A 175370-nucleotide genomic window follows, 5' to 3' on the forward strand; every position below is an offset into this window, starting at 1 on the left:
GTGATTAAAACACTTAAAAAGTCGTGAAATCCAACCAAAGGGATATTTCCTGCCATTATAATAGCTACTTTTTTTGGCTTGACTTCGTTTAAATTATAACTTAATAACCATTGCTTTAAATTGTTTTCAGTCAATAAATTAGCCCAGCCTTCTAAAGCGAATAAAATATTGTTTTCAGTAAACCAGCCATTATGTTCTTTGGCTAATTTTATTTGATGTTTAAATCCATCAAAAAACAAGTCATTATGTAGAACATTTTCTTTTTTTTCAATTCCTTTAGTAGTAAATTGGCTTAAAAATTGGCCTAATTCGGCGAAAGCTGTAGTTATGTAATATTTGTTACCCATTATAATTTGTATAACCGTATTTTTGGCTTTATTTTTGTACAAAGTTAAGTAAACAAAAACGAAATTACGCTATGGCAATTATTATAACAGACGAATGTATAAACTGCGGAGCTTGTGAGCCAGAATGCCCAAACACTGCAATTTACGAAGGTGCTGACGATTGGAGATATAAAGACGGAACAAGTTTAGAAGGTAAATTGGTTTTACCTGATGGAAAAGAAGTTGATGCAGATGAGGCGCAAGAGCCTTTAAGTGATGAGATTTATTACATTGTCCCTGATAAATGTACAGAATGTAAAGGATTTCATGAAGAGCCGCAATGTGCTGCAGTTTGTCCTGTAGACTGTTGTGTACCTGATGATGATCATGTAGAAAGTGAAGAAACCTTACTTGGTAAACAAAAATTTATGCATCCTGATGGATAACATAATATTTATCTAAAAAATTAAAATCTCAAGTTAACACTTGGGATTTTTTATTGGATTAATGTGTACATTTGCACTCGTTAAAAATAAAATATAACAATGAAAGCAGGAATTGTAGGCTTACCAAACGTAGGAAAATCGACTTTATTTAATTGTTTGTCTAATGCAAAAGCGCAAAGTGCAAACTTTCCGTTTTGTACGATAGAGCCTAATATTGGTGTGGTAAATGTACCAGATCCAAGGTTGGAAAAGTTAGAAAGTTTAGTAAAACCAGAACGTGTTTTACCAGCAACAGTAGAAATTGTTGATATCGCTGGATTAGTAAAAGGAGCTAGTAAAGGAGAAGGTTTAGGTAATCAATTTTTAGCAAATATTAGAGAAACAGATGCAATTTTACACGTGTTACGCTGTTTTGATAACGATAATATTGTTCATGTAGATGGTAGTGTTGATCCAATAAGAGATAAAGAAACTATAGATATAGAGCTGCAATTAAAAGACTTAGAAACAGTAGAAAAAAAGCTTGACAAAGTAAAAAGAGCTGCAAAAACAGGCGATAAAGAAGCTCAAAAAGAAGAAGCTGTTTTATTAAAAATTAAGGAAGCTTTAGAGGCAGGAACATCGATTAGAGCTTTAGATTTTTCTGAAGAAGACCATAAAGCTTACGTAAAACCATTACAATTTATTACAGAAAAGCCAGTAATGTATGTGTGTAATGTAGACGAAGGTAGTGCTGTTTCTGGTAATGAATATGTCGAAAAAGTTCGTGAAAACGTAAAAAATGAAAATGCTGAAGTTTTAGTATTAGCAGTAGGCACAGAAGCAGATATCAATGAATTAGATGATTACGAAGAGCGCCAAATGTTTCTACAAGATATAGGATTAGACGAACCTGGATCTGCAAAATTAATCCGTTCTGCTTATAAATTATTAAACCAACAAACCTACTTTACTGCAGGAGTTAAAGAAGTAAGAGCTTGGACTGTAAATGTAGGTGCAACTGCACCACAAGCAGCAGGAGTAATTCATACCGATTTTGAAAAAGGATTTATTAGAGCAGAAGTTATTGCTTATAATGATTATGTTGAGTTTGGTAGCGAAGCTAAAGTAAAAGAAGCTGGTAAAATGCGTGTTGAAGGTAAAGAATACATCGTAAAAGATGGAGATGTGATGCATTTTAGATTTAATGTGTAATTAACATTTTAGATTGCTTCACAATTAGATATTAAGATTTAAGACATTAAAAACGAGATGAAAATTCATCTCGTTTTTTTGTTTAGAAGTGACTGAGTTAAAATGAAAACACAAGCGAATGATTGAAAATTCGTGAAATTCGTGTCAGAAAAATTATATTCCAACTTATCAAAATATATTGTTAATTAATTTCATAGTCTACTATTTCATTTTTTACTGGGTTGTATTATATTAGCAACATATCTCACATTTTGCACCTAAATTTATGTCAGAACAAACAAATTATACCGAAGACAATATACGCTCGTTAGACTGGAAAGAACACATCCGTATGCGACCTGGTATGTATATTGGTAAACTTGGTGATGGATCTTCGCCAGACGACGGTATATACATTCTGCTTAAAGAAGTATTAGACAACTCGATAGACGAGTTTGTTATGGGCGCAGGAAAAACCATTGAGATTTCCATACAAGGTAATAAAGTAATCGTTCGCGATTATGGTCGTGGTATTCCATTAGGAAAAGTTGTAGACGTCGTGTCTAAAATGAATACCGGTGGTAAATACGATTCTAAAGCCTTTAAAAAATCGGTTGGACTTAACGGTGTTGGTACAAAAGCAGTTAACGCTTTATCAACATATTTTAGAGTAGAATCATCACGTGATGGTAAAAGTGCATCTGCAGATTTTGAGCAAGGAAACCTTGTAGATCAAGAGTTTTTAGAAGAAACGTCAAGACGAAAAGGAACAAAAGTCTCATTTATTCCTGACGAAACTATCTTTAAAAATTACAAGTTTCGTCATGAGTATGTAGCAAAAATGCTTAAAAACTATGTGTACTTAAATCCAGGTTTAACCATAGTTTTTAATGGCGAAAAATACTTTAGTGAAAATGGATTAAAAGATCTTCTTTCAGAAAAAATAAAAGAAGACGATCAACTTTATCCAATAATACACTTACGTGGTGACGATATTGAAGTAGCAATAACGCACAGTAAAACACAATATAGCGAAGATTACAACAGTTTTGTAAACGGACAAAACACAACGCAAGGAGGAACGCATTTAAATGCTTTTAGAGAAGCTATTGTAAAAACTATCAGAGATTTTTATGGTAAAAATTACGATGCTTCAGATGTTAGAAAGTCTATTGTTTCTGCAATTGCCATAAAGGTAATGGAACCAGTTTTTGAAAGTCAGACTAAAACAAAATTAGGTTCTACAGATATGGGTGGAGACTTACCAACCGTTAGAACTTATGTTAACGATTTTATCAAAACGTACTTAGATAACTTTCTACATAAAAATACAGAAACAGCCGAAAAGCTTCAACGTAAAATATTACAAGCCGAACGTGAACGTAAAGAGCTTTCTGGTATTAGAAAATTAGCTAAAGATCGTGCTAAAAAGGCAAGTCTTCATAATAAAAAATTAAGAGATTGTCGTGTGCATTTTGGTGATACAAAAAACGAAAGAAATCTAGAAACTACATTGTTTATAACTGAGGGAGATTCGGCTTCGGGAAGTATCACAAAATCTAGAGATGTTAATACGCAAGCGGTTTTTAGTTTAAAAGGAAAGCCGTTAAACAGTTACGGTTTAACCAAAAAAATAGTTTACGAAAACGAAGAGTTTAATCTACTTCAAGCAGCTTTAAATATAGAAGAATCTTTAGAAGATTTACGTTACAATAACATCGTAATTGCAACCGATGCCGATGTAGATGGTATGCATATTAGACTGTTGTTAATTACTTTTTTCTTACAGTTTTTTCCAGAAGTTATTAAAAACGGACATCTTTACATCTTACAAACACCATTATTTAGGGTAAGAAACAAAAAAGAAACTATTTATTGTTACAGTGAAGAAGAACGTCGTAACGCTATAGAAAAACTAAAGCCAAAACCAGAAATTACACGATTTAAAGGTTTAGGTGAAATTAGTCCAGACGAATTTAAACATTTCATAGGTGACGATATAAGACTTGATCCTGTAATGCTTGACGATAATATGTCTATAGAAGAATTATTGTCTTTTTACATGGGTAAAAACACACCATCGCGACAAGAGTTTATTATAGATAACTTAAAGGTTGAAATGGATTTAATAGAAGAGAAGTAGGATGAAATATAAAGCTATATTAAATTTATTATTTGTTTTATTCTTATGTTTTAATTGTTCTTCTAATGATGATAACATAACTAATGAGACTCAAAGTTGTACAAAAACAATAACCATAACTCAGTTTTATATTCTTGACGGAGCATCTTACAGCTATAACACAGAACAAGAAGTGCCTTGTGATTTTCCAGAGCCAACTGATGCAGAACAAATAGAACCTCAAAAATTAGAAGACTTTAGCTATAATGTAATTCAGTTTGAATACACACAAGACACAGGTAATAATACGTCTAGATTACAATTTGAAATTCAATTAAATAACCTTAGCGACCAACCAGTAGAAGGTATACAAAGAATAACTATTAATTCAGATAATATCCAATTTTCAACTAATTATGGCATAAATTCTTGTACATCAATTGATGCAAATTCAAGTTGTGTTATTACATATGATGTTGAAGAGCCGCATTCAACAGGCATATCAAATACTTTTGAATTGATAGATGTAGAATATTATTTAACTATCGAATAATTAAAACTTATATTTAAGTCTAAATAAATAATTTCCTTTAAAAAGGAATAACAATATGGCAGAAGAAGAAAACGAAGACTTAACAAACGACCAAAACCAAGACGCTAACGAAACCATTACCAGGATTACTGGTATGTATAAAGAATGGTTTTTAGATTATGCGTCTTATGTTATTTTAGAACGTGCGGTACCAGCAATAGAAGATGGTTTTAAACCAGTGCAACGTCGTATCATGCATTCTATGAAAGACTTAGATGATGGTCGTTACAATAAAGTAGCTAATATTGTTGGTCATACCATGCAATATCATCCGCATGGTGACGCCAGTATTGCAGACGCTATGGTACAAATTGGTCAAAAAGACCTATTAATTGATACACAAGGTAACTGGGGAAATATCCTTACCGGAGATAGCGCAGCAGCATCACGTTATATCGAAGCACGTCTTTCTAAATTTGCTTTAGACGTCGTTTATAATCCAAAAATTACTGAATGGCAAGCGTCTTACGATGGTAGACGTAAGGAGCCAATTAATTTACCAGTAATGTTTCCGTTATTGTTAGCACAAGGCGGAGAAGGTATTGCAGTAGGATTATCAACAAAAATATTACCACATAATTTTATAGAGCTTATCGATGCGTCTGTCAAGCATCTTCAAGGTAAGCGTTTTACAATTTTACCAGATTTTCCAACTGCAGGTATTGCAGATTGTGGCGATTATAACGATGGTATGCGTGGCGGAAAAGTTCGTGTGCGTGCAAAAATTTCGCAATACGATAAAAACACATTGGTAATTACCGAAGTGCCTTTTGGTACAACAACATCGTCGTTAATAGATTCTATCTTAAAAGCGAACGACAAAGGTAAAATCAAAATCAAAAAAATAGAAGATAATACTGCTGCAGAAGTAGAAATCTTGGTGCATTTACCGTCAGGAATTTCGCCAGATAAAACTATAGATGCACTTTACGCTTTTACAAATTGCGAAATCTCTATTTCGCCATTAGGCTGTGTGATTGAAGATAACAAACCGTTATTTATAGGTGTTTCTGAAATGTTACGTCGTAGTACAGACAACACAGTTCAGTTATTAAAACAAGAATTAGAAATCAAACTTAACGAGTTTGAAGAGCAGTGGCATTTTGCATCGTTAGAACGTATTTTTATAGAAAACCGTATCTATCGTGATATTGAAGAGGAAGAAACTTGGGAAGGTGTTATCCAAGCAATAGACAAAGGACTTCAACCACATATAAAACATTTAAAACGTGCCATTACAGAAGAAGATATTGTACGTTTAACCGAAATTAGAATTAAACGAATTTCTAAATTCGATATCGATAAAGCGCAACAAAAAATTGATGCTTTAGAAGATCAAATTGCTGAAGTTAAACATCATTTAGCTAACCTAATAGATTACGCAATTGCTTATTTTAAACGCTTAAAAGACACGTATAGCGAAGGTAAAGAACGTAAAACAGAACTACGCGCTTTTGAAGATGTAGATGCTACAAAAGTGGTGATTAGAAATACAAAACTTTACGTAAATAGAGAAGAAGGTTTTATTGGAACATCGTTAAGAAGAGACGAGTATGTTTGCGATTGTAGTGATATAGACGATATTATTGTATTTACAGCCGAAGGTAAAATGATGGTCACTAAAGTAGATAGTAAAACCTTTATCGGTAAAAATATTATTCACGTTGCAGTCTTTAAAAAGAAGGACAAGCGTACTATTTACAATATGATTTATCGCGATGGAAGCAAAGGACCTTCGTATATCAAACGTTTTGCGGTAACTTCAATAACAAGAGATAGAGAATACGACTTAACTAACGGAAATAAAGCAAGTAAAGTTTGGTATTTTTCTGCAAACCCAAATGGTGAAGCAGAAGTTATCACCGTATTCTTACGTCAAGTAGGAAGTATCAAAAAGCTAAAATGGGATATAGATTTTGCAGACATTTTAATAAAAGGTCGTGCAAGTAAAGGTAATGTAGTTACCAAATATGCCATCAAAAAAATAGAGTTAAAAGAAAAAGGTGTATCTACGCTAAAGCCTCGAAAAATATGGTTTGACGATACTGTTCAGCGTTTAAATGTAGACGGAAGAGGTGAATTGTTAGGCGAATTTAGAGGTGAAGATCGATTGTTAGTTGTCAATCAACGTGGTTACGCAAAAACCATAATTCCAGAGGTAACAACGCATTTTGATGACGATATGATTGTGTTAGAAAAATGGATACCTAAAAAGCCAATTTCAGCAATTTATTATGATGGTGATAAAGAACGTTACTACGTAAAACGTTTTTTAATTGAAAACGAAAGCAAAGAAGATTTATTTATATCAGAACATCCAAAATCACAATTAGAAATTGTGTCTACCGATTGGAAACCTATGGCGGAAGTAGAATTTACTAAAGAAAGAGGTAAAGATAGAAAGGAAAATCTTCAAGTTAATTTAGAAGAATTTATAGCAATTAAAGGTATAAATGCTCTTGGTAATCAATTAACTAAAGATAAGGTTAACCAAATAAGTCTTTTAGATCCTTTACCATATGAAGCGCCAGAAGACGTTCCTGCAGATACCATTGATGTAATAGACGAAGAAGATGTTTCTTCAAAACCGTCAGAAGACTTAGAAGAAGGAAGTAATCTTGATGATTCCGGTCAACCTACACTTTTTTAGTAGGTTTTTTGCTTATTTTCTGATTTAAAAATTCGACAAATAAAGAAAATGCAATAGCAAAATATAGATATCCTTTAGGTATTGCACCAACTTTTTTATCAAAGAAAGTTGTGTGAGATAAATGACCAGCTTCTGTAATTAGCATAAATCCAATTAGGATTAAAAAAGACAGCCCAAGTATTTGTATACTTGGGTTTTTGTCTATAAAGCGTCTAATTTTATTAGCAAAACCAATCATTATAATTATTGAAATAACAACCGCAATTATCATTAAAATTAAATTGTAGTTGTGATTATCTGATAAACCATTAGTCATACCAACAGCTGTTAAAATAGAATCTATAGAGAAAATAAAATCTATAATTAATATTTGTATAATAGCTTGTTGTAAAGATTTAATAGCTTTGCCTTTAACTTCATCTTCATCATGTTTTGGATCAGAGACTTTTTCTCTTATTTCAGAAGTACTTTTGTATATTAAAAATAATCCTCCAACAAATAAAATTATGGCTTGCCAGCTTAATTCTAAATGCATCCAATTTAAATCTAAAGTATAAAAAGGCTTAGATAAACCAACTAAAAAAGACACAAAAAACAACAAAATAATACGTTGTACCATTGCTAGTAAAAGTCCAATATTTGTGACTTTACCACGTTGTTCTTCAGGAAGTTTATTTGCAGCGATAGAGATAAACACAATATTGTCTATTCCTAAAATTATCTCTAAAAATGTAAGCGTTAGTAATGCAAAAATGGCATCACTAGAGGTTAAAAACTCTATCATGTTTATTGTTGTTTATAAGCTATACCTTTTTGTTTTTTAGATTCGCCAACATAAGAATATTCAAAGGTATAAGTAGAATCTGTTGTGGTTAATATCTTTAAATGAATATCTTTTTGCTCTGCCATACTCTTTGGATTTATAGTTTTAAAAATAACTTCGCAATTATTAATCCATCGTAAAGAAGAACTATCGGTTTTACCTTCGTAAGTTTCTACTTGTAGCGTATCATTTCTAAAAAATGTAGACTTATACAGTTTATCATTAATGGTTACTTCGCTAGTAAATTTACCTGTTTTAAAATCTTTACAATTTCTTTCAACCTGATAACAACTAAATAGACTTAATGTTAAAAGCAAAAGGATAAAATGTTTCATAAAAAAATATTTACTACAAAATTACAAAACTAGCTTATTAAAATCGTATAATTTTTCACCTACTTATAACTTTCGTATTTGAAAATTTTATGGACTTAGTTACGAATTCTCAAAATTTTGAAAACTACCATCCTTATAAAAAATCACAATACGATCAATTTCTTTTTTTGAATTTTGTTCAATTCGTGAAATTGAAGTCGAATTTGTTTCTTGAGTTTTCTCTTCAACTTTAGAAAATAAATTTTGTGATTCTGGTCGAGTAGGAATTTCAGATTTAATTTCTGTTGAATTTTTTTCAGCAGGAAAATTTCCTTTGCCATTTAACAACCAATACAATTCTACTTCAGGATAAGAGGATAGGACTTTTAAAACAAATTCTAAACTTGGCTTATTTCTACCAGATAGTATGTGCGAAATACTTGAGCGTTGCACACCGATTTTTTCAGCAAAAGAAGAGCCGCTTTCACCGTAATAATCTATGACTTTTTGAAGTCTTTTAGCAAATTCTGTATTGTTTATCATAGTGATACAAATGTAAACAAAGCAGTTCAAATTTCAATGTTACAATTGTAAAAAAATAGTTAATTATGTAAATATTACTGCTTATTTACAGCGCAAACATTTAAACTTGAACTTTAAATAAACAACATAATTAACTGATAAACAATTATTAACATGTGCTTATTGTTTAATTAAGCTTTCATCTACTTTCTTAATTAAAAAGCCCTTTAATACTGATTACAGATGTTTACAAACGTAAATTACAATTGTGAATTATGCTGTTTACATTTGTAAAATTTAGATTGTTTACATTTGTAACGTATAAAATTTAATATGACAATTACAGACTTAAACACTAGATATAAACAAGATAAAGAACACACTTTATTTGGGCGTTATATTTCATTAAATGACATAGCTCCTTTAATAGATAAATTACCTTCAAATTTTATAACTGAAATTATTGGACGTTCTGTATTAGATCAAAAGATCTACTCTATAACTATTGGTAATGGACCAAAAAAAATACTAATGTGGTCGCAAATGCACGGTAACGAGTCTACAACCACCAAAGCAATTTTTGACTTATTAAACAGCTTTAAAAACAATTATTTTGATGATATATTAAAGTGCTGTACTATTAAAATAATACCGATGCTTAATCCTGATGGGGCTAAAGCTTATACTAGACTAAATGCTAATAATGTAGATTTAAACAGAGACGCTCAGGATTTATCACAACCAGAAAGTAAAGTATTGTTAGATTGTTATAATGCTTTTAAACCTGACTTTTGTTTTAATTTGCATGGGCAACGTACCATATTTAGTGCGGGTAAAACAAATAATGTTGCAACATTGTCTTTTTTATCTCCAGCAGTAAACAAAGAAAGAGATATTAATAGCACAAGAGCTATAGCTATGCAGGTTATAGCCTCGATTAATAGTTTTATGCAAACCGAGTTACCTAATCAAATTGGTCGTTATGATGACGGTTTTAATGCTAATTGTGTTGGTGATAGCTTTCAAATGAAACAAACTCCAACAATTTTATATGAAGCTGGACATTACAAAGATGACTATAATAGGGAAGAAGTAAGACGATTTACATATCAAGCTATAATAGCAGGGTTATTAAGTATAACTAAGGAAGATGTGAAAGGTGACAATTATAAGGCTTATTTTGATATACCAGAAAATCAAAAGTTATTTTATGATGTTATTATAAAAGACGCATTAATAGACCGAGAAATTAAAGATGTGGCTATTCAATTTCAAGAAAAATTGATTGATAATAAACTGAATTTTATTCCTAAAGTTGAGAAAATTTTTAAAAATGATTCTTTTTTTGCTCATAAATGGATTGAAGCCAATAATTTAGAGGTAAGGACAGTAAATAAGGAACAGTTATATGAAGGTTACGAAAACGATTTCGTTTTTGTGAATAATGTGAAAAAATCATTAAAACACTAAAAATCTTTGTTTAAAATACAGAATAATCAAAGATTTTGTACTATTTTTGCCTAAAATCTATTAATTCAATAAAATGGCAAAGTTTAAATTAGACGAAATTGATCATCAAATTCTTGACATGTTAATCGATAACACAAGAGTTCCTTTTACAGATATCGCTAAAAAATTATTAATCTCTGCTGGTACAGTTCATGTACGAGTAAAAAAGATGGAAGATGCAGGTATTATTAAAGGGTCTTCTTTAACTTTAGATTATAAAAAATTAGGATATTCTTTTATTGCTTACGTAGGAGTTTTTTTACAAAACACGTCGCAAACTACTTTTGTTTTAGAGCGTATAAACGAAATACCTTTTGTTACTGTTGCACATATTACTACAGGAAAATTTAATGTATTCTGTAAAATTAGAGCAAAAAATACAGAACACGCAAAAGATGTAATCTTTATGCTAGATGATATTGAAGGTGTTTATAGAACAGAAACAATGATATCTATGGAAGAAAGTATTAATGATAAAAAGCGTTTAATGCACAGTATTTTTAATGAGCTTTAAGCTTTTTACATTTTTAAAATATTAAAAACGCTTCAGGTATTATTATTTGAAGCGTTTTTTTTTATTCTTCCTCATCAATTAAAACGATATCATTACTTAGTGTTGTGTCTTTATTAAAATCCATCACAACATGTCCGTCGCTATTAGTTGTAAAATCTAAATTGCTATCAAAATTTGTCATAGTGTAGTGTAGTTTACTACTAACTTTTACAAGATAAATAGCATCTTTTGTTTTTACTTCAATAGCTTCAATACTGTGGTTGTGATGATCATCAAATTTGATAATATCATCATCTCCATAACCATCAGGAAATTTTTCTGTAAGTAATTGTAATACTTCAGGTGTTAATTTTTTGTAATCGATAATAACTTTTTTCATACCTAATAATTTGATAATTAAGAGGTTAGTGTAGTCATGTAAAAAGTAAAGTATTTAAAATTACAATTTATTTTAATATAAAGGTGTTAATTATTATAAAATTCAAAAGATTTGATAACCAAATCATTAGGTGCTTCTTGATTAATTTTACAGGTTCCTATATTTTCTAAAAGCACAAATTTAATTTTACCATTTTCGTTTTTCTTGTCATGTTTCATAAGCTCTATAATTCCTTCAAAGTCTTTAGGGTCAATTTTAGGTTGACCAAATGTTTTAATTAAAAATGACTTAATTTTTTCGACAGAATTAATGTCTAACCCAAGTATTTTGTGTGATAAAAAACTTTCTAAAACCATTCCTATAGCTATCGCTTCCCCATGTAGTAAAGCTTTATCTACTTGGTTTAAGTAGTAGGATTCTATAGCATGACCAAGTGTATGGCCAAAATTTAAAGTTTTTCTTAAGTTTTGCTCTGTTGGGTCTTTTTCAACAATTTCTTTTTTAACATTAATAGAGTCATAAATTAACCAATCTAAATCTTCAAGTGTTAAGTTAGATAAGTTTTGTAAATCACTATAATGCTTTGGGTTATTTATTAGTCCATGTTTAATCATTTCGGCTAATCCAGAACGCATATCGCGTTGTGGTAAACTGTTTAAAAATGAGGTGTCAATTATGACCATAACAGGTGTTTTTATTATACCTATTTGGTTTTTTAAAGCTCCTAAATCTACACCATTTTTGCCTCCAATAGACGCATCTACCATGGATAATAGGGTAGTGGGTATATTTATAAAATCAATACCACGTTGGTAGCAACATGCAACAAAACCACCTAAATCTGTAACAACGCCACCACCTAAATTAATCATTAAGCTTTTTCTGTCTGCTCCAAGTTCGCTTAAAGCATTCCATAAGCTATTACAAGTATCTAGGTTTTTATGCTGTTCTCCAGGCTCAATCTCTAAAACCTCAATTCTAATATCTGTATTTATATTGGTCAAAAGTTGTGATGAGCAATGTTTATTAGTATTACTATCGGTTAAGATGAAAATTGAAGAGTAATTTTTATTATTTATTTGTTGGTTAAGATTATCGTAAGATTTTTGATTAAAATTAATAGTGTAATCTTGTGTTTGGATAGCTGTCATATTGTGTAAAATGAAGTGTAAAAATAAGGAGTTTTTTAAATAATTTCTATTATAGTTCATTTATATTTGCACATAATTTTTTGATAATGGTCGATAAAAAACTTTTTGAAAATACAGAGATTGCTTTTAAACTTAAAAGTGATTCTCAACTAGATCGTGCTTATTTTTTATTTAAAATGATAGCTAACGAACCGTTAGTTAGAATTGGTACAGCAGCAACAAACTTTGCTTTAAAAGCTCATTTACCTATCGAAGGTCTTATTAGAGCAACTGTTTTTGATCATTTTTGTGGTGGAGTAAGTGAAGAAGATTGTTTGGATGTTATAGATAAGATGTATGAAGCTAAAGTGAGCTCTGTTTTGGATTACTCTGTAGAAGGAAAAGAAATAGAATCTCATTTTGATGACGCAGCTCAAAAAATCATTAAAATAATTCGATTTTGTGAAGAAAGAGAAGCAATGCCAATAGTTGTATTTAAACCTACTGGTTTTGGTCGTTTTTACTTATTTCAGAAAAAAGGAGAAGGAAAACCATTTACAGAAGAAGAACAAAAAGAATGGGATAGAATAGTACAACGTTATCATGACGTCTGTAGTCTAGCAAAACAGAAAGATGTAGAGGTTTTAATAGATGGTGAAGAAAGTTGGATGCAAGATGCTGCAGATGAGTTAGCTGAAGAAATGATGAAAACTTACAATACAGATGTTCCTATAGTTTATAATACTTTGCAAACTTATCGTCATGATAGGTTGGAGTTTTTAAAAGCTTCTCATAAAAGAGCAAAAGAGCAAGGATTTAAACTTGGTTATAAAATTGTAAGAGGCGCTTACATGGAGAAAGAAAGAGAACGTGCAGAAGAAAAAGGCTACGAAAGTCCAATTTGTAAAGATAAGGCAACTACAGATGCTAATTTTAATGACTGCTTAACTTATATTTTACATCACATTGATGATATTTCAGTTTTCATAGGAACACACAATGAAATCAGTAACTACATTGCAATGGAACTTATGGAGACTTTAAATATTGATATAAAAGATAATCGTGTATGGTTTGGACAGCTTTACGGTATGAGCGATAATATTAGTTTTAATTTAGCAGCTAAAGGATATAATGTTGCTAAATACTTACCGTTTGGACCTGTTAAAGATGTTATGCCTTATTTGATTAGAAGAGCAGAAGAAAATACATCTGTTGCAGGACAAACTAGTAGAGAATTAACATTAATTAAAAAAGAAAGACAGAGAAGAAAAAATGCTTAATCTTTAATCTTTATTGATTGCAAAGTGACAGTTTTTTTACAGTTTTTTACAGTAAGGATAATAGTTTTATTATCCTTTTCTTTTTCAATATGATAAATGCCGCAAGGTTCTTTTCTTGGTTCACTTTTAGAGAAAACAACATCTCCTTCTTTTAGTATGTTTTTTATGGTAGTAGTATCTATTTCTTTATTCTGCAGTAAGACTTGACTGTCTTCTGAGTATTTTAACACTTTATTATTTATATCTTTTAACACTCTAGATTCTGGACCATAATCATATTGGCAAGACGTTTTACTTCCGTTTAAAAAAAAAGCTAATAATACTAATCCGATAGCAAAACCACCAAGGTAATATCCTAATCTGTGAATAAATTTCATGTAGTTTAAAATTTGAGCAAAATTCGTAAAATGATTTCACTTAAATAATAAATTCTAAAAGTATTTTTAGAAAATAAGAAGGTTGATATCGCTATGTTTTAAATCAAACCATTCTCCAACTGCACGACTAGTTAAAATTCCATGATAAAAGTAAAGACCGTTTTTTAAACCTTTATCAAATCTAATGGCATGTTCAAGACCGCCATCATCTGCTATTTTTAATAAATAAGGTGTAAATATATTACTGATAGAAGCAGAAGCTGTTCTAGAATATCTTGCAGGAATATTAGGGACACAATAATGAATAACATCGTGTTTTCTAAATGTTGGCTTGTTATGAGATGTAATTTCGCTAGTTTCAAAACATCCTCCCATATCAATACTAACATCTATAATTACGGAGCCTTTTTTCATGTTTTCAACCATTGCTTCTGTAACTATGATAGGAGATCTATCTTTACCTCTTACAGCACCAATTACAACATCGCATCGCTTTAAAGCTTTACTTAAATATTTAGGCTGGATAGTAGACGTATATATTGTTCGATTTAAGTTAGTTTGTAAGCAACGTAATTTTGTTATAGAATTATCAAATACTTTTACATTAGCTCCTAATCCTATAGCGCTTCTTGCTGCAAATTCGCCAACAGTTCCTGCGCCTAGTATAACAACTTCTGTAGGAGGAACACCGCTAATATTACCAAACATTAGACCATTACCTTGACTAGAGCTGCTTAATAGTTCTGATGCTATAAGTACAGAAGCTGTACCAGCAATTTCACTTAAAGCTCTAACAGCAGGGTAAGCACCTACATCATCTTTTATAAACTCAAAAGCTAGTGCTGTTATGCGTTTTGCTGCTAGTTTTTCAAAATATTTTTTAGTTTGAGTCTTTATTTGTAACGCAGAGATAAGTGTTGTTTGAGGGTTTATTAGATCTAATTCTTCTAAAGTTGGTGGTTCAACTTTTAGAATCATAGGGCAACTATAAACTTTAGCTGTATCTTTTGTTATTTCGGCACCAGCTTCACTATAATCTTTATCAGAAAAATTAGCGCCAAGTCCAGCTTCAGATTCAATAAGAACTCTGTGTCCATTATTAACTATAGCAGAAACAGCATCTGGAGTCAAGCATACACGTTTTTCTTGAAAAGCAGTTTCTTTTGGTATACCGATAAAAAGTTCGCTTTTATGCTTATAAATTTCTAAAGTTTCTTCTTGAGGGATAAGTTGTGCTTTAGAAAACGGCGTTATGGATTTAGACATTGATAAGTCAGTTTTTAAATATGAAACAAATTACGAAATAAATTGTAATTGCTAAACATTAAAAATACTGCTTAATTTTTCCCCAAAGTGATTTTGGTTTAAAAGTTAATTCATCCTCTAATTCTTGTATTGATTTATTTACAGAATTTATTTTATGAAATATTCTAGCTCTTATTAGGTAAATTGAAGGAATAACAATAGCCATAGCTATAATCAAGTATTTAAATTGATTGCTATCAACATATTGTAAGTCTTCATTTATAACATTAATAAGTTGAAATATATACATTATAATAGGAATTATTAGGGCATGATACCACCAGTGTCTACATGTGAAAAACCATATTATCAACAAATAAAGCGGAATAAACTTCCCCATTATTGTCCAAACACCAGCTAAAGCACTTCCATAATATTTGCTATCATAAGTAAATAAAAAAGTGTCCCAGATTTTTCTATCTGGAACACTCTCATAAGAATAAAAAAGATACGGTGTAATAGCAATCATTGTTGCTACAATTGTACCTAATATAAAACTTTTGTTATCCGTGAGTTGGAACTTTGATTTTACTCCTGTCGATTTCTGTTGTTTGTTGCTCATTTAAATCAATAAGATTTGTCGCTTGTGCAGTGAATAAAACGCCACCAAAAATTGCTAAGGCAATTACATACTTTTTAGTTTTCATAATGTTAGGGATTTAATTAATTAATACCGCTAAAGTATATTGAAAACTAATATGATTTCAAGCTAAATGTTAAAATAATGTTAAAAAATATATTTTTCCAATTTTTTGTTGTGGTTAAAACCGCAAACGCACCAAAAATACATTTTTTTGTTAAAAAAAAAAGAGATTTTTTATTTAGTGTTAGACAATCTAATTTGTCTAGAACTATTGTTAGTAGTTGTAAAACTTAAAACTGTATACTCTTCTTGTAACATGGGTTTTAATAATTCAGGCCATTCTACAAAAACATACTTATGACTATATGTGTATGTTTCTATTCCAAAATTATAAAGTTCTTCTTCTTCGTTTACGCGATATAAATCAAAATGATAAATAATATTATCATTTGTTTCATATTCGTTTACTAAAGAAAAAGTAGGGCTACTTACAGTATCTTGACTTCCTAGTTGCTTTACAAGTTTTTTAATTAGAGTGGTTTTTCCTGAACCCATTTCGCCTTCAAAAAGGATGATTTTGGATTTAGCATTTTTTAAAACAAAATTAGAAGCCTCTTCTAGTTGATCTAATGTATATGTAAAATTCACTATTAATTTTTTTGCAAAATTAGTTTATTTAGGATTTAGTACAACAAAAGGAATAATCATTTCTTCTAAAGATACACCACCATGTTGATAAGTGTTTCTATAATGACTAACATAGTGATTGTAATTATTAGGGTATGCAAAAAACAAATCACTTTTAGCAAAAATGAAAGAGCTACTCATCGTAATAGAAGGTAAGTGTATTGTTTTTGGGTCTTTTGCAACTAAAACATCTTTTTCTTCATAGCTTAAGCTTCGTCCTGTTTTGTAACGTAGGTTTAAGCTGGTGTCACGATCACCAATTACTTTTGAAGGATGTTTAACATTTATAGTACCATGATCTGTTGTAATGATTAATTTAAAACCAAGTTGTTGGGCTTGTTGAATCATCTCTAATAAAGGTGAGTTTTTAAACCAACTTTGGGTTAAGGATCTATATGCCTTATCATTAGAAGCCAGTTCTTTAACAACCTCCATATCTGTCTTTGCATGAGATAGCATATCTACAAAATTATAAACAACAACAGTTAAATCGTTATCTTTAAGACCTTTAAAATTGTCTGCTAATTGTTTGCCGCTTTTAAGGTTTGTAATTTTATAAAACTCATGTTTTAAGTGTGTTAAGCCTAATCTTTTGATTTGGGCTTCTAAAAAATCTGCTTCATATAGGTTTTTTCCACCTTCATCTGTATCATTCTTCCAAAGATTAGGATGAAGCTTTTCCATATCAGCAGGCATTAAACCAGAGAAAATAGCATTTCTAGCATATTGTGTAGCGGTTGGTAATATGCTATAAAACGCTTCTTCATTTTCTTTTTTATAATGATTAGCTACTGTTGGCTCAAATGCTTTCCATTGGTCATACCTTAAATTATCTACTACAATAAGTAATGTAGGCTGCTCTTTACTAAGTTCTGGAGCAATTTTTTCTCTAAAAAGCGTATGAGATAATATTGGTGCGTCTGTGTTAGGCTGAAACCAAGTAGGGTAATTTTTATCTATAAACTTACCAAATTGTATGTTGGCTTCGTTTTTTTGAGATTCTAGGATTTCAAACATACTTGGGTCTTCAATATTTTCTAGTTGAATTTCCCAATAAATCAGTTTTTGATATAATGAAACCCAATCTTCATAACTATTAACCATAGCAAGATCCATTGCTATTTTTCTAAATTCTTGTTGGTAATTAGAAGTTGTTTTTTCGCTAACCAATCTTGAGTGGTCTAAATTTTTCTTTAAACTTAATAGTATTTGATTTGGATTGACAGGTTTTATTAAATAATCAGCTATTTTATTACCAATAGCTTCTTCCATAATATATTCTTCTTCACTTTTGGTAATCATTACAACAGGAATGGTATCTTTTATTTCTTTAATTTCATTTAAAGTCTCAAGTCCTGTTAGTCCTGGCATATTTTCATCTAAAAAGACAATGTCAAAATTCTTTTCATTTAAAATTTCTAATGCTTCTGTACCGCTATTACAAGTTGTAACATTGTAGTTTTTTTGTTCTAAAAATATGATGTGTGGTTTAAGTAAATCAATTTCGTCGTCTACCCAAAGAATATTTATATTGTTCATGTATATTTGTTATCTAATTATAATGTAAAGATTTAGTTTGAGAAAAATAAACAAACTTAAAATATTAAACGATCCAATTTACGGATTTATTACTATACCAAACTCGACAATTTTTGATTTAATAGAGCATAAATATTTTCAAAGGTTGCGACGTATTTCGCAAATGGGTTTGTCATATTTGGTATATCCTGGTGCGCACCATACAAGATTTCATCATGCTATTGGCTGTATGCATTTAATGCAAAAAGCGGTGCAAGTACTTCGCTTTAAAGGTATTAAAATTTCTAAAGAAGAAGAGGAAGCGCTATATATAGCTATTTTGTTACATGATATTGGACATGGTCCATTTTCTCATGCAATGGAACACAGCATAGTAAATGGTGTATCTCATGAAGAAATTTCTGTGCTTTTTATGCAAAAGTTAAACGAAGAATTTAACGGCGATTTAACACTAGCAATAAAGATTTTTAAAGGCGATTATCACCGTAAGTTTATGCTTCAGCTAATTTCTAGTCAAATAGATATGGACCGAGCAGACTATTTAAAACGAGATAGTTTTTATACAGGTGTTTCTGAAGGAAATATAAATAGCGAACGTATAATAACAATGCTTAATGTAAAAGATAATGAGCTGGTTATTGAACATAAAGGTATTTACAGTGTCGAAAAATTTTTAGTAGCAAGGCGTCTTATGTATTGGCAAGTCTATTTACATAAAACAAGTTTAGTAGCAGAACAGCTTGTAATAAGAGTTTTAAAAAGAGCAAAAGAACTAAGCAGGCAAGGCGTAAAATTAGAAGCTAGTAAACCATTACAGTTTTTCTTGAAAAATGAAATAACATTAAACGAATTTGATGATAATTGCTTAGATACTTTTGCCAAATTAGATGATTATGATATCATTTCTGCAATGAAATCTTGGCAGCATCATGAAGATTTTGTGTTGAGTAATCTATGTGAAATGATAATTGATAGACAACTACTTAAAGTTAAAATAAAGAAGAAACCAATAAAAGAAGACATCTTATTTATTCACATAAAGTCTTTAATGGATAAATATAATATTACAGAGGATGAAGCTAAGTATTTTGTGTTTAAAGGAGAAATAAGTAATCAGGCATATACAAGAAGTAAGCAGAATATAAAGATTCTTTATAAGTCTGGAAAAGTTGATGATGTAGTCAAAGCTTCTGATCAATTAAATTTAAAAGCACTATCAAAAAAGGTAACAAAACATTATATATGTTATCCAAAGCAGAAACTTTAATTCATTTTTTCTATTTTTGCCAATAATGAAATTTACAGCAGAACAAATAGCTGGTATTTTAGAAGGTGTCGTAGAGGGAAATCCTCAAGTAGAAGTTTCTAAATTATCAAAAATAGAAGAAGGGGAAGAAGGTGCATTAACCTTTTTAGCAAACCCTAAATACACACATTATATATATACTACAAAAGCATCAATTGCTATTGTAAACAATACATTTATACCAGAACAAGACCTTAGTTGTACACTAATAAAGGTAGAAGACGCTTATAAAGCATTTTCTAAATTATTAGAATACTACAATCAAGTAAAGCTTAATAAATCAGGAATAGAGCAACCTTCTTATATTTCAGATAATGTAAAGCAAGGAGATAATATTTACATAGGTGCATTTACTTATATAGGTAATAATGTTACCTTAGGTAATAATGTGAAAATTTTTCCTAGTAGTTACATAGGAGATAATGTAACTATAGGAGACAATACGGTTGTTTTTTCTGGAGCAAAAGTATATTCAGAATCGATAATAGGTAAAAACTGTGTGATTAATTCTGGAGCCATAATTGGAGCAGATGGTTTTGGTTTTGCGCCTGATGAAAACGGAGAATATTCTAAAGTACCGCAAATAGGTAACGTTATTTTAGAAGATTTTGTAGATATTGGCGCAGCGACTACTATAGATAGAGCGACTTTAGGATCTACAATTATAAGAAGAGGCGTAAAGTTAGATAACCAAATACAAATAGCTCACAACGTAGAAATAGGAAAAAACACTGTAATAGCAGCTCAAACAGGTGTTGCTGGTTCTACTAAAATTGGCGAAAATTGCCAAATTGGTGGTCAAGTTGGTATTGTAGGACATATTACTATTGGTAATAATGTAAAAATACAAGCACAATCTGGTATAGGCAGAAATGTAAAAGACAATGAAGTATTACAAGGTTCACCAGCATTATCTTACGGTGATTTTAATAAATCGTATGTATATTTTAAAAACTTACCAAAAATAGTTAAAACTGTAAACGACTTAGAAAAAAACAATAATGGCAATAATTAATACAGACGTCAAACAAAAAACCATTAAAAGTGAAATATCTCTTACAGGTGTTGGTTTACACACAGGTAAAGATGTAACATTAACCTTTAAGCCAGCGCCAGAAAATGCTGGTTTTGCTTTTAAACGTATAGACTTAGAAGGCGCTCCAGTAATTGAAGCAGACGCTAACTATGTTACTAATACACAACGCGGTACTTGTTTAGAGAAAAATGGAGTAACCATTCAGACTTGTGAGCATGTTTTGGCTGCATTAGTAGGTATGGGTATTGATAATGCTTTATTAGAATTAGATAATTCTGAACCACCAATAATGGACGGTTCCTCTAAGTTTTTTGTAGAAGCTATAGAAAAAGCTGGTATTGTAGAACAAGAAGCAACAAGAGAAGTATTTGAAGTTACAGACGTTATTTCTTACACAGATGAAGAAACTGGTAGCGAAATTTTAGTTATGCCAGCTTCAGATTATAAGGTTACAACAATGGTAGATTTTGGAACTAAAGTTTTAGGAACTCAAAATGCTACTTTAGATAAAATGGCAGATTTTAAAGATCATATTTCTTGTTCAAGGACTTTTAGTTTTTTACACGAATTAGAATCTTTATTAGAACACGGTTTAATTAAAGGTGGCGATCTAAACAATGCAATTGTTTATGTAGATAAAGAAATATCGCCTAACACTATAGAAAAACTTAAAGTAGCATTTAACAAAGATACTATAGCAGTTAAACCAAATGGTATTTTAGATAACTTAACCTTACATCATCCAAATGAAGCAGCCAGACATAAATTGTTAGATGTTATAGGAGATTTAGCTTTAATAGGAACACATATAAAAGGGAAAGTTATAGCTAATAAACCAGGACATTTTGTAAATACACAATTTGCAAAAAAAATGTCCAAATTAATTAAAAACGAAAGACGTAACAACGTTCCAAAAGTTGATTTAAATCAAACACCTTTAATGGATGTTAATCAAATTATGGATATGTTACCACATAGACAGCCATTCTTATTATTAGATAAAGTTTTTGAACTTACAGATCAATATGTAATAGGAGCAAAAAATGTAACCATGAATGAAGACTTCTTTAGAGGTCACTTTCCTGGTGCACCAGTAATGCCTGGTGTTTTAATAGTAGAAGCTATGGCGCAAACCGGTGGTATTTTAGTATTAAGTACCGTGCCAGATCCTGAAAATTATTTAACATTTTTCATGAAAATGGATAACGTTAAATTCAAACAAAAAGTAATGCCAGGTGATACTTTAATCTTCAAATGCGAATTAATCACACCAATACGTCGTGGTATTTGTCATATGCAAGGTTACGCTTATGCAAACGGTAAATTATGTGCAGAAGCCGAATTAATGGCGCAAATAACTAAAGTTAAAAACGACTAAAAAATGAATCAACCATTAGCATACGTTCATCCTGGAGCGAAAATTGCAAAAAATGTAGTTATAGAACCATTTGCTACTATCCATAATAATGTTACAATTGGAGAAGGCACATGGATAGGTAGTAACGTAACCATCATGGAAGGTGCTAGAATAGGAAAAAATTGTAACATTTTTCCTGGTGCAGTTATTTCTGCAGTACCACAAGATTTAAAGTATAACGACGAAGACACATTAACTATTATAGGTGATAACGTAACCATAAGAGAATGTGTTACTATAAATAGAGGTACAACAGACAAAATGAAAACAGTTGTAGGTGACAATTGTTTAATTATGGCGTATTGTCACATAGCGCACGACTGTACTGTTGGTAACAACTGTATATTCTCTAATAATAGTACCTTAGCTGGGCATATAACCATTGGTGATTATGTTGTTTTAGCTGGTATGACAGCAGTACACCAATTCTGTTCAATTGGTAATCATGCTTTTGTAACAGGTGGATCTTTAGTTCGTAAAGATGTTCCGCCTTTTGTTAAAGCGGCAAGAGAGCCTCTATCTTACGTAGGTATAAATTCTGTTGGTTTAAGACGACGTGGTTTTACAACCGAAAAAATTAGAGAAATTCAAGATATTTTCAGAATTCTTTATCAAAAAAATTATAATAACTCTCAAGCAGCTGCAATTATTGAAGCTGAAATGGAAGCAACTCCAGAACGAGACGAAATCCTTCAATTTATCAAAAATTCTCATCGTGGAATTATGAAAGGATATTTTACATCAAATTAAAAATTCAAATTAAAAGTAAAAAATGGCAACAACATCAGATATTAGAAACGGTTTATGTATTAGATATAACAATGATATATATAAAATCATTGAGTTTTTACATGTAAAACCTGGTAAAGGTCCTGCGTTTGTTAGAACAAAATTAAAAAGTGTAACTACAGGTAAAGTATTAGATAATACATTTTCTGCAGGTCATAAATTAGACGATGTGAGAGTAGAAACTCATAAGTTTCAATTCTTATATAATGATGGAGAATTCTATCATTTTATGAATGAAGAAGATTATACACAAATAAGACTTTTAGAATCTGCTTTAGATAGACCAGATTTAATGAAAGAAGGAGAAGTGGTAACTATTCAGATAAACTCTGAAGATAATATGCCTCTTTCTGTAGATATGCCTGCTACAGTAATTTTAGAAGTAACAGCTACAGAACCTGGAGTTAAAGGTAATACAGCTACAAATGCTACAAAACCTGCAACTGTAGAAACTGGAGCAACTGTAAATGTACCTTTATTTATAAATGAAGGTGATAAAATTAAGGTTGAAACAGAAAAAGGAACCTATAAAGAAAGAGTTAAAGAATAATTTAACTCTTTTGTTTTTTTAAAATGAAATTCCCAAAACCTCATACACTTCAGCAAATAGCGCAACTAATTAATTGCGAGTTTGTTGGCAATGAAAACTTTGAAGTTTTAGGCATGAATGAAATTCATGTTGTAGAACCTGGAGATATCGTATTTGTAGATCATCCAAAATATTACGACAAAGCTTTAAATAGCGCAGCAACAATAATTCTTATTAATAAAGAAGTAGATTGTCCAGAAGGAAAAGCTTTATTAATTAGTGATGATCCTTTTAGAGATTTCAATAAGTTAACTAATCATTTTAAACCATTTGTTCCTTCAAGTTCTGCAATTTCAGATACTGCTAAAATTGGAAAAAACACCATAATTCAACCAAATTGTTTTATAGGAAATAACGTGACTATTGGTGATAATTGTGTTATTCATTCTAATGTAAGTATTTATGACGATACAATTATAGGCAACAACGTTACCATACATGCAGGCTGTGTGTTAGGAGCAAGTGCTTTTTACTATAAAAACAGACCAGAAGGTTTTGATCAATTAAAATCTGGTGGACGCGTTATCATTAAAGATAATGTAGATATTGGTGCTATGTGTAGCATCGATCGTGGTGTTACTGGAGATACTACTATTGGTGAAGGATCTAAACTAGATAACCAAATTCAAGTTGGTCATGATACTGTAATTGGTAAAAAATGCTTAATAGCTTCTCAAACAGGCATAGCAGGTTGTTGTATTATTGAAGATGAAGTCACGCTTTGGGGACAAGTTGGTACAACTAGTGGTATAACTATTGGTAAAAAAGCAAATGTTTTAGGGCAAACAGGTGTTACAAAATCTATTGCAGGCGGAAAATCCTATTTCGGTACGCCAATAGAAGAATCTAGAGAGAAACTGAAAGATTTAGCATACGTCAAAAAAATTCCTGAAATTTTAAAACAATTAAAAGAAAAGTAATGACAGCAAAAGAGGTTGTAAAATCATTTTATAGTTTAGACTTAGCTAAAGATAACGAAGCTATAAAGTTTATTCATAAAGATTGCTTGTTACATTGGAATAGTAGTAAAGGCTACATGTGTTCTGATTATAAAATGATCAAAGAGCGAATAGAAACCTTAAAAAAAGCATTTCATTCGTTTAATTACAAGCTTAGTCATTTGTTAGAGGATAATAATACAGTAACAGCAAGATATACCATTTATGTAACTTCAATTGAAAAACCTGAAGATGAAGAACCTTTAGCGCATTTTATTTCAATTTGGGAAGTTAAAAATGGACAACTATATAGAGGACATGAAATAAGTCAGCTAGCAGACGAAAATTCTCAAAATTTAAACTCATTTTCTGAAATTAAAGTTTAAAAATACTTTAGTAATAGCAATCAAAAACTTATTTTTGTTACACAAAAAAATAAAAACATTTAAAAATTCTTAATAATACAAAACATGAGCGTTTTAGTAAACAAAGATTCAAAAATAATAGTTCAAGGTTTTACAGGTAGCGAAGGTACTTTCCACGCTGGTCAAATGATAGAATACGGTACCAACGTTGTTGGTGGTGTAACACCAGGTAAAGGTGGTCAATCTCACTTAGATAGACCTGTATTTAACACAGTATCAGAAGCTGTAGAAAAAGTAGGAGCAGACACTTCAATAATATTTGTTCCACCAGCATTTGCAGCAGATGCTATTATGGAATCGGCAGACGCTGGTATTAAAGTAATTATTTGTATTACAGAAGGAATTCCTGTAGCAGACATGATTAAAGCTGCAGATTATATTAAAGGTAAAGACTGTCGTTTAGTCGGTCCTAACTGTCCAGGTGTAATTACACCAGGTGAAGCAAAAGTTGGTATCATGCCAGGTTTTGTATTCAAACAAGGAAAAGTAGGTATTGTTTCTAAATCAGGAACATTAACTTACGAAGCAGCAGATCAAGTTGTAAAACAAGGTTTAGGTATTACTACTGCAATTGGTATTGGTGGTGATCCAATTATCGGTACTACAACTAAAGAAGCTGTAGAATTATTAATTAATGATCCAGAAACCGAGTGTGTTGTTATGATTGGTGAAATTGGTGGACAATTAGAAGCAGACGCAGCTAATTGGTACAAAGCTTCAGGAAGTAAAAAACCAATCGTTGGATTTATAGCAGGTGAAACTGCGCCAGCTGGTCGTACAATGGGACACGCAGGAGCAATTGTTGGTGGATCTGATGATACAGCTCAAGCTAAAAAAGCTATTATGAGAGATTGCGGAATCCACGTAGTAGATTCTCCAGCAGAAATAGGTAAAAAAGTAGCTGAAGTAATGGGATAAGCCCAATAACATAAACTATTTAAAGCCTCATAATTTTATGACAATTATGAGGCTTTTTCTTATCAATAACATTCTAAATAACTATATTTGAAATACTAATTGAAAACAGAATTATAAATGAAACTTTTAGAAAATAAAACAGCTATTATTACAGGTGCTTCAAGAGGAATAGGAAAAGGAATAGCACAAGTCTTTGCTCAAAACGGAGCAAATGTAGCATTTACATATAGCTCTTCTGTTGAAGCAGCAAATGAATTAGAAGAAGAGCTAAACGCTTTAGGTGTTAAAGCTAAAGGATATCAAAGTAACGCTGCTAGTTTTGAAGAAGCTCAAAAATTAGCAGAAGATGTGTTAGCAGAATTTGGTAGTATAGACGTATTAGTTAACAATGCCGGTATTACTAAAGATAACTTGTTAATGCGTATGGGCGAAGAAGATTTTGATAAAGTAATCGAAGTAAATCTTAAATCTGTGTTTAACATGACAAAAGCTGTACAACGTACTATGCTTAAACAACGTAAAGGATCTATTATCAATATGAGTTCTGTTGTTGGTGTTAAAGGTAATGCAGGACAAACTAACTATGCAGCAAGTAAAGCTGGTATTATTGGTTTTTCTAAGTCTGTAGCTTTGGAGTTAGGTTCTAGAAATATTAGAAGTAACGTAATTGCACCTGGCTTTATCGAAACTGAAATGACAGGAAAATTAGACGAAAAAACTGTGCAAGGTTGGCGTGATGCTATACCATTAAAACGTGGTGGTACGCCGGAAGATATTGCAAATGCTTGTGTATTTTTAGCTAGTGATATGTCTGCTTACGTAACAGGACAAACGATTAACGTTGATGGCGGAATGTTAACTTAATTCAATTAATACATTATGAAAAATTTATTCTTTGCACTTACATTATTTATTACTTGTTCTTCATTAAGCGTAGCTCAAGATTGGATAAATTACAAATCAGAAGAATTAGCCTTTATTGCAGAGTTTCCAGAAACTCCAAAAAAATCAGTTCAAGAAGTTCAAACATCAGTAGGACTTATTGATATGCATATGGTAATGAGTACTCCTGTTAATGACGATAATGGTGTATACAGCGTAATAAAATCAGATTATCCTAAAAGTTTTTTTGATAATGCTACAGAAGAGTCTAATTCTAAGGTTTTAGACGGAGCAGTGCAAGGAGCGGTAAATAATGTTAACGGAAAATTGTTATACTCAAATAAAATAACGTTTAATGGTTTTCCTGGTAGAGAATCAAAAATTGAAATAACTGGCGCGTATTTGTATCTTAACTCTTATTTGGTTAATAATCAAATGTATATAAACCAAGTGATTTGTTATGCAGATAACGATAACAATGCTTCAATAAAACGTTTTTTTGATTCTTTTGATATTATAAAAGTGAAAGAATAAATTGTCAACACAAAGCCTATTATTAATCATATTAGCAGGAATTATAGCGCTACTTTTAGCGCTTTTCCAGTATAAATACAAAACAAAAAGCGCATTAAAAGACAATGCGCTTTTTGTTGTTTTAAGGTTTTTAACCTTTTTTTCTGTCTTTTTACTTTTGATTAATCCAAAATTTGAACAAAATTCTATATATACAGAAAAACCTAATTTAGTTATTGTTGCAGATAATTCAGCGTCTATTTCTCATTTAAAACAAAATGAAAAAGAACTTGAATTTATAAGTCAACTAAAAGAAAATCAAAAGATTAATAATAAGTTTAATGTTGAATATTTCACTTTTGGAAATCAGTTAAACACATCAGGTAATTTAAATTTTAAAGACCAACAAACCAACCTAAATAAAGTATTTAGAGATTTATCCGAGATTTATAAAAACTCAACAGCGCCAACATTACTAATTTCCGACGGAAATCAAACTATAGGTAGCGATTATCAATTCTCTGCTAATAACTATAAACAACCGATTTATCCAATCATACTTGGTGATACCATTACGTATTCAGATTTAAAAATTAGTCAGTTAAACGTTAATAAATATGCGTATTTAAAAAATAGATTTCCAATTGAAGCGATTGTTGTTTACAACGGAAATGAAACAGTAACCAAAAACTTTACCATCACACAAAATGGTAAAATAGTATTTTCAAAACCGATTACATTTTCTAAAGACAAATCTTCCGAAATTATTAATACAACCTTACCAGCATCTTCTGTAGGTGTTAAAAGTTATCAAGCTCAAATAGTTCCAATTTCAACTGAAAAAAATAAGATTAATAATTATAAAAATTTTGCTGTAGAAGTCATTGATCAAAAGACAAAAGTTGCAGTTGTTAGCACTGTTTTGCATCCAGATTTAGGTGCTATTAAAAAAAGCATTGAAAGCAATGAGCAGCGCGAAGTTTCATTTTTAAAACCAAATGAAACTTTAAATCAATTAAATGATTTTCAATTAATTATACTACATCAACCAAACAATTCATTTAAACAATTATATGAAGCTTTAGAAGTTCAAAATAAAAATAAGTGGGTGATTTCTGGAGTAAAAACAGATTGGCGATTCTTAAATTCGGTATCCAAAAATTATAACTTAGAAATCACATCTCAAACCGAAGATTATCAAGCTAACCTTAATCAAAATTATAGCAATTTTATTGTAGATGATATCGATTTTGAAAGCTTTCCTCCATTAAAATCTAATTTTGGCGCACCAGATTTTTCTGTGCCTTACCAATCTATTTTGAATAAAACCGTTTCTGGTATTCCAACAAACGAGCCTCTTTTAGCAACTTTTGAAATTAACGGTAGAAGAGAAGCGATTCTTTTTGGAGAAAACCTATGGAAATGGCGTTCTCAAAACTATTTAAACGATCAGTCGTTTGAAGCGTTTGATGCTTTTATTGGTAAAATGGTGCAGTATTTAGCTTCAAATCAACGCAAAAATAGGTTAACAGTCGATTATAATTCATTTTACAATGGTAGCGATAATATTGTTATCAGCGCACAATATTTCAATAAAAACTACGAATTTGATGCAACTGAAAACTTAAATATTTCACTTAATAATAAGGAGACTAATAAAAAAATATCAAGACCATTAATACTAAAAAACAACAGTTATCAAGTTAATTTAAATGGTTTAGACGCTGGAGATTACAGTTTTACAGTTAGTTCTACTACAGATAAATTATCATCGTTAGGTAATTTTAAAATTATACCATTTAATGTAGAGCAACAATTTTTAAACGCTAATGTAACAAAGTTGCAACAAGTTGCTACTAATAGTAAAGGTCAAGCTTATTTTATTGATAACACTTCTACTTTGGCAGATAGTTTATTATCAGATAATCGTTATCAGCCAATTCTTAAAACCAATAAAAGAGTTGTACCTTTGATAAACTGGTATTATCTACTATTTTTTATAGCATTGTGCTTAGCTTTAGAATGGTTTATCAGGAAATATAAAGGATTAATTTAAAATAAAAATTACAATGGAAAGATTACCAAAAATTGCATTCCCTTTTATCATTGCGGGAGTTATATTTATAATTATAATAGCTAAATCTGCTGTCACCATAGATGCCGGTCATGCTGCAGTTTTATATGAAACTTTAGGAGATGGAGTAGACTCTAATAAAGCACCTTTAGGTCCAGGTTTTCATATAATTGCTCCATGGAATAGAGTTATAGATTACGAAACACGTCAGCAAGAAATTCCAGAAAAAATGTCTGTATTATCATCTAATGGATTAGATATAAAATTAGATGCATCGGTGTTATACGAACCAGATGTTAAAAACTTAGGAAAATTGCATAATGAGAAAGGAGAAAATTATTTAAGCAGAGTTTTACAACCTGCTATAAGAAGTGCTGCAAGAAGTGTAGTAGGTCGTTATACTCCAGAACAATTATATTCTACTAAAAGAGATGCTATTCAAGAAGAAATTTTTGAAGAAACTAGAAAAATTGTAGAAAGTCAATACATTCAACTTAATAATGTTTTGATTAGAGATGTTACGTTACCACCTACAATTAAAGAAGCTATAGAAAGAAAACTTAGACAAGAACAAGAATCTTTAGAGTATGAATTTAGATTAGTTACTGCTGAAAAAGAAGCTCAAAAACAACGTATTGAGGCACAAGGTAAAGCAGATGCTAATAGAATTTTAAGCGCTTCTTTAACAGATAAAATCCTTCAAGATAAGGGTATTGAAGCGACTAATAAATTAGCAGAATCACCTAATAGTAAAGTTGTTATAATAGGTTCTGGTGAAAGTGGAATGCCTATTATTTTAGGTAATCAATAATAATTAAATTAATTTTAACATTTCATAATTTGGAATTTTAAATATTAATTTACAATCTTTGTGCAGAACAAAATAAGACATGACTTTTATTCAATTACATCATCATCATTTCCATACTTGCACTCAAGCGAGCTAGAAATGTATTGAATAAAACCAAAATATTTTTAAAACCGTTTGAGTAAATCAAGCGGTTTTTTTATTCCTGTAAAAACAGGAATCTTACCCAAAAAGATTTACTCAAACACTTTAACAAAAAAAGAAAAATGAGTAAACTAAAAATTGCAATTCAAAAATCAGGACGATTAAATGAGGATTCTATGAAAATCCTTAAAGACGTTGGTATTTCTATCGATAATGGTAAAGATCAACTTAAAGCTTCGGCTAAAAACTTCCCATTAGAAGTCTTTTATTTACGTAACGGAGACATTCCGCAGTATTTAAAAGATGGCGTTGTAGACGTCGCTATTATTGGTGAAAATGTCTTGGTAGAAAAAGGACAAGACATCACTATTGCAGAGAAATTAGGATTTTCTAGCTGTAAGGTGTCTGTAGCGATTCCTAAAGGAAAAAGCTATAATTCTATTAAAGATTTAGAAGGAAAGCGAATCGCGACGTCGTACCCAAACACAGTCAACCAATTTTTAAAAGACAACAATGTCAGTGCAAATTTACACATCATTAATGGTTCTGTAGAAATTGCGCCAAACATTGGATTAGCAGATGCGATTGTGGATATTGTATCTAGCGGAAGCACTTTGTTTAAAAACAATCTTAAAGAAGTTGAAGTTATTTTAAAATCGGAGGCTGTCTTAGCAGTTTCACCTCAAATTTCTACTGAAAATCAAGCGATTTTAAATAAGTTACAGTTTAGATTGCAATCAGTTTTAAAAGCAAGAAACTCACGTTACGTCTTACTTAACGCACCAAATAACAAGGTTGACGACATTATAAATATTTTACCAGGAATGAAAAGTCCAACCGTTTTACCGTTAGCAGAAGAAGGTTGGAGTTCAATACATTCCGTAATCAATAAAAATGATTTTTGGGAAATTATAGACGAATTAAAAGACAATGGAGCAGAAGGCATATTAGTTTGTCCAATTGAAAATATGGTGCTTTAAGTCATTGTCATGCTGAACTTGATTCAGCATCTCAAAGAAATATAATTGTCAGACTGAGCTTGTCGAAGTCTTTTTATCCAGAAGCAAAAACGTAATAACACAACAACACTAAAAAAGATTCCCACTTTCGTGGGAAATGAATATGAAAACAATAAAATACCCAAATAAAAATACGTGGTCAGAGCTTTTAAAACGACCAACACAAACCGTAAACGATATAGAAAGTACGGTTAATCAGATTTTTGAAGACGTACAACGCAACGGTGATATTGCAATAAAAAAGTACACTAGCTTATTTGATGGCGCAGATTTACAATCTAACCTCGTGACTGCACAAGAAATTGAAGAGGCATTTTCTAAATTATCATCAGAATTAAAATTTGCGATTAACCAAGCAAAGTCAAATATTGAAACATTTCACAAAGCACAAAAAACAGAAAAGGTAAGCGTTGAGACGTCTGTTGGAATTACCTGTTGGCAAGAAAAACGTGCTATACAAAAAGTCGGGATTTATATTCCTGCTGGTACTGCGCCATTATTTTCAACAGTTTTAATGTTAGCAATTCCTGCAAATATTGCTGGTTGCAAAGAGATTGTATTGTGTTCACCACCAAATAAAGACGGTAAAATTGCTAACGAAATTTTATATGCTGCACAACTTTGTGGTGTGACCAAAATTGTAAAAGTTGGCGGCATTCAAGCGATTGCAGGATTAACGTTTGGAACCGAAACTATTCCGCAAGTCTATAAGATTTTTGGTCCAGGAAACCAATTTGTAACCGTAGCAAAGCAATTGGCTACTAAATATGGTGTAGCTATCGATATGCCTGCAGGACCAAGCGAATTGTTGGTTGTTGCAGATGATAGCGCCAATGCAAGTTATGTAGCTTCAGATTTATTAAGTCAAGCAGAACATGGAACAGATAGTCAAGTGATTTTAGTATCAACATCTGAAAATTTTATAAATGAAGTTGAAACTGAAATCAATACGCAAATCAAAGCATTACCAAGACAAGATATTGCGCAACAAGCTATCAATAATTCAAAATCTATTTTAGTGAAAACTGATGAAGAAGCATTAGATTTAATTAATGATTATGGTCCAGAACACTTTATTGTAGCAACTAAAAACAACGACTTTTATGTTGAAGGCATTCAAAATGCAGGTTCAGTATTTATTGGTAATTACACACCAGAAAGTGCTGGCGATTATGCGTCTGGTACCAATCACACCTTGCCAACCAATGGATTTAGCAAAGCGTATTCTGGTGTAAATTTAGACAGTTTTACAAAAGCGATTACGTTTCAAAATATCACAAAAGAAGGTTTACAAAACATAGGGAACACCATAGAACTAATGGCTGAAGCTGAAGGTTTACAAGCGCACAAAAACGCAGTTTCAATTAGATTAAAAGATATGTAGCAAACGTCACATCGAGTGATTTCAAAGAATGAGAAATTGTATCGAGATGTTAAAGTTCTCGATACGATTTTCAAAAGAAAATCACTCGAACTGACGAAAATCAAATTAAATGAAAACAACTTTCAACATAAATAACTTAGTCAGACCAAACATCGCAGCCTTAAAACCGTATTCTTCAGCGAGAGATGAGTTTAAAGACGCAACATCAAACCAAATGATTTTCTTAGATGCTAATGAAAATCCGTTTGAAAATGGTGTAAATCGTTATCCAGATCCGCAACAAAAAGATGTAAAATCGATGTTGTCTAACATAAAAAACGTTCCAACCGAGAATATCTTGTTAGGTAACGGAAGTGATGAAGTGTTAGACTTAATTTTTAGAGCGTTTTGTGAGCCAAACCAAGATAATGTTATCACATTACCACCAACTTACGGTATGTACGATGTATTAGCAAACACTAATGCTATAGACGTTTTAAAGGTTGAATTGAATACTGATTTTCAACCAAAAGTAGAAGCTATTTTAAACACTCAAAATAGCAACACCAAACTATTGTTTTTATGCTCGCCAAACAATCCAACAGCGAATAGTTTTGAAGCGTCTAAAATTGAAAAATTATTAACTAATTTCAATGGAATTGTAGTGATTGATGAAGCATATATCGATTTTTCAGAAGACGAAAGTTGGATATCAAAATTATCAGATTTCCAAAATTTAATAGTCACACAAACGTTGTCTAAAGCGTATGGAATGGCAGGCATCAGACTTGGGATTTGCTTCGCTTCAACCGAAATTATTTCAATTTTAAACAAAATAAAACCACCATATAATGTTAATCAATTAACACAGCAAAAGGCAATACAACGATTAGAAAAGCAACAAGACGTTCAAAACGAAATTCAGAATATAATTTCAGAAAGAAGCCTGTTAATTAAAGCATTAGAGTTGATTACTTGGATTGATACTATATATCCAACACAAGCTAATTTTGTGTTAGTAAAAGTTGATGATGCGACTAATCGATACAATCAGTTAGTTGAAAAAGGCATCGTTGTTCGTAACCGAACTAATCAGCCACTTTGTGAAAACTGTTTGCGTTTTACGGTTGGTACAAGTAAAGAGAATGAGAAATTGATTGCAGTATTAAATAATATATAAACGTCACATCGAGTGATTTCGAAGAATGAGAAATTGTATCGAGATGCTAAAGTTCTCGATACGATTTTCAAAGGAAAATCACTCGAACTGACGAAAACTTAAAAAACAATGAAAAAAGTACTATTCATAGACCGAGACGGCACACTAATTAAAGAACCAGCAGACGAGCAAATCGATAGTTTTGAGAAGTTGGTGTTTTATCCAAAAGTGTTCACGTATCTAAGTAAAATAGCAAAAGAATTAGATTTTGAAATCGTAATGATTACCAATCAAGATGGATTGGGAACAGATGTGTATCCAGAAAACACATTTTGGCCAGTTCACAATTTTGTACTTCAATCTTTTGAAAACGAAGGTGTTATTTTTGAAGAACAATTTATAGACAGAACTTTTGCTAAGGATAACGCACCAACACGCAAACCAAATACAGGTTTATTAACCAAATATTTTAGTGAAGATTACGATTTAGAGAATTCGTTTGTTATCGGTGACCGATTAACCGATGTTGAATTAGCTAAAAATCTGGGTTCGAAGGGTATTTTTATTAACGACAATACCAATTTAGGAACAGACGAAATTACGGTAAAACGAGACGCTTTAGACAAGTTTATCGCTTTAGAAAGTAATGATTGGGAAGAAATCTATAAATTCTTAAAAGCTAAAGAACGCACAGGAACCATCGAAAGAAACACCAACGAAACCAAGATTAAAATCGATTTAAATCTTGATGGAACAGGACAAAGTAATATCGATACAGGTATTGCGTTTTTCGACCATATGTTAGACCAAATTGCGCGTCACGGACAATTAGATTTAAATATTAAAGTCGATGGTGATTTAGAAGTAGACGAGCATCACACGATTGAAGATACAGCAATTGCTTTAGGTGAAGTATTTGCAACGACTTTAGGTAACAAATTAGGTATAGAACGTTACGGTTTTAGCTTACCAATGGACGATTGTTTTGCGCAAGCTGCAATAGATTTTGGTGGTAGAAACTGGCTGGTTTGGGAAGCCGATTTTAAACGCGAAATGATTGGTAAAATGCCAACCGAAATGTTTTTTCATTTCTTTAAATCCTTTACAGATGGTGCAAAATGCAACCTAAACATTAAAGCTGAAGGCACAAACGAGCATCACAAAATTGAAGCTATTTTTAAAGCATTTGCTAAAGCAATAAAAATGGCTGTAAAACGTGACGTTGAAAAAATGATTTTACCAAGTACAAAAGGAATGTTGTAATTAGCTTCTAGTCTTTAGCGTTTAGCTGTTAGCTAAAAACTAAAGGCCAAAAGCCAAAAGCTTAAAAATGAAAATAGTCATCATAAATTACGGTGCAGGCAACATCAAAAGCATTCAATTTGCCTTTAAAAGACTAGGTTTTGAAGCGTTGTTAACTAATAACCCTGAAGAAATTAAAGCAGCAGACAAAGTGATTTTTCCTGGTGTAGGCGAGGCGAGTAGTGCTATGGAAAAGCTAAAAGAATCAGGTTTGGACTCGTTGATTCCGCAGTTAAAACAGCCTGTTTTAGGGATTTGTTTAGGTATGCAATTAATGTGTAACTCTACAGAAGAAGGAAATACAAAAGGTTTAGGCATTTTTGATGTAGCTGTAAAACGCTTTTCAAACGCAGTAAAAGTGCCACAAATGGGTTGGAACACGATTAATAACCTTCAATCAGATTTGTTTAAAGATATCAAAGAGAATGAATTTATGTATTTGGTACATAGTTTTTATGCAGAACAATGCCAAGAGGCAATTGCAATAACAACTTATGATGTAGAATACGCTTCAGCATTACAGAAAGATAATTTTTACGGTGTGCAATTTCATCCAGAAAAATCATCCTTGGCAGGCGAACAAATCTTAAGAAATTTCATCAATTTATAAAATAATAAAACGATTAGCTAAAAGCTAAAAGCTAAAAGCTAAAAGCAAAAGGCGAAAAAATGAGAATAATACCAGCAATAGATATAATAGAAGGAAAGTGCGTAAGATTAACTAAAGGTGATTATAGCACAACAAAAATGTACAATGAAAATCCGCTAGAAGTTGCCAAGCAATTTGAAGATGCAGGCATAGAATACTTGCATATGGTAGATTTAGAAGGCGCTAAAGCAGATCACGTAGTCAATTATAAAGTGTTAGAAAAGGTTGCGACAAAAACCAATTTAAAAATTGATTTTGGTGGTGGACTTAAATCCGACGACGATGTATTTATAGCATTTAATTCTGGTGCTAAACAAATTACAGGTGGTAGTATAGCAGTAAAAAACACCGACACTTTTTTACGATGGATTAATAAATACGGTACCCAAAAAATTATCCTTGGTGCCGATTGTAAAAACGAGACAATCGCTATTTCTGGTTGGTTAGAAGAAAGTAGTTTAGAGGTTGTACCGTTTATACAAGACTATCAAAAAAACGGTATTCAATATGTGGTATGTACAGATATTTCAAAAGACGGAATGCTTCAAGGACCATCAGTAGATTTGTATAAAAAAATAATCAACCAATGTACCAATGGTAGCGCAGATCAATCTGTAAAACTAATTGCTTCTGGCGGAGTAACAACTATTGAAGATGTTGAAGTTTTAGCAGACATAGGTTGCGATGGAGTCATAATCGGAAAAGCCATTTACGAAAACAGAATAAGTTTAAAAGAATTAGAACGCTTTTTATAATGAAAAATTAATGTCATTGCGAGCGTAAGCGTGGCAATCTCATTCTTTGTAAAAGATTGCTTCACTATGTTCGCTATGACGAATAGAATTTATGCTAACAAAACGAATCATACCTTGTCTAGATATTAAAAACGGTCGAACCGTTAAAGGTGTTAATTTTGTTAATTTAAGAGACGCAGGCGATCCTGTAGAATTAGCAAAACAGTATGCAGAAAAAGGTGCAGACGAATTGGTGTTTTTAGATATTTCAGCAACTTTAGAAGGAAGAAAAACAATGATTGAAATGGTGCTTAAAGTCGCCGAACAAGTTAATATTCCATTTACTGTTGGTGGTGGAATTTCCAGTGTTGAAGATGTAGATGTACTTTTAAAATCTGGTGCAGATAAAATATCTGTCAATTCATCTGCTGTAAAACGACCAAAATTGGTAAATGAATTATCAAGTAAATTTGGTAGTCAATGTGTTGTAGTTGCTATAGATGCCAAACAAGTTAATGGACAATGGAAAGTGCATTTAGCAGGTGGAAGTATTCCAACCGAATTAGATTTATTTGATTGGGCAAAAGAAGTTGAAACAAGAGGCGCAGGTGAAATTCTGTTTACGTCTATGAATAACGACGGAACAAAAAACGGATTTGCAAATGATGCATTGGCTAAACTATCAGACACTGTAAATATCCCAATAATTGCGTCTGGTGGCGCAGGAACTATTCAGCATTTTACAGATACATTTAAAGAAGGAAAAGCAGATGCAGCTTTGGCTGCAAGTGTATTTCATTTTGGTGAAATAGAAATAAAAAATTTAAAAGAAGAATTAAAACAGGAAGGTATTTCTGTTAGATTATAAATTTTATCCTGAACTTGATTCAGGATCTCATAAAGCGTAAAAATATAATGAACATAAATTTCAATAAAAACAACGACGGATTAGTCCCTGCAATCATTCAAGATGCAACAACCAAAAATGTGTTAATGTTGGGTTATATGAACGAAGAAGCGTTTAAAAAGACCCAAGACACGAAGTTAGTGACCTTTTTTAGCCGTATCAAAAACCGACTTTGGACCAAAGGTGAAGAAAGCGGTAATGTTTTAAACTTAGTAGATATTAAATTAGATTGTGATAACGATACTTTGTTAGTAACTGTAAATCCAAAAGGACCAACGTGTCACACAGGAAGCGATACGTGTTGGAATGAAGCTAATAACGAAACTTATGGGTTTTTAACCCAATTAGAAAACACCATACAAAGTAGAGTAGAAGCCGGTAACACAGAAAAATCGTATGTAGCTTCATTATTTGCAAAAGGAATTAATAAAGTGGCTCAAAAAGTAGGCGAAGAAGCTGTAGAAGTTGTAATTGAGGCTAAGGACAATAACGACGATTTATTTTTAAATGAAAGTGCAGATTTATTATTTCACTATTTAATGTTATTGCAAGCTAAAGGATTCAAGTTAGAAGATGTTATAAATGTACTCAAGCAAAGAGATAAAAAAAACGCTAGATAAGCATCTAGCGTTTTTAGCTTTATAATTCGTTTACAAGTGTTATTTTAAACTGCGGATAATTTTCTTTTAATTCCTTTTCTAACCCTATTATATGAGCAGCACCAACAATAACAATATTTCGTGTTTTATCTGAGGCTTTTACGCTATCACCGATGTTTTTTGCCATACGCATATTTCTTTCGTTCCAGTATTTTTCGCCTTGTTTACAACCATCGGTCATATTTTTTGTGTAAGTAAATGCAGCTAATTGATGGCTTGTTTGCAAAGATTTTTTCTTATTGGTGTGTTTTCCTAAACCTCTAAATATCGCAGGTAAAATTGCCGAGTTATAGTCCTTTTTATTTAGTTTTTTCATAATAGCGTTATTCCCATTATTTTTTCCCTCTTTATAACATTTAGACCAACCTTCATGATATTTATCGTTGGTTCGTTGATCATCCATAGCATTTAATAGTTTAATATTTTGATGTATGGCTAATTTATAAGTAAGATCACCATCTTCATAACGTGTTGGTTTTTTACTTCCTTTTAAGCCGTGCTTTAAAATATAACTGTAAAATCCAAAATTAGCGTCGTCTCTATGGTAAGCAAATGTTTTTTGTAAATATTGTAAATCTTGTTTCGTCATGGCTGAAAAGTCTTTTTCTAAAAGTGATAAAACTTTAGTACTATCTGGTGTAAAAACGTTTTTAATAGAATCTGACAAATGGTAGAATTGCTTATAACTTTTAGACCATCCATTTTTTAAATATGCCCAACTTAAACTGTCATTTCCTTTAGGACTCTCTACATATATTGCTGTCGGATTATATTTTTTGGCACGTCTTAGCATAGGTTTATAACTATGCTTTACAATTTTTGGAACCTTATGCATTGTGCCGACTAAGACAATTTCTTTTTGTGTTTGATGTTGTGCTTTTAGATTGAAAATAGATAGGCAAACGATTAAAATTAACATTACAATAGATTTCATCTTTATTAAATTTTTGATTAAACTTTGATACTGCTAAATTAAAATCTAATCTTGATAAAACCCTTTGTTTTGTTGACTTTGGGGTGAAATGTTATGCTGTTGTGGCAGAATTAAACCGTTGTTTTATACTACTTAAATATGTTTTCGAAATAGGAATTTGGATAGCATGATTTAAAATTAAAAAATGCTTTCCTTTTTCGGTTTTCCATTGTTGAAAATGATATGGGTTAACAAGATATGAACGATGTGTTCTAATCAATTCGTCAAAAGTTTCATCAATGACCGAAAGTTTATTTCTTATTAAGGTTTTTTTTAATTCATTTCCTGAAAGATATAATACTTCAATATAATTATCTGAAGATTGAATGCTTATAAGATCATTTAAATGCAATCGTATACCTTCAAAATTACCTTCACCTTTAATTTCTATTTTTTGGTCTTCGACTTGTTTTTCAAAATATTTACCAAAAGCAAATCTAGCGATTATGATTATAGGTATAATAGTGCCAGCTGCAGGTAGTAAAATAGCTTTAAGCATGTAACCCAAGGTGTAAGGACTTGGAATACCTACCATAATTACATATAAGTAGTACAATCTAACAAAAGTTAGAGTTATAATGGTATAGGTAAGCAGAAAAACAATTTCTTTAGCAATAGTCCATTTTTTTATCTTATAAGGCAATATTTTGTATTGTAAAGGCAAAAATAAAAGATAAGAAATACCGCCAATTATCCCATATCCAGGTAAGTATATTAGTTTTTCTGTATCGCCAAACTCGTCTACGTCCAAAGGTTCTGTAAAATAAAGAAATACAAAAATCCAAATAGCAAGTAACAAGCCTATAATAACATGGTGTTTTAGTTTGGGATCGAAAGGATATTTCATCTTTAATTTTTATTCAATTTATAAATAATAAACCCTAAAACAGTTGTTACGATTAGTAATACAAATCCTTTTAAAGTATCGCTATAAATAAAACTTCCAATTGAAAATAATAACGCGTAAACACCAAAAACACCACAGAAAAAACTAATTGTTTTGTTGCCAAACCCTTTAAATTTTGATTCGTCACCAAAAATTAAAGCATTAAAAGTAGCTAAAGTTTTTGCGTCTGTAGGTTGTGTTAGTAAAGTCACGATAATCCAACCAAAAGTCGTAATTACTACACCTAAAACTAATTGCCAATGTCCAGCAATTGTTACCATTGGTGTATCTAATTTTCCGTTTATAAAGAAAAAAACAGCAATTAAAAACGAAATTACCATAGCAGCAATTTCGCTATATGGATTAATTCTGCTCCAAAACCAACGTAAAATAAAAAGTAATCCAGTTCCTGCACCAATTTGAAGTAATAAGTTAAATACATCTGCTGCCGATTGTAAATAAAATGAAAATAATGCAGCACATAGCATTAATACCACTGTAGATATACGTCCAACTAAAACCTGCTCTTTATCAGTTGCTTCTGGTTTTAGAAATCGTTTGTAAAAATCGTTTACTATGTAAGAACTTCCCCAATTTAATTGAGTCGAAATTGTACTCATAAACGCCGCAATAAGTGATGTTAAAACAATACCAATTAATCCAGCAGGTAAATACGTCATCATTGCTGCGTAAGCTACATCATGACCTTGCATTTGTTTTGTAAGATTAGGAAAGGTTTCTGATATGGTATCTAGATTAGGAAAAACAACAATTGATGCCAAACCAACCACAACCCATGGCCAAGGACGAATTGCATAATGTGCTACATTGAAAAATAGAGTTGCCCAAGTCGCGTGTTTTTCGTTTTTAGCAGCTAGCATACGTTGTGCAATATAACCACCGCCACCAGGTTCTGCACCAGGATACCACGTGCTCCACCATTGTACTGCTAAAGGAATAATTAGCAAAGTTATTAATGCTTCTGTGTTACTAAAATCTGGAAAGAATGCTAATTTATCTACTACATTTTCATTAGTTAAAAGGTTGTCTATTCCACCAATTTCAGGGATGTTAACAATGTAAATCGTAGCCCAAACACTTCCAACCATTGCAATAATAAATTGTATGAAATCTGTAATCAACACACCTTTTAATCCTCCTAAGGTAGAATAAACAACTACAATAATCGAGGCGTAAAGCAACATTTCTTCTTGTGATATTCCTAATAAAATATTTGCAATTTTCGCACCAGCCAAACATACGCCAGCCATAGTAATAATATTAAAGATTACACCAAGATAGATAGCTCTAAATCCGCGTAAAAAACTAGCCGTTTTTCCGCTATAGCGTAACTCGTAAAACTCTAGATCTGTTGTTATTCCGCTTTTGCGCCATAATCTAGCGTAAAAAAATACGGTTAACATACCGGTTAGTAGCATTGCCCACCAAACCCAGTTTCCAGAAACACCGTTGGTCCTAACCAATTCGGTTACTAATCCAGGTGTATCTGCAGCAAATGTTGTTGCAACCATGCTTACACCAAGTAACCACCAAGGCATGTTTCGGCTTGATAAGAAAAAAGATTTTGTGTCTTTACCTGCTTGTTTAGAAACAAAAATTCCTATTCCTGCAAATAGAATTAAAAAAAAAGCAATTATTACCCAATCTAAAGTAGATAAAACCATAATTATAAATGTTGATAAACAAATCTAAGATTTATTAATAAATAAAAAAGCATTAGAAATTTCTAATGCTTTTTTATGGGAGTTAAAACTTATTACTTAAGCCAACCTTTTGCAATTCCTTTGTTTGAAAATACTATTAATAGAATAGCTATTATAGGTATTGAAATTGACATACTTGTGTCAAATCCAGACATTTTATCTGAGATTGGTGACATGAAAAACGTGTAAATAGATTGAACGATTACAGCAATAAAAGAAACTATAAAAAAGATATTAGCTAGTTTTTTTCTCAATAATAATAGGATGCATGCTCCAAATCCAGCAAAAACAGCAATTGCGAATGCAGCAGTATACCAAGCAGGAAAATCTATACTATAAATTTCTTGTTGTTCTGGTGGCATTGCAGCGATAGCTTCTTCGGTTAAAAATGCTTGTCCAATATAAGCTAATACGCCCATTGCATTCCATAATAAAGCAATAATGCTTATTATCCAGAACCAAATTGGAGGTTTTTGTGTGGTTGTTGTCATAATTTTAAAATTTAGTTAGTTTTTTAATGATATACAATTTATAAAATTTTTGCCAATTGAAATGTAATAACTTATTTTCGGCAATAATTATGAAAAAGAAATTTTTTTACGTTATCACCATTCAATATTTAGGCTATCGTTTTCACGGTTGGCAAAAACAACCCAATGTAAAAACGTTACATTTAATGGTAGATCGTACTTTAAATTTCATTTTAAATAAAAAAACATTTAAAACCTTAGTTTCTGGTCGTACAGATGCTATGGTTAGTGCAGAAAACGCTGCTTTCGAGTTATTTTTAGAAGAGCCCATTGAAGATTTTGAAGCGTTTTTAAAGTTATTTAATTACAATTTACCACAAGACATTCGTGCTAAATCCATCAGAGAAGTAGATAATAAATTTAATATTATTCAATCTTCAAAAACTAAAGAATACATATACATTTTTGCATTTGGTGGTAAGTTTCATCCATTTTGTGCACCAATAATGACCACAATATTAGATCCTCTGAATATTGAAATCATGCAAGAAGGTGCAAAACTTTTTGAAGGTAGACATTATCTAAAAAATTACTGTTTTAGACCTACCAATAACGGAGTTTACGACAGAGAAATTGATTCTTGCGAAATCGTAGAAAACACACTTTATACTGCAAATTTCTTTCCAGAAAAAACATACATGCTTCGTGTTAGAGGTAAAGGTTTTATGCGTAATCAAATACGATTAATGATGGGTGCATTAATCAATTTAGGTAAAGGAGAACTTACTTTAAACGACATTAAATCTAGCTTAACACCCGAAAACACTGTTGCTATAGATTATGTGGCTCCTGCATCTGGACTTATTCTTCATAAGTTAGAATTTGATTAAACTGTTAATCGTTTTAACACCTCATTATTTTCTTAACACAATTTTATGTTAAAAGGCTAAGCTATTAGTTAAAGCTAGTTAAATGGCTAGTAATCAATATTGTTTAATTGTAATTTAGAACTGTTAAACAAAATAAACAACCCAAAATATAATATTGATTATGAGTTATTTGAATATGCAAGATGAAAAATTATTACCAGTAGTAATGGATTTAAATACATTATTATCTGACTATCATATGTACTACCAAAAACTAAGAAGTTTTCACTGGAATATATTAGGAAAAAGCTTTTTTGACCTACATGAACAGTTTGAAGACATGTACAATGATGCACAAATTAAAATTGATGAAATAGCTGAGCGAATTTTAACACTTAGACATCATCCTGTTAGTAAATTTAGTGATTACATTAAAATAGCTACTGTACAGGAGGAAAGCGCTATGATTTCTGACCAAAAAATGATAGAAACTCTTTTAAACGACCACAAAATTATCTTAGCGCAAATGTCTAGTGTTATAGATTCTGCTGAAAATGCAGGAGACGAAGGTACAATTGATTTAGTTGGTGCTTATATAAGAGAATTAGAAAAAACTAGTTGGATGTTAAATGCTTGGACAAAAAAGTCTACAGATCAACTAAAGGAAGAAGCAGTAGCTAGCTAACATTTTAGCAATTTAGATACAGTACTAACCTTAAAAATTTAACATTATGAAAGATCAATTATCCGAAGCATATAATTTATTGATAGATAAATTAGAAGGCTGGTTTAATATAATAGTAACCAATATACCAAACTTAATTTTAGCAATCTTAGTATTATTTGCCGCATATTTTGTTTCAAAATATGTAAACAAATATGTAAGCAAGCTAATGGCTAGAAGAGTAGAACAAAACTCTATAACTAATATGGTAGGACGCATTTCTGCAGTAGTTATAGTATTAGCAGGATTATTTTTAGCCTTAGGTATATTAAATCTTAGTAAAACATTAACCTCATTATTAGCTGGTGCTGGTGTTGCTGGATTAGCAATTGGATTAGCATTACAAGGTACATTATCTAATACGTTTGCAGGTGTAGTTTTATCTTTTAGAAAAAAAATACAGATAGGACATTGGGTAGAAACTAATGGGTTTTCTGGAGAAGTTATGGATATAAATCTTAAAGATTTCACCTTAAAAGAAGCAGATAATAACATTGTTGTTATACCTAATAAAATGATTCTTGAAAATCCTTTAAAAAACTACACATTAACTACAAAAATGAGAGTATTCTTAGAATGTGGTGTAGGATACGAGTCTAATCTTGAAGATGTAGAGCGTATAACTAAAGAAACTATTTGCAACACATTTGACCAGATAGAAAAACCAGAAGATGTAGAGTTTTACTATACAGAATACGGCGGAAGTTCTATTAACTATTTATGTAGATTTTGGATAGACGCAGAAAATGCTTTAGAAAAATTAAGAGCAAAAAGTAAAGCGATTATAGAAATTAAAAAAGCATACGATAAAGCGGATATTAACATTCCGTTCCCTATCAGAACACTTCAATTTGATAATAAATTATCATTTGAATCACAAGATTTAGAGAAACAATTCTCTGACAACTAAAAGCAAAGTGCTGTTAGTTTAATATTAACCATTTAAAACCAAAAAATTATGTTACGTTGGACAATCACATTTATCATTATCGCAATTATAGCCGGAATCTTAGGATTTGGTGGAATAGCAGGTGCAGCTGCAGGAATTGCTAAAATCTTATTCTTTGTCTTTTTAGTGTTATTTGTAGTATCACTTTTAAGAGGAGCAACTAGATAAATACTAGTCAACTAATCAGTTACTTAAAATAATTTAGAAGCAAAAATAAGCTAGCTGATTAGTTCTATTTATTAACCAATAAAGACCAAAAAACGATGAAAAAATTAGTATATACCTTCTTAATCTTGTTCTCACTAACCACAGTGTTTACAAGTTGTAGAGAAGAAAATAAAACACCAGAAGAAAAAATTGAAGAAACTATGGATGAAATGCAAGATGACATTGATGAAGCTTCAGACGATGTTAAAGATGCAATGGAAGACGTAGAAGATGAAATTAAAGAAGTTAAAGAAGAGAGTAAAGAAGAAGTCGAAGAAATGACTGATGAACAATAAATATTAACCACTTAAAACCAAATATTATGAAATTTACTTTAAAAAAATCTATTTATGCATTTATTTTAATGTTCTCATTAGCAGCAGCATTTACATCTTGTAGAGAAGAAAAATCTACAGGAGAAAAAGTAGAAGACGCTGTAGAAGATGTAGCAGATGACGTTGAAGATGCAGTAGATTAATAACTACATAAATTGCTATGAAACAAAAAAACCTCAGTTTAAACTGAGGTTTTTTTGTAATTTTAATAAAAATTAAATCTTAATGAAATCGACTATATCTAAACACGTATTCACATTTTTAAAACAACTAGAAAAAAATAATAACAGAGATTGGTTTAATGAAAGAAAACCAGAATTTAAAACTATAGAAAAAGAAGTAAAAGCCTTTAATAAAGAAGTGTTTGAGCTATTAAATAAACACGATCAAATAGATAAATTAAAACAGTTTAGAATATATAGAGATGTAAGGTTTTCTAAAAACAAACAACCTTATAAAACCCATTTTGGTTGTTCCTTTAATCGTGTAAAACCTAAACTTAGAGGTGGATATTATATTCATATTCAGCCAAATAACGAAAGTTTTATTGCTACAGGGTTTTGGGATCCAAATAAAGAAGATTTACTACGCATTAGAAAAGAGTTTGAAATAGACGATCAAGAGATGCGCGATATTTTAAACGATAAAAGCTTTTCAACTATTTGGGGAGATTTTAAAGGAGACAGCCTTAAAACAGCACCAAAAGGATTTGATAAAGAACATCCAGCAATAGACTTAATTCGTCGTAAACAGTATATTTTTACTAAACCGTTTACAGACAATCAAGTTTTATCAGATAACTTTATAAATGAAGTAGATACAGCATTTAAAGCCATTCGTCCATTTTTTGATTATATGAGCGATGTCTTAACAACAGATTTAAATGGAATATCAATAATTGATTAACCTCAATTAAACCGCAGATAAATATTTAGGCTTTTCAAATAATTGAATATTACTTTGTAAACGTTGTTTTACAATATTCATCATACGTTTATTTAGCGAAGACGAGTTTTTTATATACGTCAAATATTCATCTACTGTAAATTGACCAATCACCATACCTTTAAGGCTGTTTCTAAACTTAATGTCTTTATGTATAGCATTTTCAATATAATTTAAACGCTTTTCTAATGTCAATTGGTAAAATACATTTTTATGTTTTGCAATGTAGTTTCTAAAAACCTCAATAAATAAATCATTTTGCAATTTAATTACTGGTCTTAACGTTTCATTTTGAAAGCGTTCTTCACTACTCATTGTTTCATTAATAATAATACTTTCAATAATTGGTCTTGCAGTTAACAGTTGTTGATCTCGCGTAGTCATGATAGTAATTTTTACTAAAATTATCGATAAATAATAGCAATACAGACATAGTAAAAAATTGTTTTTAACGGTCTTATTAACAATCTATAAATTGTAATTTTGAAGTAAATATGTATTAAATGAAATTTGGAAGTGTTACTAACCCAGAAGATATAGATTTTACTTTACCAAAAGACCATAAAGACACAAAACGTGTGCTTAATTTAGTTAAAGATGATAATGAACCAGAAATTTATGTTGGCTGTGCTAAGTGGAACAGAGCAGATCTTAAGGGTATTTATCCAAAAGGCACAAAAGACGAATTGGAGTATTATTCTTCTCAATTTAATAGTATAGAACTTAACGCTACATTTTACCGTATTTTCCCACCAGAACAATTTAAGAAATGGAGAGAAAAAACACCATCAAATTTTAAGTTTTTTCCTAAGCTAAATCAAGAAATTAGTCATTGGAAACGTCTTAACGAAGTTAAAGAAGTTGTAGATAACTATTTATATTCTGCAGTAAATTTACAAGAAAAGTTAGGCACTATCTTTTTGCAAATGCATAATAATTTTGCGCCAAAAGATTTTAATCGTGTTGTTAATTTTATTGAAGATTGGCCAAAAGAAATTCCCTTAGCAGTAGAGTTTAGACATACAGATTGGTATAACGATCCAACTGTTTCAGAAGAGTTATTTCAACTTTTAGAAACTAATAACATATCAAATGTTATTGTTGATACAGCAGGAAGACGCGATTTAATGCATATGCGATTAACCAATCCAACTGCTTTTGTGCGTTACGTAGGCGCAAATCATCCTACAGATTATACACGACTTGACGATTGGATAAAACGATTAAAAACTTGGAAAACACAAGGAATTAAAGAGATAGACTTTTTTATACATCAAAACATTGAAAAAGAATCACCTTTACTTTCAGCATATTTTATAAAACAATTAAATGCAGAATTAGGCGCTCAATTAAAAGTCCCTAACGAAGCTCAACAACAAAATTTATTTTAGCCTATGAGATTTCATACAAGAAAATGGGTAAAACCAGAAGACTTAAATCCAAACGGTACTTTGTTTGGTGGTAAATTACTAGCTTGGATTGATGAAGAAGCAGCACTTTACAGCATAGTACAATTAGAAAACAATAAAGTGGTTACTAAATACATGAGTGAAATTAACTTTATGAGTAAAGCAACCGAAGGTGATATTGTAGAGATTGGTATTGATGTTAAAAAGTTTGGTGGCACATCGTTAACCCTTAAATGTGAAGTGCGTAATATGCGTACACGCGAAACTATTATTACCGTAGAAGATATTATTATGGTAAATTTAGGTGAAGATGGAAAACCTAAACCGCACGGAAAAACACAAATAGAATACGTTAAAGACCGATTAAAAAAGTAGGAGAGAAGCCTACTTTTTTTTAGCTAAAAACTTTTTGTCTACGTAAAAAGTCCCAAAAGGAATTAAAGAAGCAACAAGTACAACTAAAAACGTACGGTTATTCCATTTTTGTTCTGGTTTTAATAACACAGCCAAAGCTATGTAAGCCACAAATAATAACCCATGTGGCATACCTAAAAGCTTAACATATGTAGGGTCGTTTGCAAAATACTTAATAGGTGTTGCAATAAAAAGAAGTAAAATATAAGAGACTCCTTCTAAAAGAGCGATAATTCTAAAAATGCTAAGTAAACTCATTAATTATTTTTTTGTAAAATTACGTGTTATACTTAGTAAAACCAATAAAAAAAGAAAGACATCATGTTAATTTTGATGTCTTTTTTGTTTCCTTATTTAGCAGAATAATTAATAATAATCCCTAAGTCATTTCGAACGTATTGAGAAATCACATAATTTGAACAGTAGAGTAGTAGGATGAGATTCCTCTTCGTACCTCATTCGGAATGACAACAGAATATTAACGTCATACTGAACTTGTTTCAGTATCTCATACGGATAAAATAGATTTTGCATCTAGTGCGGAATATCAGTCCTAACAACCCATCAATCCAAAAGAAATAACTAACTCTTGGTCAACAGTGTTACCGTTTTCATCTTTTGCTGGTGTCCAAGTACCAGGTAAATCTTTCATTAATTTAATAAGTTGCTTATCAACTTTTGGATAATTAGAACTATGGTCCAAATGTATGTTTTCAATATCTCCTGTTTTGGTTACAGTAAAGTATAGTTTACCTGCTTTTAGCTGTTTAGGATCAACATCTTGTCTAACTGTTTCGGTTTGGTCTTTAAAATAGGCTTTTAATGCTTTAAAACCTTCAGAATATTGCGCTTGCACGTCAGGTACAATGGTATGATGTGGTGTAGAGTAGTTATAACCGTCAGAATATTTATCTATAAATTCTGTTCTAAAAACAATATTGTCGCCATAATCTAACGTTTGTAAGTAATTAAGTTGTTCTGTAGTAAAAGTTGTAGTTGTTCCGGCTAAATTTAAATCTTGTTGTCTATCGTTAAACACTTTTAGTAATCGTACAGCTTGTAAAGTTTTCATACTGTTTAGTGTTTCTATGTCGTAAACATCTTTTAGTTTTTTTGCATTAATGACTACTGATTTTTTAATGGGCATAAAACGTGTGCCAATTTCATAGATAAAATCTTCAAAGACTTCATTTTTAATAATTGGATCGTGTTCCTTAGGTCCATAAATTACGTCTTCAGTTTCTGTAGTGGTTATTTGCGTTGGTGCAACGTCTTTAATGTCTTTTTTAAAAACGGTAAACGCTGTTAATACAAACGCAAAAATTACTATACCAAGGATTAAAATTTGTTTTTTCATAACTTTAAATTTAATGATTAATGAGATTTAAAAAATTTGATATTATAAAACTATAGCGATAAGCCGTTAAAAGTGTCAAAAAAGTGTAAAAGAAGTGTCAACTATTGTAAAATCTCATAAAAATGTATGTTATTTACAATACTTATGAAGTTATCTCGCCTATTTTTAAAACCTATAATCGTACTAATTTTGGTTAGTATGGTATTACAATCTTGCACAAAAACACAAGAACCAGCAGCAAACCAAGTAGTAAAAATAGCTTTAAGAGATGTTGGTCACCAACTATTATTAAGTAATCAAGACAGCACAACGGTAGTACCGCCGATACAAGATTTGGGCGATAACCATTACCAATTACAATTTAATACACGGTTAAGCATACATCCTGATAGTTTAGTACAACAAGTAAAAACAAGTTTTAAAAAAGCTAATTTACCTAATAATTATATTACCGAAGTACAGCGTTGTAGCGATAACCAAGTAGCGTATAGCTACCAAATAAAACAAGATATAGAACAAGGTATTGTACCTTGTGGCGGCAGAGCTTTAAAACAAGATTGCTACACTATAACCGTAGCGTTTTATACAATAAAAACCACAACTTCTTTTGCTTATTATACTATACCGTTAGCCTTATTAATTATAGGATTATTATGGTTTATAAAGTTGAGATCTAAACCCAAAGCAATAAGACAACCTATAAGTACAAATGCTAAAACTATTGGTAGTTATACCTTTTATCCAGAACAAAACAAGCTAATTAAACAGGCTAAAGTAATTACTTTATCTAAAAAAGAATGCGAGCTTCTTAGCATTTTTATAGCACAACCAAACCAAGTTATTAAACGCGAAACTTTATCTAAACGCGTTTGGGAAGACCATGGTGTTGTAGTTGGTAGAAGTTTGGATACTTACATTTCTAAACTACGTAAAAAACTACAAGAAGACCAAAGTATTAAACTAACCAACGTACATGGTGTTGGTTATAAGTTGGAAGTGGAGTAGTGGTTACATATTTACTTTCTAAACTATTTCTTAAATATTCGTCAAACCAATATAAGAGCCATACCTTTGTAACTATTTACAAATTATAAACAAAAATTATGAGTAAAGTAAAAGCAAACGATACTGTAAAAGTACATTACACAGGTAAATTAACCAATGGACAAGTGTTTGATACATCTGCAGAAAGAGAACCGTTACAAGCACAATTAGGACAAGGACAATTAATACCTGGTTTTGAAAACGCTTTAATTGATATGGCAGTTAACGAAAAGAAAACCGTAACTATTGCCAAAGCAGATGCTTACGGAGATGTGCGTACAGAATTGTTTCAAAAAGTTGCAAAAGAAGAATTACCAAAAGAAATAACTCCAGAAGTTGGCATGGGCTTAGTCGCATCTGCACCAGATGGATCACAACAACAATTACGTGTAGCAGAAGTTAATGAAGATCATATTGTTATAGATGCTAATCATCCATTAGCTGGTCAAGATTTAATCTTTGATTTAGAAGTTGTTGGTATAAACTAATATATCATTAGTCATTTCGAACTTAGAGAGAAATCACAGAATAAAAGAATCTATCAAAAATTAGATTTATAATCAAAAACGCTTTAGAAAATTCTAAAGCGTTTTTTTATGATAAAAATTAAATTCTGCATCTAATCCTGAATAATATTTTATTATGTAAAATAGAATTAATGTAAAAATGATTTGTTATAATTATATCTTTTCAATTACTATTAATTTTCTAATCCCTGAGAATCGCGTATTTGAAAATTCACAATTTGTACAGAATATTAAAATTATGAGAATTATGAAATATGACCATTTTTATGGTTTTTAAAGTCATTTCGAACAGCGTGAGAAATCACATTATTTTGAAATCAAATTTTATGTCAGTTTCACTGATTAATTTATTTATTATATTTTAAGATATAGATTCCGCATCAAGTGCGGAATGACAATTATATTTATTATTGATTGATAATAATTAGCTTGACATAATTTTTTTACAATTTGAAACACATACGTGTTATCATATTGAAAATTATGTCAAATATCTCGTTACTCGCTATTACGCTAATTACTATAATTGTATTATAATTTATATTATGTAAAATAGAAGTTTTAAGATTATACTTTATATTTTCAATTTATAGTAATTTAAAAACGCCTAGATTGCTCTAAGCGTTTTAAAACTAACTAATCAAAACTATTAATAGTAATAGTATTCTCAGGGATTCACTTTTAATAATCTGTATAACCTTCTTTTCCTGGTGTGTAAAACGTATCTGGATTTTGGTCTTGTAATTCTTTATTCTCTTTAAATCTTTCAACTAAATCTGGATTAGATATAAATGGTCTACCAACGTAAACTAAATTCATACCTTCATCTAAAACTTTTTGAGCATCTGCTTCACTAACAACGCCACCACCTGAAATGACAGTTCCAACAAAGCTTCCTTTTATAGTTGCTTTAATATCTGTTTTAAATTCTGGTGCGCCCATTGCTGTATGATCTACAATATGTATGTAAGCTATATCTAGTTTTTTAAGCTCTAAAGCCAAATAGTTGTATAGCTCTACTAAATCGTCATAATCATACTGTAAGTCTCCGTTAACACCGTATGGTGAAATACGTATTCCAACTTTATCTCCACCAATAGCAGCAACAACTTTTTGTGTAGTTTCTAGCACAAAACGAGCTCTGTTTTCAAAATTTCCACCGTAATTATCATCTCTAACGTTTGATTTTGGATTTAAAAACTGCTCTAATAAATATCCATTTGCAGCGTGTAATTCGATACCATCAATTCCTGCATCTATTAATTTTTTAGCGCTATTAACAAATTCGTTTTGGGTGCTTTCTATATCTTTTAATGTCATTGCTCTTGGTGTAGTATGTGGCAACATCCCTTTTGTATCGGTATACATTTCACCATCAGCTTTTATTGCACTTGCAGATAAAACTTCTCCACCATCAGGAATATTTTCATCTACAGCCATTCTTCCGCAATGCATAAGTTGTACAAAAATTTTACCGTTATTTTTATGTACTCCTTTTGCTATTTGTTTCCAGCCTTCAATTTGTGCTGGGCTAAAAGCGCCAGGAATACGCGCATAACCAAGCCCGTTAACAGAAGGAGAAGTTCCTTCACTTATAATTAGTCCTGCTCCTGCTCTTTGACTGTAATACTCTGTCATTAAATCATTTGGAATATTATCTATTGCTCTGCAACGCGTCATCGGAGCCATTACTATTCTATTTTTAAGCGTTTTGTTTTTTAAGTTGTAATCGTTATATAAAGTCATATTTTAAATTTTTTATAAAAATAAATACCATGGAAAATATTTCCAAGTAGTTTAACTTAATTTTATAAATGTTTTACATGTGTATATATTGAAAGCTAGAGTGTATAAATTAGTTTAACGACATATACATTAATTAATGATTTGTCTATTTTCTCTAAATTCTACATCTTTATTTTTACCTTTTTGTTTAAATTCTACATCATAAAAAATACCTTTTGTTGCACTTTGTACATATTCTACTTCTGTTATTTCTTCATTTTTAAACTTGCTACTAATAACTTGTTTGATTGCTTTTGGCAAATTTTCTTTTTTTATGTTTAATTCTGTTTCAATCCAATTTCCTTTAGGCGAAAAATCTGCGCGGTATTTTTTTCCGTCTTTTTTGAAATGTGCCTCAAAATTTCCATGTGAATCTTTTTCCCAATTCGGATTTTTTTCACTTGGATACTTATTTTTAAAAGCAGTCTTTACGGTTTTAGGTACTTGCCCTTTTACTGTGTTATTACAACTTATTAATAAAATGACTAATAAGAATACACTTGATGTCTTAAGTAATTTCATAATTTTTATTTTTTATTAATGGTTTCTAATGGTTGAATATCATCTTTAATCTGCTTATAGACATCTAATTGAATTGATGTTAAAATATCTGCCATTTCTGCAGTTTCTTCACGCTGCATATTGTATAATTTGGCTAATTTGGTTTTTCCTGTGAAGTTATTTTCAATTTTATTTCTTGTGATTAGAAACTCCTCTACTTTCTTTTCAAACAGCATAAATTGTTTGGTGGTCATTTCTAATTGTTTGTCGTATGCTTTAGCAATTTCTGTAGCTCTTTTATCTAATTTTTCAGAATGTTTTTGAGTGAATGTATCTTGAGCTACAATTGAAGTTGTAACTAAAAATGCTAAAATGGTAAATATCTTTTTCATCATTGTAAATTTTTGGTTTACAATAATATACTTTGATTTAAAGGCACTGTCAAATCATTTAAGCAAACTTTAATATTTAACTATAAAGGTTTAACAGTTATTAATATTTAGAAATAAAAAAAGCGCAACCTAAGTTGCGCCTTTTTACTAATATGTTTTATGGTTAAAGCTTATTACCATAAATATCAAGTTCTATAACAGGTTTACCAAGCTTTTTAACTTCTTCAAACTGTGTAGCTTTATCACCAACCACTAAATAAGTTAAGTCTTCTTCATCCATATATTTATTAATAATTGACTTATAGTCTTGCAGTGTCATATTAATTAATTCTTCTTGATTTTTATCAAGGTAATCCTCTGCTCTATCGTATTTACTAATTTGTCTTAAAATGCCTAATTGTGCACCTAAACTTTCGTATGCTCTTGTGTTTCCTTTTAAGATTTTGTTTTTAGTAAGCTCTACTTCATTTTCTGTAAAGCTATTTTCATAATCTTTGACCATATTTTTAATAATTTCTAAGGATTTTAAAGTAGCATTAGCACGTACGCTTGTTCTGATTGTAAATGGGCTAATAATATTAGCTTGTGAAATACTAGAATATGCACCGTAAGTATATCCTTTACCAATTCTTAGGGTTTGGAATAATCTTCCGCTGGAGCCGCCACCTAAAATTTCGTTAGCAAAATCTAAGTTATTTGCATTTTCATCTTTTCCTGATAAGGCTAGTTTTCCTATATATAATACGGATTGTTTTGCGTTTGGAACATCTACAAAATATAGTTTTCCTGCAGTATCATTTGCTTTAATATCTGCTTCTGGAACAGAAACCGCTTCACCTTTCCATTCGTTTAAAGGTTGAAGAGCTTCAACAGTTTCGTCTTTATCAACATCTCCAGCAATATGGAAAGTAGCTTGACTTGGTACTAAATTTTTGTAATAAGCTTTCATGTCTTCCATAGTGATGTCTTTAGTGCTTTCTAAAGTACCAGAACTTGGGATGCCGTAACGGCTATCTTCACCATATAACAATTGACTGTACACATTACTTGCTATTGCGTTTGGATTTGCTTCGCGACCTTTTAAGTTGGTTTCTAAAGCTTGTTTTAGACGGTCAAATTCTTTTTCGTCCCAACGAGGTTCTAAGATAATCTCTTTAACTAACTTAATAGTTTCTTCAAAGTTTTTAGTTAAACATGATCCAGCGATATGAAAATCTTCCTCACTGCTATACATATAAATATTAGCACCTAACAATCCAATAGCTTCTTCTAAATCTGCAGGAGATTTTGTTGCAGTACCTTGCATCATTACATCACTAAATAAGCTAACAACACCTTCTTTTCCTTTTGGGTCTAAAAGTTGTCCGCCAGGAATCGTAATATCAAACTGAACTAATGGAACTTCTGTATTTTCTATACCATATAAATCCATACCGTTAGCTAATTGACCTTTCCAAATGTCTGGAGATTTAAATACTGGTAATTCTCCAAAAGGTGGCTCACTTCTATCGTATTTACTTGGTGTTTTTTCGTAAACAGCTTCTTCTCCTTGACTCACTTCTTCGTTAGCAACGTTTTGCTTTACTTCTTCAATCCAAACTTCTGCTTCTTTGCTATTTGTTACTGCCAAGTCTATTTGGTTTTTAGGCACGAAACTGGTCATTACGTAGTTTTTGTTTTTAATGTATTTATTATATACACGCATAATGTCTTCTGCAGTAACAGCGTTAGTTAAATTTGCTGTTTTTGTAATGTAGCTTGGATCACCACCAAACTCGTTATCTTGTACTAATTGAAATGCTTTATTTAAAACCGTACTAACACCTTGATATAACTGTGTTTCTAGCTCTGCTTTAATACGTTTTAATTCTTTTTCATTGACACCATTAGTTTCAAAACGTTTTAAGCCTTCTTCTATAGCAACTTTTACGCTATCTAAATCTGTATTGGCATTTGCACGAACTCTAAATACAAATTCTCCTGCAAGTTCACTACTGCTTTGGTAAGAGCTAACTCCTGGAGCTAATTTTTCTTCTTCTACAATAACATTATATAAAGGCGATTTTTTACTTCCGCTTAATATTTGTCCTAAAATATTTAAAGCATAAGTGTCCTCATGATATTCTTTAACTGTAGGGATTACCATACGTAATTCTGGTAATTTTGCAAAGTTATCTTCAAAGTACAATGCTTTAACACTATCTAATTTAACAGGTTCAAAATTTAACTCTTCAACTTCTGGTCCGCTTGGTATTTCTCCAAACCATTTTTTTACTAGTTTTTTAGTTTCTTCAACATCAATATCACCTGCAATTACTAAAGATGCATTACTTGCGCCATAGTATTGATTATAAAACTCTTTAACATCTTCTAATGTGGCTGCTTGCAAATCTGGTAAAGACCCTATTACTGTCCAACTGTAAGGATGTCCTTCTGGATATAAATTTTTTCTAATAACTTCATCTGTATATCCATAAGGAGAGTTATCTACACGTTGACGTTTTTCATTTTTTACAACTTGTTTTTCACGCTCTAAAGCCTCTTTGGTTACCGTATTAATCATGTATCCAAAACGGTCTGAATCTATCCATAATATTTTTTCAAAAGCGTCTTTTGGCACCACTTCGTAATATACGGTACCGTCACTCCATGTTCCTCCATTACGGCTTCCGCCCCATTCTGGAATCATTTTTCTGTTAGCGCCTACAGGTACATTTTCAGAGTCATTAAAACTCATATGTTCAAAAAAGTGTGCAAATCCTGTTTTACCTGGTTTTTCTCGGTTAGATCCAACATGCATCATGGTTGCAACAGCAACAATTGGATCTGAATGATCTTCATGAAGAATAACTTCTAAGCCATTATCTAAAGTGAATTTTTCATAATCAATTTTAAAATCTACAGCAGTATCTGCTTTAGATACTTGCGTTTTTGAGTCTGAATTGTTACATGAGATAAATGCAAATACAGACAAAACGGATAAAGTTTTTAAGAGTCTCATTAAATTATATATTTGATTGAAGCCTAAAGGTAAACAATATTTAATTGTCTTAAATTTTTAATAAAACGATATGAAAAAAAATCTATTTTAATTATCTTTAAGAGGAACTTTAATACCAAAATAATATGGATATAAAATTTGAATATGACAATGTAAAGGCTAGTAAGGCTTTAGAAGAATACACAACAGAAAAAGTTCAAAAACTTTTTAATAAGTATGAATTTTTAGTTAGAGCTGATGTTTTTTTTAAAGTAGAAAATACTAGCGATGATAAAACAGGAATGATATCTAGTATTAGATTAAGTGCTCCAGGACCTAGATTATTTGCTAAAGACAGTAAAGATACTTTTCATAAAAGTGTAAGTGAAGCTGTTAGAGAATTAGATAATCAATTAGCCAAGCGAAAGGGTAAAATGAAAACCCATCATTAATACATAACTATAAAAAAAGCGACCTATTTGGTCGCTTTTTTTTTGCTATATTATTAAACTGTTATTTGTTTCATTTTTATACCTAGTGCTTGTTCTACCTTAGTTACCTCGCTGTGTTCACTTGATAAAATTAAAGCAATTGAAACTCCTTTTTTACCGCCTCTTGCTGTCCTACCACTACGGTGTGTATAATATTCTAAATGTTCTGGTAGTTGATGATGAATAATAAAGCTAACGTCATTAACATCTATACCTCTAGCCGATACATCTGTAGAAATTAAAAATTGTAAAGATTCGTTTTTAAAAGAACGCATAACCTTATCTCTATCTTTTTGGGTCATATCTCCTTCTAATGCATCTACATTAAAACCTTCTACTTGTAATTGATGCTTTAAAGCTTGTGCACCTGCTTTTGTACGTGTAAATATAATACCACGTTCTTCTGCTCTTTCATCTAAAATTTGCATGATTGTACTTGCTTTTTGATGAATTGAAGTCTCTATAAAAAAGTGGCTTATATTTTTATTGACAATACTATTTCTGTCAATTTCAATACGGATAGCATTATCTGCAATGTATCTTTTTACGATATCTTTTAAATCTTTAGACATTGTAGCACTAAACAACCAAGTATTTTTTTTGCTTTTTATAGCGTTTAGTATAGTTGTTAAATCGTTTTTAAAACCCATGCTTAGCATTTCATCTGCTTCGTCTAAAACAATTGTTTTAATGTTAGATAAATCTACAGCATCACGCTGCATTAAATCTACTAAACGACCAGGAGTAGCCACTATAACATGTGTAGTTCGAGCTAAATTTTTAAGTTGAATATCAATCTTTTCTCCACCATAAACAGGTTCTACAAAAGTTTGGTTTGTATTATACTTAGTAAACTTAAAAAGTTGTTTTTTTATCTGTTGAACTAACTCGCGTGTTGGAGATAAGACTAATGCTTGAACATGACTTTTTTTAGGGTCAACTTTATGTAGTAAAGGTAAACCGTAAGCTGCAGTTTTACCAGTACCTGTTTGGGCTAAACCAACAAAGTCTGTATTACTGCTTAATAATATAGGTATGGCTTGTTCTTGAATTTCGGTTGGTGTTTTAATACCAATCTCTTTCAAAGATTTTGTATAATTTTTATCTAAGCCTAAGTCTTTAAAAGTCATATTATTTTATTTGTAGTCGTTAGACTTGTTAATATATTAATTTATTCTTCTTCTGGAGGAGGAAAACCATGAATTTCTTCATAGATCTCGTCAAATTCAGATCTTATTTTAGCATTTAATTTTTTACGGTAATCGTCTTTAAGCCAATCTACAAAGTTATGTGTACTTTTACTAATACATTTTGTGTATCTACCAATTCTGTAATCAATATCATCTCCTAAAAGCTTTGCTAAAGCTAAGGCGTCCCACATATCTTCACTATTTTCTACACAAATATGAGCATGCTGTGCGATAGAGCGTTCTAATACTACTTTAGAGCTTTCTCCTGCTCTAATTGAGTTTATATAGGTTTTTTTGATATCAAAATATACATGCTCTGAGTTTTTAAACTGCTCACGCATGTCATCTGGCATTTCGTATTTAAAATTATTTTCAAGTTCTTCATCACTTAAAATACCATCTAAATAATAGTTAGGAGAACGGAAAATTTTATGCCAATCTAAATCTGCGCCCCATGCCCCAAAACGATGTACGTTATTACCTAAATCTATAACGGTAAACTTGTCTTTTTTATCTAAAATACGAGATCCACGACCAATCATCTGATAGTATAATGTTAATGATTTTGTCGCTCGGTTTAGCATGATACAATCTACTGTAGGTTCATCAAAACCAGTAGTTAAGATACTTACAGACGTTAAGATAGCATCTGGTGTTTCTTTAAACCATTTTAAAATAGCTTTACGCTCTTTTTTTGTATTGTTATTATCAAGATGAGCAATTTTATAACCTGCACGTCTAAAGGTATCGTAAACATGCAGAGATGTATTAATACCGTTATTAAATATTAATGTTTTCTTACCTTTACAACGCTCTTCATAAGCTTGTAAAAGCTTAGTTAACATGTCTGTATTGGTATATAAATCTTCTGAAGATTTTACAGTATAATCACCATTAGCACCAACAACTAAAGATGTTAAACCTACATTATAGCTATAGATTTCGGCACGTGCTAAAAATTCATTTTCTATAAGAGATTGTATGGTTTCTCCTACAATTAATTCATTATAATTATCCTTCATAGGAAGGTTAATATTACTACTTAATGGTGTTGCTGTAACACCAAGTATAAATGAATTATCAAAAAACTTAAATAATTTGGTAAAACTATTATAATGTGCTTCATCAATAATAACTAAACCTATATCCGAAATATCAAGTTTATTATCATTTAAACGGTTATTTAAAGTTTCAACCATTGCTACAAAACAATTATAGTCACCTTGATCACTTAAATCTGCTTTACTATCTATAACTTTGTTTGACACACCAAACTCAGACAACATTCTAGAGGTTTGTCTACAAAGCTCTATACGATGCGTCATTACTAAAACTTGTTTTTTTCTAGTTTTAAGATATTGTCTAACAATTTCAGAGAAGATTACTGTTTTACCACCACCGGTTGGTAATTGATAAAGCAAGTGATAATTATCTGGTGCTTCTTCAAAACAAGTAAAAATCTTGTCTATAGCTCCTTTTTGATAATTATATAAACTTTTCCCTTCTGTACGTTCTTGTAATTCTTGTGTTTGGACTGACATTAATTAATAGTTCTATAAAATTTAAGATGTGCAAAAATACAATGATAATAGACTTATGACGAATAATTAGCGAAAAAAATTTATTGATTACATTTATCCCTTAATATGACAAGAATAATTGAAAATTATAAAGATAACTTTAGTGGTTTTTTTAATACACCACATTTATTTAACTCTGAAGTTTTTGGGATTACACCTTTTACTAAAACCTTACCACAACAATTTGTTTTTACAAAGCTGATAACTAAAAAGTTAAGACTAGGACAATTAGTAGAGCATTTTGTTTTTGAAGGGTTAAAACAATTTAAATCAATCAAATTATTATCAGAAAACCTTCAAGTTATAAATAAAAATAAAGTAACAATTGGAGAGATTGATGCTATTTATTTGGATGAAGAGAAGCCATTTCATCTAGAAATTCAATATAAATTCTACCTTTTTGACACCACTGTTGGAGATACAGAAATTGAGCATTGTATTGGACCAAATCGTAAAGATACTTTAACACAAAAACTAAAAAAGCTAAAAGACAAGCAATTACCACTACTCTATTCTAACACAACAACACCTTACTTAGAACAACTAAATCTAAAAGCAGTAGATATAAAACAGAACATCTATTTTAAAGCTCAAATTTTTATGCCTTATGGCAAAAATATCATGCTTAAAACACTAAATAATGATTGTGTTTATGGCTTTTATTTCAACTATAATAATTTAGAAAATTTTAAACACTGTAAATTTTATATTCCTAAAAAATTAGATTGGTTAGTAGATGTAAACCCAAATGTAAACTGGAATAACTATGAGCAAATGCTTCCTCAATTAAAAACATTTTATGAAGAAAAATACGCGCCAATGCTTTGGATGAAATTTCCAAACGGAGACATTAAAAAAAGTTTTATGGTTTGGTGGTGATTAATCGTTAATAACTTAGTCATAAAACTGCTTCCAAAACTTAACAATTTCGTTTAATTTGCAACACTAAATTTTTTAATATAAATGAAAGTCTGTATAGCCGAAAAACCTAGTGTGGCAAGAGAAATTGCTCAAGTCTTAGGCGCCAAAACCAAACGTGATGGCTACTTTGAAGGTAATGGTTATGCGGTAACTTACACGTTTGGTCATTTATGCACACTAAAAGAACCTAACGATTATAAACCCTATTGGAAAAGTTGGGATTTAAACAACTTACCCATGTTACCTGATAAGTTTGAAACCAAAGTATCAAACGATTCTGGTATTAAAAAACAATTCAAAATAGTAAAATCCTTATTTGATAAAGCAGACGTTGTAATAAATTGTGGTGATGCCGGTCAAGAAGGAGAATTAATACAACGTTGGGTTTTAGACCAAGCCAATTATAAAGGTGAAGTTAAACGATTATGGATATCTTCACTTACCACAGAAGCCATAAAAGAAGGTTTTGAAAAATTAGAAGCTAGCACAAAATACGATAACTTATACTATGCTGGGTTTTCTAGAGCAATTGGCGATTGGCTTTTAGGCATGAATGCTACCCGATTATACACCGTAAAATATGGTGGTTACAAACAAGTTTTATCTATTGGTCGTGTGCAAACACCAACGCTAGCCATGGTTGTTAACCGTTGGAAAGAAATAGAAAACTTTAAACCACAACCCTATTGGGAACTACAAACGCTTTATCGTGACACCTTATTTAGCTACGAAGAAGGACGTTTTCTAAAAATGGAAGATGGCGAAAAATTAGCAAATATTGTTAAAGAACACGATTTTGAAATTGTAAGCATTACCAAAAAGAAAGGAAATGAATTTGCACCAAAACTGTTTGATCTAACAGGTTTACAAGTGTATTGCAATACAAAATTTGGCTTTTCGGCAGATGAAACTTTAAAGATTGTACAGAAGTTATATGAGATGAAAGTGGTTACCTATCCACGTGTAGATACCACATTTCTTCCAAACGATATTTATCCTAAAGTACCAGGGATTTTGAAAAACTTGACTAATTACAGCCAATTAATTCAGCCACTTTTAGGTCAAAAAATTAAAAAATCTAAGAAGGTTTTTGACGATGCTAAAGTAACCGATCACCATGCGATAATTCCAACAGGTGTACAAACCAATTTACAATACAATCATCAACAAGTTTACGATATTATTACCAAACGTTTTATTGCGGTATTTTATCCAGAATGTAAAGTGTCTAACACAACTGTAATTGGTAAAGCAGAAAGCGTTAACTTTAAAACCACAGGAAAAGAAATTCTTGAAAAAGGTTGGCGAGAAGTGTTTGAATCTAAAGATACTCCAACCAAAGAAAGCGGTATTTTACCAACGTTTGAAAAAGGCGAAAAAGGACTACATGAGCCTTCTTTTTTAGAAAAACAAACGAAGCCACCAAAACAATTTACCGAAGCATCTTTATTGCGCGCAATGGAAACTGCAGGTAAACAAGTAGATGATGACGAGTTACGTGATTTAATGAAAGAAAATGGTATTGGACGACCTTCAACTAGAGCCAATATTATTGAAACGCTGTTTAGACGTAAATACATAAAACGTAATAAAAAACAGGTGTTGCCAACGGTTACCGGTATTCAATTGATTGATTTAATTCAAAATGAATTATTAAAATCTGCAGAATTGACAGGACTTTGGGAAAAACAACTTAAAGACATTGAAAAAGGCGAATATAGTGCTGTCGCTTTCATTAATAATATGAAAAAAATGGTAGACCAATTGGTTTATGAGGTACGTACAGAAAACGTGCAAGCTAAACTAAGTTATACCAACAACAAAGCAGGTAAAACAGCAAAAGCTAAAACTAAAACTTCAAAAAAAGGCATTGTAGGTAAAGCTTGTCCTAAATGTAAAAACGGACAATTATTAAAAGGAAAAAATGCCTACGGTTGCAGTGATTATGGAAAGAATTGTGATTTTGTATTACCTTTTATATATGCCGAAAAGTCTATTTCAGAAAATCAATATAAACGCTTATTAAGTAAAGGATCTACCGTAAATTTAAAAGGTTTTAAAGTTAATGATCAATCTGTTGAAGGTTTGCTTCGTTTTGATGATAATTTTAAATTAAAATTAGAGCCTAAAAAAGAAATTTCCGCGAAAGCGATAAATAAAACAGCAGACGAGAAAATCTGTCCTAAATGCAAAAAGGGAACGATTATAAAAGGAAAAACCGCTTACGGTTGTAGCGACTATAAAAATGGTTGCGATTTCAGGTTTAGCTACGATTTAATAAGAGAAAAAGCAAAAGGACAGCAACTAACTAAAGAGTTGGTTTTTAAAATTTTATATGAAAACTAAACACCAACACTTTAAAATATATAAACCTTACGGAATGCTTAGTCAGTTTGACAGCAATGCTAAGCATGAGCAAAAAAAACGCTTTTTATCAGAGCTTGGTACATTTACAGATGGTATAATGCCAATTGGCAGATTAGATAAAAAAAGTGAAGGTTTATTACTATTAACTACCGATGGAAAATTGAGTAATCACATCAATCAATCTGGAATAGAAAAAGAATACTATGCTTTGGTTGATGGCGCAATTTCCGCGAAAGCGATACAAGATTTACAAACTGGAGTCAAAATTGGTTTTGACGGAATAAAATACAACACAAAGCCTTGTAAAGCTAAAATTTTAGAATCTACTCCTAACCTACCGCAACGTACAAAAAAAATACGAGACCAGAGACATGGACCAACGACCTGGATATCTATAACTTTAACAGAAGGTAAATTTAAACAAGTTAGAAAAATGACTAGCGCTGTTGGCTTTCCTACATTAAGATTAGTCCGTGTTAGAATTGGTAATATTCTTCTAGAAAATATGAAATCTGGAGATGTAGCTTTATTAGAAAATTTACCAGAAATACTTTAACGTATCTTTAATTTATTTAGTTGTTTAAATAATCAAAAACTCTGTACTTTTGCTTGTTACAAACAATCAACATGAATAAATATCAACACTTTTTTTACAATTATTTTAAAGAATTAAGTTTTACAGACACTTCTGCAAAATACATGAATATGCTTATGCTATTTGTAATAGCTTTGGTAGGTATATTTATTGTCGATTTGATTGTAAGAACGATTCTAAGATTTATTTCGGCAAGAATTGCTTCTACTACAAAATCTAATTTTGACGATTTATTAATTTCTAATCGTGTTCCTGCTAATACGGCGCATGTGCCTGCTTTATATTTAGTGCATGAGAGTATTCCTATTGTTTTTCATGATTTTGAAAGCCTTCATGTTATTCTTGAAAAAACAACCACAATCATTGCTATAATTTTAGGTCTTTGGATAGTTAGAAGCTTACTAAATACTTTAAAAAGTTATTTTAAAACTCTGCCAAGACTTAAAGATAAACCAATAGACAGCTATATACAGGTCTTTATGATTTTTGCTTGGTCTGCTGGTATTTTATTAGCAATAGCTGTTGTAATAGAGTTGTCTTTAACAAAGTTTATAGCAGGATTTGGTACAATATCTGCCATTATCTTATTAATCTTTAAAGACACAATTTTAGGATTTGTAGCAAGTATTCAAGTCGCTATAAATGATATGGTTAGAATTGGAGACTGGATAACTTTTGAAAAATACGGTGCAGATGGTGATGTGATAGAAATAAATTTAGCTACTGTAAAGGTGCAGAACTGGGATAATACAATTACTACCATTCCTACCTATGCCATGATTTCAGATTCGTTTAAGAACTGGCGTGGTATGACAAATTCTGATGGTAGACGTATTAAAAGACATATGTTAATCAAGCAAAATTCTATCAAGTACTTAACGGATGAAGATATAGAGCGTTTAAAAGGTATTCAAATTATAGAAAGCTACCTAACTAACATGCAACAAAAAATAGAGCAATATAATACGGCTAACAATGCAGATAAGTCTTTATTAATTAATGGTAGAAATCTAACTAATGTAGGTGTTTTTAGAAAATTTATACAAACCTATTTAGAACAACATTCTGCCATAAATGACCAAATGTTATTGATGGCAAGACAACTACAACCTACTGCAGAAGGTATTCCTATAGAAATTTACTGCTTTAGTAAAGATAAACGTTGGCAAAATTACGAGTATGTTATGAGTGATTTATTTGATCACTTTTTAGCAGCAGTGCCTTATTTTGATTTAGAAATTTTTGAATTTCCAGATAATTCAACTTTTAAAAGTCTAAGTAACAAGGGAAACGTTAATTTGTAGTTAATGAATTTCAAAATCGATAGTAATACTATTAAATTTGCAAATAAATAGATGTTATATGAAAAAGTTACTATCTAATTTAAAAATTACAATTAACGAGAATATCTTTCTAAAAGATCCAGAATCTTCAGATTTAGGAAAACGTATTGTTGAAAACAGCATTTTATTAATTGACGAAATAGGTTTTGACGATTTTACTTTTAAAAAATTAGGCGCCAAAATTGGCTCTAATGAAAGTAGTATATATCGCTATTTTGAAAACAAGCATAATTTACTAGTCTATTTAGCATCATGGTATTGGAGCTGGACTGAATATCAATTAGTATTTGCTATAAACAATATTGCAGATCCTTTAAAAAAATTAGACTTAGCTATAGAAGTTTTAACAAAGACTACAACTTTAGATAGTACTTTTAAGCATATAGACGAAGTTGTTTTAAAACGCATTATTATTCACGAATACAGTAAGTCCTATCTAACAAAACAGGTCGATTTAGATAACGATGAAGGTTACTTTTCGATTTACAAAAGACTAGTTATTAGACTTAAAGAATTAATACAAGAAGCAAATAAAGACTATAAATATGCTTTTTGTTTAGCTAATACAGTTATAGAAGGATCTTTACATCAGCAATATTTAAAAGATCATTTTAAATCCATTTCTGGATTAAAACCAAACGAAGCTCCGACAGAATTTTATAAAGATTTAGTGTTTAACACTTTAAATATTTCACCTAATGAGTAAAAAAATATTAACAGCATGGCAGCGCTTTATTAACCTGTTAAAGCTTGATAAAAAAGATTTAAAACAAGTTTTTTTCTACGCCATTTTTGCTGGATTAGTTAACCTATCTTTACCTTTAGGTATTCAGGCAATTATTAATTTGTTACAAGCAGCTCAAGTAAGTACATCTTGGATTGTTTTAGTCATCTTAGTAACCTTAGGAGTCATATTTGTTGGTGTTTTACAATTAATGCAAATACGAATAATAGAAAATATTCAGCAAAAAATATTTACAAGAGCATCTTTTGATTTTGCATATCGATTACCAAAAATTAAAATGAGCGCATTAAGAGGTTATTATCCTCCAGAACTAGTCAATCGTTTTTTTGATACCGTTATTGTACAAAAAGGATTAGCTAAGATTTTAGTAGATTTTCCTGCTGCTATACTTCAAATTATATTTGGACTATTACTACTATCATTTTATCATCCATTTTTTATCATATATGGTGTATTACTTATAGTGTTGATGTATATTGTATTTAAATATACTGCAGAAAAAGGCTTAAAGACAAGTATAAAAGAATCAGACCACAAATACCGTGTTGCACATTGGTTAGAAGAAATAGCAAGATCTATAGTTAGTTTTAAACTTTCTGGAAAAACAAATTTAGCGCTTTCTAAAAACGACCAATTAGTCACCGATTATTTAGACGCAAGAGAATCTCACTTTAAAGTACTGGTTATGCAATTTATGCAATTAATTGGTTTTAAAGTCTTAGTAACATTTGGACTTTTAGTTATTGGTGGTGCATTGGTTTTAAATCAGCAAATGAATATTGGTCAGTTTGTTGCTGCCGAAATTATTATTCTATTAGTAATTAATTCTGTAGAAAAATTAATACTTGGTTTAGAAACGTTTTATGATGTGCTAACTTCTATTGAAAAATTAGGAAAAGTAGTTGATAAAGAAATAGAGCCACAAGATGGCGAGGTTATAGATTTTGATAATAAAGAATTCAATTTAGAATTTGAAAACATCTATTATGAAGTGCCTGATAAAGAAACACCTATCCTACAAAATATTAACTTTAAAATTAACAATAAAGATAGAATTTTAGTTAACGGGACAAATGGATCTGGTAAGACAAGTTTATTAAAACTAATATCTGGCATCATCCAACCAACAAAAGGAAATGTTTTTGTTAATAATCATTCTCTTGTTAGTTTAAATCTTAATCAATATCGTGCACATTTAGGGCAAACACTAGAAGAAGAAACTCCTTTTGAAGGTACGTTAAAAGATAATATTACTTTTGGTGATCCGTCAATATCAAAGTCAGACTTAGATTGGGCAATACAAAGTGTAGGATTATCTAATTATGTTAAGCACTTACCAAAAGGTTTAAATACTATTTTACGTCCAGAAGGAAAAGAAATCTCTTACACTACAGCTAAAAAAATCATTTTAGCAAGAGCCATAATAAAAAAGCCAAAACTATTAGTTTTAAAAGAACCATTAGATCATTTTGATCAAAAAGAAGCGTCAAAAATAATAGACTTTTTAATAGACAAAAAGCATGATTGGTCATTAATTGTTGTTAGCCAAAATCAACTTTGGGAAAACAAATTAAGTAAAGTAGTATCATTAGATAACGGTCAAATAATTAACAATAAATAAGATGTTAAATATTTCAAATAATAAGCTTGATAATAGGTTAGATTTAACCAAGTACGAGTGCGGTAAAAAAGCATTTGGTAAAGAGCATTTTAAAGCGTTTAACCGCTTTTTAGTAACCTTTGGTGTTGTAGGTATAATAATATTATTTTTACCATGGACCCAAAATATAACAGCAGCAGGTAAGGTTACAACCTTAACACCAGATCAACGTCCACAAACCATACAATCTCCTATACCTGGTCGTATAGAAAAATGGTATGTAAGAGAAGGTGATTTTGTAAAAAAAGGAGATACAATTCTTCATATTTCTGAAATTAAGAATGAATATTTTGACCCTAATTTAGTTGAAAGAACCGATCAACAAATAAAAGCTAAATCTTCTTCAGTTTCATCTTACGGCGAAAAAGTTAAAGCGCTTAACACACAAATAGCTGCTTTAAGTAACGAACGAAAGTTAAAGTTGCAACAAGCAGAAAACAAACTATTACAAGCAAGATTAAAAACCAAAAGTGATAGTATAGATTTTGAAGCTGCAAAAACAAATCTAAATATTGCTGAAACTCAATTTAATCGTACACAACAATTACAGTCGGAAGGTTTAAAAGCAATTACAGATGTAGAAGCTAAACGACTAAAATTACAAGAAACTCAAGCAAAATTAATATCACAAGAAAATAAATTTTTAGCATCTAAAAATGAAATTATCAACGCACAAGTAGAGCTAAATCGTATAGATGCCGAATATGCAGATAAAATTTCAAAAGCAAGAAGTGATAAATTTACTGCGCAATCTAATCAGTTTGACGCCGAAGCTCAAGTATCAAAATTAGAAAGCGACTACACAAATTATTCTATACGTAATGATATGTATTATATCAAAGCACCACAAGACGGTTTTATTAATAAAGCTATAAAAGGTGGTATTGGCGAAACTTTTAAAGAAGGAGAGCAACTAGTAGGTATTATGCCTTCTAAATATGATATAGCTATAGAAACATTTGTAGACCCAATAGATTTACCTTTAGTACATTTAGGAGAAGAATTTAGAGTACAGTTTGATGGTTGGCCTGCCATAATATTTAGCGGTTGGCCTAACGTATCTTATGGTACATACGGTGCAAAAGTTGTAGCTATAGAACGTTTTATAAGTCCAAACGGTAAATTTAGAATACTATTAGCTCCAGATGAAAATGATTATGATTGGCCAGAAGCTATTAGAGTTGGTTCTGGAGCCAGAACAATAGGTTTATTAGAAGATGTGCCTATTTGGTTTGAATTATGGCGACAGCTTAATGGTTTCCCTCCAAATTACTATCAACCTGAAGATGCATCAAACACAAAGACTAAAAAATAAAAATGAAAAACACATTTATTTTCATATTTAGCCTCTTACCTATCCTATTACTAGGTCAAACTTTAGACAGTTTAAGTTATACCGAATATTTAGGTTATGTAAAACAATATCATCCTGTTGCAAAACAAGCAGATTTAAAGTTGGCATCTGGTGAAGCGACTTTACTAAAAGCTCGTGGAGGATTTGACCCTAAAGTTGAAGGTAGTTTTAACGAAAAAGACTACAAAAACACAGAATATTACGAAAGACTAAACGCAACTTTTAAAGTCCCAACATGGTACGGTATAGAGTTAAAAGCAAACTTTGAAGAAAACTCAGGATATTATTTAAATCCTGAAAATACAGTTCCTGAAGATGGTTTATTTAGTGCTGGTGTAGCTTTTTCGGTTGGACAAGGGTTATTTATCAATAAAAGAATGGCAGATTTAAGAAAAGCCAAATTTTTTAGAGAACAAACTGTTGCAGAGCGTAAACTGATGGTTAATGAGGTTATTTATAATGCTTCTTTAGCTTATTTTAATTGGGTTCAAGCCTATAATGAAACTAAAATTTATGAGAATTTTTTAAATAATGCCACAACTAGATTTAACGGTGTAAAGTCAAGTGTTTTAGCTGGTGATAAAGCAGCTATAGATAGTTTAGAGTCTGGCATAACAGTAAAAAACAGAAAATTAGAATTAGAACAAGCTAAGGTTAAATTAATAAAAGCAAGACTTGAAGCTTCAAATTACATTTGGCTAAACCAAACACCTGTAGATATTAGCGAAACTGTAAAACCAATAACAATTAATGAAGAAGAAATTGATAATGTTTTAGCTTTAAATCAATTAGAAAGTTTTCAGTTAAATAATCATCCAAAACTAATTGCTTTGCAAAGAAAAATAGATGGTTTAGGCGTAGATCAAAAATTAAAAGCTAATAAATTACTACCTAAAATAGATTTAGAATATAATTTTTTAACCGAAACACCAGATATTTCAAATTCCTTTAATTCATCAGCATACAAAGCAAAAATAAGTGCTGCTTTTCCTTTGTTTTTAAGGAAAGAACGAGGTGATTTAAAACTATCTAAACTAAAAGTACAAGATGCTAATTTTGAATTATCTGATACCGAATTACAATTAAAAAATAAAATAGATGCCATTACTAAAGAGTTAGAATCTTACGTTACACAAAACAAACTTATTAAAGACATAGTTCAAGATTATGATGCTATGCTAAAAGCAGAAGAACGTAAATTTAGTTTTGGAGAAAGCTCTGTATTTTTAATTAATACACGAGAAAATAAACTGATAGAAGTTCAGGTAAAAGCTGTAAAATTTGAAAATAAATTTCTTTCAACTAAAGCAAAATTGTTTAATAGTTTAGGTGTATTACCTAATTAGATTTATTATTTGTAGTTTGTGTAGAATCATTTTTTTCTACACTTTGAGACTTTAGTTTTAGCGGACTATCTTTTTCTTTTACTACAATAATCGTTGCTTTTACACCTGTTGCTAAGTTCCATTGGTTAACAGCAATAACATTTCCAAATTCATCTAAAACCTGAAACTCTGCTGTGTTAGGACCAGAAGTACCTTGGTTTAAAGCTAAAAAGTCTATTTCATTAATACCTTCATCTAAAGGTAAGAGCAAGCCATTAAATCCAGATGTTAAAACAACACTAGGTACAACAATGTCTTTATTGATAAATACTCTAATTTTATCACCATCAGGATATTGATGATCACGATAAATGATATTTACGGCTTTTGCTGTGGTACGATATTCACCTAAAAACTGATTAACTAAGCTACCGTTATTACTTTTTTCGTCGTCTTCTTTAAATTTTAATTGTCTATCCAGTTTTTTTTTAAATAATTCACCAGGATTTCTCAAATTATTTTTTTCTACCATAGAAAATTCTTTTTTAGGTAGAGCTTCTGTTTTAGCTTCTTTTGGTGCAGTTACTACATTATCGTTATCGTCTGGTTTTATATCATTTTGCTGCTCTTCTACAGGTTGAATGATTAACTCAGGATCATCTTTTGGGTCTTCAGTGTCTTCAGCAGGTATTGCAATACCAATTCTTTCACTATCAATTTGAGAAAAACTTGATACTGAAATTGAAAAAAATATTAAGAATGAAATTAAAATCTTCATGTTTAAATTAATTGGTACTAATTTAATTCAAAAACTATACCTAAATACTAAAATTTTATTAATCCTTGTTAATTTACTATTAACACTATGCTTTAAGATTTTTTCTATCTACGTTTTAAAGCAAATATAAATGTTAAAAATTGTTAAATCGCTATTATGTTATACAAAGTACTGTAACATTTTTGTTTTATACTCGTCATACAGGTGTAAATCATTTTAAATCAATCAAATAAAACTATTAATTATGAGAACTTTAAACAACAATCAGTTATCAGAAACATTAAGAGGAACAAAAAGTAACGTTTGGAATAGCAAAAGACGTTATAGACACTAAGCAAATAACAACTAAACCAAGAATCATGAAAACATCAACAGTTATACGAAGACTAAATCAAAATACATTATCTAATGTACATTGTAGCAGAGAAATCTTTAGGTTTAGTTGTACAGAAAACGGGTTATGGCGAGGCGTTAAACGCTATGCACACTAATAAAAAAAGCAAGTGAATTTCACTTGCTTTTTTATTTTAATACTCTAATAATTTTAATAGTTCTTCTTCAAATTTTCCTTTTGCTAAATATTGTTCTTCTAACTGATTTATAAAAGGAATTGGTGTATCTAAACTGGCTACACGTTTTACTGGTGCATCTAAATATTCAAAACAATGTTCCATTATTAAAGATGAAATATCACTAGCAATACCACCAAATAAAGAATCTTCTTGCAGAATAATAGCTTTACCTGTTTTTTTAACAGAAGTATAGATAGCTTCTGTATCTAACGGTTGCAGAGTTCTTAAATCTATAACATCTGCTGAGATATTAGGATGTCCGTCTAAAGTATTTAAAGCCCAATGTACAGCTGCACCGTAAGCAATAATTGTTATATCATTACCTTCTTTTAATAATGAAGCTTTGCCAAATGGTAGTGTGTAGTAATCGGTTGGTACATCTTGTCTAATACTTCTATATAACGCTTTGTGTTCAAAGAATAATACAGGATTTGGATCATTAATAGCAGTAGCTAATAAACCTTTTGCATCATAAGGAAACGCTGGAAAAACAACTTTTAAGCCTGGTGTTTTTGTAAACCAAGCTTCATTAGTTTGACTATGAAATGGTCCTGCAGCAACACCTGCACCACATGGCATACGTAATACCACATCTGCATTTTGGCTCCAACGGTAATGTGATTTTGCTAAATAGTTTACTACTGGATTAAAACCTGAGGTTACAAAGTCACTAAACTGTAGCTCTACAACACTTTTAATACCGGCAATACTTAATCCCATTGCAGATTCTATAATAGCAGATTCACAAATAGGAGTATTACGAACACGTTCTTTACCAAAAGCTTCAACAAAGCCTTCTGTAATTTTAAAAACACCACCATATTCTGCAACATCTTGTCCCATAATTACAAGATCTTCATGACGTTGCATAGATTGTTTTAACCCTTCAGAAATAGCATCAACCAAACGTAATTCTGACATGTTTTCTTTCGGCTTAACTTCTTGGTATTTAAATCCTTGAAAAACATCATTTAATTCAGTACTTAAATTTGGCGTGATTGGTTCTTCCGCGAAAGCGATTTCTAAATGTTCGTTTATTTCGTGTATAATTTCTTCTTTAATTTTAACCTCTTCTTCATCGGTTAAAAGACCTTCATTTTTTAAAAATTCTTGATAGTTTTCAATTGGATCTTTTTTAGCCCATTCGTCCATCAAATCTTGCGGTACGTATTTGGTACCACTAGCCTCTTCATGACCACGCATTCTAAAAGTTTTAAATTCAATTAAAACAGGACGAGGATTTTTACGGATGCTTTCTGTAATTTCAGAAATTTTTGTGTAAACCTCTAAAATATTATTACCATCTATAATGTGGCTTTCCATACCGTAACCAATAGCTCGGTCTGCTAAATTCTCGCAATTGTATTGCTCTTTTGTTGGTGTAGACAAACCATAACCGTTGTTTTCTATACAAAATAGCACAGGTAATTGCCATACAGAAGCAACGTTTAAGGCTTCGTGTATATCACCTTCACTTGTTCCGCCTTCACCTGTAAACACTGTAGTTACTTGGTTTTTGTTTTTTAGTTTAGAAGTTAAAGCAATACCATCTGCTACACCAAATTGTGGTCCCAAATGGCTAATCATACCTACAATCTTATATTGCTGTGTACCAAAATGAAAACTTCTGTCTCTACCTTTTGTAAATCCATTAGCTTTTCCTTGCCACTGCGAGAATAAACGGTATAACGGGATGTTTCTTGTTGTAAAAACACCTAAGTTACGGTGCATTGGTAAAATATACTCTTCGTCTTGCATAGCAGATGTTACTCCTACCGCTATGGCTTCTTGCCCAATACCAGAAAACCATTTACTTATTTTACCTTGTCTAAGTAAAATAAGCATCTTTTCTTCAATTAATCTAGGTTTAAGTAAACGCTTGTAAAGATCTAACAGCGTATCGTTATTTAGGGTTGATTTGTCAAATTTCATTAATAAGCTTTCAAAAATTGAAAATATGATAATATATACTATGCCAAATATAGTATAATTACGAATAAAATAAACTACTGTTTTTGCTTAGTTTTCGTTACATTTGTAGTTAGAAGATTATAATTTTTACACATTATGAATAAAATACCAAGTGTTAATTTAGAGGATTTTCTATCTGATGATCCTAAGAGAAAACAAAAATTTGTAGATGAAATTGGAAAAGCTTACGAAGAGATAGGTTTTGTAGCTCTTAAAGGTCATTTTTTAGACGATAAATTAGTTGACGATTTATACGAAGAAATAAAGAACTTTTTTGAATTACCTGTAGAAACCAAGCAGAAATACGAAATACCTGGAATTGGTGGACAACGTGGTTATGTGTCTTTTGGAAAAGAAAGTGCAAAAGGTAAAAAAGAAGGCGACTTAAAAGAGTTTTGGCACTTTGGACAATACGTAGAAGATGATCCAAAACGCGCCAAAGAATACCCAGAAAATGTAGAGGTTAAAGAAGTACCTAATTTTAACGTAGTTGGTAAAAAAGCTTATCAAACCTTAGAAAAAACAGCTAAGTATGTGTTACGTGCTTTAGCGCTTCATTTAGGTTTAGAAGAAACATATTTTGATAATTATATCCATAACGGAAACTCCATTTTAAGACCAATTCATTATCCTCCAATTACTCAAGAACCTGACAATGCAGTTCGTGCAGCAGCACATGGTGATATTAACTTAATCACTTTATTAATGGGCGCACAAGGTCGTGGTTTGCAAGTACAAAACCATAACGGAGATTGGATTGACGCTATCGCAGAACCAGATGAATTAATGATTAACGTTGGCGATATGTTATCACGTCACACCAATAACAGATTAAAATCTACAATTCACCGTGTTGTTAATCCTCCAAGAGAATTATGGGGAACTTCACGCTACTCTATTCCTTTCTTTATGCATCCAATTAGCGAAATGAAATTAGATGTTTTAGATAGTTGTGTAGATGAAAACAACCCAAAACAATTCGAAGATATTACAGCAGGCGAATTCCTAGACGAGCGTTTAAGAGAATTAGGATTAAAAAAATAGTTTTCAGTCGCAGTCACAGTTGTTTCTTCCAAATAATTGTGACTGCAAACTGATACTGTAAACTGAACAACATGGACTTACAAGACCAATTAAAAAACTTATTTCCTGATCACGTACCAGAAGAAACCGAAGAACAGCAAGAAGAAAGCAATATTTGGTTACAAGACGATCCGATAATTTGTAAATACGAAAAACGTAAAGGAAAACCTATTACCATTTTAGAAGGATATACTGGCGCTGATGAAGATTTTAAACTATTAGCTAAAGAGCTAAAACAAAGACTAAGTGTTGGTGGTAGTTTTAAAAACGATAAAATTATAATTCAAGGTGATTATCGTGATAAAATCATGGAAATCTTAAAAGAAAAAGGCTTTAATGTAAAACGTGTTGGAGGTTAAATTATGAGTAAAAAAACGTTTCATATCACTAATGGTGGTGTATTAACAGAATATTTAACCAAGTTAAATTTTGAGGGAGAACTAATGACATGGCACGAAATGCTATGTGTTGGACCAACTACAAAAGAAATAGATAACGACAATTTTTTCAACTTAAGAAAAGAGTTTATTGAGTCTACCTACAACATTCCATATAAAGAAGAAGTTTTTAGAAAAGAGCTTGATAAAATTTCAAAACTAGAAGATTACGAAGAAGTTATCCTTTGGTTTGAATACGATTTGTTCTGTCATATCAACATGATTGCAGCCATTAGTTTATTAAAGCAAAAAATGTGTAGACTACCTATTTTTCTTGTTAATTGCGGAAAAGTAAAAGGCGAAAAACAACTTAAAGGCTTTGGTGAGTTAACTCCAGAACAAATTCAGTTAAATTACGAAAACAGAATTCAATTGAATGTTGACGATATTGCTTTTGCTCAAAAAGCATGGCGTATTTACTGCGAAAACGACCATAATTTATTAAAAGAATTAATCGTACGTCCATCAAATTATATTTACATGAGTAACTGTTTAAAAGCGCACATGAAGCGTTTTCCAGATACAAGAACAGGCTTAAATATGATGGAATACAACCTTTTAAAGCTAATTAACGAGTACAAAATAAAAGACCGTCATCATTTATTAGGTTATGGCTTACATTATCAAGGCTATTATGGCTACGGAGACATACAAATAGAGCGTATTATAAATAATATTTCGCTTTTTTATGATGAAACCGAAGAGCAGTTAGTGCTTAATAGAAACGGATTTTTAGCTTTAGAGCATCAGCAAAACTTCTTTGAAGAAATGAAATCAGACTTCCAATTTGGAGGCGTAAAAAAATCAGATTTTCAGTATTTAAAAACTGAAAGTAAATTAGTTAATACCATTAAATAATGGCAATTCAAGAATCAGAATTAATTTTAAATCCAGATGGTAGTGTTTATCATCTTAATTTAAAACCAGAACATATATCAGATACCATCATCTTTGTTGGTGATCAAGACCGAGTAGAAAAAATAACAAAACACTTTGATAGCGTAGAAGTATCTATTCAAAAAAGAGAATTTAAAACACAAACGGGCACTTACAAAGGAAAACGCTTAACCGTTATTTCTACAGGTATTGGACCAGATAACATAGATATTGTCTTAAATGAATTAGATGCTTTAGTAAACATAGATTTAAAGACTAGACAACCTAAAGAAAATCTAACATCATTAAATATTGTACGTGTTGGTACTTCTGGCTCTTTGCAAGCAGATATACCTGTAGATTCATTTTTAATGTCATCGCATGCATTAGATTTAAATGGAATGCTACACTTTTATCAGATAGATAATATTAGTAATCCAGAAATCGAAGATGCCTTTATAAACTTTACAAATTGGGACAGTAAAAAAGCACGTCCAATTATCATAAATAATAGTAAAGCTTTAGAAATACAATTTGAAGGGTCAAATATTTTTAAAGGCATGACAGCAACAGCTGGTGGATTTTACGGTCCACAAGGTAGAGTGTTAAGATTACCTCTTTTTGATGCAGATTTAAATAATAAAATGGACACATTTAAACATGATGGTTTTAGAGTAACAAACCTAGAGATGGAAACATCTGTAATTTACGGTCTATCAAAACTTTTAGGCCACAATGCACTATCACTTAATGCAATAATTGCAAATCGTGCTAATGGTACTTTCAGTAAAGATCCAAAAAAAGTAGTCGAAAACTTAATAGAATATACACTTAATAAGTTTGTGGAGTAATTAAACTTTATAAATATATCTAAGAATTTCGCTTTCGCGGTAAAACATAAGAATACATTAAATGAAACAAATAAACATTGGTGGCGTACCAGAACATTTCAATCTGGCTTGGTATTTAGGCTTAAAAAATGGAGAATATAAAGATGCAGGCATAAATCTACGTTGGAAAGACTATTTTGGAGGAACAGGCGCAATGAACAAAGGTTTACGCGATGGTGATATAGATATGGCTGTTATCTTAACAGAAGGTATTATTAAAGATATAATAGCAGGTAATAAGTCTAAAATTGTTCAAGTCTTTGTAGAGTCGCCATTAATTTGGGGAATTCACGTCGCTTCTAAATCAGATTATAATACAATAGAAAATCTTAAAGGTACAAAAGCAGCAATAAGTAGATACGGATCAGGCTCTCATTTAATGGCTTATGTTAACGCAAAAAATAATAATTGGGATTTAGAAAAAGATCTTAATTTTGAGGTTATTAAAAACTTAGATGGCGCTGTTAAAGGTCTTACAGAAGGTAAAGCCGATTATTTTATGTGGGAAAAATTTACCACAAAACCTTTAGTAGATAACGGTACATTTAGACGTGTTGGTAATTGTCCTTCTCCTTGGCCATGCTTTGTAATAGCTGTTAGAGAAGAGTTTTTAAAAACTAACAAAGAAGACGTAAAAACCATTTTAGATATTGTAAACGCTACTACTTCAGAGTTTAAAGAAATACCAAGTATTGATCGTATGATTGCTAATAGATATGAGCAAGAATTAGAAGATGTACAAGAATGGTTAAGTCTTACCGAATGGAGCCAAGAAAACATCTCTGAAGCGACAATAAAAAAAGTACAAGATCAACTATTTGATTTAAATATTATAGATGAAAAATGGAGTTATAAAGACCTTGTTGCCGAATTGTAGAATATGAAAACAATTGTTAAAATATTCGGCTTAGCACTACTCTATCTTTTTATAGTTTATCTTTTAATTAAAATCTCCTTTTCTTTATTTGACTCAAAAACAAATACAACTGAATTATCATCAACACTTTGGTTTCAGCTCATAGTCTATTTTATACCGTTAGTTATAGTAATTTTGATTGGTAAACGTGTTTTAAAATAATTACCACTCTATCTCCTCTAATCCATTGTTCTTTAAAATAGCATTAGTCTTACTAAAGTGTTTATTCCCAAACCAGTACCCACGATTAGCACTTAAAGGCGATGGATGACCTGATGTTAAAACATGATGTTTTTCACTGTCAATTAGTTTGACTTTTTTCTTAGCAAATCCGCCCCAAAGTAAAAATACAACACTTTCTTTGTGTTCACTTATGGTTTTGATTACAGTATCTGTAAAGGTTTCCCAACCATGTTTTTGATGGCTACCAGCTTCATGCGCTCTAACAGTTAACGTTGCATTTAATAAAAACACACCTTGCTCTGCCCAACGTTCTAAATTTCCACTTTTTGGATATGTTTTTTTTACATCTGTTTCAATTTCTTTAAAAATATTAACTAAAGATGGCGGATGCGCAACACCATCATTAACACTAAAACACAATCCATTGGCTTGATCGTAATTATGATACGGATCTTGACCAATAATAACGACTTTTAATTGATCTAACGTACATTTTTTAAACGCATTAAATATTAGGTTTTCTGGCGGAAAGCATTGATATTCTCTATATTCTTCCTTTACAAATTCGGCTAATTTTTTAAAATACGGTTTATCAAATTCGTCTTGTAAAATAGCGTTCCAACTTGGGTTAATATCAACGTTCATAAGTTTGTAAATAAAATGGTAGTCTTCTAAATACTGAAGTGCTTTCAAAGATAAAAATAATACTATCTTTATTTTTTAAAAATGTTTGTCATTTCGATCTTAAGAAAGAAATTACAGCACTTATTGCAACAAGCATTATGAGATATCTCACATGCGTTCGATATGACAAAATAAAATAAGTCATTTCGACTGAAAAGGAGAAATCGCATTATTTAGAAAAAGCATTATGCGATATTTCATATACATTCGACATGACAACATAAATTAATTGTCATGCTAAGCTTGTCGAAGCATCTTTAAATTAAAATTTAAAATAGTTCTCAGATTATAATAAGTATTTAATACATATGAAAAAACTAAAATTCCCTTCAGCACAAACCATTTTACTAATCATTGCAGGATTAGTAACTTTATTAACTTGGGTTATTCCTGCAGGTAAATATGAAACTTTAGGCTATAACAGTGCTGACAACACATTTACTAAAATTGGTATCACTGAAACTGAAAATTTACCAGCAACTCAACAAACTTTAGAAAACTTAAATATTAAAATTCCTCTAGAAAAATTTACAAACGGAGATATTTATAAACCAATAAACATCCCAAATACTTATCATCAATTAAAAGCCAAGCCACAAGGCTTTTTTGATTTTGTAAAATCGCCAATTAAAGGAGTTATAGAAGCAGCAGATATTATTTTTTTAGTACTAATTATTGGTGGATTAATTGGTATTATTAATAGTACAGGAGCTTTTGACGCGGGAATTGGTTGGTTGGCTAACGCATTAAAAGGACGCGAATTTATCCTAATCATATTTGTAACAATATTGGTTGCTGCTGGTGGAACAACCTTTGGTTTTGCTGAAGAAACTATTGCCTTCTTCCCTATTTTAATTCCTGTGTTTTTAGCAGCTAGATATGATGCTATTGTTGGTATTGCTTGTATTTTTTTAGGGAGTACAATTGGTACCATGTGTTCTACAGTTAATCCGTTTAGTGTTATTATAGCAAGCGATGCTGCTGGTATTAGCTGGACAACAGGTATTTGGGGAAGATTTATAATGCTTTTAGCATGTTTAACCATCTCATTAATATATATCATACGTTATGGTAAACGCGTACAAAATGATCCTACTAAATCTATAGTTTACGACCAGCAACAACAAATCGCAGCGCTATTTAAACATGACAAAAAGAAAGTTAATTTTAATAGCAGATTACGTTTAGCCTTATTTGTATTTGCATTATGTTTTGTAATTATGATTTATGGTGTTGTCTTTTTAGAATGGTGGTTTATAGAAATGACTACTACATTTTTAGTTGGATCAATTATTATAGGTGTTATTGCAAAAATTAATGAAAGTGATTTTATAGATACTTTTATTAGAGGCGCAAGTGATTTATTAGGTGTTGCATTAATTATAGGTATTGCTCGTGGTGTGACTGTAATTATGGCTGATGGTTTGATAAGTGATACTTTATTGTTTTATGCAAGCTCTGCAACAGAAGGCATGAATAAAGGTGTTTTTGCAAGCGCTATGACTGCAATCTACGCAGGCTTATCATTTTTTATACCTAGTAGTTCTGGTATGGCTGTGTTGACTATGCCTATTATGTCTCCGTTAGCAGATAGCGTGGGAATTGGAAGAGAAATTGTAGTTAATGCCTACCAATATGGTATGGGATTATTTTATATGATTAACCCTACAGGTTTAATATTAGCCTCTTTAGCAGTAGTAAAAATTGGTTTTGATAAATAGTTAAAGTTTATAATGCCTCTATTTATTACTCTAGTTGTTTTTACATTAATTGTGATGACCATATCTTGCTACTTATAATTATAGTCTTATATAACGATATTTTAAAATATCGGTTTATAAGACGATTTTTTTGGTAATCGTATTTTAAAACGATATCTTTATAAAAAATTATACATGATAGCAGTATTAACAGGAGATATTATTAACTCTAGACAAGGTCAAACATCGTTGTGGTTAAATCAACTAAAGTCAACACTTAATCTTTATGGACAGACACCAAAAGATTGGGAAATATTTAGAGGCGATAGTTTTCAATTAAAAACAAATCCAGAAAATGCTTTATATATAGCTTTGCATATTAAGGCTGTAATAAAACAAGTAAAACCTTATGATGTACGCATAGCAATAGGTTTAGGAGAACAATCTTATAATAGTAAAACTATATCTGAATCTAACGGAACTGCTTTTGTTAATTCTGGTGAAGGTTTTGAATCTCTTAAAAAACAAACATTAACAGTTGTATCTGAAAACAAAAAATGGGACAACACGATTAATATTATGATTAATCTAGCTTTGTTAACAGCCAATAGTTGGAGTAATACTGTTGCAAAGGTAATTAGTACAGTGATAGAAAATCCTGAAAAAAACCAAAATGAAATTGCTTTACTTTTAGGAAAATCTCAAAGCACCATTAGCGAAGCTTTAAAAAGAGGCGGATATGAAGAAATTATGCAGTTAAACGCGTTCTATAAAGAACAAATCTTAAACCTATGATTGTACTTTTATTAAAACTATTATTAGCTCACGTAATTGGTGATTTTGTGTTACAACCAAAAAAATGGGTCAAGCAAAAAAATAAAAAGAAGCATAAATCAAAATACCTTTACTTTCATGTCCTTATACATGCTTTAGCCTTAATAATTCTTTTAAAGTTTAAATTTAGTTTCTGGATAGGTATTTTAGTTATTACAGTATCTCATTATATAATAGATTTAATAAAACTCTATTTAAATAATAAAATAAAAGCACACTATCTGTTTATTGCAGACCAGATAGCACATATTATAATAATACTAATTGTTTCAGCTTTATATACAAACTATAAGTTTGATATTAATATTATTTACTCTAAAGAAGTCATAGCTTTGTTATTAGCATTAATGACATTAACTTCAGTTTCTTCAGTAATTATGCAACTAATAATGAATAAATGGAAGTTAGATGAAGACGATGCAGAAAACTCTTTAGATAAAGCAGGAAAATACATAGGCATACTAGAGCGTTTGTTTGTCTTTGGATTTATCGTGTTAAATCAATGGAGCGCTATTGGGTTGCTAATAACTGCAAAATCTGTATTTAGATTTGGTGATTTATCTAAAGCTAAAAACAGAAAACTTACCGAATATGTTCTAATAGGAACCTTGTTAAGCTTTGGTATCGCTATAGCTGTTGGTTTACTATTTAATTTTGTTATAAAAAATTAGTAGATCAAGTAAATAAAGACTTTTAAAATTTCAATTTACATTTCCGTAAATTTGCAAACAAAACAAAGAAAAAGAGAAATCTGCCTTGCAGAGTTTACCTATGATAAACATTCATCAAAAAACATTACAAGATTTAGAGTTTGCAACCGTTTTAAACCAAGTTAGTGAGTATTGTATCACTGCTTTGGGTAATGAAGCTGCGCTTTCTATTTCGCCATACAAAGACAAAGAGACCTTACTATTTTCGTTACAATTAACTAACGAGTATATTTCGTCTTTTTATAACGATAATCGCATACCAAATCACGGTTTCGATTCAATTACAAAAGAATTAAAACTGCTAAAAATTGAAAACACTTTTTTAGAGCCACATAGTCTAAAAAAATTAGTTTCTATATCATTAACCAGTAACGATTTAATCAAGTTTTTTAAAAAGTTTGAAACCTATTATCCAACTTTACAGCAGTTTAGCAATAAAATTGAAGTTACTACAGATATTATTGATAAAATAGACAGTGTTGTAAACCGATTTAATGAGGTTAAAGACGATGCTTCACCAACCTTATACCAACTACGCCAACAAATTAACAAGTTAAAAGGAAAGATTAACTCTAGTTTTACTAGTGCTCTAAACCATTATCATAATTTAGAATACCTAGACGACATTAGAGAATCTGTTGTCGATAATAAACGTGTATTAGCTGTAAAAGCGATGTACAGACGTAAGGTTAAAGGCGCAATTATGGGAGGAAGCAAAACAGGAAGCATTGTTTATATAGAGCCAGAAACCACCTTACAACACACTAGAGAACTTAACAATTTACAATACGAAGAAGGCGAAGAAGTTGTACGTATCTTAAAAGAAGTAACTAATTACATTAGGTTTTATTTACCGCTTTTAGAGCTTTATCAATCGTTTTTAACTAAAATAGATGTGATTTCGGCAAAAGCAAAATATGCCAAATCGATGAATGCGATTTTACCAGAAATCACAGAAAATCGTGAGCTATACTTACGTGATGCCTTTCATCCACTACTCTATTTAAACAATTTAGAAAAAAAGGAAACAACACATCCGCAAACTATCCAGCTAAAAGAAGATAGCCGAATTATAGTTATTTCTGGACCAAATGCTGGCGGAAAAAGTATCACCTTAAAAACTGTTGGTTTATTACAAGTAATGCTACAATCCGGATTGTTAATTCCGGTGCACGAACGCAGTAAAGTTTGCTTGTTCGATCGTATTGTTAGCGATATTGGAGATAATCAATCTATTGAAAATCATCTAAGTACTTACAGTTATCGTTTAAAACAGATGAATTATTTCTTGAAGAAAATAAACAAGAATACGCTGTTTTTAATAGATGAATTTGGTACAGGATCGGATCCAGAACTTGGTGGCGCGTTAGCCGAAACGTTTTTAGAAGAATTTTATGCCCGTAAAGCATTTGGAATCATCACAACGCATTATGCTAATTTAAAACTCTTAGCTAATGAAAAAGATGAAATGATTAACGCCAACATGATGTTTAACGAGCGTACATTAGAGCCAATGTACAAACTGGCTTTAGGACAAGCAGGAAGTAGTTTTACTTTTGAAGTTGCGCAAAAAAACGGAATTCCGTATAGCTTAATTAACCGCGCTAAAAAGAAGATAGAACGTAGTAAAGTACGATTTGATGCAACCATTGCTAAGCTTCAAAAAGAACGCGCAAAGCTTGAAAAAACAGGCGAAAACCTAAAGAAAAACGAAAAGAAAAAGCAATCTGAAGCTGATAAATTAGAAGAAATCAATGCTAAAATTCAGAAAAAATTAGAAAGCTATCAAGAATTGTATGATAGCAATCAGCGTTTGATTTATTTAGGTCAAAAAGTAAATGATTTAGCCGAAGGTTACTTTAACAATAAGCGTAAACGCGAATTGATGGCAGAGTTGTTTAAACTAGTTCAAATTGAAAATTCTAAACGTAAAAAACAATCTGCCAAACAAGCAAAAGCCGAAAAAGCAAAACAACAACAAATTAAACAAGAAGCAGAAAAAAAGGTGGAAGTGATTCGTAAGAAAAAGAAAGAAGCGAAGAAAAAAGAAGCCGAAAAACCTGCACCACCAAAACCAGTTTTAAAAGTTGGTGATCGCGTTCGTATGGAAGATGGTAAAGCTGTTGGAAGTATTGATAGCATTGACGACAAAGGAAAAGCTGTTGTTAACTACGGTATTTTTACGACCAATGTAAGTTTAGACCAATTAGAATTGGTAGAAGCGGTGAAAAAACAGTAAACAATTAGCAATTAATAATATTCAGTTTGAACCAGTTACCAAAACATAAACAATTAATCCTTTTTGATGGTGTTTGCAACCTGTGCAATAACTCTGTTCAATTTGTAATAAAGCATGACAAAAAGAATAAGTTTATGTTTGCGCCTTTACAAGGTAAAGCTGGACAAGAGATTATTAGTAAATACAATATTGATACAGCAAAAACAGATTCAATTTTATTATATTCTGAAGAAAAAGGACTTAAGTTGAAATCTACAGCAGCATTATATATAGCTAAAGATTTAGGGTTTCCTTACGCTCTACTTTCAGTGTTTTTAATTGTTCCTGCTTTTATTAGAAATTGGGTTTACGATTTTATTGCCAAAAACCGCTACAAATGGTACGGTAAAAAAGAAGCTTGTATGATTCCTACACCAGAGTTAAAGAGCAAATTTTTGGAGTAATATTGTTCTCGATACAATACTCCTATCGTCGCAATACTCGAACCGACGAGTTTAAGATTTATAAATCCCCGACACGTCGAGTGTTTTTTGAAGAATGAGAAAATGTATCTAAAAGCTTTAACTCACCTAAAGTATTAGTTTACTTGATAAAAACTATACTTCCCTAATTACATATTTTTTAGTTTATACTTTCAAATTAATTTAGTATTGAGAGTAGGTAATAAAAGATCTCAAAGCATTACTGTTAACTTAACCCTTACTTCTGTTAGTAAGGAACGAGTTAAGTTCTAAACAAAAGGCATGTCTAACCGTTTGTTTAGCTTAGGTTACTAATGGACAATGTATTGTTTTGAGATTTATTTTTTAGGTAAAGAGGTCTAAACATTTAATTATTTTAAAATCTTTTTTAGATAATGATAAGCTTCTTTTTCCATAATATCAAAACCACCATCTGCAAAAGCCATTAATTTTATATCAGCAAATAAATCTGCTAAATCATTACGATAATAGTCATGAGTTTTTACAGCTTCGATAATATTTTGTATGCTTTGGTAATCATTATCTTGGTTAAACTTCTCTTCTACTCTTTTGTAAATATCCTTATCAACTCTAGATAAAATATATTCTTTTTCTTTTTTGGTTTCTTCTAAATCAGAATGAGCAACAAAAATTAAAATGTATGCTAATAATTCTTCTTTAGACCATTGTTTAGGATCTTGCATGTTTGCTATTGTTAAAGTTCCGTATTCTGTCCACGAACCATCGTAAACGCTATTGTTATAACCTAATAGTGTTGCAGCTAAACTTAAAATTGAAGCAGTAATACCAGAGCCACAAGTAAACACTAAATGTTGATTATTGTTTGCTAAATTTTTAAAAGCTGAAGCTATTTGTTCTTTATGCTGAAATTTATGTTCGTTTAATATATTTTGATATGGCAAATTAACCGAGTTTGGTATATGTCCTGAGCGTAAACCTTCTCTTGGTTCTGGTACGCGACACATAAAACGATCGTTAGACCTTGCATCGATTATCTTAAAATTTGGATCTTTATTTATAGCTTCTAAAGATTCAAAATAGACAACGTTATTTGGATTGTATTTAGCTATAAAATTTCCTGAGTTATACTGTTTTTCAGTTTTAATTTCTGTTGGAAACTTCTGAGCCTTCCATTCAGGAAAACCTCCATCTAAAACAGCTACATTGTTATGTCCAAATGTTTTAAATAACCACCAAACACGAGGACTAGAATATATTCCAAATTCATCATAAACAACAATAAAATCTTCTTTATTAATTCCTAATTTTTGTGCTTCGGTTTGAAATTGAATTTCAGAAGGAATTGTGTTAGGAAATTCTGCTGAAGTATCAGTAAAAGCATTCTTTATATCAAAAAATCTAGCATTTTCTATTTGTTGTTCTTCTGATTTAAAGTTGCTTGAAACTTTTTGTATTGTTCCATTTAAAACAACAACGTTTGGATGGCTTAAATGATCTTTTAACCACTTTACAGAAACAATATTATCAAAACCATCCATAATTAGATATTAAGTTTTATCTGTTTAAATTTAGAATAATTATAATACATGATTATTTTACATCTTCATAATTGTCATCCCATTCTTTTGGATGTGGCTCATGCAATTTGTCTAACGATTTTGCAACTAACATAGATACAGTAGCATCTCCAGTTACATTTACCACTGTACGACACATATCTAAAGGCCTATCTACTGCAAATATTAAGGCTAATCCAATTGGTAATAATTCCGCAGGAAAACCAATAGACTCTAAAACAATAACTAACATTACCATACCTGCACTTGGTACAGCAGCACTACCTATAGAAGCTAATAATGCGGTTAAAATTATAACAATTTGATTGGTAAAAGTTAATCCTTCCGGCCAAATTACCTGCATAATAAAAACAGCTGCTATACCTTGGTATAAACTTGTACCGTCCATATTAACAGTAGCACCAACAGGTAATACAAATCCAGAAACTTCTTTATCTACACCAAGATGCTCTTCAACACGTTCCATAGTTACTGGTAAAGTTGCTGCACTACTAGAGGTAGAAAATGCTAATAATTGTGCTGGACTAATTTGTTTTAAAAACCATAATGGTGATTTTTTAGCATAAACACTAACTAAAATTAAGTAAAAACAAATCATTAAAAACAATCCTCCAACAACACATAATGCATATAATAAAAGTTTTAGTAAAATTTCTGTATCATCAAAAGCTATAATCACATTTGCCATTAGTGCAAATACTGCGTAAGGTGCAAATAGCATAATTAAATCGACCATTTTCATAATGACCTCGTTGAGCGAATCGAAAAAATCTACCATAGGCTTGGCTTTTTTCTCTCCAATTAACAACAAACAAATACCAACAAATAATGCAAAAAATATGACTTGTAACATTGAAGCATCTGCAAAAGATTGAAATATGTTACTAGGAAAAATATCTACTAAAGGTTGTAATGGACCAGCATCTTTAGTTGCGTTTGCTTTATTTAATTTATCAACAACACCTGCATCATTTTCATACTTCATTTTAATTTTTTCGATGGTATCTTTAGGCATACCTGTACCCGGTTTTGCAATATTTACAATACTTAAACCAATAACAATAGCTACTAAAGTTGTTGTTATGTAAATACCAATGGTACGTAAGCCCATTTTTTTAATTTTTGAAATATCTTTTAAATCGGAAACTCCTTTAATTAATGAAGCTAAGATTAAAGGAACAGCAATTAACTTTAAAAGATTAATAAAAATTTTACCGAATGGAGCAATCCAATGTGTTGTAAATAATTTTCCGCCATCAATGGTATTCATTAAAAAACCAAAAATTATCCCTAGTATCATTCCTATAATAATCTTCCAATGTAACGCTAGTTTCTTCATATAATATATTTCTTTTCCTTAGATAAATTATTTAATTAGTTAGTTTATAATTTTTTATAAGCTTATTATATTTTTAGTAAATTTTATTAATTAAAAAATAATCAGCTAAAACCAGTGCAGCCATAGCTTCTACAATGGGTACAGCACGAGGTACAACACAAGGATCGTGTCTTCCTTTACCTTGCATTTCAACTTCATTTCCTTCTTTATCAATAGTGGTTTGATCTTGCATAATTGTTGCTACAGGTTTAAAAGCAACTCTAAAATAAATATCCATACCGTTACTTATTCCTCCTTGGATACCACCAGAAAGATTTGTTTTGGTACTTCCGTCAATATTAAATTGGTCGTTATGTTCACTACCTTTCATTTTAGCGCCGCAAAATCCGCTACCATATTCAAAGCCTTTTACGGCGTTTATTGATAGCATAGCTTTACCTAACTCGGCATGTAGTTTATCAAAAACAGGCTCGCCTAATCCAATTGGCACATTTTTTAATACACAAGTTACTGTTCCTCCTATAGTATCACCTTCTTTTCTGATTTGCTTGATTTTTTCAATCATTTTATCAGCATATTCTTCATCTGGACAACGTACAATATTAGATTCTACTTTAGAAAAGTCTAAATCTTGATACGGTTTTTCAAGAAAAATATCACCAACAGAAGACGTATAAGCATGAATTTGTATAGTATTAAGCATTTGCTTAGCAATAGCACCAGCTACTACTCTACTCGCAGTTTCCCTAGCACTACTGCGTCCGCCACCACGATAATCTCTAAACCCGTATTTTTTATCGTATACAAAATCTGCATGACTTGGTCTATACGCATTTTTAATATGCGAATAGTCTTTAGATTTTTGATTGGCATTTTCTATAACAAAACCAATTGGTGTTCCGGTAGTTTTACCTTCAAAAATACCAGAAAGAAATTTGACTTCGTCTGGTTCTTTACGTTGAGTAACAATTTTTGATTGACCAGGTTTACGACGATTCATTTCGTGCTGGATAGCTTCAAAATCTAATTCAATTCCTGGTGGACAACCATCTATAATTCCGCCAATTGCAGTTCCGTGTGACTCACCAAATGTGGTAAGTTTAAATAAGTTTCCGAAGCTATTTCCTGCCATAAATATTTAATTTACGCTAATGTAATCATAAAAAATACCTAAACAAAACAGGTTTTATTTCAACTTTAAAAAATTGATAATATTAACTTAACAATATACTGATAATTAAATAATTGTAAAGACACGTTGTATTAACAAACATTATCAATATTTGTAGCGTAAAAAATCTAAAGTATTGAAATTTAAAAGAAAAGTTGAAATAGTAGTTATATCTGATGTACATCTTGGCACTTATGGTTGCCATGCTAAACAACTTCTTACCTATTTAAATAGTATAGAACCAAAACATTTAATTTTAAATGGTGATATTATAGATGTTTGGCAATTTAGTAAGCGTTACTTTCCTAAATCACATATGCAAGTGATTAAAAAAATTGTATCATTCGCTGCAAAAGGAACAAAAGTAACTTACATTACTGGAAATCATGACGAAATGCTTAGAAAGTTTACTGATACCGAAATTGGTAACATTGCAGTAGTCAATAAATTAGTTTTAGAGTTAGACGATAAAAAAGCTTGGATATTTCATGGAGATGTTTTTGATGCCTCAATCCAAAATGCTAAATGGTTAGCAAAACTTGGTGGTTACGGTTATGACCTTTTAATTTTAATAAACCGTTTTACTAATTGGATGTTAGTTAACTTAGGAAAAGAAAGATATTCTTTATCAAAACGTATTAAAAACAGCGTAAAATCTGCAGTTAAATACATTAGTAATTTTGAAAAGACAGCTACAGATTTAGCTATAGAAAACGGTTACGATTATGTTATTTGCGGACATATACACCAGCCAAAAAATGAAATCGTAGAGTCTAAAAAAGGAAAAACACACTATTTAAATTCTGGTGATTGGGTTGAGAATTTTACTGCTTTAGAATATCAGTTTAAACGCTGGAAACTATACAAATACAGCGAAGATAAACTTTCTGCTTTTTACGCTGATGAAGATCTTAAAGAAATGACAGAAGCAGAATTGATTGCAGCAATTACAGTTATGAAACCAATGAAATAATTCGGTTTTTTAAAATAGATTAAGTTTCTTTACTTTGTAAAAAACGCAACACATGAAACTTACGCAATCTATTTTACTCTTATTTTTAAGTCTATTTTTATTTAATTGTTCTGATGATAGTGATGATTCAGAAATAAATAATCAAATTCAATTTTCTGGTGAGTTTTTACCACTATCCATTGATAACCAATGGGATTATGATGTAAAAAATACAAATAACAATACAAACGAAACTACAAATAGTCAAGACGTTTTAAAGGTTGAAAGTGAAAATGCCTCAGGATTTTCTTTATCAGTTAATGATAATGGCGTCGCTAATGGAACTATGAGTGGCATTTTAACCACTGGAGATTTATCTTTAACAGAAACCACTTTAGTTTCTAACGGAACAATAGGCTTACCTATTGACGGATTTGATTTTAATATTGTTTTAGATAATGCGTTATTATACAATACTGAAGCACCAAATGGCGAACTATTATATACACAGTCAGGTACTTTTACTCAAGATTTTCAAGGTTACCCAATAACTATTAATTATTCTTTGTTTAGCACACAGATAGAAAACCTAGAAAACATGGAAGGTTTAGGTGTAAATTATGATACTGTAACATCTGCTAATATTTCACTTGAATTATCTGTATCTACAGAAGTATCTGTATTTGGTTTAACACAAACAATAAGTCTTTTAGATACTCAAAATGTATTATCTGTAGATGCGTTTTATGCAAAAGATATAGGATTGATAACCTCTAATGCTAATATTGGTTATTCTTTAAACGAAAATACAGTAACCATTTTACAGCAACTAGGTGTAGATTTAAGCATGCTACCAACAAACACGTCAATATTAAACACACAAGAATTGACAAGTTACACTTTACAATAAAGCTTCTTTTAATATAGTTACTGGATGATATGCAGTTTTTTGTGTTCCATCTTTTATTTGATGCCTACAACTAGTACCATTTGCACTAATTACAGTAGTTTTATTAGCTTTTCTTATTGCTGGAAATAAAGTTTGCTCGCCTATTTGCATACTTATATCAAAATGTTCTTTTTCGTACCCAAAACTTCCTGCCATACCACAACAACCACTTGGTATGATTGTAACTTTATAATTTTTAGGAAGGTTTAAAACGTTAAAACTATGTATTTGGCTAGATAATGCTTTTTGATGGCAATGTCCATGAAATTTTATTGTTTTTTCTTCAAGAGTAAATTGATCTGAAGTGATGTTTCCTATAGCGATTTCATTACTAATAAATTCTTCAACTAAAAAGGTATGTTTAGCTATACGTTCTGCAGAAGTTTTATCATCTACTAACTTAGGATATTCATCTTTAAACGTTAGAATAGCTGAAGGTTCTATGCCTATTAAAGGTGTGTTTTCTGTAATTAAGTTTTTAAAACACTCAATGTTTTTATCGGCAACTTTTTTTGCTTGATCTAATAACCCTTTGGATAAAAACGAACGACCGGATTCAGCATGATTGATAATTTCTACTTGATAATTCAATGCTGTTAACAATGTTATTGCATCTTGACCTATTTGGCTTTCTAATTGGTTAGTAAACTCATCATTAAATAAATATACTTTTTTTATTGAATTATTTTTAACTAATTGATTTTTAATGTTTTGATGATATTTATCTAAACTAACACTTGACAATAAAGGTAGGTTTCTTTTAGACGCAATTCCAAAACTTTTTTTAATTAATGAAGACGACATTTTATTAGAAAATATAAAATTAGTAACACCTTTAAAACTTCTTCCAAACACATTTAATTGATTGTTGTAAGCAAACAATTTGGTGCGCCAACTAATTCCATTCTCTTTTTGATATTGATATAAAAACTCGGCTTTTAAACTAGCAACATCAACACTACTTGGGCATTCGCTAGCACAAGCTTTACAGCTTAGACACAAATCAAAAACATCTTTTAATTCTTTATGATTGAATTTGTTTTCTTTATCCGAAGTCGTTAAAAACTCGCGTAAAGCATTAGCACGTGCTCTTGTGGTATCCTTTTCGTTTTTTGTTGCTCTATAACTTGGACACATTGTACCGCCAAATTCTGGCAGTTTCCTACAATCTCCTGATCCGTTACATTTTTCAGCTTCTCGTAAAATGCCTAAAGATTTAGAAAAATCAAGTTTAGTTTCAAAATTAGGTTCTACTCTATCGGGTTGATAGCGTAAGTTTTTATCCATTGGTAATGCATCTACAATTTTACCAGGATTAAAAATACTATCAGGATCAAAAGTGTACTTTATTTGCTTTAGTGTTTGGTAATTTTTACTACCTATCATTAACTCGATAAACTCTGCACGTACAATACCATCACCATGTTCGCCACTAAAAGACCCATTATACTTTTTTACTAATTTGGCAACATCGGTTGTAATTTGCCTAAATAATTTAACATCTTCAGATTGCTTTAAATCTAAAATTGGACGTAAATGAAGCTCGCCAGCACCAGCATGCGCATAATACACTGCATTCTGGTTATAATGCTTCATCAAAGCAGTAAAATCATTAATGTAATTGGCTAAATCATCAATAGTTACAGCTGTATCTTCAATACATGCAACTGCTTTTTTATCTCCAACAATATTACCCAACAAACCTAATCCAGCACTTCTTAAGTTATTAGCTTTATCAATATCGTCTTCTATTAAAATAGGATTAGCGTAGCTTAAATTATGTGTTTCAATATCAATAATTAAAGCATTTGCTTTGTTTTTAGCATTGATTAATGTGTTTGCTCTAACTTCACACATTAAAATCGCCATAGGATCACCTGTTATAAAATATCTGTTTTCTTGCTGGGTTTTATTGGCTTTTGTACAATCTAATATGGTTTTATCCATCATTTCGCAATTAAACAAATCGTGTTGCATTGCTGGTTTTACTGCATTTAAACAATCTTCAATAGTTTTAAAATGCATTGCAACCATGACGCGATGTTTTGGCGGTAAAGCGTCTAATTGCAAGGTGATTTCGGTGGTAAAAGCTAATGTACCTTCGCTTCCTGATAATAATTTAGCAACGTTAATGTGTTCTTTTTCTATTAATTCGTCAATTGCGTAACCTGTGTTTCTTCTATGAATTTCAGGTTTTGGAAAGTTGTTTTTTATTTCGTTTACTGTTTCATCTGAAGAAATAATTTCATCTAAAACCTTATAAATATTGGCTTCTAAGTTGTTATTAGTTTTTAATTGCTGAATTTCAGTTTTAGTTTTTGAATTAAAAACAGCTTCACTTCCATCACTTAAAATGGTTTTTAATTGAATGACCTTATCTCTTGTCACTCCATATTTAATAGACGTTGTTCCAGACGAGTTGTTACCAACCATTCCGCCAATCATACAGCGATTAGACGTAGATGTATTTGGACCAAAAAATAATCCAAAGGGTTTTAAATAGTTATTTAATTGATCACGAACAACACCAGGTTGTACTGTTACTGTTTTATTATTTTTATCTAAACTTATTATTTTATTGAAATGCTTTGAAACATCAACTACAATTCCGCTACCAACACATTGACCAGCAAGTGATGTACCTGCAGTACGCGGTATTAATGATGTTTTGTTGTTTTTAGCAAAATCAATAAGTTTAATTATGTCATTTACTGTTTTTGGATAAGCAACCGCAAGTGGTAAAATCCTATAAACTGAAGCATCTGTAGCGTATAAAGTTTTTAATAGTTGGTCAAAATGAAGAGTTCCTTCTAAGTTTTTTGAAAGTGCTTGAAGCTTAGCGTTCATAAGAGTTAGGATGTTTTTGCTGAAAATCAAATTTAAGACATGTTAACTAATATTAACAACGATTTATGAACGAATTTTAACATTTGAAACGTTTTATAATTAATTTTACGTAAAACCAAAACAATTAAAATTTATGAAAAATCTTATTATTACAACTGTTGCATTACTAGGTTTTGCAACTTTTACGTTTGCTCAAGACATTTCTCCAAACGCAATTGGATTACGTTTAGGAGATAGTGATGGTTTTGGGGCAGAAATATCTTATCAAAGAGCTTTAGGAGATAACAATCGTTTAGAAGCTGACTTAGGTTTAAGAAGCGGGAATAACTACGATGGATTTAAATTAGCCGCTTTATACCAATGGGTTTGGAATATTGATGGTGGATTTAACTGGTACGCTGGTGCTGGTGGAGGATTAGGTTCTTATAGTTTTGACAATGATATACCTGGTCTTGATGATGATAGCGAAACATTTTTATTTGTAGCTGGAGATATTGGTATTGAATATAATTTTGATATTCCGTTACAATTATCTTTAGATGCTAGACCTGAATTAGGATTTGGAGATTATAGAGATGATTTAGATTTTGACATCGCTTTAGGAATTAGATATAGATTCTAAACCAATTAAAATACAAATAAAAAGCCATCTAGATTAGATGGCTTTTTTTATTAATATACTTTACATTTATTAAGGGTTTCTTGATAAATAGCTTCGTATTTTGGAACTATTTGATGTATATCAAAAGTTTTGGCTTGTGACTTAGCATTTTTCTTAAATGCTTTAAATCTACTTTCATCTTTTAATATATAAATCGCATTTTTGCTCATATCTTCAACATCTCCTACTTCACTTAAAAATCCAGAAAAACCTTCTTTATTAACTTCTGGTATTCCACCTGTATTACTTGAAATTACAGGAACACCTGACGCCATAGCTTCTAAAGCAGAAAGCCCAAAGCTTTCGGTTTTACTTGGCAATAAAAACAAATCTGAAAAACATAGTATGCGATCAATCTCGTTACTATTCCCAAAGAAAATTACTTTATCTGCAATACCTAATTCTTCACATAAACGTTCTGCAGGTTCGCGTTCTGGACCTTCGCCTACCATCATTAATTTAGCAGGTATTTCTTTTTGAATGTTATAAAACACTTTAATTACATCTGGTATACGTTTAACTTCACGCATATTACTAATGTGAGTTATAATTTTTTCATCTTCTGCTGCCATCATGGCACGTTGACAATCTGTAAAATCATGATTAAACCTAGAAATATCTATAAAGTTAGCAACCACATTTATTTCCTTTTTTATATTAAATAAACGCAGCGTATCTTCTTTTAAACTTTGTGAAACTGTTGTAACAGCATCAGATTTGTTAATGCTAAATGTTACTGCTGGTTTGTAAAATGGATGATTACCTACAAGTGTAATATCTGTACCGTGTAAAGTTGTTACTATTGGTACATAAATACCTTCTTCTAACAACATTTTTTGCGCCATATATGCAGCATAGGCATGAGGAATTGCGTAATGCACATGCAAAACTTCAATCTTATGAAGCTTTACCATATCTACCAATTTACTTGATAAAGCTAACTCGTATGGTTGATAATGAAATAATGGATATTCTGGAACATTTACTTCGTGAAAATGCACATTATTACCTAATAACTCTAATCGCACTGGTTGATTATAGGTTATAAAATGAATTTGGTGTCCACGCTTGGATAATTCTAAACCTAATTCTGTTGCAACTACACCACTACCGCCAAAGGTTGGATAGCATACTATGGCTATTCTCATTTATTTGATTGGTTTTAATTGAAAGATTTAACTTTCAAATATTTATAAGTTGGTCAATAATTTTAATTAAAACTTACAAAAGATAAGAGTTATTCTATAATTGCTTCATATATAACTTCTTGAATATTTGTTCTTATGTTTTCTCTAAGTAACATATTTTTTCCCATAGATGTTGGATATGTTCTATTTGCCATAAAAACATATACAATTTCTGTTTCTGGATCTGCCCATGCATAAGTACCTGTAAAGCCAGAATGTCCAAAACTAGTCATACTAACACAACCGCAAGTTGGTCCTACATTTCCTAATTGTGGTTTGTCAAAACCAATACCACGACGGTTATCACTTTCGCAGAAATAACATGTATTAAATTTATCTAATGTTTCACTTTTAAAATAGCGTTTTCCTCCATAAAACCCTTTTTGTAAAAACAACTGCATGATTTTGGCAATATCATTAGCATTACTAAAAATACCAGCATGTCCACCAACACCACCTTGCATTGCTGCGCCCATATCGTGTACATATCCTTGTACAGTTTGGAAACGGTAATAATCATCATTTTCTGATGGAACTATATGTTTGTTACTAAATTTTTCTGATGGATTATACGTTGTATAATTAGCGCCTAAAGACTTATAAAAATGATCCTGAACAAGTTGATCTAAAGGTTTATCGTAGTGTTTTTCTATATATTGTTTTAAAATATAATACGGTAAATCACTGTATCTGTATCTTAATCTTGATAATAGATCTGTGTCTTTAATAATACCATTTATAGAGTCTTTATAATCGTCTCGCATATATAAGTCAGGCATAACCTTAACTGTAAATCCCTTTGTTTTTTCTTTTCTATAATATTTTAAAGACGGTTTTTTTGTAAGTGTATCTAATGTTTTATAATAAAAAGGAATCCATGGTTTTAACTGCGCATAGTGAGATAACATGCGTTTTAAAGTCACATCTTTTTTATTAGAATTTTTGTATTCTGGTATGATATCGGAAAGTTTTGTATCTAAGCTTACAACTCCTTGCTCCTCTAATTCCATTAATAATGGTAATGTAGCTACAATTTTAGTAAGAGAAGCTACATCATAAATATCATTAAACTTTACTTGTTCATCACCTTCATATGTATGTTTACCAAAGTTTTTATTATAAATTACTTTACCGTGTCTAGCTACAATTAACTGAATGCCTGGTGTCATTTTATTAGTTATCGCATAATTGGCTATAGAATCTACTTTTTTTAATATCGTACTAGACATGCCTACTCTCTCTGGTGTAGAATATCCTAATCGTTCTAAACCATTTGTTTGGACTCCATCTCCAACGGAAAAATAAGGACCTGCAGAAACAGACAAGCAACCTCTTGCAGGAACAGCACCAAAAATTAACTGAGCTGATTTTTGTTGTGCAATATCACTATTTTGATAGCTAACTATAATACTTTCAAAATTAGAAATTGTTTTTAAATCCATTAACGCATATGGTTTTGCAAAAACATTTAAAACAACATTATTGTTTCTTGCTATTTCATATAACCACGTTAATTCTTTATCAGAAAATTTGTATGACTTCCAAGGGTTATCATTTGACTTATGAAAACCAACAATTACAGTATTATAATTTTGAAGTTTAGTAATTAAATTATCTAAATTATCATCCGAAATTATATGAACATCTGTATATTTTTTTAACTCATTATAAAAAACATCACCAGAATCATCACCTAGTTTTACATAGGCTATTTTCTTAGTTTCTAAGTGTCTAAATGGTAACTGTTTTGTTGAGTCTTTAGCAATAGTAATGGCATTTTCCATTAATTTCTCATACAAAACATCATCTTTAATTCGGTTTAAATCTTTAACTAAATTTTTAGTAGAAATTGGTTTATAGTTATTTAATCCAACTTTGTATTTAGCCATTAATATTTTTTTAACCGAATGTGCTAAACGTTTTTCAGAAATTTTACCAGTTTGATATGCTACAGCAATTTTATTAATACCAGCAGCAACATTTTCTGACATTAGCATTACATCATTACCTGCTAAAAAAGCAGCTAAATCAACTTCTCCTGCTGTGTCAAGTCTATTTATTTTATTTCCGTCGATTGAAGGACTTACATATTCTGAAACACCTTTCATAGTTAAGGCATCTGTAAAAATTAATCCTTTAAACTTTAAACGTTCTTTTAAAATATCCTTGATAATTATATTAGATATTGAAGAAGGTAAACCTTCTTGACCTGTTAAGCTTGGTACATTTAAGTGTCCTACCATTACACTAGACAAACCTTCTTTAATCAGTTTTTTATATGGATAAAGCTCTATAGAATCAATTCTTTTTGCTGAAAAATCTATTGTTGGTAAGGTTTTATGTGAATCTGAAGACGTGTCGCCATGACCAGGAAAATGTTTTGCATTAGCTAAAACGCCTGCGCTTTGCATACCTTTCATAAAAGCTAAAGCTTTTTCTGTAACATTATCTCTATCTTCTCCAAAAGATCGATTACCTATAATTGGGTTGTTAGCATTGGTATTAATATCTACAACAGGAGCAAAATTAAAATGAACACCTAAACGTTTGCAATGCTCGCCTAATTGTCTTCCTGTTTGTTCAATTAATTCGTTATTTTTTACAGCGCCAAGTGTCATATTCCAAGGAAAAGAATAGGTTGAATCTAATCGCATACTTAATCCCCATTCTGCATCCATACCAATTAATAATGGTGTAGCTGAAGCAGCTTGCAACTGATTATTTAATTGAGCCTGTCTAACTGGTCCACCTTTACTATAGATAATTCCGCCAATTTTATTGTCTTCAATAAGCTTTAATATATCATCTTTTGATGGGCCATCTCCGTTAGAAAACACTTGAACCATGTATAATTGTCCAATTTTCTCGTTTAATGATAAACTATTATACACACTATCTACCCATTTTTTTTGGGCTTCTTTGTCTTTAGTTAATAAAGGGTTATCACTATTTTGAGAAATAGAGAAAATTGAGAATAAACAAAATATAGCTAAGAAAAATAATTTATGCATAAAAATGAGTTGTCTGTTTTTATATATTCAACTAAAAACTATGCCAAATTAGTATATTTTGCAGGATAAATAAAGGACTTTAAGATTGTTTTATAAAAGCGTTATAAACAAAATTAATCTACTAGATCTATATGTCTATCATGATACCCTAACAAATAGAGCACACCATCTAGACCTACGCTTGAAATAGAGCTCTGCGCATTGTTTTTAACTTTAGGTTTTGCATGAAAAGCAATACCTAAACCTGCTAAATTTAGCATTGGTAAATCATTAGCACCATCTCCAACTGCAATGGTTTGATTTATATGAATACCTTCTTTTTTTACTATTTCTTTAAGGTATTCTGCTTTTTTGTTACCATCGACAATTTCTCCAAGATATCCTCCTGTTAAGACACCGTTTTTAATTTCTAATTGGTTGGCATACACATAATCAATACCTAATTTTTTTTGTAAATAGTAACCAAAATAAGTGAATCCACCAGATAAAATTGCTGTCTTAAATCCGTAAGTTTTTAAAGTATCTATTAATCGTTTTGCACCTTTAGTTATGGGTAAATTTTCAGCTACATTTTTTAAAACATCTTCACTTAAACCTTCTAACAATTTCATGCGCCGCTTAAAACTTTGGTTAAAATCTATTTCGCCTTGCATTGCAGATTCTGTTATAGCCTTTACTTCTGCTCCGACGCCTGCAAGTTCTGCTAACTCATCTATAACTTCAGTTTGAATTAACGTAGAATCCATATCAAAACATACTAAGCGTCTGTTACGTCGATAAATATTATCTTCTTGAAAAGCAATATCTACATCTAAATCGTGAGATATCTGCATGAATTTTTCTGTAAACTCAGCTTTATTATCAATTTTTCCTCTAATAGAAAGTTGAATTGATGCACGTGGATAATCGTCTTCTTTAACTAAAGATGTACGACCTGTTAATCGTTTTATCGCATCAATATTCAGATTTTTATCTGAAATGACTTGAGTAACTTTAGATATTTGTTCTGCTGTTAATTGTTCTCCTAAAATAGTTACAATATATCTGTCTTTACCTTGTAGAGTTACCCAATTTTCATAATTTTCTAAAGAAATAGGCGTAAATTTTGCTTTTACACCCAACTCGTAAGCTTTAAAAAGTAAATCTTTTAATACTGCTGAAGACTTATTTCCTGTTTCTATTTCAAAAAGAAAACCTAAAGATAACGTGTCATGTATATTTGCTTGTCCTATATCTAAAATTTTGGCTCCATAATGAGACAAAACGTTAGTTAAACTAGAGGTTAAACCTGGTTTATCTTGTCCTGAAATGTTTAGCAGAAAAATGTCTTTGGTCATGTTGTTTGTTTTTAAAAAAACCTGCTATGCCAGCTTTGTTCTGCAGGAACTTCCCAATTTTCGTTAAGTTCTCCAATATTTGTTACCAAATTATTAAAAACTATGGTATTTTTTGATACTGCTTTATCTTTTACCATTTTTTTAAAATCAAGTAATGTTTTATGGGCAACAAATTGACCTTGTTTGTAGGATACATTCATTTTATCCATTAAATCTACATTGTAGTCTTGTTCTAATTGTTGAATAAATCTAACAGAAGCATCTATACTACAACCTGTTGCAGATTGTGATGTTTGGTCTACTGCCAATATGATAAAACGTTTATATCTAATATCATAACCAGCATTAAGATCTGAACCGTGAGCTGTCCAATTGGTAATAAATGTATCTAATTTTTGTTTGATTTCTGTAAGCTCTTCTTCAGAAAAACTTCTATTGGCTTGGTATATCCAAACTCTTGAATGTTCTGGTAGCGTATTAAATTCTACTAACATTAATCTAAATTTTTGTTTTTGTTGTTAGGTTTACGTTTTGCCATAAAAATGCCAAAAATCCAAAATAAGAAAAAGCTAATCGTAGTATATAAGCTATTGAACGGCATATCTCTTAAATAGTTAATAAATGTAACTATTAATGTCCCTATAATAGCCATTATAAAACCAGTTATAACTCTTTGTTTTAACGGTGGTTTTTGTTGATTTTCCAAAGCTTATTTATTCTTGTGTGTTAGCTATTAGTTCTGCAATATCCATAACATCTATTTCTGCTTCTTTTTCTTTGGCTTTAACACCATCTGTCATCATTGTATTACAGAATGGGCATGCAGTAATAATTACTTTTGGATCAGTCTCTAAAGCGTCTTCTGTTCTTAAAACGTTAATGTCTTTATCTCCCTTTTCTGGTTCTTTAAACATTTGTGCACCACCAGCACCACAACATAAAGAGTGACGTTGGTTACGTTTCATTTCTTTAAAATCTACACCTAATGTTTGAATTAAATCTCTAGGAGCTTCAAATACTTCGTTAGCACGACCAAGGTAGCACGGATCATGAAAAGTAACTTTTTTTCCTTTAAATTCTGATTCTTTAACTTTTAGTTTTCCTTGAGAAATTAATTGTGACAAAAATTCGGTATGATGAAACACCTCATAATTACCACCTAATCCAGGATATTCATTTTTTATGGTATTATAGTCATGAGGATCTGTTGTTATAATTTTTTTCACCTCATACATATTCATTACCTCAATGTTAGTTACAGCTTGCATCTGAAATAAAAACTCGTTACCAGCTCTTTTTGCAGCATCGCCAGAGTCTGACTCTTCTGTTCCTAAAACAGCAAAATCTACATTAGCTTTATTTAATAATTTTACAAATGCTTTGGTTATTTTTTTTGCTCTATCATCAAAAGCACCTGCAGAACCTACCCAAAATAAATATTCTGGTTTTTTACCTTCTGCCATCATTTGTTCCATTGTTGGCACATTTAATTGCTCGCTCATACTATTAGGAGTTTATTTGTTTAAAGCTTTAAAGTCTTCTTTTGAAAGCCTTATGTATATTGATAATATTTTTATTCCGTTTTCTTTACGGTTTTTAGAATCGTTTTGTTCAAGTTCTGATAATTTAATCGCTTGTAATCCTAATTGTTTTTTTTGTTCTTCGGTACAATAATCACAAAGTACTTTTTTCAATTTTATATCTTCTACTTTACTTTTATGGTACTTTATTGCTGTGATTATTTTAAATTGTAATGAGTCTTTTGTATAATCTTGCGCTTTGGTTTGGTTTAAACCAAAGATGAATATGATTAATATTAGAACTCTGTATTTCAATTTTTAAAAATTTTAGTCTACTCGTCTTTCCATTTTAAACGATCCATTTGGTTGTATGGCCAAGGTGCACCGTTATTTTCTATATTGGTCATCATATTATTTAATTCCATTGGTGCCGCACTTTGCTCCATAACTAAATATTGACGCATTTGCATGATAATATTTAATGGATCTATACTAACTGGACAAGCCTCTACACAAGCGTTACAGCTGGTACATGCCCAAAGTTCTTCATTTGTAATATAATCGCCTAATAATTGTTTACCGTCGTCTACAAATTTACCGCCGTTTGCATCAATATTTTTACCAACTTCTTCTAAACGATCTCTGGTATCCATCATGATTTTACGTGGTGATAATTTTTTACCAGTTAGGTTTGCAGGACACTCGCTAGTACAACGACCACATTCTGTACAGGTGTAGGCGTTTAATAAGTTTAACCAACTTAAGTCTTGCACATCGCTTGCTCCAAATTTTTCTGGTTCTGCAGCGTTATCATCTTCTGCTGGCGCAGCAAATGGATCTGCATTTGGATCCATCATTAACTGTACTTCTTTGGTTACTGTTGGGTTATTAGGAAACTGTCCTTTTGGCGTTAATTTACCGTAATACGTATTTGGAAACGCTAATAAAATATGTAAATGCTTAGAGAAGTATAAATAGTTTAAGAATACTAATATACCTACAATGTGTAACCACCAAGCAGCTCTTTCTATAATGTGTAATGTTCCTTCTGATAATCCAGAAAATAAAGGTGAAATAAATTGACTAATTACATTACCTGAATCTAAGGATTGAAATGTTGTATCTGTTGCATTCATAACCAAAAACAAGGTCATTAATACCATTTCAAAATAAAGGATAAAATTACCGTCATTTTTAGGCCAACCTTTCATTTCGGCGCTTAAAAAACGTTTTAATTTAATAACGTTACGTCTTAACCAAAATACAACAACTGTAACAAATACTAATGCTGCAAGGATTTCAAAACTACCTATTAAAAATCCGTAAACAGATGTTGGTAATACTTTTAATCCTATTCTATGCGTCCCGAAAAGTCCATCAAGAATAATTTCTAAAACTTCAATATTTATAATAACAAAGCCTACGTAAACAATTATGTGTAACAATCCTGCTATAGGTCTTTTTACCATTTTACTTTGGCCTAAAGCAATATAAGCCATGTTTTTCCAACGTTGTGGTTTATTATCTGAAACGTCTAAATCTTTACCTAGCTTAATGTTTCTTGATAATTTTTTTACGTTTTTTACAAAGTAGCCAATGCCTAAAATAAGGACAATTGCAAATAGAATATTAGGAATATATTCCATAGTTAGTCAATTTAAATTTAGTTAGTTATTGTCTTTAATCTCATTACCTTCAGCATCATAACGTTTCGGTTTTTTTCCAAATAATGAAAAATGTACATAACGTTTTGGATTTAACTTCATGTCTTGCAGAAGTTGTTCCATTTGCAATGCTGCGCCTTCAAGATTATTATATAATTTATCGTCTTTTAAAAGTTTTCCTAAAGAGCCTTCTCCGTTTTCTACATTTGCTAAAATACCATTAACACTGTTTAATGTATTCTCTAATTTTTCAATACTATTACTTATTTGAGCTTCTTTTAACTCTTTTGATAATGTAGTTAAATCTTTACTTACGGTTTTAAAATTTTCTAAAACTTGAGCGATATTCTCATCATTCTTCTTAACAACTCCATTTATTGAATATGAAAGATTTTTGAATGATTTTAAAGTTGAATTTAACTCTGCAATTGTATTTTTTAATCCGTTTTCTGATGTATCTGTAACTAAACCATTTAGGTTAATCAATAAAGTATCTGCAGATTTTAAAGTTGAATTTAAATCTGTACTAAGTTCAGAAAAGTTACCTGTTAATTTATCTACTAACCCTTGCTCTACTTCAGACTTTAAAAAGTCACCGTCTTTAGCATAATCATTATCATTAGCAGCAATTAAAGCCAAAGCATTACCATCCATAATACCTGGCTTGTAAAGTCTTATAATACTATTTTTTGAAAACTTTATTTCGTCATCAACAGTAAAAGACACTCTTGTTTTACCAGTGTTTATATCGTAAACAATATCTTTTACCTTACCAACTCTATTTCCTTTAATAGTTACAGAAGAAGATTTTGAAAGCGCATTGTATTCAAATTCGGTATAATATACATCGTCATTTTCTAAAATATTATTTCCTTTTAAGTAGTTATAACCGAATATAAACAGGAAAATACCTGTAAGAACAATTATAGAGGTTTTGACTTCTTTTGTAATTTTTATCATATTAGAACTTGGTTATGTAACAAAATTAGAAATAAAATTATTAATGGACTGCTATTTTTTTTCTGTTTTTAAAGCTTCAGAAACTTTTATCTGTTTACCATCTTTAAATGCAGTAATAAATGCTGTATTATAACCTTTGTTTTTTGCTTGAATTTGAAGCTTTTGTATTTGATTATAGTCTGAAGTATAACCATAATAATATTTGTAAAGCTTACCTACTTTTTGTCTAGAAATATCTTTTAGACCTTTAAAGTTATACGGTTTTGGGTCTAAAGCTTTACTACTTGCAGCCAATTGCACCTTAAAAACAACATTTGTAATGGTGTTTTCTGTTGTTGGTATCGTATCTGCAATAGGTTTTTCTATATGGTTACCTACATTAAAATCTAAATCTTTTTTATAATCTTTAATTGCATTAGCAATTGCTGTAGATAACTCTGATTGACCTTTTTTAGAGTTAAGGTATTTACCTTCGTGCGTGTTGGTTACAAAACCTGTTTCTATCAATACACTTGGCATAACTGTTTGATGTAAAACAATAAAACCAGCTTGTTTTACACCTCTATTTTTTCGCTTTAGTTTGTTAGTAAAATTACCTTGAATATTGGTTGCCAACTTAATACTTTGATCTAAATACTCTTCTTGCATAAAGGACAAACCGATAAAAGATTCTGGTGAGTTTGGATTAAAACCAGCGTAATTTTCTTCATGATTTTCTTCTAAAAAGATAACTTCGTTTTCTGCTTTAGCAACCTCAAAATTGGTTTTATTTCTATGCAACCCTAAAACATAGGTTTCTGAGCCATAAGCTTGACTAGTATGAGCATTACAGTGTACAGAGACAAACAAATCTGCATTAGCATCGTTTGCTATTTTACCTCTTTTAAACAAATCTACAAATACATCTGTTTTTCTAGTATAAACTACTTTTATATCATGTTCTTTTTCTAAAATCTGACCAATTCCTAATACAACTTTTAAAGCTATATCTTTTTCTTTTAGTCCAGATTTAGCGTGTTTACCAGGATCTTTACCACCATGACCAGCATCTAAGACTACTATAAATTTATCTTTATCTACTTGGGCAAAAACATTATTTAATGTAAAAAATGTTAATACTATAATAAAAGACACGAAATGTTTTAAAGTGTTCGTTTGCATAGATATTATAACCTTTTTTTTATAGGTTTATTATGGAATATAAATTTTAACGAAATATAAATATTTCAATAAAAAATATATGTAGTTTTGTCAATTCAAAAACCAAGCCATACTTTTACAAAAATACATTTAAAAGCATTGCATACACAACGTCTTAACATACTTTTTACTCTTAGTTTTACAATGTTTATTAACATTGTTTGCTTTGCACAAAAAGATTTACCTAGGGAAGGAACAAAAATTCCACCTGTAGAAAACACAGAAGAATTACCTGAAGAAGAAGTTAATGATAGCCTTACCATTGATGCAGAAAGCTTTTTAGCAAGTAATAAAGAAATAGACTCTACTAAAAACGATACAATTAAGCCTAAAGCTCAACTTTTATCAAGTACTGTAACTTATAAGGCTACAGATTACATGGCTTACAAGAAAAAAGAATCTAAAATGTATCTTTATAATGAAGCTGAAGTCTATTATGAAGATATGGAGATTAAAGCTGGTAGTATTATCTTAGATTTTGATAAAGATCTAGTATATGCTTACGGTATAAAGGATACACTAGGTAATTATACTCAAAGACCAAGCTTTAAACAAGGTCAAAACTTAATAGAACCAGATTCTATTATTTTTAACACAGTGACAAAAAAAGGGTTAATATATAACTCTCAAACAGAACAAAACGGAGGTACTTTAATCACAGAAACTACTAAAAAAATTAATGATTCTGTATATTATGTAAGAAATGCAAAATTTACTACTGCAGAAGATTTAGACGATCCGGAATATTATTTTTTAATCAGTAAAGGTAAAATTGTACCAAACTCAAAAGTAATTACTGGTCCAACACAAATGCATATTTATGATGTCCCTACTCCTGTTTGGATACCTTTTGCTTTTTTTCCGTTAACCAAAACACGTACATCTGGAGTAATATTTCCTAGTTTTGGAGAAGATGGTACACGTGGTTACTTTTTACAAAATGGTGGTTATTATTTTGCGATTAGTGATTATGTAGATTTAGCTACTATCGGAGATTATTACACCAATGGTAGTTACGGGTTAAGACTAGAAAGTAAATATGCCAAACGTTATAAGTTTAATGGTAACGTAGGTTTTAGATATGAAAATTTAATTACTAGCGAGCGTGGCTTTCCTGATTATGCAAAAACTACTATTTATAACATACGTTGGTCTCACAATCAAGACAGTAAAGCCAATCCTAACTCTCGTTTTTCTGCGTCTGTAAACCTTGGTAGTAGTAATTATTATCAACAATCTGTAAATCAAGTTAACTTACCTAACACTCAAAACAACACACTAGCTTCTTCTATCTCATATTCTAAAACATTTCAAGGAGAGCCACAAGCAAATATTAGTTTAACAGCTACTCACTCTCAAAACACACAAACAGGACTTGTAAATATGACACTACCGACGTTTCAAGGTAGTATAAGTCGTATATTTCCTTTTGCTCCAAAAACTGGAGTTAAAAAAGGAATTATTCAAAACATTAACTTACAGTATAATGTTAGAGCAGAAAACAGAATAAGTACAGAAGAAGAATTTTTCTTTAAAAGTGAAATGTTTGATGATGCGCAAGTTGGCGCAAGGCATTCTATACCAATTTCTACAAACTTTAAAGTGTTTGACTATTTTAGTGTAAGTGCTAATGCTAATTATGAAGAAGTATGGACATTAAATCCAATTAGAAAATATTATGATCCTGTGCTAGATGATATCGTTACAGAAGAACTAAACAAATTTGATTCTTTTAGAACCTATAATTTTAGCACAAGTGTTGGTACAACCATTTATGGTATGTTTGACTTTGACAAAAAAGGAGAAGGCAAAAGATTACAAAAAATAAGACACGTTATTAGACCATCTATAAGTTATAATATTAATCCTGCTTTTGATAATTATTATGACACCGTAGAAGTTATTGACGCAGACGGAACAACAAGGTCAGAATATACTCGTTTTGAAAACAGTCTTTTTGGTAGTCCAAACAATACCTTTTCTAGTTCTATAGGTATTGGTATAGCAAATAACTTTGAAGCAAAAGTAAGAGACAGAGACACCACAAAAGTAGAACCAAAAAAAATCACATTATTAAATAACCTTAATTTTTCTACTTCATATAATGTGGCAGGAGACTCTTTAAATTGGAGTCCTGTAAGAGTTACCGGTGGTATGCAAATTTTAAATAATAAAATGAACATTAACTTTGGTGCTACATTAGACCCATATGCATTAGATGCTAACAACAGAAGAATAAACACTTTTAATATAGATAATGGTGGAAGTTTATTTAGAATGACCAGCGCTAACCTTACTTTAAACTACAGTTTAAGTAGTGATGGTATAAGTAATTCTACTAACGAAAGTCAAAGCTCTATTAACGAAAGGTTACAAGGTGGTGGACGTGCAGATGACTTATTTGGTGTATCTGAAGATTTTGCAGATCAACAATTTAATAGAGATGGTGTCGATAAAGAAGAAGAGGAAGAAGAAGAATCCGAACTTTATAATTACAAAATACCATGGAGCCTAAGACTTGCCTATGCTGTTAACTACTCTAACGCAGCAAGACAAAATGAAATATCCTCACATTCATTAATGTTCTCTGGTGATATAGAAATTTCACCAAAATGGTCCATTGGTGGATCATCAAGTTATGATTTTAAAAACAAAGGATTTGGTTTAACACAATTAAGATTTCAACGTGATTTATTAAGTTGGAGAATGAACTTTAGTTGGGTACCTTTTGGTACTTATAACCGTTGGAATTTTTTCATAGGAATAAAATCAAGCTTACTTAAAGATTTAAAATACGAACAACGTCGTAGACCAGACGAACAGTTATAATATTAATTATGAAAAAAATCATAACAACAACAAATGCACCGGCTCCAATAGGACCATATAACCAAGCGGTTTTAAACGGAAATACTTTATACACATCAGGTCAAATTGCTTTTAATCCTGAAACTAATGAGCTTGTTTTAGATGATATTAAAACAGAAACTAAACAAGTCATGGAAAATCTAAAAGCAGTGTTAGAAGCTGCAGAAATGACTTTTGAAAATGTCATAAAAACTTCAATATTTATTAGTGATATGAATAACTTTTCTTTAATCAACGAAGTCTATGGAAGTTATTTTAATGAAGATACAGCTCCAGCAAGAGAAACTGTAGAAGTTGCTAACTTACCAAAATTTGTAAACGTAGAAATTAGTATGATTGCTTCAAAATAAGCTATAACTATAAACAATTGTTAATAAAACAGCCTTATCTTTTTAAAAAAAGATAAGGCTTCTTTTTTAATTACTTGTATTTTTGATAGTAACCCAAACATTACTATCAATGCGTATTGAATTAGATATTAAATTAGGTTTTAAAGATGTAATGATAAGACCTAAAAGATCTACATTAAAAAGTAGATCGCAAGTAGATTTAGAAAGAGAGTTTAAATTTTTACACAGTAACCATACCTGGAAAGGTATACCTATTATGGCTGCTAATATGGATACTGTTGGCACGTTTGAAATGGCTTCTGCCCTATCTAAACACAAACTATTTACTGCAATACATAAGCATTATTCTTTAGAGCAATGGAATCAATTTCTATCTAATTCAGGCAACGATATTAGTAATTATATAGCTGTAAGTACAGGAACAGGAAAAAATGACATTGAAAAGCTAAATTCAATTTTTAATGCTCATCCTGACTTAAAGTTTATTTGCATAGATGTTGCTAATGGATATTCAGAACATTTTGTTGATTTTGTAAAGAAAACAAGAGATAATTTTCCTGATAAGATTATTATGGCAGGAAATGTTGTAACCGGAGAAATGGTTGAAGAGTTATTAATATCAGGAGCAGATATAGTAAAAGTAGGTATTGGACCAGGTAGTGTTTGCACAACACGTGTTAAAACAGCTGTTGGTTACCCGCAATTATCTGCAATTATCGAATGTGCTGATGCAGCTCATGGGTTAGGTGGACAAATAATTAGTGATGGTGGTTGTACTATTCCTGGAGATTTATCTAAAGCTTTTGGAGCAGGTGCTGATTTTGTTATGCTTGGCGGTATGTTTGCTGGTCATACAGAAAGTGGCGGTACTACTATAGAAAAAGACGGAAAAAAGTATAAGCAATTTTACGGTATGAGCTCTGCAACAGCAATGAATAAACATGTTGGTGGCGTAGCAGATTATAGAGCTAGCGAAGGTAAAACGGTAGAAGTTGCTTTTAAAGGTGATGTAGAAAACACCTTGCAAGATATTTTAGGAGGCATAAGAAGTACATGTACTTATGTTGGTGCTGCAAAACTAAAAGAGCTAACAAAAAGAACTACTTTTATTCGTGTTGCAGAACAAGAAAATCAAGTTTATAACTCATAAAAAAAGCACTTTATTAAGTTAAAGTGCTTTCATTAAAAGATCTGCTGTAGCAGGATTTGTAGCTAATGGTACATCATGTACATCACATAATCGCATTAGCATTAAAACGTCTGGTTCGTGTGGATGTTTTTCTAAAGGATCTCTAAAAAACAATACCATATTACATTTTCCTTCTGCTACTCTTGCTGCAATTTGTGCATCTCCTCCTAAAGGTCCTGATAAAAGTCTAGTAACATCAAATCCTGCTTTTTTTACTTTTTTACCAGTTGTACCTGTAGAAATTAATGTTATATTTTTATTTAGTAATAAGTCTTTGTGCTGGTTTAAAAACTGAACCATTTCTGCTTTTTTACCATCGTGTGCTATAATTGCTATTTCCATGAGTTTTTATCATTTAGATGCGTTTGTATGAAAACTTACTAAACCTTCAATAGGTCTTCTTTCAAAATTTCCTACTGTAAAGTTTAGCTCTTTAGCAACTTCTTTAATTTCTTCTTGACAGAAAAAAGCTATTGAACCTGCAAAATGTACAGGAACAGTTTTTAATTCTTCTTCATACTGTAAAATCATGTTTTTAGCAAAACGTCTTATACCTTTTTTTATTAATTCTTTTACGTACAGAGAATCTTTATTAAGTATCATAAACTCTGCAAAACTTGCTAAATATGCGTTAGGATTTGGCTGTTTATATAAATTATATTTAATATAATCTGCATCTAAATTATACTTGTCTCCAAAAGCTACTTTTATATCTTCTGGCATGTGGTTAAAGTAATAATCACGTATTAATTCTTTACCATAATAGTTACCAGAAGCATCATCCATTAATGTATAACCTAAAGATTTTACACGTTGGTGAAGTTTTTTTCCATCATAATAACTACAGTTTGATCCTGTACCCATTATACAGACTACTGCAGCTTCGGTTGGCTCGTTTACTGTTGCAAATACGGCAGCCATAGTATCTTCTTCTACAGAAATTTCTGCATTAGGAAAAAACTCGTGAAGCACTAATTTTAGTACTAATTTCGGGTTTTCTGTACCGCAACCTGCACCATAAAAGTATATATTAGTTACTTCGTTTCTATGTTTTTTTAAGGCTTCACTTTTTTTAAGGACTTTTTTTATTTTCTTTTCTGAAAGAAGCGCAGGATTTAATCCTTTTGTACGGATTTTTTCTAACAACTGATTTCCTTGGTTATCTACCGCTTTCCAGTCGCATTTTGTAGATCCGCTATCAACAATTAAAATCATAAAATTAGTTTTAACAAAAAAGCGTAGCACTTTTTATAAATATACTACGCTTTTGTTTAATTGAATAATTATGGATTATAGTGAGTTTACTTTTAAAGCTAAATCTACTAATTTGTTTGAGTATCCAAATTCGTTATCATACCAAGATATTAACTTGAAGAATCCAGAATTTAATTCGATTGACGCTTCTGAGTCAAATACACTTGTTCTTTCTTCGCTTACAAAGTCTTGAGAAACTACCATTTCGTCTGTGTAACCTAATACACCTTCCATTTCTCCTTCAGAAGCTTTCTTCATTGCTGCTTTAATTTCTTCTAAAGAAGTTTCTTTTTTCGTTTTTACTGTAAGATCTACTACAGATACATCTACAGTAGGCACTCTAAATGCCATACCTGTTAATTTTCCGTCTAATTCTGGAATAACTTTACCTACAGCTTTTGCTGCTCCTGTTGATGTTGGTATAATGTTATTTAGGGCTGAACGACCTAATCTATAGTTTTTTCTTGATGGTGAATCTACCGTAAATTGTGTTGATGTTGCAGCGTGAATTGTAGTCATTAATGCCTCTTCTATACCAAAGTTTTCTTCTATCACTTTAGCGATTGGTGCTAAACAGTTAGTTGTACAAGATGCATTAGACACAATATTGTCTGATGCTTGTAATTTGTTGTCATTTACACCCATTACAAACATTGGTGCGTCTTTACTTGGTGCTGAAATTACTACTTTTTTAGCGCCTGCTTGTATGTGATAATCTGCTGTTTCTAATGTTGTAAATATACCTGTACACTCTGCAACCACATCTACTCCTGCTTCATCCCATTTTAAGTTTTTTGGGTCTCTTTCTGCAGTTACACGTATTGTTTTTCCTTCTACTATTAGGTTACCATCTTTTACTTCTATTTTTCCATCGTAACGTCCGTGTACAGAATCGTATTCTAATAAGTATGCTAAATGCTCTACGTCTAATAAATCATTTATTGCTACTACTTCTACATTATCTCTTTTTAAAGTTGCTCTAAAAACGATTCTTCCAATACGACCAAAACCGTTAATTCCTAATTTTAATGTTGACATATTTTTATTAATTATTTTACTGTTAGTTATTATTTATGTTGTCATTATATCTGATACACGAATTAACTCGTGATCAATCTCTGACTTTCCTTTTACTGCTTGTTCTAATGGTGTTAAAACTATTTCGTCTTTAAGTAAACCTACCATATAATTAGATTTACCTTCCAAAAGACTTTCTACTGCTTTTACACCCATTCTACTAGCTAAAACACGATCAAAGCATGATGGTGATCCGCCACGTTGCATGTGACCTAAAACAGATACTCTTACTTCGTATTCTTCCATGTTTTCTTCAACATAGTCTTTAAGTTCGAATACGTTTTTACCTGTTTTATCTCCTTCGGCTACAATTACTATACTAGAAGATTTACCTGATTGTTTACTTCTTCTTAAAGATTCTAAAAGTCTATCTAAACCTAAGTCTTCTTCTGGTATTAAAATTTCTTCAGCTCCTGCTCCTACACCAACGTTTAAGGCTATATGACCTGCATCTCTTCCCATTACTTCTACAAAAAATAGACGATTATGAGAACTAGCTGTATCTCTAATTTTATCTACACAATCTACTACAGTATTAAGTGCTGTATCATAGCCTAAAGTGTGTGATGTACCATAAATATCATTGTCTATTGTACCTGGTATACCCATTACAGGAAAACCGAACTCTTCATTAAAGATTAATGCTCCTGTAAAACTTCCATCACCACCAATTACAACTAATGCATCTACGTTTTCGGCAACTAAAGCGTCATAGGCTTTTTTACGACCTTCTTTAGTTCTAAACTCATCAGATCTAGCAGATTTTAAAAATGTACCTCCTTTATTGATAATATCTTTTACACTTCTTGCTGTTAAGGGTTTAAAATCGCCTTCAATCATTCCCTCGTAACCTCTATATATTCCTACACATTCTATTTTGTAAAAAGCGCAGGTTCTAACCACAGAACGAATAGCTGCATTCATACCAGGAGAATCTCCTCCAGAAGTAAAAACAGCTACTTTTTTTATAGTATTTGACATAAAATTAATTTGTTAGTATTGTAAAGCTACTAAACAAATTTTATTATTGACATGAGTTTTACTAAAATTTTGCGAAGTGCCGCAAACTATATCGTTTTCGTTAATAACTATTTAATTTTGAAGACGTTTTACTAAGGATATTTATGTTTAAAAAGTGAAAAATTAGTCTTTTTTGAAAGTATTATCAGACTTAAAAACCGATTCTGGTTCGGTTGCATTTTCGTTTGGATCTTGATTAAGATTTTGTTCTTCTTTTTCTTTTTTTGGATTGAAAATTTTACGCAGTAATTCTCCAAAAGTATCAAAGTCTACGTTGTATGCAATTCCTACACCTTGAGTGTAGCCTATTTCTTCTCCAAAATTACGAATGCTGTTTTCTCTATTAAATACTTTTGCTATTAAAGTTCCTTCTTCATTTAATAAAAAGTCAACCTGAACATCTCCTGCGATAACAGAATCTCCTAATCCACCAACTGGCACACCAACTTTACCGTTAATAAGAACACGGTCTGATATTTTGGTTTGTAAAGTTACACCTACTCTATTATCTGTTTGAAAATCTGGTCTTGTTTGTCCTGCTTCAAAATTTAGTCCAACATTAAACTTACCGTCTCCTGTAGATAATAGGTTGTTAACTAATCCATTTAAACGCTCGGTTAATGTTCCTGTAAAATTAAGGTTTTCTAATCCACGACTAAAGGATCCTGTAGCTAAAAGGAAAAGTGCCTGATTTTCTCTATCTTCTCTTGAGTCTAATCTATAATTTAACTCTGATTTTATTGTTGAGCTTGTATTAGGAAAATCAAAAGCATAGTTAATTGTTGGTCGTTCTAATTGATCTGTTAGCTCTAAAGTTAACTCTACAGGAATACTCCTATTAATTCCACTATCTAATAATGGCGAAGGGTTAGCACGTGTACTGTATTTTGCTTTGATATCTATTAAGGCGTCTAACGGTGGACCATTCCATGCAAGTGTACTTACATAAGGCTCTACAACAAATTGTTTTTGTACAACACCGCTGTATAGAAAATTGTAAACACCTTCATAAATTACAAAGTCACCGTACATATCAAACTTGTTATTAGTGTTTATTTCTATCAATAAACCACCAACACCACGACCTTTTATTGTACTTCCTGAAGTTTTATCTATTAATATTTCAATTTCGGCATCTTGAGTAACATCTAATTCAAAATTTAAGTCTAAACCTTCATCTACTTCAAAATCTATTTCTTTACCTTCTTCTTTTGCTTGTTTTTCTTCTGGTGTTAAAAAGTGAATGATAGAATTATCTCCGAAAGATTCATTATCATTTAGTGGAATTTTAAATACAGTACCTTCTTTGGTTTCGGCAATTACATTTATACTTAACGCTTCTGTTGCACCAACAATTTCTGCACTACCACCTATAAAAGCGGTACCATAATACATAGATTCTTCTGTATATTTGGTATCTAACACTAAGAGTTTTTGTGTGTTTATGCCTAAGTTTAATTTCCATTTAGAAAAATTGTTGTGGCTTATACTACCACTAAAACTTCCTTTTGTATTGTGTTTAGTGTCTGTAATATTTGTTTTTTGAAAGTTGAAACTTTGGTCTTTCAAGATGATTTTTGTGTTGTCCTGAAATTTATAATCAACCATCAAATAAGGCACACCTAATCCGCCATTATTAATTAATAATTCTCCATTAAAATTTGGTTGATTAAGATTACCTACGACTTGAGTGTTTCCTGTAACCTTACCTCTTATATTACTTAGTATTCCATCTAAAAATGGATTTAATGGTTTTAAACTAAAATCTCTAAACGCTACATCTAAATCTATAGAAGGTTCTTGTCCTGATACTATTATACTACCATTAGCTTCAAATGAATTAGTTGCATCATCCTTTATTTTTGCATTTACCGTATAGTTTGATAAGTCTGAGTTTCCTTCAATTTTTGCATCAAAAGAACCTAGGTATGTTTTGTTAAGCTCTAAATTATCTATGGTGATGTTAGAACTTGGTAAATAACTACCGTTTTCTTGTAATACATTAAGTTTTCCATTAATCGTACCTGCTAGACTTAAACTATCAATCTCTGGAATAATTTTATTTAAATCTACATCTTTAAAATTAAGGTTTAAGTCTTTGTAAGTAGAGTCTTTTAAAACACCTGCTAACTTAATTTCTTCATTTTGATGGTTAAGTAAAATGTCTTCAATTTTAAAATCTTTAAAATCTCTATCAAAAATTATTTTATTAAAGTTGTTACGGTCTTCATTAATATGCCAATTATTACCTTTAAAGGTGACATCGCTCTTTTTAAAACCTACAACCGAATTGTTGTCTTGATCTATTGTATGATAAAAACTTAAATCGTAAAGGTCATCATTTCGTTTACCGCCTTTAAATTCGCTACGCATATAAAGCGTATCATTTAAGGTTACATTAATTAAGTTGAATTTTGAAATATTGTAGACGTTTGTATTTATACTATCAATTTCTACGTAAGTATTAAATAATGGATTGTTATTATCTACTTGTATCTCAATTTCGTTAGCAAAATATTCTAATAGCTTTATTTTTGGTGATTTAAAGGTTAGCTCAAACTCTTTTTCGTTACTTTCTACTCTTCCTCTTATAAATGTATTTGGTGCTAACTCTACCTCTGGTAAGAATACTTCTACTATTTTATTATAAATTTTAAAATTGAAGTCTATATATTGATTACCTTCTATCTTATTAGGCTTGTAATTTGTATATATACTTTTTAAAGAGTTTTCAAAAAGTAACTCTAAATCATTAAATTTAAAGTTTCCGTTTAAGCTACCTTCAATAATTTCGGGAGAGTTTATATCTATTATATGTTCGTTATCAATAAACTGAGAGTTTATTTCGAAATCTTTGAAATTATATGTATCATTTTCATTTTTATAGGTAGTATTTATAAATTGAATGTATCCTACTGCATCATCAATAGTATTTGCATTCATTTTCATTTCTACAATTCCTGAAAATTCAGACTGTTCGTCTCTATTATAAAAATTTAAAGTTTTTAGGTTGGCATAATCTACATTAGCAATAAAGTCAAAAGTGTTTACTTTTTGAGATAAATCTGCTAATCCGTTAAATTCTAATTTTAAATTTTGATCGTTAACAACAAGCTTACCATTAAATTTGCTCTGCTTATAAACACCATTAACAGCAATGTTTTGGTAATTATAAGCATTGTAGTTTATACTATAAACATCACCTTTTAATTGTGTAGATAAGTTTTCTTTTTTAAACCCAACACCATCTACTTCTACATTTAGAGATGTTGTTGTTAATTTAGGATCGTCTAATAATTTGCCTATATTAAATTGATCTAAAATAATGGTTCCTCTATAAGAAGCGTTATCAATATTATTAACATTATACATCTTTAGATCTGAATCTACATAACCTAAATCTGTGATAATCTCTAAATCTGCAATTATATTATCTGGCGTAACATGGCTTGTCCCTTTTGCTGTAAAATTACCTAGCTTATCAAAAATTGAAGGTATGGCTTCGCCTAAAACATTAGGTAACAACGCTTTTAAATCTCTATAATTTGAAGACAGATTAGTAAAGCTTCCATCCATTTCAAAATTATTAGCTTCACTATTAAAAAGGTTTTTAAAATTTATATCACCATAAATTTTAGTGTTACTACTTGTGTTTAATCTTAAATTTATAGTGTTTAAATTATTTAAAGTCCCTGAAAGTTTAGTACTAAAGTTAACTCTTTGATTAATCCCAAATTCATTATAAAATTTATTTAAATCATCAAGTAATATGCTAGCTTCTGTAAAATTTGCATCTACATTTACTTTATCTTCAAAATCTTTAAAATCTTCTCTATTATAATTAAAATTTAAATTTCCCTCTACATAAGATGCTTTGGTTTTAATACTTAAATCATCAAAACGCATTTGTGTTAAAGTATAAGAGAAGTTTGTTGATAAATTTTGAAGTGCTAAACCACGATTATCTATAAATTGCATGGTATTAATACGTGCACTTACATCACTTCCATCAATTAAAAAGTTTGTTGCATTTATGTTTAAGTTATCAAACTGAAGTATTTTTGGTGTCTCTTTATTCTCATCAATCATTCTAAACACACCATTATTTATGGTAATATCACTAGAAGACATTAAAAAAGAACTTTTAGATGTTTTAGGTTGGTCATCATCAAATCTTGCTACAAAAACATCTAGATTAGTATCAGTTTCATCTTTGTAGGTTTTAATATTAAACACCAAATCATCTAAACTTATATCGCCAAAATTTAATGTGCCATCATAAAGATTCTTAAAATTAATAATAGAAGTTTTAATCTCTGATGCACTAATTAAAGTATCTAGTTTGTAATCTTTTATTAAAACATCTTTTATCTGTACATCTCCATTAAAAGCAAGACCAACTTTATCTATATTAATATTAGTCTTAAAATCTTGATTTAATCTATCTGTAGCATATTTACCTATCTTTGTTTGTACAGCAGGTATTGATAACACAAGCATTAAAATAATAAATAGCAATACAATTATTGCTATTATCTTACCAAATATTTTAAGTGCTTTTTTGATATTGAATTAAAATTATAATTTTAAAAGAAACCTTACATTTGCATATACGTTAACAAATGTAATCTAGTTGTTAATTAACACCTCAAAATTAACAATTATTATGCCTAAAAAAAGCTAATGAACTCACAAAATATTTATATCCTTGGAATTGAGAGCTCTTGCGACGATACTGCTGCTGCTGTAATCCATAACGGAAAAATTTTAAGCAACATTATTGCTAATCAAAAAATACATGAAGAATATGGCGGCGTTGTGCCAGAATTAGCCAGTCGTGCTCACCAACAAAATATTGTTCCTGTTGTTGACCAAGCGCTTAAAAAAGCTGGAGTTACCAAAGATCAATTAAGTGCAGTAGCTTTTACAAAAGGTCCAGGACTTATGGGAAGCTTGTTAGTTGGTACATCTTTTGCAAAATCTTTGGCATATGGATTAAACATACCCTTAATAGACGTAAACCACATGCAAGCGCATATTTTAGCGCATTTTATAGATGAAGAAGGTTTTGATAAACCACCTTTTCCGTTCTTAGCAATGACTATTTCTGGTGGACATACTCAAATTGTAAAAGTGAATAATCACTTTGATATGGAAGTTATTGGCGAAACTATTGACGATGCTGTTGGAGAAGCGTTTGATAAAAGCGGAAAATTATTAGGTTTAGGTTATCCTGCAGGACCAGAAATTGACAAACGTGCTAAATTAGGTAATCCAAAAGTTTTTAAATTTAGTAAACCAAAAGTAGACGGACTTAATTTTAGTTTTTCCGGTTTAAAAACGGCTATTCTTTATTTTATTCAACGTGAAGTAAAAAATAACCCAAATTTTATAGAAGAAAATCTAAACGATATTTGCGCTAGCATACAATACACCATTATTGGTATTCTAACCGATAAATTAAAAAAAGCAAGCAAAGAAACAGGTATTAAACACATAGCAATTGGTGGTGGCGTTTCTGCAAATTCTGGAATACGACAAGCCTTAAAAGATGGCGAATCTAAACACGGTTGGACAACATATGTGCCTAAATTTGAATTTACCACAGACAATGCAGCTATGATTGCTATTGTTGGCTATTTAAAATATTTAGATGAAGATTTTACTACACAAAATGTAATGGCTAATGCAAGACTAAAAATCTAATTTTGTTAATAACGTTTTAAAAAAGCCTATCTACAACATCTTTTTTTTGTTTTTTTGTTCTATCAAAACTAAAATTCTAAAAATTTAATTAATGAAATATCTACTTACAGTAACACTAGCTTTAATCACTTTTACAGCAACTGCTCAAAAAAAACTGATTAAAAGTTTAGATACTATTACCAACACAGAACAAGCAGAAAAATTTTTAGAAACCAAAAAATCTAGAAAAAACAAGATCCTTATTTTTAATGAAGAAAAACACCAATCCAAACTAGCTAACGCACTTTTAAACACATCTGTTGGTAGCACAAAAGTAGTTAAAGGCGAATTTGATACGACAGTTTACAAAGTCATAGAAAAAGATAACCAACGTCATTACAGACTAAGTTACGTGTATTTAGATGGTAATAAATTAGATGCCGAAACCATTGTAAAATATAAAAACGAAATCCTTCAATCTTACGAAGATGGTGTAAGATTTGATGATTTAGCAAAAAAATATTCAATGGATAAAAATGCGTTACGTGGTGGCGATTCTGGTTGGTTAAAAGAAGGTAATCTTCCTATTGAAGTAGAAACCGAAGCGTTTAATCTAGAACACAAAGTAGGACAAATTTACACGGTTAGAATACCAGAGCCACAAGCTTATTTTGTAATTTTAAAAACGCACAGAATTAAAAAAATTAAAGAAATTAAAGTTTTAAAAGTTATAGATTAATTATAAAGAATAATTTAGCTTTTAATCGTATAAATTACTGTTAGTTAATAGTTTGATGTAACTTACATTAGTAAACGTAAAACAAGCTATTATGAAACTATTTTTAATTAAAGCGATGGTAATTGTATCGTTATTACCATTAGCTTTTTCCCTTAATTCTGGTAAAAAACCAAATAACGACAAAAAAATTACAATTTGTCATGTTCCGCCAGGTAATCCTGGAAATATGCATAAAATAACAATAAGTTATAACGCATTACAAACGCATTTAGACCATGGAGATTTTATTTGTACAGGACAAGACCAATAATTAAAATTTATTAAAATAAAGAGTCTTATTTTATCCAAAAGTAAGACTCTTTTTTATTTTTGTCTTTTTAAAAATTATATGCAGTTATTCTATAATTCAGATATTTCAGAACAAAACAATACGTTTACTTTTCCTAAAGACGAAAGCAGACACATTGTAAAAGTTTTACGTAAAAAAGTTGGTGATACGCTTTATATCACTAACGGAAACGGATTTCTTTTTACTGCAAAAATCACTATTGCAGATCAAAAAAACTGCATGGTAAGTATCGAAAATTCCGAATTTAAAAAACCAACTGATTACAAACTTCATTTAGCTGTTGCACCAACAAAAATGAATGACCGCTACGAATGGTTTTTAGAAAAAGCTACCGAAATTGGTATCACTAGCATCACGCCTATTTTTTGCGATCATTCCGAAAGAAAAAAGGTAAAATTGGATCGTTTTGAAAAAATTTTACAATCAGCAATGAAGCAATCGCTTCACTTATATCTGCCAACTTTAAATCAACCTATATCATTTAAAGACTATATAAATCAAGACTTTTCTGGAGATTTATTTATCGCGCATTGCGAAGAAACAGATAAAAAATCATTAAAAAACGAAATTAAACCCAACGCAGAAACTACTATTTTAATTGGTCCAGAAGGCGATTTTTCTGTTAATGAAATTGAAACAGCAATAAAAAATAAATTTATTCCTGTAACTTTGGGTAATACGCGTTTACGTACAGAAACTGCTGCTATTGTTGCCTGTCACAGCGTTGCTTTTATAAACGAATAATTATGAAGTTTAAACTTATCTTATGTTTTTGTCTGTGTTCTATCTTTGGGTTTTCTCAAGATTTAGCAGTCTTAAAATATAAAGGTGGCGGCGATTGGTATAGTAATCCAACAGCTTTACCAAACTTAATCAAGTTTTGTAACGAAAACATTGGTACAGCGATGAACACAAAACCAGAAGTTGTTGAAGCTGGCAGTATTGATATTTTTCAATATCCAATGCTTCACATGACTGGTCACGGAAACGTTATTTTTGATGATGCTGAAGCTGAAAATATCAGAAATTATCTTGTTTCTGGCGGATTTCTTCACATTGATGATAATTACGGAATGCAGCCTTACGTTGTAGAAGCTTTAAAAAAAGTATTCCCAAATCAAGAGTTGGCAGAATTACCTAATACGCACGAGATTTTTAGCGCAGCATTTCAATTTAAAGATGGTTTACCAAAAATACACGAACACGATGGTAAAAGACCACAAGCTTTTGGATTGTATCATGAAGCCAGATTAGTGGTTTTATTTACTTTTGAAAGTGATTTAGGCGATGGTTGGGAAGATCAAGAAGTACACAACGATCCTGAAGACGTGCGTTTAAAAGCTTTAAAAATGGGCGCAAATATTGTAAAATATGCGTTTGAACATTAAAAGATGGATGATTTAATAACAGCTTTTATTGACTTTATTTTTTTTAATTCAGATTATGATCAAAAAAACTCATATGCTCAAATATTAAAAACTCTTTTTAAAGTTGTTATATTTTTAATAATAGTAACTATCATTTTATATTTCATATTAAAATAAATCTAAATTCCATTTGCAACTCAACCATTACAATACCAACTTTAAACAACAAACATTTCCTATTACCATTGTTTGTCAAAATGTAACTAACGCGCCTAATATTGGGAGTTTGTTTAGGACTTCAGATGCATTTGGTGTAAAAGAATTAGTGTTTACAGGAACCGAAATTCCGTTAGGCAGAAAAATGACCAAAACGTCTAGAGCTACCGAAAAAGTCGTGAATTATCAGGTTATAGAAGATGCTTTCGGCTTTATTTCTAATTTAAAAAAAGAAGGTCATCAAATTATTTCATTAGAAATTACAGATAATAGCGTAGCATTACATAAATTTAGTTTCAACTTAAATGCGCCAATTGTATTAGTGATTGGTGATGAAAATTTTGGAGTTTCAGATAATATTTTAAGCATTAGTGATGCTATTATTCACATAGATATGTTTGGTCAAAATAGCAGCATGAATGTGGTACAAGCTACTAGTATTGCACTTTACCAAATAACTAAACAACTAAACCACAAATAGTTTATCTTTACGTTATGACATCAAAAACTATCTCTAACGGAATCCTTCGTGCTGTAGCTATAATTATAGGTGTAGTACTTTTAGGTTGGTTTATTTATAAAGTACAAAGCGTTATTGTATACCTTGCTATTGCTGGTGTTGTAGCTTTATTAGGTAGACCTATTGTTGTGTTTTTAAAAAGCAAATTAAAATTTAACGACACACTTGCTGTTGTATTTACAATTACTCTCTTTTTGATCTTTATTTTTGGTATTATAAGTCTATTTATTCCTTTAATTATAGAGCAAGGCAATAACCTATCTTTATTGGATATTGATGAGCTACAAAACAATATAGAAAATTTATATGTGGAAGCAATTAGTCATTTTGGATTAAATACTTCTGATGTTGAAGCGTCTTTAAAAGATTCAAAATTTATGTCTAATCTCAATTTTGGATTTATTCCAGACTTTTTAAATTCGGTTATTTCTGGTTTTGGTAGCTTTAGTATGGGATTATTTTCTGTGCTATTTATTTCGTTTTTCTTCCTTAAAGACAGTAAATTAATGAGCAATGGATTAATTACCATATTACCTAAAAAACACGAAAAAAAACTTAGAAAATCGTTTGTTACGATTAGAGATTTACTAACTAGATATTTTGGCGGGTTGTTATTACAGCTACTTATATTATTTACAATATACTCTATCGTATTGTTCATTTTTGGTATAGAAAACGCTATAATAATAGCTACACTTTGTGCTTTACTTAATGTTATTCCTTATTTAGGTCCAGTAATTAGTGCTGCTTTATTAATATTATTAAGCATGTCTAGTAATTTAGGCGAAAGCTTTAGCGATGTAATTTTACCAAAAACCATTTATGTTATGATTGGTTTTATTATCGCACAATTAGTAGATAACTTTTTTAGTCAACCTTTTATTTTCTCTAAAAGTGTAAAATCTCATCCTTTAGAAATCTTTTTAGTAATCATTATTGCTGGACTAATTTCTGGTATTGTTGGACTAATTATAGCTATTCCAGTTTATACTGCAATAAAAGTTATTGCTAAAGAATTTTTAAGTGAATACCGTGTTGTAAACAAACTTACAGAAGGTTTAAATGATTAGTTTCAATAAAATAATATTAAATATTGAAATTCAAGAATTTATAAAAAATAATATTAATTCAAATATCTCTGAATTAATATTGAAAGGCCTACCTTTTTCTACTGAAATTTCTTCTGAAATTATTAATCAAATTGAAGCCAAAAATCGTTGCAAAAACAAGCTGAACACATGGTTTGAAACTGATAATATTTACTATCCAAATAAGCTTAATATTGAGCAAACATCTTCTGAAGTTACAGCAAAACATAAAGCCTCTTTAATCAATGGAAAAAGCCTAATTGATGTAACTGGCGGATTTGGTGTAGACTGTTTTTACTTTGCTAAACAATTTGAAACAGTCACGCATTGTGAGCTTAATACCGATTTATCCAATATTGTCAATCACAATAACGCCGTTTTTAAAATTGAAAATATAAATTGTGTTGCCACAAATGGAATAGATTACATCATAAATAACGATACTATATACGACTGGATTTATATTGACCCATCACGTCGTAACGATGCAAAAGGTAAAGTGTTTATGCTGTCCGATTGTTTACCTAATGTTCCACAACATTTAGATAATCTATTCAAAAAAACTAATAACATCATGATTAAAACATCACCGTTATTAGACATTTCTTTAGGTGTAAAAGAACTTGATTTTGTAAAAGAAATTCATTGTATTGCGGTTAATAATGAGGTAAAAGAACTGTTATGGATTTTAGACAAAGGTTTTGACCAATCGGTTAAAATTATAACCACAAATATTAAAAAGGATAAAAAATCTAATTTCGAGTTTTATTTAGATGAAGAAGCTAATGCACAAGTTAATTATAGTAAGCCACTAACCTATTTATACGAGCCTAATTCAGCAATATTAAAATCTGGTGCGTTTAATAGCCTTGCAGAGCAATTAAACGTCTTTAAATTGCATAAACATTCGCATTTATACACAAGTGAACATTTAAAAGATTTCCCTGGAAGACGTTTTAAAATTGAAACAATTGCGCCTTACAACAAGAAAAAGTTTAAACAGCAATTTAAACTATATAAAGCTAATTTTACGACTAGAAATTTTCCTGAAACTGTAGCACAATTAAGACAAAAACTTAAAGTTAAAGATGGCGGAACTGACTATTTGTTTTTTACTACAGATGTAGACAACAACAAAATTGTAATACACTGCACAAAAGCTTAAATTTTAAAAATCGCATCTTCTGTAAACACAATATTAGTGCTTTTTCTATCCGTTTTATAAGTGTTTAAGCCTGTAAACTTACTAAAAGCTGGCAATACAATATGATTGTCAAACACTTGATAACAAGGTAATTTTATAAATTGTTTGCCTCTTCCCTTCAACACATATCCTGGATGAATATGTCCTGAAATATAAAAGGCATCGTCTTCACATTCATTTAAATCATGAACAAAAGTAAATAGACCTAATTTTAAACTTGGTTTAAAAATGTCGATATTTAAGTCTTCGTATAATGTAACTGAAAGTCTGTCGTGATTACCAATAATTAACTGCAATTTCAAATTATCAAATTGCAACAACCAATCTTTAAAATAGTCTATATCTGCATTAAATTCAGCGTGAAATAAATCACCAACTATGATTAGTTTTTCAGCTTTAAAATGATCTATTAAAGCCTTTAAACACTGTAAATCTTCAATTAAAACAGACTGACTAATTGGTATACCATTTTTTCTAAATGTAGCCGATTTACCAATATGCAAATCACTTAAAACTAGTGCGTTTTGTGTTTCCCAAAATAGCGCACGTTGATTGGTAAATACCAAATTTTGATTGGCAAATTTTAAAGTGATCGTCGCTAATTGTTTCATGCTTCAAATTTAAGCATCTGTTTTTTAATGCGCTCGATACGTTTTTGCAAATCTTCGTTTGTCATCGTGCCTCTTAAACCATCTACTTTTAACGGAAAACTCAATGGAGTAAACGATTTTGAATGCTTAATAATAATCTCACTGTTTTTTATTCTATTAAAAGCTTCACGTAATCTCACTTCTTCTAATTCTTGATTAAAAACTTCGGTATAAGCTTGTCTGATTAATAAATTTGAAGGCTCATTTTCTTCTAAAACTCTAAATATCAAACCAGAAGACGATTGCAAACTCTTATTAGTTTTACGTTGTCCTGGCTGCGATTGCACAACTAAACCAGCAATAACAGCGATATCTCTAAATTTTCGGCTTGCCATTTCACTAGCATTTATACTTGCTACAACATCTTCCATTAAATTCTCAACAGATAATATTTGATGAATCTTAGCCTCATCTAAAGGTAATTCTTGATCGCTTAATAATTCAAAACCATAATCATTACAGGCAATACTAAAGGTTAATGGTTTAAATTTACTAATGCGATACGCCATTAATGCAGCGAAAATCTCGTTAACCAATTTGCCTTCAAACGGATACATAAACAGATGAAATCCGTCTTTTGTAGTGATTAGTTCGACTAAAAATTGATTAGCTTTAGGTATTTGTGATGCTTTATTTTGTCGTTGTAATAATGGTCTTAAAAATTTAAGTTCTTTTTCGGATGTTTTGGCGTGTAAAGCATCGCTTAACTTCAACCTTAAAAAGTGCGTCAAATACGATGTTAATGGTAACGAGCCGCCTTTCCAACTTGGTGTAATGGCTTTTTTGGATTTACTTAAAGTTACCAAAGCTGTCATATCTTTAATTTGCTTTAGTTGCAATACGCGACCAGCCAAAACAAAAGCGTCGCCTTTTTTTAGTTTTGAGATAAAAAACTCTTCAATCATACCAATATAACCGCCAGAAAAGAATTTTACCATTAACATCGCGTCACTGACAATTGTACCAATATTCATGCGATGTAGCATGGCTATTCGCCTACTTTTAACTTTAAATAAACCATCTGTATCTAAAATTACTTTATGAAATTCTTCATAAGATGATAATGTGTTACCACCTTTTGTAATAAAGTGAATTGCCCAATTAAAATCGTCTTCGGTTAAATACGAATAAGCATGTGTTTGTTGTAAAAGTTGAAAAACTTCGTCCTTTTTAAATCCTTCACCAACAGCTAAAGTGACTAAAAATTGTACCAAAACATCGTATGCTAAAACAATTGGCGATCGTGTTTCGATTTGTTGTTGTTTTACTGCTTCTTTGACAGCAGCAACTTCAATTAATTGTAAAGAATGCGTTGGAACAAAATATATTTTAGAAGTCTCGAAAGGCGAATGACCGCTACGACCAGCACGTTGTAAAAATCGCGCAATTCCTTTAACTAAACCTATTTGGATGACACAATCTACAGGCTTAAAATCGACACCAAGATCTAAAGAACTTGTACAAATTACCGCTTTTAAAATACCTGAAGCAATAGCGTCTTCAATAAAATTACGTTGTTTTTTATCGATAGATCCGTGATGAATAGCGATTAATCCAGCTAAATCTGGCGCTTCTTCAAGAATGATTTGATACCATAATTCACTTTGATTTCTTGTATTGGTAAATATTAACGTCGTGGTATTTTCATAAATTATCGGTATGATTTTAGAACTCATTGTTCGACCTAAATGTCCTGCCCAAGGAAGCGTTTCAACTTGGTCTGGTAAGACTGAAATGATGTCGATTTTCTTCTTTAATTTCGCCTTAATTTGAATGGTTTTTAAATCTTTATAAGGCATTAAAACCTGCTGAGCTTCGTCTAAATTACCAATGGTTGCAGTGATTCCCCAAATTTGAAGTTTTGGCGATAATTGTTTTAATCTTGCTATAGCTAATTCAGTTAAAACACCACGTTTATTACCTATTAACTCGTGCCACTCGTCTACCGCAATGCAATTAAGATGTTTAAACCAACGTGAATTTTTCTTTTGTGAGAACATTAAATGCAATGTCTCTGGCGTCGTGATTAACACGTCTGGCATTAAGCGCTCTTGTTTGCGTTTAATATTAGTTGGTGTATCACCATTTCTAACTTCAATTTGCCAATCTAAACCAATATCTTCAACCGCATTTGTCATTGCTTTAGCCAAATCTTTAGCTAAGGATCTAAGCGGACTAACCCAAATTAATTTTAGTCCTTTTTTATAGGCTTTTGGATGATTTAAATAATCGATAACAACCGCTAAAAACACCGAAAACGTTTTACCAAAACCTGTTGGAGCTACGACTAAACCAGAATGTTTAGTGTAATATTTAGACCAAGTTTTATACTGAAAATCAAATGGTTGCCAATCATTTTGATGCATCCAATTTTCAATAATTTTATAACCAGTAGAATTTTTAAACTTAGACATCTAACGGATTTGTAATAAGTTGTTTAACAGTTTCTATAGTATCAATTTCTGAAACGGGTTTATCTTTTCGCCAGCGTTTTATTCTTGGAAAACGTAGTGCTACACCACTTTTATGACGCTTACTAAAAGCAATACCTTCAAAAGCAATCTCAAAAACTAATTCTGGTTTTACTGTTCTTACAGGACCAAATTTTTCGATAGCATTTTTATTAACCCATCTAGAAATTTCGGTAATTTCATCGTTTGTCAAGCCAGAATAGGCTTTAGCAACGGTAACTAAACCGTCTTCTGTTTTTACTGCAAACGTATAATCTGTGTATTTGCTACTTCGCCTACCGCTACCTTTTTGCGCATAAATCATCACTGCATCAATGGTTAAAGGGTCTACTTTCCATTTCCACCAATCGCCTTTTTTACGACCAACATGATATTCAGATTGTTTTTGTTTCAGCATTAATCCTTCGCTATTATGCAATCGGGCTTCATTTCTTATCGCATCTAATTCTTCCCAGTTATCAAATTGAATGACTTCTGAAAGTTTAAAATTTGGTTTTGATAATTGATTATCGCTAAAGAGTTGCTCAAGTGTATTTCGTCTAAACTGAAGGCTTTTCTCCCTTAAATCTTCATCATTAATTTCTAAAATATCGTAAGCAAAAAAGCCAATTGGTACGTCTTGTAATAGTTTTTTTGAGATGGTTTTTCTGTTTAATCGCTTCTGTAAATCGTTAAATAATAATACAGATTGATCTTTAACAGCTAGGATTTCGCCATCTAAAACAAAATCTTCTTTTATGGTTGAAACAATTTCAACTAGCTCCGGAAATTGTTTTGTGACCAACTCTTCGCCTCTTGACCAAATGTAAATTTCGTTATTTCGTTTTACAATTTGACCTCTAATTCCGTCCCATTTATATTCGACTTGCCAGTCTGAAACTGAGCCTAATTCGTCAAGATTTTTCTCTAAACTATACGCTAAACAAAACGGATAAGGTTTTGAATTATCGTAATTGATATGCGAACCATTTATTAAGTCTTCAAAAGAAATAGAATTGATGTCCCATTGCCCAATAATACTATGCATCAATTGATTGGCATCGATATTAGTCAGTTTTGAAAGTGCATTTACTAAAGTTTTTTTAGATACGCCAATTCTAAAACTTCCACCAATTAACTTATTAAAAATAAAGCGTTGTTGCGTATCTAAATGTCGCCAAGCATTCAACACGTAGGCTTTTTTTTCATCATCAGATTTAGTTGAAAGTTGCTTAAGCTCGTCCATGTAAATATGTAACGGTTTATCAATAGTATTAGAAGGTTCTGGCAATAATAAAGACAAGGTTTCTCCTAAATCACCAACAGTGCTGTAAGATTCTAAAAACAACCATTCTGGTAGACCTGTTTCTTCAATACACCATTGTTTTAATAAAGATGTTTTTACAGGTCTTTTAGGTCTTTTACCTGTAAATAAAGCAATTAGCCAGAGTTTATCTTTATCTAAAGCAGTTTCAAAAAAATTGACTAATGCGTCTAATTTGGCATTAGTTTTATTAGTGATTTCTAATGAATTTATGAGTTGCGAAAACTGTTTCATTAGCTAGCAGTTGTTAATTGTTGATCTTTGGCATCTTCGTTATCTTCTGTACCATATTCCGTGACAACCTCTTGACTTTCTATACCAATTTCATTTAAATACTTTGAAAACACAGCTTGCGAACCATGAGTGACGTAAACTTTCTCTGCTTCGGTAGCTTTAACAGCAGAAAGTAGTCCGTTCCAATCTGCATGATCGCTAACTGCAAAGCCAGCATCGACGCCTTTCCAACGTCTATTTCCTCTTATTTGCATCCAACCAGAGCAAATTGCAGTTGCGGCATTAGGAATTTTTTTAAGTAGTTTAGAACCCAATAAAGCTGGTGGAAGAATTACGATTTTATTTTGAATGTCTTTTTTATTGAAATCTGAAGTGATAAGTTTTGATTTTGGTAAAACAATTCCAGATTTAGAAATTGCTTGATTTAAATTGTTTATTGCTGAATGGACATAAACCTGATCTATTCCATCTACTAAAGACATAATTCTTTGCGCTTTACCCAAAGAGTAACCAAAAAACACACTAGTTTTATTTTGTTTTTGGTTATTTAAAACCCATTGCTGTAGTTGAGATTGTAATTCGGCTTCTGCCTTCCAACTGTAAATAGGTAAACCAAAAGTACTTTCTGTAATAAACTCATGACACTTAACAGGCTCAAATGGTGTCGTTATAAAATCTGGATTAGTTTTGTAATCTCCAGAAAACACAACAACTTTTCCTTTATATTCAAGTTTTATTTGAACAGAACCGATAATATGTCCAGCAGGAAAAAATGAAACTTTTACACCATTTATAGTTTTTATCTGGTTATAACTTAAAGTTTCTATCGAAATGTATTTGCCTAAGCGATGAAGCAGTATGTTTTTTGAGTTCTGATGACACAGATAATGCTTATTTCCCAATCTTGAATGATCTGCATGACCGTGAGAAATTATAGCATAATCTACAGGGTACCATGGGTCTAAATAGAATTTTCCTGGTATGCAGTAAATACCTTTTTTAGTGAATTTTATGAATTTCAAGCGTTTTTAACTACAAAATACAACCAAAATCATAAAATTATAGTAGACTTAACTAATTTTTAACCAGAAACAAAAAAGCCTTACTAAAATTAGTAAGGCTTTTTGTGATCGCGACAGGATTCGAACCTGTGACCGTCTGCTTAGAAGGCAGATGCTCTATCCAACTGAGCTACGCGACCGATAAAATGTCGGGGTGGCAGGATTCGAACCTGCGACCTCCGCGTCCCAAACGCGGCGCGATAACCGGGCTACGCTACACCCCGAAATTGGTTATCTATATTGCGGAGAGACCGGGATTCGAACCCGGGCATCCCTAAGGATGACAGCTTAGCAGGCTGCTGCATTACCACTCTGCCACCTCTCCTAAATCATTTAATGAACTTTGCAATAAAATTGCGGATGCAAATGTATGATTTCATCTCGTAGAACACAACATTTTTAGTGATTTTTTTGAAATTTTATTCCGGATACTCAATTCTTAAATGGTAAATGTTTGCTAACTTGCGTTTTAGCACTTTTTTTATGGCTTCAATTTCTTTAAAGGTTATGTCTGCATTTAAAAATTGTCCTTCGTCTTTTTGTTTATTTATGATATTTTCTACAAAATTATCAATTTTTGCTGACGTAGGTTCTTTTAAACTTTTTGATGCTGCTTCTACACTATCACACATCATTAGTATTGCAGTTTCTTTACTAAATGGCTTTGGTCCTGGATAGCTAAAGTCTTCTATGTTTACACCTTCATTGTTAGCCTTTTCTTTCATATAGAAATAATAAACTTGACTGGTACCATGATGTGTTCTTATAAAATCTATTACTCTGTCGGGTAGATTATTTTTCTTAGCAATTTCAATTCCGTTTATAACGTGATTTATTATGATTTGAGCACTTTCTTTTGGAGATAATTCGTCATGACTATTTATTCCTGACGATTGATTTTCAGTAAAATAAGTAGGATTTTTCATCTTACCAATATCGTGATATAAAGCTCCTACTCTAACCAACATCGCATTTGCATTAATTTCGTTAGCTGAAGCTTCTGCTAAATTTGCAACGTTTAATGAGTGATGGAATGTACCTGGAGCTTTATTTGACAGCTCTTTTAAAAGTTTAGAATTTGTATCGGACAATTCTAAAAGAGAAACATCTGATACTAATCCAAATAGCTTTTCATAAACATAAATTAATGGCTGGACAAACAATGTAGCCAACCCGCAAAGTATAAATAGTACAAAGGTTTGGGTATGTATGTTTTCTATACTTGCTTCATGTATAACAAAAAAGGCAAAATAAGCAATGATATAAATTAATGTAATTTGACCTACTGATATAAATAGATTTGCTCTTTTATAAAGTTCTGAAACTGTTAATATGGTTACAATACCTGCAATAATTTGCAAAAACATATATTCATAACTATTTGGCACTATTGACCCAAGTAAAAGCACTGTAATAACATGTGCAAACAAACCTAATCTAGCATCAAAAAAAGCTTTTAAAACTAAAGGTAAAATAGCTATAGGTACAATATAGACATATTCTGATTTGTAACTTACCACCAAGGTTGTAAGCAAGACAACCACAAATATGTTAAAGAATATAAAGGTAACTTTAGTATTATTGTTAAAAACATCTATTCTATACTTTCTTATAAATAACAATAACATTAATAAGGCTAAAGCGACTAATAATGTGTAAGCAAAAACAATCCAATAATAGTTAGATTTTGTCCAATCTTTAGACTCATATTCATTAACCAAAGAGTTTAAAATTTGAAATTTATTATCGTTTACAATTTCTCCTTTAGAAATAATTAAAGTCTCTTTTTCAATCATTCCCCTATTTACCGAAATAGATTGCAAAGCTTCATTTAAAACATTTTCTGTTAATGTTTTATTATAGGTTAAGTTTGGTTTTATAATATTAAAGAAAAGCGCTGTTATAGAATTTATTTCTTTTGGTGTAAAAATATCTTTTAGTTCGTTTTCAACGGTAGATTTTACTTCAGATTGGTTGAATAAATTTTTAAAATTTGTAGTTTCTTTTTCAACATTATTTTCAAGTATAATTACAGTTTTTTCAGGCTTTAACTTGATGTTTTCGCTTAAAATTCCAAATTCATAAAACTCATCTAAAATCTGACTACTTTTTTCTTTAAGAATATTAAAATTTGGTATTGAATCTGAAAAAACATTACTAAAAGACTTTTCAAAAGCATTAAAAACGCTTGATTTAACCTTTTCATTTCTATTAAAATATGCTATAGATTGACTTCTTAGAAGCTCTTTTTCTTTATCAATTTCAGATTTATTTTTCTTTATAGCAAAGTTAAATGGTGCGTAAAGATTTTCGGTTTGCCAAGGTTTTCCTTTTTCAAAGTTATATTTAAAACGACCACTTTTAGGAAATAAAAACACAATTAAAAAAGTAGTAGCTATAAAAAGTAATACTTTGTATATGTTAGAATGGTTTTTGTAAAAAATATTTATGTTGTTGTTCATACAAAAAACTGTAGTTTTTCAAATGTAATAAATAAATACAGTTTTGATTAGTTATAATGCACAGAATGGTCTAAATTTTATTAAAAAATTAGTAATTTCGTGGACATAATAAAAACTAAATAAATATATGAGTAAAGAAGTTGTAATTGTCTCGGCTGCAAGAACACCAATAGGTAGTTTTTTAGGTGCTTTAAGTACTGTCCCTGCTCCTAAATTAGGTGCTGTAGCTATTAAAGGTGCATTAGATAAAATTAATTTAAAACCAGAATTGGTTGATGAAGTTTTAATGGGTAATGTAGTACAAGCTGGTACTGGACAAGCACCAGCAAGACAAGCAGCTATTTATGCAGGTATACCAAATACTGTACCGTGTACAACTGTAAATAAAGTTTGCTCTTCTGGGATGAAGGCTGTAATGCAAGCTGCGCAAAGCATTGCTTTAGGCGACACAGAAATAGTTGTTGCTGGAGGTATGGAAAACATGAGTTTGATTCCTCATTACTTACATGCAAGAACTGGAACTAAATTTGGTCCTGCAAGTTTAATCGATGGTATGCAAAAAGATGGTTTAGTAGATGCTTATGACCAAAATGCAATGGGTGTTTGTGCAGATGATTGTGCTACTGAATATAATTTTTCAAGAGAAGAACAAGATGCTTTTGCAATTCAATCTTACAGTAGATCTGCAGCTGCTTGGGACGCAGGAAAATTTGATAATGAAGTTGTACCTGTAGAAGTACCTCAGCGTCGTGGTGAACCAAAAATAGTATCTAAAGACGAAGAATATACAAATGTTAAACTTGAGAAGATTCCTGCATTACGTCCTGCTTTTACTAAAGACGGAACAGTAACTGCTGCTAATGCTTCTACAATAAACGATGGTGCTGGAGCAATGGTCTTAATGAGTGCTGATAAAGCAAAAGAATTAGGCCTAACACCACTAGCAACTATAAAATCTTATGCAGATGCAGCACAAGAACCAAAATGGTTTACTACTGCTCCTGCAAAAGCATTACCTAAAGCTTTAGATAAAGCGGGAATTAAATTAGAAGATGTAGATTACTTTGAGTTTAATGAAGCTTTTTCTGTTGTAGGATTAGCTAACATGAAAATTTTAGGATTATCAGACGACAAAGTAAACGTTAATGGTGGCGCTGTATCTTTAGGTCATCCATTAGGTTGTTCTGGTGTAAGAATACTAATTACTTTATTAAATGTTTTAGAACAAAATGATGCAAAAATTGGTGCAGCAGCTATCTGTAATGGTGGCGGTGGCGCATCAGCTTTAGTACTACAACGTCAGTAAATACAACTAATGCAATACGGAATTTGTAATTTAAGCATTGTTCCTTTAAGATTAGAAGCATCAGACACAAGTGAAATGGTTTCTCAGGTCATTTACGGTGATGTATTTAAAATTTTAGAGCAACGAAAAAAATGGAGTAAAATCAGACTAGCTTTTGATAAATATGAAGGCTGGATTGATAATAAACAATATGTAGAAATTACAGAAGAACATTATAATGACTTAAATAATCAACCTTTAAAAATCTCAACAGATTTAGTTGAGTTTATTCAGGATGAAAACGAGCAACTTCATACAATTGTTTTAGGCTCTAGCTTAAATGGTGTTAGTCTATTAAATCATAAATATGAAGGTGCTTTTGTAGATCAAACAAAAGAAAAAAGTCATTTAATTGAAACTGCATTTAAATATTTAAATGCTCCTTATCTTTGGGGAGGAAAAACTCCTTTTGGAATTGATTGTAGTGGTTTTACACAAATGGTATATAAGCTTAATGGTTATAAATTATTGCGTGATGCCTCACAACAAGCCACACAAGGTGAAGCTTTGAGTTTTATTGAAGAAAGTGAACCAGGTGATTTAGCTTTTTTTGATAATAATGAAGGCCAAATTATTCATGTAGGCATAATAATGCAAGACAATTATATTATACATGCGTATGGAAAAGTAAGGATAGATCGTTTAGATCATACAGGTATTTACAATGCAGATAGACGGATGCATACCCATAAACTTAGAGTTATTAAAAAGATAATATAAAAAAAGCCTCCTAAAATTTAGGAGGCTTTTTTATTATAATAGTTAAAAGGTTTTATTTCCCTTCAATCTCTGCATTAATTGCTTTTGCTTTTTCTACTTCGCCTAAAGCATTATATATATTCTTTAACTGTTGTAAAACAGATGTAGGTACAGAAGTATTATTATTTTTAAAATCTACTAGCGTTTGTGCTGCTTGATCAAATAAAGAAGACTTCTTCTTTTTAAGTTCTTCATATTTTAAATCATCTGCTCTACTGTTTCCTAAAGAATTCATTTGTTCTACTAAAGCATTTCCTTCTTCAAGATATGATGTAGATAAATTTAATGCTGCATCTGCATTTGCAGGTTTTAAGCTTAATACTTTTTCAAAAGACTGTCTTGCTTTTTCAATCTCTTTGTTATTCATGTAAATAACACCTACGTTATAATGTAAGTCTGCATTATTAGGCTCTTTTTGTATAGCTTTTTGTAAGATTGATTGAAACTTTTTCTCATCACCCATTTCAAAATAGATATTTGCTTCGTTAATTAATAAATTAACGTCATCTGGGTTTGCTTGTTTTGCCTTTTCTATAGCTGCTAAAGCTTTGTCTTTTTCACCTTTATTAATGTAAATTAATGCAATATTTTTAGTGATTTCAGAAGCTCTAGATTCTGTATTTTGAGTTTCTGGATTAGTATGTGTTCCGCTTTTTACATATATATCTCTTTCAGATTTACTGTTAAAGCTATCTACTTGTCCAGTTTCTTTGTTTGTAGCAACAAACATTGTTTTTTCTCCTGTATAACCTAATTTATCTAACTCTAAGTAAGACTCTAATGCTTTATCAAAGTTTTGAGCACCTATATAACTTACTGCTGTGTAATATAAATAGTCTTGTGCTTCTGGATTAACTTGATACATCATGTTAAAAGTTTCTGCAGCTTTATTAAACTTTTTACTTGAGTAAAAATTATTTGCTTTTGTTAACAGATCATTTTCTATGATTCTTTTAAACTCTGCTCCTTCTCCTTCAACTTTAAGTATATTTTCTATAGCTTTATTAGTATCTGCATTAGTAGACGTCCCGTTAGCATAATATGCTTTTGCTGCAGCTAGATAATAATCTTCTTTTAAGTCATCATCCATAGCAGACACTTGAGAATCTAATTGTGTTGCTATAGTTTTAGCTTCTGCAAAATTGTCTTTTTTTACTGCTTTTTCTAACGCTTTAACTTCTTTTTTTTGTGCAAAAGTAAAAACAGATACAAATAATGCTAAAGCAATAATTACTTGTTTTTTCATTTTAAATTTGTGTTTTAAATTTTATAAATTATTTATTCTTCTTCGTTAGTAGCAATAGTTGTGCCATCTTCTGTGTTGGTAGTGTCTTCTAGGTTGTCAATATCTATTTCTTCTTCATCTTCATCTTTCATCACTTTAGCTACAGCAGCTATAGAATCGTTACCTTTTAAGTTAATTAACTTAACGCCTTGAGTTGCTCTACCCATAGTCCTTAAGTTTTCTACTGCTAGACGGATAGCAATTCCAGATTTGTTGATAATCATTAAATCATCAGAATCTGTAACGCTTTTTATTGCAACTAAGCTTCCTGTTTTTTCTGTGATAGAAATAGTTTTAACACCTTTTCCTCCTCTATTGGTGATACGGTAAACTGCTTCTCCATCTTCTGGATCATCAATAAATGTACGTTTACCATAACCGTTTTCTGAAACGACTAATACAGTTTCTTCTTGCGGATTGTTAACAGTTACCATTCCTATTACTTCATCATTATCATTTCCTAAAGTAATACCTCTTACTCCTGAAGCATTACGACCCATTGGACGTGTTTTTGCTTCTTCAAATCTAATAGCTTTACCAGATTTTAAGGCTAACATAACTTGGCTATTGCCTGTTGTTAGTTTTGCTTCTAGTAACTCATCGTTATCTTTAATGGTTATTGCGTTAATTCCGTTTGTACGAGGTCTAGAGTATTGCTCTAAAGCTGTTTTCTTAACCTGACCTTGTTTTGTTGCCATTATGACATAATGAGAATTTATGTAATCCTCATCTTTTAGGTCTTGAGTACAGATAAATGCCATAACCTTATCATCTTGTTCAATATTAATAAGGTTTTGTATTGCTCTACCTTTTGATGTTCTTGAACCTTCAGGTATTTCGTAAACACGCATCCAGAAACACTTTCCTTTTTGAGTGAAGAATAACATATATTGATGGTTTGTACCCACAAATAAATCTTCTAAAAAGTCTTCGTTTCTTGTATTTGAAGCTTTTTGACCAACTCCGCCTCTATTTTGTGTTTTATACTCTGTTAAAGATGTACGCTTGATATATCCTGCATGAGAAATAGTAATAACTACTTGCTCATCTGGTATCATATCTTCGATACTTAAATCTCCACCAGCATATTCTATTGTAGAACGACGCTCATCTCCGTACTTATCTTTAACTTCGATAAGTTCTTCTTTGATAATGTCCATACGACGTTCTTTCTTATCTAAAATATCTTTTAAATCAGCAATAGTCTTGATAATTTCTTCATATTCACTACGTAGCTTATCTTGTTCTAGACCGGTTAATTGGCGTAGACGCATATCTACGATAGCTTTAGCTTGAATTTCTGAAAGTTCAAAGCGATCTATTAATTTTTGTCTTGCTTCTTCTGCGTTAGACGATGCTCTAATTATTGAGATTACTTCGTCTATATTATCTGAAGCTATTATTAGACCTTCTAAGATATGTGCACGTTCTTCTGCTTTGCGTAATTCATATTTGGTACGTCTTACAACAACATCATGTCTGTGCTCAACAAAGTGATAGATTAAGTCTTTTAAATTTAAAAGCTCTGGTCTACCGTTTACTAAAGCAATATTATTGACACTAAAAGAAGATTGTAATGCTGTGTATTTGTATAACTTATTTAATACGATATTTGGTATTGCATCACGTTTAAGCACGTAAACAATACGCATTCCGTTACGGTCAGACTCATCACGAATTGTAGAAATACCTTCTAATTTTTTATCGTTAACTAAATCTGCAGTCTTTTTAATCATGTCTGCTTTGTTAACTTGATAAGGTATTTCGGTAACTACAATAGATTCTCTTCCGTTAACTTCTTCTACATTAGCTTTACCACGCATAACAATACGTCCACGACCTGTATGAAATGCTTCTTTTACACCATCGTAGCCATAGATTGTTCCACCTGTTGGAAAATCTGGAGCTTTAATGTGTTGCATTAACTCGTCTACTTCAATATCGTTATTGTCAATGTAAGCAATAGTACCATTAACAACTTCTGTTAAATTATGAGGAGGCATATTTGTAGCCATACCTACCGCAATACCAGAAGCACCATTAATTAATAAACCAGGAATACGTGTAGGCAAAACTGTTGGTTCTTCTAAAGTATCATCAAAATTTAGTTTATGGTCTACAGTTTCTTTATCGATATCTGCCAACATGTCTTCTGATATCTTTCGCATACGCGCTTCTGTATAACGCATTGCTGCAGGACTATCTCCATCTACAGATCCAAAGTTACCTTGACCATCAATTAACATATAACGCAGACTCCATTCTTGAGCCATACGCACCATAGTGTCATATACTGAGGTATCACCATGTGGATGATACTTACCTAAAACCTCACCAACTATTCTTGCAGATTTTTTATGTGCAGTGTTAGACCTAACACCTAATTCGTGCATACCAAAAAGCACACGTCTGTGTACTGGTTTTAAACCATCTCTTACATCTGGTAAAGCACGTGACACAATGACTGACATTGAATAATCAATGTAAGCCGACTTCATTTCATCTTCAATGTTAATCGGAATGAGTTTTTCTCCTTCTGCCATATATAATTTAATTTGTTGTATTCATTATTTCAAAACACGCTAATATATAACTTTCGTTAGTAACGGTAAGCCTTTTACTAGGTTTTTTTAGTGTTTTTTATTAACAATTTAAGCCCCTTTTTTAGTTAATAACTTAATCACTGTTAATTTGTAGATTATTCTTACTTTCAAAATCAAAAACAATTAACATATTATTTAAGGTACAGTTTTTGCCTATACTAATTATGTTTACTATTTTTAAAGCAGAAAGGAAATAAATATGGACGATAATTTTTCACCAAGAGTTAAAGATGTAATTGCATACAGTAAAGAAGAAGCGCTTAGATTAGGACACGACTTTATTGGCACAGAACATCTTATGCTTGGTCTTTTAAGAGACGGAAACGGTAAGGCTATTAATATTTTAAACGCATTAGATATTGATTTAAATCATTTAAGGCGTAAAGTAGAAATTTTAAGTCCTGCCAACCCAAATACATCAATAACTTCTAACGAAAAGAAAAACTTGCACTTAACGCGACAAGCAGAACGTGCTTTAAAAACTACTTTTTTAGAAGCTAAGCTTTTTCAAAGCACATCAATAAACACAGCACATTTGCTGCTATGTATTTTAAGAAACGAAAATGATCCTACTACAAAGCTTTTAAATAAGCTTAAAGTAGATTATGATAATGTAAAAGAACAATTTAAGTCAATGATTACAAATAATGATAATTTTGAAGATATAACAGGAAGCCCTAAAGCCGAGTTTTCTGAAGATGATGCACAACAAGACGATGCGTCAAAAGATATATTTAATACGCCTTCTTCAAAAAGCAACAAAAAATCTAAAACTCCTGTTTTAGATAATTTTGGTCGCGATTTGACTGCTATGGCAGAAGAAGGTAAACTAGACCCAGTAGTTGGACGTGAGAAAGAGATTGAAAGAGTGTCTCAAGTATTATCACGTCGTAAAAAAAATAATCCACTTTTAATAGGCGAACCTGGTGTTGGTAAGTCTGCTATTGCAGAAGGACTTGCTAACAGAATTGTAAGTAAGAAAGTATCCAGAATACTTTTTAACAAACGTGTAGTTACGTTAGATCTTGCAAGTTTAGTTGCTGGCACTAAATACCGCGGACAGTTTGAAGAACGTATGAAAGCTGTGATGAATGAGCTTGAAAAGAATGATGATGTTATTCTTTTTATTGATGAAATTCATACCATAGTTGGCGCTGGTGGCGCAACAGGAAGCTTAGATGCTTCAAATATGTTTAAGCCTGCTTTAGCACGTGGCGAAATTCAATGTATTGGTGCTACAACTTTAGATGAGTACAGACAATATATAGAAAAAGATGGGGCTTTAGAGCGTCGTTTTCAAAAAGTTATTGTAGAACCTACTACTGTTGAAGAAACTATTCAAATACTTAATAACATTAAAGCTAAATATGAAGATCATCACAATGTAGAATATACAGATGAAGCTATTGAAGCTTGTGTTAAGTTAACCAATAGATATATGACAGATCGTTTCTTGCCAGATAAAGCAATAGATGCTTTAGATGAAGCAGGATCACGTGTTCATATTACCAATATTGATGTCCCTAAACAAATTCTAGAATTAGAGAAAAAACTAGAAGAAGTTAGAGAAACAAAAAATTCTGTTGTTAAGAAACAGAAATACGAAGAAGCTGCAAGATTACGTGATGACGAAAAACGTTTAGAAAAAGAACTTGCTGTTGCACAAGAAAAATGGGAAGAAGAAACCAAATTACATCGTGAGACAGTAACAGAAGATAATGTAGCAGATGTTATCTCTATGATGACAGGTGTTCCTGTAAACAGAATAGCACAAACCGAGAGTAATAAACTAGCGCAGTTACCAGAGCTAATTAAGGGTAAAGTTATAGGTCAAGATATTGCTGTTGCCAAAGTTGTTAAAGCAATACAACGTAACCGTGCTGGATTAAAAGATCCAAATAAACCAATTGGTTCATTTATCTTTTTAGGACAAACAGGTGTTGGTAAAACACAATTAGCTAAAGTTTTATCAAAACAATTATTTGACAGTGAAGAGTCGCTAATTAGAATAGATATGAGTGAATATATGGAAAAATTTGCCATATCTAGATTAGTTGGTGCACCTCCAGGATACGTAGGTTATGAAGAAGGAGGACAACTTACAGAAAAAGTAAGACGTAAACCATATTCTGTAGTACTTTTAGATGAAATTGAAAAAGCACATCCAGATGTATTTAACATGTTACTTCAAGTTTTAGATGATGGTTATTTAACAGATAGTTTAGGTAGAAAAATAGATTTTAGAAACACTATAATAATCATGACCTCTAACATTGGTGCCAGAAAATTAAAAGATTTTGGTACTGGTATAGGTTTTGGTACATCGTCTCAAAAAGCTCAAGAAGATGCAAATGCTAGAAGCGTTATTGAAAATGCACTTAAAAAATCTTTTGCACCAGAGTTTTTAAACAGAATAGACGACGTTATTGTCTTTAATGCTTTAGAACAAGAAGACATTAATAAGATTATTGATATAGAATTAGAAAAACTATTAAAACGTATTGATGGTTTAGGCTACAACTTACAATTAACTAAAGATGCTAAAAACTTTATAGCAGAAAAAGGATTTGATAAGCAATACGGTGCAAGACCATTAAAACGTGCTATTCAAAAATACATTGAAGATGCTTTAGCTGAAGAAATTATTACTTCTAAATTAAAAGAAGGAGATAATATAGTTATGGATTTAGATAAAGGCAATAACGAAATAGTTATTTCTATACAATCATCAGAAGAAGCTAAATAACAATATAAAATTATAATAAAAACCTGTTGACTATTTATATCAACAGGTTTTTTTCTATCTTTATAAAGAGTTAAAACCAACCTATATGCCTATAAAAATTACATTAGATTTTTGCACTTTAGAATTTATAGACAAAATTGCAATTGCGGTAATAAATGAAGGCGTGCATGTAGACTTTGAAACTAGCAAAATTATTACTCAAACTTGTACCAATTATTTTAAACAAACTCCATTTGTATATTTAACACACAGGAAAAATTCCTACTCTGTTGACGTTACAAAATATAGTACTTTAGTTAATCAAATGGAAAACCTTAAAGGTTTTGGAGTTATTTCCACTTCATTATCTGCAAGAAATGCAGAAATAGAAAGCCTTTTCCTAGATCTTCCTTTTGCAATATTTGACGATTTAGACGAAGGTCTTAAATGGGCAAAAAACATCTTAGATAATAACCCAGAGAAAACTATCTAAATAATTCACTAGCATCAATACCTAAATTCTTAATAAATAGTATTGATTTTTCTATATCATCGTGTAAAATTTCATCTTCTTTTACAAAAGGCACTTCTACCCTATAACTTTGTAAAAATAATTCTATAAAATCAGAAGATTTTAGTGGTGCTCTAAAGTATATAGCTTGCGAAGCATTAAATAACTCTATAGCTAAAACACGCTCTACATTATCTATTAACTTAAAAGCCTGTGTAGCTGCATTTGCACCCATACTTACGTGGTCTTCTTGACCATTACTTGATACAATACTATCGACACTAGCAGGACTTGCTAACTGTTTATTAGCACTAACAATACTTGCTGCGGTATATTGCGGTATCATAAACCCACTATTTAAACCAGGATTATCTACTAAAAATGCAGGTAAACCACGAAGTCCTGATACTAATTGAAAAACTCGTCTTTCAGAAATATTTCCTAATTCTGACATGGCTATTTTTAAATAATCTAATGCTAATGCTAAGGGTTGACCATGAAAGTTTCCTCCAGAAATAATTTCATCTTCATTTGCAAAAATATTTGGGTTATCTGTCACAGAGTTTATTTCTGTTATGAATGTTTTTTCTACAAAAGATAAAGTGTCTTTTGTTGCACCATGCACTTGTGGTATACATCTAAAACTATAAGGGTCTTGCACGTGTTGCTTTTCTTGACTTATAATTTCACTTCCTTCTAAAAACTCTCTTACCCTTTCTGCTGTTTTTAATTGTCCGTTATGTGGTCTTACTAAATGTATTAATTCATTAAAAGGTTCTATTCTTCCATCAAAAGCTTCTAAAGAAATACTGCCTATTAAATCTGCTAAATAAGATAATTTATAAGACTTCAATAATAAAAACACACCATAAGCACTCATAAATTGTGTACCATTTAATAATGCTAAACCTTCTTTAGACATTAATTTAATAGCATCCCATTTAAAGTATGTGTTTAAATCTTCTGCTTCTAAAATTGCATCTTTATACCACACTTTTCCTTTTCCTATTAAGGGTAAAGCTAAATGAGCTAAAGGAGCCAAATCACCTGAAGCGCCTAATGATCCTTGTGTATAAATTACAGGTAAGATATCATTGTTAAAAAACTCAATTAAACGCTGTACAGTTTGTAATTGTACGCCAGAATGCCCATAACTTAAAGATTGTATTTTAAGTAACAACATTAACTTAACAACTTCATTAGGCACAACATCTCCTGTACCACAAGCGTGAGACATGACTAAATTTTCTTGTAATTTAGTTAAGTTTTCTTTATTAATTTTTACATTATATAACGATCCAAAACCAGTATTTATACCATAAATTGGCTTAGTTTCTGTTTTTAATTTTTCATCTAAATACGCACGGCAATTTTCAATTTTGTCAATAGCTTCATTAGACAACTCTAAATGCTTTTCTTCTAAAATTATCGATTGAATGGTTGCCAAATCTAATGGCTGTGATGATATATAATGAATTGAACTCATGGACATTTTTTATTGTGTCCCAAAAGTCATAATTTGAGATAAATTCTGCAAGTTTTTGTTAATAATTCGTCAAAATAATAAATCCTCAAATTATTCTTTTATTTTTGATTGAAAATTAAATAATCAATAATGAAGAAAGTTTTAATGTGCTTAGCAGGTTTGGCCATAATAGCCTGCAAACAAGAACCTAAAGATTACGCTACTTTTTCTGGTAAAATCGAAAACGCTAATAGTGATTCTTTATTTGTATTTCAATCAAGAAATTACAAAAAAACTATTAAGGTTAATGAAGATGGAACTTTTAGTGACACTTTAAAAGTTAATCCTGGAGTTTATGGTATTTATGATGGTAAGGAACAAGCTTTTGTATACCTTAAAAATGATGCAGATATCAAACTTTCTGTTGATGCAGAAAACTTTAGAGAAACTATTAAATATGAAGGTAAAGACGTAGAAAACTCAAACTTTTTAGTAGAAAAAGCAAGATTTGAAAGCGGTTTAATTGATTTAGAAGCTTTAAAAAACCTTGACTCCTTAGGTTTTGAAAAAAAACTAGAAAGCCTTAAATCTGAAATGATGGCTTTTTATGATAAAAATAAAAATATAGATTCTAGTATTATAGCTACATCAAAAAGTCAAATTAATCCAATGCTTATGTCTTTAAAAAGATATGTTGGAGAGTCTATTAAACTAAGATCTCAGTTACCAAAAGGTTCTGAATCTCCTTCATTTAAAGACTACGAAAATTATGCTGGTGGCACTACATCTTTAGAAGAATTAAAAGGAAAATATGTTTATATAGATGTATGGGCTACTTGGTGTGCACCTTGTAAAGTAGAAATTCCTTCATTAAAAAAATTAGATGAAGACTACAAAGACAAAAATATAACTTTTGTAAGCATATCAATTGATGACGCAAGAGCACACAAAGGATCTATGGAAAACGCAAACGAAGCTTGGAAAGCTATGGTAGCCGATAAAGAGTTAACTGGTGTGCAATTATTTGCTCCTAATGGATGGCAAAGTGATTTTATTAAAGACTATAAGATTAATGGTATACCAAGGTTTATATTAATTGATCCAGAAGGAAAAATTGTAACACCAGATGCACCAAGACCTTCGGATGAACAATTAAGAACTTTATTAGATACTTTAAACATTTAATCTATTATAATTTAAAATAAAAAAGCGAGCTTTATAAGCTCGCTTTTTTTATTTAATCTTCTTCGCCATCACCCTCTTCTTCTACTTGAGGTTGTTCTGGTTTTTTAAATAAATCTAGATAAGCTAACGGTATTCCTTCAACAACATGTGTTGCTATAAAACTTTGATAACCTAATTCATCTACTAGTAAATCTGCTGCCTTACCGTGCAAATAAATTGCAAATACTGTTGCAGATAATAAATCATAGCCTTGTGCTATCATACCTGCAATCATACCAGTTAAAACATCTCCTGTTCCTGCTGTTGCTAATCCTGGATTGCCCGTAACGTTTACATATAGCTTATCCTCTGCAATCGTTATTGTATTAGCGCCTTTTATAACTACTATACATTTATACTTTTTACTAAATGCTTTAGTTTTTTGTAATTTATCAAAATCATCTTTCCAAGTCCCTATTAAACGTTCTAATTCTTTAGGATGTGGTGTTAAAATAGTTTGACGTTCTGGTAAGAGCTTTAATAGAGACTCTCGTTTAGCCAACATATTTATACCATCTGCATCAATGACTAAAGGTTTTTTATTTGTTTTCAAGAAAGCTTCAAAAGCATCTATAGACGTATTATCTGTTCCTGCTCCTACTCCAAAAGCTATAACATTTGCGTCTATATCAAAATTAATCTCGGTAAGCTTTTCTTCATCTTTATCTGTAATTAACATTAACTCAGGAAAAGCGCCTTGTAAAGGAATGTATCCACATTTGGGTGTAAAAGCTGTTACTTTTCCAGCACCAGCACTTAGTGCGCCTCTTCCTGCTAAGTTAACTGCTCCTATTTTACCATAACTACCTCCAATAATTAAAGCGTGTCCAAAAGTACCTTTATGACTATATTTTTCTCTTGGCTTGTATATTGTTAAGACTTCATTCTTTCCAATTAAATCTGCTTCTGTTGATGTCGTATATAAAAATTCAGGATCTATACCAATATCTAACACTTCCCATTGCACAGTAAATTTTGCTGTTTGTGGTAAGAAAAACACAAGTTTTGGTGATTGAAAACTTAAGGTATATCCTGCATTTACAACTGCTTCTTCATTAGCTGGCAGAGCATCTGTCATTAAACCAGAAGGAATATCTATTGATAAAACAAAAGCTTTTGTGACTCTAAAATGATTAAATAAGTTAACAACCCAATTAGCAACTGGTCTGTTTAATCCTATTCCAAAAACTGCATCTACAATAATATCTCTAGCATCTATTGCGGGTAGTTCACTCTCTTCATTTAATAAAATAGGCCAATCTTTTGTAGTATTTTTTATGCGATCATAATTATTTAAAAAGTCTTCAGATCGTGTTGTACTATAATTAACTATATAGGTTTTAACATTGTAACCATGTGTGATTAAATGACGTGCTACCACTAACCCATCGCCACCATTATTACCAATACCACAAAACACATGAATTGGTACTTGTGCGCCTTGCATTCGCATATGAATCCAATTAAAAATTTGTATTCCAGCACGTTCCATTAAATCTGTAGAACTTATATTTTGTTTTTTAGCAGTTAAAGCATCACCTTCGTAAATCTGTTCTTTCGAAAATATTTTCATCTATAAGAATTTATTATAACATTCATTTTAAGTTTCATTATTAATAAAATAAAAGCTTAAATTTATTAATCTATCAAAAATCAAACTTAGGTTTGTTTATTAAGGTAAAAGTAATACATTTGATAAGTATTGAAGCAAAAAGATGAAAACAACTTCTTTAATTATTACTTTTTTTATGACAATGACCCGTTAGGGTTATGCTTCTATATATCTTCCGTTTAAGGTAGTTTAAAAAACTACATTTTTCAATTAATAACATACAAACTAAGATGAAAGTTCTAAAATTTGGAGGAACCTCTGTAGGTTCTAGTCAAAACATAAATAAAGTTATAGCCATTTTAAAAGAAAAATCGCAAGAAGATACTGTAATATGCGTAGTTTCTGCAATTGGTGGCATCACAGATAAACTATTAAAAGCTGGGCAATTAGCTAAAAATAAAGATAAAAGTTTTTTAAATGAATTTGAAACTATTAAAGACATTCATTTTAAAACATTAAACCAATTACTACCACAACCAAGTAAGTCTGTAACAACAATCATAGAAGATAAACTTAACCAGCTTAAAGAGTTATTGAATGGTATTTATTTGATAAACGAATTATCGCCAAAAACATCTGATAAACTAGTAAGTTTTGGTGAGCACTTATCTTCTACTATCATTGCTAAAACAATTAAAACTCAAGGTTTTGATGTAGAGTTAAAAAATAGCCAAGAGTTAATTGTAACTGACGATAATTTTACGCGTGCACAAGTTAATTTTGAAGTGACTAACAAAAATATCAAGTCCTACTTCAAAACACCTAAACAAATTATCATTTTACCCGGTTTTGTCGCAAAATCTACTTCTGGTGAACCAACAACTTTAGGTCGTGGCGGATCAGATTTTACAGCTGCAATTATTGCTGCAGCGTTAAAAGTGAATCAATTAGAAATTTGGACAGACGTAAGCGGTATGTACACAACAAATCCAAAACTAGTAAAACAAGCATTTCCTATTGATAATTTATCGTATCAAGAAGCTATGGAATTATCGCATTTTGGAGCCAAAGTCTTATATCCGCCAACAGTACAACCTGTTTTAGATTTAGACATACCTATTCACATCAAAAACACATTTGATCCTGAAGCTTTTGGTACAGTAATTTCAAGACAAGACAATAAAAAGAACTTAACCGTTAAAGGTATAAGTAACATTAATGATGTTGCTTTACTAACGCTTGAAGGTAGCGGAATGATTGGTATTCCTGGATTTTCAAAACGTTTATTTGAAGTCCTTGCTAATGAAAAAATAAATGTCATTTTTATCACGCAAGCGTCTTCTGAGCATTCTATTTGCTTCGGAATTGATAAATCGGATGCTGAACGTGCCAAGAAAGCTATTGATACTGCTTTTGATTATGAAATTTCGCTTCATAAAATTAATCCAATCGCTGTAGAAAAAGACTTATCGATCATTGCTTTAGTTGGTGATAATATGAAAAGCCATCAAGGCATTAGCGGAAAAATGTTTAGTACACTAGGTAAAAACAATATAAATATTCGCGCTATTGCACAAGGTGCTTCAGAAAAAAATATATCTACAGTTGTATCAGAAAAAGATGTAAAAAAAGCATTGAACGCTTTACACGAACGTTTTTTTGAAAGTAACACCAAACAACTTAATGTATTTATAACAGGCGTAGGTAATGTTGGCGAAAAGCTAATAGAGCAAATTAAACAACAACGCAGTTATTTAAAGAAAAACCTAAAACTTGATGTTAGAATTATTGGACTATCAAATTCTCGTAAAATGGTCTTTAAACCAGAAGGTATCGATTTAAATAATTGGGCTTCCTTATTTCATCATGCAGACAAATCAAGTATAGAAGGTTTTTATCAAAAAGTAGTTAATCTTAATTTACGTAACAGCATTTTTGTAGACGTAACAGCAAACGAGGATGTAGCAAACATCTACGAAAAATACCTAAAACAAAGTGTAGCGGTTGTGGCTTGTAGTAAAATAGCGTGTTCTAGCGCATTTGCTAATTATAAAAAGTTACAAGATTTATCATTAAAATATAACGCACCTTTTTTATACGAAACTAATGTTGGCGCAGGATTACCAATAATAAATACCTTAAGTAATTTAGTTGCTTCTGGTGATAAAGTGATAAGTATTAAAGCCGTTTTATCGGGTAGTTTAAATTTTGTGTTCAATAATTTTAGTGACAAAAAAAACTTCCATGACACTGTAAAACAAGCGCAATTTGAAGGTTATACAGAACCAGATCCACGTATTGATTTAAGCGGCATTGATGTGGCTAGAAAAATTCTAATTCTTGCTCGTGAAAATGGAATTGAAATGGAAATTGAGGATATTAAAAACAAATCATTTTTAACCAAAAAGAATTTAGAAAGTGACACTGTTGATGATTTTTATGAAACCTTAATAGAAGACGAAGCTCATTTTCAAAAGTTATATGCGTCTGCTAAAGCAAATAATTGTCAACTCAAATATGTTGCAGAATATAAAAATGGTAAAGCATCTGTTGGCTTACAAGAAATTCCAGAAGGTCATCCTTTTTATAATTTAGAAGGTAAAGATAATATAGTAATGTTCCATACACAGCGTTACCCAGAACAACCTCTAATTGTAAAAGGTGCAGGTGCAGGCGCAGATGTAACTGCTTCTGGATTATTTGCAGATATTATCAAAATTGGAAGCAAATAATATGGATTGTATTAAAATATTTTCTCCTGCGACTGTTGCCAATGTGTCTTGCGGCTTTGACGTCCTTGGGTTTTGTTTAGATCATATTGGTGACGAAATGATTATAAAAAAGACTAAAGAAAGAGACATTAAAATCACAAAAATTAAAGGTGCAAATCTTCCTTTTGAAGTTGAAAAAAATGTTGCTGGCGTTGCTGCTTTAGCAATTTATCAAGATGCAAAACCAGATTATGGTTTTGAGATTGAAATTTATAAAAAAATAAAACCTGGTAGTGGTATTGGTAGTAGTTCTGCTAGTGCGTCTGGAGTTGTTTTTGCTATCAACCAATTATTAGGCAAACCATACAATGCAACACAATTAACCCAATTTGCAATGAAAGGTGAAGCTGTTGCTAGTGGTTGTGAGCATGCAGATAACATTGCTCCTGCACTTTTTGGTGGCTTTACTTTGGTAAAAAGTACACAACCATTGCAAGTACTTTCATTACCAACACCAGCTGATTTATATGCTACAATAATTCATCCTCAAATCGAAGTAAAAACTGCTGAAGCTAGAGCCATTTTACCTAAAAAAGTAGACTTACAGCATGCGATACAACAATGGGCAAATGTAGGCAGTTTCGTACATGCATTGCACACTAACGATTATGATTTGTTAAGTGAATCTTTAAAAGATAAAATTGTAGAACCATACAGAAGCAAGCTTATACCTTATTTTGATGATGTAAAAAATGCTGCAATAAACGCTGGTGGATTAGGAACAGGTATTTCTGGTTCTGGACCTTCAATTTTTACTTTAAGTAAAAACGAAAAAACAGCAAAAAACGTTGAAAAAGCTATACAAAACGTGTACAGTAAAACAGATATAAAATTTAATACTTACGTGTGTAAAATCAATACTGAAGGGATAAAAATTTTATAAACCATTGAAAGGAAATTACTATAAATATTATGTTTATTTACTTTCAAGTAAGAAAAATGGAACATTGTATATTGGTGTAACTAATGATTTAGAAAGAAGAATGTTTGAACATAAAAATAAATTAGTTTCTGGATTTACTGCAAAATACAACGTAAACAAATTAATGTATTTTGAAGATTTTCAGTATGTAAATGATGCATTAAAAAGAGAAAAACAATTGAAAAACTGGAATAGACAATGGAAAATAGATTTAATAGAAAAAGAAAATAAAGAATGGAAGGATTTATCTATAGATTGGAAATATTAGTAGATTCTGCGTCGTAGCGCAGAATGACAATCAAAACAAAAATCTTTGTCATTCCGCACTTGATGCGGAATCCATAATTATTAAATAAATTATTCCTTTAAGGAAAGACATCAATATGAAATACTACTCTTTAAATAAAAAAGCACCAATTACTACATTCGAAAATGCAGTAGTAAAAGGATTAGCGCCTGACAAAGGACTTTACTTTCCTGAAAAAATAACGCCTTTACCACAATCCTTTTTTGATACTATTGATAATCTTTCTCACGCTGAAATTGCTTTTGAAGCCATCAAACAATTTGTAAGCCCAGAAATACCGGAAGATGAACTTAAACAAATTGTTGAAGACACATTGTCTTTCGATTTTCCTATAGAAAAACTTACAGAGCAAATTTCAACATTAGAATTATTTCATGGTCCAACTATGGCGTTTAAAGATGTTGGCGCTCGTTTTATGGCGCGTTGCTTAGGTTATTTTAATAAAGAAAACACAAACGAAGTTACAGTTTTAGTAGCTACTTCTGGCGATACTGGTGGCGCTGTTGCTAACGGATTTTTAGGTGTAAAAGGCGTAAATGTAGTTATCCTCTATCCTAGCGGAAAAGTAAGTGATATCCAAGAAAAACAATTAACTACACTTGGTAAAAACATTAGGGCTTTAGAAGTAGATGGTGTTTTTGACGATTGCCAAGACATGGTAAAACGTGCGTTTTTAGATGAAGAATTAACTTCTAAAATGCAATTAACATCTGCAAATTCCATAAACGTGGCGCGTTGGTTGCCGCAAATGTTTTATTTCTTTTTTGCTTACAAACAGTTACACAACTCACATAAAGACATTGTATTTTCTGTCCCAAGTGGCAATTTTGGTAATATCTGTGCAGGTATGATGACCCAACAATTAGGCTTACCAATCAAACATTTTATTGCTTCTAACAATGCTAATAATGTTGTAACTGAGTTTTTACAAACGCAAGAATACAATCCAAAACCGTCTGTTCAAACCATCAGTAACGCAATGGATGTTGGTAATCCGAGTAATTTTATCCGTATTCAAGAAATTTATAATCAAGATTTTAAAGAATTAAAAAACAACCTAACTTCTTACAGCTATACAGATGAAGAAACTCGTGAAGCCTTAAAAGAAATGTATAACGACTGTAACTATATTGCAGATCCACATGGTGCTGTTGGTTATTTAGGTTGTAAAGAGTATTTAAAGAGTAATCCAAACTCGCATTGTGTCTTTTTAGAAACAGCACATCCAACTAAGTTTTTAGACGTTGTGGAAGATGTAATAAAAGAAAACATCGATTTACCTCCGCAAATTTTAAGCGTTATGGATAAAAAGAAAAAGGCTACAAAAATTAGCTCTTATGAGGAATTAAAAAGCTTTTTATTGAAATAAATACATTTCAGCATCAAACTTCTACAATTCGGTTATATAATATTTAGTATTTTTCAAACTAGAAATAAGTTTGCTTAAACTTTTAATTTCAACCAATGAAAAATAAATCAAAATTAATCCTAAGAATTGTTCTGCTATTAAGCACTGTAATTTCACTCTACTTTGTCCCTTGGCCAATTGTAACTGCTTGGGTAAAACCTTTGCCAAACACTATTCAAGAGCAAGTAAATAAAGCTAAAGATTATGGTTTTGAAGGTATTGTTGTATATGTAGATGAAGCTGGCAAATCGCCTGCATTTTATACTTCAGGATATAAAAATAGAGAAACTAAAACAGCTGCAGACCCTAACTCATTATTTAAAATTGCAAGCAATGATAAACTATATACCTCGGTTTGTATTGCAAAGTTGGTTTATGATAATAAAATTGATTTAAATAAAACGTTATCTTATTATTTTCCTGAATTAGATGGTAGAATAGAAAACGCCAACACTATCACTATCAAAATGATGGTACAACACAGAAGCGGTATCCCAAACTATACAGATACTTATAATTATTGGGCTAATCCAAAGTACACCAGTAAAGAAAATCTTGACTTAGTCTTAGATTTACCTGCAAAGTTTGAACCTGATACGGATTACGAATACAGTAACACCAACTATTTATTGTTAACTGAGCTTATTGAAAAAGTTACAGGTAAGCCTAAATTTGAATACATAAAACAACATATTTTAAAACCATTAAACCTTAATAATACTTTTCCTTCAATACACGATGTTGATTTAAATAATGTTATGAGCGGTTATCATGTGGGTTACAGTTTAGATTTAAAAACCGAAGATGTTGGTATGCTTGCAACAGCAGAAGATTTGGGTAAATTTTTAAGAGCGTTAAATGATGGATCGGTATTTAAAAATAAAGTAGAACAAGATATTTATTCCTCAATTTATAAATATGAACATACAGGCTTAGTCCCTGGTTATCAAAGCATTTCTAAATATCATCAAGATATCGATACTGTTGTTATTCAGTTTACAAATACAACCAATTTTAGAGGCTACAACTGGAATCTTTCTGAAATCATGTACAGTCGTATCGTAAAAATTTTGCGTAAAAACCAAAAATAGTTCTCCTAATTCTTCTATAAATCATCAATGCGTAGTCAATATTTTTCAATACTTTTGTTTCACTTAAAACTAAAAAATTCCGCTTGACGGAAATAAAAAATATTATTTAAAATGAAAAATACTGCATTAACAGATACTCACATTGCATTAGGTGCTAAAATGGTTCCTTTTGCAGGTTACAACATGCCTGTTCAATACGAAGGTGTTAATATAGAACACGAAGCTGTAAGAACAGATTGTGGCGTTTTTGACGTGAGCCATATGGGTGAGTTTTTGATTGAAGGAGAACATGCTTTAGATCTTATACAGAGCGTAACTACTAATGACGCTTCAAAATTGACTATTGGTAAAGCACAGTATTCTTGTTTACCAAATGATGAAGGCGGAATTATTGACGATTTAATTGTATACCGATTAAAAGAAAACACTTACTTATTAGTTGTTAATGCTAGTAACATAGAAAAAGACTGGAATTGGATTAGCTCTAAAAATACATTTGGCGCTACTATGCGTGACTTATCTGAAGAATATTCTTTACTAGCTATTCAAGGTCCTAATGCAGTTGAAAAAATGCAAGCTTTATCAAGCCACGATTTAGCCGACATTAAATTTTACAACTTTATAGTAGGCGATTTTGCTGGAATAGAAAATGTTATCATCTCTGCAACAGGATATACTGGTAGCGGTGGATTTGAAATTTACTGTAAAAACAACGAAGTAAAACAAATTTGGGATAAAGTTACAGAAGCTGGTGCAAAACCTATTGGTCTTGCAGCACGTGATACGTTACGTTTAGAAATGGGTTATTGTCTTTACGGAAATGATATAGACGATACAACATCTCCTTTTGAAGCAGGTTTGGGTTGGATTACTAAGTTTACCAAAAAATTTACCAACTCAGAAAACTTAGAAGAACAAAAGAAAAAAGTACTAAAACGCAAACTTATAGCGTTTGAGTTAGACGAAAAAGGTATACCAAGGACAGGATACGATATTGTAGACGGACAAGGAAAATTAATAGGTAAAGTTACCTCTGGTACAATGTCTCCTTCATTAAAAAAGGGAATTGGTTTGGGTTACGTCTCTCCTATTTTTAGTGATTTTGGAAGTAAAATTAACATTCAAATTCGTAAAAATGCAGTTCCGGCAACGGTAGTAAAATTACCTTTTTACAAAGGATAATTCTTTAAAGAAAATAATACTATGCCAGTCTAAGCTTGTCGCTATAAACATTGGTTTATTTTAATAAGTTTATTCTGGCATTTTATTTGAAATGAAGTAGATTAATGAAGCCTCAAAAAGACAACAAACATCGAATATTAATTCTTGGCGCAAGTGGTTTTTTAGGACAAGCCATTTATAAAGAGTTGTATGCCTACTATAACACATTTGGCACCTACTGTACCGATAAATATGCATATGAGAAAAACCATCATTTTTTTCAGTATAACATAGAAGAAGATGATGTTTTTGAGATCTTAGATATAATAAAACCTACAATAATTATATCTGCCCTTCGTGGTAATTTTTCTGCTCAAGTTATAGCACATCAACACATAGTTAGTTATATTACAAATAACGATTGTAAGTTACTTTTTTTATCATCAGCAAATGTTTTTGATGCTTACAGTCAATTTCCTAGTTACGAATTTGACAAAACTTTAAGCCATAGCATGTATGGTCATTTTAAAATTAAGATAGAAAACATGCTTCTTAGACTACCAAAAAACAAAATAGGTGTTTTAAGACTACCTATGGTTTTTGGCGTACAATCTCCTAGAATTAAAGAAATAAAACTTCATTTAAGAGAAAAACTACCAATAGAGGTGTTTCCTAACTTAATAATGAATGTTACAAATGATAGCAAGGTAACTCAGCAAATTCATTACATCATTAATCGAAACAAATCAGGAATTTTTCATCTTGGAAGTCAAGACTTAGTGCATCATGAAGACTTTTTCTCAGAAATTATTTCATCTTTAGGATACAAAAATCCATTGTATAAACGAGTATATACAACCAACAAAGATCGTTATCTTGCTGTTTTACCAAAAGAGAATAAACTACCAAAGCACCTTCAAATATTAAGTCAAGACATTTTATCTGAATTAGAAGTATAAATTTCTTATTTTTAAAACATAAAACATTAATATGGAAAAACTATCTAAAACCGACATAGAAACACGTCTATTAAGACTACCAGATTGGGAATATTTCGATAATGCAATACATGCCGAATTTGAATTTGAAAACTTTAAAGATTGCTTTAGTGCTATGAGTCGTATAGCTTTTGAATGTGAAGCATTAAACCACCATCCGGACTGGAAAAACGTGTACAACGTATTAAGTATTTCTTTATCTACACATGATGCAGATGGTGTAACAGACAAAGATTTTAAATTAGCACAAGCAATAGAAGCTATTATTGAGGAAGAAGAATAATTAAATTCTCTTTTTTAAATTTGCAAAAAAATAAATAACCGCCTTCGTTAGAAGACAAAAATAAAACATCAAATATGGGAAGAGCTTTTGAGTTTAGAAAAGCACGAAAAATGAAACGTTGGGCTGCTATGAGTAAAGCCTTTACACGTATAGGAAAAGATATCGTAATGGCTGTTAAAGAAGGTGGACCAGATCCTGACAGCAACTCAAGACTAAGAGCAGTTATACAAAATGCCAAGTCTGTAAATATGCCTAAAGACAATATAGAACGTGCTATAAAACGTGCTAGTGATAAAAATCAAGGTGATTATAAAGAAGTTGTTTTTGAAGGTTATGCACCACACGGAATTGCAGTTTTAGTAGAAACAGCAACAGATAACAATACACGTACTGTAGCAAACATCCGTAGTTATTTTAATAAATGCGACGGAAGTTTAGGTACATCTGGATCTGTTGTTTTTATGTTTGACCATACTTGTAATTTTAGAATTAATGCTGAAGGATTAGATCCTGAAGAATTAGAATTAGAACTAATAGATTTTGGTGCAGAAGAAGTGTTTGTAGATGATGATGGAATCTTAATCTACGCACCTTTTGAAAGTTTTGGAGCAATACAAGCAGAACTTGAACGCAGAGAAATCGAAATTTTATCTTCAGGTTTTGAGCGTATACCACAAGTCACAAAAAAGTTAACCGAAGAAGAAGCTGCAGATGTAGAAAAACTTTTAGAAAAAATTGAAGAAGATGACGATGTACAAAACGTATATCACACAATGGAAGAAACAACAGATTAACAATCTTCCTTATTTATAAAACAAAAAGGCTATTCAAAAATTGAATAGCCTTTTTTCTTTCAAATCAAATCAATTATCAACCATTAATTATCGCTTAGAAAGATAAACTGCAGAAGCTGACGCTAAATCATAATCTAAAACCGGTGTAAGGTTACCACCTCCTGAAGAGATATTATTAAAAGCTAAAATCTTACCATTTGCAGCTTCTGCAATATATACTGTTTCAGTCATACTATCATACGCAACATCAACTGGGTTACCTAACATTGTATTAGATCCTGCAACTCTAATTTGACTAGACATTGCTAACGTACCACCATTGTTTATAGTGTTAAATTTTGTTGAAAAATTAGAAATAACATGAAATCCACCATCTGACGCACTAGTTGGCGTACCACTAGCAACACCTATATCTGTTAATACCATAACGTCTGCATCCATGTCATAAGCCAAACCATGTGTTCTTACAATTCCTTCTACAGAAACTGTTTTTGTAGCCATAACTGTAGCGTCTGATGTATTTGATAAAAAGTTATTAAATACAGCTAATTGATCTGTAACATCTACAATTGCATATAAATCAGATCCAGCAAAAGTAATTCCCCATAATTTAAAGTTTGTAGTAATAGTATTTCTTAAAGTGAAGTTACTACCCGATTTTTGATAAATAAATAATCTACCATCAGGTGTGTTTGTATCTCCATCTACATCACTGTTATCTGCAACTACATAAAATTCACCATTTACTGCAACTTCACGAGGACTTGTCATATCTGCCGTACCAGTAAAATCTATGGATACGTTTGTACCAGAGCTAATCATACTTACATTAGAAAAACCTTCTAAAGAAAGATTTGATCTTGATGCCTGAAAAACAGCATCAGATTTTGAATCATAATATACACCATCTGCAGCTGTACTTGCTGTAATTAAAGTTTTAGATTCTACGTTTGACATATCTGACACATTAATTTCGTCAATATTACCATTGGCATTATTAGATGTATAAATTTTAGTTGAAACTTCTGCCATAGGCATATCCATTCTGTTGTCATCGTCATCACTACAAGAAGTTAATGCAAATGAAGCAATTGCTAAAAGACTTAAAAATTTTACTGTTTTTTGAGTTTTCATAATTTTTGTTGTTTTGTTAATACAAGGATACCTACGAAGTTTCTATTAAATCAGTTTTATAAAAAACACACATTAACATTTTTTAACAAAAAAAAGCGCTTTCAACTATTTAATTGAAAGCGCTTAATTTAAGTAAGTTGTAGCTTTATAATGTTTCTTTTTAGTGACTTGGGAAGTTTACTTTATGTTTCATTAATATCTACACCATATCTATATCAAATTAGATGCCAAAGCTAAGAATAACAACGTTTTAGCTTAAGAATTTTTACTAATCTTACCTCTAACACCACTAAAAAAAGACTTCATGTATTTAAAATCTTCTTCTATATTATCTGTTGGATAAAAAGGTCTTGAAACTTTGTTTTGTTTGTTTTGATAATCTAATGTAAACATGATTATTGGCACATTTGCTTTTTTGGCTATGTAATAAAAACCAGTTCTCCAATTATCTACCTTACTTCTTGTGCCTTCTGGAGCTAAGGTTAATCTAAACTCTTCTTTATCGTCAAAAAGTTTTGCAATGGTTTCTACTTTATTTTCTTTATTTTTTCTGTCTACAGGAACACCTCCAACAGCTCTAAAATAATATCCTATTGGCCATACAAAAAGCTCTTTTTTTCCTAAGTAGTTAGATTTTAAATCAACAACTTTTCTTAAAAGTAGACCTATAATAAAATCAAAATTATGAGTATGAGGCGCAGAAATTAAGACTGCTTTTTTTATTTTGTCCTTAGAAAAGTTAGTGTTTCCTACAACTTTCCAACCTAAGATTTTGAAATAAATTAATTTAGCTAACCAACGCATTTTACATTTTTTGGTATAGTGTTTTTAAAACTTCTGGTGTTATTTTTTTCTTCCAGTTTTTTCCTATTGCGTTTTCCCATAATGGTTCTAGGCTTAATGCAACACCAATCATGGTATCAAATTCTTTATCTGTTAAATTGGCACAAATACCTTGTGGTAATTGTATGTTATGCTTTTCTTTCATTTGTTTGAAAAGTTTAACGCCTTCTGGATAATATTCCTCTAAATGATCAAACACTATACAGTTACCTATGCCATGTTTTACACCTAATAAATATCCTAAACCATAGCTCATAGCATGAGCAACACCTACTTGAGAATACGCAATACTCATCCCGCCATGCCAGCTAGCCATCATTAATTTATCTTGGGCTTCTTCTGCTGTTAGATGATCTGATAAGAAAATTTCTTTACACAACTCATAAGCAGTTTCTCCATACGTTTTACTAAAGGCATTTAAATATGTTCCATTTAAAGACTCTATGCAATGTACATAACAATCCATACCTGTGTAAAACCACTGGTCTTTTGGTACATCTTTAGTTAATTCTGGATCTAATATAACTTGATCAAATGGAGTAAAATCACTATTAATACCTAATTTACGTTCTGGACCTGTTAAAATTGTTGTTCTTGACACTTCTGCTCCTGTACCAGAAATGGTTGGTACACCAACATGATATACTGCTGGGTTTTTAACTAAATCCCAACCCTGATAATCTTTAGATTCTCCATCGTTATTTAGCATAATAGATACAGCTTTAGCTACATCCATAATGCATCCACCACCAATACCAATAATACCAGATGGTCGTTCTTTATAATCTAATATTATTTGCTCTACTAACTGATCTATTTGTGATGTTTTTGGCTCTTCTGCTGCTGAGACATATATTATTATGTCATCATAAGCTAAAGGAATTCGTGAAGTTAACCATGCGTTACCTTTAAAGACATCATCTACAAAATATATAAATGGAGCATTTCTGTTTACACGCTTAGGTTCTAATATTTCTCCTAGCTGACTGAAACTGCCTCGTCCAAAAACAATTTTGGACACCATTGGAAAATTTTTGAATTGCATTAACTAGTTTTCTTATTTTGTAAATTTATTATTTATTTAGGTGTTTCTGAAATATTTCTGAAAATAAACCAATATGATATCCATCCGCAAGTGCGTGATTTACACTTATAGCTACATTCATTTTTAATTGGTTATTTTTTTTAACTGCTTTACCAAAAGCTAATTTTGGTACAGAGTCTTTTAATCCTGAAACTGGTTCTTTATGTCCTGTAAAATCTACCCAAGGTAGTGCAGAACAATGTATACAATCTAATCCGTTTTTAGGTGGATACAATTGGTTAGTAGTATTAATTCTTTGTTTTTCTAAATCTAAATTATTTAAAAATACGCCTAAATTTTTATCATAGTTTACAAAAGAAAACCCAAAAGTTTTATCTTCTCTAGATATTGTTGGTGATGCATTTATGACATCATAACTTACTACTTTATCTTCTAATATTCTATACTTTAAATTTTCTACACTATTAATTGCTATCATACAAGCATGCAAATAAACACCAAAAAAACTTAGGTTATTATCCTTAGAAAATTGATAGGTTTTAGTTACATCAAAAGGAATAGTTACAGCAAAATATGGGTCTTTAAAATTGGCAAAGTGATTAAAAAGCTGCTTTCTTTCCCCGTTTTCTATATCTATAGTTTTTAACATTGTAATAATTGCGGTATTTCTTTCAAGCTTTTTAAAGTATGAAATTGATTATTACTATTTGCATCTAATTTAATTTCTTCATGTGCCCAAGTGGTATGAAACGGAACATGAATTGCTTTTGATTTTATGTTTATTAAAGGTAAGATATCTGATTTTAAAGAGTTTCCTATCATTAAAAATTCTTTAGGATTGATGTCTAAATGATTTAATAATTTAGAGTAATTAGCTTCTTTTTTATCACTTAAAACTTCTATATGATGAAAGTAATCTAACAATCCCGATTTTTCAAGTTTTCTTTCTTGATCTAATAAGTCTCCTTTTGTGGCTACAATTAATTTATATTTATTTGAGAGTTTTTTTAACACTTCTTCTACACCATCTAAAAGCTCTACATCTTTATTAATCATGTCTTTTCCTATCTCTAATATTTTTGAAATGACTTTATTAGAGACTGTTCCATTTGATAATTCTATAGCCATTTCGACCATTGATAATACAAATCCTTTTACGCCATAACCATAAACAGAAAGGTTTTTCATCTCCATTTTAAATAGTTCTTGATCTATTTTATTAGGTGTTTCAAATTGACTTAATAGATTAGCAAATTCTGTTTCGGCATCTCTAAAGTAGGTTTCGTTAACCCAAAGTGTATCATCTGCGTCAAAACCTATTACTTTAATATTATCGTAATTTATTTCCATAGTTTTTTTGCACGTTCAAGGTCTTCTGGTGTATCAATTTCTACTCCTAGTACATTAGTTTCGACCATTTTGATTTTTTTTCCGTATTCTAAATATCTTAGTTGTTCTAGTTTTTCTGATGCCTCTAATGTTAGCATAGGGAAATGATAAAAATCTAATAACGCTTGTTTTCTAAATGCATAAACACCTTTGTGTTTGTAGTATTTTACGTTAACATTTTCATCTCTAGGATAAGGAATTGGACTTCTTGAAAAATAAAGCGCTAGGTTATTTTTATCTAAAACTACTTTTACAGTATTAGGATTTTTAATTTCTTCTTTATCTTTAATACGAACCATTAAAGACGCTAAATCTATTTCTTTATTTGGATCGTTTTTAAAAACATTTATTAATTTTTTCAAGGAATCAACTTCTGTAAAAGGCTCGTCACCTTGTACGTTAACTACTATATCTACATCTAAATTTTCTACCGCTTCTGCTATCCTATCACTACCACATTGATGTTCTTTTTTACTCATCATAACATTACCATCAATATGTTTTATTTCGTCATAAATAATTTGACTATCTGTTACAACTAACACATCGTCAAATAAATTGGTGTTAACTGTAGCTTCATAGGTACGTGTAATTACTGGTTTTCCGTTAAGGTCTTGCATAAGTTTACCGGGAAAACGAGAAGCACTGTATCGTGCTGGTATCATGGCAATGATTTTCATATTTTATTTTGAAAAATTACTATTCAAAAATAGTCTATTAATGTTAATTATTGGAAGGTATTGCTTTAATTTTCTTCGAAAAATTCGTCTTTAAAACCTATTAAATACAGTTTTTCTTTAGCTCTTGTTACTGCTGTATACAACCAACGTAAATAATCTCGATCTATTCCGTTAGGTAAATATGGTTGTTCTACAAAAACAGTGTTCCATTGTCCACCTTGAGATTTGTGACAAGTAATAGCGTAAGAAAACTTAACTTGTAAGGCATTAAAATGTGGGTTGTTCTTTATTTTTAAAAACTTTTTATAGTTACTCGTTTCATCTTCATAATCTTTTTGTACTTCTTCGTAAAGTTTGTTGGATTCTTCATAAGACAGCGATGGTGTTTCGGCAGTAATCGTATCTAAAAGTAAAACGGTTTCAAAAGGTTTCATTTTTGGGTAATCTACCATACGTACTTTAACTTCTGCAAACTTAAACCCGTATAATTCTTTAAAACTGAAGATTTCTAAGACTTCAATAATATCTCCGTTAGCTATAAAACCTGCTTCTGTATTTGGCTTTATCCAAAAATAGTTATTTTTAACTACCATTAGATAATCTCCTGCTGCAAGCTCGTTTTCACTAAATAGAATTCGGCTTCTAATTTGTTGATTATATAAATTAGCACGTTTATTACTTCTAACAATAATGCTAGTTTCTTCATATCCTAAAGTGCTGTAAGCATCGTTTATGGCATCCATTATCTCATAACCGTCTACTAACCTAACTATATCTTTAAAAGGTTTTAAGTTAAATTTAAAGCTTTCAAAAAACTCGTCTGCTAACGCTTCTCTTAATAAAGTTGCGTTTTCTAAAATACCAGAATCTAAACCTTGACGTGTTACTTCATCTAACTCCATTTTTGTAACCGATTTGTTGTAGTTTAGATTTAGTGTGTTTTCATTTAAAGCTGGACTTAAATCTAACTTTACTGGAGGTAATTGAGCTGTATCACCAATTAAAAGTAATTTACATTTATGTCCTTGGTATACATACTGCATTAAATCGTCCAACAAAGACCCGTTAGCATATAATTTTGAATCGTTTGGTGTGTCTGGTATCATAGACGCTTCGTCTACAATAAATATGGTGTTTTTATGTTTGTTTGGTTGTAAAACAAAATTAACGCCACCACCTTTATTTTTTTTAGGAAAATATATTTTTTTATGAATTGTAAAGGCTTCTTTTTTAGAGTAGTTTGAAATCACTTTTGCTGCTCTACCTGTTGGAGCCATTAAGACTGCACTTTTTTTTGCTTTCCATAAATTAGTTACTATAGTACCTATGATTGTTGTTTTTCCTGTACCGGCGTATCCTTTTAACAAAAAAAGATTATCTGTAGTATCTTTAAAAATAAATTCTGAAAGTTGTAAAAGTAAAATGTCTTGTTTTGCGGTTGGTTTAAATGGAAATTGCTGTTTTATAAGGGAATAAAATTCTGAACTAGTCATTAAGGCACAAGGTTTAAAAACTTTTTCTCAAATATATAAATCATTTTTACCAACAAATGATTTTTACGAATAAAAAAAAATTGTAGATTTGTCACTGACCTTAATTATATTTTAATAAAAAACACTATGCTAAATTTAATATTAATTATTATTGGTGCCATTCTTTTAACCTTCGCAATTGTATGGCTAATTGACAAATATTTACCTTCAAAAGTAAAACCTGTAATTGTAATTGCACTTTGGGCTTTAATTATCCTTTTAGGTTATTTAACTTTTGACTCTGTTTATGGAGAAATTAAATTTAATCAATTAAAAGTGAAACGTTATTCTGCTGCAATTGAAAAATTAAAAGATATTAGAGATTCTGAATTAGCATACAGAGAAGTAAACGGAAAGTTTACAAAAAGCTACGATACTTTAATTAAGTTTATTGAAAATGGTCAATTTACAATTATAGAAAGACGTGACTCTAGTGTTGTTGACGAAGAAAGAACCAAGGCTTATGGTGGTGTAGAAATGTTTAAAGATATTGTAATTACAGATACTATTGGATACGTGCCTGTAAAAGATAGTTTGTTTAAATCTTCTAACAGATATAAAACAATGATGGATGTACCAAATGCAAAACCAGGCACTAAATTTACTTTAAATGCAGGAGAGCTAACAGATGGAGACAATAAAATACCTGTATTTGAAGCATTTGTTAAAAAAGACGATTTATTATTTGATCAACCTAAAGATTTAGTTTCTAAAGAAAAAGAAGTATTATCTGTAGAAGGTGTTAACGGAGATGCTTTACGTGTTGGATCTATGGACGAAGTTAAAACAGTAGGAAACTGGCCAAAAACTTATGGCAATAACGAATAATACACATAATATTTTAACCAACCAAGAACTGTCCATTCAACTAAGTTTGAGTGGACTTTCTTTTTGTATCCTAAACACAGATACAAATACCATTATAGATCTACAAAATGTAGACTTTATAAAAAAAACACCGTTAGATTTATTAGATGCTGTAAAGCATCAGTTTAACTCTAATCCTAAACTAGATCAAGCGTTTAATAAAGTAACTGTTATTCATGAAAACGAATGGTCTACTCTAGTGCCTAAACCATTATTTGACGAAGATAATTTAGCAGATTATTTAAAATTTAATACCAAAATTTTAAAAACAGACTTTATCACTTTTGATGATATTAATCAAAATGATAGTATCAATGTTTATGTACCATTTACCAACATAAACAACTATTTGTTTGACAAGTTTGGAAGTTTTATTTACAAACATTTTTCTACAGTATTAATTGAGCAATTATTGACTTTAGAAAAAAATAACAATACTTCTAAAGTATACGTTAATGTAAATACAGAAAGCTTTGAAGTAATAGCATTTAACGCAGGTAAATTAGCACTTTACAATACGTTTAATTATCAAACTAAAGAAGATTTTATCTATTATTTGCTCTTTACTTTAGAGCAATTACAGCTTAATCCAGAAACTATCGAGCTTGTCTTTTTAGGAAATTTAGATAAAGAACATCCTATTTATAAAATAGCTTACAAGTATGTAAGACATGTTAGTTTTGGTAATAGATTTGACGCTTTCGCTTTCGCGGAAAAACCAATAAATAACTATTCTAATTTCACTTTATTAAAAAGTCTCTAATGCGTATTATATCCGGAAAATACAAAGGACGAAAGTTAGTTGCACCCAAAAAACTACCCGTTAGACCAACAACAGATATGGCTAAAGAAGCCTTATTTAACATCCTAAATAATCAATATTATTTTGATGAAATTTCTGTATTAGATTTATTTGCTGGTACGGGTAATATCAGTTACGAATTTGCATCACGAGGCACCGAAAACATTACCTGCGTTGATCAAAATTATGGTTGTATAAAATACATAAATGAAACTGCTGAAAGTTTTGAAATGTCTATCAACACCATTAAAAGTGATGTATTTAGTTTTTTAGAAAATCATCAACAACCTTACACTATTATTTTTGCAGATCCACCATATGAATTTCCTGTGGAAGAATTTGCAAAAATCCCAGAATTAGTCTTTCAAAATAATCTATTAGAAGAAGATGGTCTTTTAATTTTAGAGCACTCTAAACATACCGACTTATCAGGTTTACCTCAGTATTCTCATTCTAAAAGTTATGGCGGTAATATGTTTAGTTTTTTTGAACTGACAGAAGAATAGTATTCTTAAAACCAATTTATAATTCCGAGACATCGAATAATCTCATCCTTATGAGGTTTCTACTTAGTTCGAAATGACAAAAAATAAAAAACCACCTAAAAAAGGTGGTTTCTTTATAAAATAGTAAATCTATAAGCCGGATTCTGTACGCAAAAGCGTCCTTATCATTTATCTGAATGTGCTGTTACCAACACACTTTAGCTACCTACCCTTTAACATCGTGCGTGCAGCACTCAAACGTTAATATACATGGTATTGCACCTTATAGAGTTTACCTGATTTCACTACAGCATGACCTGTACATTCTTTCTGTTGCACTTTTCCTCACCTTTCGGCGGATGGCTGTTAACCACTATAATTGCACTATGGTGTCCGGACTTTCCTCTAAATTCTCGCAAATGCGGGAATCTCAAAAATAGAGAAACTCAATCAAGTTGAGTTTTTAGCGATAAGGCGATTTACTTTTACAAAAATACAATTATCAGTTAACAATTAACTATAAACACATAGCAATTAGTATTTAGTTTTTAGAAAAATTAAATACTCTCTAAACTCAATCATTCAAACTTCCAAACTTTCAACTTTCAACTTTCAACTTTCAACTTTTAACTTTTCAACTTTTAACTTTTCAACTTTAAACTAATGTTGTTAATAACTCAAAATAAATTGAAGCAACAAACTTCCTTTTTATTAAGCTATTTTTTAAATTTGTAATCAATTTAATGTCTATGGAACATTTTGTAGTATCAGCCAGAAAATACAGACCACAAACCTTTAAGGATGTTGTTGGTCAATCTGCTATTACAAACACTTTACTTAATGCCATAGAAAACAATCATCTAGCACAAGCATTATTATTTACTGGTCCACGTGGTGTTGGAAAAACCACTTGCGCACGTATTTTGGCAAAGATGATTAACAGTGAAGGCAATGAAAACTCTGAAGAAGATTACGCCTTTAATATTTTTGAGTTAGATGCAGCTTCCAACAACTCTGTAGACGATATTAGAAACTTAACAGATCAAGTTCGTATTCCGCCACAAGTTGGTAAGTACAAAGTCTATATTATTGATGAGGTACATATGTTATCTCAAGCCGCTTTTAACGCTTTTTTAAAGACTTTAGAAGAGCCACCAAAACATTGTATTTTTATTTTAGCAACTACTGAAAAACATAAAATAATCCCAACTATTTTATCGCGTTGCCAAATTTTTGATTTTAAACGTATTACAGTTAAAGATGCTAAAGAATATTTAAAATATATTGCAGAAGAACAAGGTGTAAATGCAGAAGATGATGCACTACATATCATCGCTCAAAAAGCAGATGGTGCTATGCGTGATGCACTTTCAATATTTGATCGTGTAGTTAGTTTTTCTGGTAAAGATTTAACAAGACAAGCAGTTACAGAAAATTTAAACGTATTAGATTACGAAACTTACTTTGAAAGTACAGACCTTATTTTAGACAATAAAATCCCTGAGTTGTTACTTCAATTTAATAAAACATTAGCTAAAGGTTTTGATGGTCATCATTACATTGCTGGACTTGCATCACATTTTAGAGATTTATTAGTTTGTAAAAACCCAGCTACGATAGAACTTTTAGAAGTTGGAGAAGACACTAAAAAGAAGTACGAAAATCAAGCTACAAAATCAAGTCAGCAGTTTTTAATACAAGCTATAAATCTGGCAAACGACTGTGATTTGAAATATAAAAGCAGTAAAAACCAACGACTTCTGGTCGAACTTACTTTAATGCAACTTGCCTCTATCACTTTTGATGGAGAAAAAAAAAATAGCAGACGTTACATAATTCCGCCTAGTTATTTCAGAAAAAAAGGTATTACACCTATTCCTGTTAAAAAACCAGTAGAAGCTTCTTCTAAAAACGAAACACAAAAAGTAAATCCAGAACTTAAACAATTTGTAGAACCGCCAAAACCTAAAATTGTATTAGAAAAAGGTATAGCATCTGCAAAAAAACGAACATCTGGATTATCTTTAAAAAGTATAAGAGCAAAAAAAGAACATGAAATAAAACAACTAGATGTTGTTGTTGATGAAGAAAACCTACCAAAAGAACCTTTTACTCAAGAAGAACTAACCAATCATTGGAATTTATTTGTTAACGAAATTGAAGCCAAGGGACAATTTAACCTTGCTTCTATCCTATCTATAGATAAGCCTAAACTAGCCAAAGATGGTGTAACCGTAAAATTAACTTTTCCTAACGCGACAAATAAAGTTGAAGTAGAACGTCAATCGTATGATTTGATGTCTTATTTACGTAAAAGTCTAAACAATTATGATATTAATTTAGACATTACTGTAGATGAAGTGATGGAAAAAAAATACGCCTATACACCAATTGAAAAATATGAAAAACTAAAAGAAAAAAATCCTAATATTGAATTACTTCGTAAAGCTTTTGATTTAGATGTTTAAATTGTAAATTTATAATTATGAACAAGTTTACAGTACTACTTTTAGGAATAATCATAACGCTTATTAGTTGTGATGCTAGAGATAAAATTAATAGATTACCTAAAGATATTTTAAAAGAAAAAAACTTATTAGAATCTTTCTCAGAACGTGTCTCTTACTTTCCTAAAGAATATACTGAAGTTAAAACAGATACTATTTTAAGTAATGGCTATCATGTAAATGTAAAAACTTTTACAGATATGAAATCGTCGTACTTAAGACAATTTAAACACGACTCTATAAACTATAAATATCATTACAGAGATTATAAAGCCCAAGTTGTAGCACGTCAAAACAAAATTATTTTTAATGATGTTATTGATAAACAATATATTTTAAAACATGATAAAACGGTTTCTTACTATATGGAAACTTCAATTTTGAAAAGTGTTTGGGTAAATCAAGAAGAAAGTTTAAACCAAAATAAATTGGTTTTAAACATCCTTTTTACACAACCAAAATCTAATACAGAAAAACTTTTTGAATTAGTAATAGATAATAAAGGTGATAAAAAACTAATCAACCTTACAGATTTAGATCATAACTACTTAACTGCTTAAAAATATGCTTGGACTAAAATTACCAACAGATCCACGTTGGGTTAATATTGTAGAAAAAAATATAGAAGAAATCCTTACAGACCATGCCTTTTGTGAGCAAAAAGCAACAAGTACAGCCATTTCTTTAATAGTAAGTTTTCCTGAATATACAGAGCTTGTTCAAGAAATGACTGCTTTAGTTAAAGAAGAAATGAGCCACTTTAAAATGGTACATGACAAGATTATAGAACGTGGTTGGACTTTGGGTAGAGATAGAAAAGATGAGTATGTAATTCAACTTTTAAAATTCTTCCCTAAAGGCGGAAGCAGAACAGATCAATTAGTACACAGACTATTATATGCTGCACTAATTGAAGCTAGAAGTTGCGAGCGTTTTAGATTACTTTCTGAAGAATTAAAAGATAAAGAATTAGCCGAGTTTTATAGACGATTAATGGTTAGTGAAGCTAATCATTACACCATGTTTTTAGGATATGCTCGTAAATACGGAAACCGAGAAGAAGTTGATAAAAAATGGCAAAATTTATTAGATTATGAAGCCCAAATTATGAAAGACTTAGGGACAAAAGAAACCATACACGGATAAATATAAAAAGCCTTTTCTGAATTAGAAAAGGCTTTTTTAAACACTTACTATTTATTGAATATATTAGAATTTTACTCCAAATCCTATTTGCATTGTATTTCCTTTAAATTCTACACCTAATTCATCATCAACTAGGTTTTGTAATCCATACTTATATCTAAAGTCTAAGAAAAATTCATCAGTAATCATATAATCAATACCAGCTACACCAGAAAATGTAAAGTTTTTAATGCCATCATCATACTCATGAGCTTTTAAACTAGCTTGTGGTCCAACTGCTAAAGCAAAATTATTAGATAAGTTAAACTTAAATAAAACTGGTAATTGGATATAGTTAATTCTCAATTCTTCTTCTTTAGAACCTTCTGCTGAAAACTGAATTTCTGGAGCAATATCAATTAAGTTTGATAACTTATACTCTCCAAAAAAACCAATCATAAATCCATTTCTGTGAGTGTGAGGCGTATCATCAAACTGATCTTCAAAATCTAAATCAGAAATATTAATACCAGCTCTAACTCCATAAACAGAGTTTTGAGAAAATCCATAAAAAGAAGCTAAGATTAAAGTAAAGAAAAGAATAGTTTTTTTCATATTTTAAAAGTTATAAGAGGTTGAGTTTAGTTTTTATAATCTTATTAGTAAATATATATATTATTATTTAATCTATCACAATAAACAGATAAAGTGTACTATTTTAACTTTGTATGACTCTTAACCGTATCATTATATATACTTTTTATAATACCATCTGCTAGTCCAATTTTTGGAACATAGATATCTTTTGCGCCACTCCATTTCATCGCCGATAAATAAATACGTGTTGCAGGTATAATCACATCTGCTCTATCTTGATTTAAGTCTAATTGAGATATACGTTCTTCGTAAGAGTATGTTTGTAAGGTATTATAGTAAGAAGTAAGGTAAAAATAGGATAATGGTTTACCTAAAGATTTTCCTGAAATTTTAAAAATTTTATTTATGTTTCCTCCAGATCCAATAACATCTATTTTTTCGAATTTAGATGTTTCAGTTTTTATCCATTCTTCAAGTTCTTGCCAAGCTTCTTTTTTTACTACATCATTTAAAAGTCTTACAGTTCCTATTTTAAAGGATTTTGACGATATTTTTTCCCCTTTATCTATTACAGAAAACTCAGTACTACCGCCTCCTACATCTACGTATAGATAAGTTTTATTTTCATCAATGTAACTTTGAAGGTCTGTTGCAGCAATAATAGCAGCTTCTTCTTCTCCTCCTATAATATCTATTTTAATTCCTGTTTCTTCTAATACTAAATCTGCTATTTGCTTACCATTTTTTGCTTCTCGCATTGCAGACGTTGCACATGCTTTGTACCTAACAACATTATGTGTTTGCATTAACAAACTAAACGCTTGCATGGTTTTAAGCATACGCTCTTTATTATTTTTAGAAATCTTTTCTTTTATAAATACATCTGCACCAAGACGAACAGGAACACGCACTAACGAACTTTTTTTAAAGCGTACTGGTTTACCTTTTTCTTCTATAATATTAGAAATTAGTAGTCTTACAGCGTTAGATCCAATGTCTATTGCAGCGTATTTTTGTATGGTTAGCATTATTTAGTTTAGTTTTTCTTTTAAATAATCATAAGTTGCAAATTGAGACCTTAATTTAGGTTTATCGTTTTTACGATAATTATTTTTTTGAGTTTTGTCTAATAGTCTAGCTTTTGCATTATCATTCCAACAGATATCGAATATATCTAATAATTCTTGTTTAATATCATCTTGATAGATTGGGCAGGATACTTCTACTCTATTATCTATATTTCTTGTCATCCAATCTGCAGAAGAGATGTATACTTTTGTATCGTTATTATTACAGAAAATGTATAGCCTAGTGTGTTCTAAGAACTTGTCTACGATACTTATTACTTCAATGTTTTCACTAACACCTTTTACACCAGGTACAAGACAACAAATACCTCTAACAATCATTTGTATTTTTACACCAGCTTTGCTTGCTTCGTATAGCTTATCAATCATTTTATAGCTTGATATACTATTCATTTTTAATTTAATAAAAGCTGGTTTGTCTTGTTTAACATTTTCTATTTCGTTATCAATTAAACGAAAAAATTTATCTTTTGTATAATGTGGCGAGGTAATTATGTGTTTATATCTGTAAATTTTATAGTTAACTTCAAAAAAGTTGAATACTTTATTGATGTCTTTTAATATTTTTTGATTAGCTGTAAATAGCGTAAAATCTGTATAAACACGTGCAGTAGACTCATTAAAATTACCTGTGCTTATAAAACCATAACGTTTTGTTTTCTTTCCTTCTTCACGCTCTATTACACACATTTTACTGTGTACTTTTAATCCTTGTACACCAAAAATTAGGTTAACACCTTCGCGCTGCATTTGTTCCGCGTAAGCGATATTTGCTTCTTCATCAAAACGCGCTTGAATTTCCATAGAAACAGTAACTTTTTTACCATTTTTTGCAGCATTGATAAGAGAACTTGCTACATGAGATATCTGTGCTAATCTATAAATTGTAATTTTTATTGATTTTACTTTTGGGTCTAAAGCTGCTTCGCGTAAAAACTTTACTACATATGTAAATGTATGATAAGGTGCATATTGTAAATAATCTTTTTTTGCTATAGACTCAAAAATACTGTCTTGTAGGCTTAAACCTTTAACTTGTAATGGTGTGATTTTATCGTAAAGTAAATCTGTTCTGCCTAAACTAGGAAAATCCATATAATCTCTCCTATTATGATAACGTCCACCTGGTATTATACTATCTGTATTATCTATACCCATAATTGACATTAAAAAGTTTAACGTCGTTTTATCTATAGTTTTATCGTAAACAAATCTTACTGGCTCGCCAATTAATCTATCCTTAACGCTATCACTAATTTTTTCCATAAAACTTTTAGACAAATCGCTGTCTAAATCCAACTCTGCATCACGTGTAATTTTTATCATATGCGCAGAAATATTTTTATAGCTAAAAACGTTAAAAATATCGTCTAAAAATAAACGCAACATATCATCTAACATAATGATATACTGTTTGTTGTTCACTTTTGGAAGTACAATAAATCGTTGCATTGATCTAGAAATTTCTATCAAAGCATATTGGCTAGAATTATCTTCTAAAACCATATTTATTGCTAAATACGCATTACTATCTTTTAGGTTAGGAAGTTCTATATCTGGGTTTAAAATAATAGTTACTAAAGCTGGACTAACTTTTTCTAAAAAATACTTTTTAAGAAACTCTTTTTGAGATTTATTAACCTTATTTTCTTTTATAATAAAGATGTTTTCTGTCTCTAATTCTTTTTGAATTTTGCTTAAAATTTTAAGACTTTCTGTTTGATGTCCAATAACAGTATTTGTTATTATCTCTAACAACTCTGATGCCTTAATACCTCCAAGTTGACTTTTACCAGCTTTACCTGCATAGTCAATACGTTTTACTGTAGCATAGCGTACTTTAAAAAATTCGTCTAAATTATTAGAAAAAATACCTAAAAAACGTAATCTTTCGATTAAAGGAACAGTCTCATCTGCTGCTTCTTGTAAAACTCGGTGATTAAATTGAAGCCAACTTAACTCTCTATTAATGTATTTATTATCTATAATATGGTTGTTCATTTGACGAATTTTTACTACAAATATATTTAATTAGATTGGCTATTTTAAATGTTTAGGGAATACAATTCGTGTTGTTTTACCAAATTTAACCTTTTGCCAACATTGAGCATTAAATTCTATTTGAACAAATCCAGAAGTTGGCAAGTTTTCTATATAACTATCTCCTAGCTGATTACACAAATCTGTAAGCCCATAATTGTGTCCAAATATTGCTAAAGTTTTCACAGAATCGTCACAGTTGTAGATTTGATTTAATACAGCTTCTCCAGAAAAATCATAAAGCTCTTTTTTAAGTTGAAATTTGACGTCAAAAAGATCTAAATTTTTAATGTAATTTTTAGAAGTTGTACATGCACGATTTGCTGTACTAGATAATATTAAATCTGGCTTTTTAAAATCTTCTTTTATATGTTTTGACACTAAATCAATATCCGTAAAACCTCTTTTTTTTAAGGGTCTATCGTGATCTGGTAAATTATATTTCCATGAAGATTTACCATGTCGAAATAACTGTAAAGTTTTGTCCATAATGATTATTTAAATGATTATTCTAGAGATTTTTAGAGTCGAAAATGTATTTTATCGATTAAATATACGCTATATCATTTTTTTTTGATTTTAATAATATTTACAACTTGATTTGTATTGCTATTAATTAATTTCACCCTTGAATCTAAAAACTAAGAACCTACTAAACTATTCCCTTAAGCAAAATAGTAGCACTTTAAATGTATGTAATTTTTTTAAAAATTATGAAGTAAAACAGTGTTATATGCGTATTAGTTCTAGAAACATTTATATTTTAAGTAATAAGTTAATTATATTGCAATTAATTACTGTTTTTGTGTGTACTATATATGTTCTAAATCAATTTTTGTCGTTTTGAAAAAACTTAACCCAATAGTAAAGTGCTATAAAGTACTTTTAATATTAGCTGTATCATTAATTGCCACAATTAGTACAGCTCAAGTAAAAAAACCATTTACACTTAGATACCAAAGTAGTATTAATGGTGATGTTATTGTTGTTGGTAATAACACAATCTCTAGAACTGCTACAGGTAATTATAATGGATCTGATGGTAATCATGACTTTTCAGATAACGTTTATGTAGACATTGATAACGATTTTACTACATTTAACTCTAGTAGCGCAAACTTAACAAACCCTTATCCGGGCGATCCTTGCTTAGCTATAGATAAAGTTTTACTTTATTGGGCTGCAGCCGATAAAGGTTTGGTTGTTGGTAACGGTAACAATACTGTAGAGCTAGATAATCAACCAGGTTGGAATTATAACCAAGTAAAAATAATGCTACCTGGACAAACAAGCTACACTACTGTTTCTGCAGATGATGTTATTTTTAGAGGTCGTGATGAAAATCCTCACTTTGTTAATGATGCTTACATCTGTGTAAAAGATATCACTAATAATGTTTTAAATAACAGCAATGCATTTGGTAAGTATCAAGTTGCTAATGTTGAAGGAAGACAAGGGTATTTATATTCTCATGACGGAAATAACACAGGTACTTCTGGAGGTTGGCAGCTAGTAGTTGTTTATAAAAGCGATCAATTAAAAAGAAAAAACATATCTTTTTTTGATGGTTATGCTAATGTAACTAGTTCTAACAATAATTTTAATATTAATTTTAGTGGATTTCAAACAATTCCAACAGGAGCTGTAAAATCTGATATAGTAATTGGAGCTTTAGAAGGCGATCGTGATTTATCAGGAGACAGATTACAAATGCTTAACTCTTCAAACGTCTTCGAAGATTTAGATGCGCCTTTAAGAAATTCAAATAACTTTTTTAATAGTAGAATTACTAATGGAAATAGCAACTTTACAGATCGAAATCCAGCAAGTACAAACACTTTGGGTTTTGACTCAGCTCATTTTCATTTAGATAATTCAGGAAATAATCTTCTACATAATAATCAAACATCAACAACCTTAAGACTAACTTCAAATCAAGAAGCATATGGTCTATATCTATTAGGTTTAGCTGTAGAGGTTTATGAACCTAAATTAGATCCAATTGTATATACAGCTACACCTAATACTATTACTCCTAATAGTAACCCTCAAACAGTAACATATAATGCATCCACCACTAATAACGGTAATGATGATGCTACAAATATAAGCTTTGTTACAACGGTTCCTGTTGGTTCAGAACTAGTTCAGCCTATAACTGGTTTACCTGCTGGTGTGACTTACAGTTATAATTCTAGTACAAGAGAATTAACTTTTACAGCTGCTGATGGATTATTGGATGTTGGAGAAACATTAAGTTTTGCTTTTGATGTAACAGTAAATGATCAATGTTATTATTTAGAAAACGGATGTTCTACAACTTTAAGCTCACAACTTTCTTCTTCTTACACGGGTTTTATCAATGGTCACAGTACTACTATAGTAAGTTCTAATAGTTTAGACGAATGTAAGCAAGGTAATAATTTATCAACTACAGTAACAGTTAACCCTCCAGCACCAGCAACTTGGGTTACTACACCTAATGAATTAGATAGAACTGTAGAGTGTGATAATACAAATGCCTTAAATAATGCTCAAAATTTAGCTCCTGTAGCAAGTTGTAACAACCTTATCCCTATAAAAACATCAGGCAACTTTATGCCAGATCCATCTTGCCCTTCTAACGGAACTATTACAAACACATGGTCATTTACCGATGCTTGTGGTAATACAATAGAAGATTACACTCAAATTATTACTATTGTAGACACGACAGGACCTGTAATTGACACAGAATCTTTTGACTTTACAGTACAATGTGATGGAAATGGTAATACTGACCAATTTAACAATTGGTTAGCCAATAATGGTAACGCTGTTGCTTATGATGAATGCGGCGGACCAATAACTTGGTCTAATAATATTACAAACATAACCGATGATTGTGGTGAAACTGGTAGTACAACTGTTACTTTCACAGCTACTGATGAATGCGGAAACTCATCTTCTACTACAGCTACTTTTACAATAATTGATACATTACCGCCAACAATTGTAGGTTTTCCTTCTAATGTAGATAATAGTCAACCTTCATGTGTTGATGTTCCTGTATTAAGTTTTGAAAATTATACTGAAGAAACTGGTGATGGAAACAATAATACGTTTTTACAAGGAGAAGTTTTTAGATTTACTGAAATTGCACCAGGAGTAGACGCTTTAGTTAATATTGTAGCAACTGTTAATACTACAATTCCTGTTTTCGATGATAATTCTACAGGAAGCGATTCTTTTAGACCTAGAACTGCTTTTTCAATAGCAAACAATGGAGATAGAGCTTATACAGAATTTAGATTCGATTTTGTTCAAGCCGGAACTACAACACCTACTAGTTTACCTGAATTCTATTCTAATTTTAATGATATTGATGGTAATAATAATTTTGGAGAAGTAAACTGGACTCAGTTTACAAATAGTTATACTGTAAATGATCCTACAGATTTAACCATTACAGAAGAAGGTCCTTGGATAGTTGCTACCTCTGGAACTACAGAATATACAGGTGTTACTAACGCTAATCCTCAAGCTAATTTTACTACTAGAAATACAGATGCAACAAGTTTTTCTTTTAGAGTTGGTGTTGAAGCAAGAAAAAATAATGTTTCTGGTAGTGGAAGACAGCATAATATTGAATTTACTTGTATTTCTAATTATACAAATGCCGTTACTATTTCTGAAGAAATAACAATTGAATGTGACGAATTACAACCTGCGGAAGATTTAACAGCTACTGATGAATGTGGAAGTGCTACTATTAATTTTGAAGAAACAACAACTCCAGGAGCTTGTGAAAATGAATTTAAAGTAGAAAGAACTTGGACAGCTACTGATGAATGCGGAAATACAACAACAAGAACTTTAATCATTAATGTTGTAGATACTACTCCTCCAACATTTACTGTGCCTGCCGATGTAACTATTAATTGTGAGCAAGACCCTAATGATTTAACACTTACTGGAGATGTTACTGATGAAGCAGATAATTGCGACACGACTTTAGATGCAACTTTTAGCGATCAAGAAGATACTTCTGCTGGAAACTGTAGCAGCGAATCTATCATCACTAGAACGTGGACTTTAACTGATGATTGTGGAAACACTACAACTCAAACACAAATCATTACTATTCAAGATTCAACAGCGCCTACTTTTACGGCACCAGCTGATATCGAAATTTTTACTGATACGTCTTGTAACTATAATGCGTCGGTTGCACAAACTGGTGATGTTACTGACGAAGATGATAACTGTTCAACTTCTCTTGAGGCAA

At 30.8% G+C, this 175370-nt stretch carries 158 protein-coding genes, 3 tRNA genes, 1 other RNA gene and 2 pseudogenes (1 of these 164 running past the window's edge); 94 read left to right on the forward strand and 70 right to left on the reverse strand.

Translation table 11 applies throughout. The features are described from left to right. Positions 1-347: the beginning of an acyl-CoA reductase gene (locus WA340_RS10640; RefSeq protein WP_336069436.1), read on the reverse strand. The gene continues 715 nt to the left of window position 1, outside the view; the window shows 347 of its 1062 coding nt (coding positions 1-347); it begins with the start codon at positions 345-347; the stop codon falls past the left edge of the window. A 71-nt stretch (positions 348-418) separates the two neighbouring features. On the opposite strand from WA340_RS10640, the gene WA340_RS10645 reads away from it, so the two are divergent. From WA340_RS10645 to WA340_RS10665, 5 genes are all read left to right on the forward strand, one after another. After that, positions 419-772 carry a 4Fe-4S dicluster domain-containing protein gene (locus WA340_RS10645; RefSeq protein WP_106677846.1) on the forward strand — a complete coding sequence of 118 codons (354 nt, stop codon included), beginning with the start codon at positions 419-421 and terminating at the stop codon, positions 770-772. Positions 773-871: 99 nt separating this feature from the next. Further along, positions 872-1966, forward strand: a complete 1095-nt coding sequence (gene ychF / locus WA340_RS10650; protein ID WP_106677843.1) for a redox-regulated ATPase YchF — start codon at positions 872-874, stop codon at positions 1964-1966. A gap of 265 nt (positions 1967-2231) precedes the next feature. Then, entirely contained in the window at positions 2232-4088 is a 1857-nt protein-coding gene (locus WA340_RS10655) for a DNA topoisomerase IV subunit B (protein WP_027878950.1), read from the forward strand. A gap of 1 nt (position 4089) precedes the next feature. Next, positions 4090-4620, forward strand: coding sequence for a hypothetical protein (locus WA340_RS10660; RefSeq protein ID WP_336129024.1), 531 nt, complete (start codon positions 4090-4092; stop codon positions 4618-4620). A 55-nt stretch (positions 4621-4675) separates the two neighbouring features. Beyond that, complete coding sequence (locus WA340_RS10665) at positions 4676-7309, forward strand: DNA gyrase/topoisomerase IV subunit A (RefSeq protein WP_336129026.1); 2634 nt, start codon at positions 4676-4678, stop codon at positions 7307-7309. Here WA340_RS10665 and WA340_RS10670 read toward each other — a convergent pair. The 3 genes from WA340_RS10670 to WA340_RS10680 form a co-directional block, all read right to left on the reverse strand. Continuing rightward, positions 7296-8093, reverse strand: a complete 798-nt coding sequence (locus WA340_RS10670; RefSeq protein WP_304141472.1) for a TerC family protein — start codon at positions 8091-8093, stop codon at positions 7296-7298. The genes WA340_RS10665 and WA340_RS10670 overlap by 14 nt on opposite strands. 2 nt (positions 8094-8095) lie before the next feature. Next, positions 8096-8467, reverse strand: a complete 372-nt coding sequence (locus WA340_RS10675) for a hypothetical protein (RefSeq protein WP_027878954.1) — start codon at positions 8465-8467, stop codon at positions 8096-8098. A 99-nt stretch (positions 8468-8566) separates the two neighbouring features. Then, complete coding sequence (locus WA340_RS10680) at positions 8567-8989, reverse strand: helix-turn-helix domain-containing protein (RefSeq protein WP_336129029.1); 423 nt, start codon at positions 8987-8989, stop codon at positions 8567-8569. A gap of 312 nt (positions 8990-9301) precedes the next feature. Here WA340_RS10680 and WA340_RS10685 point away from each other — a divergent pair, with 312 nt between their 5' ends. Then, positions 9302-10438 carry a M14 family zinc carboxypeptidase gene (locus WA340_RS10685; protein ID WP_336129030.1) on the forward strand — a complete coding sequence of 379 codons (1137 nt, stop codon included), beginning with the start codon at positions 9302-9304 and terminating at the stop codon, positions 10436-10438. Between the two features lie 73 nt (positions 10439-10511). After that, positions 10512-10991, forward strand: a complete 480-nt coding sequence (locus tag WA340_RS10690; protein ID WP_027878957.1) for an Lrp/AsnC family transcriptional regulator — start codon at positions 10512-10514, stop codon at positions 10989-10991. A gap of 61 nt (positions 10992-11052) precedes the next feature. Here the strand turns inward: WA340_RS10690 and WA340_RS10695 are convergent, their stop codons facing one another. Further along, positions 11053-11370 (reverse strand): hypothetical protein, encoded by a 318-nt coding sequence (locus WA340_RS10695; protein ID WP_336129032.1) that lies wholly within the window; start codon positions 11368-11370, stop codon positions 11053-11055. An 86-nt stretch (positions 11371-11456) separates the two neighbouring features. Next, the gene (gene aroB, locus WA340_RS10700) at positions 11457-12521 is read right to left on the reverse strand and encodes a 3-dehydroquinate synthase (protein ID WP_336129034.1); all 1065 of its coding nucleotides are present in this window, start codon (positions 12519-12521) and stop codon (positions 11457-11459) included. Positions 12522-12607: 86 nt separating this feature from the next. On the opposite strand from aroB, the gene WA340_RS10705 reads away from it, so the two are divergent. Further along, entirely contained in the window at positions 12608-13783 is a 1176-nt protein-coding gene (locus WA340_RS10705) for a proline dehydrogenase family protein (RefSeq protein ID WP_304141461.1), read from the forward strand. Here the strand turns inward: WA340_RS10705 and WA340_RS10710 are convergent. The 6 genes from WA340_RS10710 to porX form a co-directional block, all read right to left on the reverse strand. Then, positions 13780-14160 carry a hypothetical protein gene (locus WA340_RS10710; protein ID WP_336129038.1) on the reverse strand — a complete coding sequence of 127 codons (381 nt, stop codon included), beginning with the start codon at positions 14158-14160 and terminating at the stop codon, positions 13780-13782. The two genes, WA340_RS10705 and WA340_RS10710, sit on opposite strands and share 4 nt — an antisense overlap. A gap of 66 nt (positions 14161-14226) precedes the next feature. Beyond that, positions 14227-15426, reverse strand: coding sequence for an alanine dehydrogenase (locus tag WA340_RS10715; protein WP_336129040.1), 1200 nt, complete (start codon positions 15424-15426; stop codon positions 14227-14229). 58 nt (positions 15427-15484) lie between these two features. After that, complete coding sequence (locus WA340_RS10720) at positions 15485-15934, reverse strand: hypothetical protein (RefSeq protein WP_244906268.1); 450 nt, start codon at positions 15932-15934, stop codon at positions 15485-15487. Positions 15935-15968: 34 nt separating this feature from the next. Beyond that, positions 15969-16112, reverse strand: coding sequence for a hypothetical protein (locus WA340_RS10725; protein ID WP_181256111.1), 144 nt, complete (start codon positions 16110-16112; stop codon positions 15969-15971). A 170-nt stretch (positions 16113-16282) separates the two neighbouring features. After that, positions 16283-16696 (reverse strand): tRNA (adenosine(37)-N6)-threonylcarbamoyltransferase complex ATPase subunit type 1 TsaE, encoded by a 414-nt coding sequence (gene tsaE, locus WA340_RS10730; protein ID WP_336129042.1) that lies wholly within the window; start codon positions 16694-16696, stop codon positions 16283-16285. Between the two features lie 24 nt (positions 16697-16720). Beyond that, complete coding sequence (porX, locus tag WA340_RS10735) at positions 16721-18274, reverse strand: T9SS response regulator signal transducer PorX (protein WP_106677812.1); 1554 nt, start codon at positions 18272-18274, stop codon at positions 16721-16723. A gap of 37 nt (positions 18275-18311) precedes the next feature. Between porX and WA340_RS10740 the strand changes: the two genes are divergently transcribed. The 20 genes from WA340_RS10740 (at position 18312) to hisIE (ending at position 37866) form a co-directional block, all read left to right on the forward strand. Then, positions 18312-19541 carry an HD domain-containing protein gene (locus tag WA340_RS10740; RefSeq protein ID WP_336129045.1) on the forward strand — a complete coding sequence of 410 codons (1230 nt, stop codon included), beginning with the start codon at positions 18312-18314 and terminating at the stop codon, positions 19539-19541. 25 nt (positions 19542-19566) lie between these two features. After that, a complete protein-coding gene (gene lpxD, locus WA340_RS10745; protein WP_336129047.1) occupies positions 19567-20595 on the forward strand; it encodes a UDP-3-O-(3-hydroxymyristoyl)glucosamine N-acyltransferase in 1029 nt (342 codons plus the stop codon). After that, on the forward strand, positions 20582-21994 hold the full coding sequence (locus WA340_RS10750; protein ID WP_027878968.1) for a bifunctional UDP-3-O-[3-hydroxymyristoyl] N-acetylglucosamine deacetylase/3-hydroxyacyl-ACP dehydratase: 1413 nt from the start codon (positions 20582-20584) through the stop codon (positions 21992-21994). The genes lpxD and WA340_RS10750 overlap by 14 nt, the downstream gene beginning before the upstream one ends. 3 nt (positions 21995-21997) lie before the next feature. Continuing rightward, a complete protein-coding gene (gene lpxA, locus WA340_RS10755; protein WP_027878969.1) occupies positions 21998-22783 on the forward strand; it encodes an acyl-ACP--UDP-N-acetylglucosamine O-acyltransferase in 786 nt (261 codons plus the stop codon). 22 nt (positions 22784-22805) lie between these two features. Further along, positions 22806-23372 carry an elongation factor P gene (gene efp, locus WA340_RS10760; protein WP_027878970.1) on the forward strand — a complete coding sequence of 189 codons (567 nt, stop codon included), beginning with the start codon at positions 22806-22808 and terminating at the stop codon, positions 23370-23372. A 23-nt stretch (positions 23373-23395) separates the two neighbouring features. Further along, positions 23396-24331: a UDP-3-O-(3-hydroxymyristoyl)glucosamine N-acyltransferase gene (locus WA340_RS10765; RefSeq protein WP_336129051.1), complete on the forward strand. Its 936-nt coding sequence runs from the start codon at positions 23396-23398 to the stop codon at positions 24329-24331. After that, positions 24331-24735, forward strand: coding sequence for a nuclear transport factor 2 family protein (locus WA340_RS10770; RefSeq protein WP_223076771.1), 405 nt, complete (start codon positions 24331-24333; stop codon positions 24733-24735). The genes WA340_RS10765 and WA340_RS10770 overlap by 1 nt, the downstream gene beginning before the upstream one ends. Positions 24736-24819: 84 nt before the next feature. Beyond that, positions 24820-25692, forward strand: coding sequence for a succinate--CoA ligase subunit alpha (gene sucD, locus WA340_RS10775; protein ID WP_106677801.1), 873 nt, complete (start codon positions 24820-24822; stop codon positions 25690-25692). Between the two features lie 117 nt (positions 25693-25809). Then, positions 25810-26556, forward strand: coding sequence for a 3-oxoacyl-[acyl-carrier-protein] reductase (fabG, locus tag WA340_RS10780; RefSeq protein ID WP_336129054.1), 747 nt, complete (start codon positions 25810-25812; stop codon positions 26554-26556). Positions 26557-26571: 15 nt separating this feature from the next. Next, positions 26572-27108: a hypothetical protein gene (locus tag WA340_RS10785; RefSeq protein ID WP_336129055.1), complete on the forward strand. Its 537-nt coding sequence runs from the start codon at positions 26572-26574 to the stop codon at positions 27106-27108. 1 nt (position 27109) lies between these two features. Continuing rightward, positions 27110-29143, forward strand: coding sequence for a VWA domain-containing protein (locus tag WA340_RS10790; RefSeq protein WP_336129057.1), 2034 nt, complete (start codon positions 27110-27112; stop codon positions 29141-29143). Between the two features lie 13 nt (positions 29144-29156). Beyond that, positions 29157-29972, forward strand: a complete 816-nt coding sequence (locus WA340_RS10795; RefSeq protein ID WP_027878976.1) for a prohibitin family protein — start codon at positions 29157-29159, stop codon at positions 29970-29972. A 263-nt stretch (positions 29973-30235) separates the two neighbouring features. Further along, complete coding sequence (hisG, locus tag WA340_RS10800; RefSeq protein WP_336129059.1) at positions 30236-31093, forward strand: ATP phosphoribosyltransferase; 858 nt, start codon at positions 30236-30238, stop codon at positions 31091-31093. Positions 31094-31235: 142 nt separating this feature from the next. Further along, entirely contained in the window at positions 31236-32516 is a 1281-nt protein-coding gene (gene hisD / locus WA340_RS10805) for a histidinol dehydrogenase (protein WP_336129060.1), read from the forward strand. 109 nt (positions 32517-32625) lie between these two features. Further along, positions 32626-33675, forward strand: coding sequence for a histidinol-phosphate transaminase (hisC, locus tag WA340_RS10810; protein WP_336129061.1), 1050 nt, complete (start codon positions 32626-32628; stop codon positions 33673-33675). 108 nt (positions 33676-33783) lie between these two features. After that, positions 33784-34917, forward strand: coding sequence for a bifunctional histidinol-phosphatase/imidazoleglycerol-phosphate dehydratase HisB (gene hisB, locus WA340_RS10815; protein ID WP_336129062.1), 1134 nt, complete (start codon positions 33784-33786; stop codon positions 34915-34917). A 67-nt stretch (positions 34918-34984) separates the two neighbouring features. After that, the gene (gene hisH, locus WA340_RS10820) at positions 34985-35566 is read left to right on the forward strand and encodes an imidazole glycerol phosphate synthase subunit HisH (RefSeq protein ID WP_336129063.1); all 582 of its coding nucleotides are present in this window, start codon (positions 34985-34987) and stop codon (positions 35564-35566) included. Positions 35567-35625: 59 nt separating this feature from the next. Then, positions 35626-36360, forward strand: coding sequence for a 1-(5-phosphoribosyl)-5-[(5-phosphoribosylamino)methylideneamino]imidazole-4-carboxamide isomerase (hisA, locus tag WA340_RS10825; RefSeq protein WP_336129064.1), 735 nt, complete (start codon positions 35626-35628; stop codon positions 36358-36360). A 91-nt stretch (positions 36361-36451) separates the two neighbouring features. Then, positions 36452-37207, forward strand: coding sequence for an imidazole glycerol phosphate synthase subunit HisF (gene hisF / locus WA340_RS10830; RefSeq protein ID WP_336129065.1), 756 nt, complete (start codon positions 36452-36454; stop codon positions 37205-37207). A 47-nt stretch (positions 37208-37254) separates the two neighbouring features. Continuing rightward, positions 37255-37866 carry a bifunctional phosphoribosyl-AMP cyclohydrolase/phosphoribosyl-ATP diphosphatase HisIE gene (gene hisIE / locus WA340_RS10835; protein ID WP_336129066.1) on the forward strand — a complete coding sequence of 204 codons (612 nt, stop codon included), beginning with the start codon at positions 37255-37257 and terminating at the stop codon, positions 37864-37866. A gap of 19 nt (positions 37867-37885) precedes the next feature. Here hisIE and WA340_RS10840 read toward each other — a convergent pair whose 3' ends face one another. From WA340_RS10840 to WA340_RS10855, 4 genes are all read right to left on the reverse strand, one after another. After that, positions 37886-38839, reverse strand: coding sequence for a DUF5694 domain-containing protein (locus WA340_RS10840; RefSeq protein WP_336129067.1), 954 nt, complete (start codon positions 38837-38839; stop codon positions 37886-37888). A gap of 91 nt (positions 38840-38930) precedes the next feature. After that, positions 38931-39725 carry a LytTR family DNA-binding domain-containing protein gene (locus tag WA340_RS10845; RefSeq protein WP_336129068.1) on the reverse strand — a complete coding sequence of 265 codons (795 nt, stop codon included), beginning with the start codon at positions 39723-39725 and terminating at the stop codon, positions 38931-38933. Positions 39726-39727: 2 nt separating this feature from the next. After that, positions 39728-41449, reverse strand: a complete 1722-nt coding sequence (locus WA340_RS10850; RefSeq protein WP_336129069.1) for a sodium:solute symporter family protein — start codon at positions 41447-41449, stop codon at positions 39728-39730. A 92-nt stretch (positions 41450-41541) separates the two neighbouring features. Beyond that, a complete protein-coding gene (locus WA340_RS10855; RefSeq protein WP_027878988.1) occupies positions 41542-41979 on the reverse strand; it encodes a hypothetical protein in 438 nt (145 codons plus the stop codon). Between the two features lie 89 nt (positions 41980-42068). On the opposite strand from WA340_RS10855, the gene WA340_RS10860 reads away from it, so the two are divergent. The 7 genes from WA340_RS10860 (at position 42069) to WA340_RS10890 (ending at position 45948) form a co-directional block, all read left to right on the forward strand. Next, complete coding sequence (locus WA340_RS10860) at positions 42069-42848, forward strand: tRNA pseudouridine synthase A (RefSeq protein ID WP_442920772.1); 780 nt, start codon at positions 42069-42071, stop codon at positions 42846-42848. 160 nt (positions 42849-43008) lie between these two features. Further along, positions 43009-43512 (forward strand): Dps family protein, encoded by a 504-nt coding sequence (locus tag WA340_RS10865; RefSeq protein WP_336129071.1) that lies wholly within the window; start codon positions 43009-43011, stop codon positions 43510-43512. 46 nt (positions 43513-43558) lie between these two features. Further along, the gene (locus WA340_RS10870) at positions 43559-44461 is read left to right on the forward strand and encodes a mechanosensitive ion channel family protein (protein WP_336129072.1); all 903 of its coding nucleotides are present in this window, start codon (positions 43559-43561) and stop codon (positions 44459-44461) included. Between the two features lie 48 nt (positions 44462-44509). Beyond that, the gene (locus WA340_RS10875) at positions 44510-44668 is read left to right on the forward strand and encodes a DUF1328 family protein (protein WP_304144336.1); all 159 of its coding nucleotides are present in this window, start codon (positions 44510-44512) and stop codon (positions 44666-44668) included. Between the two features lie 143 nt (positions 44669-44811). After that, positions 44812-45003, forward strand: a complete 192-nt coding sequence (locus WA340_RS10880; protein ID WP_336129073.1) for a hypothetical protein — start codon at positions 44812-44814, stop codon at positions 45001-45003. 26 nt (positions 45004-45029) lie between these two features. Further along, positions 45030-45185, forward strand: a complete 156-nt coding sequence (locus WA340_RS10885) for a hypothetical protein (protein WP_304144331.1) — start codon at positions 45030-45032, stop codon at positions 45183-45185. Between the two features lie 82 nt (positions 45186-45267). After that, the gene (locus WA340_RS10890; RefSeq protein WP_336129074.1) at positions 45268-45948 is read left to right on the forward strand and encodes a DUF2461 domain-containing protein; all 681 of its coding nucleotides are present in this window, start codon (positions 45268-45270) and stop codon (positions 45946-45948) included. A 6-nt stretch (positions 45949-45954) separates the two neighbouring features. Here WA340_RS10890 and WA340_RS10895 read toward each other — a convergent pair whose 3' ends face one another. Then, positions 45955-46371 (reverse strand): glyoxalase, encoded by a 417-nt coding sequence (locus tag WA340_RS10895; protein WP_106678297.1) that lies wholly within the window; start codon positions 46369-46371, stop codon positions 45955-45957. A gap of 119 nt (positions 46372-46490) precedes the next feature. Here WA340_RS10895 and WA340_RS10900 point away from each other — a divergent pair, with 119 nt between their 5' ends. Together WA340_RS10900 and WA340_RS10905 are read left to right on the forward strand one after the other, a co-directional pair. Then, a complete protein-coding gene (locus WA340_RS10900; protein ID WP_336129075.1) occupies positions 46491-47378 on the forward strand; it encodes a DUF72 domain-containing protein in 888 nt (295 codons plus the stop codon). A gap of 3 nt (positions 47379-47381) precedes the next feature. Next, on the forward strand, positions 47382-47771 hold the full coding sequence (locus WA340_RS10905) for an acyl-CoA thioesterase (protein WP_027878998.1): 390 nt from the start codon (positions 47382-47384) through the stop codon (positions 47769-47771). A 9-nt stretch (positions 47772-47780) separates the two neighbouring features. Here WA340_RS10905 and WA340_RS10910 read toward each other — a convergent pair whose 3' ends face one another. Both WA340_RS10910 and WA340_RS10915 read right to left on the reverse strand, forming a co-directional pair. Continuing rightward, the gene (locus WA340_RS10910; RefSeq protein WP_106677750.1) at positions 47781-48068 is read right to left on the reverse strand and encodes a DUF3817 domain-containing protein; all 288 of its coding nucleotides are present in this window, start codon (positions 48066-48068) and stop codon (positions 47781-47783) included. Positions 48069-48363: 295 nt separating this feature from the next. Further along, a complete protein-coding gene (locus WA340_RS10915; RefSeq protein ID WP_336129076.1) occupies positions 48364-49167 on the reverse strand; it encodes an energy transducer TonB in 804 nt (267 codons plus the stop codon). Positions 49168-49365: 198 nt separating this feature from the next. Between WA340_RS10915 and WA340_RS10920 the strand changes: the two genes are divergently transcribed. Both WA340_RS10920 and WA340_RS10925 read left to right on the forward strand, forming a co-directional pair. After that, a complete protein-coding gene (locus WA340_RS10920; protein ID WP_336129077.1) occupies positions 49366-50172 on the forward strand; it encodes a helix-turn-helix domain-containing protein in 807 nt (268 codons plus the stop codon). 98 nt (positions 50173-50270) lie between these two features. Then, on the forward strand, positions 50271-50699 hold the full coding sequence (locus tag WA340_RS10925; protein WP_027879004.1) for an FKBP-type peptidyl-prolyl cis-trans isomerase: 429 nt from the start codon (positions 50271-50273) through the stop codon (positions 50697-50699). Between the two features lie 720 nt (positions 50700-51419). Here WA340_RS10925 and WA340_RS10930 read toward each other — a convergent pair. The 4 genes from WA340_RS10930 to WA340_RS10945 form a co-directional block, all read right to left on the reverse strand. Beyond that, positions 51420-52484, reverse strand: a complete 1065-nt coding sequence (locus WA340_RS10930; protein ID WP_336129078.1) for an alkene reductase — start codon at positions 52482-52484, stop codon at positions 51420-51422. 129 nt (positions 52485-52613) lie between these two features. Then, on the reverse strand, positions 52614-53045 hold the full coding sequence (locus WA340_RS10935) for a PepSY-like domain-containing protein (RefSeq protein WP_336129079.1): 432 nt from the start codon (positions 53043-53045) through the stop codon (positions 52614-52616). A 5-nt stretch (positions 53046-53050) separates the two neighbouring features. Further along, positions 53051-53416, reverse strand: a complete 366-nt coding sequence (locus WA340_RS10940; protein ID WP_336129080.1) for a hypothetical protein — start codon at positions 53414-53416, stop codon at positions 53051-53053. A 163-nt stretch (positions 53417-53579) separates the two neighbouring features. After that, on the reverse strand, positions 53580-56417 hold the full coding sequence (locus WA340_RS10945; protein ID WP_336129081.1) for a M16 family metallopeptidase: 2838 nt from the start codon (positions 56415-56417) through the stop codon (positions 53580-53582). A gap of 125 nt (positions 56418-56542) precedes the next feature. On the opposite strand from WA340_RS10945, the gene hpf reads away from it, so the two are divergent. Then, entirely contained in the window at positions 56543-56848 is a 306-nt protein-coding gene (gene hpf, locus WA340_RS10950) for a ribosome hibernation-promoting factor, HPF/YfiA family (protein WP_027879009.1), read from the forward strand. Positions 56849-56901: 53 nt separating this feature from the next. Here the strand turns inward: hpf and WA340_RS10955 are convergent, their stop codons facing one another. Then, positions 56902-58017 (reverse strand): DEAD/DEAH box helicase, encoded by a 1116-nt coding sequence (locus WA340_RS10955; protein ID WP_336129082.1) that lies wholly within the window; start codon positions 58015-58017, stop codon positions 56902-56904. A 41-nt stretch (positions 58018-58058) separates the two neighbouring features. Continuing rightward, positions 58059-59618 (reverse strand): DEAD/DEAH box helicase, encoded by a 1560-nt coding sequence (locus WA340_RS10960; protein WP_106677725.1) that lies wholly within the window; start codon positions 59616-59618, stop codon positions 58059-58061. A gap of 105 nt (positions 59619-59723) precedes the next feature. Here WA340_RS10960 and WA340_RS10965 point away from each other — a divergent pair, with 105 nt between their 5' ends. From WA340_RS10965 to WA340_RS11000, 8 genes are all read left to right on the forward strand, one after another. Continuing rightward, complete coding sequence (locus tag WA340_RS10965; protein ID WP_336129083.1) at positions 59724-60536, forward strand: DUF1853 family protein; 813 nt, start codon at positions 59724-59726, stop codon at positions 60534-60536. Between the two features lie 84 nt (positions 60537-60620). Further along, positions 60621-62924, forward strand: coding sequence for a type IA DNA topoisomerase (locus WA340_RS10970; protein ID WP_336129084.1), 2304 nt, complete (start codon positions 60621-60623; stop codon positions 62922-62924). After that, positions 62914-63501, forward strand: a complete 588-nt coding sequence (locus tag WA340_RS10975) for a pseudouridine synthase (RefSeq protein WP_336129085.1) — start codon at positions 62914-62916, stop codon at positions 63499-63501. Before WA340_RS10970 ends, WA340_RS10975 begins: the two co-directional genes overlap by 11 nt. A 71-nt stretch (positions 63502-63572) precedes the next feature. Next, positions 63573-64844 carry a mechanosensitive ion channel family protein gene (locus WA340_RS10980; protein WP_336129086.1) on the forward strand — a complete coding sequence of 424 codons (1272 nt, stop codon included), beginning with the start codon at positions 63573-63575 and terminating at the stop codon, positions 64842-64844. A gap of 58 nt (positions 64845-64902) precedes the next feature. Continuing rightward, complete coding sequence (locus tag WA340_RS10985; RefSeq protein WP_336129087.1) at positions 64903-65589, forward strand: TetR/AcrR family transcriptional regulator; 687 nt, start codon at positions 64903-64905, stop codon at positions 65587-65589. Further along, on the forward strand, positions 65582-67249 hold the full coding sequence (locus tag WA340_RS10990) for a peptidase domain-containing ABC transporter (protein WP_336129088.1): 1668 nt from the start codon (positions 65582-65584) through the stop codon (positions 67247-67249). Before WA340_RS10985 ends, WA340_RS10990 begins: the two co-directional genes overlap by 8 nt. 1 nt (position 67250) lies before the next feature. Further along, complete coding sequence (locus WA340_RS10995; RefSeq protein ID WP_106677712.1) at positions 67251-68603, forward strand: HlyD family secretion protein; 1353 nt, start codon at positions 67251-67253, stop codon at positions 68601-68603. Positions 68604-68605: 2 nt separating this feature from the next. Beyond that, on the forward strand, positions 68606-69988 hold the full coding sequence (locus tag WA340_RS11000; RefSeq protein ID WP_336129089.1) for a TolC family protein: 1383 nt from the start codon (positions 68606-68608) through the stop codon (positions 69986-69988). Here WA340_RS11000 and WA340_RS11005 read toward each other — a convergent pair. After that, complete coding sequence (locus WA340_RS11005; RefSeq protein ID WP_336129090.1) at positions 69981-70745, reverse strand: hypothetical protein; 765 nt, start codon at positions 70743-70745, stop codon at positions 69981-69983. The two genes, WA340_RS11000 and WA340_RS11005, sit on opposite strands and share 8 nt — an antisense overlap. 359 nt (positions 70746-71104) lie before the next feature. Here WA340_RS11005 and WA340_RS11010 point away from each other — a divergent pair, with 359 nt between their 5' ends. Next, a complete protein-coding gene (locus tag WA340_RS11010) occupies positions 71105-71236 on the forward strand; it encodes a hypothetical protein (RefSeq protein ID WP_336129091.1) in 132 nt (43 codons plus the stop codon). 36 nt (positions 71237-71272) lie between these two features. Here WA340_RS11010 and WA340_RS11015 read toward each other — a convergent pair whose 3' ends face one another. Next, positions 71273-73249, reverse strand: coding sequence for an alpha-ketoacid dehydrogenase subunit alpha/beta (locus tag WA340_RS11015; RefSeq protein ID WP_336129092.1), 1977 nt, complete (start codon positions 73247-73249; stop codon positions 71273-71275). Positions 73250-73384: 135 nt separating this feature from the next. Between WA340_RS11015 and WA340_RS11020 the strand changes: the two genes are divergently transcribed. The 5 genes from WA340_RS11020 (at position 73385) to WA340_RS11040 (ending at position 77451) form a co-directional block, all read left to right on the forward strand. Next, a complete protein-coding gene (locus WA340_RS11020; RefSeq protein ID WP_336129093.1) occupies positions 73385-74332 on the forward strand; it encodes an isopenicillin N synthase family dioxygenase in 948 nt (315 codons plus the stop codon). Between the two features lie 71 nt (positions 74333-74403). After that, complete coding sequence (locus tag WA340_RS11025) at positions 74404-74730, forward strand: translation initiation factor (protein ID WP_336129094.1); 327 nt, start codon at positions 74404-74406, stop codon at positions 74728-74730. Positions 74731-74733: 3 nt separating this feature from the next. Beyond that, positions 74734-75666: a DUF1835 domain-containing protein gene (locus tag WA340_RS11030; RefSeq protein ID WP_336129095.1), complete on the forward strand. Its 933-nt coding sequence runs from the start codon at positions 74734-74736 to the stop codon at positions 75664-75666. Continuing rightward, positions 75666-76535 (forward strand): nucleoside phosphorylase, encoded by an 870-nt coding sequence (locus tag WA340_RS11035; protein WP_336129096.1) that lies wholly within the window; start codon positions 75666-75668, stop codon positions 76533-76535. Before WA340_RS11030 ends, WA340_RS11035 begins: the two co-directional genes overlap by 1 nt. Before the next feature lie 61 nt (positions 76536-76596). Further along, positions 76597-77451, forward strand: a complete 855-nt coding sequence (locus WA340_RS11040) for a substrate-binding domain-containing protein (protein WP_336129097.1) — start codon at positions 76597-76599, stop codon at positions 77449-77451. Between the two features lie 201 nt (positions 77452-77652). On the opposite strand, the gene WA340_RS11045 is transcribed toward WA340_RS11040, so the two are convergent. Beyond that, positions 77653-78318 (reverse strand): uracil-DNA glycosylase, encoded by a 666-nt coding sequence (locus tag WA340_RS11045; protein ID WP_336129098.1) that lies wholly within the window; start codon positions 78316-78318, stop codon positions 77653-77655. A 347-nt stretch (positions 78319-78665) separates the two neighbouring features. Here WA340_RS11045 and WA340_RS11050 point away from each other — a divergent pair. From WA340_RS11050 to WA340_RS11070, 5 genes and pseudogenes are all read left to right on the forward strand, one after another. Further along, positions 78666-80156: pseudogene (locus WA340_RS11050) on the forward strand (YfcC family protein). 96 nt (positions 80157-80252) lie between these two features. Continuing rightward, positions 80253-80852 carry a SatD family protein gene (locus WA340_RS11055; protein ID WP_336129100.1) on the forward strand — a complete coding sequence of 200 codons (600 nt, stop codon included), beginning with the start codon at positions 80253-80255 and terminating at the stop codon, positions 80850-80852. Beyond that, positions 80849-81562 (forward strand): DUF3307 domain-containing protein, encoded by a 714-nt coding sequence (locus tag WA340_RS11060; protein ID WP_336129101.1) that lies wholly within the window; start codon positions 80849-80851, stop codon positions 81560-81562. The genes WA340_RS11055 and WA340_RS11060 overlap by 4 nt, the downstream gene beginning before the upstream one ends. Before the next feature lie 100 nt (positions 81563-81662). After that, the gene (locus WA340_RS11065; protein ID WP_336129102.1) at positions 81663-83840 is read left to right on the forward strand and encodes an endonuclease MutS2; all 2178 of its coding nucleotides are present in this window, start codon (positions 81663-81665) and stop codon (positions 83838-83840) included. A gap of 26 nt (positions 83841-83866) precedes the next feature. Next, positions 83867-84283: a thiol-disulfide oxidoreductase DCC family protein gene (locus WA340_RS11070; protein WP_336129103.1), complete on the forward strand. Its 417-nt coding sequence runs from the start codon at positions 83867-83869 to the stop codon at positions 84281-84283. 389 nt (positions 84284-84672) lie between these two features. Here the strand turns inward: WA340_RS11070 and WA340_RS11075 are convergent, their stop codons facing one another. The 3 genes from WA340_RS11075 to aroC form a co-directional block, all read right to left on the reverse strand. Next, on the reverse strand, positions 84673-85821 hold the full coding sequence (locus tag WA340_RS11075; protein WP_336129104.1) for a sulfurtransferase: 1149 nt from the start codon (positions 85819-85821) through the stop codon (positions 84673-84675). Positions 85822-85873: 52 nt separating this feature from the next. Further along, positions 85874-87199 carry a dicarboxylate/amino acid:cation symporter gene (locus WA340_RS11080; protein ID WP_336129105.1) on the reverse strand — a complete coding sequence of 442 codons (1326 nt, stop codon included), beginning with the start codon at positions 87197-87199 and terminating at the stop codon, positions 85874-85876. A gap of 73 nt (positions 87200-87272) precedes the next feature. Next, complete coding sequence (gene aroC / locus WA340_RS11085) at positions 87273-88331, reverse strand: chorismate synthase (RefSeq protein WP_027879035.1); 1059 nt, start codon at positions 88329-88331, stop codon at positions 87273-87275. A 175-nt stretch (positions 88332-88506) separates the two neighbouring features. Between aroC and WA340_RS11090 the strand changes: the two genes are divergently transcribed. Together WA340_RS11090 and WA340_RS11095 are read left to right on the forward strand one after the other, a co-directional pair. Next, the gene (locus tag WA340_RS11090) at positions 88507-89343 is read left to right on the forward strand and encodes a UDP-2,3-diacylglucosamine diphosphatase (protein WP_027879036.1); all 837 of its coding nucleotides are present in this window, start codon (positions 88507-88509) and stop codon (positions 89341-89343) included. A 52-nt stretch (positions 89344-89395) separates the two neighbouring features. After that, positions 89396-90232 (forward strand): hypothetical protein, encoded by an 837-nt coding sequence (locus tag WA340_RS11095; RefSeq protein ID WP_336129106.1) that lies wholly within the window; start codon positions 89396-89398, stop codon positions 90230-90232. On the opposite strand, the gene WA340_RS11100 is transcribed toward WA340_RS11095, so the two are convergent. Further along, positions 90224-93118: an FAD-binding and (Fe-S)-binding domain-containing protein gene (locus WA340_RS11100; RefSeq protein WP_336129107.1), complete on the reverse strand. Its 2895-nt coding sequence runs from the start codon at positions 93116-93118 to the stop codon at positions 90224-90226. The two genes, WA340_RS11095 and WA340_RS11100, sit on opposite strands and share 9 nt — an antisense overlap. Before the next feature lie 133 nt (positions 93119-93251). Between WA340_RS11100 and WA340_RS11105 the strand changes: the two genes are divergently transcribed. After that, positions 93252-93740 (forward strand): hypothetical protein, encoded by a 489-nt coding sequence (locus WA340_RS11105; protein ID WP_027879039.1) that lies wholly within the window; start codon positions 93252-93254, stop codon positions 93738-93740. A gap of 50 nt (positions 93741-93790) precedes the next feature. Here the strand turns inward: WA340_RS11105 and bshA are convergent, their stop codons facing one another. The 9 genes from bshA to WA340_RS11150 form a co-directional block, all read right to left on the reverse strand. Further along, positions 93791-94927 carry an N-acetyl-alpha-D-glucosaminyl L-malate synthase BshA gene (gene bshA, locus WA340_RS11110; RefSeq protein WP_336129108.1) on the reverse strand — a complete coding sequence of 379 codons (1137 nt, stop codon included), beginning with the start codon at positions 94925-94927 and terminating at the stop codon, positions 93791-93793. A gap of 89 nt (positions 94928-95016) precedes the next feature. After that, positions 95017-97977, reverse strand: a complete 2961-nt coding sequence (locus tag WA340_RS11115; protein ID WP_336129109.1) for a glycoside hydrolase family 3 N-terminal domain-containing protein — start codon at positions 97975-97977, stop codon at positions 95017-95019. Between the two features lie 113 nt (positions 97978-98090). Further along, the gene (gene serB, locus WA340_RS11120) at positions 98091-99314 is read right to left on the reverse strand and encodes a phosphoserine phosphatase SerB (protein ID WP_336129110.1); all 1224 of its coding nucleotides are present in this window, start codon (positions 99312-99314) and stop codon (positions 98091-98093) included. Between the two features lie 11 nt (positions 99315-99325). Then, positions 99326-99808 (reverse strand): ABC transporter ATPase, encoded by a 483-nt coding sequence (locus WA340_RS11125; protein ID WP_336129111.1) that lies wholly within the window; start codon positions 99806-99808, stop codon positions 99326-99328. 219 nt (positions 99809-100027) lie between these two features. Continuing rightward, positions 100028-100816 carry a (Fe-S)-binding protein gene (locus WA340_RS11130; protein WP_106677643.1) on the reverse strand — a complete coding sequence of 263 codons (789 nt, stop codon included), beginning with the start codon at positions 100814-100816 and terminating at the stop codon, positions 100028-100030. Positions 100817-100828: 12 nt separating this feature from the next. Further along, complete coding sequence (locus tag WA340_RS11135; protein ID WP_336129112.1) at positions 100829-101149, reverse strand: hypothetical protein; 321 nt, start codon at positions 101147-101149, stop codon at positions 100829-100831. A 17-nt stretch (positions 101150-101166) separates the two neighbouring features. Beyond that, positions 101167-102480: a (Fe-S)-binding protein gene (locus WA340_RS11140; RefSeq protein WP_336129113.1), complete on the reverse strand. Its 1314-nt coding sequence runs from the start codon at positions 102478-102480 to the stop codon at positions 101167-101169. A gap of 21 nt (positions 102481-102501) precedes the next feature. Beyond that, a complete protein-coding gene (locus WA340_RS11145) occupies positions 102502-103458 on the reverse strand; it encodes an MlaD family protein (protein ID WP_336129114.1) in 957 nt (318 codons plus the stop codon). A 51-nt stretch (positions 103459-103509) separates the two neighbouring features. Then, entirely contained in the window at positions 103510-104619 is a 1110-nt protein-coding gene (locus WA340_RS11150; RefSeq protein WP_106677634.1) for an N-acetylmuramoyl-L-alanine amidase family protein, read from the reverse strand. Between the two features lie 87 nt (positions 104620-104706). Between WA340_RS11150 and WA340_RS11155 the strand changes: the two genes are divergently transcribed. From WA340_RS11155 to WA340_RS11165, 3 genes are all read left to right on the forward strand, one after another. Next, positions 104707-107487, forward strand: a complete 2781-nt coding sequence (locus WA340_RS11155; RefSeq protein ID WP_336129115.1) for a putative LPS assembly protein LptD — start codon at positions 104707-104709, stop codon at positions 107485-107487. An 8-nt stretch (positions 107488-107495) separates the two neighbouring features. Continuing rightward, a complete protein-coding gene (locus WA340_RS11160) occupies positions 107496-107876 on the forward strand; it encodes a RidA family protein (RefSeq protein ID WP_336129116.1) in 381 nt (126 codons plus the stop codon). A gap of 109 nt (positions 107877-107985) precedes the next feature. Then, positions 107986-109026, forward strand: a complete 1041-nt coding sequence (locus WA340_RS11165; protein ID WP_336129117.1) for a GMP reductase — start codon at positions 107986-107988, stop codon at positions 109024-109026. 18 nt (positions 109027-109044) lie between these two features. Here the strand turns inward: WA340_RS11165 and WA340_RS11170 are convergent, their stop codons facing one another. The 5 genes from WA340_RS11170 to WA340_RS11190 form a co-directional block, all read right to left on the reverse strand. Beyond that, on the reverse strand, positions 109045-109407 hold the full coding sequence (locus tag WA340_RS11170) for a methylglyoxal synthase (RefSeq protein ID WP_027879053.1): 363 nt from the start codon (positions 109405-109407) through the stop codon (positions 109045-109047). A 9-nt stretch (positions 109408-109416) separates the two neighbouring features. Beyond that, complete coding sequence (locus WA340_RS11175; RefSeq protein ID WP_336129118.1) at positions 109417-110280, reverse strand: N-acetylglucosamine kinase; 864 nt, start codon at positions 110278-110280, stop codon at positions 109417-109419. A 75-nt stretch (positions 110281-110355) separates the two neighbouring features. Next, entirely contained in the window at positions 110356-111357 is a 1002-nt protein-coding gene (gap, locus tag WA340_RS11180) for a type I glyceraldehyde-3-phosphate dehydrogenase (protein ID WP_027879055.1), read from the reverse strand. A gap of 33 nt (positions 111358-111390) precedes the next feature. Beyond that, positions 111391-112377, reverse strand: coding sequence for a 6-phosphofructokinase (gene pfkA / locus WA340_RS11185; protein WP_027879056.1), 987 nt, complete (start codon positions 112375-112377; stop codon positions 111391-111393). Positions 112378-112539: 162 nt separating this feature from the next. Continuing rightward, a complete protein-coding gene (locus WA340_RS11190) occupies positions 112540-116982 on the reverse strand; it encodes a translocation/assembly module TamB domain-containing protein (protein ID WP_442920773.1) in 4443 nt (1480 codons plus the stop codon). 117 nt (positions 116983-117099) lie between these two features. Between WA340_RS11190 and tsaD the strand changes: the two genes are divergently transcribed. The 8 genes from tsaD to WA340_RS11230 all read left to right on the forward strand — a co-directional run bounded on the left by tsaD (position 117100) and on the right by WA340_RS11230 (position 123545). Further along, complete coding sequence (tsaD, locus tag WA340_RS11195; protein ID WP_336129120.1) at positions 117100-118122, forward strand: tRNA (adenosine(37)-N6)-threonylcarbamoyltransferase complex transferase subunit TsaD; 1023 nt, start codon at positions 117100-117102, stop codon at positions 118120-118122. A gap of 91 nt (positions 118123-118213) precedes the next feature. Then, positions 118214-118840, forward strand: a complete 627-nt coding sequence (locus tag WA340_RS11200) for a peptidylprolyl isomerase (protein ID WP_106677620.1) — start codon at positions 118214-118216, stop codon at positions 118838-118840. A 91-nt stretch (positions 118841-118931) separates the two neighbouring features. Further along, complete coding sequence (locus tag WA340_RS11205; protein WP_336129121.1) at positions 118932-119150, forward strand: hypothetical protein; 219 nt, start codon at positions 118932-118934, stop codon at positions 119148-119150. A gap of 78 nt (positions 119151-119228) precedes the next feature. Next, a complete protein-coding gene (locus WA340_RS11210) occupies positions 119229-119933 on the forward strand; it encodes a 16S rRNA (uracil(1498)-N(3))-methyltransferase (RefSeq protein ID WP_336129122.1) in 705 nt (234 codons plus the stop codon). Between the two features lie 2 nt (positions 119934-119935). After that, positions 119936-120577 (forward strand): DUF4159 domain-containing protein, encoded by a 642-nt coding sequence (locus tag WA340_RS11215; protein WP_336129123.1) that lies wholly within the window; start codon positions 119936-119938, stop codon positions 120575-120577. Positions 120578-120746: 169 nt separating this feature from the next. Then, complete coding sequence (locus WA340_RS11220; RefSeq protein ID WP_336129124.1) at positions 120747-121253, forward strand: TrmH family RNA methyltransferase; 507 nt, start codon at positions 120747-120749, stop codon at positions 121251-121253. Positions 121254-121267: 14 nt separating this feature from the next. Beyond that, on the forward strand, positions 121268-122362 hold the full coding sequence (locus tag WA340_RS11225; RefSeq protein WP_336129125.1) for an AI-2E family transporter: 1095 nt from the start codon (positions 121268-121270) through the stop codon (positions 122360-122362). Further along, the gene (locus WA340_RS11230; RefSeq protein WP_336129126.1) at positions 122355-123545 is read left to right on the forward strand and encodes a THUMP-like domain-containing protein; all 1191 of its coding nucleotides are present in this window, start codon (positions 122355-122357) and stop codon (positions 123543-123545) included. The genes WA340_RS11225 and WA340_RS11230 overlap by 8 nt, the downstream gene beginning before the upstream one ends. Here the strand turns inward: WA340_RS11230 and pdeM are convergent. The 8 genes from pdeM to WA340_RS11270 all read right to left on the reverse strand — a co-directional run bounded on the left by pdeM (position 123542) and on the right by WA340_RS11270 (position 131765). Then, a complete protein-coding gene (gene pdeM, locus WA340_RS11235; RefSeq protein ID WP_336129127.1) occupies positions 123542-124195 on the reverse strand; it encodes a ligase-associated DNA damage response endonuclease PdeM in 654 nt (217 codons plus the stop codon). The two genes, WA340_RS11230 and pdeM, sit on opposite strands and share 4 nt — an antisense overlap. Then, a complete protein-coding gene (locus tag WA340_RS11240; protein WP_336129128.1) occupies positions 124192-126648 on the reverse strand; it encodes a ligase-associated DNA damage response DEXH box helicase in 2457 nt (818 codons plus the stop codon). Before WA340_RS11240 ends, pdeM begins: the two co-directional genes overlap by 4 nt. Then, entirely contained in the window at positions 126641-128242 is a 1602-nt protein-coding gene (locus tag WA340_RS11245; protein WP_336129129.1) for an ATP-dependent DNA ligase, read from the reverse strand. The genes WA340_RS11240 and WA340_RS11245 overlap by 8 nt, the downstream gene beginning before the upstream one ends. Continuing rightward, complete coding sequence (locus WA340_RS11250) at positions 128242-129264, reverse strand: ligase-associated DNA damage response exonuclease (RefSeq protein ID WP_336129130.1); 1023 nt, start codon at positions 129262-129264, stop codon at positions 128242-128244. The genes WA340_RS11245 and WA340_RS11250 overlap by 1 nt, the downstream gene beginning before the upstream one ends. A 105-nt stretch (positions 129265-129369) precedes the next feature. Continuing rightward, positions 129370-129443, reverse strand: a tRNA-Arg gene (locus WA340_RS11255). A 9-nt stretch (positions 129444-129452) separates the two neighbouring features. After that, positions 129453-129527, reverse strand: a tRNA-Pro gene (locus WA340_RS11260). 19 nt (positions 129528-129546) lie between these two features. After that, positions 129547-129628 (reverse strand) — tRNA-Ser (locus WA340_RS11265). A gap of 94 nt (positions 129629-129722) precedes the next feature. Continuing rightward, positions 129723-131765, reverse strand: a complete 2043-nt coding sequence (locus WA340_RS11270; RefSeq protein WP_336129131.1) for an HD family phosphohydrolase — start codon at positions 131763-131765, stop codon at positions 129723-129725. Between the two features lie 127 nt (positions 131766-131892). On the opposite strand from WA340_RS11270, the gene WA340_RS11275 reads away from it, so the two are divergent. Beyond that, a complete protein-coding gene (locus tag WA340_RS11275; RefSeq protein ID WP_027879072.1) occupies positions 131893-133071 on the forward strand; it encodes an acetyl-CoA C-acyltransferase in 1179 nt (392 codons plus the stop codon). Between the two features lie 9 nt (positions 133072-133080). Next, on the forward strand, positions 133081-133830 hold the full coding sequence (locus tag WA340_RS11280) for a C40 family peptidase (protein WP_336129132.1): 750 nt from the start codon (positions 133081-133083) through the stop codon (positions 133828-133830). Positions 133831-133882: 52 nt separating this feature from the next. Here WA340_RS11280 and WA340_RS11285 read toward each other — a convergent pair whose 3' ends face one another. Both WA340_RS11285 and gyrA read right to left on the reverse strand, forming a co-directional pair. Next, positions 133883-135115 carry a tetratricopeptide repeat protein gene (locus WA340_RS11285; RefSeq protein WP_336129133.1) on the reverse strand — a complete coding sequence of 411 codons (1233 nt, stop codon included), beginning with the start codon at positions 135113-135115 and terminating at the stop codon, positions 133883-133885. A gap of 32 nt (positions 135116-135147) precedes the next feature. Next, positions 135148-137697: a DNA gyrase subunit A gene (gene gyrA, locus WA340_RS11290; protein ID WP_336129134.1), complete on the reverse strand. Its 2550-nt coding sequence runs from the start codon at positions 137695-137697 to the stop codon at positions 135148-135150. A gap of 259 nt (positions 137698-137956) precedes the next feature. Here gyrA and WA340_RS11295 point away from each other — a divergent pair, with 259 nt between their 5' ends. Then, positions 137957-140503, forward strand: coding sequence for an ATP-dependent Clp protease ATP-binding subunit (locus tag WA340_RS11295; protein ID WP_336129135.1), 2547 nt, complete (start codon positions 137957-137959; stop codon positions 140501-140503). Positions 140504-140588: 85 nt separating this feature from the next. Then, positions 140589-140975, forward strand: coding sequence for a hypothetical protein (locus WA340_RS11300; RefSeq protein WP_336129136.1), 387 nt, complete (start codon positions 140589-140591; stop codon positions 140973-140975). Here WA340_RS11300 and hutH read toward each other — a convergent pair. After that, positions 140968-142479: a histidine ammonia-lyase gene (gene hutH, locus WA340_RS11305; protein ID WP_336129137.1), complete on the reverse strand. Its 1512-nt coding sequence runs from the start codon at positions 142477-142479 to the stop codon at positions 140968-140970. The genes WA340_RS11300 and hutH overlap by 8 nt on opposite strands. Before the next feature lie 129 nt (positions 142480-142608). On the opposite strand from hutH, the gene WA340_RS11310 reads away from it, so the two are divergent. Continuing rightward, on the forward strand, positions 142609-143643 hold the full coding sequence (locus WA340_RS11310; protein ID WP_106677575.1) for a TlpA family protein disulfide reductase: 1035 nt from the start codon (positions 142609-142611) through the stop codon (positions 143641-143643). A 52-nt stretch (positions 143644-143695) separates the two neighbouring features. Here WA340_RS11310 and WA340_RS11315 read toward each other — a convergent pair whose 3' ends face one another. Next, positions 143696-145255 (reverse strand): NAD(P)H-hydrate dehydratase, encoded by a 1560-nt coding sequence (locus tag WA340_RS11315; RefSeq protein ID WP_336129138.1) that lies wholly within the window; start codon positions 145253-145255, stop codon positions 143696-143698. A 269-nt stretch (positions 145256-145524) separates the two neighbouring features. Here WA340_RS11315 and thrA point away from each other — a divergent pair, with 269 nt between their 5' ends. The 9 genes from thrA to WA340_RS11360 all read left to right on the forward strand — a co-directional run bounded on the left by thrA (position 145525) and on the right by WA340_RS11360 (position 154969). Further along, entirely contained in the window at positions 145525-147966 is a 2442-nt protein-coding gene (gene thrA / locus WA340_RS11320; protein WP_336129139.1) for a bifunctional aspartate kinase/homoserine dehydrogenase I, read from the forward strand. 1 nt (position 147967) lies between these two features. Continuing rightward, the gene (locus WA340_RS11325) at positions 147968-148888 is read left to right on the forward strand and encodes a homoserine kinase (protein WP_336129140.1); all 921 of its coding nucleotides are present in this window, start codon (positions 147968-147970) and stop codon (positions 148886-148888) included. A gap of 4 nt (positions 148889-148892) precedes the next feature. Next, positions 148893-149195 (forward strand): GIY-YIG nuclease family protein, encoded by a 303-nt coding sequence (locus WA340_RS11330; RefSeq protein ID WP_336129141.1) that lies wholly within the window; start codon positions 148893-148895, stop codon positions 149193-149195. Positions 149196-149310: 115 nt separating this feature from the next. Next, positions 149311-150603: a threonine synthase gene (gene thrC, locus WA340_RS11335; RefSeq protein ID WP_336129142.1), complete on the forward strand. Its 1293-nt coding sequence runs from the start codon at positions 149311-149313 to the stop codon at positions 150601-150603. 95 nt (positions 150604-150698) lie between these two features. Next, positions 150699-151733: a serine hydrolase domain-containing protein gene (locus WA340_RS11340; protein ID WP_336129143.1), complete on the forward strand. Its 1035-nt coding sequence runs from the start codon at positions 150699-150701 to the stop codon at positions 151731-151733. Positions 151734-151844: 111 nt separating this feature from the next. Continuing rightward, entirely contained in the window at positions 151845-152915 is a 1071-nt protein-coding gene (gene gcvT, locus WA340_RS11345; protein WP_336129144.1) for a glycine cleavage system aminomethyltransferase GcvT, read from the forward strand. A 104-nt stretch (positions 152916-153019) separates the two neighbouring features. Further along, positions 153020-153853, forward strand: a complete 834-nt coding sequence (locus tag WA340_RS11350; RefSeq protein ID WP_336129145.1) for a sugar nucleotide-binding protein — start codon at positions 153020-153022, stop codon at positions 153851-153853. Between the two features lie 31 nt (positions 153854-153884). Beyond that, a complete protein-coding gene (locus WA340_RS11355; RefSeq protein ID WP_027879088.1) occupies positions 153885-154175 on the forward strand; it encodes a 4a-hydroxytetrahydrobiopterin dehydratase in 291 nt (96 codons plus the stop codon). Positions 154176-154249: 74 nt separating this feature from the next. Then, positions 154250-154969 carry a YebC/PmpR family DNA-binding transcriptional regulator gene (locus WA340_RS11360; protein ID WP_027879089.1) on the forward strand — a complete coding sequence of 240 codons (720 nt, stop codon included), beginning with the start codon at positions 154250-154252 and terminating at the stop codon, positions 154967-154969. Between the two features lie 87 nt (positions 154970-155056). Here the strand turns inward: WA340_RS11360 and WA340_RS11365 are convergent, their stop codons facing one another. The 7 genes from WA340_RS11365 to WA340_RS11395 all read right to left on the reverse strand — a co-directional run bounded on the left by WA340_RS11365 (position 155057) and on the right by WA340_RS11395 (position 161553). Continuing rightward, positions 155057-156103 (reverse strand): hypothetical protein, encoded by a 1047-nt coding sequence (locus tag WA340_RS11365; RefSeq protein WP_336129146.1) that lies wholly within the window; start codon positions 156101-156103, stop codon positions 155057-155059. A gap of 255 nt (positions 156104-156358) precedes the next feature. Further along, positions 156359-156907, reverse strand: coding sequence for a 1-acyl-sn-glycerol-3-phosphate acyltransferase (locus tag WA340_RS11370; RefSeq protein ID WP_336129147.1), 549 nt, complete (start codon positions 156905-156907; stop codon positions 156359-156361). A 1-nt stretch (position 156908) separates the two neighbouring features. Then, on the reverse strand, positions 156909-157970 hold the full coding sequence (locus WA340_RS11375; RefSeq protein ID WP_336129148.1) for an iron-containing alcohol dehydrogenase family protein: 1062 nt from the start codon (positions 157968-157970) through the stop codon (positions 156909-156911). A gap of 49 nt (positions 157971-158019) precedes the next feature. Then, a complete protein-coding gene (locus WA340_RS11380; protein WP_336129149.1) occupies positions 158020-158640 on the reverse strand; it encodes a CatA-like O-acetyltransferase in 621 nt (206 codons plus the stop codon). Beyond that, positions 158634-159341 carry an HAD family hydrolase gene (locus tag WA340_RS11385; protein ID WP_336129150.1) on the reverse strand — a complete coding sequence of 236 codons (708 nt, stop codon included), beginning with the start codon at positions 159339-159341 and terminating at the stop codon, positions 158634-158636. The genes WA340_RS11380 and WA340_RS11385 overlap by 7 nt, the downstream gene beginning before the upstream one ends. Beyond that, the gene (gene kdsB, locus WA340_RS11390; protein ID WP_336129151.1) at positions 159332-160060 is read right to left on the reverse strand and encodes a 3-deoxy-manno-octulosonate cytidylyltransferase; all 729 of its coding nucleotides are present in this window, start codon (positions 160058-160060) and stop codon (positions 159332-159334) included. The genes WA340_RS11385 and kdsB overlap by 10 nt, the downstream gene beginning before the upstream one ends. 65 nt (positions 160061-160125) lie before the next feature. After that, on the reverse strand, positions 160126-161553 hold the full coding sequence (locus WA340_RS11395) for an ATP-dependent DNA helicase (RefSeq protein ID WP_336129152.1): 1428 nt from the start codon (positions 161551-161553) through the stop codon (positions 160126-160128). Between the two features lie 126 nt (positions 161554-161679). Between WA340_RS11395 and WA340_RS11400 the strand changes: the two genes are divergently transcribed. The 3 genes from WA340_RS11400 to rsmD are packed head-to-tail and all read left to right on the forward strand — an operon-like array spanning position 161680 to position 163767. Further along, a complete protein-coding gene (locus tag WA340_RS11400; RefSeq protein WP_336129153.1) occupies positions 161680-162420 on the forward strand; it encodes a hypothetical protein in 741 nt (246 codons plus the stop codon). Further along, on the forward strand, positions 162404-163222 hold the full coding sequence (locus tag WA340_RS11405) for a DUF3822 family protein (RefSeq protein ID WP_336129154.1): 819 nt from the start codon (positions 162404-162406) through the stop codon (positions 163220-163222). The genes WA340_RS11400 and WA340_RS11405 overlap by 17 nt, the downstream gene beginning before the upstream one ends. Further along, on the forward strand, positions 163222-163767 hold the full coding sequence (gene rsmD / locus WA340_RS11410; protein WP_336129155.1) for a 16S rRNA (guanine(966)-N(2))-methyltransferase RsmD: 546 nt from the start codon (positions 163222-163224) through the stop codon (positions 163765-163767). The genes WA340_RS11405 and rsmD overlap by 1 nt, the downstream gene beginning before the upstream one ends. 116 nt (positions 163768-163883) lie before the next feature. On the opposite strand, the gene rnpB is transcribed toward rsmD, so the two are convergent. Then, positions 163884-164199, reverse strand: an RNA gene (gene rnpB, locus WA340_RS11415) — RNase P RNA component class A. A 296-nt stretch (positions 164200-164495) separates the two neighbouring features. Here rnpB and dnaX point away from each other — a divergent pair. Genes dnaX through WA340_RS11430 form a run of 3 tightly spaced genes read left to right on the forward strand, consistent with a single transcriptional unit; the run spans position 164496 to position 167399 of the window. After that, a complete protein-coding gene (gene dnaX, locus WA340_RS11420; protein WP_336129156.1) occupies positions 164496-166214 on the forward strand; it encodes a DNA polymerase III subunit gamma/tau in 1719 nt (572 codons plus the stop codon). A gap of 17 nt (positions 166215-166231) precedes the next feature. Further along, the gene (locus WA340_RS11425) at positions 166232-166813 is read left to right on the forward strand and encodes a hypothetical protein (RefSeq protein WP_336129157.1); all 582 of its coding nucleotides are present in this window, start codon (positions 166232-166234) and stop codon (positions 166811-166813) included. Positions 166814-166817: 4 nt separating this feature from the next. Continuing rightward, the gene (locus tag WA340_RS11430; RefSeq protein WP_106677534.1) at positions 166818-167399 is read left to right on the forward strand and encodes a tRNA-(ms[2]io[6]A)-hydroxylase; all 582 of its coding nucleotides are present in this window, start codon (positions 166818-166820) and stop codon (positions 167397-167399) included. 63 nt (positions 167400-167462) lie between these two features. Here the strand turns inward: WA340_RS11430 and WA340_RS11435 are convergent, their stop codons facing one another. The 4 genes from WA340_RS11435 to WA340_RS11450 form a co-directional block, all read right to left on the reverse strand. Then, positions 167463-167993, reverse strand: a complete 531-nt coding sequence (locus WA340_RS11435; RefSeq protein WP_027879104.1) for a porin family protein — start codon at positions 167991-167993, stop codon at positions 167463-167465. Positions 167994-168091: 98 nt separating this feature from the next. Continuing rightward, positions 168092-169003 carry a Ppx/GppA phosphatase family protein gene (locus WA340_RS11440; RefSeq protein ID WP_223076648.1) on the reverse strand — a complete coding sequence of 304 codons (912 nt, stop codon included), beginning with the start codon at positions 169001-169003 and terminating at the stop codon, positions 168092-168094. 3 nt (positions 169004-169006) lie between these two features. Beyond that, a complete protein-coding gene (gene ppk1 / locus WA340_RS11445) occupies positions 169007-171064 on the reverse strand; it encodes a polyphosphate kinase 1 (protein ID WP_304143022.1) in 2058 nt (685 codons plus the stop codon). 39 nt (positions 171065-171103) lie between these two features. Continuing rightward, entirely contained in the window at positions 171104-171592 is a 489-nt protein-coding gene (locus WA340_RS11450) for a SixA phosphatase family protein (protein ID WP_304143019.1), read from the reverse strand. Between the two features lie 354 nt (positions 171593-171946). Here WA340_RS11450 and WA340_RS11455 point away from each other — a divergent pair. Then, positions 171947-175370: pseudogene (locus WA340_RS11455) on the forward strand (hypothetical protein); the annotation flags it as partial.

It is taken from the genome of Mesoflavibacter sp. CH_XMU1422-2 (assembly GCF_037029245.1).
Taxonomy (GTDB): Bacteria; Bacteroidota; Bacteroidia; order Flavobacteriales; family Flavobacteriaceae; genus Mesoflavibacter; species Mesoflavibacter zeaxanthinifaciens.

What these genes read in the sequence shown, in the direction of transcription:
- WA340_RS10645 (WP_106677846.1), top strand. Translation starts at nt 419, where the DNA reads ATGGCAATTATTATAACAGACGAATGTATAAACTGCGGAGCTTGTGAG.
- ychF (WP_106677843.1), top strand. Translation starts at nt 872, where the DNA reads ATGAAAGCAGGAATTGTAGGCTTACCAAACGTAGGAAAATCGACTTTA.
- WA340_RS10655 (WP_027878950.1), top strand. Translation starts at nt 2,232, where the DNA reads ATGTCAGAACAAACAAATTATACCGAAGACAATATACGCTCGTTAGAC.
- WA340_RS10660 (WP_336129024.1), top strand. Translation starts at nt 4,090, where the DNA reads ATGAAATATAAAGCTATATTAAATTTATTATTTGTTTTATTCTTATGT.
- WA340_RS10665 (WP_336129026.1), top strand. Translation starts at nt 4,676, where the DNA reads ATGGCAGAAGAAGAAAACGAAGACTTAACAAACGACCAAAACCAAGAC.
- WA340_RS10670 (WP_304141472.1), bottom strand. Translation starts at nt 8,093, where the DNA reads ATGATAGAGTTTTTAACCTCTAGTGATGCCATTTTTGCATTACTAACG.
- WA340_RS10675 (WP_027878954.1), bottom strand. Translation starts at nt 8,467, where the DNA reads ATGAAACATTTTATCCTTTTGCTTTTAACATTAAGTCTATTTAGTTGT.
- WA340_RS10680 (WP_336129029.1), bottom strand. Translation starts at nt 8,989, where the DNA reads ATGATAAACAATACAGAATTTGCTAAAAGACTTCAAAAAGTCATAGAT.
- WA340_RS10685 (WP_336129030.1), top strand. Translation starts at nt 9,302, where the DNA reads ATGACAATTACAGACTTAAACACTAGATATAAACAAGATAAAGAACAC.
- WA340_RS10690 (WP_027878957.1), top strand. Translation starts at nt 10,512, where the DNA reads ATGGCAAAGTTTAAATTAGACGAAATTGATCATCAAATTCTTGACATG.
- WA340_RS10695 (WP_336129032.1), bottom strand. Translation starts at nt 11,370, where the DNA reads ATGAAAAAAGTTATTATCGATTACAAAAAATTAACACCTGAAGTATTA.
- aroB (WP_336129034.1), bottom strand. Translation starts at nt 12,521, where the DNA reads ATGACAGCTATCCAAACACAAGATTACACTATTAATTTTAATCAAAAA.
- WA340_RS10705 (WP_304141461.1), top strand. Translation starts at nt 12,608, where the DNA reads ATGGTCGATAAAAAACTTTTTGAAAATACAGAGATTGCTTTTAAACTT.
- WA340_RS10710 (WP_336129038.1), bottom strand. Translation starts at nt 14,160, where the DNA reads ATGAAATTTATTCACAGATTAGGATATTACCTTGGTGGTTTTGCTATC.
- WA340_RS10715 (WP_336129040.1), bottom strand. Translation starts at nt 15,426, where the DNA reads ATGTCTAAATCCATAACGCCGTTTTCTAAAGCACAACTTATCCCTCAA.
- WA340_RS10720 (WP_244906268.1), bottom strand. Translation starts at nt 15,934, where the DNA reads ATGATTGCTATTACACCGTATCTTTTTTATTCTTATGAGAGTGTTCCA.
- WA340_RS10725 (WP_181256111.1), bottom strand. Translation starts at nt 16,112, where the DNA reads ATGAAAACTAAAAAGTATGTAATTGCCTTAGCAATTTTTGGTGGCGTT.
- porX (WP_106677812.1), bottom strand. Translation starts at nt 18,274, where the DNA reads ATGAACAATATAAATATTCTTTGGGTAGACGACGAAATTGATTTACTT.
- lpxD (WP_336129047.1), top strand. Translation starts at nt 19,567, where the DNA reads ATGAAATTTACAGCAGAACAAATAGCTGGTATTTTAGAAGGTGTCGTA.
- WA340_RS10750 (WP_027878968.1), top strand. Translation starts at nt 20,582, where the DNA reads ATGGCAATAATTAATACAGACGTCAAACAAAAAACCATTAAAAGTGAA.
- lpxA (WP_027878969.1), top strand. Translation starts at nt 21,998, where the DNA reads ATGAATCAACCATTAGCATACGTTCATCCTGGAGCGAAAATTGCAAAA.
- efp (WP_027878970.1), top strand. Translation starts at nt 22,806, where the DNA reads ATGGCAACAACATCAGATATTAGAAACGGTTTATGTATTAGATATAAC.
- WA340_RS10765 (WP_336129051.1), top strand. Translation starts at nt 23,396, where the DNA reads ATGAAATTCCCAAAACCTCATACACTTCAGCAAATAGCGCAACTAATT.
- WA340_RS10770 (WP_223076771.1), top strand. Translation starts at nt 24,331, where the DNA reads ATGACAGCAAAAGAGGTTGTAAAATCATTTTATAGTTTAGACTTAGCT.
- sucD (WP_106677801.1), top strand. Translation starts at nt 24,820, where the DNA reads ATGAGCGTTTTAGTAAACAAAGATTCAAAAATAATAGTTCAAGGTTTT.
- fabG (WP_336129054.1), top strand. Translation starts at nt 25,810, where the DNA reads ATGAAACTTTTAGAAAATAAAACAGCTATTATTACAGGTGCTTCAAGA.
- WA340_RS10785 (WP_336129055.1), top strand. Translation starts at nt 26,572, where the DNA reads ATGAAAAATTTATTCTTTGCACTTACATTATTTATTACTTGTTCTTCA.
- WA340_RS10795 (WP_027878976.1), top strand. Translation starts at nt 29,157, where the DNA reads ATGGAAAGATTACCAAAAATTGCATTCCCTTTTATCATTGCGGGAGTT.
- hisG (WP_336129059.1), top strand. Translation starts at nt 30,236, where the DNA reads ATGAGTAAACTAAAAATTGCAATTCAAAAATCAGGACGATTAAATGAG.
- hisD (WP_336129060.1), top strand. Translation starts at nt 31,236, where the DNA reads ATGAAAACAATAAAATACCCAAATAAAAATACGTGGTCAGAGCTTTTA.
- hisC (WP_336129061.1), top strand. Translation starts at nt 32,626, where the DNA reads ATGAAAACAACTTTCAACATAAATAACTTAGTCAGACCAAACATCGCA.
- hisB (WP_336129062.1), top strand. Translation starts at nt 33,784, where the DNA reads ATGAAAAAAGTACTATTCATAGACCGAGACGGCACACTAATTAAAGAA.
- hisH (WP_336129063.1), top strand. Translation starts at nt 34,985, where the DNA reads ATGAAAATAGTCATCATAAATTACGGTGCAGGCAACATCAAAAGCATT.
- hisA (WP_336129064.1), top strand. Translation starts at nt 35,626, where the DNA reads ATGAGAATAATACCAGCAATAGATATAATAGAAGGAAAGTGCGTAAGA.
- hisF (WP_336129065.1), top strand. Translation starts at nt 36,452, where the DNA reads ATGCTAACAAAACGAATCATACCTTGTCTAGATATTAAAAACGGTCGA.
- hisIE (WP_336129066.1), top strand. Translation starts at nt 37,255, where the DNA reads ATGAACATAAATTTCAATAAAAACAACGACGGATTAGTCCCTGCAATC.
- WA340_RS10840 (WP_336129067.1), bottom strand. Translation starts at nt 38,839, where the DNA reads ATGAAATCTATTGTAATGTTAATTTTAATCGTTTGCCTATCTATTTTC.
- WA340_RS10845 (WP_336129068.1), bottom strand. Translation starts at nt 39,725, where the DNA reads ATGAAATATCCTTTCGATCCCAAACTAAAACACCATGTTATTATAGGC.
- WA340_RS10850 (WP_336129069.1), bottom strand. Translation starts at nt 41,449, where the DNA reads ATGGTTTTATCTACTTTAGATTGGGTAATAATTGCTTTTTTTTTAATT.
- WA340_RS10855 (WP_027878988.1), bottom strand. Translation starts at nt 41,979, where the DNA reads ATGACAACAACCACACAAAAACCTCCAATTTGGTTCTGGATAATAAGC.
- WA340_RS10860 (WP_442920772.1), top strand. Translation starts at nt 42,069, where the DNA reads ATGAAAAAGAAATTTTTTTACGTTATCACCATTCAATATTTAGGCTAT.
- WA340_RS10865 (WP_336129071.1), top strand. Translation starts at nt 43,009, where the DNA reads ATGAGTTATTTGAATATGCAAGATGAAAAATTATTACCAGTAGTAATG.
- WA340_RS10870 (WP_336129072.1), top strand. Translation starts at nt 43,559, where the DNA reads ATGAAAGATCAATTATCCGAAGCATATAATTTATTGATAGATAAATTA.
- WA340_RS10875 (WP_304144336.1), top strand. Translation starts at nt 44,510, where the DNA reads ATGTTACGTTGGACAATCACATTTATCATTATCGCAATTATAGCCGGA.
- WA340_RS10885 (WP_304144331.1), top strand. Translation starts at nt 45,030, where the DNA reads ATGAAATTTACTTTAAAAAAATCTATTTATGCATTTATTTTAATGTTC.
- WA340_RS10890 (WP_336129074.1), top strand. Translation starts at nt 45,268, where the DNA reads ATGAAATCGACTATATCTAAACACGTATTCACATTTTTAAAACAACTA.
- WA340_RS10895 (WP_106678297.1), bottom strand. Translation starts at nt 46,371, where the DNA reads ATGACTACGCGAGATCAACAACTGTTAACTGCAAGACCAATTATTGAA.
- WA340_RS10900 (WP_336129075.1), top strand. Translation starts at nt 46,491, where the DNA reads ATGAAATTTGGAAGTGTTACTAACCCAGAAGATATAGATTTTACTTTA.
- WA340_RS10905 (WP_027878998.1), top strand. Translation starts at nt 47,382, where the DNA reads ATGAGATTTCATACAAGAAAATGGGTAAAACCAGAAGACTTAAATCCA.
- WA340_RS10910 (WP_106677750.1), bottom strand. Translation starts at nt 48,068, where the DNA reads ATGAGTTTACTTAGCATTTTTAGAATTATCGCTCTTTTAGAAGGAGTC.
- WA340_RS10915 (WP_336129076.1), bottom strand. Translation starts at nt 49,167, where the DNA reads ATGAAAAAACAAATTTTAATCCTTGGTATAGTAATTTTTGCGTTTGTA.
- WA340_RS10920 (WP_336129077.1), top strand. Translation starts at nt 49,366, where the DNA reads ATGGTATTACAATCTTGCACAAAAACACAAGAACCAGCAGCAAACCAA.
- WA340_RS10925 (WP_027879004.1), top strand. Translation starts at nt 50,271, where the DNA reads ATGAGTAAAGTAAAAGCAAACGATACTGTAAAAGTACATTACACAGGT.
- WA340_RS10930 (WP_336129078.1), bottom strand. Translation starts at nt 52,484, where the DNA reads ATGACTTTATATAACGATTACAACTTAAAAAACAAAACGCTTAAAAAT.
- WA340_RS10935 (WP_336129079.1), bottom strand. Translation starts at nt 53,045, where the DNA reads ATGAAATTACTTAAGACATCAAGTGTATTCTTATTAGTCATTTTATTA.
- WA340_RS10940 (WP_336129080.1), bottom strand. Translation starts at nt 53,416, where the DNA reads ATGAAAAAGATATTTACCATTTTAGCATTTTTAGTTACAACTTCAATT.
- WA340_RS10945 (WP_336129081.1), bottom strand. Translation starts at nt 56,417, where the DNA reads ATGAGACTCTTAAAAACTTTATCCGTTTTGTCTGTATTTGCATTTATC.
- hpf (WP_027879009.1), top strand. Translation starts at nt 56,543, where the DNA reads ATGGATATAAAATTTGAATATGACAATGTAAAGGCTAGTAAGGCTTTA.
- WA340_RS10955 (WP_336129082.1), bottom strand. Translation starts at nt 58,017, where the DNA reads ATGACTTTTAAAGACTTAGGCTTAGATAAAAATTATACAAAATCTTTG.
- WA340_RS10960 (WP_106677725.1), bottom strand. Translation starts at nt 59,618, where the DNA reads ATGTCAGTCCAAACACAAGAATTACAAGAACGTACAGAAGGGAAAAGT.
- WA340_RS10965 (WP_336129083.1), top strand. Translation starts at nt 59,724, where the DNA reads ATGACAAGAATAATTGAAAATTATAAAGATAACTTTAGTGGTTTTTTT.
- WA340_RS10970 (WP_336129084.1), top strand. Translation starts at nt 60,621, where the DNA reads ATGAAAGTCTGTATAGCCGAAAAACCTAGTGTGGCAAGAGAAATTGCT.
- WA340_RS10975 (WP_336129085.1), top strand. Translation starts at nt 62,914, where the DNA reads ATGAAAACTAAACACCAACACTTTAAAATATATAAACCTTACGGAATG.
- WA340_RS10980 (WP_336129086.1), top strand. Translation starts at nt 63,573, where the DNA reads ATGAATAAATATCAACACTTTTTTTACAATTATTTTAAAGAATTAAGT.
- WA340_RS10985 (WP_336129087.1), top strand. Translation starts at nt 64,903, where the DNA reads ATGAAAAAGTTACTATCTAATTTAAAAATTACAATTAACGAGAATATC.
- WA340_RS10990 (WP_336129088.1), top strand. Translation starts at nt 65,582, where the DNA reads ATGAGTAAAAAAATATTAACAGCATGGCAGCGCTTTATTAACCTGTTA.
- WA340_RS10995 (WP_106677712.1), top strand. Translation starts at nt 67,251, where the DNA reads ATGTTAAATATTTCAAATAATAAGCTTGATAATAGGTTAGATTTAACC.
- WA340_RS11000 (WP_336129089.1), top strand. Translation starts at nt 68,606, where the DNA reads ATGAAAAACACATTTATTTTCATATTTAGCCTCTTACCTATCCTATTA.
- WA340_RS11005 (WP_336129090.1), bottom strand. Translation starts at nt 70,745, where the DNA reads ATGAAGATTTTAATTTCATTCTTAATATTTTTTTCAATTTCAGTATCA.
- WA340_RS11010 (WP_336129091.1), top strand. Translation starts at nt 71,105, where the DNA reads ATGAAAACATCAACAGTTATACGAAGACTAAATCAAAATACATTATCT.
- WA340_RS11015 (WP_336129092.1), bottom strand. Translation starts at nt 73,249, where the DNA reads ATGAAATTTGACAAATCAACCCTAAATAACGATACGCTGTTAGATCTT.
- WA340_RS11020 (WP_336129093.1), top strand. Translation starts at nt 73,385, where the DNA reads ATGAATAAAATACCAAGTGTTAATTTAGAGGATTTTCTATCTGATGAT.
- WA340_RS11025 (WP_336129094.1), top strand. Translation starts at nt 74,404, where the DNA reads ATGGACTTACAAGACCAATTAAAAAACTTATTTCCTGATCACGTACCA.
- WA340_RS11030 (WP_336129095.1), top strand. Translation starts at nt 74,734, where the DNA reads ATGAGTAAAAAAACGTTTCATATCACTAATGGTGGTGTATTAACAGAA.
- WA340_RS11035 (WP_336129096.1), top strand. Translation starts at nt 75,666, where the DNA reads ATGGCAATTCAAGAATCAGAATTAATTTTAAATCCAGATGGTAGTGTT.
- WA340_RS11040 (WP_336129097.1), top strand. Translation starts at nt 76,597, where the DNA reads ATGAAACAAATAAACATTGGTGGCGTACCAGAACATTTCAATCTGGCT.
- WA340_RS11045 (WP_336129098.1), bottom strand. Translation starts at nt 78,318, where the DNA reads ATGAACGTTGATATTAACCCAAGTTGGAACGCTATTTTACAAGACGAA.
- WA340_RS11055 (WP_336129100.1), top strand. Translation starts at nt 80,253, where the DNA reads ATGATAGCAGTATTAACAGGAGATATTATTAACTCTAGACAAGGTCAA.
- WA340_RS11060 (WP_336129101.1), top strand. Translation starts at nt 80,849, where the DNA reads ATGATTGTACTTTTATTAAAACTATTATTAGCTCACGTAATTGGTGAT.
- WA340_RS11065 (WP_336129102.1), top strand. Translation starts at nt 81,663, where the DNA reads ATGATAAACATTCATCAAAAAACATTACAAGATTTAGAGTTTGCAACC.
- WA340_RS11075 (WP_336129104.1), bottom strand. Translation starts at nt 85,821, where the DNA reads ATGGATGGTTTTGATAATATTGTTTCTGTAAAGTGGTTAAAAGATCAT.
- WA340_RS11080 (WP_336129105.1), bottom strand. Translation starts at nt 87,199, where the DNA reads ATGAAGAAACTAGCGTTACATTGGAAGATTATTATAGGAATGATACTA.
- aroC (WP_027879035.1), bottom strand. Translation starts at nt 88,331, where the DNA reads ATGGCAGGAAATAGCTTCGGAAACTTATTTAAACTTACCACATTTGGT.
- WA340_RS11095 (WP_336129106.1), top strand. Translation starts at nt 89,396, where the DNA reads ATGAAACTTACGCAATCTATTTTACTCTTATTTTTAAGTCTATTTTTA.
- WA340_RS11100 (WP_336129107.1), bottom strand. Translation starts at nt 93,118, where the DNA reads ATGAACGCTAAGCTTCAAGCACTTTCAAAAAACTTAGAAGGAACTCTT.
- WA340_RS11105 (WP_027879039.1), top strand. Translation starts at nt 93,252, where the DNA reads ATGAAAAATCTTATTATTACAACTGTTGCATTACTAGGTTTTGCAACT.
- bshA (WP_336129108.1), bottom strand. Translation starts at nt 94,927, where the DNA reads ATGAGAATAGCCATAGTATGCTATCCAACCTTTGGCGGTAGTGGTGTA.
- WA340_RS11115 (WP_336129109.1), bottom strand. Translation starts at nt 97,977, where the DNA reads ATGCATAAATTATTTTTCTTAGCTATATTTTGTTTATTCTCAATTTTC.
- serB (WP_336129110.1), bottom strand. Translation starts at nt 99,314, where the DNA reads ATGACCAAAGACATTTTTCTGCTAAACATTTCAGGACAAGATAAACCA.
- WA340_RS11125 (WP_336129111.1), bottom strand. Translation starts at nt 99,808, where the DNA reads ATGTTAGTAGAATTTAATACGCTACCAGAACATTCAAGAGTTTGGATA.
- WA340_RS11130 (WP_106677643.1), bottom strand. Translation starts at nt 100,816, where the DNA reads ATGAGCGAGCAATTAAATGTGCCAACAATGGAACAAATGATGGCAGAA.
- WA340_RS11140 (WP_336129113.1), bottom strand. Translation starts at nt 102,480, where the DNA reads ATGGAATATATTCCTAATATTCTATTTGCAATTGTCCTTATTTTAGGC.
- WA340_RS11145 (WP_336129114.1), bottom strand. Translation starts at nt 103,458, where the DNA reads ATGATAAAAATTACAAAAGAAGTCAAAACCTCTATAATTGTTCTTACA.
- WA340_RS11150 (WP_106677634.1), bottom strand. Translation starts at nt 104,619, where the DNA reads ATGCAAACGAACACTTTAAAACATTTCGTGTCTTTTATTATAGTATTA.
- WA340_RS11160 (WP_336129116.1), top strand. Translation starts at nt 107,496, where the DNA reads ATGAAAAAAATCATAACAACAACAAATGCACCGGCTCCAATAGGACCA.
- WA340_RS11165 (WP_336129117.1), top strand. Translation starts at nt 107,986, where the DNA reads ATGCGTATTGAATTAGATATTAAATTAGGTTTTAAAGATGTAATGATA.
- WA340_RS11170 (WP_027879053.1), bottom strand. Translation starts at nt 109,407, where the DNA reads ATGGAAATAGCAATTATAGCACACGATGGTAAAAAAGCAGAAATGGTT.
- WA340_RS11175 (WP_336129118.1), bottom strand. Translation starts at nt 110,280, where the DNA reads ATGATTTTAATTGTTGATAGCGGATCTACAAAATGCGACTGGAAAGCG.
- gap (WP_027879055.1), bottom strand. Translation starts at nt 111,357, where the DNA reads ATGTCAACATTAAAATTAGGAATTAACGGTTTTGGTCGTATTGGAAGA.
- pfkA (WP_027879056.1), bottom strand. Translation starts at nt 112,377, where the DNA reads ATGTCAAATACTATAAAAAAAGTAGCTGTTTTTACTTCTGGAGGAGAT.
- tsaD (WP_336129120.1), top strand. Translation starts at nt 117,100, where the DNA reads ATGAACTCACAAAATATTTATATCCTTGGAATTGAGAGCTCTTGCGAC.
- WA340_RS11200 (WP_106677620.1), top strand. Translation starts at nt 118,214, where the DNA reads ATGAAATATCTACTTACAGTAACACTAGCTTTAATCACTTTTACAGCA.
- WA340_RS11205 (WP_336129121.1), top strand. Translation starts at nt 118,932, where the DNA reads ATGAAACTATTTTTAATTAAAGCGATGGTAATTGTATCGTTATTACCA.
- WA340_RS11210 (WP_336129122.1), top strand. Translation starts at nt 119,229, where the DNA reads ATGCAGTTATTCTATAATTCAGATATTTCAGAACAAAACAATACGTTT.
- WA340_RS11215 (WP_336129123.1), top strand. Translation starts at nt 119,936, where the DNA reads ATGAAGTTTAAACTTATCTTATGTTTTTGTCTGTGTTCTATCTTTGGG.
- WA340_RS11225 (WP_336129125.1), top strand. Translation starts at nt 121,268, where the DNA reads ATGACATCAAAAACTATCTCTAACGGAATCCTTCGTGCTGTAGCTATA.
- WA340_RS11230 (WP_336129126.1), top strand. Translation starts at nt 122,355, where the DNA reads ATGATTAGTTTCAATAAAATAATATTAAATATTGAAATTCAAGAATTT.
- pdeM (WP_336129127.1), bottom strand. Translation starts at nt 124,195, where the DNA reads ATGAAACAATTAGCGACGATCACTTTAAAATTTGCCAATCAAAATTTG.
- WA340_RS11240 (WP_336129128.1), bottom strand. Translation starts at nt 126,648, where the DNA reads ATGTCTAAGTTTAAAAATTCTACTGGTTATAAAATTATTGAAAATTGG.
- WA340_RS11245 (WP_336129129.1), bottom strand. Translation starts at nt 128,242, where the DNA reads ATGAAACAGTTTTCGCAACTCATAAATTCATTAGAAATCACTAATAAA.
- WA340_RS11270 (WP_336129131.1), bottom strand. Translation starts at nt 131,765, where the DNA reads ATGAACAACAACATAAATATTTTTTACAAAAACCATTCTAACATATAC.
- WA340_RS11275 (WP_027879072.1), top strand. Translation starts at nt 131,893, where the DNA reads ATGAGTAAAGAAGTTGTAATTGTCTCGGCTGCAAGAACACCAATAGGT.
- WA340_RS11280 (WP_336129132.1), top strand. Translation starts at nt 133,081, where the DNA reads ATGCAATACGGAATTTGTAATTTAAGCATTGTTCCTTTAAGATTAGAA.
- WA340_RS11285 (WP_336129133.1), bottom strand. Translation starts at nt 135,115, where the DNA reads ATGAAAAAACAAGTAATTATTGCTTTAGCATTATTTGTATCTGTTTTT.
- gyrA (WP_336129134.1), bottom strand. Translation starts at nt 137,697, where the DNA reads ATGGCAGAAGGAGAAAAACTCATTCCGATTAACATTGAAGATGAAATG.
- WA340_RS11295 (WP_336129135.1), top strand. Translation starts at nt 137,957, where the DNA reads ATGGACGATAATTTTTCACCAAGAGTTAAAGATGTAATTGCATACAGT.
- WA340_RS11300 (WP_336129136.1), top strand. Translation starts at nt 140,589, where the DNA reads ATGCCTATAAAAATTACATTAGATTTTTGCACTTTAGAATTTATAGAC.
- hutH (WP_336129137.1), bottom strand. Translation starts at nt 142,479, where the DNA reads ATGAGTTCAATTCATTATATATCATCACAGCCATTAGATTTGGCAACC.
- WA340_RS11310 (WP_106677575.1), top strand. Translation starts at nt 142,609, where the DNA reads ATGAAGAAAGTTTTAATGTGCTTAGCAGGTTTGGCCATAATAGCCTGC.
- WA340_RS11315 (WP_336129138.1), bottom strand. Translation starts at nt 145,255, where the DNA reads ATGAAAATATTTTCGAAAGAACAGATTTACGAAGGTGATGCTTTAACT.
- thrA (WP_336129139.1), top strand. Translation starts at nt 145,525, where the DNA reads ATGAAAGTTCTAAAATTTGGAGGAACCTCTGTAGGTTCTAGTCAAAAC.
- WA340_RS11325 (WP_336129140.1), top strand. Translation starts at nt 147,968, where the DNA reads ATGGATTGTATTAAAATATTTTCTCCTGCGACTGTTGCCAATGTGTCT.
- thrC (WP_336129142.1), top strand. Translation starts at nt 149,311, where the DNA reads ATGAAATACTACTCTTTAAATAAAAAAGCACCAATTACTACATTCGAA.
- WA340_RS11340 (WP_336129143.1), top strand. Translation starts at nt 150,699, where the DNA reads ATGAAAAATAAATCAAAATTAATCCTAAGAATTGTTCTGCTATTAAGC.
- gcvT (WP_336129144.1), top strand. Translation starts at nt 151,845, where the DNA reads ATGAAAAATACTGCATTAACAGATACTCACATTGCATTAGGTGCTAAA.
- WA340_RS11350 (WP_336129145.1), top strand. Translation starts at nt 153,020, where the DNA reads ATGAAGCCTCAAAAAGACAACAAACATCGAATATTAATTCTTGGCGCA.
- WA340_RS11355 (WP_027879088.1), top strand. Translation starts at nt 153,885, where the DNA reads ATGGAAAAACTATCTAAAACCGACATAGAAACACGTCTATTAAGACTA.
- WA340_RS11360 (WP_027879089.1), top strand. Translation starts at nt 154,250, where the DNA reads ATGGGAAGAGCTTTTGAGTTTAGAAAAGCACGAAAAATGAAACGTTGG.
- WA340_RS11365 (WP_336129146.1), bottom strand. Translation starts at nt 156,103, where the DNA reads ATGAAAACTCAAAAAACAGTAAAATTTTTAAGTCTTTTAGCAATTGCT.
- WA340_RS11370 (WP_336129147.1), bottom strand. Translation starts at nt 156,907, where the DNA reads ATGCGTTGGTTAGCTAAATTAATTTATTTCAAAATCTTAGGTTGGAAA.
- WA340_RS11375 (WP_336129148.1), bottom strand. Translation starts at nt 157,970, where the DNA reads ATGGTGTCCAAAATTGTTTTTGGACGAGGCAGTTTCAGTCAGCTAGGA.
- WA340_RS11380 (WP_336129149.1), bottom strand. Translation starts at nt 158,640, where the DNA reads ATGTTAAAAACTATAGATATAGAAAACGGGGAAAGAAAGCAGCTTTTT.
- WA340_RS11385 (WP_336129150.1), bottom strand. Translation starts at nt 159,341, where the DNA reads ATGGAAATAAATTACGATAATATTAAAGTAATAGGTTTTGACGCAGAT.
- kdsB (WP_336129151.1), bottom strand. Translation starts at nt 160,060, where the DNA reads ATGAAAATCATTGCCATGATACCAGCACGATACAGTGCTTCTCGTTTT.
- WA340_RS11395 (WP_336129152.1), bottom strand. Translation starts at nt 161,553, where the DNA reads ATGACTAGTTCAGAATTTTATTCCCTTATAAAACAGCAATTTCCATTT.
- WA340_RS11400 (WP_336129153.1), top strand. Translation starts at nt 161,680, where the DNA reads ATGCTAAATTTAATATTAATTATTATTGGTGCCATTCTTTTAACCTTC.
- WA340_RS11405 (WP_336129154.1), top strand. Translation starts at nt 162,404, where the DNA reads ATGGCAATAACGAATAATACACATAATATTTTAACCAACCAAGAACTG.
- rsmD (WP_336129155.1), top strand. Translation starts at nt 163,222, where the DNA reads ATGCGTATTATATCCGGAAAATACAAAGGACGAAAGTTAGTTGCACCC.
- dnaX (WP_336129156.1), top strand. Translation starts at nt 164,496, where the DNA reads ATGGAACATTTTGTAGTATCAGCCAGAAAATACAGACCACAAACCTTT.
- WA340_RS11425 (WP_336129157.1), top strand. Translation starts at nt 166,232, where the DNA reads ATGAACAAGTTTACAGTACTACTTTTAGGAATAATCATAACGCTTATT.
- WA340_RS11430 (WP_106677534.1), top strand. Translation starts at nt 166,818, where the DNA reads ATGCTTGGACTAAAATTACCAACAGATCCACGTTGGGTTAATATTGTA.
- WA340_RS11435 (WP_027879104.1), bottom strand. Translation starts at nt 167,993, where the DNA reads ATGAAAAAAACTATTCTTTTCTTTACTTTAATCTTAGCTTCTTTTTAT.
- WA340_RS11440 (WP_223076648.1), bottom strand. Translation starts at nt 169,003, where the DNA reads ATGCTAACCATACAAAAATACGCTGCAATAGACATTGGATCTAACGCT.
- ppk1 (WP_304143022.1), bottom strand. Translation starts at nt 171,064, where the DNA reads ATGAACAACCATATTATAGATAATAAATACATTAATAGAGAGTTAAGT.
- WA340_RS11450 (WP_304143019.1), bottom strand. Translation starts at nt 171,592, where the DNA reads ATGGACAAAACTTTACAGTTATTTCGACATGGTAAATCTTCATGGAAA.